At 66.9% G+C, this 223862-nt stretch carries 214 protein-coding genes and 3 pseudogenes (1 of these 217 only partly in view); 88 read left to right on the forward strand and 129 right to left on the reverse strand.

Going from position 1 to position 223862, the window contains the following annotated elements:
- Positions 1 to 905, reverse strand: the 5' portion of a protein-coding gene (locus tag Q9R14_RS08795) for a histidine kinase dimerization/phosphoacceptor domain -containing protein (protein WP_306004137.1). It extends 58 nt beyond the left edge of the window; only the first 905 of its 963 coding nucleotides appear in the window; its start codon is at positions 903 to 905; the stop codon falls past the left edge of the window.
- Here Q9R14_RS08795 and Q9R14_RS08800 point away from each other — a divergent pair.
- Positions 807 to 1028 carry a hypothetical protein gene (locus Q9R14_RS08800; protein ID WP_306002089.1) on the forward strand — a complete coding sequence of 74 codons (222 nt, stop codon included), beginning with the start codon at positions 807 to 809 and terminating at the stop codon, positions 1026 to 1028. The genes Q9R14_RS08795 and Q9R14_RS08800 overlap by 99 nt on opposite strands.
- Here Q9R14_RS08800 and Q9R14_RS08805 read toward each other — a convergent pair.
- From Q9R14_RS08805 to Q9R14_RS08860, 12 genes are all read right to left on the reverse strand, one after another.
- Entirely contained in the window at positions 983 to 1405 is a 423-nt protein-coding gene (locus Q9R14_RS08805; RefSeq protein ID WP_231868686.1) for a response regulator, read from the reverse strand. The genes Q9R14_RS08800 and Q9R14_RS08805 overlap by 46 nt on opposite strands.
- Positions 1402 to 2928, reverse strand: coding sequence for a CHASE3 domain-containing protein (locus Q9R14_RS08810; RefSeq protein WP_306002090.1), 1527 nt, complete (start codon positions 2926 to 2928; stop codon positions 1402 to 1404). The genes Q9R14_RS08805 and Q9R14_RS08810 overlap by 4 nt, the downstream gene beginning before the upstream one ends.
- A gap of 62 nt (positions 2929 to 2990) precedes the next feature.
- Positions 2991 to 5090, reverse strand: a complete 2100-nt coding sequence (flhA, locus tag Q9R14_RS08815; RefSeq protein WP_066626363.1) for a flagellar biosynthesis protein FlhA — start codon at positions 5088 to 5090, stop codon at positions 2991 to 2993.
- Positions 5091 to 5100: 10 nt separating this feature from the next.
- Positions 5101 to 6006: a class A beta-lactamase gene (gene bla, locus Q9R14_RS08820; RefSeq protein ID WP_306002091.1), complete on the reverse strand. Its 906-nt coding sequence runs from the start codon at positions 6004 to 6006 to the stop codon at positions 5101 to 5103.
- Between the two features lie 4 nt (positions 6007 to 6010).
- Positions 6011 to 7411: a sigma-54-dependent Fis family transcriptional regulator gene (locus Q9R14_RS08825; protein WP_055754110.1), complete on the reverse strand. Its 1401-nt coding sequence runs from the start codon at positions 7409 to 7411 to the stop codon at positions 6011 to 6013.
- Between the two features lie 36 nt (positions 7412 to 7447).
- Entirely contained in the window at positions 7448 to 7780 is a 333-nt protein-coding gene (gene fliN / locus Q9R14_RS08830; protein ID WP_039246916.1) for a flagellar motor switch protein FliN, read from the reverse strand.
- Positions 7780 to 8442 carry a flagellar assembly protein FlbE gene (locus tag Q9R14_RS08835; protein WP_306002092.1) on the reverse strand — a complete coding sequence of 221 codons (663 nt, stop codon included), beginning with the start codon at positions 8440 to 8442 and terminating at the stop codon, positions 7780 to 7782. The genes fliN and Q9R14_RS08835 overlap by 1 nt, the downstream gene beginning before the upstream one ends.
- A gap of 1 nt (position 8443) precedes the next feature.
- The gene (gene fliG, locus Q9R14_RS08840) at positions 8444 to 9478 is read right to left on the reverse strand and encodes a flagellar motor switch protein FliG (RefSeq protein ID WP_039246914.1); all 1035 of its coding nucleotides are present in this window, start codon (positions 9476 to 9478) and stop codon (positions 8444 to 8446) included.
- On the reverse strand, positions 9478 to 11118 hold the full coding sequence (fliF, locus tag Q9R14_RS08845) for a flagellar basal-body MS-ring/collar protein FliF (protein ID WP_199060198.1): 1641 nt from the start codon (positions 11116 to 11118) through the stop codon (positions 9478 to 9480). The genes fliG and fliF overlap by 1 nt, the downstream gene beginning before the upstream one ends.
- Before the next feature lie 88 nt (positions 11119 to 11206).
- Positions 11207 to 12232 carry an alpha/beta fold hydrolase gene (locus Q9R14_RS08850; protein ID WP_091748320.1) on the reverse strand — a complete coding sequence of 342 codons (1026 nt, stop codon included), beginning with the start codon at positions 12230 to 12232 and terminating at the stop codon, positions 11207 to 11209.
- A 16-nt stretch (positions 12233 to 12248) separates the two neighbouring features.
- Positions 12249 to 12890, reverse strand: a complete 642-nt coding sequence (locus Q9R14_RS08855) for a uracil-DNA glycosylase family protein (protein WP_306002093.1) — start codon at positions 12888 to 12890, stop codon at positions 12249 to 12251.
- Positions 12880 to 13182, reverse strand: a complete 303-nt coding sequence (locus Q9R14_RS08860) for a DUF3253 domain-containing protein (RefSeq protein WP_017504494.1) — start codon at positions 13180 to 13182, stop codon at positions 12880 to 12882. The genes Q9R14_RS08855 and Q9R14_RS08860 overlap by 11 nt, the downstream gene beginning before the upstream one ends.
- 47 nt (positions 13183 to 13229) lie before the next feature.
- On the opposite strand from Q9R14_RS08860, the gene Q9R14_RS08865 reads away from it, so the two are divergent.
- The gene (locus tag Q9R14_RS08865; protein WP_306002094.1) at positions 13230 to 13664 is read left to right on the forward strand and encodes a PaaI family thioesterase; all 435 of its coding nucleotides are present in this window, start codon (positions 13230 to 13232) and stop codon (positions 13662 to 13664) included.
- Here Q9R14_RS08865 and Q9R14_RS08870 read toward each other — a convergent pair.
- The 3 genes from Q9R14_RS08870 to Q9R14_RS08880 all read right to left on the reverse strand — a co-directional run bounded on the left by Q9R14_RS08870 (position 13648) and on the right by Q9R14_RS08880 (position 16589).
- On the reverse strand, positions 13648 to 14286 hold the full coding sequence (locus tag Q9R14_RS08870; RefSeq protein WP_306002095.1) for a YoaK family protein: 639 nt from the start codon (positions 14284 to 14286) through the stop codon (positions 13648 to 13650). The two genes, Q9R14_RS08865 and Q9R14_RS08870, sit on opposite strands and share 17 nt — an antisense overlap.
- Positions 14287 to 14302: 16 nt before the next feature.
- A complete protein-coding gene (locus tag Q9R14_RS08875) occupies positions 14303 to 15577 on the reverse strand; it encodes a NupC/NupG family nucleoside CNT transporter (protein WP_306002096.1) in 1275 nt (424 codons plus the stop codon).
- Positions 15578 to 15710: 133 nt separating this feature from the next.
- Positions 15711 to 16589, reverse strand: coding sequence for a branched-chain amino acid aminotransferase (locus Q9R14_RS08880; RefSeq protein ID WP_045810405.1), 879 nt, complete (start codon positions 16587 to 16589; stop codon positions 15711 to 15713).
- A gap of 88 nt (positions 16590 to 16677) precedes the next feature.
- On the opposite strand from Q9R14_RS08880, the gene Q9R14_RS08885 reads away from it, so the two are divergent.
- From Q9R14_RS08885 to Q9R14_RS08895, 3 genes are all read left to right on the forward strand, one after another.
- Entirely contained in the window at positions 16678 to 17409 is a 732-nt protein-coding gene (locus Q9R14_RS08885) for a response regulator (RefSeq protein ID WP_369814635.1), read from the forward strand.
- Between the two features lie 4 nt (positions 17410 to 17413).
- Positions 17414 to 18781 (forward strand): ATP-binding protein, encoded by a 1368-nt coding sequence (locus tag Q9R14_RS08890; RefSeq protein ID WP_306002097.1) that lies wholly within the window; start codon positions 17414 to 17416, stop codon positions 18779 to 18781.
- Positions 18782 to 18866: 85 nt separating this feature from the next.
- Entirely contained in the window at positions 18867 to 19343 is a 477-nt protein-coding gene (locus Q9R14_RS08895; protein ID WP_306002098.1) for a hypothetical protein, read from the forward strand.
- Here the strand turns inward: Q9R14_RS08895 and Q9R14_RS08900 are convergent.
- The 3 genes from Q9R14_RS08900 to Q9R14_RS08910 form a co-directional block, all read right to left on the reverse strand.
- Positions 19340 to 20128: a pyrroline-5-carboxylate reductase gene (locus Q9R14_RS08900; protein WP_306002099.1), complete on the reverse strand. Its 789-nt coding sequence runs from the start codon at positions 20126 to 20128 to the stop codon at positions 19340 to 19342. The genes Q9R14_RS08895 and Q9R14_RS08900 overlap by 4 nt on opposite strands.
- Before the next feature lie 17 nt (positions 20129 to 20145).
- The gene (locus Q9R14_RS08905; protein ID WP_017504503.1) at positions 20146 to 20649 is read right to left on the reverse strand and encodes a YbjN domain-containing protein; all 504 of its coding nucleotides are present in this window, start codon (positions 20647 to 20649) and stop codon (positions 20146 to 20148) included.
- Between the two features lie 73 nt (positions 20650 to 20722).
- On the reverse strand, positions 20723 to 21010 hold the full coding sequence (locus Q9R14_RS08910) for an accessory factor UbiK family protein (protein ID WP_306002100.1): 288 nt from the start codon (positions 21008 to 21010) through the stop codon (positions 20723 to 20725).
- A gap of 173 nt (positions 21011 to 21183) precedes the next feature.
- On the opposite strand from Q9R14_RS08910, the gene lgt reads away from it, so the two are divergent.
- Genes lgt through pgeF form a run of 3 tightly spaced genes read left to right on the forward strand, consistent with a single transcriptional unit; the run spans position 21184 to position 23925 of the window.
- Positions 21184 to 22059, forward strand: a complete 876-nt coding sequence (gene lgt / locus Q9R14_RS08915) for a prolipoprotein diacylglyceryl transferase (RefSeq protein ID WP_306002101.1) — start codon at positions 21184 to 21186, stop codon at positions 22057 to 22059.
- On the forward strand, positions 22056 to 23141 hold the full coding sequence (locus Q9R14_RS08920) for a class I SAM-dependent methyltransferase (RefSeq protein WP_306002102.1): 1086 nt from the start codon (positions 22056 to 22058) through the stop codon (positions 23139 to 23141). The genes lgt and Q9R14_RS08920 overlap by 4 nt, the downstream gene beginning before the upstream one ends.
- A 13-nt stretch (positions 23142 to 23154) precedes the next feature.
- Complete coding sequence (gene pgeF / locus Q9R14_RS08925; protein ID WP_306002103.1) at positions 23155 to 23925, forward strand: peptidoglycan editing factor PgeF; 771 nt, start codon at positions 23155 to 23157, stop codon at positions 23923 to 23925.
- Here the strand turns inward: pgeF and lpxC are convergent.
- The 9 genes from lpxC to murC (Q9R14_RS08970) all read right to left on the reverse strand — a co-directional run bounded on the left by lpxC (position 23922) and on the right by murC (Q9R14_RS08970) (position 37687).
- Complete coding sequence (gene lpxC / locus Q9R14_RS08930) at positions 23922 to 24821, reverse strand: UDP-3-O-acyl-N-acetylglucosamine deacetylase (protein WP_306002104.1); 900 nt, start codon at positions 24819 to 24821, stop codon at positions 23922 to 23924. The genes pgeF and lpxC overlap by 4 nt on opposite strands.
- A gap of 186 nt (positions 24822 to 25007) precedes the next feature.
- Positions 25008 to 26597 carry a cell division protein FtsZ gene (gene ftsZ / locus Q9R14_RS08935; RefSeq protein ID WP_306002105.1) on the reverse strand — a complete coding sequence of 530 codons (1590 nt, stop codon included), beginning with the start codon at positions 26595 to 26597 and terminating at the stop codon, positions 25008 to 25010.
- A gap of 220 nt (positions 26598 to 26817) precedes the next feature.
- Positions 26818 to 30660, reverse strand: coding sequence for a TonB-dependent receptor domain-containing protein (locus Q9R14_RS08940; RefSeq protein WP_306002106.1), 3843 nt, complete (start codon positions 30658 to 30660; stop codon positions 26818 to 26820).
- A gap of 144 nt (positions 30661 to 30804) precedes the next feature.
- Positions 30805 to 32139, reverse strand: a complete 1335-nt coding sequence (ftsA, locus tag Q9R14_RS08945; protein ID WP_306002107.1) for a cell division protein FtsA — start codon at positions 32137 to 32139, stop codon at positions 30805 to 30807.
- A 13-nt stretch (positions 32140 to 32152) separates the two neighbouring features.
- Positions 32153 to 33040 (reverse strand): cell division protein FtsQ/DivIB, encoded by an 888-nt coding sequence (locus Q9R14_RS08950; protein ID WP_306002108.1) that lies wholly within the window; start codon positions 33038 to 33040, stop codon positions 32153 to 32155.
- Positions 33028 to 33969: a D-alanine--D-alanine ligase gene (locus Q9R14_RS08955; RefSeq protein ID WP_306002109.1), complete on the reverse strand. Its 942-nt coding sequence runs from the start codon at positions 33967 to 33969 to the stop codon at positions 33028 to 33030. Before Q9R14_RS08955 ends, Q9R14_RS08950 begins: the two co-directional genes overlap by 13 nt.
- 68 nt (positions 33970 to 34037) lie before the next feature.
- Complete coding sequence (locus tag Q9R14_RS08960) at positions 34038 to 35318, reverse strand: hypothetical protein (RefSeq protein WP_306002110.1); 1281 nt, start codon at positions 35316 to 35318, stop codon at positions 34038 to 34040.
- 60 nt (positions 35319 to 35378) lie between these two features.
- Complete coding sequence (murB, locus tag Q9R14_RS08965) at positions 35379 to 36278, reverse strand: UDP-N-acetylmuramate dehydrogenase (protein ID WP_306002111.1); 900 nt, start codon at positions 36276 to 36278, stop codon at positions 35379 to 35381.
- Complete coding sequence (murC, locus tag Q9R14_RS08970) at positions 36275 to 37687, reverse strand: UDP-N-acetylmuramate--L-alanine ligase (protein ID WP_306002112.1); 1413 nt, start codon at positions 37685 to 37687, stop codon at positions 36275 to 36277. The genes murB and murC (Q9R14_RS08970) overlap by 4 nt, the downstream gene beginning before the upstream one ends.
- A 181-nt stretch (positions 37688 to 37868) precedes the next feature.
- On the opposite strand from murC (Q9R14_RS08970), the gene Q9R14_RS08975 reads away from it, so the two are divergent.
- A complete protein-coding gene (locus Q9R14_RS08975) occupies positions 37869 to 39956 on the forward strand; it encodes a catalase (protein ID WP_306002113.1) in 2088 nt (695 codons plus the stop codon).
- Between the two features lie 78 nt (positions 39957 to 40034).
- Here the strand turns inward: Q9R14_RS08975 and Q9R14_RS08980 are convergent, their stop codons facing one another.
- The 3 genes from Q9R14_RS08980 to Q9R14_RS08990 are packed head-to-tail and all read right to left on the reverse strand — an operon-like array spanning position 40035 to position 45952.
- Positions 40035 to 41468 (reverse strand): TolC family protein, encoded by a 1434-nt coding sequence (locus Q9R14_RS08980; protein WP_306002114.1) that lies wholly within the window; start codon positions 41466 to 41468, stop codon positions 40035 to 40037.
- Positions 41468 to 44746: an efflux RND transporter permease subunit gene (locus Q9R14_RS08985; protein WP_185223732.1), complete on the reverse strand. Its 3279-nt coding sequence runs from the start codon at positions 44744 to 44746 to the stop codon at positions 41468 to 41470. The genes Q9R14_RS08980 and Q9R14_RS08985 overlap by 1 nt, the downstream gene beginning before the upstream one ends.
- A gap of 3 nt (positions 44747 to 44749) precedes the next feature.
- The gene (locus Q9R14_RS08990) at positions 44750 to 45952 is read right to left on the reverse strand and encodes an efflux RND transporter periplasmic adaptor subunit (protein WP_045810422.1); all 1203 of its coding nucleotides are present in this window, start codon (positions 45950 to 45952) and stop codon (positions 44750 to 44752) included.
- Positions 45953 to 46084: 132 nt separating this feature from the next.
- Here Q9R14_RS08990 and Q9R14_RS08995 point away from each other — a divergent pair, with 132 nt between their 5' ends.
- Positions 46085 to 46690, forward strand: a complete 606-nt coding sequence (locus tag Q9R14_RS08995) for a TetR/AcrR family transcriptional regulator (RefSeq protein ID WP_240893620.1) — start codon at positions 46085 to 46087, stop codon at positions 46688 to 46690.
- A gap of 69 nt (positions 46691 to 46759) precedes the next feature.
- On the opposite strand, the gene Q9R14_RS09000 is transcribed toward Q9R14_RS08995, so the two are convergent.
- A complete protein-coding gene (locus Q9R14_RS09000; RefSeq protein ID WP_055753076.1) occupies positions 46760 to 48034 on the reverse strand; it encodes a sugar MFS transporter in 1275 nt (424 codons plus the stop codon).
- 199 nt (positions 48035 to 48233) lie between these two features.
- Positions 48234 to 51029 (reverse strand): TonB-dependent receptor, encoded by a 2796-nt coding sequence (locus Q9R14_RS09005; RefSeq protein ID WP_306002115.1) that lies wholly within the window; start codon positions 51027 to 51029, stop codon positions 48234 to 48236.
- 288 nt (positions 51030 to 51317) lie between these two features.
- On the opposite strand from Q9R14_RS09005, the gene Q9R14_RS09010 reads away from it, so the two are divergent.
- Together Q9R14_RS09010 and Q9R14_RS09015 are read left to right on the forward strand one after the other, a co-directional pair.
- Positions 51318 to 53135 (forward strand): alpha-amylase family glycosyl hydrolase, encoded by a 1818-nt coding sequence (locus Q9R14_RS09010; protein WP_306002116.1) that lies wholly within the window; start codon positions 51318 to 51320, stop codon positions 53133 to 53135.
- Positions 53132 to 54775: an alpha glucosidase gene (locus Q9R14_RS09015; protein WP_306002117.1), complete on the forward strand. Its 1644-nt coding sequence runs from the start codon at positions 53132 to 53134 to the stop codon at positions 54773 to 54775. The genes Q9R14_RS09010 and Q9R14_RS09015 overlap by 4 nt, the downstream gene beginning before the upstream one ends.
- Positions 54776 to 54780: 5 nt before the next feature.
- Here Q9R14_RS09015 and Q9R14_RS09020 read toward each other — a convergent pair whose 3' ends face one another.
- Positions 54781 to 55794 carry a LacI family DNA-binding transcriptional regulator gene (locus tag Q9R14_RS09020; protein WP_306002118.1) on the reverse strand — a complete coding sequence of 338 codons (1014 nt, stop codon included), beginning with the start codon at positions 55792 to 55794 and terminating at the stop codon, positions 54781 to 54783.
- Between the two features lie 106 nt (positions 55795 to 55900).
- Between Q9R14_RS09020 and Q9R14_RS09025 the strand changes: the two genes are divergently transcribed.
- The 4 genes from Q9R14_RS09025 to Q9R14_RS09040 are packed head-to-tail and all read left to right on the forward strand — an operon-like array spanning position 55901 to position 62791.
- Positions 55901 to 57964: a glycoside hydrolase family 97 protein gene (locus Q9R14_RS09025; protein ID WP_306002119.1), complete on the forward strand. Its 2064-nt coding sequence runs from the start codon at positions 55901 to 55903 to the stop codon at positions 57962 to 57964.
- Positions 57961 to 59472 carry an MFS transporter gene (locus tag Q9R14_RS09030; protein WP_306002120.1) on the forward strand — a complete coding sequence of 504 codons (1512 nt, stop codon included), beginning with the start codon at positions 57961 to 57963 and terminating at the stop codon, positions 59470 to 59472. The genes Q9R14_RS09025 and Q9R14_RS09030 overlap by 4 nt, the downstream gene beginning before the upstream one ends.
- Positions 59469 to 60410, forward strand: a complete 942-nt coding sequence (locus tag Q9R14_RS09035; protein ID WP_306002121.1) for an alpha/beta hydrolase — start codon at positions 59469 to 59471, stop codon at positions 60408 to 60410. The genes Q9R14_RS09030 and Q9R14_RS09035 overlap by 4 nt, the downstream gene beginning before the upstream one ends.
- An 8-nt stretch (positions 60411 to 60418) precedes the next feature.
- Positions 60419 to 62791 (forward strand): glucan 1,4-alpha-glucosidase, encoded by a 2373-nt coding sequence (locus tag Q9R14_RS09040; RefSeq protein ID WP_306002122.1) that lies wholly within the window; start codon positions 60419 to 60421, stop codon positions 62789 to 62791.
- A 59-nt stretch (positions 62792 to 62850) separates the two neighbouring features.
- On the opposite strand, the gene Q9R14_RS09045 is transcribed toward Q9R14_RS09040, so the two are convergent.
- The 11 genes from Q9R14_RS09045 to Q9R14_RS09095 all read right to left on the reverse strand — a co-directional run bounded on the left by Q9R14_RS09045 (position 62851) and on the right by Q9R14_RS09095 (position 74506).
- Complete coding sequence (locus tag Q9R14_RS09045) at positions 62851 to 63546, reverse strand: TorF family putative porin (protein ID WP_306002123.1); 696 nt, start codon at positions 63544 to 63546, stop codon at positions 62851 to 62853.
- A 72-nt stretch (positions 63547 to 63618) separates the two neighbouring features.
- Complete coding sequence (locus Q9R14_RS09050) at positions 63619 to 64899, reverse strand: ammonium transporter (RefSeq protein ID WP_306002124.1); 1281 nt, start codon at positions 64897 to 64899, stop codon at positions 63619 to 63621.
- 280 nt (positions 64900 to 65179) lie between these two features.
- Complete coding sequence (gene leuB, locus Q9R14_RS09055; protein WP_306002125.1) at positions 65180 to 66286, reverse strand: 3-isopropylmalate dehydrogenase; 1107 nt, start codon at positions 66284 to 66286, stop codon at positions 65180 to 65182.
- On the reverse strand, positions 66283 to 66870 hold the full coding sequence (leuD, locus tag Q9R14_RS09060) for a 3-isopropylmalate dehydratase small subunit (protein ID WP_306002126.1): 588 nt from the start codon (positions 66868 to 66870) through the stop codon (positions 66283 to 66285). The genes leuB and leuD overlap by 4 nt, the downstream gene beginning before the upstream one ends.
- On the reverse strand, positions 66863 to 68275 hold the full coding sequence (gene leuC, locus Q9R14_RS09065; RefSeq protein WP_306002127.1) for a 3-isopropylmalate dehydratase large subunit: 1413 nt from the start codon (positions 68273 to 68275) through the stop codon (positions 66863 to 66865). Before leuC ends, leuD begins: the two co-directional genes overlap by 8 nt.
- Positions 68268 to 69518 (reverse strand): 2-isopropylmalate synthase, encoded by a 1251-nt coding sequence (locus Q9R14_RS09070; RefSeq protein ID WP_306004138.1) that lies wholly within the window; start codon positions 69516 to 69518, stop codon positions 68268 to 68270. The genes leuC and Q9R14_RS09070 overlap by 8 nt, the downstream gene beginning before the upstream one ends.
- Positions 69518 to 69769, reverse strand: coding sequence for an ACT domain-containing protein (locus tag Q9R14_RS09075; protein ID WP_039244600.1), 252 nt, complete (start codon positions 69767 to 69769; stop codon positions 69518 to 69520). Before Q9R14_RS09075 ends, Q9R14_RS09070 begins: the two co-directional genes overlap by 1 nt.
- A gap of 1 nt (position 69770) precedes the next feature.
- The gene (gene ilvG, locus Q9R14_RS09080) at positions 69771 to 71483 is read right to left on the reverse strand and encodes an acetolactate synthase 2 catalytic subunit (protein ID WP_306002128.1); all 1713 of its coding nucleotides are present in this window, start codon (positions 71481 to 71483) and stop codon (positions 69771 to 69773) included.
- Positions 71484 to 71502: 19 nt separating this feature from the next.
- Positions 71503 to 72516, reverse strand: a complete 1014-nt coding sequence (ilvC, locus tag Q9R14_RS09085; protein WP_185223720.1) for a ketol-acid reductoisomerase — start codon at positions 72514 to 72516, stop codon at positions 71503 to 71505.
- Positions 72517 to 72522: 6 nt separating this feature from the next.
- Entirely contained in the window at positions 72523 to 74262 is a 1740-nt protein-coding gene (locus Q9R14_RS09090; RefSeq protein ID WP_306002129.1) for a dihydroxy-acid dehydratase, read from the reverse strand.
- Positions 74263 to 74353: 91 nt separating this feature from the next.
- Positions 74354 to 74506 (reverse strand): hypothetical protein, encoded by a 153-nt coding sequence (locus tag Q9R14_RS09095; RefSeq protein WP_156494693.1) that lies wholly within the window; start codon positions 74504 to 74506, stop codon positions 74354 to 74356.
- Between the two features lie 258 nt (positions 74507 to 74764).
- Here Q9R14_RS09095 and gap point away from each other — a divergent pair, with 258 nt between their 5' ends.
- The 4 genes from gap to fba all read left to right on the forward strand — a co-directional run bounded on the left by gap (position 74765) and on the right by fba (position 78561).
- Positions 74765 to 75772, forward strand: a complete 1008-nt coding sequence (gap, locus tag Q9R14_RS09100) for a type I glyceraldehyde-3-phosphate dehydrogenase (protein ID WP_306002130.1) — start codon at positions 74765 to 74767, stop codon at positions 75770 to 75772.
- 97 nt (positions 75773 to 75869) lie between these two features.
- Positions 75870 to 76130 (forward strand): hypothetical protein, encoded by a 261-nt coding sequence (locus tag Q9R14_RS09105; RefSeq protein WP_306002131.1) that lies wholly within the window; start codon positions 75870 to 75872, stop codon positions 76128 to 76130.
- A 4-nt stretch (positions 76131 to 76134) separates the two neighbouring features.
- A complete protein-coding gene (gene pgk, locus Q9R14_RS09110; protein ID WP_306002132.1) occupies positions 76135 to 77331 on the forward strand; it encodes a phosphoglycerate kinase in 1197 nt (398 codons plus the stop codon).
- Between the two features lie 144 nt (positions 77332 to 77475).
- A complete protein-coding gene (gene fba / locus Q9R14_RS09115; protein ID WP_055803694.1) occupies positions 77476 to 78561 on the forward strand; it encodes a class II fructose-bisphosphate aldolase in 1086 nt (361 codons plus the stop codon).
- A 9-nt stretch (positions 78562 to 78570) separates the two neighbouring features.
- Here the strand turns inward: fba and Q9R14_RS09120 are convergent, their stop codons facing one another.
- The gene (locus Q9R14_RS09120; protein ID WP_306002133.1) at positions 78571 to 79206 is read right to left on the reverse strand and encodes a DUF2799 domain-containing protein; all 636 of its coding nucleotides are present in this window, start codon (positions 79204 to 79206) and stop codon (positions 78571 to 78573) included.
- A gap of 83 nt (positions 79207 to 79289) precedes the next feature.
- Here Q9R14_RS09120 and Q9R14_RS09125 point away from each other — a divergent pair, with 83 nt between their 5' ends.
- The gene (locus tag Q9R14_RS09125) at positions 79290 to 80309 is read left to right on the forward strand and encodes an RluA family pseudouridine synthase (protein WP_306002134.1); all 1020 of its coding nucleotides are present in this window, start codon (positions 79290 to 79292) and stop codon (positions 80307 to 80309) included.
- A 230-nt stretch (positions 80310 to 80539) separates the two neighbouring features.
- The gene (gene rpoH / locus Q9R14_RS09130; RefSeq protein ID WP_026108409.1) at positions 80540 to 81427 is read left to right on the forward strand and encodes an RNA polymerase sigma factor RpoH; all 888 of its coding nucleotides are present in this window, start codon (positions 80540 to 80542) and stop codon (positions 81425 to 81427) included.
- A 47-nt stretch (positions 81428 to 81474) separates the two neighbouring features.
- On the opposite strand, the gene Q9R14_RS09135 is transcribed toward rpoH, so the two are convergent.
- The 7 genes from Q9R14_RS09135 to Q9R14_RS09165 form a co-directional block, all read right to left on the reverse strand.
- Complete coding sequence (locus Q9R14_RS09135; RefSeq protein ID WP_295192911.1) at positions 81475 to 82287, reverse strand: response regulator; 813 nt, start codon at positions 82285 to 82287, stop codon at positions 81475 to 81477.
- Positions 82288 to 82393: 106 nt separating this feature from the next.
- On the reverse strand, positions 82394 to 83689 hold the full coding sequence (locus tag Q9R14_RS09140) for an adenylosuccinate synthase (protein WP_153924946.1): 1296 nt from the start codon (positions 83687 to 83689) through the stop codon (positions 82394 to 82396).
- 75 nt (positions 83690 to 83764) lie between these two features.
- A complete protein-coding gene (locus Q9R14_RS09145) occupies positions 83765 to 84925 on the reverse strand; it encodes a phosphoserine transaminase (protein ID WP_306002135.1) in 1161 nt (386 codons plus the stop codon).
- Positions 84926 to 84971: 46 nt separating this feature from the next.
- On the reverse strand, positions 84972 to 85898 hold the full coding sequence (locus tag Q9R14_RS09150; protein WP_306002136.1) for a DnaJ C-terminal domain-containing protein: 927 nt from the start codon (positions 85896 to 85898) through the stop codon (positions 84972 to 84974).
- Between the two features lie 90 nt (positions 85899 to 85988).
- Positions 85989 to 86981, reverse strand: coding sequence for an NlpC/P60 family protein (locus Q9R14_RS09155; protein ID WP_306002137.1), 993 nt, complete (start codon positions 86979 to 86981; stop codon positions 85989 to 85991).
- Positions 86982 to 86998: 17 nt separating this feature from the next.
- Entirely contained in the window at positions 86999 to 87646 is a 648-nt protein-coding gene (locus Q9R14_RS09160) for a DUF2163 domain-containing protein (protein WP_306002138.1), read from the reverse strand.
- 3 nt (positions 87647 to 87649) lie between these two features.
- Positions 87650 to 88264 (reverse strand): DUF2460 domain-containing protein, encoded by a 615-nt coding sequence (locus Q9R14_RS09165; RefSeq protein ID WP_306002139.1) that lies wholly within the window; start codon positions 88262 to 88264, stop codon positions 87650 to 87652.
- Positions 88265 to 88348: 84 nt separating this feature from the next.
- Here Q9R14_RS09165 and Q9R14_RS09170 point away from each other — a divergent pair, with 84 nt between their 5' ends.
- Complete coding sequence (locus tag Q9R14_RS09170) at positions 88349 to 88996, forward strand: DUF805 domain-containing protein (protein WP_306002140.1); 648 nt, start codon at positions 88349 to 88351, stop codon at positions 88994 to 88996.
- 78 nt (positions 88997 to 89074) lie between these two features.
- On the forward strand, positions 89075 to 89776 hold the full coding sequence (locus Q9R14_RS09175; protein WP_306002141.1) for a DUF805 domain-containing protein: 702 nt from the start codon (positions 89075 to 89077) through the stop codon (positions 89774 to 89776).
- Between the two features lie 94 nt (positions 89777 to 89870).
- Here Q9R14_RS09175 and Q9R14_RS09180 read toward each other — a convergent pair whose 3' ends face one another.
- The 8 genes and pseudogenes from Q9R14_RS09180 to Q9R14_RS09215 form a co-directional block, all read right to left on the reverse strand.
- Positions 89871 to 90395, reverse strand: a complete 525-nt coding sequence (locus tag Q9R14_RS09180; RefSeq protein ID WP_306002142.1) for a phage tail tape measure protein — start codon at positions 90393 to 90395, stop codon at positions 89871 to 89873.
- Positions 90385 to 90561, reverse strand: coding sequence for a phage tail assembly chaperone (locus tag Q9R14_RS09185; protein WP_306002143.1), 177 nt, complete (start codon positions 90559 to 90561; stop codon positions 90385 to 90387). Before Q9R14_RS09185 ends, Q9R14_RS09180 begins: the two co-directional genes overlap by 11 nt.
- Positions 90558 to 90836 carry a GTA-gp10 family protein gene (locus Q9R14_RS09190; protein WP_306002144.1) on the reverse strand — a complete coding sequence of 93 codons (279 nt, stop codon included), beginning with the start codon at positions 90834 to 90836 and terminating at the stop codon, positions 90558 to 90560. Before Q9R14_RS09190 ends, Q9R14_RS09185 begins: the two co-directional genes overlap by 4 nt.
- The gene (locus Q9R14_RS09195; protein WP_137721056.1) at positions 90833 to 91255 is read right to left on the reverse strand and encodes a phage major tail protein, TP901-1 family; all 423 of its coding nucleotides are present in this window, start codon (positions 91253 to 91255) and stop codon (positions 90833 to 90835) included. Before Q9R14_RS09195 ends, Q9R14_RS09190 begins: the two co-directional genes overlap by 4 nt.
- Before the next feature lie 116 nt (positions 91256 to 91371).
- Positions 91372 to 91794, reverse strand: a complete 423-nt coding sequence (locus Q9R14_RS09200) for a DUF3168 domain-containing protein (protein WP_306002145.1) — start codon at positions 91792 to 91794, stop codon at positions 91372 to 91374.
- A complete protein-coding gene (locus Q9R14_RS09205; RefSeq protein WP_306002146.1) occupies positions 91791 to 92087 on the reverse strand; it encodes a head-tail adaptor protein in 297 nt (98 codons plus the stop codon). Before Q9R14_RS09205 ends, Q9R14_RS09200 begins: the two co-directional genes overlap by 4 nt.
- Positions 92084 to 92347 carry a head-tail connector protein gene (locus Q9R14_RS09210; RefSeq protein ID WP_306002147.1) on the reverse strand — a complete coding sequence of 88 codons (264 nt, stop codon included), beginning with the start codon at positions 92345 to 92347 and terminating at the stop codon, positions 92084 to 92086. Before Q9R14_RS09210 ends, Q9R14_RS09205 begins: the two co-directional genes overlap by 4 nt.
- A gap of 116 nt (positions 92348 to 92463) precedes the next feature.
- Positions 92464 to 92889: pseudogene (locus Q9R14_RS09215) on the reverse strand (phage major capsid protein); the annotation flags it as partial.
- A gap of 166 nt (positions 92890 to 93055) precedes the next feature.
- Between Q9R14_RS09215 and Q9R14_RS09220 the strand changes: the two are divergent.
- On the forward strand, positions 93056 to 93382 hold the full coding sequence (locus Q9R14_RS09220) for a hypothetical protein (protein WP_306002148.1): 327 nt from the start codon (positions 93056 to 93058) through the stop codon (positions 93380 to 93382).
- A gap of 6 nt (positions 93383 to 93388) precedes the next feature.
- A complete protein-coding gene (locus Q9R14_RS09225) occupies positions 93389 to 94207 on the forward strand; it encodes a hypothetical protein (protein ID WP_306002149.1) in 819 nt (272 codons plus the stop codon).
- A gap of 199 nt (positions 94208 to 94406) precedes the next feature.
- On the opposite strand, the pseudogene Q9R14_RS09230 reads toward Q9R14_RS09225, so the two are convergent.
- The 10 genes and pseudogenes from Q9R14_RS09230 to Q9R14_RS09275 all read right to left on the reverse strand — a co-directional run bounded on the left by Q9R14_RS09230 (position 94407) and on the right by Q9R14_RS09275 (position 101141).
- A pseudogene (locus tag Q9R14_RS09230) lies at positions 94407 to 94845 on the reverse strand (HK97 family phage prohead protease).
- A 41-nt stretch (positions 94846 to 94886) separates the two neighbouring features.
- Positions 94887 to 95117 (reverse strand): hypothetical protein, encoded by a 231-nt coding sequence (locus tag Q9R14_RS09235; protein WP_153926101.1) that lies wholly within the window; start codon positions 95115 to 95117, stop codon positions 94887 to 94889.
- Positions 95114 to 96286, reverse strand: coding sequence for a phage portal protein (locus Q9R14_RS09240; RefSeq protein ID WP_306002150.1), 1173 nt, complete (start codon positions 96284 to 96286; stop codon positions 95114 to 95116). Before Q9R14_RS09240 ends, Q9R14_RS09235 begins: the two co-directional genes overlap by 4 nt.
- 125 nt (positions 96287 to 96411) lie before the next feature.
- Positions 96412 to 97482: an acyltransferase gene (locus Q9R14_RS09245; protein WP_306002151.1), complete on the reverse strand. Its 1071-nt coding sequence runs from the start codon at positions 97480 to 97482 to the stop codon at positions 96412 to 96414.
- A gap of 38 nt (positions 97483 to 97520) precedes the next feature.
- Positions 97521 to 98201 carry an SGNH/GDSL hydrolase family protein gene (locus Q9R14_RS09250; protein ID WP_306002152.1) on the reverse strand — a complete coding sequence of 227 codons (681 nt, stop codon included), beginning with the start codon at positions 98199 to 98201 and terminating at the stop codon, positions 97521 to 97523.
- Entirely contained in the window at positions 98174 to 98659 is a 486-nt protein-coding gene (locus tag Q9R14_RS09255) for a hypothetical protein (protein WP_306002153.1), read from the reverse strand. The genes Q9R14_RS09250 and Q9R14_RS09255 overlap by 28 nt, the downstream gene beginning before the upstream one ends.
- Entirely contained in the window at positions 98659 to 98946 is a 288-nt protein-coding gene (locus Q9R14_RS09260) for a hypothetical protein (RefSeq protein ID WP_306002154.1), read from the reverse strand. The genes Q9R14_RS09255 and Q9R14_RS09260 overlap by 1 nt, the downstream gene beginning before the upstream one ends.
- Before the next feature lie 32 nt (positions 98947 to 98978).
- Positions 98979 to 100151 carry a DNA-packaging protein gene (locus Q9R14_RS09265; RefSeq protein ID WP_306002155.1) on the reverse strand — a complete coding sequence of 391 codons (1173 nt, stop codon included), beginning with the start codon at positions 100149 to 100151 and terminating at the stop codon, positions 98979 to 98981.
- A complete protein-coding gene (locus Q9R14_RS09270; protein ID WP_306002156.1) occupies positions 100120 to 100563 on the reverse strand; it encodes a hypothetical protein in 444 nt (147 codons plus the stop codon). Before Q9R14_RS09270 ends, Q9R14_RS09265 begins: the two co-directional genes overlap by 32 nt.
- Before the next feature lie 116 nt (positions 100564 to 100679).
- Positions 100680 to 101141 carry a YcgN family cysteine cluster protein gene (locus Q9R14_RS09275; protein ID WP_306002157.1) on the reverse strand — a complete coding sequence of 154 codons (462 nt, stop codon included), beginning with the start codon at positions 101139 to 101141 and terminating at the stop codon, positions 100680 to 100682.
- Positions 101142 to 101258: 117 nt separating this feature from the next.
- On the opposite strand from Q9R14_RS09275, the gene Q9R14_RS09280 reads away from it, so the two are divergent.
- Complete coding sequence (locus Q9R14_RS09280; RefSeq protein ID WP_371929712.1) at positions 101259 to 101573, forward strand: endonuclease domain-containing protein; 315 nt, start codon at positions 101259 to 101261, stop codon at positions 101571 to 101573.
- Positions 101574 to 101704: 131 nt separating this feature from the next.
- Here the strand turns inward: Q9R14_RS09280 and Q9R14_RS09285 are convergent, their stop codons facing one another.
- A complete protein-coding gene (locus Q9R14_RS09285; protein ID WP_306002158.1) occupies positions 101705 to 102043 on the reverse strand; it encodes a multidrug efflux SMR transporter in 339 nt (112 codons plus the stop codon).
- A gap of 173 nt (positions 102044 to 102216) precedes the next feature.
- Here Q9R14_RS09285 and Q9R14_RS09290 point away from each other — a divergent pair, with 173 nt between their 5' ends.
- A complete protein-coding gene (locus tag Q9R14_RS09290; protein WP_306002159.1) occupies positions 102217 to 104034 on the forward strand; it encodes an ABC-F family ATP-binding cassette domain-containing protein in 1818 nt (605 codons plus the stop codon).
- Here the strand turns inward: Q9R14_RS09290 and Q9R14_RS09295 are convergent, their stop codons facing one another.
- Entirely contained in the window at positions 104035 to 105084 is a 1050-nt protein-coding gene (locus tag Q9R14_RS09295; protein ID WP_306002160.1) for a hypothetical protein, read from the reverse strand. It abuts the gene before it with no gap.
- A gap of 124 nt (positions 105085 to 105208) precedes the next feature.
- On the opposite strand from Q9R14_RS09295, the gene Q9R14_RS09300 reads away from it, so the two are divergent.
- On the forward strand, positions 105209 to 106177 hold the full coding sequence (locus Q9R14_RS09300) for an alpha/beta hydrolase (protein ID WP_306002161.1): 969 nt from the start codon (positions 105209 to 105211) through the stop codon (positions 106175 to 106177).
- On the opposite strand, the gene Q9R14_RS09305 is transcribed toward Q9R14_RS09300, so the two are convergent.
- Positions 106174 to 109071: a PAS domain S-box protein gene (locus tag Q9R14_RS09305; protein ID WP_306002162.1), complete on the reverse strand. Its 2898-nt coding sequence runs from the start codon at positions 109069 to 109071 to the stop codon at positions 106174 to 106176. The genes Q9R14_RS09300 and Q9R14_RS09305 overlap by 4 nt on opposite strands.
- Positions 109072 to 109777: 706 nt before the next feature.
- Between Q9R14_RS09305 and Q9R14_RS09310 the strand changes: the two genes are divergently transcribed.
- From Q9R14_RS09310 to Q9R14_RS09325, 4 genes are all read left to right on the forward strand, one after another.
- Complete coding sequence (locus Q9R14_RS09310; protein WP_306002163.1) at positions 109778 to 111010, forward strand: TonB family protein; 1233 nt, start codon at positions 109778 to 109780, stop codon at positions 111008 to 111010.
- Positions 111011 to 111054: 44 nt separating this feature from the next.
- On the forward strand, positions 111055 to 112095 hold the full coding sequence (locus Q9R14_RS09315) for an ABC transporter substrate-binding protein (protein ID WP_306002164.1): 1041 nt from the start codon (positions 111055 to 111057) through the stop codon (positions 112093 to 112095).
- Between the two features lie 95 nt (positions 112096 to 112190).
- The gene (locus Q9R14_RS09320) at positions 112191 to 113105 is read left to right on the forward strand and encodes a hypothetical protein (protein WP_306002165.1); all 915 of its coding nucleotides are present in this window, start codon (positions 112191 to 112193) and stop codon (positions 113103 to 113105) included.
- Entirely contained in the window at positions 113102 to 114217 is a 1116-nt protein-coding gene (locus Q9R14_RS09325; protein ID WP_066629485.1) for a DUF2336 domain-containing protein, read from the forward strand. Before Q9R14_RS09320 ends, Q9R14_RS09325 begins: the two co-directional genes overlap by 4 nt.
- Before the next feature lie 118 nt (positions 114218 to 114335).
- Here the strand turns inward: Q9R14_RS09325 and Q9R14_RS09330 are convergent, their stop codons facing one another.
- The 7 genes from Q9R14_RS09330 to Q9R14_RS09360 all read right to left on the reverse strand — a co-directional run bounded on the left by Q9R14_RS09330 (position 114336) and on the right by Q9R14_RS09360 (position 119682).
- Positions 114336 to 114770, reverse strand: a complete 435-nt coding sequence (locus Q9R14_RS09330; RefSeq protein WP_306002166.1) for a MucR family transcriptional regulator — start codon at positions 114768 to 114770, stop codon at positions 114336 to 114338.
- 150 nt (positions 114771 to 114920) lie between these two features.
- A complete protein-coding gene (locus Q9R14_RS09335) occupies positions 114921 to 116138 on the reverse strand; it encodes a DUF2336 domain-containing protein (RefSeq protein ID WP_271042674.1) in 1218 nt (405 codons plus the stop codon).
- 43 nt (positions 116139 to 116181) lie between these two features.
- Positions 116182 to 116439 (reverse strand): zinc ribbon domain-containing protein, encoded by a 258-nt coding sequence (locus Q9R14_RS09340; RefSeq protein WP_306002167.1) that lies wholly within the window; start codon positions 116437 to 116439, stop codon positions 116182 to 116184.
- A 2-nt stretch (positions 116440 to 116441) separates the two neighbouring features.
- Positions 116442 to 117089: an OmpA family protein gene (locus Q9R14_RS09345; RefSeq protein ID WP_306002168.1), complete on the reverse strand. Its 648-nt coding sequence runs from the start codon at positions 117087 to 117089 to the stop codon at positions 116442 to 116444.
- The gene (locus tag Q9R14_RS09350; protein ID WP_306002169.1) at positions 117086 to 117664 is read right to left on the reverse strand and encodes a hypothetical protein; all 579 of its coding nucleotides are present in this window, start codon (positions 117662 to 117664) and stop codon (positions 117086 to 117088) included. Before Q9R14_RS09350 ends, Q9R14_RS09345 begins: the two co-directional genes overlap by 4 nt.
- A 170-nt stretch (positions 117665 to 117834) precedes the next feature.
- A complete protein-coding gene (gene cysK / locus Q9R14_RS09355; RefSeq protein ID WP_306002170.1) occupies positions 117835 to 118815 on the reverse strand; it encodes a cysteine synthase A in 981 nt (326 codons plus the stop codon).
- A gap of 105 nt (positions 118816 to 118920) precedes the next feature.
- Positions 118921 to 119682, reverse strand: coding sequence for a LytTR family DNA-binding domain-containing protein (locus tag Q9R14_RS09360; protein ID WP_306002171.1), 762 nt, complete (start codon positions 119680 to 119682; stop codon positions 118921 to 118923).
- A gap of 136 nt (positions 119683 to 119818) precedes the next feature.
- On the opposite strand from Q9R14_RS09360, the gene Q9R14_RS09365 reads away from it, so the two are divergent.
- Both Q9R14_RS09365 and Q9R14_RS09370 read left to right on the forward strand, forming a co-directional pair.
- Positions 119819 to 120808, forward strand: a complete 990-nt coding sequence (locus Q9R14_RS09365; protein WP_306002172.1) for a dienelactone hydrolase — start codon at positions 119819 to 119821, stop codon at positions 120806 to 120808.
- A gap of 155 nt (positions 120809 to 120963) precedes the next feature.
- Positions 120964 to 122253 carry a sensor histidine kinase gene (locus tag Q9R14_RS09370; protein WP_254607370.1) on the forward strand — a complete coding sequence of 430 codons (1290 nt, stop codon included), beginning with the start codon at positions 120964 to 120966 and terminating at the stop codon, positions 122251 to 122253.
- Here Q9R14_RS09370 and Q9R14_RS09375 read toward each other — a convergent pair.
- Positions 122250 to 122732: an Lrp/AsnC family transcriptional regulator gene (locus Q9R14_RS09375; protein WP_066629457.1), complete on the reverse strand. Its 483-nt coding sequence runs from the start codon at positions 122730 to 122732 to the stop codon at positions 122250 to 122252. The genes Q9R14_RS09370 and Q9R14_RS09375 overlap by 4 nt on opposite strands.
- An 84-nt stretch (positions 122733 to 122816) precedes the next feature.
- Between Q9R14_RS09375 and Q9R14_RS09380 the strand changes: the two genes are divergently transcribed.
- Entirely contained in the window at positions 122817 to 123719 is a 903-nt protein-coding gene (locus Q9R14_RS09380) for a DMT family transporter (RefSeq protein ID WP_306002173.1), read from the forward strand.
- Positions 123720 to 123863: 144 nt separating this feature from the next.
- Here Q9R14_RS09380 and Q9R14_RS09385 read toward each other — a convergent pair whose 3' ends face one another.
- On the reverse strand, positions 123864 to 125360 hold the full coding sequence (locus Q9R14_RS09385) for a methyl-accepting chemotaxis protein (RefSeq protein ID WP_306002174.1): 1497 nt from the start codon (positions 125358 to 125360) through the stop codon (positions 123864 to 123866).
- 202 nt (positions 125361 to 125562) lie between these two features.
- Between Q9R14_RS09385 and fliI the strand changes: the two genes are divergently transcribed.
- The 3 genes from fliI (at position 125563) to Q9R14_RS09400 (ending at position 128548) form a co-directional block, all read left to right on the forward strand.
- Complete coding sequence (gene fliI, locus Q9R14_RS09390) at positions 125563 to 126906, forward strand: flagellar protein export ATPase FliI (protein ID WP_066552424.1); 1344 nt, start codon at positions 125563 to 125565, stop codon at positions 126904 to 126906.
- A gap of 8 nt (positions 126907 to 126914) precedes the next feature.
- Entirely contained in the window at positions 126915 to 127325 is a 411-nt protein-coding gene (locus tag Q9R14_RS09395; RefSeq protein WP_185223691.1) for a flagellar export protein FliJ, read from the forward strand.
- A 188-nt stretch (positions 127326 to 127513) separates the two neighbouring features.
- Positions 127514 to 128548, forward strand: a complete 1035-nt coding sequence (locus Q9R14_RS09400; RefSeq protein ID WP_306002175.1) for an endo-1,4-beta-xylanase — start codon at positions 127514 to 127516, stop codon at positions 128546 to 128548.
- Positions 128549 to 128630: 82 nt separating this feature from the next.
- On the opposite strand, the gene Q9R14_RS09405 is transcribed toward Q9R14_RS09400, so the two are convergent.
- Complete coding sequence (locus tag Q9R14_RS09405; protein ID WP_055753007.1) at positions 128631 to 128876, reverse strand: hypothetical protein; 246 nt, start codon at positions 128874 to 128876, stop codon at positions 128631 to 128633.
- Positions 128877 to 128967: 91 nt separating this feature from the next.
- Positions 128968 to 129177 (reverse strand): hypothetical protein, encoded by a 210-nt coding sequence (locus tag Q9R14_RS09410; protein WP_184278913.1) that lies wholly within the window; start codon positions 129175 to 129177, stop codon positions 128968 to 128970.
- A 195-nt stretch (positions 129178 to 129372) separates the two neighbouring features.
- On the opposite strand from Q9R14_RS09410, the gene Q9R14_RS09415 reads away from it, so the two are divergent.
- The 3 genes from Q9R14_RS09415 to Q9R14_RS09425 all read left to right on the forward strand — a co-directional run bounded on the left by Q9R14_RS09415 (position 129373) and on the right by Q9R14_RS09425 (position 132849).
- Positions 129373 to 130089 (forward strand): response regulator, encoded by a 717-nt coding sequence (locus Q9R14_RS09415; protein WP_295208256.1) that lies wholly within the window; start codon positions 129373 to 129375, stop codon positions 130087 to 130089.
- On the forward strand, positions 130077 to 131387 hold the full coding sequence (locus tag Q9R14_RS09420; RefSeq protein ID WP_306002176.1) for a cell wall metabolism sensor histidine kinase WalK: 1311 nt from the start codon (positions 130077 to 130079) through the stop codon (positions 131385 to 131387). The genes Q9R14_RS09415 and Q9R14_RS09420 overlap by 13 nt, the downstream gene beginning before the upstream one ends.
- Positions 131388 to 131475: 88 nt before the next feature.
- On the forward strand, positions 131476 to 132849 hold the full coding sequence (locus Q9R14_RS09425) for a serine hydrolase (protein ID WP_306002177.1): 1374 nt from the start codon (positions 131476 to 131478) through the stop codon (positions 132847 to 132849).
- Positions 132850 to 132912: 63 nt separating this feature from the next.
- On the opposite strand, the gene ctrA is transcribed toward Q9R14_RS09425, so the two are convergent.
- Positions 132913 to 133614 carry a response regulator transcription factor CtrA gene (gene ctrA, locus Q9R14_RS09430; protein WP_017505852.1) on the reverse strand — a complete coding sequence of 234 codons (702 nt, stop codon included), beginning with the start codon at positions 133612 to 133614 and terminating at the stop codon, positions 132913 to 132915.
- A 438-nt stretch (positions 133615 to 134052) separates the two neighbouring features.
- Between ctrA and Q9R14_RS09435 the strand changes: the two genes are divergently transcribed.
- The 3 genes from Q9R14_RS09435 to Q9R14_RS09445 all read left to right on the forward strand — a co-directional run bounded on the left by Q9R14_RS09435 (position 134053) and on the right by Q9R14_RS09445 (position 135632).
- Positions 134053 to 134409: a hypothetical protein gene (locus tag Q9R14_RS09435; protein WP_017505853.1), complete on the forward strand. Its 357-nt coding sequence runs from the start codon at positions 134053 to 134055 to the stop codon at positions 134407 to 134409.
- Entirely contained in the window at positions 134406 to 135128 is a 723-nt protein-coding gene (locus Q9R14_RS09440) for a DUF6456 domain-containing protein (RefSeq protein WP_306002178.1), read from the forward strand. The genes Q9R14_RS09435 and Q9R14_RS09440 overlap by 4 nt, the downstream gene beginning before the upstream one ends.
- Before the next feature lie 96 nt (positions 135129 to 135224).
- The gene (locus Q9R14_RS09445) at positions 135225 to 135632 is read left to right on the forward strand and encodes a hypothetical protein (RefSeq protein ID WP_306002179.1); all 408 of its coding nucleotides are present in this window, start codon (positions 135225 to 135227) and stop codon (positions 135630 to 135632) included.
- 141 nt (positions 135633 to 135773) lie between these two features.
- Here Q9R14_RS09445 and Q9R14_RS09450 read toward each other — a convergent pair whose 3' ends face one another.
- Positions 135774 to 136442 carry a hypothetical protein gene (locus tag Q9R14_RS09450; RefSeq protein ID WP_306002180.1) on the reverse strand — a complete coding sequence of 223 codons (669 nt, stop codon included), beginning with the start codon at positions 136440 to 136442 and terminating at the stop codon, positions 135774 to 135776.
- Positions 136443 to 136503: 61 nt separating this feature from the next.
- On the reverse strand, positions 136504 to 136941 hold the full coding sequence (locus tag Q9R14_RS09455) for a SufE family protein (protein ID WP_306002181.1): 438 nt from the start codon (positions 136939 to 136941) through the stop codon (positions 136504 to 136506).
- A 164-nt stretch (positions 136942 to 137105) separates the two neighbouring features.
- Here Q9R14_RS09455 and Q9R14_RS09460 point away from each other — a divergent pair, with 164 nt between their 5' ends.
- Both Q9R14_RS09460 and Q9R14_RS09465 read left to right on the forward strand, forming a co-directional pair.
- On the forward strand, positions 137106 to 138803 hold the full coding sequence (locus tag Q9R14_RS09460) for a HAMP domain-containing sensor histidine kinase (protein ID WP_306002182.1): 1698 nt from the start codon (positions 137106 to 137108) through the stop codon (positions 138801 to 138803).
- A gap of 79 nt (positions 138804 to 138882) precedes the next feature.
- The gene (locus Q9R14_RS09465) at positions 138883 to 139146 is read left to right on the forward strand and encodes a hypothetical protein (RefSeq protein ID WP_306002183.1); all 264 of its coding nucleotides are present in this window, start codon (positions 138883 to 138885) and stop codon (positions 139144 to 139146) included.
- On the opposite strand, the gene Q9R14_RS09470 is transcribed toward Q9R14_RS09465, so the two are convergent.
- The gene (locus Q9R14_RS09470; protein WP_306002184.1) at positions 139143 to 139955 is read right to left on the reverse strand and encodes a hypothetical protein; all 813 of its coding nucleotides are present in this window, start codon (positions 139953 to 139955) and stop codon (positions 139143 to 139145) included. The genes Q9R14_RS09465 and Q9R14_RS09470 overlap by 4 nt on opposite strands.
- 103 nt (positions 139956 to 140058) lie before the next feature.
- Between Q9R14_RS09470 and Q9R14_RS09475 the strand changes: the two genes are divergently transcribed.
- On the forward strand, positions 140059 to 140388 hold the full coding sequence (locus tag Q9R14_RS09475; protein WP_306002185.1) for a DUF1491 family protein: 330 nt from the start codon (positions 140059 to 140061) through the stop codon (positions 140386 to 140388).
- Between the two features lie 80 nt (positions 140389 to 140468).
- The gene (locus Q9R14_RS09480; protein ID WP_306002186.1) at positions 140469 to 141413 is read left to right on the forward strand and encodes a DUF3883 domain-containing protein; all 945 of its coding nucleotides are present in this window, start codon (positions 140469 to 140471) and stop codon (positions 141411 to 141413) included.
- A gap of 6 nt (positions 141414 to 141419) precedes the next feature.
- Here Q9R14_RS09480 and Q9R14_RS09485 read toward each other — a convergent pair whose 3' ends face one another.
- From Q9R14_RS09485 to lepA, 3 genes are all read right to left on the reverse strand, one after another.
- The gene (locus tag Q9R14_RS09485) at positions 141420 to 141965 is read right to left on the reverse strand and encodes a fasciclin domain-containing protein (RefSeq protein ID WP_306002187.1); all 546 of its coding nucleotides are present in this window, start codon (positions 141963 to 141965) and stop codon (positions 141420 to 141422) included.
- Positions 141966 to 141973: 8 nt separating this feature from the next.
- Positions 141974 to 142933: a hypothetical protein gene (locus Q9R14_RS09490; RefSeq protein ID WP_306002188.1), complete on the reverse strand. Its 960-nt coding sequence runs from the start codon at positions 142931 to 142933 to the stop codon at positions 141974 to 141976.
- 64 nt (positions 142934 to 142997) lie between these two features.
- A complete protein-coding gene (lepA, locus tag Q9R14_RS09495; protein ID WP_306002189.1) occupies positions 142998 to 144806 on the reverse strand; it encodes a translation elongation factor 4 in 1809 nt (602 codons plus the stop codon).
- 192 nt (positions 144807 to 144998) lie between these two features.
- On the opposite strand from lepA, the gene Q9R14_RS09500 reads away from it, so the two are divergent.
- The gene (locus Q9R14_RS09500) at positions 144999 to 146150 is read left to right on the forward strand and encodes an efflux RND transporter periplasmic adaptor subunit (protein WP_306002190.1); all 1152 of its coding nucleotides are present in this window, start codon (positions 144999 to 145001) and stop codon (positions 146148 to 146150) included.
- A 10-nt stretch (positions 146151 to 146160) separates the two neighbouring features.
- Positions 146161 to 149367, forward strand: a complete 3207-nt coding sequence (locus tag Q9R14_RS09505) for an efflux RND transporter permease subunit (protein WP_306002191.1) — start codon at positions 146161 to 146163, stop codon at positions 149365 to 149367.
- Between the two features lie 79 nt (positions 149368 to 149446).
- On the opposite strand, the gene Q9R14_RS09510 is transcribed toward Q9R14_RS09505, so the two are convergent.
- From Q9R14_RS09510 to Q9R14_RS09535, 6 genes are all read right to left on the reverse strand, one after another.
- Entirely contained in the window at positions 149447 to 150430 is a 984-nt protein-coding gene (locus tag Q9R14_RS09510; RefSeq protein ID WP_306002192.1) for a sensor histidine kinase, read from the reverse strand.
- A gap of 222 nt (positions 150431 to 150652) precedes the next feature.
- Positions 150653 to 153307: a TonB-dependent receptor gene (locus tag Q9R14_RS09515; protein WP_306002193.1), complete on the reverse strand. Its 2655-nt coding sequence runs from the start codon at positions 153305 to 153307 to the stop codon at positions 150653 to 150655.
- Between the two features lie 202 nt (positions 153308 to 153509).
- Complete coding sequence (gene nhaA, locus Q9R14_RS09520; RefSeq protein WP_306002194.1) at positions 153510 to 154754, reverse strand: Na+/H+ antiporter NhaA; 1245 nt, start codon at positions 154752 to 154754, stop codon at positions 153510 to 153512.
- A 165-nt stretch (positions 154755 to 154919) separates the two neighbouring features.
- On the reverse strand, positions 154920 to 155243 hold the full coding sequence (locus tag Q9R14_RS09525; protein WP_306002195.1) for a YnfA family protein: 324 nt from the start codon (positions 155241 to 155243) through the stop codon (positions 154920 to 154922).
- Positions 155240 to 156031, reverse strand: a complete 792-nt coding sequence (locus Q9R14_RS09530; protein ID WP_306002196.1) for an RNA methyltransferase — start codon at positions 156029 to 156031, stop codon at positions 155240 to 155242. The genes Q9R14_RS09525 and Q9R14_RS09530 overlap by 4 nt, the downstream gene beginning before the upstream one ends.
- Positions 156032 to 156139: 108 nt before the next feature.
- Positions 156140 to 157159: a S1/P1 Nuclease gene (locus Q9R14_RS09535; RefSeq protein WP_306002197.1), complete on the reverse strand. Its 1020-nt coding sequence runs from the start codon at positions 157157 to 157159 to the stop codon at positions 156140 to 156142.
- Between the two features lie 214 nt (positions 157160 to 157373).
- Here Q9R14_RS09535 and Q9R14_RS09540 point away from each other — a divergent pair, with 214 nt between their 5' ends.
- On the forward strand, positions 157374 to 157994 hold the full coding sequence (locus tag Q9R14_RS09540; RefSeq protein ID WP_306002198.1) for a DUF4168 domain-containing protein: 621 nt from the start codon (positions 157374 to 157376) through the stop codon (positions 157992 to 157994).
- A gap of 3 nt (positions 157995 to 157997) precedes the next feature.
- On the opposite strand, the gene Q9R14_RS09545 is transcribed toward Q9R14_RS09540, so the two are convergent.
- Complete coding sequence (locus tag Q9R14_RS09545) at positions 157998 to 159860, reverse strand: monovalent cation:proton antiporter-2 (CPA2) family protein (protein ID WP_306002199.1); 1863 nt, start codon at positions 159858 to 159860, stop codon at positions 157998 to 158000.
- A 164-nt stretch (positions 159861 to 160024) separates the two neighbouring features.
- Between Q9R14_RS09545 and Q9R14_RS09550 the strand changes: the two genes are divergently transcribed.
- The 7 genes and pseudogenes from Q9R14_RS09550 to Q9R14_RS09575 all read left to right on the forward strand — a co-directional run bounded on the left by Q9R14_RS09550 (position 160025) and on the right by Q9R14_RS09575 (position 167278).
- A complete protein-coding gene (locus Q9R14_RS09550) occupies positions 160025 to 161827 on the forward strand; it encodes a von Willebrand factor type A domain-containing protein (RefSeq protein WP_306002200.1) in 1803 nt (600 codons plus the stop codon).
- Positions 161828 to 161888: 61 nt separating this feature from the next.
- A complete protein-coding gene (locus Q9R14_RS09555) occupies positions 161889 to 162296 on the forward strand; it encodes a CBS domain-containing protein (protein WP_205682687.1) in 408 nt (135 codons plus the stop codon).
- A 75-nt stretch (positions 162297 to 162371) separates the two neighbouring features.
- Positions 162372 to 162938, forward strand: coding sequence for a hypothetical protein (locus tag Q9R14_RS09560; protein WP_306002201.1), 567 nt, complete (start codon positions 162372 to 162374; stop codon positions 162936 to 162938).
- Between the two features lie 90 nt (positions 162939 to 163028).
- Positions 163029 to 165413 (forward strand): ATP-binding protein, encoded by a 2385-nt coding sequence (locus tag Q9R14_RS09565; protein ID WP_306002202.1) that lies wholly within the window; start codon positions 163029 to 163031, stop codon positions 165411 to 165413.
- A 142-nt stretch (positions 165414 to 165555) separates the two neighbouring features.
- Positions 165556 to 165618 (forward strand): annotated as a pseudogene (locus Q9R14_RS16395) (zinc-ribbon domain-containing protein); the annotation flags it as partial.
- Positions 165619 to 166296 carry an RDD family protein gene (locus tag Q9R14_RS09570; RefSeq protein ID WP_306002203.1) on the forward strand — a complete coding sequence of 226 codons (678 nt, stop codon included), beginning with the start codon at positions 165619 to 165621 and terminating at the stop codon, positions 166294 to 166296. It abuts the pseudogene before it with no gap.
- 121 nt (positions 166297 to 166417) lie between these two features.
- Positions 166418 to 167278 (forward strand): hypothetical protein, encoded by an 861-nt coding sequence (locus Q9R14_RS09575; RefSeq protein ID WP_306002204.1) that lies wholly within the window; start codon positions 166418 to 166420, stop codon positions 167276 to 167278.
- A 62-nt stretch (positions 167279 to 167340) separates the two neighbouring features.
- On the opposite strand, the gene Q9R14_RS09580 is transcribed toward Q9R14_RS09575, so the two are convergent.
- The 5 genes from Q9R14_RS09580 to Q9R14_RS09600 all read right to left on the reverse strand — a co-directional run bounded on the left by Q9R14_RS09580 (position 167341) and on the right by Q9R14_RS09600 (position 171355).
- On the reverse strand, positions 167341 to 168537 hold the full coding sequence (locus Q9R14_RS09580; RefSeq protein ID WP_306002205.1) for an acetyl-CoA C-acyltransferase: 1197 nt from the start codon (positions 168535 to 168537) through the stop codon (positions 167341 to 167343).
- A gap of 47 nt (positions 168538 to 168584) precedes the next feature.
- Complete coding sequence (locus Q9R14_RS09585; RefSeq protein ID WP_306002206.1) at positions 168585 to 169556, reverse strand: flavin reductase family protein; 972 nt, start codon at positions 169554 to 169556, stop codon at positions 168585 to 168587.
- An 80-nt stretch (positions 169557 to 169636) separates the two neighbouring features.
- Entirely contained in the window at positions 169637 to 170263 is a 627-nt protein-coding gene (locus tag Q9R14_RS09590; protein WP_295242101.1) for a DUF1190 domain-containing protein, read from the reverse strand.
- 4 nt (positions 170264 to 170267) lie between these two features.
- Positions 170268 to 170681 (reverse strand): DUF350 domain-containing protein, encoded by a 414-nt coding sequence (locus Q9R14_RS09595; RefSeq protein ID WP_017506364.1) that lies wholly within the window; start codon positions 170679 to 170681, stop codon positions 170268 to 170270.
- 26 nt (positions 170682 to 170707) lie between these two features.
- The gene (locus tag Q9R14_RS09600) at positions 170708 to 171355 is read right to left on the reverse strand and encodes a DUF2491 family protein (RefSeq protein ID WP_306002207.1); all 648 of its coding nucleotides are present in this window, start codon (positions 171353 to 171355) and stop codon (positions 170708 to 170710) included.
- Between the two features lie 138 nt (positions 171356 to 171493).
- Between Q9R14_RS09600 and Q9R14_RS09605 the strand changes: the two genes are divergently transcribed.
- The 7 genes from Q9R14_RS09605 to Q9R14_RS09635 all read left to right on the forward strand — a co-directional run bounded on the left by Q9R14_RS09605 (position 171494) and on the right by Q9R14_RS09635 (position 177701).
- Positions 171494 to 172174, forward strand: coding sequence for a DUF2170 family protein (locus Q9R14_RS09605; RefSeq protein ID WP_306002208.1), 681 nt, complete (start codon positions 171494 to 171496; stop codon positions 172172 to 172174).
- A 16-nt stretch (positions 172175 to 172190) separates the two neighbouring features.
- Positions 172191 to 172931: a PspA/IM30 family protein gene (locus Q9R14_RS09610; RefSeq protein ID WP_306002209.1), complete on the forward strand. Its 741-nt coding sequence runs from the start codon at positions 172191 to 172193 to the stop codon at positions 172929 to 172931.
- Between the two features lie 3 nt (positions 172932 to 172934).
- A complete protein-coding gene (locus Q9R14_RS09615; protein WP_306002210.1) occupies positions 172935 to 174101 on the forward strand; it encodes a glutathionylspermidine synthase family protein in 1167 nt (388 codons plus the stop codon).
- 71 nt (positions 174102 to 174172) lie between these two features.
- Positions 174173 to 175051, forward strand: coding sequence for a hypothetical protein (locus tag Q9R14_RS09620; protein WP_306002211.1), 879 nt, complete (start codon positions 174173 to 174175; stop codon positions 175049 to 175051).
- Between the two features lie 145 nt (positions 175052 to 175196).
- The gene (gene dusA / locus Q9R14_RS09625; protein ID WP_306002212.1) at positions 175197 to 176228 is read left to right on the forward strand and encodes a tRNA dihydrouridine(20/20a) synthase DusA; all 1032 of its coding nucleotides are present in this window, start codon (positions 175197 to 175199) and stop codon (positions 176226 to 176228) included.
- Between the two features lie 61 nt (positions 176229 to 176289).
- On the forward strand, positions 176290 to 176958 hold the full coding sequence (locus Q9R14_RS09630) for a hypothetical protein (RefSeq protein WP_306002213.1): 669 nt from the start codon (positions 176290 to 176292) through the stop codon (positions 176956 to 176958).
- Between the two features lie 185 nt (positions 176959 to 177143).
- Positions 177144 to 177701: a 3D domain-containing protein gene (locus Q9R14_RS09635; RefSeq protein WP_039244236.1), complete on the forward strand. Its 558-nt coding sequence runs from the start codon at positions 177144 to 177146 to the stop codon at positions 177699 to 177701.
- Positions 177702 to 177775: 74 nt separating this feature from the next.
- On the opposite strand, the gene Q9R14_RS09640 is transcribed toward Q9R14_RS09635, so the two are convergent.
- From Q9R14_RS09640 to Q9R14_RS09650, 3 genes are all read right to left on the reverse strand, one after another.
- Positions 177776 to 178666: a hypothetical protein gene (locus Q9R14_RS09640; protein WP_306002214.1), complete on the reverse strand. Its 891-nt coding sequence runs from the start codon at positions 178664 to 178666 to the stop codon at positions 177776 to 177778.
- An 83-nt stretch (positions 178667 to 178749) separates the two neighbouring features.
- Entirely contained in the window at positions 178750 to 179073 is a 324-nt protein-coding gene (locus tag Q9R14_RS09645) for an Mpo1-like protein (protein ID WP_026108600.1), read from the reverse strand.
- Between the two features lie 47 nt (positions 179074 to 179120).
- On the reverse strand, positions 179121 to 181019 hold the full coding sequence (locus Q9R14_RS09650) for a DEAD/DEAH box helicase (RefSeq protein ID WP_306002215.1): 1899 nt from the start codon (positions 181017 to 181019) through the stop codon (positions 179121 to 179123).
- Positions 181020 to 181225: 206 nt separating this feature from the next.
- Here Q9R14_RS09650 and Q9R14_RS09655 point away from each other — a divergent pair, with 206 nt between their 5' ends.
- Entirely contained in the window at positions 181226 to 181435 is a 210-nt protein-coding gene (locus Q9R14_RS09655; protein ID WP_306002216.1) for a flagellar basal body rod C-terminal domain-containing protein, read from the forward strand.
- A gap of 4 nt (positions 181436 to 181439) precedes the next feature.
- Here Q9R14_RS09655 and Q9R14_RS09660 read toward each other — a convergent pair whose 3' ends face one another.
- A complete protein-coding gene (locus tag Q9R14_RS09660) occupies positions 181440 to 182123 on the reverse strand; it encodes a helix-turn-helix domain-containing protein (protein WP_306002217.1) in 684 nt (227 codons plus the stop codon).
- A 58-nt stretch (positions 182124 to 182181) separates the two neighbouring features.
- On the opposite strand from Q9R14_RS09660, the gene Q9R14_RS09665 reads away from it, so the two are divergent.
- From Q9R14_RS09665 to Q9R14_RS09685, 5 genes are all read left to right on the forward strand, one after another.
- Complete coding sequence (locus Q9R14_RS09665; protein ID WP_306002218.1) at positions 182182 to 182625, forward strand: VOC family protein; 444 nt, start codon at positions 182182 to 182184, stop codon at positions 182623 to 182625.
- Positions 182625 to 183086 carry an SRPBCC family protein gene (locus Q9R14_RS09670; protein WP_306002219.1) on the forward strand — a complete coding sequence of 154 codons (462 nt, stop codon included), beginning with the start codon at positions 182625 to 182627 and terminating at the stop codon, positions 183084 to 183086. The genes Q9R14_RS09665 and Q9R14_RS09670 overlap by 1 nt, the downstream gene beginning before the upstream one ends.
- Positions 183083 to 183565 carry a VOC family protein gene (locus Q9R14_RS09675; RefSeq protein WP_306002220.1) on the forward strand — a complete coding sequence of 161 codons (483 nt, stop codon included), beginning with the start codon at positions 183083 to 183085 and terminating at the stop codon, positions 183563 to 183565. Before Q9R14_RS09670 ends, Q9R14_RS09675 begins: the two co-directional genes overlap by 4 nt.
- A 22-nt stretch (positions 183566 to 183587) precedes the next feature.
- Positions 183588 to 183941, forward strand: coding sequence for a DUF1428 domain-containing protein (locus tag Q9R14_RS09680; RefSeq protein ID WP_265149697.1), 354 nt, complete (start codon positions 183588 to 183590; stop codon positions 183939 to 183941).
- A 67-nt stretch (positions 183942 to 184008) separates the two neighbouring features.
- Complete coding sequence (locus Q9R14_RS09685) at positions 184009 to 184875, forward strand: Ku protein (protein ID WP_306002221.1); 867 nt, start codon at positions 184009 to 184011, stop codon at positions 184873 to 184875.
- Here Q9R14_RS09685 and ligD read toward each other — a convergent pair.
- The 6 genes from ligD to Q9R14_RS09715 form a co-directional block, all read right to left on the reverse strand.
- Positions 184872 to 187433 carry a DNA ligase D gene (ligD, locus tag Q9R14_RS09690; protein WP_306002222.1) on the reverse strand — a complete coding sequence of 854 codons (2562 nt, stop codon included), beginning with the start codon at positions 187431 to 187433 and terminating at the stop codon, positions 184872 to 184874. The two genes, Q9R14_RS09685 and ligD, sit on opposite strands and share 4 nt — an antisense overlap.
- A 34-nt stretch (positions 187434 to 187467) precedes the next feature.
- Positions 187468 to 188211 carry an extensin family protein gene (locus Q9R14_RS09695; protein WP_306002223.1) on the reverse strand — a complete coding sequence of 248 codons (744 nt, stop codon included), beginning with the start codon at positions 188209 to 188211 and terminating at the stop codon, positions 187468 to 187470.
- A 56-nt stretch (positions 188212 to 188267) separates the two neighbouring features.
- On the reverse strand, positions 188268 to 188447 hold the full coding sequence (locus Q9R14_RS09700; RefSeq protein ID WP_017504429.1) for a DUF2256 domain-containing protein: 180 nt from the start codon (positions 188445 to 188447) through the stop codon (positions 188268 to 188270).
- A 49-nt stretch (positions 188448 to 188496) separates the two neighbouring features.
- Positions 188497 to 190443 (reverse strand): RNA polymerase sigma factor RpoD, encoded by a 1947-nt coding sequence (rpoD, locus tag Q9R14_RS09705; RefSeq protein WP_066623858.1) that lies wholly within the window; start codon positions 190441 to 190443, stop codon positions 188497 to 188499.
- Between the two features lie 74 nt (positions 190444 to 190517).
- Positions 190518 to 192377, reverse strand: a complete 1860-nt coding sequence (gene dnaG, locus Q9R14_RS09710) for a DNA primase (protein WP_306002224.1) — start codon at positions 192375 to 192377, stop codon at positions 190518 to 190520.
- 265 nt (positions 192378 to 192642) lie between these two features.
- Entirely contained in the window at positions 192643 to 193479 is an 837-nt protein-coding gene (locus tag Q9R14_RS09715) for an LD-carboxypeptidase (protein WP_306002225.1), read from the reverse strand.
- A gap of 69 nt (positions 193480 to 193548) precedes the next feature.
- On the opposite strand from Q9R14_RS09715, the gene murC (Q9R14_RS09720) reads away from it, so the two are divergent.
- A complete protein-coding gene (gene murC / locus Q9R14_RS09720; RefSeq protein WP_306002226.1) occupies positions 193549 to 194958 on the forward strand; it encodes a UDP-N-acetylmuramate--L-alanine ligase in 1410 nt (469 codons plus the stop codon).
- A 26-nt stretch (positions 194959 to 194984) separates the two neighbouring features.
- On the opposite strand, the gene Q9R14_RS09725 is transcribed toward murC (Q9R14_RS09720), so the two are convergent.
- The 12 genes from Q9R14_RS09725 to Q9R14_RS09780 all read right to left on the reverse strand — a co-directional run bounded on the left by Q9R14_RS09725 (position 194985) and on the right by Q9R14_RS09780 (position 208102).
- The gene (locus Q9R14_RS09725) at positions 194985 to 196349 is read right to left on the reverse strand and encodes a sulfite reductase subunit alpha (protein ID WP_306002227.1); all 1365 of its coding nucleotides are present in this window, start codon (positions 196347 to 196349) and stop codon (positions 194985 to 194987) included.
- A complete protein-coding gene (locus Q9R14_RS09730) occupies positions 196346 to 197452 on the reverse strand; it encodes an FAD:protein FMN transferase (protein ID WP_306002228.1) in 1107 nt (368 codons plus the stop codon). The genes Q9R14_RS09725 and Q9R14_RS09730 overlap by 4 nt, the downstream gene beginning before the upstream one ends.
- Positions 197453 to 197462: 10 nt before the next feature.
- On the reverse strand, positions 197463 to 198263 hold the full coding sequence (locus Q9R14_RS09735; protein ID WP_306002229.1) for a DUF4198 domain-containing protein: 801 nt from the start codon (positions 198261 to 198263) through the stop codon (positions 197463 to 197465).
- Between the two features lie 11 nt (positions 198264 to 198274).
- A complete protein-coding gene (locus Q9R14_RS09740; RefSeq protein WP_306002230.1) occupies positions 198275 to 198787 on the reverse strand; it encodes a DUF2271 domain-containing protein in 513 nt (170 codons plus the stop codon).
- 11 nt (positions 198788 to 198798) lie between these two features.
- Positions 198799 to 199476 (reverse strand): PepSY-associated TM helix domain-containing protein, encoded by a 678-nt coding sequence (locus tag Q9R14_RS09745; RefSeq protein ID WP_371929713.1) that lies wholly within the window; start codon positions 199474 to 199476, stop codon positions 198799 to 198801.
- Between the two features lie 67 nt (positions 199477 to 199543).
- Complete coding sequence (locus tag Q9R14_RS09750; protein ID WP_306002231.1) at positions 199544 to 200230, reverse strand: Fe2+-dependent dioxygenase; 687 nt, start codon at positions 200228 to 200230, stop codon at positions 199544 to 199546.
- 75 nt (positions 200231 to 200305) lie between these two features.
- Positions 200306 to 202666, reverse strand: a complete 2361-nt coding sequence (locus Q9R14_RS09755; RefSeq protein WP_306002232.1) for a TonB-dependent siderophore receptor — start codon at positions 202664 to 202666, stop codon at positions 200306 to 200308.
- 95 nt (positions 202667 to 202761) lie between these two features.
- Positions 202762 to 203547, reverse strand: coding sequence for a peptidase (locus tag Q9R14_RS09760; RefSeq protein WP_306002233.1), 786 nt, complete (start codon positions 203545 to 203547; stop codon positions 202762 to 202764).
- Between the two features lie 61 nt (positions 203548 to 203608).
- Positions 203609 to 204451, reverse strand: a complete 843-nt coding sequence (locus Q9R14_RS09765; protein WP_306002234.1) for a transglutaminase family protein — start codon at positions 204449 to 204451, stop codon at positions 203609 to 203611.
- Positions 204452 to 204453: 2 nt separating this feature from the next.
- Positions 204454 to 205392 carry an alpha-E domain-containing protein gene (locus Q9R14_RS09770; RefSeq protein ID WP_306002235.1) on the reverse strand — a complete coding sequence of 313 codons (939 nt, stop codon included), beginning with the start codon at positions 205390 to 205392 and terminating at the stop codon, positions 204454 to 204456.
- The gene (locus Q9R14_RS09775; protein WP_306002236.1) at positions 205392 to 206813 is read right to left on the reverse strand and encodes a circularly permuted type 2 ATP-grasp protein; all 1422 of its coding nucleotides are present in this window, start codon (positions 206811 to 206813) and stop codon (positions 205392 to 205394) included. The genes Q9R14_RS09770 and Q9R14_RS09775 overlap by 1 nt, the downstream gene beginning before the upstream one ends.
- Before the next feature lie 80 nt (positions 206814 to 206893).
- On the reverse strand, positions 206894 to 208102 hold the full coding sequence (locus Q9R14_RS09780) for an NAD(P)/FAD-dependent oxidoreductase (RefSeq protein WP_306002237.1): 1209 nt from the start codon (positions 208100 to 208102) through the stop codon (positions 206894 to 206896).
- Positions 208103 to 208251: 149 nt separating this feature from the next.
- Between Q9R14_RS09780 and Q9R14_RS09785 the strand changes: the two genes are divergently transcribed.
- The 13 genes from Q9R14_RS09785 (at position 208252) to Q9R14_RS09845 (ending at position 220395) form a co-directional block, all read left to right on the forward strand.
- On the forward strand, positions 208252 to 208542 hold the full coding sequence (locus Q9R14_RS09785; RefSeq protein WP_306002238.1) for a YerC/YecD family TrpR-related protein: 291 nt from the start codon (positions 208252 to 208254) through the stop codon (positions 208540 to 208542).
- Between the two features lie 10 nt (positions 208543 to 208552).
- A complete protein-coding gene (gene hisG / locus Q9R14_RS09790; RefSeq protein ID WP_055752833.1) occupies positions 208553 to 209434 on the forward strand; it encodes an ATP phosphoribosyltransferase in 882 nt (293 codons plus the stop codon).
- Positions 209434 to 210741, forward strand: a complete 1308-nt coding sequence (gene hisD, locus Q9R14_RS09795) for a histidinol dehydrogenase (RefSeq protein WP_306002239.1) — start codon at positions 209434 to 209436, stop codon at positions 210739 to 210741. Before hisG ends, hisD begins: the two co-directional genes overlap by 1 nt.
- Entirely contained in the window at positions 210738 to 212174 is a 1437-nt protein-coding gene (hisB, locus tag Q9R14_RS09800; RefSeq protein ID WP_306002240.1) for an imidazoleglycerol-phosphate dehydratase HisB, read from the forward strand. Before hisD ends, hisB begins: the two co-directional genes overlap by 4 nt.
- Positions 212171 to 212773, forward strand: a complete 603-nt coding sequence (hisH, locus tag Q9R14_RS09805) for an imidazole glycerol phosphate synthase subunit HisH (protein WP_306002241.1) — start codon at positions 212171 to 212173, stop codon at positions 212771 to 212773. Before hisB ends, hisH begins: the two co-directional genes overlap by 4 nt.
- The gene (gene hisA / locus Q9R14_RS09810; RefSeq protein ID WP_306002242.1) at positions 212767 to 213504 is read left to right on the forward strand and encodes a 1-(5-phosphoribosyl)-5-[(5-phosphoribosylamino)methylideneamino]imidazole-4-carboxamide isomerase; all 738 of its coding nucleotides are present in this window, start codon (positions 212767 to 212769) and stop codon (positions 213502 to 213504) included. Before hisH ends, hisA begins: the two co-directional genes overlap by 7 nt.
- Positions 213501 to 214268, forward strand: a complete 768-nt coding sequence (gene hisF / locus Q9R14_RS09815) for an imidazole glycerol phosphate synthase subunit HisF (protein WP_306002243.1) — start codon at positions 213501 to 213503, stop codon at positions 214266 to 214268. Before hisA ends, hisF begins: the two co-directional genes overlap by 4 nt.
- Positions 214265 to 214888, forward strand: coding sequence for a bifunctional phosphoribosyl-AMP cyclohydrolase/phosphoribosyl-ATP diphosphatase HisIE (hisIE, locus tag Q9R14_RS09820; RefSeq protein WP_306002244.1), 624 nt, complete (start codon positions 214265 to 214267; stop codon positions 214886 to 214888). The genes hisF and hisIE overlap by 4 nt, the downstream gene beginning before the upstream one ends.
- Before the next feature lie 48 nt (positions 214889 to 214936).
- On the forward strand, positions 214937 to 216397 hold the full coding sequence (gene zwf / locus Q9R14_RS09825) for a glucose-6-phosphate dehydrogenase (protein ID WP_306002245.1): 1461 nt from the start codon (positions 214937 to 214939) through the stop codon (positions 216395 to 216397).
- Entirely contained in the window at positions 216390 to 217106 is a 717-nt protein-coding gene (gene pgl / locus Q9R14_RS09830) for a 6-phosphogluconolactonase (RefSeq protein WP_306002246.1), read from the forward strand. Before zwf ends, pgl begins: the two co-directional genes overlap by 8 nt.
- A 1-nt stretch (position 217107) precedes the next feature.
- Entirely contained in the window at positions 217108 to 218997 is a 1890-nt protein-coding gene (gene edd, locus Q9R14_RS09835; RefSeq protein WP_306002247.1) for a phosphogluconate dehydratase, read from the forward strand.
- 30 nt (positions 218998 to 219027) lie between these two features.
- Positions 219028 to 219999 (forward strand): glucokinase, encoded by a 972-nt coding sequence (gene glk / locus Q9R14_RS09840; protein WP_306002248.1) that lies wholly within the window; start codon positions 219028 to 219030, stop codon positions 219997 to 219999.
- 90 nt (positions 220000 to 220089) lie between these two features.
- Complete coding sequence (locus Q9R14_RS09845; protein ID WP_039244192.1) at positions 220090 to 220395, forward strand: hypothetical protein; 306 nt, start codon at positions 220090 to 220092, stop codon at positions 220393 to 220395.
- Between the two features lie 80 nt (positions 220396 to 220475).
- Here the strand turns inward: Q9R14_RS09845 and Q9R14_RS09850 are convergent, their stop codons facing one another.
- Positions 220476 to 220838 (reverse strand): hypothetical protein, encoded by a 363-nt coding sequence (locus tag Q9R14_RS09850; protein ID WP_306002249.1) that lies wholly within the window; start codon positions 220836 to 220838, stop codon positions 220476 to 220478.
- On the reverse strand, positions 220835 to 222130 hold the full coding sequence (hmgA, locus tag Q9R14_RS09855) for a homogentisate 1,2-dioxygenase (RefSeq protein WP_306002250.1): 1296 nt from the start codon (positions 222128 to 222130) through the stop codon (positions 220835 to 220837). Before hmgA ends, Q9R14_RS09850 begins: the two co-directional genes overlap by 4 nt.
- Before the next feature lie 116 nt (positions 222131 to 222246).
- On the opposite strand from hmgA, the gene Q9R14_RS09860 reads away from it, so the two are divergent.
- On the forward strand, positions 222247 to 222750 hold the full coding sequence (locus Q9R14_RS09860; RefSeq protein WP_306002251.1) for a GNAT family acetyltransferase: 504 nt from the start codon (positions 222247 to 222249) through the stop codon (positions 222748 to 222750).
- On the opposite strand, the gene Q9R14_RS09865 is transcribed toward Q9R14_RS09860, so the two are convergent.
- Positions 222747 to 223004, reverse strand: a complete 258-nt coding sequence (locus tag Q9R14_RS09865) for an Lrp/AsnC ligand binding domain-containing protein (protein WP_306002252.1) — start codon at positions 223002 to 223004, stop codon at positions 222747 to 222749. The genes Q9R14_RS09860 and Q9R14_RS09865 overlap by 4 nt on opposite strands.
- Between Q9R14_RS09865 and Q9R14_RS09870 the strand changes: the two genes are divergently transcribed.
- Positions 222991 to 223857: an alpha/beta hydrolase gene (locus Q9R14_RS09870; protein ID WP_306002253.1), complete on the forward strand. Its 867-nt coding sequence runs from the start codon at positions 222991 to 222993 to the stop codon at positions 223855 to 223857. The genes Q9R14_RS09865 and Q9R14_RS09870 overlap by 14 nt on opposite strands.
- Positions 223858 to 223862 lie beyond the last annotated feature (5 nt).

Raw genomic sequence — 223862 nt, forward strand, 5'->3', positions numbered from 1 at the left:
GCCGAGCGCAGGCCCGAGGCCATGGCCGAGATGATCTTGCCGCCCAGGCCCGTGCCCTTGGGCGCGCCGTCGCCCAGGCCGGGGCCGTCGTCCTCGACCGTCAGCATCACGCGATGGTCCGTCTCGCGGCGCAGATGGATGCGAATCTCGCCCCCCTGCCCCGGCGCATAGGCGTATTTGACCGCGTTGGTGACCAGTTCGGTGACGATGACGCCGATGGAGACGGCTTGGTCGGTCGTGACCGACAACGGCTCAGCGTCCAGCGTCAGTCTGGGCGATCCTTCGTCTGGCCCGATGGACTTGGACAGTTCGTCCATCAGCCCGACCAGATATTCGTCCATCGCCACGTGGCTCATGTCGCCGGACGTATAGAGGCGGCGGTGAACATGGGCGACGGCCTCAATGCGCGCCTGCGATTCGCGCAACGCGTCCTTGGCGCCCTGATCGGTGACATGGCGCATCTGCAACGACATGAAGCTGGACACCAGCTGCAGCGAGTTGCCGACGCGGTGGTTGACCTCACGCAACATCGCCTCGGCCCGATCGCGCGCCCGGCGGATTTCTTCCTGCGCCAGTTCGTTCTCGCGCTCCAGCCGACGGCGCGACAGGGCGTCCTCGAGCGCCGAGCGCAACAGGGAGGTGAAGTCCTCCGAGACGTCCTTGATCACATAATCCGCCGCGCCCGCTCGAAGGGCCGCGACGGCGATCCGCCCATCCTGCGCACCCGTCACATAGACGATGGGCGGCGGCGCCGTCAGGGCCAGAATGTCCGGCAGGACGTCCAGCCCGTCTCGCGTCGGCATATAGTGGTCCAGCGCGCAAACGTCGAACTCGTCCTGCTGCAACAGCTCCAGCCCCGCATCGCCATCCGGCGCGCAGGTGACGGCGTAGCCGTGACGCCCCAGTTCCTTCTCGACCAGCCGGGACAGACCCCGATCATCGTCGATGTAGAGCAGGCGGATGGGCTGGGACGCGTCGATCGTCAGATCTCCGGCGCCTGGATCACCGACAGGAACAGACCCAACTGACGGATGGCGCCGGCGAAGGATTCATAATCCACCGGCTTGGTGATGTAGACGTTGCAACCCAGGTCGTAACAACGCTGGATTTCGACCTTGTCGTCCGTGGTCGTCAGCACCACGACCGGAGCCCGCTTCAGACGGTCGTTGGCCTTCACCTTTTCCAGAATGTCCGTGCCCGACATATCGGGCAGGTTGAGGTCGAGCAGGATCAGCAGCGGGCCATTGGCGAGGATTTCGTCGCTGAACAGATAGTCGAGCGCCGCACCACCCTCATCGAAATGCTTGATCTCGTTGTTGATGTTGGCCCGGCGGATGTTCTTTTCGATCAGCTTGGCGTGGCCGTGGTCGTCTTCGACCATGATGATTTTGACGGGTTGCGTCACAGCGCGCCTCCGGGTTCAGACAGGATCAGTCGTTTGGGGAATTTCAGCAGGAAAGTCGAGCCTTTGCCCAGTTCGGACTCGACGTCGATGGTCCCGCCCAGGCGGCGCACGCTGTTTCTGACGAACGCCAGCCCCAGACCTTCGCCGGAACGGTCCTGTTTTCCGGAGCGGCGGAAGAGTTCGAAGATTCGCTCATGGTCTCGCGGGGCGATGCCCCGACCGTTGTCGGCGACCCGGTAGACGACCCAGCCGCCCGGCACGTCTTCGCCCGACACGACGATTTCGCCCGGCCGGTCGTGATCCAGATATTTGACGGCGTTGTCGATCAGATTGCCGACGATCTGCTCCATCGAAATGCGGTCGCTTTCGATCTCGGGTAGCGATTGCACATCGATGCGGGCGCCCGAGGCTTCGGTCTGGTGATGGACGCTATTAGCGATATTCTGGGCCATCGTCATCATGTCCAGCGGTTCTGGAAGCAGGTTGCGGCGACCTTCGCGCGACAGCTTCAGGATGGCGTTGATCAGCCGGTCCATCTTCTCGGTCGAGGCGCGGATGAAGCCGATCGCCTCAGGCATTTCCTCGCGGACGGCTGTGACGATCTCGGGATCGACCACGCGCGTCTTTTCCGCCTCGTAAATCGCCTTGTCGACGATCTTGCCCGCCTGCTCCAGTTCGGATGTGTAGCCCATCACGTTGACCAGCGGCGCGCGCAGGTCGTGGCTGACGATATAGGCGAAGCGTTGGATTTCCTCGTTCGCGCGCATTAGGTCGCCGGTGCGCTCGCGAACCTTGTCCTCCAGGCTGGCGTTGGCGGCGTCCAGGGTCGCGCGGGCGGACTGGATTTCGGCCACGTAACGCCGCACCAGCCAGGCCGAGAGCAGAGCCAGAACGAGAACCAGAAGCCCCGCGATGGCGTTCATCGTGACGGTCAGGAAGCCAAACCGCTCCGAGGCCCGACGTCGGCTGTCGATCCTGTCGGACTTCAGCTTGTCGAACTTCTCGATGGCGGCTCGGAGCTCGTCCATATACTGCTTGCCTTCGCCAGACCGCACGGCCTGGATCGACTGCCCGATCCGACCCTGCCGCGCCAAAGCGACGGTGCGCTCCATCTCGTCCCATTTCTTGTCACCCAGACGGTGAATGGGTTCGACGGTGTCTTTCAGCGTCGGATCGAGGGCTGCGCCCTCATCCAGAAACGCCAGCGCGGGCTCCATGTCGGCCCTGGAGTCACGATAGGGCTGTAGAAAATCGCTTCGTCCCGTCAGCAGAAAGCCGCGTTGCGACGTTTCGGCGTTCAGGCTCGCAATGAGAACCGTGCGCGCGGCGCGCCGCATCTGCTGAGCATGCTCGATGGTCTTGTTCAACGCGACGGTGCGCTGGATCATCACGAAGGTCGTCGCATTGACCACGATCAGCAATCCGAACGCCAGGATCAGCATGGCCGAGATCGACCGGGCCAACGACGGCGTACGCATGAAGTCGCGCAGGCGCGACCATTGGGATCGGGGGTTCGGACTCATGACGGCGGAGCTTTAGCGGGGTGCGTCGCCGCGTCAAACGTCAAACTGCCAAGTCGGCGGGATCAGACCTGGCCGAGGGTCCGCAACCGGGCCTTGGGGTGGATCTCGTTCTGGCTCATCACGACGGTCTGGCCGCGGAAGCGTTCGATGATCGAGCGCACATAGGGCCGCGTCATCGGCCCGGTCAGCAGCACCGGATTTTCGCCCGTCATGGCGATCCGCTCGAAGGTGTCGCGAACGGCGCGGATGAAGTCCTGAAGGCGCGACGGCGCCATCGCCAGCTGCTTGTCCTCGCCATTGCCGATCAGGCTTTCGGCGAAGGCGTTTTCCCATTCCGGCGACAGGGTGACGATGGGCAAGGCACCCTCGCCGTCCTTGTTCTGCCAGCACAGTTGGCGGCCCAGGCGCGCACGAACGTGTTCGACCAGGGTGGTGACGCTGGAACTGTGCGGCGCAGCCTCGGCAAGGCCTTCCAGAATGGCCGGCAGGTCGCGAATCGACACCTTCTCACGCAGAAGCGATTGCAACACCCGCTGCAGCGTCGTGACGGTGACCACGCTGGGCACCAGTTCTTCGACCAGCTTCTTTTCTTCGGCGCCCAGTTCCTTCAGCAGCTTCTGCACCTCCGCGTAGGACAGCAGATCGGCCATATTGTCTTTCAGGATCTCGGTCAGATGGGTCGTCAGGACCGTCGACGGATCGACCAGCGTATAGCCCCGGAACGTCGCCTCCTCGCGCAGACCTTCCTCGATCCAGGTCGCCGGCAGGCCGAAGGCCGGTTCGCGCATATGCTCGCCCGGAAGCTCGACCTGGCTCCCCGCCGGATCCATCGCCATCAGGTGGCCCAGCCGCACTTCGCCCGCGCCCGTCTCCATCTCCTTGATGCGGATGGCGTAACCCTGGGTCGGCAGGCGCATGTTGTCGAGGATGCGCACCTGGGGAATGACGAAACCGTATTCCTGGGCCAGCGACCGCCGCAGAGCGCGAATCTGATCGGTCAGGCGCCGCCCTTCAAGGTCGTTGATCAGGCTGAGAAGCGAATAGCCCAGTTCGATCTTCACCTCGTCGATGGTGAGCACATTGGCGATGGGCTCTTCGACGTCCTCCTTGGGCTTTGCGGCCGCTGCCGCCGCCGCGATCTCCGCCTCTGTTGGCTGAGGCTTCAAGCGATTGCGGCCCAGCCGCCAGGCCATGAAGCCCGAGCCGATGGCCAGGGCCGCGAACGGGATCAGCGGCATACCCGGGATCAGACCGATCAGACCGGCGGCGCCCGACACCACGCCCAGCGATACCGGATTGGTCGCCAGCTGGGTGACCATGGCCTTGTCCGCCGTGCCTTCGACGCCCGCCTTGGACACCAGGAAGCCGGCGGCGATCGAGATGATGATGGCCGGCACCTGCGTCACCAGACCATCGCCGATGGTCAGCTGGACATAGGTGTTGGCGGCCTCCATCGCGGGCATGCCGTGTTGCAGCGTGCCGATCAGTATGCCGCCGATGGCGTTGATGAAGGTGATGATCAGACCCGCGACGGCGTCGCCGCGCACGAACTTGGAGGCGCCGTCCATGGCGCCGAAGAAGGTTGATTCCTGCTCCAGCTCCTTGCGGCGCAGCTTGGCCTGGTCCTCGGTGATCAGGCCCGACGACAGATCGGCGTCGATGGCCATCTGCTTGCCCGGCATGGAGTCCAGGGTGAAGCGGGCGGACACTTCCGCGATCCGGGTCGAGCCCTTGGTGATGACGACGAAGTTCACCACCAGAATGATCGCAAAGATGATCACCCCGATGATGAAGTTGCCGCCCATCATCAGCTGACCGAAGGCGTTGATGACTTGACCCGCCGCATCGTGGCCTTCCTGGCCGTGGGTCAGGATCAGACGCGTGGAGGCCAGGTTCAGGCCCAGCCGGAACAGGGTCGAGACCAGCAACACGGTCGGGAAGATGGCGAAATCCAGCGGCCGTTTCATCATCACAGCGGTCATCAGGATCAGCACGCTGGACACCAGCGAGAAGGCCAGCAGCAGATCCAGCAGGAACTTGGGCACCGGCAGGATCAGCAGCATGATCACGCCGATCACGCCGACCGCCATCAGCACTTCGCCGCGGTTGACCCAGCCCAGGACGTCGCGACCCGTCGGGCGCGCCATGCCGTCCTTCATCATCACCGGCGTATCAGTCACGGCCCAACGCCTTCAGCGCGCGACGCGTCGCCTCGGCGATCACGACCGCATTGGCGTCGTCCGATGTCGCCCGGGTGGCGTGGTAATAGGCGGCGACGATCACAGGTTGGCCGTTCGGCGGATACAGCAGGCCGATGTCATTGGTCGGCCCATAGCCCCCCGTCCCCGTCTTGTGCGCCACCCGCCAATCCGCTGGCGTCCCAGCCCTAAGACGATTCTGACCCGTGGGCGTATCGGTCATCCACTGCAGCAACAGGGCGCGCGACGCCGCCGTCAGAGGCGAGGCCGGATCGAGGAAAAGACGGTTGAGATTGGCGACCGACTGGTTGGGAAGGATCGTATCCTTATCGCCGTCCAGACGATTCATCTCGGGTTCGAAACGGTCCGAGCGGGTGCTGCCGTCGCCGATGCCGCGATAGAAGGTCTGCATCGCCGACGGGCCGCCCATGGCCTTCAGCAGCAGATTGGCGGCGGGGTTGTCGCTGACCTCCACCGCGCCCTTCATCAACTGCTCGACCGTCAGGCTGGCGCCCACGGCAGGCTCGGTCACCGGAGCGTGGTTGATCATGTCCGCCGCCGTGATGGGGATGCGGCGATCCAGTCGCTCCTGCCCGGCCTGCACCCGCAACAGGGTCGCGGCGGCCAGATACATCTTGAAGGTCGAGCAATAGACGAAGCGTTCGTCGCCGCGCCAAACCAGCTTACGGCCCGTCGCCGCGTCCTGAACGACGAAGCCGAGACGGCCGCCATTGCGCGTTTCCAGGCCGGACAGGTCAATGACTTCCTCCGCCAAGGCGACGGGCGCGGCAGGACGTGATTCCGCGCGCGGCGAACAGCCGACCGCGCTCAAGGCGGCCAGCCCCGTCAGGACGCATCGGCGCTCCACGGGTGCGCGCATGGGTTCAGGCCGCGTAGCCCGAGGCGGAGACGCCGCTCATCGGCGCCGGAATGGCCGTGCCCTCATCGGCGTATTCGTTCAACTTGTTGCGCAGAGTGCGGATCGAGATGCCCAGGATGTTGGCCGCATGGGTGCGATTGCCGAGGCAGTGGGTCAGGGTGTCCAGGATCAGCGTCTTTTCCATCGCCGCCACCGTCTGGCCCACAAAGCTGCGGGTCACGGCGTCGGCCGCCTGAGCGGCGCGGGCGGCCACTCCGGCTTGCGGGGCCTCATAGGCCTGTCCGGCCATCATGCCGCCCAGCGGCTGGCCGTCCGGCAGGCGGATGGCGTCCACGTCGATCTCGGGTCCCGTCGCCAGCAGCACCGCGCGGTGCATGGCGTTTTCCAGTTCGCGGACGTTGCCCGGCCAGCGATGGGCCGAAATGGCCTGACGCGCGGCGGCCGAGATCGGACGCACCGGCACGCCGTTCGCGGCGGCGTATTTCTTGATGAAGTGGTCGGCCAGAACCACGATGTCGCCGGGCCGCTCGCGCAAGGACGGCAGGCGCAGGTTCACCACGTTCAGGCGATACAGCAGGTCCTCGCGGAAGGTGCCTTCCGCCACGGCCTTGGCCAGATCGCGGTTCGAGGTGGCGATGATGCGGATGTTCACAGAGACCGGCTTGGAGCCGCCGACGCGGTCGATGACGCGCTCCTGGATGGCGCGCAGCAGCTTGGCCTGAAGCCGGGCGTCCATCTCGGAGATTTCGTCCAGCAGAAGCGTGCCGCCGTCAGCCTCTTCGAACTTGCCGATCCGGCGCGCAACGGCGCCGGTGAAGGCGCCCTTCTCGTGACCGAACAGTTCGGATTCCAGCAGATTGTCGGGAATGGCGGCGCAGTTGACGCTGATGAAGGGGCGTTCGGAGCGGCGCGAATGCTCGTGCAGATACCGCGCCATCACCTCCTTGCCGACGCCGCTTTCGCCGGTGATCAGGATCGAGGCTTCCGAGCGCGCGACCTGGTCGGCCAGTTGCAGCACCGCCTTCATCGACGGGTCGGCCGAGATCATCGGCTTTTCGTCGTCGGCGACGGCCGACAGGACGGCGGCGATCAGTTCGGCATCGGGCGGAAGCGGAATGAATTCCTTGGCGCCGGCCTTGATGGCTGCGGCCGCCTCTCGCGCATCGGCATCGACGCCGAAGGCTACGACCGGAATGGTGATCCGCTCGGCCTCGTTGGCGGCGATCAGGGCGGCGATGTCCAGCTGATAGTCGACCATCAGCAGGTCCGCGCCCTGCCCCCGGCGCAGTTGCTCGGTCGCCTGGTCGGCGCGCTCGACGTGATTGACCTTGGCGCCGTGCGCCATGGCCATCTTCACCGCCGAAGCGAGCTGGCCGCTCAGTCTGCCTACCACCAGAAGACGCATCGTTCTTCTCCTCTAATCTCTAAAGCCGGTCGCCAATCAGGCGCCCGAATCCTCGGTCTTGATGATTTCCGTCATGGTCACGCCCAGCCGGTCGTCGACGACGACGACCTCGCCGCGCGCGATCAGGCGGTTGTTGACGAAGATGTCGATCGCCTCGCCGACCTTGCGGTCCAGCTCCAGCACCGAGCCCTTGTTCAGCTTCAGCAGCTGGGCCACCGACATGTGCGACTTGCCCAGAACCGCCGAGATGTTGACCGGCACGTCGAAGACCGTGGCCAGGTCGGCGGCGCTCTTTTCGCCGCTGTCGTCCAGGGGCGGCAGGCCCGAAAGGCCGGAGAATTCCTCCAGCGCCAGGTCGTCGGATGCCATCAGAACATGCTCCTGTCGACGGGAAGGGTTTCGGCGTGTCCGGCCTCGGCGGCCAAGGCGGCGGTCAGGGCCTCAGCGACGCGGTCGGCCGAGCCTTGCGGATCGTGATCAGCGCGGCCGTCGGCCCATTCCAGCTGGAAGGCGGCCTGGGCCATGCCTGGTTCATCGCGGAAGGCGACCGTACCGGTGAAGCCGCTGTCGGCGCACGCCCGCTCAATCAGGCCGCGCGCCTCGTCATCCAGGCCCGAGGAGCGAACGACCAGGCGCGGCGAGGCGTCGATCTCCTGCGCCAACAGTTCCAAAGCGGCTTTCAGCGGCGCATGCGGAAACCGGTCCAGAGCGGCCCCTGCGATGGTGCGCGCAGCAGCCAGGGCCAGGTCAGCGGCCTGTTCCCGGTGCGCCTGGGCCACAGCCTTCAGTATCGGCATGGCCGATGCGACGGCCTGGGCGATATTGCTCAGGGCCATGGCGCGGATGTTCTCGACCTCGCTAAGGGCCTGTTCGCGCGCTTCCAGACGCCCTTGGGCGACCAGGGCCTCGACCTCGGCCGGCAGATAGGAGCGCTTGGCCGGCGTCCAGGCGCCAGGGCGCACGACCGTGCCGTCCGCGTCAAACTCAGTGTCGAAGGCGAAGAGGCGCCGGATTTCAGGGGACTGGGTCATGTCAGTAGATCAACTCGTCGTCGGCGCCCTGACCGGCCAGCATGATGTCGCCCTTGGCGGCCAGATCCTTGGCGACCTGGACCATGGCCATCTGAGCGGCGTCCACGTCCTTCAGACGTACCGGCCCCATCGACTCCATGTCTTCGCGCATGATCTTGGACGCGCGTTCGGACATGTTGGAGAAGAACATCTCGCGCAGACCTTCGGACGCGCCCTTCATCGCAAGACCCAGTGAATCCTTGTCCACGGCGCGCAGCAGGGTCTGCACCCCGCCCGGGTCCAGCTTAGACAGATCCTCGAAGACGAACATCAGGGCGCGGATGCGTTCGGCCGATTCACGATTGCGCTCTTCCAGAGCCCCGATGAAGCGGGCCTCGGTCTGGCGATCGAAACTGTTGAAGATGTCGGCCATCATTTCGTGGCTGTCGCGCTTGGAGGTCCGCGCCAGGTTCGACATGAACTCGGTGCGCAGCGTCGCCTCGATCTTGTCCAGAATCTCGCGCTGAACGGGCTCCATGCGCAGCATCCGCTGGACGCACTCCAAGGCGAAGTCTTCCGGCAGGCTGGTCAGGACGCGGGCGGCGTGGTCCGAGCGCACCTTGGATAGGATCACGGCGACGGTCTGGGGGTATTCGTTCTTCAGATAGTTGGCGAGAACGGCCTCATTCACATTGCCCAGCTTGTCCCACATGGTGCGACCGGCCGGCCCCCGGATCTCCTCCATCAGGCCATCGACGCGATCCTTGGGCAGGAAGGCGGCCAGCAGCTTTTGCGTCTGCTCGTAGCTCCCCATAACCGAGCCCGAACCGGACAGGCCCGAGACGAACTCGATCATCAGGGCCTCGACGGCCTCGGCGCTGACGTTGCCCAGGGTCGCCATGGCCTGGGAGATTTCCTTGACCTCGTCGTCGTCCAGCCGCTCCCACAGGGCGGTATGCTCTTCGCCCAGCGCCAGCAGGATGACGGCGGCCTTCTCCGGTCCCGACAGCTTGTTGGGATCGTCGATCGAGGCTTTCTTGTTGACCAGCTTCGCCATCAGCCTTCGGCCACCCAGGTCCGCAGGATGCCGGCCGCGTCATCGGGATGCGACTGAACGAAGTCGGCGACCTTCTTGACCGACGACGCCTTCACCTGACCCTCGATGCGGGCGATGTCGATCTTCTGTTCCATCTCGCTGGGCGCCGGCAGCTGAACCAGCTGAGGTTGGCCGTCCGGGCCGATCACCGTGGTCGCCACGGTGGTGACCGGCACGCCGTTGGCGCCCGCCAGCGCCGGCAGATTGGCCCCGCCACCGGCGGCCGTCTTCAGCAGAGGACGCAGCACGAAGAAGATCAGCAGCAGGGCGACGACCGTCAGAATGCCCAGCTCGACGAAACGCATGATGTCGTTCTTGGAGAAGTCCAGCAGCGACGACTTGCCGTCCAGACCACCCTCGATGCCCGTGTCGTGATTGAAGCGGACGTTGATGACCTCGATCTTGTCGCCGCGCGTCTCGTCGATGCCAGCGGCGGCGGCGACCAGCGACTTGATCTGGGCGATCTCCTCGGCCGTGCGGGGCGCATAGGTCGGCTCGCCCTTGCCGTCCTTGGCCGGCGTCCACTTGCCGTCCACCGCGACGGCGACGGCCAGCTTCTTGACCTCGCCCGGCTCCTTGGTCGTGGTCGTGGTGGTCTTGGAGATTTCGTAGTTGGTCGTCTCGGCGTTTTCCGAGTTGGTCGAACCGGCCGGCGTCGCGCCGGGTGCAGCCCCGCCGGGGATGTTGTTCGTCGCGGTCACGCCGCCGTCGGGCTGGGCGCTGTTGTCTGCGGATTGCGAGCCGTTGGTCGTGGTCGAGCGGACGACCTGACCGTCGGGATCGAACTTTTCTTCCTGTGTCGTGGCGCGGCTCTGGTCGATGTCGGCCGTGACCTGGACGCGGGCGGCGCCGGCGCCGACGACGCCTTCGACGATGTCCTTAATGCGCGCTTGAAGCTGGCTCTCGGTATTGCCTTTGGCCTCGGCGGCGGACGCCGAGGTGAAGGTTCCGTCGTCGCTGCCGGCCGCCAGGGTTCGGTTCGTCTGGTCCGCCACGGTGACGCGGTCGGGCTTCAGGTTCGGCACGGACGAGGCCACCAGGTTGCGGATCGCCCGCACCTGATCGCTCGTCAGGTCACGCCCGCCCAGGCCCACCAGAACGGCGGCGGTCGGTTCGCCGGCGGCCGAGGTGAACATCTCGCGGCGCGGCATGGTGATGTGGACGCGGGCGGCCGTGATGCCGCGCATGGACATGATGGTGCGCGACAGTTCGCCCTGCAGGGCGCGCTGTTCGTTCAACTGTTGCTGGAACTCGGTCTGGCCCAGCACCGACTGGCTGTCGAACAGCTCGTAACCAACCGATCCGGACGTGACCAAACCCTTGCCCGCGACCAGCATCCGCGCCGTGCCGACTTCGTCGCGGTTGACCATGATGGTCGAACCGTCGCCCTTGGACGAATACTTGATGCCGGCTTGGTCCAGGGCGGCGCTGATCTCGCTGGCCTCGCGCAGATCCAGGTTGGAATAAAGCAGGGCGTCCGGCGCTTGGCCCATGCGCAGCATGACGGCGACCAGCACGGCGGCCACGCCTGCGGCGACGCCGAGGACCGCAGCCAGACGGCCGATCCCGAACTTCTGCAACGCCGCTGTGAAGCCGCCCACGCGTCCCCGCCCCCTACTCGCGGGAGACACGAACGCCCCGCTAGGCAGAAAATGCCGCCTGGATGGTAAACGTCGCGTTAAGACCCGCTTAAGGGCGCGCCCCGCCCGCCTGAAGCTGCGGCAAAACCGCCGGCGCACCGGACGGCAGGGGGGCTGTCGGATCTCTCAGCCACGAGACCACATCGCGATAGACGATCTCGGCGTCCAGATCGCGGTTCAGCAGATGCCAGCCGTTCGGATACCATGCGGTCCGCAGCGTCCCGCCCTCCCGCTCGGCCCGCTCCAGCGCCAACTTCATCGGCCCCTTCTTCACCACCTCGTCGTGGGCGCCGTACATCAGGATGGCGTCGCCCCGGATGCGGCCCAGGCTGCGCGACGAGGCCTCCATCAGATCGACCAGCCCATAGACCGTGTCGAACCGGGTCGCGAGGATGCTCATCGGATCGCGCCCGTTGCGGATCAACTCCAGCGTATTCGACGAGGCGTGGATGTCGCGGGTGATGAACTCTGGCGGTTCCAGCGCCACGTCGCCCAACGCCCGCGCTGCGATGTTCAGCGCCGTGCTGTTCAATGGTCCTTGCGTCGACCAGCCCCAGACGCCGGGCGCCAGCAGCACGATCCGGTCCGCATCCGGCGGATTGTCGGAGCCGAACGCCGCCGCCGTCACCGACCCTCCCATACTCTCGCCCACCACAGCGATGACGGCATTGGGATAGCGGGCCCGCGCCATCGCGGTGATCTCGCGCAGATCATCGGTCATCCGCTGCTGCCCTGCCCATTCGCCCCGCCCCGGCGCCCCGCCGAAGCCACGCTGGTCGTAGGACCAGGTCTCGATCCCCTGCTCGGCCCACCAGGGGCCGGCCAGACGGAAGCTGGCGTCGTGATCGTTCATCCCATGCAAGGCCACGATCACCGCCCAAGGCGCCCCATCCTTTGGCCCCCAGTGCAGATACGGCAGGCGCGCGCCGTCCGACATGACCAGCGCCCGATCCTCGACATGGGCGCCGACAAAGCCCGGCGGCGGCGTCAACGGCGGCTGAATGTGGGGTGCGGCGCAGGCCGACAGAATGAGCGCGGCGGTCAGCGGCATAAGTCTGGAGGCGATCAAGGCCATGTGTCCCAAGCAGCGCTCACGATACCACCGGCACGTCCTTCTCGCTGGAGCGAACGGCCGCCGGATTTGCAGAAGTCAGAATGCGCCGAACGCGTTCCCGCAGATAGGGAAGCACCTCCGCCTCAAACCACGGATTCTTCTTCAGCCAGGCCGTATTGCGCCAAGACGGATGCGGCAACACCAGCAGATCCGGCGCATACTCCCGCCACGCTCGGACCGTTTCGGTCATGGTCCGCTTGGCCTTATCGCCCAGCGCCCACGCCTGGGCATAGCCGCCGACCAGCAGGGTCAGTTCCATCTGCGGCAGGGCGTCCAGCAACTGCGGTCGCCACAGTTCCGCACAGCGTGTCGGCGGCGGATAGTCGCCGCCTTTCGGCGCGGTGCCCGGATAGCAGAAGGCCTGGGCCGCCACCCCGATGCGCGGGTCGGCGTAGAAGGTCTCATAGTCCACGCCCATCCAGTCACGAAGACGATCGCCTGAGGGATCCGTGAACGGCAGGCCGCTCTCGTGGACGCGTCGTCCCGGCGCCTGGCCGCAGATCAGCAGCCGCGTCTCGGGAAAGACCCGCACTACCGGGCGCGGCGTGTGCGGCAGGACGCCCGCGCAGGCGCGGCAGGCGCGGATGTCGCTCAGGATCTCGTCGAGATCAGTCGTCATCGCCCTCGACGACCGGCGGACGGCGGCTCAGCGCCAGGGCCGTTTCTTCCTCGGTCGCCTGGCGCAGGCGCGTGACGCCGCGGAAATTGTCCGGATCGACCGCCTTGCCCTTCTTGGTGATGGTCAGCTTGCCCTGGCGCATCAGGCCCAAAGCGGTCGCGCGGACCTTGGGCAGCATGCGCTGCCACTGCTCGGGCTGTAGCTCTTTGGCCACTTCCGCGGGCTCAATGCTCTTGCCGGGCTCAAGCGCGGCGATTTTGTTCAGGATTGCGGTTTCGATCGGGTCGCTCATTGCGCCTATATGCTGCAACGCACGCCCATAAGTAAGGCTGAGTCTGCATGCCCAAGAAAATCACCATCACCGAGGGCGAGTTCGCCGGCTGGCAGACCTACGATCTGCACGACACCTTCGACACGGTGGTCGGCCCCTTCTACGGCAAGCCAGATTCCGACGGGCACATGCGCTGCGCCTTCCGCGCCGAGCAGAAGCACATGAATGCAGGCGGGCGGATGCACGGCGGCTGCCTGATGACCTTCGCCGACATCGCCATGTTCCAGATCGCCTATCAGGAGATGGAGGGCGCCTCGGGCGTCACGGTCCAGCTGGACTCCACCTTCATCGACGGCGGCTATGTCGGCGAACTGATCGAAGCCACCGGCCAGGTCACCAAGGCTGGCAAGAGCCTGATCTTCGTGCGGGGTCAGATCAATACCGGCGAGCGTCTGCTGATGACCTTCTCCGGCGTCATCCGCAAGTTCACGCCGCGCGGCTGAAGCGCGCGATCACCGAGAGCGTCACGGCCAGTCCCGCAGCCGGCCATAACGCAGCCAACCCCAGCCGTTGATAGGTCAGAGCCCCTAGGACCGCCCCCACCGTCAATCCGGCCCACAGGGCCAGATAGGGACGATAGGCGGTCCGGTCGCGCCCGGTCGCAGCGGCGGCCAAGGCTTGCCCGAGCTTGACCAGAGTGCCGGTCATATAGGTCAAGCTGACGCCGACCTCTCCATTCCGCAGGAAGACCGAGTTCTCCGCCCCCATTGCCGCGACCATCAGCAGGATCGCCAGCGGCGTCAGACCGAACGCCGCGGCCAAGGCCGCACAGGCCAGCAACAGCCCTTCGAACAATAAAACGCGGCTGCGCGACCGCGCGCCCTCACCCCCGGCGATCAGCGCCCCGAGGAACGATCCAAGCACGAAGACTGCGAGAATGGCGGCCAGATGCGCGACGGCCAGCCAGTGTCCCGAAGCCAGGTTGGCGGCCAGCCGTGTGGAGTTGCCGCTCATGAACGAGACGAAGACGCCGCCAAGCTGCAGGAAGCCCAGACTGTCCACATAGCCCGCAAGACCCGCCAGCAGCAGCGCCAGTCCACGGTCCAGCGGGGCGAGCGCGCGCATCGGATCTATGCCCGCCTCAGAACCCGAACACCGCCGCCGGCATCGCGCCGACGATGGCCGCGGTCATCAGGGTGGCCAGGAAGCCGGCGAAGAGGCCCTTCCAGACCATGCCCAGCACCTCCTCGCGGCGTTCGGGCATCAGGACCGACAGGCCGGTCACGGTGATGCCGACCGAGCCGATATTGGCGAAGCCGCACAGGGCGTAGGTCATCAGCATCCGCGTGCGCTCGGTCATCTCGGCGGCCGGCACCTTGCCCAGGTCGATGAAGGCGACGAACTCGGTCAGTGTCAGTTTGACGCCTAGCAGCCAGCCGGCGACATCGGCGTCCTTCCACTTGACCCCGATCAGCCAAGCGACCGGCGCGAAGATCCAGCCCAGCATCCGCTCGACGGTCAGGGGCGCGTCGAACACCACGAACCCGCCCAGCATGACGTTGACCAGGGCGACCAAGGCCACGAACACGATCAGCACGGCCGAGATGTTCAGCACGACCATCAGGCCGTCCGACGTGCCTTTGACGATGGCGTCGATGGCGCTGTCGTATTTCAGGGCCGAGTCATAGTCGGCGACCGCGCCGCCCATCCCCTCTTTCTCGGGAATGATGATCCGCGCCAACAACACGCCGGCCGGCGCCGAAACGATCGACGCCACCAGCACGTGACCCGCCGCATTCGGCAGCACCGGCGACAGGATCGTCGCATAGGCCACCATGGTCGAACCGGCGACCGTCGCCAGGCCCACCACCATCATCAGGAAGATCTCGGACCGCGTCAGCTTATCCAGATAGGCGCGGATCACGATCGGGCTTTCGATCATGCCCAGGAAGATGTTGGCCGCGACCGCCAGGGCCGACGCGCCGCCCAAACCCATCGTTTTCTGGAACAGAAAGCCGAAGCCCAGCGTGATCCACTTCAGAATCTTCCAGTGCCACAGCAGGGCCGAAAGGGCGGAAATCACCAGGATCAACGGCAGAACCTGGAAGGCGAAGGTGAAAAGCGCGCCCTGGTTCGAGACCGTATAGGGTTGGTCCCCGCCCGCCAGATAGCCGAAGACGAACTTGGTCCCCTCGGTCGTCGCGACCGCCAGACCATCCACCGCGCCTGTCACCGCCGCCAGCACCGCCTGCGAGCCCGGAATGGCGAACAGGGCCAGCACCAGCCCCGCCTGCACCAGGATCGCGCCGATGGTCAGCCGCCAGGGGAAGGCCTTGCGGTTTTCCGAGATCGCCCAGCAGACCGCGACGATGACGACCAGACCCAGAAGGCTCTGGAGGTTCAGGAGGCTGAACATGGAAAACGATCCCCGCACCCGGCGCGCCTGCCGGTCTTTATTCGCTTCAAGGACAAAGTGACGCGGCTGGCAAGCGAAACGAAAAAGGGCGGCCCCTTAAGGGACCGCCCTCATCCTGTCATCGCGCCCCGACTTACAGCTGGCCGCGCACCAGCTTGCCGTAGTGATCCATCAGGTCCAGCGACAGGGCTCCGGGGGTGAAGCGGTATTCGCCCACCTCGGCGACCGGGGTCACCTCGACGGCCGTGCCGGTCAGGAAGCATTCGGTGAAGTCCGACAGCTCTTCCGGCTTGATCTCTCGCACCACGACCTCGATGCCCTTCTCCCGAGCGATTTCGATCACGGTCTGGCGGGTGATGCCGTCCAGAATGTGCTCGACGTTCGGCGTGTGGATGACGCCGTCCTTGACGAAGAAGACGTTGGCGCCGGTCGCCTCGGCGACATAGCCGCGCCAGTCCAGCATCAGGGCGTCGGCGAAACCGCGGCGCTCGGCGGCGTTCTTGGACATGGTGCAGATCATGTACAGACCCGCCGCCTTGGCCGTCGTCGGGGCCGTCGCCGGATCGGGACGACGCCACTTGGACCATTCCAGACGCAGGCCGCGCGCCTTGACCTCGGGGTCGAAATAGCTGGGCCAGTCCCACACGGCGATCGCCAGATGGACCTTGTTGTTCAGGGCCGAAACGCTGGTCTGTTCCGGGCCGAGGTAGGCGACGGGACGCACATAGCAGTCCGTCAGACCGTTCTTGGCGCAGGTTTCCTTACAGAAGGCGTCGATTTCAGCGACGCTGTAGGGTATCTCGAAATCGAGCAGGTTGGCGGACCGCTTCAGGCGCTCGGAATGTTGCGTCAGCTTGAAGATTTCGCCGCCGTACATACGCTCACCCTCAAAGACCGACGAGCCATAGTGAAGGGCATGGGTCAGAACGTGCGTTTTCGCTTCCCTCCAGGGGACGAAATCGCCATTCACCCAGATGAAGCCGTCACGATCGTCGAAAGGAACGAAGGCCATTGAAATACGTCTCCCGCGAAACTGACGGTCTTAGAGCCGCACGAATCGCTCAGGTCAACGCCGCAAGCGGGGGAAACGTCGCATGAGCATGACGGAATCGCGTTCGCATGGCCGCTCAGGCCCCATCGCCGGCCCCGGAGTCGGTCGCCATCTGCTGATTGTCGACGACGACGATCGGATCCGCGAACTGCTGAAGGAATTCCTGGCGCGCGAAGGCTACCGCGTGACGGGCGCCGCGCACGCGGCCGCCGCCAAGCGGATGATGGAGCTGATCGAGTTCGATCTGGTCGTGCTGGACGTCATGATGCCGGGCGAAAGCGGCCTGGACCTGACCAGCTGGGTCCGCAACAAGGCCGAATTGTCCAAGACGCCGGTCCTGCTGCTGACGGCGCGCGGCGATCCCGAGGACCGCATCGAGGGCCTGTCGCGCGGCGCCGACGACTACATGTCCAAGCCCTTCGAACCGCGCGAACTGGTGCTCCGCATCGACGCCATCCTGCGTCGCACCGGCGGCAAGCCCATCGGTCCCAAGGAGATCAAGCTGGGCACCGCCGTCTTCGACATGGAACGGCTGGAGCTGAGCCGTGACGGCGCGCCCCAGCGCCTGACCGAAGCCGAGGCCCAGTTGCTCAAGACCCTGGCGCTCCACGCCCATGCCCCGGTCGAGCGGATGAGCCTGTCGCCCGACACCGCCGACATCACCGGCCGCGCCGTGGACGTCCAGGTCACCCGCTTGCGCCGCAAGCTGGAGGTCGATCCCAAGAACCCGCGCTATCTCCAGACGGTGCGCGGTGTCGGCTATATGCTGGCTCCAGACTGAGCCGATGCGGCTTCTGCCCGCCTATCTGTGGCCGCGATTTCTGAAGCGGCGCCTGCCGACCTCGCTGTGGGGCCGATCGCTGCTGATCATCGTCCTACCGGTGCTGGTGATGCAGATGGCGGTGACCTGGGTGTTCTTCGACGCCCACTGGCAGACGGTGACCGCGCGCCTGTCCGAAGGCCTGGCCGGCGACATCGCCTGGGCCGTCGAAAGCTATGAGGACGACCCCAGCCCGGCGAACCTGGACAAGCTGGCCAATCGCGCCGAACGGTCCATGTCCCTGTCCATCGTGCTTCAGGACGGGCGCACCCTTCCGACGGAAGAACGCCGCGGTGCCATCGGCGTGGTGGACCGTGTGCTGGACAAGGCCCTGGATGCGCGTCTGGACCGCCCCTACTGGTTCGACACCACCCGCTATCCCGCCTACGTCGACATCCAGGTGCAGGAGCCGCAAGGGGTGCTGCGCATCATCGCTCCGCGCGAGCGCGCGGTGGCCACGCAGGCTCACATCTTCGTCCTGTGGCTGGCGGTGGCGACCGTCCTGCTGATGGGGGTCGCCATCCTGTTCATCCGCAATCAGGTCCGCGCCATCGAGCGTCTGGCCGACGCGGCCGAAGCCTTCGGGCGTGGCGAGACCGTGCCCCGGTTCAAGCCGCACGGCGCGCGTGAGGTCCGCGCCGCCGCCGTCGCCTTCATGGCCATGCGAGATCGGATTCAGCGCCACATCGATCAGCGCACCGCCCTGCTCGCCTCGGTCAGCCACGACCTGCGCACGCCCCTGACCCGTCTGCGCCTCGAACTCGCTCTGGCTCCACCGTTCAAGCGCCAGTCGGCCATGCGGGGCGACCTGGACGAGATGGAGCATATGATCGACGAATACCTCGACTTCGCCCGTGGCGAAGCGGGCGAACCGCCGAAGCCTGTCTCGATCTCCGACCTGCTGAAGGCGGCCGGAGAGGATGCGAAACGCGCCGGCGCCGAGGTCGAGGTGGTGGTCGCAGAGGGCCTGACCGCCTCGGTTCGCCCCCTCGCCTTCAAGCGCGCCCTGGTGAACCTTGCCGGCAACGCCGCCTCGCACGGCGAGCACGTGCGGCTGTCGGGCCGCGCCCTGGCGTCAGGCGGGCTAGAGATCATCGTCGAGGACGACGGACCAGGCATTCCCGAAGCCATGTATGACGAGGCCTTCCGGCCCTTCTCGCGCCTGGACGAGTCCCGCAACCAGAACCGTAAGGGCGTCGGTCTGGGCCTGGCCATCGCGCGCGATGTGGCGCGCGGCCATGGCGGCGACGTCACCCTGGATCGCAGCGAACTGGGCGGATTGAAAGCGACGATCCGCATCCCCGGCGCGGTCACCGTCGTCGAGCCCGCCTAAGGCTTTAAAGCTTTCGTCAGCAGGGTCTGGCGAAACGACGCTGCAAGGGTCATCTTGAGGGCGACAGGGCTTGGAGATGATTTCCATGCGTAAACTCGCATTCTTTGCACCGCTGGCCGCGACCCTCGCCGTCGCCGCCATGGCTCAGGCTCAAGCGCCGACGGTGAACGTCACGGTCGGGCCGCAACTTCAGCGCGAGGTCGAAAAGCTCGGCGACCGCGAGGTCAACGAACAGATCGCCGGCCTTCAGGCTGAGGTCGGCAAGGCCTTGGCCCAGCGTTATCCGGGCGCGACTGCCAATCTGGTGCTGGTCGATCTGAAGCCGAACCGGCCGACGTTCGAACAGGTCCGTCAGACGCCTGGCCTCGACCCGATCCGCAGCGTGTCCGTCGGCGGCGCGACGATCAAGGGCGAGATCGTCATGGCGGACGGCGTGACGCGGCCCGTGGACTTTTCTTATTTCACACCCAGCATCAACGACGTCTGGGGCTACAGCGTCTGGCGTGACGCCAACCGCGCGTTCGAGCGCTTCGGCGATCAGATCGAGCGCGGACGCTTCTAGCCCATCTCGCGGTTGCGTCTGACCGCCGCCGCGACCGTCTCGTCCAGCATGGCCGTCAGGCGGCCGTCCTTCGCCATGGCGTCAAGCCCGGCGCGGGTTGAGCCGCCGGGCGAGGCGATGCGCCCGATCAGGGCTTCCAGCGCGTCGTCACCCATGGAGTCGGCTGCGGACCTCAGGGTCGCGCGCGCCAGCACATCCGCCGTCGCCGCATCCAGACCCGCAGCCTCCCCGGCCCGGGCCAGCGCTTCGGTAAAGGCGTAGAAATAGGCCGCGCCCGACCCGGCCACCGCCGTCGCCGCATCCATCAGCGCCTCGTCGGCCAGCACGACCGTCTCGGCCATCGGCTCGAACAACACCCGCCCGACGTCCTCGGCTCGCGGGTCCGCCGACCAGACAGAGGCCACGCCGCGCCCGCGCGACACGCCGGTCGTCGGCATTACCCGTACGATGGGCCAGCCTCCTACGCCTTCCGCTAGGGTCGGCGCCGTCACGCCCGCCATGACCGACAGGATGACGGCTCGGTCATTCAGGAACGGCGCCAGCGGAGCCATCACTTCACGCCACATGGCCGGTTTCACCGTCAACACGATCACCGCCGCCTCGGTCAGGACCTCCAGCGGCGGATTGATCCGCGCACCCTTGGCCCGTGCCGTCTCGGCCGCCGGCTTTTCCGAGGGGGTGAGAATGATCAGGTCGGACGCCGCCACCGTCTCGGTCAGCAGCCAGCCTTCCAGAATGGCGGAGCCCAGCCGGCCGCAGCCGACCAGAACAACGGGACCCGGCACAGATGCCGCGCTTGGCATCAGGCGGTGCCGACGGTCTCGAACAGGCAGGCGTCGATCGCCTCCTGCGGCTTCTTGTTCCCGCGCACCATGAAGTCGAAGGCGGGATAGTAGCGATCCGAAGCCTCGATGGCCGCGTCGATCATCGAGGCTGCCTGGGCCAGGGTCGGGCGCTCGCCCATCGGCAGGGCCAGCGAATGGCGGAAGACGATCTCGCCGTCCTCGGCCCAGACTTCGAAATGACCCATCCAGGTGCGCTGGTTGATCAGGCCGACCAGTTCATAGGCCGCCGTCTTGCGGCTTTTGGCCACCTTCAAATCCAGCGCGCAGCACAGCTGAAGACAGTCGCCCTCGGGACGCCAGGCGAACCACAGCTCATAGTCCTTCCAGTCCCCGGCCAGAGCAAAGGCGAGGTCGCCGTCGTCGGTGCGGTCGAACGGAAGATTCTCGGCCGTGAGCACATGCTCGACGACCTCAAGCGGGTCGAAGGGCACGTCCACTTCCTCGGGCCGGGCGATGTCCATCAAGTGTCTTTCACGCTGCGTCCGCGAGAATCGCGGGCGTTAACAGAACGGTAAGCCTGTTCGCAGATTCGGCTCAACCGGCTGCGTCCCCGGGTTGAGTTCCATCTGTGGACGTTCCCTTCGCGGGCTTTGCAGCCGGCTTTTGGGCGGCCTTCAGCTCTGCGATCTCGGCCCGCAGAACGGCGATCTCGTCCTTCAGAACATCAAACTCGTCGCGACGGACCAGGTCCATTTCGGCGGCGATCCGGTCGGCCTGGGCGCGCCAGGCGGTCTTGGCCTCTTCGCCTGCGGCCTGGGCCAGGCCCATGGCGCCGGTCGTCAGCTTGGCGAACTCGTCCAGAATGGGATTGCGGGTCTGCATGGCGGCTCCGACCTCAACGTCGTTAACGAAGGTTCACCGACTATGGTGAACGAAACCTTTCTTTCTGCTGCTTCGCGGGCGCCATCAAGGCGTCGTGATGCGTCTTCGCAGGCGACGACGGCGGCGACGCTTGCTAAACCGCTGTCAAAGACAGTCCCGCACAGGAACGCCCCTTGCCCTTTCCCGAATTCGATCCGGTCCTGATCCACCTCGGACCGCTTCCGATCCGCTGGTACGCCCTGGCCTATGTCGCCGGCATCGTGCTGGGCTGGTGGTACGCCGCGCGCCTGGCCAAGACCCAGCGGCTGTGGGCGCCCGGCAAGCCGCCTGTCACCACGACGCAACTGGACGACTTGGTGCTGTGGATCGTGCTGGGCATCATCTTGGGCGGCCGCTTGGGCTACGCCCTCTTCTACAAGCCGGCCATGTACGGCCAGCTGTTCACCGGCCAGACGCTGGGCGAGCGGTTTGAACTGTTCCAGCTGTGGACCGGCGGCATGAGCTTCCACGGCGGCTTCCTGGGCGTCTGCCTGGCCATCGTCCTCTATGCCCGGTCGCAGAAGATCGACATGCTGCGCCTCGGCGATCTGGTCGCACCCGTCGTGCCGATCGGCCTGATGTTCGGTCGCCTGGCCAACTTCATCAACGGCGAGCTGTGGGGCCGGGAGACGACCGTCCCCTGGGCCGTGCGCTTCTGCAACGCCCGCATCGAACAGATGTACGGCTTCTGCCCCGCAGGCGATGCGCCGCGCCACCCCAGCCAGCTCTATGAAGCGGGTCTTGAGGGGATCGTCCTCTTCTCCGTCCTGTCCATCGCGATCTGGAAGTTCGGGCTGCTGAAGAAGCCCGGCTATATCACCGGCCTGTTCCTGGTCGGTTATGGCGTCTGCCGTGCGGCGCTGGAGAATGTGCGCGAGCCGGATATCGGCATGCCAGATTTCCCGTTCGGCCTGACCATGGGAATGATGCTGTCGATCCCGATGATCCTGGTCGGCGCCTGGCTGATCTGGCGCGCGTGGAAGCGTCCGCCGGCTGCCGCTAAGGCATGAGCGAGGCCGAAACCCTCAAGGCCCGTCTGGCGCGCGAAATCGCCCTGACCGGCCCGATGACGGTCGCCGACTACGTGACCCGCTGCCTGCACGATCCCAAGGGCGGCTACTATGCGTCGCGTCCGGATTTGGGCGCGCGCGGCGACTTCATCACCGCCCCCCTGGTCAGCCAGATGTTCGGCGAACTGATCGGCCTGTGGGCGGTCGAAACCTGGAACCGGCTGGGCGCGCCCGAGCGGTTCCGCCTGGTCGAGGTCGGGCCCGGCGACGGCACATTGATGAGCGACGCCTTGCGCGCCGCCCGCCTGGTCCCAGGTTTCCTCGAAGCTTGCGACCTGATCCTGATCGAGCCCAGCGCCCCCTTGCGCGATCTTCAGGCCAAGGCCTTGGCCGGCGCCGACCTGTCGCCGCGCTGGGTGCGCGACCTGACGCGGATCGAGACCGACGCCCCCGTCATCCTGATCGCCAACGAAGTGCTCGACTGCATGCCCGCGCGCCAGTTCGTCCGCACCGAAGGCGGCTGGGCCGAGCGGCGCATCGGGGTCACCCACGACAACGATCTGATCTTCGGCCTCACCGCCATCTCCGGCGGCTTCCAGAAGCCGGACTTCGACGTCGCGCCGGGCGGCATCTTGGAGATTTCGGAGCAGCAGGCGATCTTCGGCCGCGACCTGGGCCTGTTGATGAAGGCCGCCTCGGGCGCCGCCCTGCTGATCGACTACGGCCGTGCCCGCCCCGAGGCTGGCGACACGCTCCAGGCCTTGCGTCGTCACCAGAAGGTCAATCCCCTCGCCACGCCCGGCGAAGCCGACCTGACCCAATGGGCCGATTTCCCACTGGTGCTGGAAGCCGCAGTGCGAACCGGCGCCGACGTCACCGGCAGCCTGCCCCAAGGCGATTTCCTGCGCCGGCTGGGCATCGAGGCCCGCGCCGAGGCGCTGAAAGCCGGCCGGCCCGCCGCTTCCGGCGTCATTGCGCGCCAGCTGGATCGGCTGACCGGCGACGACCAGATGGGAACCCTGTTCAAGGCCGCCGCCATCTTCGCCCCCCGATCCCTGGTCGTGCCCGGCTGGGACGCCTGATATAGGTGGGGGCATGAGCGACCTGGCCCCCATCACCCACCCGCTTCTGACCGCCGCCGGCATCGCCCACGGCTTCTTCACCCGTGCGGGCGGCGTCTCGACCGGCATCTATGAAGGATTGAACGCTGGCGTCGGCTCCAAGGACGAACCGGCCGCCGTCGGCGAAAACCGCCGGCGCGTCGCGGCCCATTTCAATGCCGACGCCAATCATCTGAACGGCTGCTACCAGATCCATTCCGCCGTGGCGCGTGTGGCCGAAGGTCCCTGGCATGGCGACCGGCCGGAGGGCGACGCCGTCGTCTCGGCCGAGCCCGGTCTGCTGTGTTCAGTTTTGACCGCCGACTGTGCGCCGATCCTGATGGCCGATCCCGAGACCCGCATCGTCGCCGCCGTTCACGCCGGCTGGAAGGGCGCGCTGGGCGGGGTGGTCCATTCCGCCGTTTCCGCCATGCAGGCCCTGGGCGCCGAGCCTCGGCGGGTGGTCGCTGTCATCGGCCCCTGCATCGCGCCAGCCAGCTATGAGGTCGGCGTCGATTTCGAAGATCGCTTCACCCACCACGATCCTGGCAGCGACCGCTTCTTCCACCCCGGAGAGTCCGACGACAAACGCCAGTTCGACCTGCCCGGCTTTGTCCTGTGGCGGCTGCAGCAGGCGGGGGTCGGCCAGGCCGTCTGGACCGGCCACGACACCTGCGCGGACGCAGAGCGGTTCTATTCGAACCGCCGCGCCTTCCAGCACGGCGAGCCGGACTTCGGTCGATTGATTGCGGTGATCGGGGCTTAGCCCGCGCGCGCCAGCTCCGGCACGCGGGTCACTTCACGCCAGGCGTGCGGGGCGGCCAATAGGGCGCGGACCAGCTTGTTGTTCAGGGCGTGACCAGCCTTGTAGCCTTCGTAGCGACCCAGCAGCGGCGCGCCCAGCACATACAGGTCGCCGATGGCGTCCAGCGCCTTGTGACGGACGAACTCGCGTTCCATGCGCAGGTCGCCGGGATTCAAAATCTCGTCGCCGTCGATGACTACGGCGTTCTCCAGCGAGCCGCCCCGCGCCAGACCCGCCTTGCGCAACGCCTCGACCTCATGGGCGAAACCGAAGGTGCGGCAGGCCATGATCTCCTTGCGGAAGGTCGGTTCGTCCACGACGAAGTCGATCACTTGATTGCCGATCACGGCCGACGGGAAGTCGATCTCGAACCGCATCTCGTAGCGGTCGCACGGCATCAGGGCCGCATGCTTGTCGCCCTCGACGACATGAACCGTTTCCAGGATCTCGATGTAGCGCTGCGGCGTCGGCTGCGGTCGGAAACCGGCCCGGTCCAGCAGCTTCACGAACTCCAGCGCCGAACCGTCCAGGATCGGCAGCTCCGGTCCGTCGACCTCGACCACGGCGTTCGACACGCCCAGCGCGGCGAAGGCGGCCATCAGATGCTCGATCGTCGAAAGGCGAACGCACGCGCCGTTCTCGATCATGGTGTTCAGGCGCGCGTCAACGACCGCCTCGCCCGACACCGGAATGCGGTTGTCGCGGTCGGTGATGTCGGTGCGCACGAAGACGATGCCCGTGCCCGACGGCGCAGGCCGAACCGCCAGCCGCACCCGGCGGCCGGTGTGCACCCCGACCCCGGCGATGATGGCCGGGGCGACGATGGTGCGTTCGTGATGGTCGCTTCTGACCGACAAACCTGAACTCGCTCTTTCCTTTGCGCGCCGCACGCCGTGCGGATTGCGCCCTGGGTTTCATCTAGCGGTCATGCCGCAAGCGCGAAATCAAAGTCCGGTTTCGGATTGTTTCGGTCTGAGACACATCCGAGAACGAGAAACGCCCCGGAGGCGGGCTCCGGGGCGTTTCATCGTCATTTGGGACGTTTAGTTGGCCAGACGGCGGAGAAAGGATGGGATTTCCAGGTCGTCATCGGCCTGTCCCGCCTCCGGTTCTGGATGTTGGACCGGTTGAGCCGAAGAGCGCGCCTGATGCGACGATTGCGGCGCATAGGACATGTCGTGCTGAGGCTGGGTGCGCTTGCCGCGACCAAACAGGCTCCAGCCGCTGCGGCGGTGGTCACGGTCGTCGTAACCGTCGTCGGCTTGGGGTTGCTGGGCCGCAGGCGCGGCGCGCTCATAGAGATCGCCTTGCGGCGCGACGCGCGGAGCCGGGGCGCGGGTTTCATATTCCTCGACCCAGGGATCGACGATGGGGTCCAGAGTGCGCGGCTGCGGCTCGGCGACGCGGATCACCGGCTCGGGGCGCGGCGGTTCCGGTTCGCGAGCGGCAGGGGCCTGAAAGGTCGGCACGACCGGCGCCGGCTCGATACGGGGCTCGGGCGCGCGCGGGGCTTCTGCACGGACCGGCTCGCGATAGGTGTCGCGGGTCGGTTCCGGGGCGCGCGAGGCTTGCGTGCCATACAGACCGCCAGCCGAGCGGCGCGCATCATGGCTGGCCAGCGGCGCGCTGGCGGCCGGCGGGGCGATGGGTTCGATGCGACGCACCTCGCCCTCGTCCATTCCGGTCGCCACGACCGAGACGCGGATCTTGCCATCCAGGGCCGGGTCGAAGGCCGCGCCGAAGATGATGTTGGCGTCGCCGTCCACTTCCGCGCTGATGGCGTTGGCGGCTTCGTCGACTTCCAGCAGGGTCATGTCCAGACCGCCGGTGATGTTCACCAGCACGGCCTTGGCGCCCTTCAGGCTGGTCTCGTCCAGCAGCGGGTTGGCGATGGCGTTCTGGGCCGCCAGCAGCGCGCGATCGTCGCCCGTGGCCTCGCCCGTGCCCATCATCGCCTTGCCCATCTCGGACATGACGGCGCGCACGTCGGCGAAGTCCAGGTTGATCAGGCCGGGCAGGATCATCAGATCGGTGATCGAGCGCACGCCCGAGTGCAGGACCTGATCGGCCATGCCGAAGGCGTCGGCGAAGGTCGTGCGCTCATTGGCGACGCGGAACAGGTTCTGGTTCGGGATGACGATCAGGGTGTCGACATAGCGTTGCAGCTCAGCGACGCCGGCGTCGGCCAGACGCATGCGGTGACGCCCTTCGAAGGTGAAGGGCTTGGTCACGACGCCGACGGTCAGGATGCCGCGGTCACGCGCGCATTTGGCGATGACCGGCGCCGCGCCAGTGCCGGTGCCGCCGCCCATGCCGCAGGTGATGAAGACCATGTGCGCACCTTCCAGGTGCTGATGGATTTCGTCAGCGGACTCCTCGGCGGCGTTCATGCCGACTTCGGGGTGGGCGCCGGCGCCCAGACCCTGGGTGATGGTCTCGCCCAGTTGGATGCGGCGATCGGTCTTGGCGAAGCTGAGGTGCTGCGCGTCGGTGTTGGCCACGACGAACTCGACCCCTTCAAGGCCGGCGTCGATCATGTTGTTCACGGCGTTGCCGCCAGCGCCGCCGACGCCGAACACGACGATGCGGGGCTTCAGTTCAGTGTGTTGCGGCTTGACCAATGAGAGCGACATTTTCTGTTTCCGACCTGCTGACCCGCCCCTTCAAACCAACCGACCGCCCCGCCGAATCGCTTTGGTTATGAGCGCGTTAAGGATTGCGCCCATGAAGGTTAAGAGAAGGTTACGGCGATAATGTGAGTCGGACCGAAGAACACCCCAAACCTGCGACATCTCGCAAAACATAAGAGGCGCCCCAGGGGGCGCCTCCAGTTGGAATCAACTGCGGTTCTGATCAGAACTTGTAGATCAGCTGCCCCATGATCGTACGACCCAGGCTTTGCGGCGAGCCGGCAATCTCATACTGAACCGATGGGTAGATCGTGTCGAACACGTTATCAACTGTCAGCTGCACGCGTGCCGCTTCCGTAACGTCATAGGCAGCGGTCGCGGAGTGGATCCAATACGAGCGATAGAAGCGCACCGTTGCCTGATCCACCGTGGGGAACAGCGTACCGTTACCAGCATAAACCTTGGTGGTGTCCTGCCAATTTCCGGTCCAACTCAGTCTGACAGGTCCACGCGAGTAGTTGGCCCCCAACTGAACTTCCCAATCAGGGCGTGCTGTCGTGCCCTGAGTGTAGGTGGTGTTGTCGCCAAACGCACCGTCGGGCGAGCTCTGATACTTGATCAGGTGATAGGCCGACGCTCTCAACCCCATGCGACCAAAGTCAGAAGCGCCGTCGCCGAAGAGTTCGCTGACATTGAAGCCGTATGCTGCATTCAGGTTCAGAGCTTGAACGCGGATGCCGCCTTGGTTCCAGAAACCAGAGATCGAACCATTGGTGATCGCGAACTGGTTGTCACGTATGACGTAAGGGCAAAGATCAAGGCCGGTCTGGGGCTGAGTGTTGGGATAGGTAGAACTGTCGACGCAGAACTGATTGGCCGTCGTTGCAAACAGGTTTGAGATCAGACCCTTGACGGTGATTTTGATGTAATCAGCAGACAAGCTCAAGCCTGGGATGAAGCGTGGTTGCGCCACGATGCCCCAAGTGTAGCTATTGGCGACTTCGGGTTTCAGTCCAGGTTCGCCTGCGACGATGGTCTGGAACGTGGGCACGCTGGAAGAGAAGGTCGACAGGAAGTTACGGATGCGAGCCGTATTTTCCGCATCGGTCAGCGTCGGGTCGATCACGCCGCTCTGATAAGTGTTTGAGACGGGATTCAGCTGACGAACCAACGTTTCGCAGTTTGCACGACGCGTGGCCGGGCTTGGGCCCGAGTCAATATTTGTCGAGCCGCACGCATCGACACCGTTGCTCAGGAACGCCGGTTGGCTGCCCAAGAATAGATCGACGATACCCGGCTGTCGAACCGACCGAGAGATGTTGCCCCGGAAAGTCAGGTCGCGAACAGGTGAGTAGGTGGCGGCAATGGAATAGATGTCTTGATAGTCGCCGTCATACTTCGGCTCCACCAAGGTGCCATTGGCGTTCCGGAAGGCAGCAGCCGACCCCGTCTGCTTAACCCAGCGCCATGCCGGGTTGATCGTCAGATTGTAGAGGAACGGCAGGTTTTGGTCTGGAGAGAAGACGGGGATGTTCAACTCCACGCCGTACTCTTCCGTCTTGATCTCGGCGTCGGTCAAAGCGGTCGGAGCAGAACGCGACCGGCCCAGTTGTCCGAGTTGGTCGCCGCCATAGACCAAAGACTCTTTGCGATTTTCAGCGTTCACGGCGAAGCTCAGCCAGCCCGCCGGAAGCTTGAACAACTCGCCGCCGAACACTGCCGACCAATATTCTTGGCGCGCTTCATTGGTGATGAAGGTGTCTGCAAGAATATAGTCACGCGCAGCTTGCGAAGAACGCCCCACCCCAAACAGGTTCAACGGTTGGCAACCATCGATCTGAGCCTGCGTGACGACCGGCTGGTAGTTCTGATCTTGAGGCACGTCTCCAACGACGGGCACGGCAGGATTGGCGTTGACCGCATACGGTACACGGACCACGTTGTTGGTCAGACCGGGAGGGCTAGTACCGAGAACTCCCGCACCCAGAGCCGTCTGGCTACGGCAGCGGATTGTACCGCCATCATTGACGGCATCAATCGCGAGCAAGAACTCAACGTCCTTGATGAATTTAGTTTCGTAACGGAAGTCGGACCCACCATAGGAATAAGCCACTTCCCAGTTGAAGTTCCGGCCGTGGGTGAAGAAGTCGCCACGGACGCCGTTGACGGAGCGGAAGGTCTCAGACTTGCTTCGCGCCTCGTTGTTTCCGCCAAAGATATCATAGAAGTCGGTCGACAAGGCGAAGGTCGAGGTGATGCCGCGCGCCGCCAAATCCGCTCTGTTCTGTGTCGTCAGGAACGGGTTGTTGACGCTCGCGATAATGCCCCCGTTTTCAATCCCAGCGGATCCGACGCTGTTGAATGAGCTCTGTGGGTTGATCTCGTTCACGCTACGGATGTCCGAGTAGAGGTTCTCAGTGAAGAATGAGATGTTGTCCGTGATGTCGAAACGAGCATTCACATTGAAGATGGAACGCTCTTGCTCGAAACGCTGAATATTACGGTCAGCCGCGTTGAACAGATCGCTAGACGATCCTGGAGCGCTGCCGAAGCTGCCGGGCGAGTTCGAACTCAAATCGCCGACGGAGAACTGAACAACGTTGCCGTTCGAGTCGAAACGTAGCGGTTGCGCGACGATCGGCAGCAACGGGTTGCCACTCGCGATGCCCGGGTAGCCTTGAATGAAGGATCCAATGAACAGGTTGGGGTCGAGGTTCGGGTTGGCCTGGAAGTATTCGCGAGCGGTGGGCAGCCGGCTTTGCAGCGTGTCCAGAGCCAGACGATTGAGCTCTGCGGTAGTAGCCCCGGCGGGAGGCGTCACGCCGTATGTGGCGAACACGCGTGCAGCCGTTACACCTGTCGGCAAGGCCGAAGGCGCAAAGTTACAAATGCGCGGATTGGCGGCAGCAGCGGTGGCGGCCTGCGCAGCGGAGAATGCCCCGGCGTTGCAGAGGTTAGGTTGGCTAGGGAAGAACTGGCCCGAATAATAGGCCGCAGCGTCCAGAGACCCTAGAGATACGTTGCTGTTGAACGTTCCACCTGCGGTGGGACTTTCATACACCTGCATGGTCGCACCGGATTGTAGCGTACGCGCTGGGTTGGCGCGGAAGATAGTTCCACCCGGCAATGCGGTGTGCGAGCGGAAGCTATTAACGAACACACCGGGAGGCAACCCGTCAGCGTTGGCAGCCAAAATCGGACCAAGCACAGTGGTTGGCCTAACACCCAGTACGTAATCGGGATTACGTACTGCGAACGGGTTGGTGAAGGTCGTGGAATTGCGCGCTAGGAAATCGAAGTCCTTTGCGTAGAGCGCTTCCGATTTATTGAGGTCCGCAGCAAACGTAATGTTCAGTCGATTGTTGAGGAAGTTGCGCCCCGCCGTCAAACCGAACTGATAGGTTTCGCCCTGACCATCCTCATATCCACGAACCGAAGCACGCGTTTCGAGGCCATCAAAATCGTCACGCAGAATATAGTTCACAACACCAGCAACGGCATCAGAGCCGTAAGCCGCAGCGCCACCGACCGTCAACACATCCACCCGATCGATCAGCGATGCAGGGATCGTGCTGGCATCAACTTGGTTACCCGGCTCGTTCCCGGCCACGAAAATTGTGCCGCCGTTATTCGACACCATACGCCTGCCGTTGACTAAGGTCAGCGTACGCGCTGAGCCGATGTCTAGCAGATCAACATACTGAGCGCCGAAGTTCGCCGGCTGCACCGTGCCGGTGGAAATCGACGAGACTGGAGGTCCAACTAGCGGGATATCGTTCAGAATACTGATGGCATTAGTGAAGCCGCGCTCTTCGATTTGAGCGCGGTCGACCTGTGCGCCTGGCACGGTGCCTTCATACTGAGGGCGACGAATGCGCGACCCGGTAACAACGACCTCATCCAGCGTCTGCGCCTCAGCTTCGTCTTCCGCTTCGGCTTGGGTAGAACTGGAACGCTGCGCAGGCGTAGGCTGCTGAGCGGGCGACGTCTGAGCCCAAGCTGGCGCTGACGCGACGAGAAGGCCCGCTAAAACCGTCGTTCCAAATAGATAATGCCGCTTGATCATTTCTGCCCCTGCGTGTCGCGCAAATCGCGATAGTTTGATGAACTTTCTGTCACCTAACCACAAAGCTGAGGCAAGCGCTTTGTGTCTCAATCAGGGCGAAACAAGGCCGAAGTGGCACTCAAACAACACTGTTGCTTAAACTTGCTACAGATTGTCGCGGAGCCAGCCAGCTACCCGTCCCACCACGTTCCCGCGATGAATGCGAGGCGCATCCGCCGCTGTGATTTGCCGCGCCATTAGCTTGCGGGCTGACACCGCCTCGCGCGGGCCGTAGGCGGCGCGGAGGAGGACGCCGGCGGTAGCGCAGAAGGCGGGGCCGGAGGCGGCGTCGGCCAAATGTGGCGCCCGTTGGGGTTTTCCGAGGCGGACAGGACGGTCGAAGACTCGCACGGCCAGCTCGCGCACGCCGTTCAGTTGGCTGGCGCCGCCGGTCAGAACGAGGCCCGCGCCGGGCTCCAGGCCCACGCCCGCGTTTTTCAGCCGATCACGGAGCAGTTCGAGGGTTTCCTCGACGCGGGGGGCGATGACGGTCTTCAGCATGGCGCGCGGGACGATGACCGGGCCGGCCGAGGCGTCCTCGCCGCGCGGAGGGGCCTCCAGCATTTCGCGGTCCTCGTTGGCGCTGGCCATGGCCGAGCCGTGCAGGGTCTTGAGCCGTTCGGCGCCGGCCTTGGACGTCGACAGGCCGCGCGCGATATCGGAGGTGACGTGGTCGCCGCCGACGTTCAGGCTTTCGATATGCAGCAAGGATCGGCCGCCCCAGACCGCGGCGCTGGTCGAGCCGCCGCCCATATCGATGCAGACGGCGCCCAGGTCCATCTCGTCTTCTTCCAGCGCGGCCAGGGACGAGACGACGGGTGCGGCGGCGACGCCTTGCAGGTCGAGGTGCGCCAACTCCAGGCAGTGGCTCAGGGTCGTGAACACGTTCTCGGCCATCGAGACCACCAACAGATCAAGCCCCAGCGAGCCGCCCCGCATCGAACGCGGATCATGCACGCCCCGCGCGCCGTCGACCGACCAGGCGATGGGCAGGACGTGGATCGGGCGACGGTTGGGCAGGCGGATCTGGGCCAGAGCCATGCCGATGGCGCGCGCCAGATCGGCGTCGCCGACCGGATTGGCGCCAAGCGAGACGCGGGCCTGCACCCGGTGGCTGGCCATTTGGCCGATAGCCGTGGTGACGACGACGCCGGAAACCGGGCTCTGGGCGGCGCGCTCGGCGCGTTCGACGGCGTGACCGATGGCCTGGGCGGCCTCATCCATGTTGATGATCGCCCCGCCCTTGACGCCCTTGGACTGGACGTGGCTGGCGCCCGCGACGCGGATGGTGCGGTCTGCGTGACGCACGCCGTCCGGCTTCATGATGAAGCACGAGACCTTGGACTGGCCGATGTCCAGCGCAGCGACCACGGGCGCACGACCGGCGCGAGGATCAATGCCCCGACCGTGATCATTCGCCGCGCCGCGTTGCTTGGTCATGTCTCTATGGTCCTTAGGCGTCGCCGGCGGGTCGCACGGCGACCTCGTCGGGGGTTCTGAGATCGACGCGGGCGAAGCCCAGGTCGAGCAGGCGTTCGCGCTGGTCTAGCGCATCGAGGCGGATCAAAGCCGCCTCCTGTTCGGTGGCGGGAAGCTGGATCAGGCTGCCGTCTTTGAGACGCAGATCCCAGCGGCGCTCATCCACGCGCACCAAGGCGTCCACCATCCCCATCAGTCGAGGGCGCTGGGCCAGCAGAGGCAGGATTTCGCCCGCCGCCACGTCGGCGCCTCTGCCTACGACGAGCGGCAAGGTTGGATAACGACGCGCGTCGGCGCCGTCGATGACGTGGCCCCGGTTGTCGATGACCTTGATCTGACCAGCCTCCTGCCAGACGGCGAGGCGGTCGTGTTCCTTGACCTCGACGATCAGGGTGTCGGGCAACAGGCGCACCACGCGCGCCTCCTTGACCCAACCCACGCCCTGAACCCGTGTGCGGATGGCGTCCAGATTCAGGCTGGTGATCGGCTGACCGGAATACAGGCCCAGCACGCGCTGGATCGCCGGCTCAGCCTCCGGCGAGGCGCCGGTGATGTGCACCCGCTTCAGCGTCAGGCCCATACCGGCCGTCACACTGTCCAGGCCATGCGAAACCGAGGCGCCGATCCGCTCCGCGCGAGCGCCCGTGGCCAGAACCCCGACCAGCAGCAGCGCGCCGGCGCCCAGGGCGATCACGGCGGTGCGTGGCGAAATATCGACACGGCCGATGGCGGCCATCTTGCCGGGAACGGCGGACGCGTTCTGGGCCCCGCCGCGCGACCGTCCTCCGCCCTTGGAAGCCGAACCGCGCTGTGGAGCCTGATTAGAACCCTGTCGCCGGCCGCCGCGAACTACCGCGGGCATGAGGCGTCCTCCACCATCCACCGAACCAGATCGTCATAGCTCATCCCGGTATGGGCGGCCTGCTCGGGCGCGAGCGAAGTCGGGGTCATGCCGGGCTGGGTATTGACCTCCAACAGGACCAGATCGTCCTTAACATCATCATAACGGAAGTCGGATCGCGACACGCCGCGGCACCCCATGGCGACGTGCGCCGCCTCGGCCTGACGAAGCGCCTTGTCGAACACGTGCGGCGGCAAGACCGCGGGCAGGACGTGCACCGAACCGCCCGGCGCATATTTGGCCTCGTAGTCATAGAAGCCCTTGGTCGGGGTGATGTCGGTGACCGTCAGGGCGCGCGGTCCGGCCGGTTCGCCCAGCACGGTGACGCACAGCTCCTTGCCGGCGATATAGGGCTCGACGACGACCTGCTTGCCGTAAGCCCAGCCCGGCTCCCCCACTTCGGAAACCGGACGGTTGGCGCCTTCGCGCACCAGGAAGACGCCGACCGACGAGCCCTCGGCATTCGGCTTGACCACATAGGGCGGGTCGATGACGTGGCGGCTGGCGACTTCGTGACGATCGTAGAGACCACCGCCCGGCACCTTAATGCCGGCCGCCCGCAGCACGGCCTTGGACTTGTCCTTGTCCATCGCCAGGGCAGAGGCCAGCACGCCGGAATGCGTGTAGGGAATCCGCAGGGTCTCCAGCACGCCCTGAACACAGCCGTCCTCGCCCCAAGCTCCGTGCAAGCAATTCAGCACCACGTCCGGCTTGATCAGGCCGGACAGCATATTGGCCAGATCCCTCCCGGCATCCACGCGGCTGACGCGCACGCCCTGCCGCTCCAGCGCCTGCGCGCACTGCTCGCCCGACGAGAGGGACACCTCCCGCTCTGCGGAAAGGCCGCCCATCAGAACGGCGACATGAAGAGAAGAGAAGGGGCGGGTCATCGGCGGCTCCAGAACCGACTGGATGCCGCGCAGGTCGTTAACAGCCCGTCAACCAAACCGTAATGGCGTCACTGAAGTGTTGATGGCGCCGGCGTTTCGACCACGACGACCGGGTCATCCGCACCCGTGACCTGAGGCGCAGCCGCCTCTGCGACCGTCTCGGATGGCGGCGTCAGGTCCAGCGCGTACAGATATGCGCCCTGACATTGTTCCTTGTCGCCATACGACCATTCAGCCGCGCGGTGACGCAGGCCTGCCGTTGCGGCCGGCGACGTGGGCGCCAACAGATCGTCGCGCAACGTCATGTCCGGTCGCAACTGCTCGCCCGACAGATCAAACGCTCCCGCATAGACGGCCTCGCCGTCGCGAACCTCGAACCCGGAGGTCCCCAGGCAGAAATGGGTGATGTACTGGCCGACATTGACCGCGCTCAGACGCCAGCGACCAGGCGGCACCGAGAAGGTCTGGGTCACGGCCCGCGTGCGATCGCCGCGAACAGCGCCGCGCGTTGGCAGGGCGACGGCGAACAGCGCCGGACGACCGTCCTGCTCCCAGGGCTGAATATCGGGCGCAGGCCCCTGGCGGGAAAAGAACAGAGTGCGGCCGCCCTGCTCCGCCATGCCGGTCAGACGCACGGTGACGAGAGCGTCCCCGGACGCCACGGCGACGTCCTCCGGCTTTAGCGCGCGCGGCGGACGCGCGGTGCGCGGGGCCTGCGGGCCTTTGCGGGCGGCCGGCGGCGTGGTGCTTTGCGGCGGCAAGGCCTGAAGGCTCAACGAGGCCTTATCCAGATCGCCCGATTTTCCGATCAGCACCGTGTCGCCGCGCACAGCGTCGTTGTCATAGATGCGAACGATCTCCCCCTTCGGCTGGTCGGCGCCGACGTGGTCCGCCAGGGCGGCGTGGAGTTCCGCCTGCTCCAGCGCATCCAGCGCCTTGCCATCGGTCTCGTCCAGCCGAACGACACGCCAACCGTTCACCACCATGCAGTTTTCGACATTGGCGGCGACGCCTCTACGCTCGTGCATCCCGTTCATCGCGCCTTGGATGACGCCGACCACCAACATGCCCAGCAGACCACCGGCCGCGCCAGCCGCGGCGGCGCTGTTGTCATCAGGCTGCGTCATCCGCGAGGCCTCGACCAGACATTCGTTCAACGCGTCGTCGTGCTGCGCCAGATCGGCGCCCGCCCGGTTGAAATAGGTATATCCCGCGCTGGACCGCGTCAGATCGATCCGGTTCTGGCCGCCCGCAACCGCAGGGCCGACCGCCGTGCGGGTGACGAGTTGGGCGTGGGCCGGTTCTGCGACCATGGCGACAAGGCCGACAACGGCTGCGATACGCTTCATTTGATTTCTCCCCCGAGAAATCTTCACCTAACGTGCGGCGTGTCCCCGCGCAACCGTAGATCAGCGTCGGCCGATCCGCTTGATTTCCCACTCCAGCTGAACGCCGGTCTTGGACAGGACATCGGCGCGCACCGCCTCGCCCAAGCCTTCAATATCGGCGGCTGTCGCCTCGCCGGGATTGATCATGAAGTTGGAGTGCAGTTCGCTGAACATGGCCCCTCCCCCGTTTTCGGCGTGCAGCTTGCCGCGCCAGCCGGCATCATCCACCAGCTTCCACGACGAATGGCCTTCGGGGTTCTTGAACGTCGAGCCGCCCGTTTTCTCGCGGATCGGCTGGGTGGTCTCGCGACGGCCGGTGATCTCGGAGATCCGGGCCGCCACCGCCTCGGGTTCGTCGGTCGTGCCGCGATAGGTCGCCTCGATCCAGATGAAGTCGGCCGGCGCCCGGGAATGGCGATAGGTGTAGCCGAAGTCGGCCAGATCGTAATCGACCCGCTCGCCCGCCCGCGTCAGGCCCCAGGCCGAAACCAGAACGTCCTTGGTCTCGGAGCCGTAGCAGCCGGCGTTCATGGTCAGGGCGCCGCCGATCGTGCCCGGAATGCCGGCGTAGAATTCCAGCCCGGCGATTCCCGCCTTGGCGCTGGCCTTGGCGACCATAGAGTCCAGCGCGCCCGCGCCGGCCGTGACCGTGTCGCCGTCCGTCGTGATCTGCGCCCACGGGCGACCCGCCAGGCGGATCACCACCCCCTCGACCCCGCCATCACGGACGATGACGTTTGATCCGACGCCCAGAACCGTCACCGGCACGGCCGGGTCCAGCGCCTTCAGGAAGTCCGCCAGATCCGCGGCGTCCGCCGGTATGAACAGGGCCTCGGCCGCCCCGCCCACGCGGAACCAAGTATAGGGCGCGAGCGGCTCGTTCCGCAGCAGCTTGCCGCGCACTTCGGGCAGAGCGATCACGCCAGAGCCTCCAACTGCGCCGGCAGGCCATAGGCCCAGCTGGTGATGTCGCCGGCGCCCAACAGCACGACGACGTCGCCGGATTTGGCCTCGTCCTTGATCAGGCGCGGCAGGACAGCAGCGTTCTCCAGGGCCTGGACGTGACGGTGGCCGTAGCGGCGCACCCCGTCGGCGAGGGCATGTTTGTCCACCCCTTCGATCGGCTGTTCGCCGGCGGGATAGACATCGGCGACGATCACGCTGTCCGCGTCCGAGAAGCAGGTTGAGAACTCGTCCATCAGGTCGCGCAGGCGCGTGTAGCGGTGCGGCTGGACCACGGCGATGACCCGACCCTCCGTCACCTGACGCGCGGCCTTCAGCACGGCGGCGATCTCGACCGGGTGGTGGCCATAGTCGTCCACGATGCGAACGCCGCCCACGACGCCGGTGGTGGTGAAGCGGCGCTTGACCCCGCCGAAGCCGGCAAGGCCGGTGCGGATCGCGTCGTCCGACACATCCAGCTCGCGCGCCACGGCGATCGCGGCCAGGGCGTTCGACACATTGTGCCAGCCGGCCATCGGCAGATGGACGCCCGAGATCGTATGAGTTTCGCCATTCTGGATGACCACGTCGAAGCGACAGCCGTCCGGCCCCATCTCGACATTGTCCGCCCGCACCATCGCCTGCGGATTGACCCCGTAAGTCACCAGCCGCCGGTTATCGATGGCCGCGACCAGCTTTTGAACCTCCGGATGATCCAGGCAGACAGCGGCGAACCCGTAGAAGGGGATGTTCTCGACGAAGTCCACGAACGCCTTCCGCACCCCGTCGAAGTCGCCGTAGTGGTCCAGATGTTCGGGGTCGATATTGGTGACGATGGCCACCGTCGATTTCAGGCGCAAGAAGCTGCCGTCCGACTCGTCCGCCTCCACCACGATCCAGTCGCCGTCGCCGACCTTGGCGTTGGTGCCGTAGGCGTTGATGATGCCGCCGTTGACCACCGTGGGATCCAAGCCCGCCGCATCCAGCAGGGCCGCCACCATCGAGGTCGTCGTCGTCTTGCCGTGCGTGCCGCCCACAGCGATCGAGAACTGTAGCCGCATCAGCTCGGCCAGCATCTCGGCCCGGCGCACCAGCGGGATGCGGCGCTCGCGGGCCGCCTTCATCTCGGGATTGTCGGCCTTGACCGCCGTCGAATAGACCACCGCTGAAACGCCCTCGCCCACATGGGCGGCGTCGTGGCCGATGAAGATCTTGGCGCCCAGCTGTTCCAGCCGTTCGGTATTGGCGCTCGCCTTGGCGTCAGAGCCCTGCACCGAATAGCCGATCTTCAGCATGATCTCGGCGATGCCGCTCATGCCGATACCGCCGATGCCGACGAAATGAACGGGACCGAGGTCGAACGGGACGGGGCGAAGGCGTGCGATCATTTTCGCCTCATAAACGCCGCCTCGCCTCCTGCGAAGGGCGCGCCGCATACGGAGCGAACTTTTCTAGGGACGATCGGGCGCGGCTGTGCGCGAACTCGCACAGAACTATTGCACCTCTACCGAGTTGTTTCGGGAACGCGCGCGGCTCCCGCTTGCGCCGCTGCTCCAAAGGACTCCCAAGATGGCCAAAAACGCAAAGCCGGCCGGCGCGCCGACAATCGGCAACGCCGGAGAGGTGCACCAGACCGCCTCGACGCCTGACACCCGCCTGACCACCAATCACGGCACGCCGATCAGCGACAATCAGAACTCGCTGAAGGCCGGCCCGCGCGGCTCGACCCTGCTGGAAGACTTCATCCTTCGCGAGAAGATTCAGCATTTCGACCACGAGCGTATCCCTGAGCGGATCGTCCATGCCCGCGGCTCGGCCGCCCACGGCTTCTTTGAACTGACCGACAGTTTGTCGGAGTTCACCACGGCCAAGATCCTGACCGAGGTCGGTGAGAAGACCGAGCTGTTCACCCGCTTCTCGACCGTCGCCGGCGGAGCGGGTTCGGTCGATACGCCGCGCGACGTGCGCGGCTTTGCGGTCAAATTCTATACGACCGAGGGCAACTGGGATCTGGTTGGCAACAACATCCCCGTCTTCTTCATCCAGGACGCGATCAAGTTCCCGGACCTGATCCATTCGGTGAAGATGGAGGCTGATAAGGGCTATCCCCAGGCGGCCAGCGCTCACGACACCTTCTGGGACTTCATCGGCCTGATGCCCGAGAGCATGCACATGGTCATGTGGGCCATGTCGGATCGCGGGATCCCACGCAGCCTGCGGATGATGGAAGGCTTCGGCGTCAACACCTTCCGGCTGCTGAACGCCGAAGGCGAGGCGACCCTGGTCAAGTTCCACTGGCGGCCAAAGCTGGGTACGCAATCCACCTGCTGGGACGAGGCGGTCAAGATCGCCGGCGCCGACCCCGACTATCACCGCCGCGACCTGTATGAAGCCATCGATCAGGGCGACTTCCCCGAATGGGAGTTCGGCGTGCAACTGTTCACCCAGGAACAGGCCGACGCCCTGCCCTTCGATATTCTGGACGCCACCAAGTTGGTGCCGGAAGAGGATTATCCGATCCGCGTGATCGGTCGAATGGTGCTGGACCGCAACCCGGACAACTTCTTTGCCGAGACCGAACAGGTCGCCTTCCTGCCGACCAACATCGTGCCGGGCATCGATTTTTCGGAAGACCCGCTGCTGCAGGGCCGGCTGTTCTCCTATCAGGACACCCAGCTGTCGCGCCTGGGCACGGTCAACTTCCACCAGATCCCGATCAACCAGGCCAAGGGCTGCCCCTTCCAGAACTTCCAGCGCGACGGCCATATGCAGATGGCAGTGCCCAAGGGCCGCGCCAACTACGAGCCCAACAGCCTGGCCGAAGCGGGCGAGGACGGCGGCCCGAGTGAAGATCCCAAGGGCGGTTTCCGCACCGCGCCCATCCCGGTCGAGGGCGAAAAGGTCCGGCTGCGCGCCGAAAGCTTCGCCGATCACTACAGCCAGGCGCGGCTGTTCTTCCGCTCCCAGACCGAGATCGAACAGGCCCACCTGGCCAGCGCCATCGTCTTCGAACTGTCCAAGGTGTTGCTCGCTCACGTTCGCGAGCGCGTTCTGGCCAATCTGCAGAACGTCGATGAGACCCTGGCCCAGAGGGTCGCAGACGGCCTGAACCTGCCCCTGCCCAAGGCGTCGGACCCCGGTGTGGCGCCCATCGATCTGGAAGCCTCGCCTGCCTTGCGCATCGTCGGCAAATATCCGGACACCCTGAAGGGCCGAAAGGTCGCCATCCTGGTCGCCGACGGTTCGGACGGCGCGGTCGTCGACGCCGTGAAAGCGGTGGTTGAAGGCGACGGCGGCTCGGTCTTCATCGTCGCGCCCAAGATCGGCGGCGCCAAGCTGAAGGACGGCAAGACGCTGGCGGCCGACGGTCAACTGGCCGGCAGCCCGTCGGTCCTGTTCGACGCCGTGGCGATCGTTCTGTCCGAGGACGGCTGCGCCCAGATGCTGAAAGAAGGCGCCGCAGTCGATTTCGCCAAGGACGCCTTCGGCCACCTCAAGGCCATCGGCCACACCCCCGAGGCCCAGCCCCTGCTCGACAAGGCAGGCGTCGAGCCGGACGCCAGCGTAATCGATCTGTCTAAGAACGCCAAAAGCTTCCTCGCCCCCGCCCGCACCCGCCAATGGGACCGCGAACCCAAGGTGCGAATGTTGGCCTGACCGCGGTAAACTTGATCAGAATGAAAAAAGGCCGGGCGATGCATCGCCCGGCCCTCTTCTTTCAGCATCGCGACGCGATCAACTGTCGGCCTGCCAGCCCCCGGCCAGAGCGCGGAACAGGGCGATTTGGTAGGTGGTGACCAGGGCGTCGGACTGGGCGAGAGCCGCGTCGGCCGCCGCCTGGGTGCGTTCGGCGTCCAGCACCAGAAGGAAGCTGTCGGCGCCGGCGTTGAAGCGCAGTCGCGACAGGTCGGCGGCGCGGGCGGCCTGATCCCTGGCTTCGGTCAGGGCTGCACGGCGGTCCAGTTCGTTGGCGTAGTTGCTGAGCGCCGTCTCGGTTTCCTGAAGCGCCGTCAGCACAGTCTGGTCGAAGTTCGCCAGGGCGGCGTCCGAACGGGCGCCGGCGGCCTTGATCTGAGCGCGGGCGGCGAAGACGTTGGGGAAGGACCAGCTGATCAGCGGACCAAAGCTGAAGCGGAAGTTCTGGTCGTCGCCCAGTTCACCCGAGTCCAGCGCGGTGGAGCCGAACGATCCGCCCAGGCTGATCTGCGGAAACAGGTTGGCGGTCGCCACGTTCACGCGCGCGGCGGCGGCGGCCAGTTCGGCCTCGGCCTGGCGCACATCGGGACGGCGGGCCAGAAGCGCCGCACCATCGCCGACCGGGATGGGCTGGCTGAGCTGGGGCGGACGCACGCAGGCGGCGGCGGCCTGGCTGGCCTCGGCCGGGGTGCGGCCGGTCAGGGTCGCCAGGCGGAACAGCGCCTCGTTACGGGCTGCGCGCAGGGTCGGCAGGGTCGCCGCCGTCTGGGCCAGGGCCGCGCGGGCGCTGGCCACATCCAGCCCCGTGCCCGCCCCGCCGTCGAGCAGGGTCTGGGTCAGGTTGGCGGTGTTGCGCTGCAGCTCCAGCGTCCGTTCGGCCACCGCGATCTGCGCATTGGCCGAGCAGGTGTCGGCATAGGCGCGGGTCGTCTCGGCCGCGACCGTCACCTGGACCGTGGCCAGGGCGGCCTCGGCGGCGCGGGCGTCGGCGCGGGCGGCGCGGATGGTGGACTCCACTCGTCCGAACAGGTCGACCTCATAGGCCGCCTGAATGCCGACGTCATAGGTGTCGATCTCGGGCGCATCCTGCCCTGCGGGCAGGCCCTGGACCGTGGCGGCCGAGGCGCGGCTGCGCTGGGCCTGGGCGCTGGTCGTGGTGGTTGGGAAACGGCCGACGCGGGCCTCCGACAGCGACGCCCGGACCGCGCGCAGATTGGCGAAGGCGGCTTCGAGCTCATTGTTCTCGGCGAAGGCCTGCTGGATCAGGGCGTCCAGCGTGGGGTCCTCGTACAGCCGCCACCAGTCGTCGCGCGCGGCGGCGGTCGAGACAGTGGGGCTGGCCGAGCCGACGAAGGCGCCCGTGCCGGCGACTGGCAGGTCCGCGACCGGCGCCTTGGGCCCGACCGCGCAGGCGGCCAGCAGGGCGCTGCACGCCGCAGCGGTCAGGAAGCTGAGGGTCTTGTTGCGGGTCATCAGATGTCCCCTCCCCGGCCGGTCGCGGGCGCAGGCGCGTTCGGATCGGTCAGGTCGCTGGTTTCGTCATAACGCACGGGCCGGTCCGAAGGACGGTCAGGCGTCGGGGTCGGTTTCTTGCCTTGCGGCAGTTTCGAGGACAGCCAGCGGCAGACCACATAGAAGACCGGCGTGAAGATCAGGCCGAAGAAGGTCACGCCCAGCATGCCCGAGAAGACGGACGTGCCCAGCGACTGACGCATCTCCGCGCCCGGCCCCGAGGCCAGCATCAGCGGCACGACGCCGAGGATGAAGGCGAACGAGGTCATCAGGATCGGACGCAGACGGGTCTTGGCGGCGGCGACCGCAGCCTCGAACCGGTTCATGCCCTGCTCTTCCTCGGCCTGTTTGGCGAACTCGACGATCAGGATGGCGTTCTTGGCCGCAAGCGCGATCAGAACGACAAGTCCGATCTGGACCAGGATGTTATTGTCCAGGCCGCGCAGGTTCACCCCGATGATGGCCGCCAGCAGACACATCGGCACGATCAGAATGACCGCCAGCGGAAGCGTGAACGCTTCGTACTGAGCCGCCAGCACCAGGAAGACGAACACCACCGCCATCAGGAAGATGACCGTCGCGCCGGAACCCGCCGCCTTCTGCTGATAGGCCAGACCCGTCCATTCGTAGGAGAAGCCCTGCGGCAGGGTCTGGGCGGCCATGGTTTCCATGACCTGCAGCGCCTCGCCGGAGGAGACCCCTGCTGCAGCGTTGCCCTGAAGCTCGGCCGCCGGGAACAGGTTGTAGCGGACGATCCGCGCCGGACCGGAGTCGTCGATCAGATTAGCCACCGATCCGATCGGCACCATGGCGCCGGAGGACGACTTGGTCTTCAGATTGGCGATGTCGGCGATGTCGTCGCGCGCCGTCGGCTCCGCCTGCGCCGTCACCCGGAAGGTTCGGCCCAGCATGTTGAAGTCGTTGACGTAGGACGAACCCAGATAGACGCCCAAGGTGTCAAACACCGAGCTGGGCTGGACGCCCAGCATCAGCGCCTTGTCGCGATCGACATCGGCGGTCACGCGCGGCGAGGCCGTGTTGTAGGTCGAGAAGACCTGGCTGACCTCGGTCGGCTTCTGGGCGGCGGCGCCCATCATGGCGAAGGTGGCGCCTTCCAGCGGACGATAGCCGGCGCCTTCGCGGTCCTGGATCATCATCGAGAAGCCGTTGCCGGTGCCCAGACCCTGGACCGCCGGGGGGGCGATGACGAAGATCTGCGCGTCCTCGATCTGTCCGGTCGCCTGGGTGATGGCGCCGGCCAGAGCCGTGGCGGCCTGCTCCTTGGTGCGATCCTCGAACGGGTTCAGACGCACGAAGATGGTCGCGGCGTTCGAGCCGAAGGAGAAGCTTGATCCGTCCAGACCCGCAAAGGCGATGGCGCCGTCGACACCGTCGGTCTTGCGGATGATGTCTGTAGCACGCGTCATCACCGCTTCCGTACGATCCAGCGACGCACCGGCGGGCAGTTGGATAACGCCGATCAGGAAGCCCTGATCCTGTTCAGGAATGAAGCCCGAAGGAGTATCGATCAACCGCCAGGCGGTGAGGCCCAGCAGACCGGCATAGATGATCAGCACCAGGCCGACCGTACGGATCAGACGTGCCGTCAAACGACCGTAGCGATCCGACAGCCAGTCGAAGCCGTCGTTGAACTTCCGCCCGGCCCAGCCGCCGTAGTAGACCACCGCACCCAGGACGCCCGGCTTGCGGGCATGTTCATGATCCTTCTTGTGCGGCTTCAGCAGCAGGGCGGCCATGGCCGGCGACAGCGTCAGCGACACGAACAGCGAGATGACCGAGGCCGATGCGATGACGACCGCGAACTGGCGATAGAAGATGCCGGGGATGCCGGGCACGAACATCGTCGGCACGAACACCGACACCAGCACCAGGCCGATGGCGATCAGGGCGCCGGAGACCTCCTGCATCGATCGATAAGCGGCCTCCTTGGGACTGAGGCCTTCGCTGATCGCGCGCTCCACGTTCTCGACCACGACGATGGCGTCATCGACCACGATGCCGACCGCAAGGACCAGGGCGAACAGGGACAGGGAGTTGATCGAATAGCCCAGCGCCAGCTGCACCGCGAAGGTGCCGACCAGAGCGACGGGGATGGCGACGATGGGAATGATGGCCGCGCGCCAGGTCTGAAGAAAGACCATGACCACGATGATGACCAGGATGACGGCCTCGACCAGGGTGTGCTGAACCGACTCCACCGAGGCGGCGACGAACTCGGTCGGATTGTAAGGCACCGAGATGGCCATGCCGGCCGGCAGTTCGCCCTTGACGGCCTCGACTTCCTTGAGGACCCGATCAGCCGTGCCCAAGGCGTTCGCCCCCGGCTGCTGAACGATCGCGACGCCGACGCCGCGTTGGCCGTCGAAGAAGCCGCGGATGCCGTAATCCTGGGCGCCCAGTTCGATCCGCGCGACGTCGCGCAGGTAGGTGACGCGACCCTCGGCGTCCGTCTTCAGCACGACGTTGGCGAACTCATTGGGATCGCTCAGACGCCCCTGAACCTGAACAGGCAATTGGAACGCAGCGGCGTTGTTCGGGAAGGGAGGTTGGCCGATGGAGCCGGCGGCGGCCTGCACGTTCTGGGCGCGGAGGGCCGAGACGATCTCAGGGCCCGTCAGACCGCGCTCGGCGGCCTTGGCCGGGTCGATCCATACGCGCATCGAATAGTTGCCGCCGCCGAAGACCTGAACTGCGCCGACGCCCTCGATCCGCAGCAGACGATCCCGAAGCGTGGAGTTGGCGTAGTTGCCGACATAGTCGTTGTCCAACGTGCCGTCAGGCGACGTCAAACCCAGGATCATCAGGAAGCCGCTCTCGGCCTTGTTGACCACGACGCCCGTCTGGCGAACCGCTTCCGGGAGTCGAGGCTCGGCCAAGGCGACCCGGTTCTGGACCAGCACCTGAGCAGCATCCAGATCCGTTCCCGGCTGGAAGGTCACAGTGATGGCCACCGTCCCGTCCGACGTGGACGAGGAGGAGATGTAGAGCATGTTCTCGACGCCGTTCACCTCCTGCTCGATGGGGGCGGCGACGGTTTCGGCCAGGGTCTCGGCCGAGGCGCCGGGGTAGGCGGCGTTAATCGTGATCGTCGGGGGCGCGATCTCGGGATACTGCGACAGGGGCAGCAAGGGATAGGCGGCGATCCCGATGATCGTGATCACCACCGAAATCACGGCCGCGAAGATCGGCCGGTCGATGAAGAAGCGGGAGATATTCATGACTTAGCCGGCCGGCAGGCTGTTGGCGAAGGAGGCGCTGGATGCCGGAGCCGCCTGCGTCACCGGCGCCTGGGAGGCGTTGCCTGCGACGGGTTCGATCTTGCCGTTCTTTGGCGTGACCTTGGAGCCCGGCTGGGCGGCGCGTTGCAGACCCGCGATGATGACGCGGTCAGTCGGAGCCAGGCCGGAACGAACGACGCGCAGGCCCTGGACGATCGGGCCGAGCTGGACGGCCTTGTTGGTCACGGTGCCGTCGGCGTTGACCACAGCGACGGTGCGGCGGGCCTGATCGGTGCCGATGGCCGAATCCGGCACCAGCAGGGCGTCATAGGCGCCGGCGCCCGCGACCTGGGCGCTGCCGAACATGCCGGGGCGCAGGAAGCCGTCGGCGTTGGGCAGGATGGCGCGCAGACGGATCACGCCCGAAGCGGTGTCCACGGCATTGTCAGCGAAGTCGAGACGGCCGGTATGCTTGTAGGTGCTTTCGTCCTGCAGGCGCACGTTGACGACCGCACCCTGATTGGCGCCGCCCTGACGTAGATACTTCAGCAGAACCGCTTCCGAACCGTCGAAGACGAAGTGGATCGGGCCGCCGGAAATGATGGTGGTCAGGATGTCTCCAGCCGACGAGCCGCCGGCGACGAGATTGCCCGGATCGACGCGACGGTCGGATACGCGACCCGAGGTCGGCGCGGTGACGCGGGTGTATTCCAGGTTCAGACGCGCATTGCGAACAGCGGCGTTGCCAGCCGCCAGATTGGCCTGGGCCGCATCGACGGCCGCCTTGTTGGAATCATATTCGGCCTTGGACACAGCTTGCGAGGCCAACAGAGCCTCGCTGCGGGCCAGGTTGGCGCGGGCCAGCGACAGCTGCGACTGGGCCTGAGCGACCTGGGCCTGAGCCTGGGCCAGCGCGGCCTGGGCCGGGCGCGGATCCAGGGTGAACAGCAGCTGGCCCTTCTGAACCATCTGTCCGTCGCGGAAGTGAACCGCCTGAATATAGCCGCCGACGCGGGCGCGCACATCCACGCTTTCGACCGCTTCGAAGCGCCCGGTGAACTCGTCCCAGTCCCGCACCTGCTGCTTCAGCGGCACGGCCACCGTCACGGGCGGCGCGCCTTGCGCCGGCGCCTCTGCCTTTGGGGAACAACCGTAAAGCGCACCCGTCACCATGACGGATACCGCCGCAATCTTCAGCCCGCGCATCTGCGCATCTCCCTGTCGGAGGTAAATCCCTGTCGTGCGGACATAGGCCGATGGGGAGTCGGCCTTGTCAACGCGTGGTGCCTTAATGGTCGGAGCCGTGGCGCTTGTCAACAGGCGTTGACAAAGCCATATGTGATCTACGGTTATTGTCTGTGGAGTGTCATCACCTTGTTATGTCCCGGCCCACGCCCGAGAAACGCCGCCGCCACGCGCACGGCCATTCTCGATGCTGCGCGCGAGAGATTCGCGGCCGAGAGCTATGACGACGTGGGCATGCGCGACATCGCCCGCGACGTCGGTGTCGATGCGGCCCTGATCAGCCGCTACTTCGGCTCCAAGGACGACCTGTTCCTGGCCGCGCTGGACAGTTGCGGCGACGGCAGCGCGCTGATGCAGGGCGAAAAGGCCGACTTCGGACGGCGCGTGGCGCATGAGATCGTCTTTGAACCCAAGAAGGCCGAAAAGCTGAAGGGCATGTCGATCATGCTGCGCTCCATCGGCTCGGCAAAGGCGTCGGAGATGGTTCAGAACACCTGCACTCAGCGCTTCTTCGGTCCGCTGGAGGAATGGCTGAGCGGGCCGGACGCCACCGTCCGCGCGCGGCTCTTGGCAGGCTTCATCATGGGCATGTCGGTCAGTCGTGAGCTGGGCGGCGGCAGCTTCAACATCGAACCCGCCCAATGTGAGGAAATGCGCGACCGACTGGCGCCCATTCTTCAGTCCCTGATCGACGGCTGATCCCATCGCCGAAATGAAAAAGGGCGCGGAGGCCAGCCTCCGCGCCCTTCGTCTTGTCTGGCGACCGGCTCAGTGCGAGGCGGTCGAGGTCACTTCGGTCCGAGCCTTGGTGCGGATGCAGCCGATGGCGAAGATGGTCAGGCCGACGTAGCCCAGCATCGGCACGATGAAGGCGGGCTGAAGCTTGCCGGCCGCATCGGCGATATGCGCCGCGACCTGGGGCAGCAGGGCGCCGCCGATGATGCCGAACACCAGCAGGCCCGACGTCGCCGACGTCGGAGCGGTCGAGCGCTCCAGCGTCAAGGTGAAGATGGTGGGGAACATGATCGAGTTGAACAGGCCGATCGACAGGACTGCGTAGGCCGCCGTCGGCCCGCCGATCTGGCTGACGGTCAGGCACAGCACCGCCGCCGCGACGGTGCAGCAGGCCAGGACGAGGCCGGGGCGCACCTTGGTCAGGACAGCCGAACCGATGAAGCGGCCGACCATGGCGCCGCCCCAGTACAGGGCCACCATCTTGCCCGCCGTCTCGATGGGAGCGTTCAGGATGTCGGGGCTTTCCAGGAAGTTGGTCAGCATGCCGCCGATGGCGACTTCGGAACCGACGTAGAGGAAGATGGCCAGGGCGCCGAACACAGCCCACGGCGACGACAGGGCCTTCAGCGGCGAAACCGCATTGTGCGATTCGGGCGCCGCCGCATTGATCTTCTTGCGCGCCGTGAAGATGAAGACGGCGATCAAGGCGAAGAAGGCCCCCATGCCCAGGAAGGCCATGTCGATGCTGCGCAGCGACTGGGTGCGGGTTGCAGCGGTGACCACAGCGCCAGCGGCGAAGACGCCCCCCGTCAGCAGGACGTGCGAGCCCAGCCAGGGGCCGACGGTCGTGCCCAGCGAGTTGAAGGCCTGCGACAGGTTCAGACGGCTGGAGGCGCCCTTGGGGCTGCCCAGCTCGGCGACCAGCGGGTTGGCCGCGACCTGCAGCAGGGTCACGCCCGAGGCGATGACGAACAGCGCGATCAGGACGCCGGGATACCAGTCGGCGGCGGTCGCGGCCGGCACGATCAGACAACCCGCGACCATGACGATCAGGGCGCCGATGATCGAGCGGCTGTAGCCCAGTTTGCTGAGCACCGAGGCCGCCGGCAGCGACATCAGCCCATAGGCGATGAACCAGGCGAAGGTGGTCAGGAAGGCCTCGGCGTTGTTCAGGTCGAACACCCGCTTAACCGCCGCGATCAGCGGGTCGATCAGCGAGGTCGCAAAGCCCCAGGCGAAGAACAGCGTGGTGACATAGGCGAAGGCCAGGCCTGCGCCCTGGCGTTTTCCGGCGTCCGGAACGGTCATGAATGATCCCCCAGTGAAATCGAACGGCCGCGCTGTGGTCGCGCGGTTCTCATCCTGCTTGGTTCGGACATCGCGAAAGGCGCGTCCAGCCGAAAAGCGCGCTCTGTAACGAAACTTTTCCGTCGGGCCGGGACGCAGGCAAAGAAAAGGGCCGCCTCGCGAACGCAGCGGCCCAAGTTTGCTCAGAAGAGAGGGGAAATCAGAACTTGTAGTTCAGCCCGACCGCGAAGGTGCGGCCGTAGTGCTGATAGTCGATGGTCCGGCGCTCATCGCCGTTTTCGAAGGTCTTGAACGGCTCGTCGGTCAGGTTGTTGACCTGAGCCAGAACCGACAGGCCTTCCAGCGGACCGGACTGGAACTCATAGCCCACCTGGGCGTCGACGACCGTTTCAGCCGCCACCGAACGCAAGGTGCGGCCGTTGCCGAAGCCGGCGACCTCGCCCAGGTAATCCGAGCGATAGCGGGCCGAAATCCGCGACTGGAAGCCGTAGCGCTCATAGTAGAGCGAGCCGTTGATCACGTTCTCCGACAGACCCGGCAGAGCGGTCGGGGCCTGGGTCGGATCCGGCTGGACCTCGCTGTCCGTGGTCGAGGCGCTGAACTGGGCGCCGAAACCTTCCAGGGCCGGATGGAAGATGTCGAACGGCGCCGAGATTGAGAACTCCAGCCCCTTGATCCAGCCGCCTTCGCCGTTGTCGGGGGCCGACGACTTGCCGAAGTTGATGACAGGCGTCACGCCGCCGGTCGGATAGCCAGTGAAATCGAAGATCTGGTCGTGATTATAAACGTAGCTTTCCAGATGCTTGTAGAAGGCCGCCAACGAGATGTAGCCCTTGCGGTTGGCGAAATACTTCTCGAACGAGATGTCGGCGACATCGGCGATATAAGGCGTCAGCGTCGGATTGCCGCCCGAGGCGCTCCAAGGCGAGTTCTGATCCGCAGAGGCGTTGCCGTTGTTCTTGCCGTTATCGAACAAATAGTTCCGCGAGGCGCGCATGTCGTCCATCCGGGCGCGCGCCAGGGTGCGGGCCGCCGCAAAACGTACGAAGCTGTCGTCCGCGACCTGCAGGATGAAGTTCGAGCTTGGCAGGATTTCGAGATAGTCCTTGCCGCCTGAAACGGCGACTGTCTCCGAAACGCCGAGCCCAGCCTGACGGGCCGAGAAGCCCGTGGAGCTCTGGTCGGTGTAGACAAACTGCATGCCGACATTGCCGGTCAGCGGCATACCGAACAGGTTGTGGTCGATGTTGGCGCGGATGTAGCTGGTTGAGACTTTCTCTGTCACTTCCCAGTTGCCCGAGATGACGTCGGCGTTCGGGTTGCGGATGCGGTTCAGCGCGCCGCTGTTGACCAGGCCCAGGGCGTCGTAGCTCAACACCTGCGAGATGCCGAGGTAGCCGAGGTCGGTCGGGTCCAGCAGGAAGGCCGTCGGCACGATCAGGTCGCCCCCGCCGGGGACGCCGAGATAGTATTGATCGTTGACGAAGCTCTTTTTGCGCTCGGTGTAGTTGAAGCCGAAGTCGATCGACTTGAATGGGCTCTGGTGCAGTTGGCGCGTTACGGAGAAGCGGGCCGCCTTCAGTTCGTCCTCAATGGACGGCGTGTTCAGATAGCCGGCCTGACCTTCAGGGATCACGTCGCCGCCCCAGCCCTGCGGGCTGGTGATGCGGATCAGGTTTGGATCGGCGTAGTTCAGACGGCTAGTGAAGCGAGTGACACCGTCGTCGGTCAGTTCGAAGCCCAGAGTGTCCAGCGCACCGTTGATGTTGCGGCCGGTGCCGGCGTTGGTTTCCAGGATGATGTCGTTACGCTCGACCTTCGAATAGCTGAGGTCCAGGTTCGCCGACCAGTCGTCGCTGAGCGTGAACTCGGTGTTCCAGCCCAAGGCGGTGATGTTGCTGTCGCGCTTGTTCAGGTCGTTGCGGACGACGCCTTTGATGTTGTCCCAGGTGCCGGCGACGATCAGGCCGTCCTGGACCGTGTAGCCAGGGCGCAGCGCGGGACCGGGACGGCAGACCGCCGACGGGACGTTCACGGTGCAGTCACCCGAGGAACCACCCCACGCCAGCGGGAATTCGATGCCGCGAAGGACCTGGGTGTTCTTGAACTCGGAATAGAAGGCGTCGATCGTGGAGTGGATGCGATCGTTCGGGCGCCATTCCAGCACGCCCATATAGCCGTCGCGCTCCAGCTCCGACGACATCACATAGGGCTTCACGCCGCCAGTCAGCAGATTGCCGTCCGTGTAGTTGGGATAGCCCCAAGCGTTGAAGCGCTCCGACTGATAGGGCGAGCTCATGTGGGCGTAGCCCAAGGCCACGCCTAGCGTACCGTCAAGGAACTGGTCGATGTAGGAGATGGTGTAGCGGTCGCCGTTGTCGGTCGTGCCCGAGTTCAGGGCGCCGATCTCGTTCCACTCGTGGCGGTAGTTCATGGCGATGGCTTGGCGGCCGTAGGCCAGCGGGCGAACGGTGCGCAGGTCGACAGTGCCGCCCAGCCCTTGGCCGATCAGGGCCGCGTCTGGGGTCTTATAGACGACGACGCTGTTCAGCAGTTCGGCGGGGAACTGGTCGAACTCGACGCCGCGGTTGTCGCCGGTGGTGACCAGTTCGCGCCCATTCAGCAGGGCGGTGGTGAAGTCGGGGCCCAAGCCACGGATGGAGATCGCCTGGCTGCGGCCGTCGAGGCGCTGCATCGTCACGCCCGGCAGGCGCGCAAGGGATTCGGCGATCGAGACGTCAGGCAGCTTGCCGATGTCTTCGGCCGAGATGACTTCGACGATCGAAGTGTTGTTAGCCTTGGCCGAGATCGCGGCTTCGATCGAACGGCGAATGCCGGTGACGACGATTTCGCCGACTTCGGTGGCTTGATCGTCGGCCTGCGCCGTCGTGGCGGCAGCAGTTTGTGCGTGGGCCGAGCCGACCGCCATCAGGGCGGCTGCGCCGAAGGCGACGCCGGATAGCAGGCGCGCGCGCCGGTTGAGACGTTGGAACATGGTCATCCTCCCTGGGGCTGACCGCGATTCTGAACGTCGCGATCTGAAGCCGTCGCAAAAATATGCAAATCTTTTGGAATGTTGCAAGCAGTTAATGCGGGCGTCTGATTTCCGTCGCACTTCGCGCCCGTTCATGGCCCGCCAAGGCGCGGGATGTGCGGTTTCGCGATATTTCCATGGCGCATCGCAGCATTTCAGCGACGCGTTGACAGCCCCGCCCATTGCTGCAAAATCTTGCAAATCGATCTGGAAGGCTTTGCACTTTCCAGACGCAAGGGAGTGAGCGTCATGGCAAGGGGAACCCCCAGAAGGGCCGGACTGCACGCCGCGATGGCGGCGGCGGCTCTGCTGAGCGGCTTTGCAACGCCGACGACGGCGCAAACCCGCCAGGCCGAAGACGCCCTGTCAGCCCTGCGTCAACGCCTGCCACAGGACGAGGTGATCTACTTCCTGCTGCCGGATCGCTTCGCCAATGGCGATGCATCGAACGACCACGGCGGTTACGCCGCCGACCGGCTGAAAAGCGGGTTCGATCCGGCCGATACCGATTTCTATCACGGCGGCGACTTGGCCGGCGTGACCCAACAGCTGGACTATATCCAGGGGCTGGGCGCGACGGCGGTCTGGTTGGCGCCGGTGTTCAAGAACAAGCCCGTGCAGAGCCATGGCGGCTATACCGGCGCGGCGCACCACGGCTACTGGATCACCGACTTCACCGCCGTGGATCCGCACTTCGGCGACGAGGCTGCGATGCGCGCCTTGGTCGAGGCGGCCCATGCGCGCGGTATGAAGGTCTATCTGGACATCGTCGCCAACCACACGGCCGACGTCATCAAATATCGGGAATGCCCGGAGGGGCGTTGCGCCTATCGCAGCCGGGCCGACTATCCCTATACCCGGCGCGGCGGAGTGGGCGGCGCGGCGATCAACGACGGTTTCGACGGCCGCGACTTCTCGCGCCTGACCCGGCCCGACTACGCCTACACGCCCTATGTCCCGGCGGGCGAAGAGAACGCCAAGGTTCCGGCCTGGCTGAACGACCCGATCCACTATCATAACCGGGGCGAGAGCACCTTCACCGGCGAAAGCAGCCTGGACGGCGACTTCGCCGGGCTGGACGACCTGCTGACCGAGGACCCGGTGGTCATCCAGGGCATGATCGACATCTTCGGCGGCTGGATCGACCAATACGGGATCGACGGCTTCCGCATCGACACCGCCCGTCATGTGAACCCAAGCTTCTGGCAGGCCTTCATCCCCGCCATGATCGCCCGCGCCGAGGCCAAGGGCATCCCGAACTTCCACATCTTCGGCGAGGTCTATGATCCCGATCCGGCGGTGACGGCGCGGTTCACGCGGGTCGACGGCTATCCGGCGGTGCTCGACTTCCCGTTCCAGAAACAGGCGACCGATGTGGCGGCCGGCAAGGTCGGGACCGACGCCCTGGCCAAGCTGTTCGACGCCGACACGATCTATGACAAAGGCGCTGAAACCGCCGCCATCCTGCCGACCTTCCTGGGCAACCATGACATGGGCCGGGTCGGCTTCTTCGTGAAACAGGCCAATCCGAACGCCGACGACGCCGAGGTGCTGGCGCGCATCAAACTGGCTCATGCCCTGATGATGTTCAGCCGGGGCGTGCCGACCCTCTATTACGGGGATGAACAGGGCTTCGCCGGCGCGGGCGGATATGGAAACTCGCGCCAGGACATGTGGCCCAGCCGTACGCCGGCCTATGCGAACGAGACACCCGTCGGCGGTCGCCAGTCGGCCTATTCCACGAACGCCCCACTGTATCAGGCGATCGCTGAGATGACCCGCATCCGCGCTGCGGAGCCGACGTTGCGACGCGGTCGTCAGCTCGTGCGCGCCTATGGCGACAAGCCTGGTCTGTTCGCAATGTCTCGCATCGGTGAGGATGGATCGGAGATCCTGGCCTTGTTCAACTCCTCCACCGCGCCCGTCGCCGCTCAAGTCGAAGTGGAGCCCGGCTCGCTGCGGTGGCAAGCTCTGCGCGGCGATTGCACACCCGAATCCTCCGCGCCCGCCAGCGTCGCCGTTCGCGTGCCTCCCCTCGATTACCTCGTCTGCAAGAGCGTGCCGTGACTGCCCTGCCCCTCGATCTTTCCACGGCTGACGCCGCCCCCGCATTGGCGCACGACTGGTGGCGCGGCGCGGTGCTGTATCAGATCTATCCGCGCAGCTTCGCCGACTCCAACGACGACGGCGTCGGCGATCTGAAGGGGATTACCCAGCACCTCGACCACGTCGCCAGCCTGGGCGTCGATGGCGTCTGGCTGTCGCCCTTCTTCACGTCGCCGATGAAGGACTTCGGCTATGATGTGTCGGACTATTGCGACGTCGATCCGATCTTCGGCACTTTGGCCGACTTCGACGCCCTGATCGCGCGCGCCCATGCCCTGGGGCTGAAGGTCGTCATCGATCAGGTGTTTTCGCACACCTCGGACGAACATCCCTGGTTCACCGACAGCCGCGCCAGCCGCAACGGCGAACACGCCGACTGGTACGTCTGGGCCGACGCCAAGCCGGACGGCTCGCCGCCGTCGAACTGGCAGTCGGTGTTCGGCGGCCCGGCCTGGACCTGGGACGCGCGGCGCGGCCAGTACTACATGCACAACTTCCTGGCCTCGCAGCCTCAGCTGAACGTCAGGAACCCGGCGGTTCAGGACGCCCTGATCGCAGCGGCGCGGTTCTGGCTGGACCGGGGGGTGGACGGCTTCCGCCTAGATGCGATCAACTTCGCCATCCACGATCCGTCCCTGCGCGACAATCCGCCGATCCAAGACGGCAAGAAGCGCACGCGGCCGTTCGATTTCCAGGACAAGATTTACAATCAGTCCCACCCGGACATCATCGGCTTCTTGAACCGCATCCGCGCCCTGACCGACAGCTATGAAGGCCGGTTCACGGTGGCGGAGGTCGGCGGCGATCACGCCGATCGCGAGATGAAGGAATTCACCGCCGGGAACGACCGTCTGCACTCGGCCTACGGCTTCCTCTATCTCTACGCCGATACGCTGAAGAGCGAACTGATCAGCGTGGGCGATGGGATGTGGCCGGATCAGCAGGGCGAGGGCTGGCCGTCCTGGACCTTCTCCAACCACGATGCGCCGCGCGCGGTGTCGCGTTGGGCCAAGGGCCGGGACGAGAAGGCCTTCTCGGAAATGGCCCTGCTGCTGCTGATGTGCCTGCGCGGCAATGTCTTCGTCTATCAGGGCGAGGAGCTGGGCCTGCCTCAGGCCGAGGTGCCGTTCGAGCGGCTGGTCGATCCCGAGGCCATCGCCAACTGGCCTGAGACTCTGGGCCGCGACGGCGCGCGCACGCCGATCCCCTGGGTGGCCTCGGCGCCCAACGCCGGCTTCTCGACGGTCGAGCCCTGGCTGCCGGTCGATCCGCGCCATCTGTCGCTGGCCGTGGATGCGCAGGAGGCGGACCCGACCTCGATCCTGCACGCCGCGCGCCGCATCATCGCCCTGCGTCAGGCCCATCCGGCGCTGCGGACCGGCGGGCTGGAGATCGAGAGCGCGGGCGACCTGTTGGCCTTCCGCCGGTTCGAACGGGCCGAGGGCGGCGAGCGTCTGCTGTGCGTGTTCAACCTGGGCTTCGAGGCCTTGGACTGGTCCGCGCCTACCGGCGCGCGCCGGATCGCGGCTGTCAACTGGGCCGAGGCGGACGGATCGACGCTGAGGCCGCTGGCTGGCCTGATCTTCGCCGACGCCGGATGACGGGTTCAGCCGCCGCAGGTCTCGCGAACGATCAGTTCGGTCGGAACGCGCTCGGAACGGCCTGCTGCGGCGCCGCCGTGATCCAGCAGTTTGGACACCATCAACCGGCCGGCCTTCATCGTGTCCTGTGCGATGGTGCTGAGCGCGGGGCGCGAGTAGCGGCTGAACGGCACATTGTCGAAACCGATGACCGAGACCTGTCCCGGCACCTCGACACCGGCGTGCAACAGGGCGCGCACGGCGCCCAGGGCGATTTGGTCGGACGCCGCCACGACGCCATCAAAATTCAGGCCGCGTCGGATCAGGGCGTCCACGGCCGCCTCTGCGGATTCGACCTCGAAATGCGCAGGCACGATCAGGTCGGCGTCCACGTCCAGCCCGCTCTGGCTCAAGGCGTCCAGATAGCCGCGATGCCGCTGCATGGCCTCGGGCGGATCCAGGTCGCCCAGGAAGACGATGCGCTTTCGCCCCAGCCGCGCCAGATGCAACGTCGCGCGGCGCCCGCCCGAGATGTTGTCCGAGCCGATGGAGCAATAGTCCTGATCGGGCAGTTCGGCGCCCCAGACGACGAAACGATGGTCGGCGTCGACCAGACGGTTGAAGGCCGAATGCAGGCTGGATTGGCCCAGGAAGATCACGCCGTCCGCCCGGCTGGTGTTCAGCGCGGCCGACAGCTCGTCATAGTTGGCGGGCGAGATATGGCTCATCAGCAGGTCGCAGCCGCGTTCGCGCGCCGCCTCGCCCACCCCGGCCAGAAGCTCCAGGAAGAAGGGGTCGCTGAGGCGCCCTTCGCGCCCCTGCGGGCGCGGCACCACCAGGGCGATGGTGCCCTGGGCGCCGATCGGGCCGGCGGGCATGTGGCGGCGGAACGGATAGTCGTGTTCCTTGGCCAGCTTCCAGATCGTCTGTTTGGTGCGATCGTTGACGGCGGGGCTGTCGTTCAGGGCGCGCGAGGCGGTGGCGATGGACACGCCGGCCAGGCGGGCGATGTCTTCCAGACGGGTGGTCTTGCGGCTCAAGGTCGCGGGTCCTCACAGCAGCATGGTGAAGCTGCAAAATTTTCTGCAAATATTTCAGCCACCGTTCGCGGCGGTTGGCAAGAGGCGGCGTAACGGAGTTCCCATGATGCAGCGCAGATCCTTCCTGGCCCTTGGCGGCGTGTCGATCCTGGCTCTGGGGGCGACGGGCGTGCGCGCCCAGACCGCGCCGAACCATGCCCGGGCGTCCTCGCCCGGCGGCGTGCTGACGGTCGAGGCCTTCACCGACAATGACGGGCGGCCGATGTATTCGGTGCTGCGTCAGGGCCGTGTCGTGGTGGCGCCGTCCAAGCTGGGTTTCCTGCTGACGGACGCGCCGGCCATCGAGCGCGGCCTGGCCTTGACCGCAGGCCAGCCGATCGCGGTTGACGACACCTGGGAGCAGCCGTGGGGTGAGCGGCAGTTTATCCGCAACCACTACAACGAATGGCGCGTCGCCTATGCCGAGACCGGCGGCCTGCGACGCCGCGTGGACGTGGTCTTCCGCCTGTACGACGACGGTCTGGGCTTCCGTTACGAGTTCCCGCAGCAGGCCGGCCTGAACACCGTCCGGATCGGTTCGGAAATCACCGAGTTCAATCTGGCCGAAAACGGCGAGGCCCTGTGGTGCCCGGCCTGGGAATGGAACCGCGAGGAATATCTCTACAGCCGCACGCCCATCGATGCGGTCGGCAGCGCCCAGACGCCGATGACGGTTCGAGGCCAATCGGGCCTGCACGTCTCGATCCACGAGGCCGCCTGCATCGACTATGCGGGGATGAACCTGCGCCGGTCGGAGGAAACGAAGTTCCGCGCTCAGCTGACGCCGGGCCTCACCAATGCGGCGGTGGTGCGCGAGGCGCCGTTCAACACGCCCTGGCGGACCCTGCAAATCTCCGACAGCGCCTCGGGCCTGCTGGATTCCAGCCTGATCCTGAACCTGAACGAGCCCAACAAGCTGGGCGACGTCAGCTGGTTCAAGCCGATGAAATACGTCGGCGTCTGGTGGGAGATGCACCTGGATCTGAAGACCTGGAACTCCGGGCCCAAGCACGGCGCGACCACCGAAAATGCGATCAAACATATCAACTTCGCCGCCAAGCACGGCCTGGGCGGGGTCTTGGTCGAAGGCTGGAACAAGGGCTGGGACGGCCAGTGGTTCGCCAACGGCGCGGACTTCAGCTTCACCGAGGCCTATCCCGACTTCGACATCGAAGCGGTCTGCGCCCACGCGCGGTCCAAGGGCGTGCAGCTCATCGGCCACCACGAGACCGGCGGCAACGCCTTCCACTATGAGCAGCAGCTCGAACCGGCCATGGCCCTGTATGAACGCCTCGGCGTCCATTCGGTGAAGACCGGCTACGTCGCCGACGCGCAAGGCGCCCGCGTCACCGGGCCGGACGGACAGATGGTCATGGCCTGGCACGAGAGCCAGGCGATGGCCCAGCACCACATGCGCGTGGTCGAGGCTGGCTATCGCCACAAGGTCGCCATCAACGCTCACGAGCCGTTCAAGGACACCGGCCTTCGCCGCACCTATCCGAACATCATCAGCCGCGAGGGCCAGCGCGGGATGGAATATTCGGCCTGGGGCAATCCCGGCAATACGCCCGAGCATGAGCCGAACCTGGTCTTCACCCGCCTGCTGGCCGGGCCGATGGACTATACGCCCGGCATCTTCGGCATGGAGACGCGCAGCCCCGGCGGCGTGCAGACAACCTGGGCCAAACAACTGGCGCTTTATGTCGTGATCTACAGCCCGATCCAGATGGCGGCGGACCTGCTGGTCAACTATGAGGCCAACCCCGGCCCGTTCCAGTTCATCAAGGATGTGCCGGTCGATTGGAGCAAGAGCCGCACGCTGGACGCCGCCATGGGCGACTATGTCGTCACGGTTCGCAAGCAGCGCGGCACGGATGTCTGGGCCCTGGGCGCCGTCACCGACGAGCATCCGCGCGTGCTGAAGGCCCCACTCGACTTCTTGGACGCCGGCCGTCGATATCGGGCCGAAATCTATCGCGATGGGCCGGACGCCGACTATCGCGGCAAGCGCGAGGACATCGTCATCGAGCAGCGCGAGGTGACGTCGTCTGACACCCTGACCCTGGCGCTGGCCCCTGGCGGCGGTCAGGCCATCCGGTTCGTGCCGATCGGCCGGGCGCGACGCGGATGACCCTGCTCTCGCACCGCCCGCGCCTGTCCGGCCTGGCGATCTGGAACATGTGCGTCGGCTTCTTCGGCATCCAGATCGGCTTCGGCCTGCAGAACGCCAACACCAGCCGGATCTTCCAGACGCTGGGCGCCGAGGTCGACAGCCTGGCGATCCTGTGGATCGCCGCGCCGCTGACCGGTCTGCTGGTCCAACCGATCATCGGCCATTTCAGCGACAAGACCTGGACCCGGTTCGGCCGGCGGCGCCCCTATTTCCTGGTTGGGGCCATCGCCACCACCCTGGCCCTGATCGCCATGCCCAACAGTCCCAGCCTGTGGTTCGCCGCGGCCATGCTGTGGATCATGGACGCCTCGATCAACATCACCATGGAGCCGTTCCGCGCCTTCGTCGGCGACAATCTGCCGGAGGAGCAGCGCACCGCCGGCTATGCGATGCAGAGCTTCTTCATCGGCGCCGGCGCGGTCTTCGCCTCGGTCCTGCCGTGGCTTTTGTCCAACGTCTTCGACATCGCTTCAACCGCCGAGGCGGGCGTGGTGCCCCTGTCGGTCAAGGTCGCCTTCTACGTCGGCGCCGCCGGCCTGTTCTCGGCCGTGCTGTGGACGGTGCTGTCGACCAAGGAATATAGCCCCGAACAGATCGCGGCCTTCGAACGCGCCCGAGACGACGCGCCGACCGCGTCGGTCGAGGCCGAAGCACCGGCCCGCAGCGTCCAGGGCTGGATGACTTCGGGCCTGGTCTGCGCCGTGCTCGGCGGACTGGGTTTCGTGCTAATCGGCGCGCTCGATCTGGAGAAGGAGCTGCTGATCCTGGCCGGTTTCTTCGCCGGGTTCGGCCTGCTCCAGATCGCGGTGGGCATGATGCAGCGTCGCCGCATCACCAACGCCGCGACCGAAATCCTGAACGACATTTTCCGCATGCCCGAGACGATGCGCGGCCTAGCTGTCGTTCAGTTCTTCAGCTGGTTCGCCCTGTTCGCCATGTGGATCTACACCACAGCGGCCGTGACCCGCGTCCATTACGGCGCGACCGACACCACCTCGGCCGCCTACGCCACGGGCGCGGACTGGGTGGGGGTTCTGTTCGGGGTCTACAACGGCGTGGCGGCCCTGGCGGCCTTCACCCTCCCGGTCATCGCCAGACGGATCGGACGCAAGGCGACCCACGCCCTGATGCTGATGCTTGGCGCCGCCGGTCTGTTCGGCGTCTTCGCCATCCGCGAACCCGGACTGCTGTGGCTGCCGATGATCGGCGTCGGTTTCGCCTGGGCGTCGATCGTTTCCATGCCTTACGCCATCCTGTCGGCGGCGGTGCCGGACCGAAAAATGGGCGTCTATATGGGCGTCTTCAACATCTTCATCGTCGTGCCCCAGCTGCTGGCCGCCACGGTTCTGGGCCTGATCCTGAAGACCCTGTTCGATGGTCAGGCGATCTGGGCCCTGGTGCTGGGCGCCGTCTCCTTCGTCCTGGCCGCCGCCAGCGCCCTGACGGTCAAGGAGCATCGCGGATGAACCGTCGGGGTCTTCTGGCCCTTATGGCCGCCCTGCCCTTCGCCGGCGCGGCGCGCGCCGAGGGCGACATTGCAGGCGGGCGGCTGGTGCTGCATGAGGCAGTCGCGTCGGCCCATGTGAAGGCGCGCAACGTCTCGGTCTGGCTGCCGCCCGGATATGAGGCGTCCGGCGCCGCCTCGCCTGTTCTCTACATGCACGACGGCCAGAACCTGTTCGATCCGGCCACGGCCAACTTCGGCGAGTGGGGCGTGGACGAGCATCTGACGCGGCTGATCGAAAGCGGTCAGGTGCGGACGCCGATCGTGGTGGGGATCTGGAACACCGACCTGCGGCTGAGGGAGTATGTCCCCGCCGACCTGATCGCCGCCCTACCCGCCGACATGCGCGACGAGGTCCAGGCCATTTACAGCGGCCCGTCCTTGTCCGACGGCTATCTGCGGTTCCTGGTCGAGGAGTTGAAGCCCTTCATCGACGGCGCCTACCGCACCCTGACTGGCCCGCAGGACACGATGATCGCCGGCTCCAGCATGGGCGGCCTGATCTCCATGTATGCGGTGATGAAACAGCCGCAGGTCTTTTCCGCCGCCGCCTGTCTGTCCACCCACTGGCCGCTGAAGGTCGAAGGGCTTGAGCCCGGCGCGACGCTGGACGCCTGGCGCGAACGTCTGGTCGCCGCCTGGACCGGCGTAATCGAGCGCGGCCTGCCCGAACCGGGCGCCCACCGCTTCTATTTCGACCGGGGCGACGAGACGCTGGATCAGTTCTACGCCGTCTTCCAGACCCAGGTGGACCAGACTTTCCGCCGTCGCGGCTACGGCCCCGGCGATTTCCGCAGCCTGGTCTTCCCCGGCGCCCAGCATAATGAAGCGTCCTGGAACCAGCGGCTGGACGTGCCTTTGACCTTCCTTCTTTCCCCCGCCCCCACGCGCAACCCGTGAGGACCACAATGCGTCACTTCCGTACCTTCTGCCTCGCCGGCGCCGCCGGCCTGGCCCTCGCTTCCGCCGCAAGCGCACAATCGGGTGTCGCCCCCGGCGCGCCCGGCGCCCCGCCCGTCTGGTCCAGCGCGGCCAAGACCGGCGCCGGCGCATCCTACGAAGCCTATGTCGATGGCCAGTATCGCGACGGCGGCCCGACCGGCGCGGTGTCCAAGGTCTGGTATTCCATCGCCGACGGCGTCCTGACCGAGACCATGTACGGCCTGATTCATGAGGCCCAGATCAAGGCCTTGCGCTTCGCCGGCGTGACCCAGGACGGTCTGGTCGTCGAAGGCGACGACACCACCAGCCGCACCGAATATCTGCACGTCGACGCCCAGGGGCGTCCGCTGTCGCCGGCCTATCGCGTGACGACCCAGGACAAGAACGGCCGCTTCCAGATCGAAAAGCAGATCTTCAGCGATCCCGACCGCAACGCCCTGGTGCTGCGCGTCACCATCACGGCGCTGAAGGGCGATGTGACGCCCTATCTGATGCTGGAGCCGCACATGGCCAACACGGGCGTCGACGATCGCGGTCAGGTCACGCGCGACGGCTTCCACGCTTGGGAAGGCGACACCCACCTGTTCCTGAAGCCCAGCGAAGCCTTCGAAAAGGCCAGCGTCGGCTTCGTCGGCGCCTCGGACGGTCTGACCGATCTGAAGGACGGCAAGCTGGACTGGACCTACGCCTCCACCGGCGATCAGGCCGGCAACACCATGATGACCGCCGCCTTGCCGCGCCTGCGCCAAAGCAGCCGGATCACGCGCGACTTCGTCATCGGCTTCGGCGCCAGCGAGGCCGAGGCCCGCGCGGCGGCGGACGGATCGTTCGCCACCGGCCTGGACGAGGTGCTGGCCCGCTTCAACGGCGTGGGCGAGCGCGTGGGCTGGGAGGACTATGTCGCCTCTCTCACCGAACTTCCGCGCATCGCCGAACAGGCGACCGACGGCGGCAAGCTGGCCTACGCCTCGGCTCTGATGCTCAAGGTGCAGGAGGATCGCACCCACGCCGGCGCCCTGATCGCGTCACTGTCGAACCCGTGGGGCAACACGGTGGACGCGTCGAAGTCCTCGACAGGCTACAAGGCCGTTTGGCCGCGTGACTTCTATCAGGTGGCGATGGCTCTGGCGGCGCTAGGCGACAAGGAGACGCCGCTAGCGGCCTTCAACTATCTGCCCCAAGTCCAGGTCGGCCCGAACACGCCGGGCAACACCGGCGTCGGCGGCTGGTTCCTGCAGAAGACGCACGTGGACGGCGAACTGGAGTGGGTCGCGGTCCAGTTGGACCAGACCGCCATGCCGATCATGCTGGGTTATCGTCTGTGGAAGATGGGCTGGCTGTCCGACGCCCAGATGACCGAACACTATCGGTCCATGCTGAAGCCGGCGGCCGACTTCCTGGTGGACGGCGGCAAGATCGGGCTGATGTGGAACGACGCGGAGATCAAGCCGCCCTTCACTCAGCAGGAACGCTGGGAGGAGCAGCAGGGCTATTCTCCGTCCTCCACCGCCGCCGTGGTCGCGGGCCTGACGGTGGCCGCCGAAATGGCGCGCGCCTCGGGCGACGCCGCCGACGCGACGCGCTACCAGATCGCGGCCGACAGCTATGCGTCCAAGATCGAAGACCGGATGTTCACCACCAACGGCGACTTCGGCGACGGTCGCTACTTCATCCGCATCACTCAGAACGAAAACCCGAACGACAAGGCCCCGATCGGCGCCGCCAACGGCCAGATCGCTCCGGCCGAAGACCGCGTCGTGGACGGCGGCTTCCTCGAGCTGGTGCGCTATGGCGTGCGCAAGGCCGACGATCCGCACATCCTGGCAACCCTGCCCGTCTATGACGATCAGTCCTTGGAACCGCTTTATCGGGTTCGCTACGACTTCGGTCCCAAGGGCGACAAGACCCCGGGCTGGCGCCGTTATGGCGTCGACGGCTATGGCGAGGACCATCGGACGGGCGCCAACTACGGCGTCGGCGGGGAAATGAGCCCTGGCCAGCGCGGTCGGGTCTGGCCCTTCTTCACGGGCGAGCGCGGTCACTATGAGCTGGCGCGCGTCAGCGTGAACGGCGCCCCCTCGGCCGCCGACATCGCCGCCATTCGTCAGACCTATGTGCGCGGCATGGAGCGGTTCGCCAACGGCGGGCTGATGCTGGCCGAACAGGTGTGGGACGGCGTCGGAAACCCGACGGCCAAGGATTACGCCGTGGGTCAGAATACGGATTCGGCCACCCCCCTTGCCTGGACCCACGCGGAATATCTGAAGCTGCTGCGGTCGCTCGCCGACGGCAAGGTCTGGGACAGCTACGACCCCGTCCACGACCGCTACGCTCGCTGATACGAAAACAGCCCCGGAGATTGCTCTCCGGGGCCGTTCTCATTTCACACTGACGTGGCTCAGAAGGTGAGCTTCACAGCCCCGACGATCCGATCTTCGGCGCCGGGCACGCCGTCCACATCGGTGTCGTGATAGCGGACATCGACGCCCACCTTGTCGGTCAGGGCATAGCCGACGCCGACGTTCCAGGTGGTGTAGTCGTCGCTGACGTCGAGCCATTGCTTGCCGAGCGCGCCCGATACCGTCCACTTGGGCGCAGGCGAGAAGGCGGCGTTGACCTCGGCATAGGTCGCCTCCTTGTCCGCACCGAAGAAGTCGGGCGAGTAATAGACGGCCGCGCCAAACGTGGCGGGACCGACCGCGCGCGAGGCCGCAGCCTTGAACTCGGCGTAGTTATAGTCCGCGCCGTCCGGTTCCCCGACATAAAGATAGCCGATCGCGCCGAAGTCGAGCGCGAAACCGACCGCCTCGGTGCGATAGCCGCCGTAAAGGTCGACTTCCGCATCGGTGTCATCGCCGAAGTCGACGTTGGAGGCCCAGGCCCCGGCGTAGAAACTGCCCGAGGTTAGATCGACGCCGCCCTGAATGGCGGGATCTTCACTGGTCTGGCTGAAGCCGCGGAAGACATAGTCGCTGACGGCGCCCACGTTCCAGGCGACATCGACGGTGCTCTGGGCCGAGGCAGGCGCGGCGAGGCCGATCAGTCCTGCGGCGAGCGTTGCGGCGGCGGCCGCGCGGATGATGGTCTTCTTCATAGTCTATCCCCTTGTTGTCGTTATTTGAGGTCGAGCCCGGGCGCGGGTTTGGGAGCCGCGCCCGGTCTCAGCTCAGTGTTCCAGCGCCTCGCCATGCAGCGAGGTGTCCAGACCGGCGGCCTCTTCCGCCTCGCTCACGCGCAGGCCCGTGGTGAACTTGCAGATGAACAGGATGATCAGGGTGCCGACGGCGCTGTAGACGATGGTCCACAGCAAGCCCAGGGCCTGGGCGCCGACGTTGGCGCCTTCCGACAGGCTGTTGATCGCGGTCGTGGCGAATACGCCGGTCAGCAGGGCGCCGATCAGGCCGCCCGCGCCGTGGATGCCGAAGGCGTCCAGGCTGTCGTCATAGCGCAGCAGTTTCTTGATCCACACCGATGAGGCGTAGCAGGCCGGGCCGGCGATCAGGCCGATGATGACCGCGCCCTTGGGATCGACGAAGCCGGCCGCCGGGGTGATGGCGACCAGACCGGCGACGACGCCCGACAGCATGCCGATCAGCGAGACCTTCTTCTTCTCGATATATTCGACGATTTTCCAGGTCAGGGCGGCGGCGGCGGCGGCCAGAATGGTGTTCAGCAGCGCCACGCCCATCAGGTCGTTGGCGGCGCCTGCCGAGCCGGCGTTGAAGCCGATCCAGCCGACCAGCAGCAGCGAGGCGCCGATCATGGTCAGGACAGGGTTGTGGGCGGTGATGACCTCGGTGCCATAACCCTTACGGCGACCCAGGAAGATGGCGCACACCAGGCCCGCGACGCCCGAGTTGACGTGAACGACGGCGCCGCCCGCGAAGTCCAGCACGCCCGCCGAACCGAGGAAACCGCCGCCCCAGACCCAGTGGCAGATCGGCGCATAGACCAGCAGCGACCACAGGGCGGTGAACAGCAACAGCGCCGAATATTTGAACCGCTCGGCGAAGGCGCCGGTGATCAGCGCCGGGGTGATGATGGCGAAGGTCATCTGGAAGGAGATGAACAGGAACTCGGGAATGCCCGGCAGCAGGGCGTTGGCTGTCTTCAGCGACACGCCGTTCAGGAACAGCATGTCCAGACTGCCGATGAAGGGCTGAAGGCCGGCGCTCTCGTTCTTGCCAAAGGCCAGGCTGTAGCCGGCGATGAACCACACCAGCGACACCACGGCGAAGACGCCGACGGACTGGGTGATGGTGGCGATGACGTTCTTCTTGCGCACCATGCCGCCATAGAACAGCGCGAGACCGGGGAGGGTCATCAGCAGAACCAGGGCGGTCGAGGTGCCGAGCCATGAGGCGCCGGCGCTGTCCAGCTCAAGCGCGGCCTGGTGGCCGAGCAAGGCGGGCGCGGCGTCCTGCGCATTCGCCGCGCTGGCAGCCATCAGACAGAGTGTGGGAAGCAGGAGCGCAGCCGCTCCCGTAAGTCGTTTCGTGGTCTGCGACATGAGCTAGTACCCCCTATGCAATCTCGCAGTTGCGAAGATTTTACCGCATTTGCGATAGGCGCAAGGGGCTAGACCGTGAACGGCGCAACTTTATTGCAACGGTCATGGAGAAAAAGAACAGGGCCGCACGATCTTGCGATCCTGCGGCCCGATATCAGATTCTTTATGCCGACAAAGCCAAGCTGAGCGGCAGGATTTTCAGCTTCAGTTTAAGCCGTCAGGCCCAGTGCATCTGCACCCGGTGCGCTGCCGCCCAATGGATGGCGCGGATGGCGTCGATGACGGCCTCGGTCGCCGCGCGCGTGCCCAGTGCGCCGCCCAGATCGGCCGTCACGGCGCCGGCCGCCAGAACCGCCGCGACGGCGGCCTCGATGGAATCAGCCTCGTCCTCCAGTTTCAGGCTGTGACGCAGCAGCAGGGCTGCCGACAGGATGGTCCCGACCGGATTGGCCAGATCCTGACCGGCGATGTCCGGCGCCGAGCCGTGAATCGGCTCGAACAGGCCCGGCCCGCCCGCGCCCAGCGACGCCGACGGCAACAGGCCGATGGAGCCACCCAACACTGAAATCTCATCCGACAGGATGTCGCCGAACATGTTTTCGGTCAGGATGACGTCGTATTCGCGTGGCTTACGGATCAGGTGCATGGCCATGGAGTCCACCAAGGCGTGCTCCAGGGTGATGTCGGGGAACTCCTCGGCATGGATGCGGGTCACGACCTCGCGCCACAGACGGCTGGTCTCCATGACATTGGCCTTGTCGACCGAGGTCACCTTCCCACGACGCTGTTGGGCGGTCTGGAAGGCGGCGCGGGTCACCCGCTCGATCTCCGGCACGGTGTATTCGCACAGGTCGGTGGCGCGGTCGGCGGTGCGGGTCTTCTCGCCGAAATAGACGCCGCCGGTCAGTTCGCGGAAGACGATCAGATCGACGCCCTCGACGATCTCCTTCTTCAGCGGGGAGCGGTGCGCCAGCACCGGCGACACCTGCAACGGCCGCAGATTGGCGAACAGGCCCATCGCCTTGCGGATAGCCAACAGCCCCTGTTCCGGACGCGCCTTGCCGCCATCCCATTTCGGTCCGCCGACGGCGCCCAGCAGCACGGCGTCGGAAGCGACGCAGGCGGCGCGCGTCGCCTCGGGCAGGGGTTCGCCCGTCGCATCTATGGCGGCGCCGCCGATCAGGTGTTCGGAGAACTCGAAATGATGACCATAGAAGTCGCCGATGACCCGCAGGACATCGCGCGCGGCCCGTGTGACCTCCGGTCCGACGCCGTCGCCGGGCAGCAGGACGATGTTGTAGGTCTTGGTGGCGGCGGTGCTCATCTTACGGTCTCTTTCGATCGCTCGTAGGCTTCGATTTCAGGCATGTTTGATTGCAGCCAGCCCAGGGTGTCCACCCCGTCCAGCAGGCATTGGCGGGCGAAGGATTCGACCCCGAACGGCACGGGTTCGGCATTACCGCGCTGGATCTGATTGGCCTGGAGGTCGATCGTGACCGGCTGGTCCGGCTGCGACGCCAGATCGTCCCAAACCGCCTGACTGACCACGATGGGCAGCAGGCCGTTTTTCAGCGCATTCGATGTAAAAATGTCAGCGATCTCGGTCGAGATCACGGCCTTGAACCCATAGTCCAGCAGCGCCCACGGCGCATGTTCGCGCGAGGAGCCGCAGGCGAAATTCTTGCCGGCCAGCAGGATGCGGTGCTGGGACGGGTCGATGCGGTTCAGGATCGCCTCGGGCTTTTCTGACCCGTCGTCCTCGTAACGCCAGTCGTAAAAGGCGGCCTTGCCCAGTCCTTCGCGCGTCGTCGTGGTCAGAAAACGCGCGGGGATGATCTGGTCGGTGTCGATATTGGCCTGGCTCAAGATCATCGTCTTGGAGGTCAGGGTGGTGAAAGCCTCAGACATGCTCCACCTCGTTCAGATAGACGCGCGGATCGGTCAGCACACCGGCCACGGCCGTCGCCGCCGCAGTGGCCGGGCTGGCCAGGATGGTGCGGGCGTCCTTGCCCTGACGGCCTTCGAAATTGCGGTTCGATGTGGAGACGGCCAGTTGGCCCGGCGCGACGAAATCACCGTTCATGGCGATGCACATCGAACATCCCGGAATGCGCCATTCGGCCCCGGCGGCGATGAAGACCCGATCCAGCCCCTCCGCCTCGGCGTCGCGGCGCACGGCCTCGGACCCCGGCACCACCAACATGCGCAGGCCCGGCTTGACCTTGCGGCCGCGCAGCACCTCGGCGGCGGCGCGCAGATCGGGCAGGCGCCCGTTGGTGCAGGAGCCGATGAAGACGACATCCACCGGCTGGCTGGTCGTCGCCTCCCCGGCCGTGAACCCCATATAGGCGATGGCCTTGCGGTCGCTGTCCGACTGAGACTGCGGCACGGGCGAGCCGATGGGCGCGCCCGCATCCGGCGTCGTCCCCCAGGTCGCCATCGGTCGGATGGCGGCGCCGTCGATGGTCACTTCCTTATCGAAGACCGCGCCTGCATCCGTCGCCAGCTTCAACCATTCGGCCGCTGCCGCCTCATAGTCGTCGGGCACGTGCTTGCGACCGCGCAGCCAATCGATGGTCGTCTGGTCCGGCGCGATCATGCCGGCTCGCGCGCCGGCTTCGATGGACATGTTGCACAGGGTCATCCGCCCTTCCATGTCCAGCGACCGCACCGCCTCGCCCGCGTATTCGATGACATAGCCGGTGCCGCCGCCGAAACCGATGGCGGCGACGACCGCAAGCGCGACATCCTTGCCCGAGACGCCGGGCTGCAACGCGCCGTCCACCGTCACTCGCATGGCCTTGGCCTTGCGCTGCAACAGGCATTGGGTCGCCAGCACATGGCCGACCTCGGACGTACCGATTCCGAAGGCCAGAGCCCCGAAGGCGCCGTGCGTCGCCGTATGGCTGTCGCCGCAGACCACCGTCATGCCCGGCTGGGTCAGACCCAGTTCCGGCCCCATGACATGGACCACGCCACGATCGTCCGATCCCCAGCCCGCCAGCGGCACGCCGTGGGCGGCGCAGTTCCGCTCCAGCGTATGGACCTGCGCCTCGGCCTGGGCGGTGACGTAGGGTTTCAGGCCGTTCAGCCCCGCCGGCAGGGTCGGGGTCGAATGGTCCAGGGTGGCATAGGTCCGGTCGGGACGGCGCACCTTCAGCCCGCGCGCCTCGATCTCGCTGAAGGCCTGGGGGCTGGTGACTTCGTGGACCAGATGCAGGTCGATATACAGCACGCCCGGCGTGTCGGCCGTTTCCGACCGCACCACGTGGGCGTTCCACACCTTGTCGAACAGGGTCTTGGGATCAGGCATATTGGGCCACGATCTCGGACACGCCGTCGACGCGGTCGATGATGGCGATCAGTTCGGTGTCGTTGATCTCGCCGATCTGGTCCGCGCGCGACTTGAAGCCCGCGACCACCGCCGCCAGACGTTCGCCCTCGATGGGACGGCCGATGGTCTCGGCGCGTTTGGCGATCGCGTGACGCCCCGAGTGCTTGCCCAGCACGAACCAGCTGCCCTCGAAGCCCACGTCCTGGGGCCGCATGATCTCATAGGTTCGACTGTCGGCCAGCATCCCGTGCTGGTGGATGCCCGCCTCGTGGGCGAAGGCGTTGATGCCGACCACCGACTTGTTGCGGGCGATGACCGTCTCGGTGATCTCGCACAGAATCTTGGAGGCGCGCACCAGATGACGGCTGTCGGCGCCGGTCGTGACGCCATAGCGATCCTCGCGGACCTTCAGCGCCATGATGACCTCTTCGATCGAGCAGTTGCCCGCCCGCTCGCCGATTCCGTTGATCGCGCCCTCGATCTGACGCGCGCCGCCCTCGACGGCGGCCAGGGAGTTGGCGACCGCCATGCCCAGGTCGTCGTGGCAGTGGGCCGAGAAGATCACATGCGGATGGCGCTTCTTGATCCGTGCGGCCAGGGCGGCGAACCGCTCGCGCACCTCTTGCGGCGTCGCATAGCCGACGGTGTCGGGCACGTTCAGGGTGCGGGCGCCCGCGTCGGCGGCGGCCTCCAGCACATCGGCCAGAAACTCCGGCTCGGTGCGGAAGGCGTCCTCGGCCGAGAACTCCACGTCGTCGAACAGGCTGCGGGCGTATTCCACCGACCGCACGGCGGTCGACAGCACCTCGTTGGTGGACATCTTCAGCTTGGCGGTGCGGTGGATCGGACTGGTGCCGATGAAGGTGTGGCAACGACGGTGCGATTTCGGCGCCGGCTCCAGCGCGCGGAAGGTGGCGTCGATGTCCTTCTCGTTAGCGCGCGACAGGGAGCAGAAAACCGGCCCCTCGACCTCGCCCGCCACGCGGCGGATGCAATCCTCGTCGCCGGGCGAGGCGGCGGCGAAGCCGGCCTCGATGACGTCGACGCCCAAATCCCGCAGGACATGGGCCATCTTCACCTTGGCCTGGGCCGACATGGAGAAGCCGGGGGCCTGTTCGCCGTCCCGCATCGTCGTGTCGAAGACGATGATGCGGTTGGGATCGGCTGCGATCTCCTCGGTGCGCGATACGCCCGATACGCGTACGCTTTCGGGGGTAATCATCACGCGGCCTCGGATTGAATAATGTCGTTGCTGATGCGGCGCACGCCGAACAGCCGGTCGATCTGGCGACCCAGATTGTCCATGCAGCGGCCGGCGTCGCGGCCGCGCACAGTCAGGGCGATGCGGCGGAAGGCGCCCTCGTCCGCCAGGGCCATGCCGTCGATGTGGAAGCCGCGGCGCTCCACCAGGCCGATGAGACGCTGAAGCGAACCGTCCGCACGGTCGATCTGGATGTGGATCGTGTTGCTCATCTCAGGAGCCCTCCATCATTTCAGCATTGCTCTTGCCCGGCGGAACCAGCGGCCAGACATTGTCTCGGGGGTCGATGACCACATGGGCCAGGCAGGGTCCGTCGGCGGCCAGCAGGCGCTGGATGCCGTCGGACACCTGATCGCGGCGATCGATGCGAAAGGCCTCGATGCCGAAGGCTTCGGCGACCTTTACGAAGTCCGGGTTGTCGGACAGATCGATCTCGGAATAGTTCTCGGCGAAGAACAGCTCCTGCCACTGGCGCACCAGGCCCAGGGACGAGTTGTCGATCAGCACGATCTTCAGCGGGATGCCGTAACGCTTCAGCGTCGCCAGCTCCTGGATGTTCATCATGAAGCCGCCGTCGCCGGCAATGGTGACGACCGTCGCGGACCGATCGGCCAGCTTGGCGCCGATGCCGGCGGGCAGGCCGAAACCCATCGCGCCCAGACCGCCGGAGGTGATGTGCGCCTCGGGCCTGGCAAAGCGGCAGTGCATGGCCGCCCACATCTGATGCTGGCCCACGTCGCAGGCGGCGACGAAATCATCGCCCGCCGCTTCCGAGATCTCCTTCAGCAGGGCGGGCGCATAGACCCCCTCGCCCGGTGCATCATAGCGGTGAGCGCCCGCTTTGGCCGCATCGGCGCAGTCGTCAGCCCAGGCCTGGATGTCCAGGGCCGCGCCCGACCGCATCCGCGCCGTCAGCGCCTCGACGCCTTCGCGCAGTTCGCCGACGACGGCGACGTTGGCGCTGCGCAGCTTGCCGACTTCCGACGCGTCGATGTCGAAATGGACGATGCGGGCGTTCGGCGCGAACTCGGCCAGCTTGCCCGTGGCGCGGTCATCGAACCGGGCGCCGACGACGATCAGCAGGTCGCTGTCCTGCACCGCATGGTTGGCGGCGCGCGTGCCGTGCATGCCCAGCATGCCCAGCATGCCCGGCGCGTCAGTCGGGATCGTGCCCAGGCCGTTCAGGGTCGAGACCTGGGGGATGTCGGTCGCGGCGACGAAGGCGCGCAGGGCCTCGGTCGCGCCGCCGATCTTCACCCCGCCGCCGATGTAGACCAACGGCTTCTTCGCCGACCGGATCGCGGCCTCGGCGGCGGCGATGGCGTCGTGATCGACGCGTGCCGTCTCGTTGGGGATTGAAAATCCGTAGTCATCGCCGGTCGTCTCGAACTGCACATCCTTGGGCAGGTCGACCAGAACCGGGCCGGGGCGACCGGACCGGGCGATATGGAAGGCTTCCTCGATCGCGGCAGGCACCTCTGCGGCCGAGCGGACCAGGATCGAATGTTTCACGATGGGCAGGGTGACGCCCAGGATATCGATCTCCTGAAAGGCGTCGGTGCCCATCAAGCCTTGGGCGACATTGCCGGTGATGCAGACGATCGGCACCGAATCCATCATCGCATTGGCGATGCCGGTGACCAGGTTGGTGGCGCCAGGGCCGGAGGTGGCCATGCACACGCCGACCTTGCCGCTCTTCCTGGCATAGGCGTCGGCCGAGAAGGCCGCCCCCTGCTCGTGGCGGACCAGGATGTGCTTCAGCTTGGAGCCAGCCAGGGCGTCATAGACCGGCATGATGGCGCCGCCCGGATAGCCGAACACCACCTCCACCCCCAGCCGCTCCAGGGTGGAGACCAGCAGACGCGCACCTGACTGGGGTGCGGTCTCGGCTGAGGGTTTGAAGGCGGCGGCGGTCATCAGGGTCATCCGGTCGTTCAGGCGGCGATCAGGCCGCTTCTGCCTTGGGCGTGTTCAGCCAGGCCATGCGTTCGCGCAGACGCGCGCCGACCTGTTCGATCTGGCTCTCGCGGTCCGCCTTCAGCCAGGCCTCGTATTGCGGCTTGCCGGCCTCGTTCTCGGCGATCCAGTTGCGCGCGAAGGTGCCGTCCTGGATCTCGTCCAGAATGGTCTTCATGCGGGCCTTGGTCTCTTCGGTCACGACGCGCGGGCCGCTGGCCACCGCGCCGTATTTGGCCGTCTCCGAAATGAAGTGGTGCATCTTGGAGATACCGCCTTCGTAGAACAGGTCCACGATCAGCTTCAGCTCGTGAAGGCATTCGAAGTAGGCGATTTCGGGCTGGTATCCGGCCTCGACCAGGGTGTTGAAGCCCTGGATGACCAGCTCCTTGGCGCCGCCGCACAGGACCGCCTGTTCGCCGAACAGATCAGTCTCGGTCTCTTCGCGGAAGGTGGTTTCCAGCAGGCCGCCGGTCGCACCGCCGTTGCCCTTGGCGTAACCCATGGCCCGGTCGCGCGCCTTGCCGGTAACGTCCTTCTCGACGGCGAACAGGCTGGGCACGCCGCGCCCGCGCTGGAACTCACGACGGACCAGGTCGCCCGGCCCCTTCGGCGCGACCAGGATCACGTCCATGTCGGCGCGCGGGGTGATGCGCTCGTAGATGATGGAGAAGCCGTGGGCGAACAGCAGGGCCGAGCCCTCCTTGGCGTTCGGCTCAATGATGTCGCGATAGACGTCGCCCTGAACCATGTCGGGGGTCAAGATGGCGATGATGTCGGCGCCCTTGACCGCCTCGGCCGGCTCTGCGGTCGGGACGCCGTCGGCGGTGGCGTGTTTCCAGCCCGTGCCGCCGTGACGGACGCCGGCGACCACGTCGTGGCCGCTGTCCTTCAGGTTCTGCGCATGGGCGCGGCCCTGCGAGCCATAGCCGATGATGGCGATGCGCTGGCCGGCGATGGCGCCCGGCTTGATGTCTTCGTTGGTGTAGATGGTGATGGCCATGGTGGGTCAGGCGTCCTGAGCAGCAGCGGTTTTGTGAGACGCCGGGACTTGGGCCGGCGGCGGGTTGGGGATGGTGACGGCGCCCTGGGCGGCCGAGGCGACCGAGGCGCGGTATTTGGCGAAGACACCTCGCGCCGGGCGGACTACGTGGGGCGTAAAGCCCGCCCGGCGCGTCGCCAGATCGACGTTGACGTCGATGCGGCGGTTGGTGACGTCGATGGTGATGCGGTCACCATCGCGAATGAGAGCGATCGGACCGCCGACGGCGGCTTCCGGCGAGACGTGTCCGGCGACGAAGCCGTAGCTGGCGCCCGAGAACCGGCCGTCGGTCAGCAGCGCGACATTGTCGATCCTGCGACCCTTCAGGGCGGCGGTGACCTGCAGCATCTCGCGCATGCCCGGACCGCCCTTGGGCCCTTCGTAGCGGATGATGATCACGTCGCCCTCGCCGACCGATCCGTCCTGAACGGCGTGGAAGGCGTCTTCCTCGCTGTCGAAGACGCAGGCCGGACCCTCGAACGTATCGACCTTGTGACCCGTCAGCTTGATGACCGCGCCTTCGGGGGCGACATCACCATAGATGACGGCGAAGCTGCCGCGATCCATCACAGGGGCGTCAAACGTCGTGACAACCACTTGGCCGGGGGTCTCCTCGGCCTCGGCGGCCTCGGCGAACAGGCTGCGGCCGGTGACGGTGGGGGTGTTCACGATCTTGCCCGCCTCGGCCATCCGCTGGGTCACCAGACGGGTGCCGCCGGCGGCGAACAGGTGCGAGGCCAGAAAGCGGCCGCCCGGCTTCAGGTCGCAGATGACCGGCGCCTCGACGCAAGCCTGGTGGCAGTCCTCAACGCCGAACTCGACCCCGGCCTCCGCCGCGATGGCCGTCAGGTGCATGACCGCATTGGTCGACCCGCCCGAGGCCGAGACGGCGACGGCGGCGTTCTTCAGGCTGGCGCGGGTGATGTATTTGCGGGCCGTGTCGCCCGAGAAGACGCGCTCGACGATCAGGCGACCGCAGCGCTCGCCCTCGGCGGCCTTGTTCGGATCGACGGCGGGCACGTCGTTGGCGCCCATCGGCGAGATGCCCATGACCGACAGGGCCATGGCCATGGTGTTGGCCGTGAACTGACCGCCGCAGGCCCCGGCACCGGGGCAGACCGCCGTCTCGACCGCCTTCAGACCGGCGTCGTCCAAGGCGCCGGCCGAATGGGCGCCGATGGCCTCGAACACTTCTTGGACCGAGACCTCCTTGGTCCCGATCACGCCGGGCATGATGGTGCCGCCGTAATAGACCAGGCCGGGGATATCCATACGCGCCAGGGCCATGGCCGCCGCCGGGATCGTCTTGTCGCAGCCGACGATGCAGACCACGCCGTCCAGCTGATGGCCTTCGATGGCCAGTTCGATCGAGTCGGCGACGACCTCGCGGCTGATCAGCGAGGCCTTCATGCCCGCCGTGCCCATCGAGATGCCGTCGGTGACGACGATGGTGTTGAAATCGACCGGATAGCCGCCCGCCGCGATGATGCCGGCGCGCACGTCCTTGGCCAGTCGGTCCAGATGCATGTTGCACGGCGTGACCGTCGACCAGGTGTTGACGATGCCGATCATCGGCTTGTCGAAGTCGGCGTCCTGCATGCCGGCGGCGCGCAGATAAGAGCGGGCGGCCGCCCGGTTCGGGCCAGCCGTCACCGCCGCGCTGCGCGCATTGGGCTTTCTGGGCTGGGAGGTAGAATTTTGCGTCATCGGTCCGGTTCGTTTCGAACCGCCGCGCACTAAAAACCCCGCTTCCTTTCGGAGGCGGGGTGGTGCGAGGCGATCCTGAGTGTGTCTAAGGTCAGGTCGCGTGCATCCACGCCGCTTGCGTAAGCAGGCCGAGAAGTACGAGGGTAATAAGGAATACGGGGCTTTCCAGGCCGACCGGCGCGCGAACGGCTGCGACCGCCTTGGCGGTGCGTCCCTTCGTCATGTCGCGCGTCATCGTGGCCACGGGTGGCTCCCTGTTCTGACGCCAAGAAACCATAGCCGCTGGAATCGCACAACCCCTATCGCAATAATTTTGCGCAGGAGATCGAAAAGAACCTCGCCGGGGGTGTTTCTTACCTCAAGCTGACGCAGGCGTTTTTAGAAGCGTTACCGTCCATCACATCATGTTACGTGCGCGGGGTTGAAACCCGTCCGCGACCGCTCCATTGAGACGCCAACCTATATGTAGCGCACAACACCCCACCGTTCAGAGGAGCTTCCCATGACCGTTCGCGTCGCCATCAATGGTTTCGGCCGCATTGGCCGTCTGGTCCTTCGCTCGATCATCGAGCACGGCCGCACGGACATCGAGGTGGTGGCGATCAACGATCTGGGTCCGGTCGAGACCAACGCCCACCTGTTCCGCTACGATTCGGTCCACGGACGCTTCCCCGGCACAGTGACCTCGGGCGAGGACTGGATCGACGTCGGCACCGGCAAGATCAAGGTCACGGCCGAACGCGATCCCGCCAACCTGCCGCACGCCGAGCTGAAGGTGGACATCGCCTTCGAATGCACCGGCATCTTCACCTCCAAGGACAAGGCCAGCGCCCACCTGAAGGCCGGCGCCAAGCGCGTCCTGGTCTCGGCGCCGGCCGACAACGCCGACAAGACCATCGTCTACAAGGTCAACCACGAGACCCTGACCGCCGACGACATCGTCGTGTCGAACGGCTCGTGCACCACCAACGCCCTGGCCCCGGTGGCCAAGGTGCTGAACGACCTGTTCGGCATCGAGCGCGGCTATATGACCACCATCCACTCCTACACCGGCGACCAGCCGACGCTGGATACGATGCACAAGGACCTGTACCGGGCCCGCGCCGCCGCCCTGTCGATGATCCCGACCTCGACCGGCGCCGCCAAGGCCCTGGGCCTGGTGCTGCCGGAACTGAAGGGCAAGCTGGACGGCTCGTCGATCCGCGTCCCGACCCCGAACGTCTCGGTCGTGGATCTGAAGGTCGTCGCCGGTCGCGAGGTCACTGTCGAAGAGATCAACGCCGCCCTTCAGGCCGCCGCCGACGGCCCGATGAACGGCGTCCTGTTCACGACGACCGACCCGCTGGTTTCGCACGACCTGAACCACATCGCCGCCTCCTCCACCGCCGCCCTGCCCCAGACCCAGGTCGTCGACGGCAAGCTGGCCCGCGTGCTGAGCTGGTACGACAACGAGTGGGGCTTCGCGACGCGCATGAGCGACACCGCGCTGCAGATGGCGAAGTTCCTATAACTTGAAAGCCGGGCGTCGCACGGCTGTCAGAAACGCAGGGTCAGGCTGCATCCTGATTCTGTTGACGGCTGTCGCGGCGCCGCTTTCAGGCGGCCTCATGCTTGAGGCCTCCAATCATCCTCTTCTGTTAAAGTTCGGCGGCAGTTGGATCAACGCGACGGCGTGGACGGCCGCCCTGCTGTGCTGGTGGCTTTTCCTTGCCCTGGCCTGGTTCAACAGAACCCGCTTTGAATCTTCCGAACTTCTGGACGGCGCGCCCGTCCGCAGACCAATAGCCAGTATTTCGATGATGGCATGCTTGATCGTGGCGGCATCCGGCCTAGGCCTCTTCAGCGCCATCAAAACTGTTTTGGGATAACGTCATGACCTTCCGCACCCTCGACGACGCCAAGGATCTCGCCGGCAAGACGGCTCTGGTCCGCGTGGACTTCAACGTCCCGATGGAGGGCGGCAAGGTCACGGACGACACCCGTCTGCGGGTCGCCCTGCCGACGATCCAACGCCTGCGCGATGCGGGTGCCAAGGTCGCCCTGCTGGCTCACTTCGACCGCCCTAAGGGCCAGCGCGTTGCGTCGATGAGCCTGAAGCCGGTCGTCCAGCCGCTGGAAGAGCTGCTCGGCGCCCCCGTCCGCTTCGCCGACGACTGCATCGGCCCTGACGCCGTGGAGGCCATTCGCGATCTGGACGCGGGCGGCGTGGTCCTGCTGGAAAACGTACGCTTCCACGCGGCGGAAGAGGCCAATGATCCGGTCTTCGCCCAGAAGCTGGCGGATCTCGGCGATCTCTACGTCAACGACGCCTTTTCGGCCGCCCACCGCGCCCACGCCTCGACCGAAGGCGTCGCGCATCACATCCCGGCCTATGCCGGTGAATCCATGCGCCGCGAACTGGACGCGCTCGACGCGGCGCTCGGCAATCCGCAGAAGCCGGTCGTCGGCATCGTCGGCGGCTCCAAGGTCTCGACCAAGCTCGACCTGCTGAAGAACCTGGTCGGCAAGCTGGACACGCTGGCCATCGGCGGCGGCATGGCCAACACCTTCCTTTATGCCCAAGGCGTCGATATCGGCGGCTCCCTGGCCGAAAAGGATATGGCGGACACGGCGCGCGAAATCCTGGCGGAAGCCGAAGCCAAGGGCTGCGACATCCTGCTGCCCGTCGATGTCGTGGTGGCGACCGAGGTCAAGCCGGACGCCGACGCCCGCACCGTCAAGACAGGCGAAGCCCTCTCGACTGATGACAAGATCCTGGACGCCGGTCCCGACACCGTCGCCCGTCTGAACGCCGCCATCGACGGCTCCAAGACCCTGATCTGGAACGGCCCGCTGGGCGTGTTCGAGGTCCCGCCCTTCGATGCCGCCACGGTCGCGGCCGCCAAGCACGTCGCCGAGCGCACCAAGGCCGGCGCCCTGATCGCGGTGGCGGGCGGCGGCGACACGGTCGCGGCCGTCGGCCATGCCGGCGTCAGCGCAGACCTGACCTTCGTCTCGACGGCCGGCGGCGCCTTCCTGGAATGGATGGAGGGCAAGCCCCTGCCCGGCGTCGAGGCCCTTCGCGCCTGAGAGCTCAGCGATGCAGGCGGATCACGCCTGCATCCTGTCTTTGAAATCGGTGTTGAAACGGCTGTAACACGGCGTGACTTCACGCTGTCCGACGTCTAATCTCTCGCCCAACCAAAAAGACTATTCGGCTCAGGAGACTACCCAATGGCGCGCATTACGCTGCGACAGCTGCTCGACCACGCGGCAGAGAACGACTACGGCCTGCCCGCCTACAACATCAACAATATGGAACAGGGTCTGGCGATCATGGAGGCGGCCCACGAGGTCAACGCCCCCGTCATCATTCAGGCATCGCGCGGCGCCCGGAACTACGCCAACGACATCGTTCTGGCCAAGCTGATCGACGCCCTGGCCGAGCTCTATCCGCACATCCCGGTCTGCATGCACCAGGACCACGGCAACGGCCCAGCCACCTGCGCCACCGCCATCCAGTACGGCTTCACCAGCGTGATGATGGACGGCTCGCTGGAAGAGGACGCCAAGACCCCCGCCTCTTACGAATACAACGTCGACGTCACCCGTCGCGTCACCGAAATGGCTCACGCCTGCGGTGTCTCGGTCGAGGGTGAACTGGGCGTGCTGGGCTCGCTGGAAACCGGCATGGGCGAGGCCGAGGATGGCCACGGCTTCGAAGGCAAGTTGGACCACTCGCAACTGCTGACCGACCCGGATCAGGCCGTCGACTTCGTCGCCGCCACCAAGGTCGACGCCCTCGCCATCGCCATGGGCACCAGCCACGGCGCCTACAAGTTCACGCGTCAGCCGGACGGCGAGGTCCTGGCCATGAACGTGATCGAGGAAATCCACCGCCGCCTGCCCAACACCCACCTGGTGATGCACGGTTCGTCGTCGGTGCCGCAGGATCTGCAGGACATTATCAACCAGTACGGCGGCGAAATGCCCCAGACTTGGGGCGTGCCTGTCGAGGAAATCCAGCGCGGCATCAAGCACGGCGTGCGCAAGGTCAACATCGACACAGACAACCGCATGGCCATCACCGGCGCTATCCGTAAGGCCCTGATGGAGAAGCCGGGCGAGTTCGACCCGCGCTACTATCTGAAGCCCGCCAAGGAGGCGATGAAGAAGCTCTGCATGGAGCGCTACCAGCAGTTCGGCTGCGAGGGTCAGGCGTCCAAGATCCGCCCGCTTTCCACCGCCCAGATGGCGAAGCGCTACGCCTCGGGCGACCTGGATCCGTCCTTCCGCGGCGCCTCCGTCAAGGCCGCCTAGGACAGACGCCTAGACCGGGTAGCGGTCGCTCAATTCGCGCCGCACCCGGCGAAGGTTCCATTCCGCGTGATCCAGCGCGTCGCGTGCCTCCCGAGCATTGCGACGCGCATCGCGGATTTCGCCCCTGACCTCCTGAATGCGGTCACGAATGCGTTCTCGCTCTTCGTCCGTCAGGCCCTCGCCGCGCAGTTCGCGTTCCTTGGCTTCCAGCTTGTCTTCGCGGTTCTCGATCCGGGCCTCTGCGCTGCTCAGCGCGCCTTGCGCCGTCTCGTAGGCGTCCTCGATGTCATGCAGCAGTCGGCCGTCACGATAGGCCGGTAGAAACGCCTGCTCCTCCTCCGGCCGACAGACGCCATAATAGGTATTGCCCGCCCGCCCCACCTCCCAGCCGCGCTGGAAGGTGCAATAGGTCCGCAAGCCATCCTCACGCGCCGAGCCATAGGCGGCCGGATTGGGTGCGATCTGAAACTTGGCGCAGGCTTTGGCGTGGTCGTCCAGCCGCGTCATCGGATAGCCCGACGCCCCGTCCGCATAGCCCTTCTCGCCCCAGGCCCCGGCCAGGCATTCGTCCTTGCTCATGGTCGTGCAGCTGCTCAGCAGCGCCGCCGCGGCGAACGCTCCCCCGGCGATCATCAACCGCTTCATCGGATGTCCCCTACGCCCCCAAGCTTGACTATCGCCTCACCCGCGCCCCTCGCGCAAGCGGCCGGTCGTGCTAGGGAGACGACGTGTCCGCCCAAGATCTGATCGACGAAGACGAAGACCCCGCGACCGGCGACCCCGCCGAGGTGCTGGAGGCCCGCATCGACGCGGCCGGCGTTCGCCTGGACAAGGCCCTGGCCGGCGCCTTCCCCACCCTGTCGCGCGCCCGGCTCCAGGCCCTGCTGGCCGAAGGCGCCGTCAGTCGCGATGGCGCGGTCCTGACCAGCGGTTCCGCCAAGGCCCAGCCCGGCCTCTATGCCGTCGCCCTGCCGCCCGTCGCGCCGGCCACGCCCCAGCCCCAGGCCATTCCCCTGACCGTTCTCTACGAGGACGCCGACCTGATCGTGATCGACAAGGCAGCGGGCATGGCCGCCCATCCCGCGCCTGGCACGCCCGACGGCACCCTGGTCAACGCCCTTCTGGCCCATTGCGGCGACAGCCTGTCGGGCATTGGCGGCGTCGCCCGCCCCGGAATCGTCCACCGACTGGACAAGGACACCTCAGGCGTCATGGTCGCCGCCAAGACCGATCGCGCCCACGCCGGCCTCTCCGCCCTGTTCGCTGCGCATGACATCGAGCGCACCTACATCGCCCTGACACGCGGCGCGCCGTCGCCCGCGATCGGCCGCATCCACACCCGCATCGGCCGCTCCACCGGCGACCGCAAGAAGATGGCGGTCCTCAAGGCCGGCGGTCGCGAGGCCATCACCGACTATGTCGTCCAAGCGACCTTCGGGCAGCCCGCGAAAGCTGGGGGTGCCCCCATGGCCGCGCGCGTCGCCTGCACGCTTCACACCGGCCGCACCCATCAGATCCGCGTCCACCTGTCGTCCAAGGGCGCGCCGATCCTCGGCGACGCGACCTACGGCTCAGGCAGCCCCGCCATACCCGTCCGCGCCGCCATCGCCGAAGCGGGCCTTGAGCGTCAGGCCCTCCACGCCGCCGTTCTGGGCTTCGTCCATCCCGTCACGGGCGCGGCGCTTCGCTTCGAGACCGCGCCGCCCTCCGATATGCAGCGTCTGGAAACGCGCCTCGCCGAACTCTGAACAACCGCCCGTTCGAGCAGGTCTTGAATAGCAACTGACAAAGTTCTATATAGGACGTCGATCGGCGCGAGTGGCGCCAGGGCCACGGTCACGCTTTCGTGTGACGATCCGCCTCTAAAAATGGCGGCAACCCATCGCTACTTTACCGGTTGAGGGGTGAGACGTCGGCGCACACACCGTGGCCGATGACGAAGAGCCCGCTCGTTCAAGACGGTCGGAGGGACCTATATATGGCTGCCAATAGTACGCTCGCGGTGATGTCGCCTGAACAAGGCCTGTCGCGTTATCTGACGGAAATCCGCAAGTTTCCGATGCTGACCAAGGACGAGGAGTTCATGCTCGCCAAGCGTTGGTCCGAGCACCAGGACCCCGAAGCCGCCCACCGTCTCGTCACCTCACACCTTCGTCTCGTGGCCAAGATCGCCATGGGGTATCGCGGCTACGGCCTGCCGATCGGCGAAGTCATTTCCGAGGGCAACGTCGGCCTCATGCAGGCCGTCAAGAAATTCGACGCCGACAAGGGCTTCCGTCTGGCGACCTATGCCATGTGGTGGATCCGCGCCTCGATCCAGGAGTATATCCTGCGCAGCTGGTCGCTTGTGAAGATGGGCACCACCGCGGCGCAGAAGAAGCTGTTCTTCAACCTGCGCAAGGCCAAGAGCCAGATCTCGGCATTCGAGGAAGGCGATCTGCATCCTGAACACCTCGCCGCCATCGCCACCAAACTGGGCGTGACGGAGGAAGAGGTCACCAACATGAACCGCCGTCTCGGCGGCGACGCTTCGCTTAACGCGCCTCTGCGCGCCGACGGCGAAAGCGAGTGGCAGGATTGGCTGGCCGATGACACGGCCGTGTCTCAGGAAACCCAGCTCGCCGACGACGAGGAAAAGGGCATCCGCATGAGCCTTCTTCAGGAGGCCATGGAAGAGCTGACCGATCGTGAGAAGCACATCCTCACGGAACGTCGCCTCAAGGACGATCCGGTCACGCTGGAAGAGCTCGCCGGCCAGTACGGCGTCTCGCGCGAGCGCGTGCGTCAGATCGAGGTCCGCGCCTTCGAGAAGCTGCAAAAGGCCATGCGCGCCGCAGCCGAAGAGCGGAACCTGGTCGACGCCTGAGCAACTCGGTCCGCTTCGCCTTCAACGGCGCGGCGGACCGTCTATCGTCACGACGCGCGCGCCACCGGCGCTGCATCGTTGGCTGCTCTCGCAGCCGCTACGACCGTGCCGATCGGCTGGGCCAGTCCCGCCTTCGTCACCTGACCGCTGGCCACATAGGCCTGCAAGGTCGCGACAGCCATCGCCAGTCGCGCGTCCGCCGTCTTGATGGCCAGACCGTTCAGCGTCTCGGCCTGCTGCCGTATGGCGCGCGTCGCCTGCGACGGGTCCTGCTCGAACTGCGACATGGCCGAAACCAGGATTCGCGATGCCTGATCTCGGATTTCGGCAGGGCCGCCTCCAGCCGCACCATCGCTGCGGCGCTTGCGAGCGCCCGAATATTCACCTGAGTTGAACCGACGACGATCCGGCCCGACATAGCCGACGGCCTCGATCCAGGGTCGCGGCTTCAACGTCACATTCTCGACCCGCTTGAACAGGTCGCCCGTCGTGAACGGCTTTCTCAGGAACTCGTGGATGCCGGCGTCGCGCGCGCCCTTGATCGCCGCCGCGGTCGCCTCGCCCGTCACCATGATGATCGGCGACATACGGCACGACATGCTGGAGCGCCGAATGCGCCGCGCCAGCGTCTCGCCGTTCAGCCTGTCTCCGGACCGTTCTGTAAAGATCACGCCCGGCTCGACGTCGCGCAGGAGCTCCAGCGCGCGTTCTTCGTCGCCCTCTGAATAGACCTCGCGCGCACCCATGCCCTTGACGATGTCCGTCAGCAGTCGCGCCGACGACAGATTGGCGTCCACGATGACCACCCGACGAAGCGCAGGCTCCATGCGGCTTATGGTTCTGGCGTTTGCGGCGAACACATCAGACTCCGAGTTTGGAGCCGTTATCCTTACCGGCGACGGGTTAAGACCTGTTGAATAGGTCTTTCTGCGTAGTCCGCCGCCTCACGCCGCCCCTTCCAAAGCCTCAGCCCTGGAATGGATCACGCATCAAAATGGTGTCGTCGCGCTCGGGGCTGGTGGACAGCAGGGCCACCGGCGCGCCGATCAACTCTTCGATCCGGCGCACATATTTGATGGCGTTGGCGTTGATGTCCTTGAAGCTGCGGACACCGGCGGTGCTTTCGCTCCAGCCTTCCAACTCCTCGAACACCGGCTCGGCCGCGCCCTGGGCCTTCAGGCTTGAGGGCAGATAGTCCAGCACCTCGCCATCGACCTTGTAGCCGACGCAGATCTTCAGCGTTTTCAACCCGTCCAGCACGTCCAGCTTGGTCAGTGCGATCCCATCGATGCCGTTGATCGCAACGGACTGGCGCACCAATACAGCGTCGAACCAACCGCAGCGGCGCGCGCGGCCGGTGTTCACCCCGACTTCGCGGCCCACGGTCGCCAGATGCGCGCCGACCTCATCATCCAGTTCGCAGGCGAAGGGGCCTTCTCCGACGCGCGTCGTATAGGCCTTCACAATGCCCAGCACATAACCGACGCCGCGCGGTCCGATGCCCGAACCCGCCGCCGCCTGGCCGGCCACCGTGTTGGAGCTGGTGACATAGGGATAGGTGCCGTGATCCACGTCCAGGAAGGCGCCCTGCGCCCCTTCGAACAGCACGCGCTTGCCGTCCTTCTGCGCCTGATCCAGCACGCGCCAGGCCGGTTTCACATAGGGCAGGATCTTCGGCGCGATCTCCAGCAACTGCGCCAGCAGCGCGTCGGGATCGATCGGCTCCAGCCCCAGACCGGCGCGCAGCGGATCGTGGTGCGAGCGCAAACGATCGATCTTGACCTTCAGGTCGTCTTCATTGGCCAGATCGCAGACCCGAATGGCGCGACGCCCCACCTTGTCTTCATAGGCCGGGCCGATGCCCCGCCCGGTCGTGCCGATCTTGGCGCCCGGCGCGCTGGCCGCCGCCTCGCGCGCCACGTCCAGCGCCGGGTGGATGGGAAGGATCAGGCAGGCGTTGTCCGCAATGGTCAGGATTTCAGGGCTGATCGCCACACCTTGAGCAGCGATCTTTTCGATCTCGCCAACCAGATGCCACGGATCGACGACCACGCCGTTGCCGATGATCGAAGGCTTGCCCTGCACGACGCCGCTGGGCAGCAGCGCCAGCTTGTAGACCTTGCCGTCCACCACCAGCGTATGACCGGCGTTATGTCCGCCCTGGAACCGCACGACCATGTCGGCGCGGTTGGACAGCCAGTCCACGATCTTGCCCTTGCCCTCGTCGCCCCACTGGGCGCCGACCACCGCTACGTTCGCCAAAACCGTCTCTCCGCACTGGAATGCGGGCGCAGCCTATAGCGAGGGAATCGTCCGATGTCGTCCCGTCAGGCGGATTTATCCGACTTCGCCGACCGCCGTCTCGAACGCCCATTCCAGCCAAGGCGTCGCGGCAATCACATCGGCTGTCTCGACGGTGCATCCGCACCATAGGCGCAGTCCGGGCGGCGCATTGCGATGCGGCTCCATGTCGAACACGGCCGCCTCGCCTTCCAGCAGGGCCTTGAACCGCATGACGAAGGCCTTCTGCGCCTTGTCGTCCAACGCCGCGATCCGCGCATCGGTGAATTTCAGACAGACCGAGGTCGTCGACCGGATCTCCGCTCGATCCGGCAGGAAGGCGATCCATTCGGTGCGCTCCACCCATTGCGCCAACGCGGCGTAGTTGGCGTCTGTCCGCCGGATCAGTTCGCTCAATCCGCCGATGTCCTTCGCCCAGCCCAGGGCGTCGATCCAGTCTTCGATGGTCAGGATCGAGAAGGTGTTGATCGCCACCCCGTCCGCCAGCGCCCGATCAAACCGTCCCTTGCCGTCGGTCAGCCGCAGCAGCTTGGGAATCGCTCGATCCGGCCGGTATGTATCCAGTCGCTCGACCGCGCGCGGCGACAGCACCATCACCCCGATGCCCGCCTCGCCGCCCAGCGCCTTCTGGAAGCTGAAGGTCACGACATCCAGCTTGTCCCACGGCAACGGCATGGCGAAGGCGGCGGACGTCGCGTCGCAGATCGCCAGCCCCTCGCGATCATCGGCGATCCAGTCGGCGTTAGGCACACGCACGCCCGAGGTCGTGCCGTTCCACGGGAACACCACGTCCTTAGACCAGTCCGCCCGGCTCAGATCCGGCAGTTCGCCCCAGGGCGCCGTCAGGGCCTCGGGCTCCAGCCCCAGATGATCCTTCACGTCCGCCAGCCAGGTCAGGCCGAAGTTCTCGAACGCCACGACATGCACCGGCCTAGCGCCCAGCATCCCCCACAGCGCCGCCTCGACCGCGCCTGTGTCAGACCCCGGCGTATACAGCATCACATGGCTGTCGGGCACTTCCAGCACCTCGCGCGTCAGCCGCAGGCCATGCGCGAACCGCTCGACCACCTCCGGCGCGCGAATGCCGCGTCCCAGCAGGTCGGACGGCAATCCACCCAGCGCATAGCCCGGCCGCTTCGCCGTCGGCCCCGCCGAAAACCACGGCCGCGCCGGCTTCACATCAGGCTTCGTGCTCATGCTCTTTCCCTTTGGCGCTGCCAGTCTTCGCGCGGCTTGAGCGCGCTCACCGCCCCGGCGTATAGGGCCGCTTGGCCCGCCAATCCTCGGCGAAGGCGGTCAGTTCGGCGTCCGGCGTATCTGGCAGCGTCACCATCACCCGCGCCAGCAGATCGCCGCGCCTACCTTGCGCAAACGCGCCGCGCCCCTTCAGCCTCAGCACCTTGCCCGAGTTCGATCCGGCCGGCAGCGTCATCTGCACCACGCCCTCGGGCGTCGGCACCCTCACCTTGGCGCCCAGCACCGCATCGGGGACCGACACCGGCAGGTCCATGGTCAGGTCCGCGCCGTCGCGCTTGTAGATGGGGTGCGGTTCGATCCTCAGTTCGATCAAGGCGTCGCCGTTCTCGGCCCCTCGTCCGGGCGATCCCTGGCCGCGCAGACGGATGGTCTGGCCTTCCGACGCCCCCTTGGGAATGGTCACGTCCAGGGTGCGTCCATCCGAGAACTGAATCCGCCGCGTCGCCCCGGCGATGGCGTCTTCCAGACTGATGTCCAGCGTCGCCTTCACGTCCTGACCGCGTGAGGTGAAGTCCCGCGCGCCGCGCTGACGCCCGGCCCCGCCGAACATGCCGAACAGGTCGTCCAGATCGACGCCTTCGAAGTTGGCCCGGCCGCCCGGCCCGCCGCCTTGTCCGAACGGATTGCCGCCCTGGCCGAATGGGCTGCCGCCGGCGCGACCGCCCCCGCCGAAGCCGCGATATTGTTCGTTGCCGTCGCCGTCGATCTGACCCGCGTCGTATTTGGCGCGCTTTTCCTTGTCGCCCAGGATGTCGAAGGCTGCCGTCACCCGTTTGAACTTGTCCTCGGTGATCTTGTCGCCGGGGTTCTTGTCGGGATGCAGCTCCTTGGCGAGCTTGCGATACGCCTTCTTGACCTCGTCCGCGCTCGCGCCCTTCGAAACGCCCAGTTCCTTGTAGGGGTCGCCTGCCACGTCCGTTGTCGCTCCAGCTGAAAAAGGTCGAGAGGCCGTCAGTTAAGCCATGCCCCGCCCCGCGCAAAGGGCTGGACCCGCCCTATTTCGTCAGACCCGCCGGATTTCCGCCTCCACCTCCGCTTCTGAGCCCCACCCGAACCCCTCGCCCCATTGCGCCACGGCGATCCGCGCCGTCGATGTCACGCCTTCTGTGAAGTCCGCCGCCAAGTCGGCCGCAAAATAGGATGCCGACAGCCCCTCGACCTCCATCGTCCGCGCCACGACGTCATGATCAAAGATGCGCAACCGGAACCGCATCGGATCGACCGCTGTCGGTTCCCCATCCCAACTGTCGCCGAACAGCCGCACACGCGGCGTCCAACGGATTGCCAGACCCTCGGCCGACGTCTCGACCGTCAGACCAGACGGCGACCAAGGCCGATCATGCACGCCCCTCGCCACGAACAGGGCTTCGCTGAACCCCGCTCCACCCGGCGCCGCGCCAGCCGGCCCCGCGCGACAGACCAGCGGCAGTCCTCGCTCGCTCCGCCCGATCTCCGCGCGCGCCAGCCGATCGTCCAGAAACACCACGACCGCCCCCGCCCCGGCGCCCGCCCGCATCTCGACCTCGGTTCCCTGCTGCCCGCGCAACAGACCCGTCAGCCGCCACGTCCCCGGCCCGACCAGCTCCGCCGACCGATACTGCACGATCTTCCAGCCCACAGCCGTCTCGACCGCCAGCGCATTGCCGCCGCCCAGCACCGCCGCCTCGACTGCGCTTTCCGGCGCCTCCGGCCCGCCGACGCCGCTCAGGATGGCGCAATGCTTCACCACCGCCCCCGGCGACATGCGAAACAGCAACACATCCCCCGCCCGCATCTGATCGACCGCAACCGGCCGCATCCACCGCGCCGCCGCCTCCAGCAGCGTCTCGCGCCCGCCGACCTCGGCCCAGTCCGCCGAATAGGCCGGCACGACCTCCGGCTCCTCGCCTGCCACCTCGCGCCACACCCCGCGCACCAGCCCCAGGCAGTCCGCTCCCACGCCCCTCACGCTGGCCTGATGCCGATACGGCGTGCCGAGCCAGGACCGGGCGGACATCACCACCGCGCTCCCGCTCACCGCCGGCTCCCGCCGTCGTTTTGCGCACTCCCGGCTGGATAGGCCGTCAGGAAGTCATCCCCCGGCACATCCGGGAATCCGCGAAAGTTCGACCCATTCCCGAACGTCCCGACGCAGGTCTCCCACCGCTTGTCGCAGACCCGCCCCGCCGGCTCCGCGACCCCGCACCTCTGGTCCCCCAGCCGCGCATCGCACATCCGCCCGTAGGCCCGCCCGACCACCCGCTCCAGCTTGGCTAGCGGCCCTTCAAGCTCTGCGACGAACCCGTCTCCCTCACGCTTGATCCGGGCCAGCGCCCCCGACCACAGCCGTACCTTCAGATCCGGCCGCGCCCAGTCCACGCGCCACAGTTCCACCCTCGCCGCAGCAAACAGACCCGCCGCCACATCCGCTTCCGTAATCGCCGCGTCGTCCAGCGCCCCCGCCGCCGAAACCGACCCGGCCGCCAGCCCGACCGCGCTCTCGCCCGCCCCTGCCGTCCAGCCGCTCGCCGCCCGACAGACGACCCCGTCCACCACCAGGTCCCGGTCGTGATCGGTGAACCCCAACACGACCCCGTCGGCCCGCTGCAGCCGCCAGACATGGCACAGCGTCGCCGCCCCGCTCTCGATGCGGGCGGCCATTTCATTCGGTATATTGCGCATGGCTCAGACCCGAACCTCGATCAGCGGAACCGCCGCCATCCGTCCGGCCTCGAAGCTTTCCAGCGTCGTCTCGATCCGGTCGGAATCGAACCGCACCGGCGTGTCGAACTGAAACCCCGCCGTCACCGTGACGCCCGCCTCGGGCGCGCGCTCCAGCGTCACCCGCCCGGTGGCGAAGTCGACCGCAAGGGCCGTCGTCTCGACACCGCCCACCGCGACCCGCACCGATCCCTCGATCGGCTTGGCGATCGGCCGCTCAACATCGCCGTAGCGCTTCACCAGATCGAACGCGGTCCGAACCCCGTCGCCGATGCCCAGGCCCTGATCCTCGGCCGAGACCACCCCGCCCGGCGCGCACGATTTGAAATCGGCGAAGTCCTTCAACCGGAACCCGTACAGGCGCCCCCGCCGCGCCTCGAAGAAGGCGACCAGCTCAGCCATGTCGTCCAGCGACCTGAGGTTCGCCCCGATCAGATACCGCCTGCGCCCCAGCGCCCAGGGCGTGGAGCGCCGCTCGAACCCCGACGCCAGCGTGGTGATCTCCGTCCGACGCTCCACCCCGCCGGTCGAGCCGAACGCCAGCCGCGCCGGCAGGCGCACCTCGTGAAAGGCGTCCATCAACACTCTCCTGTTGTGCAATGCGGCCCGCCCGGTCCACACCTTGGCGGCGGCGCCGACGCCGCGTCTTTGCGGGACACGGCCTTGCGCGGCGAAATTCTCAGCTACGATCCGACGACCGGCGAAGGTCTGATCAGCGGCGACGACTTGCAGCGCTACGCTTTCACCTCGGCCGCCGCCGGTCTCGAACCCGGCCGCCGCGTCGATTTCGTGGTTCAGGACGACCAGGCGCTCAGCCTGATGGTGCTGCGTGACGGCCCTCTGGGGCCGGCCGTATACGCCCCCGAACCGGACCTGGGCCTATGGGGCTATTTCGTCCGCTGCATCTCCGACCTCTATATCGAAGGCCACGGTCGGGCGCGGCGAAAGGAATACTGGTCCTTCGCCCTGTTCCACTTCCTGATCCTGATGCTCGCCTTCATGCCGATCATCGGTCTGGCCGTCCTCGACGCCGAGGCCGGCTACGATATGGAGGCCTGGGGCGTCGCCTGGATCTGCATCGTCGCCCTCGTCTATTTCGCGCTGATCGTTCCTTACGTCTGCGTCACGATCCGTCGCTTCCACGATGTCGGGCTCAGCGGCTGGCTGATCCTGATCGGCCTCGTCCCCTATGTCGGCGGCCTGTTCACCTTCATCGTCAGTCTCCTGCCCTCGCAACCCGACGCGAACGTCCACGGCGCGCCGCCCATGGGGTCGCGCGCATTACAAACGCGTCAGGATCGGCCAGCTTGACCTTTTCGGGTTGCTGGGATTGCACGGGTCGGCGATGTTGCCGCCGCGCCGGCTTGGGCGCCAGTCATGGAGATCTCAGTGCGCGGTGAAATTCTCAGCTACGACGCCACGACCGGCGTCGGTCTGATCAGCGGCGACGACGGCGCCCGTTACGACTTCACCTCGGCCGCGCTGCAATCGCCGGCCGTGCCCGCCGCCGGCGTCCGCGTCGACTTCGTGCCCGAGGGCTCAGCCGCCACCCAGATCCTGATCCTGGCGGGTTCGCCCACCACCACCGGCGTCGCCGGCGGTTACGCCAGCTCGACCTCGACCGCCGTGGCCGGTTTCGACTGGCAGAAGCTGTTCCTGTCCTTCGAGGGCCGCATCCGCCGCAGCCATTTCTGGATCGGCTGGCTGATCCTGCTGGGCGTCAACGTCGTCATCAGCTGGATCCCCTTCATCAATCTGCTGGGCATCGTGCTGATCTGGCCGAACCTGGCCATTTCGGTGAAGCGCCTGCACGACATGGGCAAGACCGGCTGGCTGATCGCCATTCCCTGGGTCGGCTCGGTCGTGGCCTTCTTCGCCGGCTTCGCCATGGTCATCGCCGCCGCCGTCGCCAACGGCTATTCGGAAGACTACTACGAGGGCAACCCGGCCGCCGTCTTCGCCCTGATGGGCCCCGCCTTCGGCCTGTTCGCCATCGCCGGTCTGCTGGGCCTGGCCTTCCTGCTGTGGATCGGCATCGCCGACAGCCAGAAGGGCGAAAACCGCTTCGGCCCGAACCCGAAGGGCGAATAAGCTGAAAGTGGCGAGTGACGAGTGGTTAGTGGCGAGACAAACCGCATCCGCGTCGTCCCTCGCCACTCGTCACTAACCACTCGCCACTCGTCGATCACATCCTCCGCGCGCCCAGGCTGACGGCCCGCGCCAGCATCTGGGCGATCTGCGCCTCTGAGCGCAGCAGGGCCGGCGCCCCGCCGTCCACCGCCACATTGACCGTCACGCCCCCGCCGCCGACCGGCCCGATCTCGCCGCCCGTCGTCGGCCGGAACACCTCCGGCCCGCGCTCGCCGACCAGATAGGCGGCGCCGCCCAGCACCGGCCCGCCGTCCGCCCGCGCGCCGCCGAAGCTCGACATCACCGACTGGATCGCCGCGCTCAAGCCGCCGCCGTTCGCGCCAGCCGCCGCATTGACGGCGTTCAGCACCGCCCGCGCCAGTTCGGCCAGCGACACCTCCCCGTCCGCCGCCGCCCGCGCCAGCGACCGCGTCAGGCTGTCGCCCGCCCGCCCGAACGCCGCCTCGATGGCGTCCGCCGCCTCCTGCGCCGGCGCCTTCAACGCCTCCAGCGCCGCCCCGGCTTCGGCCGCTCTCAGCGCGACCTGATCGATCCCGTCCCGCCCGAACTCATCCGCCATCCGGCCAACCCTCCATCAATCGCGCCAGCCCCTCGCGCCCGAGCGGCGCCGCGCCGCGCGGCGCCTGCGTCAACATCCGCCACTCCCTCAACGACAGACGCCAGAAGGCATCAGGCGCCACGCCGATCGCCGCCGCCAGCCGCAACATCTCGCCCCAAGGCGTCATCGTGCAGCGGCCGCAAACGCCTGCGCCACGGCGACCGCCGCCTCGCGCGGATCGACCGCCGCCACCTCCGGCTCGACCTCCCCGCCGCCGCGCAACACCGCCGCCAGCACGATCATCAGATCCCGCGCCGACAGCGTCTTCATCCGCTCCGCGACCGCCGCCATCCCATTGACGCCCAGCCCCGTCTCGATCTCCGCCAGCGCCCCCAGCGTCAGACACGCCCGACGCCGCGCGCCGCCCAGGATAACCACCACCTCGCCCCGCACGCCGTTCATATCGCGCTGAACCCAATCGCCCCGGCGCTGGCCAGGCTCAGCGCGAACGTCGCCTCCCCCTCGTGCTCGCCGGCGTATTCCAGCGCCGCCACCAGGAACGGCCCCTCCAGCACCCCAAAGTCCGGCACGATCAGCCGCCACCGCTTCGCCGCCTGATCAAAGAAGGCCTCGCGCACCAAGGCGTCCGACGCCGCATCGCGGAAAATGCCCTGCCCCGACACCGCCGCCGACTTCACACCCGCGCCCGCCAGCAGCTCGCGCCACCGCCCGGCGCTGTCGCCATCGGTCGCATCCACCGTCTTGGCGTTCAGCGAGATCGTCCGCGCCCTCAACCCCGCCACCGTCGTGAAGACGCCCGGAGACGCCACTGGGGCGCCCTCGATCTTCAGCAGCATGTCCTTGCCGGCCTGTGCCGTCATCTTGTCCTCGCTTTGCTCATGAGTGGTTAGTGGCGAGTGACGAGTGGCGAGAAAGATCGTCGTCGTAATGGGTCACCCCGATGCGTCCGCCTTCCAGACCAGCTCGCCACTCGCCACTAACCACTCGCCACTTCCTCAGTCACCGCCCTCAGCCGCACGACCGCATAGGTCCGCCGCCCGTCGCCCGCGCGGAACGTGTCCGCGAATGTCGCCCTGAGCGTCGCCGTCCGCACGCCGTCGGCCTCCAGCACGGCCTCGTGCAGACAGGCCCGAACCGCCGCCGCCACCGCCTTGGCCTCTTCCGAACCGGCGAACCGCGACACGCCCGTCAGGGTCAGCCTCTGCTCGACCCCGCCCCCATCGGCCGCCACGGGCCGGCTCTCGCACCGCCCGATCACCAGATGCGGAAACTCGGCACCCTCCGGCGCCCCGAGAGCGGCGAAGTCGAACACCCGCCCGCCCAGAAGTGCCTCGACCGCCGCATCCCCCTTCAGCGCCGCGACCACCGCCTTCTGCAGCGCGCTCTCATGATCCCTCATCGCACCCGCTCCAAATCCAGCTTCGCACGCCCCGGCCGCGCATCCTCGACAGAGACGATCCGCCAGTCCGCCCCGCCGAACCTCAGCACGCGGCCGACAGACAGCCGGGCGTCCGCCCGCGCCTCCGCGCCCATCGTCTCGACCGCCCGCCTTTGATCGCCCTCGCCGCGTTCGGTGCGCCGACGCGCCCCGCACTTCAGCCAGGCCGACCCCACGGCCTCGAACGACACGCTGCGCCCGCCGTAAGGCGTCTCGGCCTCCACCGGCTGAAACAGGCCCGCCAGGATTCTCACAACCGCACCACCCGGTAAGGCGCGATCCAGCCCTCCACCGGCTCGATCTCCACCGCCTCGCCCCGCTCATAGGCCCGCAGCACCAGCATCAGGATCGCCAGCCTCAGCGGCGCCGGCGAGGTGGACGTCAGGCCTAACCCCACATCCGTTTCGACCTTCGCCTGGGCCGCCGCGATCAGGGTCTGTATCAAGCCGTCCTCGACCTCATGCTCGACCCTCAGAAACAGCTTCGCCTCCGCCACCGTCACCGGCTGCGCCATGTATCACCTCCATGTCTAGGAAGGTGAAAAGTGCCAGTGAGCGCAGAAGTGAGCCTAGGCGCCGACTGCACCCGTCTTGCTCACCCCTTGCTAACTCGCACTCTTCACTACGCCGTCATCGGACTGGCCGCCATCAGACGTCGCTCGATGGCCCGCTCGGTCTCATACGGCACGACATAGCCGCCCGAAGTGGCGCCGCCCGACAGCCCCGCCTTGACCTCAAGCGCGCCAGACTGACCTGTCTTCAGATACCCGTCCCACGCCGCCTTCGCCTCGGGCGCAGACGCCGGCTCGGCCGGTTCGCCTCCAATCGCCGGTCGACGGCTCTGGCTCATCACCCGATCCAGTCGCGCCTGGGCCGAGGCGACCGCCTGGTCGATGCGCGCCACCTTCTCCTCCAGCAGCACATCGGCCGCCGCCTTCTTCTCGATCTCGCCCAGCCGGGCGTCGTTCGCCCCTTTGAACGCCTCGAACGCCGCCATCATCTCGCGCACGACATCGCGCGCCTCGGGCTGGCCCGAAGCCTGTTTGGTCTCTTTCATGGTGTCTCCTGCTGAAACGATCCTCCCCCGCGATGCGGGGGAGGGGGACCGCCGAAGGCGGTGGAGGGGGCGGCCGCGTCGCGACCTTCCCATTTCGCGAGCGGCCGTCATCGGCCGCCCGAAACCTGTGATTGCGGCAGCTTCAGGCGACCGCTAGGCTCGTTTCATGCCCGCGCCGATCTTCGTCGAAGCCGATCTCTACAGCCCGCTGCTTCATGCAGCCGCGCTGATCCTTTTCGCGATCCTCTTTCCGCCCGGCACGCTTTCAGCAGGGCCGCGACGCCTGGCCCGCTGGCCATGGGCGGCGGCCATCTGCGTTCCGGTCATCGTCTACACGATTGCCGATATCGTCCTGACCGCCCTGCATCGCGGCGCTGAGGCTGAGGGCGGAAGCGGCCTGCCCTACCGCGCGGCGCAGATCGCCATATTCGTCCTGATCCTCGGCATCATGGTTTTGGTGCTGCGTCGCAATGCTGCATCCAAGTCGTCCTAGCGCCCTATGTCCCACCTGCCGCCCCTCGAAAGCGCCGTGATGGACGCCATGATCTGGCAGATGGGCGACAGCGTGCCGGACCTTCGGGCCCAGGTCGCCGCCAGTTCGCCGGGCCTGCGTCGCAACACCGGCGCCGGCCTCTATTCCCAGATCGTCGTCGATGCAGACCGCGCGACCGCCAACCCGGACGCCACCGGCCTGTTCGGCACGGTCCATGCGATGGTCGCCGGCCTGCCCGACCCTGTCGGCTTCCAGATCGAGCTGCGCCAGGGCCGGCTGACGGCCCTGCACGGCCAGAGCTACGGCCAGGACACCCGCGCCATCGACTTCTCCACCACCGCCTTCGAAGAGATTTTCACCGTCGACGAAGCCGGCCGATCGATCCTGTTCCGCCCCGCCCGGCGCGCGCCCGATCCGATCTCGCCCAGGCCCAAACCCGCCGCCCGACCGGCCGCTGCGCCCGCCGCCCAGGCCGCGCCGAAAGCGCAATCCAAACCCGCGCCCCAACCGGCGTCAAAGCCCGCCGATCACGCCCTGCCGGCCGCCGCCGCAGCGCCGAGCGTGGCCGAGATCATCGCCGGCCTGTCCAACCCCATGGCCTCGCGCGGCGGTAAGCTGGCCCTGGTCTATCTCGGCGCCTATGCGCTGGCGGGCGTCTTCGTTCTGTTCGCCCACCTCGTGCTGCACGTCGGCTGGATCTTCGGCCTGGTGCTCGCCGGCTGGGCCTTGCGCTATCTCCACGGCAAGAAGGGCCGCGCCCAGATGGCCGCCCTCGCCGAAACCCTCGACCGCAACGGCGCTTTTCAGGCCCTCAAGCCGAACTGAAAACGGCAAGGCCTTGCGGCCCCGGCTTCGCTTCCCAACTCAAAGTCAGAAGGGGAGGCGCCGTGTTTGGATTGTTCTTTCATCCCAGACGATCCGACTCCGGGCGCGCAGTGGCTGTGCGTGTCATGCCGGGTCAACATTGCGGAGAGACCATGGATGCGCCACCGGCCGTCGTCGTCTCCAAGTCTCTGCCCGACCCTCAAACCGAACTGAACCGCGCCCCCGGCAGCATCGGAAACGTCACCAGCGACACCTTCCCACAGCTCGACCGCGCTCAGCACCCTCAGCCGTCCCTGACGCCGGGCCCGCGCCGTGCGGTAGCCGATCGACAGCCCATCCAGCGCCCCGGCCCGGCTCAAAGCCCCGGCGAACCGCGCCTCGGCCGACCAGTCCTCGATCCGGCCGCGCACGAACAGGCCGCGCGCATCCTCGACGATCTGCTCCCAAACCCCGACCGGCGCCTGCGCATCGTGCTGATTCAGCATCCGCACCCCTGCCGCGCCCGTCTTGGCCAGACTGTCCGCGAAGGCCCCCGCCTGCACCACGTCCCCGTTCAGATCCGCAACGCCCCACAGCGAGGCGTAGCCTTCTATAAGGAGTGGCGAGTGGCGAGTGGTTAGTGGCGAGCCGCGTCGCACTACCTCTTCTTTCTCGCCACTCGTCACTCGCCACTCGCCACTCATTTCCCCTCCAACCTACGCTCGATCCGCTCCACGGCCGCCGCCGTCGCCTCACCCTGGACCTCCAGCCGCGCCAGCCGTTCGGCGACCAGCCTCTGTTCCCCGACCCGCTGCTCCAGCGTCGCGATCCGCGCCGCGGCGCCACCGGCCCAGACCAGGCCGCCCACCGTCTGCACCACGACGGCGATCAGCAGCGCCGTCGGCACGCGCCGGATATGGTGTTCGGTCATGCCCCCAACCCCGCCATCCGCCTGCGCTCCTCGTCGGTCAGGAAGCTCGCCGCCTCCAACCGCGCCCACAGGGCGTCCCGCTCGGGCTGCAACGCCGAGACGGCATCCAGGTCCGCGCGGATTTCGCACCCCGTGAACCGCTCGCCCAGCCAGCCCGTCATCGCCCCCGCCGCCTTCTTCACCAGCGGGATCACCGTCTGTCGCCAGAAGGCCGCATTGGCCTCGCGATAGTTGGCGTAGGTCGCATCCCCCGGTATCCCCAGCAGCTGCGGCGGCACCCCGAAGGCCAGGGCGATCTCGCGCGCCGCCGCATGTTTGCCGGCCGTGAAATCCATCTCCGCCGGCGTCAGGCTCAGCGGCTTCCAGTCCATCCCGCCTTCCAGAAGGATCGGCCGCCCAGCGTTGGTCGCCCCGGCATAGATGTTAGACAGCTGATCCTTCAGCGCCTCGAACTGTCCGTCCGTCAGCCGCTCGCCGTTCCTCGCCCCATAGACCAGCGCCCCCGACGGCCGCGCCGCATTGTCCAGCAGCGCCTTGTTCCAGGCGCCGGCCGCATTGTGCGCATCCACCCCTTGCGCCGCCGCCTCCAGCGGCGACAGGCCGTACCAATCGTCCAGCGGGTGCCACAGCTTCAGGTGCATCACCGGCGCCCAGCCGTCCGCCGCGCGCCCGATCCGCACCGACCGTCCGTCCACAGAATAATCCCAGGCTTCAGGCCAGCCCGACCGGCCCGGGATCACCTTCACCCGATCCGAGCGCAGCGCCCACAGCTCGTCCGGCGCCCCGTCCCCGTCCGCATCCCCGGTCGCCTCGACATAGGCGTTGCCCGACACCTGCAGCGCGCCATAGACCGCCTCCATCAGCTCCGCCCCCGACTGTTCGGGATTGGGCCGACGGATCAGTTTGGCCAGCGGATGGGCGTCGTCGCGCACCCCGCCCACGAACACCGCGAACGGTGCAGCCGCCGCCGCCTCGGCGATCATGCGGATGCAGCGATAGGCCACCGCATTCTTCTGATACCCCTCGCGCGCCAGGCTGGCGTAGTCGTTGGGCGTCCACCGCGGCCGTCCCACCCCTGACAAGGCGATCACTCCGCCCGCCCGGCTCTCCTTGCCTTCAGGCGCGCGCACGCGCCCCGCCTGGCCAAACGGCCACCGGATCGAAACCATCGCAATCTCCTCAGATGTCTTGTTCCTTCTCCCAATGGGAGAAGGTGGCTCGAAGAGCCGGATAAGGGTCGTTTGGAGGGCCCATTCGCACCCCCCGCCCCTCACCCTTTCGCGTTGACCGATCGCTACGCTCTCGGACGCTCAAGCCCTCTCCCGCCGGGACAGGGGCGCATAAGTTTAAGCATCGGCCGCTCGATCCACACATGCACAACCGCCCCCGCCGCCAGACTGGCGATCACGGTCAGCCCCACCACCGCATCCCCCGGCAGGCCGACCATCCCGCTCTCGAACAGCCTTCCCAGGGCCCGGATCACCAGCACATGGACCAGATAGATCGAATAGGACGCATCCCCCATGAAGGCCGCCGCTCGCGACAGCCGTCCCGGAGCCCGATCCGTCCGCTCCATCCGCACCACGCCGAACACCAGCAGCGCACTGGGCAACCCCCAGATCACCATGCGCCTCAACCCGTTCCACGGATCGTTCAGCGCCCGCACATCGTCGACGCCGTCATAGCCGAAGACCAGACCAAGCCCGAACCCGGCCAGCGCCAGACCGACCGCCCACAGCCCCAACCGACGCGGCGCCGACCGCCACACCCAGGCGATCCCGACGCCCAACAAGAACTCCACAATGATCGGCGCGCCCCAGAACCTCAGCACCGGCGCCGCCACCACCAGCCCAGCCGCCAGCATCGCCGCATAGGCCCCGACCAGCCCCCAGCCGACCCGCCGGCCGCCCGCTATGGCCAATCCAAACCCGGCGTAGAACAGCATTTCGAAACACAGGGTCCACCCCGGCCCCAGCGCCGGAAACGTCATCTCCAGCCCGCTGAACGGCCAGAACAGGAACGTCGCCGCCGCCACCTCCGGGCTCAGCGTCCCGCCCCGCGCCATCCCGATCAGGATCGGCAGCGACAGCAGCCAATAGATCGGCGCCACCCGCCGAAACCGCCGCCACAGGAAAGCCCCGGCGGCGCCCACGCCCGTCTGCCCCTGCGTCGTCGTGGCGATGATGAAGCCGCTGATGACGAAGAACAAATCCACGCCCACGGTGCCGAAGTTCTCCAGCGTCCCGCCGACCAGCGCCGTCTCCAGCCCCAGCCGCGTCCCGGCCAGATCCACGGCGTGCGTGACGACCACCGCCGTCGCCGCCGCGAACCGCAGCGCCTGCACCCCGTAGAACCGCTCCCCCATCCGCCACGGTTACCACCGCGCGAGCGCGCACGACAACCTCAGATCATCATCCGCGCCCGCACCGCCTCGGCTATCCTCGCCTGGCCCGCCGCATTGGGATGGACGGAATCGAACATCAGCCCGCCGGCGAAACTGCCGCCGAACAGGGCCGTCCCGTCGATGGGCGCCGCCAATCCCCGCGTCGCCGCCACCTCGAAAACCGCATCCCTCAGAGCCGCTTGCGCCGCATAGCTCGCCTTGCCTTGGGCCGGGTCCGACGGACAACCCGTCATCAGCAGCACGTCCCCCGTCGTCAGGCACCGATCCACCAGCGTCCCCAGCCCGGCCTTGTAGGTCGCAACCGCCGTCCCCGCATTCCAGTCGTTGATCGTCAGGCACACAACTGACAGATCGGGCGCCGCCGCCGGGATCGACCCATAGGCCCGGTACGGCTGATCCGTTGTGATCCAGTCCGCGATCCGGGCCCCGCCCCACCCGGCGTTGATCACCCGCGCCCGCTTCACATCTGACCGCCACGCGACCCCGCCGGCGATGAACACCGCCCCGCCCGAGGCCCAGCGCACGCTCACCGGTCCGGTCGTCTCGGGAAACGCCACGGTCGTGACCTCCATCGACGCCGCCTTGGTGGTGCTTACCGTCGCCCGCACTGCGCCGTCCGTCTCGACCGTCAGCACCCCCAGCGCCGTATTGGTCACGGCCCACAGGTCGAACCGATCCACCGGCCGGTCCGGCTGAAAACTCCACACGCCCGTCGACGACGCCGCGCCCGAGAACAGCTTGCCCCCATCCCGGTCAGGGCATTTACGCCCCACCCGGCGCCAATCGTCACGCGCGGGTCATAGCTGGAATAGCCTCCGCTGGCCCCATCCGCCGCACCCGCCCCCGCGACCGACGCCGACGCCGCCGGCAGGCCCCGCCCGCTCATCATCGCCGCCAGCCGCTCGGGCCAGGCGCTCGCCCGTCCGTTCGGCGTCCAGCCGCCGGAGACCGCGCCGTAGCCTTGCGTCACGCTGTCGCCGATGCACAGCAGCCGCGCCTCGCGCCCGCCCGCCTGCATGGCCCTGACCGCCGCCGACCAGACGGGCAGGTCGGGCACGGCGAACCGCGCCCCACCCAAGACACCGGCCAGCACCCCGCCCGGCGCCGCCGTCGCCGCTCCGATCTCGACACCCGACATCAGTCGAAGTCCGCCACGATCTGCGTCGCCGTCGTCCCGGTCGCCAGCACTCGGCGCACCTGCACCGGCAACCACCCCACCGGATGGTTGGCGAAGGTCACGGCGTCCCCGTCCTCGGCCCCGACCGTCAGCACACGGACATTGCCCGCCCCACCGACATACAGCGCCTTGGCGTAGGTCGTCAGATCGGCCGTATCGCTGGGCGAGACCGCCGCCGCGCGCCGCGCCGGCCCGCCCGCGTCGCGCCCATGGTTCAGCAATCCGTCCCGCTCGGGAATGGCCGGCATATCGTCTCTCCTGTCGTTGAAATCTTGAGGCTCTAAAGCCCCCGCAACCGCGGTCCCGCCGACTGCGGCCCCAGCATCAGCCGCGTGATCGCCCACACCAGGGCGTCGGCCCGATCCGGGCTGGGTCCGCCCTCGCTGCCCAGCCCCAGCATCTCTTCCTCCAGCGCCGGGAAGGCGTCGCAGTGGACCACCCGCCCCTGTTCATAGAGCAGGGCCACCGGCTCGGCCCGCGCCGCCTTGGACCGCGAGGCGTGGACCATCTCGATCCGACAGGGACACGCGCTGATGGCCAGGACCGAGCGCACCATGTCGCCGCCCTGATTGCTCTCGGCGACCACCTCGTGCGCGCCGAACTCGTGCGCCGCCGCGCTGACCGCCCCGGCCCAGCTCTGGGGCGAGCGTCCCTGCACCGTCCGGTCGGCCAGCACGAAGGCCTGGCGACCTTTTCGCCCCACGACCACGATGCCGCAGGCGTCTCCCGTCGCGGTCGCCGGCGGATCGACCGCCACGACGATCCGGTCCAGTTCGGCCGGTCGCCCGCCCCTGGCCCGTTTCAGGTCCGCGATGCGGAACAGAGCGCCCTCCCCCTCGACCACCACGCCTTCCAGCTCCTGCGCCGCCAGCCGCGTCCCGCCATAGACGTCGTTCAGATGCGCCAGAAAGCCGGGCGACAGGTTCTGCGCGTTCAGCGCCGTCGCCGCCCGCTCCGTCACCGTCCCGGCCTCGGCCATCAGCCTTCTCAGCGCCGGGATCGGCCGGGGCGTCGTCGTCACCGCCAGCAACGGATCGGACCCCAGCCGCAGCCCGAACCTCAGGTTCGACAGCACCATCTCCGGCCGTCGCCAGGCGCAGAACTCGTCCGCCCAGGCCGCATGAAACTGCGGCCCCCTCAGACTATCGGGATCCTCGGCCGAAAACGCATAGGCCGCCGATTGATTTTTCCACACCAGCCGACGCCGCCCCGCTTCCCAACGCGGCCGGTCGCCCGGCTCAGCCAGCGTCTTGATCCCCGACGCCCCCTCCACCATCACCTCGCGCACATCGTGCAGAGCGGGGCCGACCAGGGCCAGGGTGATGCCGGGCAGTTCGCGCGCCATGATGTCGATCCAGACCGACCCGGCGAAGGTCTTGCCCGACCCCCGGCCGCCCAGCAGCAGCCAGGTCTTCAGGTCATCATCCGTCGGCGAACACTGGTGCTTCGCCACCCGACAATGGCTGCGATGCAGCCTTAGCTCGCGCCCTTTCAGCTGCCTCAGCGTTCTTCTCTTCCAGAATCCGATCAAGCCGCTCGTGCTCGACGACCAGTTCCTGTCGGATTCGCTCGTCGTCTGCGGGGTCGTAGGTTCGTCCACCCATCTCGTCCTCTTCGTTGTCGCTCAGGCACAGCAGTCGCATCGCCTCGACCGCCTTGGCCGACCGCGCGATCACCCCGATCTGGCGCGCGACCTTCTCGGCGACGGCGGCGTCCTTGACGTCGGTCTCGCAGACGCTCTTGGCCGTCTCCTCGATCTTGGCCTTCATCATCAGGAACAGGGGCTCGATCCACCCGGCGCAAGACGCAGCCGTCTCGCGCGCGCCGCCGCAGCCGCCCTCTCCGTCGTCCCGATTTCCCGTCATGCCCAAACCATAGCCGACCAGCGTCCTCAGGCCGGAAGAACGCCCACATAATTCGCCAACGGTCTGTTTTCGCAGCCTTTCAACCAGCGTCATTGCGCTGGCTAGGGGGTGCTACCCTATCGCTCCAGGCCCCGTTCGACCGTCCATTCCGGCGCCTCGAAATCCAGCGCATCCTCCGGCTCGGCCAGCGACAGCTCCGAAATCGTCTGGCCCCGCACCGACACGCCCGCCGTATGGACCGTCTCGCGACTGCCCGAGATCAGATGATGCCATTTCGCCAGCGGCCGCCCCTCGTGCAGCCGGCGATAGGCGCACGACTTGGGCATCCACTCCAACGCCTCGATATTGCCGAGCGTCAGCTTGATGCAGTCCGGCACCTGGGCCTTGCGGTTCGCATAGTCCGAGCACGAACAGACCTCCGGGTCGAACAGCTTGCAATGCACCCGCGTCGGAATGACCTCGCCCGTATCCTCGTCCTCGAACCGGATCACGCAGCACAGCCCGCACCCGTCGCACAGCCCCTCCCACTCGGAAGGCGACATCTCGGCCAGGGTCTTGGTTTCCCAGTAGGGCGTCATCAGATCCTCCCCCGCCTGCGGGGGAGGGGGACCGCGAAGCGGTGGAGGGGGCGGACGCCGCACCACGCGCGACGCATCCCCTTGCCAAAAGCACAGCTTGTGATGGTGATACGCTCCATGAGAGCGCCGGTCCTTACCCAAAAACGCGCCAGAAGTCTCCGCCGGTCGATGTCTTTGCCGGAAGTCCTGATCTGGCAACGTATTCGAGGCCACGGCTTTCGTCGCCAGCACACTTTAGGCGTGTTCATTCTCGACTTCTACCGCACCAAAGACCGCCTCTGCATCGAAATCGACGGCCAGCAACACGACCTCGCGCGTGACGCCAGACGCGACGCCTGGCTTGCCGACAAGGATGTCCGCACGATCCGCATCCCCGCCACCGCCGTCCTGAACGACCCGGACGCCGTCGCCGACCTTATTCTGTCCCTCTAGATCCTTCCCCGTTCACGGGGGAGGGGGACCGCGCTTAGCGTGGTGGAGGGGGCGGAAACGGACTGGGTGTGAAAAGGGTCGATGCGGCGCGCGCCTTCGCCCCCTCCACCGCTTCGCAGGGGAGGATTCAATCAATGCCCGATCGTCTTGGAGAACAGGTTGATCACCACCACTCCGCCGACGATCATCGCCAGCCCGACCATCGCCGGCAGGTCCAGCCGCTGTCGGAACACCACCGTCCCGATCACCGAGATCAGCACCACCCCCAGCCCGCTCCAGATCGCATAGGCGATCCCCACCGGCATCTGCCGCAAGGCGATCGACAGCAGATAGAAGGCCAGGCCGTAGCAGACCGCCATCCCCGCCGTGGGCCAGACCCGGGTGAACTGCTGCGAAGCCTGCAGCATCGTCGTGCCCGCCACCTCCAGCGCGATGGCGCCCAGCAGCGCGGCCCAGGTGATCATGCTCATGACAGGCCTATAGCCCGGCCCGACGCCTGGCCGCAAATCCACAGCCTGCGGCTCGTATCGCCTTTCCAGTGGCGAAATGGGCATGAACCCCTTAGATCACACCCGTTTCCGCCCCCTCCACCGCGCCGTGCGCGGTCCCCCTCCCCCGCCCGTGGGGGAGGATCGAAAGTCACATGGCAGCCAGACCCCCTCTTGTCGCACTCAAGGACGTCCGTCTTCAGGACGGCCAGCGCCCCCTCTTCGACGGCGTCGACCTTGCGGTCGAACCGCGCAGCCGCGCGGCCCTGGTGGGCCGCAACGGCGCCGGCAAGTCCACCCTGATGAAGGTCGTCATGGGCCTGATCGAGCCGGACAGCGGCGACCGCTCCATCCAGTCCGCCGTCCGCTTCGCCTATGTGCCGCAGGAGCCGGTCATCACCGGCGAAACCCTGCTGGACTATGCGTCATCGGGCGAGGCCGAGACCTGGACGGCCGAAAGCTGGCTGGAGACCTTCGGCCTGAACCCGGCGAAGTCCACCCAAGGGTTGTCTGGCGGCGAAACCCGCCGCGCGGCCCTGGCCAAGGCCTTCGCCGAAGAACCCGACCTGCTGCTGCTGGACGAGCCGACCAACCACCTCGACATCCTGGCCATCGAACTGCTGGAGAACGAGCTGATCCAGGCCCGGTTCGCCCTCTTGGTCGTCAGCCACGACCGCGCCTTCCTGAACCGCGTCACCAACACCGTCCACTGGCTGGAAGGCCGTCGGGTCCGCACCCTGAACAAGGGCTTCGTCGAGTTCGACGAATGGTCCTCCAAGGTGCTGGAGGAAGAGGCCGAATCCCTTCGGCGCCTGACCAAGACCATCGAGCGCGAGACCGCCACCTTCTACTCCTCAATCACCGCCCGCCGCAGCCGCAACGAGGGCCGGGCCCGCTCGCTTCAGGCGCTGCGCGCCGAACGCGCCGAGAAGATGAAGGACGTGCCGCGCGAGCTTTATCTCGGCGTTGATTCCGGCTCGACCTCGGGCAAGCTGGTCGCCGAGATCAAGCATGTCTCGAAGGGCTTCAACGGCCGCACCCTGTTCAAGGACCTGACCACCCGCATCATCCGCGGCGACCGTCTGGGCATCGTCGGTCCCAACGGCGCGGGCAAGACCACCCTGGTCAAGACCCTGCTGGGCGAACTGGCGCCCGACGAGGGCACGGTGCGCATGGGCGCGAACCTCGAGCCGGTCTATCTGGACCAGTCGCGCGAGGGGCTGAAGTCGGACATGACCCTGTGGGACGCCCTGACGCCGGGCGGCGGCGACAGCATTCTGGTGCGCGGCGTGTCCAAACACGTCGCCGCCTACGCCAAGGACTTCCTGTTCTCGGAGGCCCAGCTGCGCCAGCCGATCTCGACCCTGTCGGGCGGCGAGCGCAACCGCCTGCTGCTGGCCCGCGCCCTGGCGAAGCCCGCCAATATGCTGATCCTCGACGAACCGACCAACGACCTGGACATGGACACCCTGGACAAGCTGGAAGAGCTGCTGGAGGGCTACGACGGCACCCTGATCCTGGTCAGCCACGACCGCGACTTCATCGACCGGCTGTCCACCTCGACCCTGGCGCTGAACGGGCGGGGCGACATCGTCGAGACCCCCGGCGGCTGGACCGACTTCATCCGCCAGAACCCCGGTTTCCTCCAGCCCGGCTCGAACCCCCGTCCCCAGGACAAGGCCGCCGCCCAGCGCGCCGCTGAGGCGCCCCCGCCCGCCGTCGCCCCCAAGAAGACCGCCAAACTCTCCTTCAAGGACGCCCACCGCCTGAGGGAGCTAGAAGCCCTCATCGATGCGTTGCCCGCGACCATCGCCAAACACGACGCGACCCTGGCCGACCCCGGCCTCTACGCCCGCGACCCCAAGGCCTTCGACGCCGCCATGAAGGCTGCCGAAAAAGCCCGCGCCGAGCTGGAATCCGCCGAACTGGAATGGCTGGAGCTGGAAGAGAAGAAGGCGGCGCTGGCGGGGTGATCAGGTGGCGGCAGCGGTTTTTGCGTCGGCCCATACCTTGAACGCCTGATCGGCGGCGCTTGTCGATCCGCCCATCTGGCGACCGGCGGGATCTTGGGCGAACCATTGCTCCACGGTCCCCCCGTTTCGAAGGTGGACAGTCAACCTGACCAGGGCGGCGTGATCGCCAGTGGTCGTCTCAAGGAAGTCCAGGAAGGCCCTCACCCGCGTGTAAAAGGCGGCGGCCGCATTGATGTCGGTTCCCGTGCGACGCTGGAACTCCTCGCCGCTCATGCTGACGACGCGCGGGCCGGAACCCGTTGCCGGGCCGTCGGTCAGCGCCGTCGCAGACGCGCCGGAGGCGAAGGCGGGATGGACCTCGGCCATCAGGGCCGATACCGCCTCGGCGCGCGGATTTTCGGCCCAGACTTTATGGAAGGCCGCGCGCCGCGCCTCGGTCAGACCGTCGCGCTCCATCAGCACGGCCGCCGCTTCGTCCAGCCAGTCCGGCGCTGGGCTGCCGTAACCGTCTCCATCTTGGGCGTCTTTCCAGAAGGTCTCGATGTACCAGAGATGGCCCAACTCATGCGCCATGACGCCCGGTTGAGACGCCTTGGCCACGCTGGCCTCGATTTGCGGAGCAGCACGCTGGACTGCGGCGGCGCCCAAGGCTTCGACCTGACCGGCGGGCGCCTGACGCGTCACGGCTTCACGCACCGCCTGCTCCATCGTTCGGCGCCGCGCCGAGGTGCTTATCCAGGGCAGCACGCGCAAGGCCCCGATGGCCCGCACGTCATCGACAGGCTGCGCGACGTCCAGCACCACGGCATAGGCGGGCGGCTCGGCGCCGAACGCAGCCGCCCATGTCGTTTCCGCCATGGCTGCTTCTTCGGCGGCCTGAACCACCGCCTGTTCGTTCGGCCCGACCACGATCCCATTGGGGGTGTCGCGACAGACGGCGGCGGTCGTCAGCGCATCGCACCGAGGCTTGCGCGTCGTCCCCTCCTCGGCGCGCAGGCCGACGGGCGCCGCAGTTAGGGATAAAGTCAGGGCGAGCGCGATCATCGGCATTGTCGATCCTTGCGGTTTGACAAAGCAAAGCTTCACACAACGACCCACGCAACTTAACTTCTGGTCATGTCCGAGAGCGGGCCGACCTCTTGAAACCAAACCCGCCGCCGCACACTCAAGCTTCATGACCCTGCGCAGCCACCTCGTCGAATTCGCCCCGCCCCAGCAGGCGGCGGTGCGGCGGATCAACGCCGTCCTGGCCCGCGCGCCGCGTCTGCGCACCGACGGCTGGCGGATCGATGCGGGCCAGCGGCTGTCGCTGTGGCTGGACGCCGCCGCCGGGCGGGTCACCACGCCGCGTCTCAAAAAGCGCGGCGTCACGGTCGAGATCATCCAGACGGACGGCGATCACCCCGTTCCTCTACGCATCCTGCATCCGACGGGCACGCCCCGCGCCGTCATCCTGGACATCCACGGCGGCGGCTGGGTGCTGGGCAGCGCCGGGCTGAACGACCGGCTGAACGCCCATCTGGCGCATCACGGCTTCTGCGTCGTCTCGGTGGATTATCGCCTGCTGTCCGAGCGGCGCCAGATCTATATCGACGCCGCCATCGCCGACTGTCTGGCCGCCGCCTATTGGACGGTGACGAATGTCGATCGACTGGGCGCCTCGACCCTGTTTCTGGCGGGCGAATCCGCCGGCGGGCATTTGGCCGCCCTGACGGCCGTCGCCCTGCGCGACCAAGGGCTGATCGATTTGGTGAAGGGGTGCGTCTTCACCTACGGCGTCTTCGACCTGTCGGGCACCGAAAGCGTGCGCTCTGCGGGGCCAGAAACCCTGCTGTTCAACGGCCCGACGATGCAGGCCGATCTGGCGCGACTGGCGCCGGATCGCGACGAGGCGGCCTTGCGCCAGCCCGACGTCTCGCCCCTGTATGCCGACCTGACCGGCCTGCCGCCCGCCCTGTTCCTCGCCGGCGAACAGGATCCTCTTTTCGAGGACAGTCTGTTGATGGCCACGCGCTGGAGCGAGGCCTCTGACGCGGACCTGATCCGCGTGCCCGAGACCCCGCACGGCTTCCTGCATTTCGGCGGCCCGGCCGCGCGCGGCGCGCGCAAGGCGATCCGCACCTGGCTGAACGCCCGGCTTTAGCTCGCCTCGATCAGTTCGCGGATCCGACTGCCCAGCGCCTCCATGGCGAAGGGCTTGGTCATGACGTGCATGCCGGGGTCCAGGTGCCCGTTGCCGACCACCGCATTCTCGGCATAGCCGGTGATGAACAGCACCTTCAGATCGGGCCGATCGATCCGCGCCGCATCCGCCATCTGACGCCCGTTCATCCCGCCCGGCAGCCCCACATCGGTCACCAGCAGGTCGATCCGCGCCCCCGATTGCAGCAGCTTCAGCCCCGCCACGCCGTCGGACGCCTCGATGCACTGATAGCCCAGCTCATGCAGGATTTCGGCGACCAGCATCCGCACCGTCGGCTCGTCGTCCACGACCATGACCGTCTCGCCGGCCTGGGCGCGCGGGGCCTGTTCGACCTCGGGGATCAGATCGGCGTCGTCCACCTCGCCGAAGTGGCGCGGCAGATACAGGCACACCATCGCCCCCTCGCCCGCCTCGGAATAGATCCGCACCTGCCCGCCCGACTGGCGCACGAAGCCATAGATCATCGACAGGCCCAGGCCCGTCCCCTCGCCCAGCGGCTTGGTGGTGAAGAAGGGCTCGAACGCGCGCGTCGCCACCTCCGGCGCCATGCCCGTGCCGGTGTCGCTGACGCAGATGGAGACATATTGTCCCGGCTCCAGATCCTGGGCCTTGGCCGTGCGCGCATCGATCCAGCGATTGCCGGTCTCGATCGTCAGACGCCCCCCGCTCGGCATGGCGTCGCGCGCATTGATGCACAGGTTCAACACCGCGTTTTCCAGCTGGTGCGCATCGATCAGCACGGGCCACAGGCCGGCGCCGGCGACCACCTCGACCTCGATGCCCGGCCCTGTCGTGCGCCGCACCAGATCCTCCATCCCGCGGATCAGACGGTTGGGATCGGTCGGCTTGGGATCCAGGGTCTGGCGCCGCGAGAAGGCCAGCAGCCTGTGCGTCAGGGCCGCCGCCCGTTTCGCCGCCCCCTGCGCCGCCACCGTGAACCGCTCCACCTCGGCATGACGCCCCTGCGCGATCCGGTTGGTGATCAGTTCCAGGCTGCCGCTGATGCCGGCCAGCAGGTTGTTGAAGTCGTGGGCGATGCCGCCGGTCAACTGTCCGACCGCCTCCATCTTCTGGCTCTGACGCAGCGCCTCCTCGGCCTGCATCAGAGCGCTGGTGCGTTCGGCGACCTGTTCTTCCAGCGTCTCGTTGAACCGCGCCAGTTCGGCCGACTGGCGGCGCAGGTCCTCGATGTCGGTGTTGGACCCGACCCAGCGCAGGATCCGCCCCTCTTCGTCGTGCACGGGCTCGGCCCGCACCATGAAGGTGCGATAGACGCCGTCGTGACGGCGGATGCGGAACTCGTTCTCATAGACCTGGCCGCTGGCCAGGGCCTGGACCCATCGCTCGGACGCCCAGTCCAGGTCGTCCGGATGAACGACCTTGCCCCACCCGGTCGTGCCGTCCAACGCGCCCTCTGCAAGGCCGGAGTAGGCATAGACCTGGGGGTTGAACCAATACAGCGACCCGTCCGCCCAACTGGCCCAGATCTGGATCGGCGTGGCCTGGGCGAAGACCCGGAACTGGGCCTCGCTGTCGCGCAGGGCCGCCTCGCTTCGGGCGCGCTCGGTCGCCGTACGCACCCGCTCGGCCACGTCGCGCATCAGGCGCAGATCGCTGTCGGTGTAATGGCGCGGCGTCGCATGGTTGACGAACACCATCGCCACGACCCGCCCCTGTTCCATCAGCGGCATGTTGACGAACGACCCGGCGCTGATGGCCTTCAGGGCCTCGGCCGTATCCGCCGTGCGCGGATCGAGGGCGACGTCGTCGATCGCCACCGTCTCGCCGCGCTTGATGTCCTCGATATAGGACCCGTAGTCGCGGAACGACAGGACGCCGGCGATGCTGTTCACGCCCGGCTGGTTGAAGTCGCGCGCGATGGTGATGGTCTCGGCGCCGGTGTCCACGGTGCCGTATCCGGCCCGGCTGACCCCCATCGTGCGGGCCAGAACCTGGGCCGAGGCCTGGGCGATGTCGCCGGCGTCGGTCAGGTCGCGGATCGCGTCGTTCAGCTCCAGCAGCGCGTTCTGACGCGTCTCGCTCTGTTTACGCTCGGTGATGTTGTTGAACAGGATGGCGACCTGCCAGGCGCCCGGCTGGCCAATCCTCAGCGCCTGCACGTCATACCAGCGACCGAAGATGTCGGCCGGGTTCTCGAAACGGACCGGCTCGCCCGTGCGCGCCACCCCGCCGTAGAGATCGAACCAGTGCTGCTCCAGCCCCGGCGCGATCTCGCTGACCCATTTGCCGTAGGGGTCGACCAGGCCGGTCATCTCTTCGAAGGCCTTGTTGCCCTCGACGATCCTGTAATCGACCGGCCGATCGGCCGCGTCGAACTTCATCTCGATGACGCAGAACCCCGTCGCCATCGCCGCGAACAGGGCGCCGTATCGCGCTTCGCTCAGCGCCAACGCCTGGTCCGCCCGGTGGCGATCCGACACATCCATCCCCTGGATGAAAACGCCCCAGACCCGACCGTCCTCCTTCAGCGGCTGGAAGACGAAATCGACGTAGCGGTCCACCACCTCGCCGCCCGGCTCGGCCTGAACGGCGTACAGGGCGCTGTCGGCCCGGTGCGCCTCGCCGCTGCGGTAAACCTGGTCCAGAAGGTCCAGATAGCCTTGCGCCACCGCATCGGTCAGCACCTCGCCCACCGTGCGCCCGATCACCTCGCGGTGGCCGATCACCTTCTGGTAGTTGGGATTGGTCAGCTCGAACCGATGGTCCGGCCCCGTGACCAGCGCCATAAACCCCGGCGCATGGGCGAACATCTGGGCCAGCTGGCTGCGATTGATGCCGATCGACAAGGCGTGGTCAGAGCCGGTGTTGGACAACGAATTCCCCCAAGGACTTTTGTCCGTTGATCACAGAACCCAAAGCGCGCCGCACGGTTGCAGCGCAATGTGTCCGACGCCGGACATAGGGCTCTATCGCCGCGTTTCTGTGGACAAGACAAGACGCTGATCCGCAATCGCGAATTTGATCCGTCCACCGATGTTCACAGGCTTGTCCACCGCCGCCGGGCCAATCGTGCACACTGGGGCGAGTTCGGGCGCTTGCCTCATAGCCGGTTTCGTCCGAACGTCAACAGGCCAAGGGACACGGGGCAGCGGAAATCCAGGGAGACCTGGACGTCCAGCGAACCGGCCCGGCTCTCCGACCCGGCGCTTCGGGCGATCTTCGGATCGTAACGTGCGACAGGCGGGATCCAGGCTCCAGTCTTCGACGGTCTTCGGATCGACGGCAGACAGGAGAACCGGATCGGGATCGACGGACGACGCGGACGCAATGCCGTGGGACGCCGAAGACCAGGAGCGCGACAGGATACAGCCGACCGCCCTTTCGGGTTCGCCCGAAACGACGCTGACGCCAAGGTCCAGACCCAAACGGCCAAGTCCAACCCGGACTTGGCGAGGGGACGAAGCTAACGGGTCCGCCCGCACGCTTCGTCCCCTCGCTCAATTGGGGCGCCGACGACATGAAATCACGCTAGACAGCCGGCGCGCCAGATGCACCCATGGAGTGCAGACGGAGACACCCATGCGCGCGATCCTGTTCGGCCTCGGCCTGACCCTGACAACGACATCGGCCTTGACCAACACGACCGATCAGGCGACGCAGCCTCTTGGAACGTCTCCGGTCCGCATCGATAGCGTCAGGCGGGGTGAACGGACGATCGAGCCGACACTTCTTCAAATTCCCACAACCGAAGTCACGTGTGATGGTGCGACGATTGGTCCAGCGTATGCCGATGATCTGCGGATCGAATCCACACGCCACTATTCCAACGACGGGTCCGTCCTGCAGAAGCCCGAGGTGGTCCTGAACTTCGCCGTCGATGAGACGGGGCGCACTCGCGACATCCGTCCCGCCTCGATGGCCGATCCAATCGATGAAATCATCATTCCGGCGAGAATTCCCTCCGATCAGGAACAGGCCGCCCTTGCCGCCTGGCGCTTCGCAGGCGGGCCTCGCAGCAACTGCCGCCTGACAATCCGCTACATCGCCAAGCCCGTGGCCGAAGCGAGTAGGAACGACCTGCTGCGATACTTCGCCGTCACCCGTACGCGTGGTCCGCTCCGCGACGCCGTCGCCGCGCGCCTGGCTGGCCCAGACGCCAACTGCGGCGGGGATCGTCGCGGCGGCCGCTCGCCGCGCACCGTCAGCCACCCCGACGACAGGATCGGCCAACGGCCTCCGCCTGGTGGTCGGTCCTGGACCGTCCTGCGTTGGGACGTAGACGCTGAGGGCCGGGCTGTGGACGTGGAAACCCTGGGCTCGTCCGGCGACGCCGCCTTCGACGCAGAGACACGTCGCGCCGTCTCGAACACCATCGTCCAGGGCGGCGTGCCGCTGAAAGGTTGCGTCTTCAACTTCCACCGGGGCGGCGACCGCCTGCCTGCGCCGGAATTGCCCGAGCGTGAGGACGACCCGCTGCAAAACTGTCCGGCCGAAGTCCGCTCGCGGTTTCAGGCGCGCGGCGCCCCGGATTCCTTCCCTGTCGCCTTTCGCGAGCGCGGGATCGAGGGCTGGGCCCTGGTGCGGTTCGATCTCGCGACCTGGGGCCAGGTCGGCAATGTCCAGATCATCGACGCCCAACCCGCCGCCGCCTTTGGCGACAGCGGCCGTCGCACGGTCCAATCGGGCCGCGCCGAACCGTCCAACACTTTCGGCGTCCGCTGCGTCATGCCCGTCCGCTACGTCCTGCCCACCAATCCGGTCAGCGGAGAGCCGGTCCGAGGCGACAGGTCGGACGACAACGCGGCCGACTGACGCCCCGCCTTCCCAAGGCCCCTATCGCCCCGTAAGTCAGGGGCATGAGCTTGTTGGGGAATCGCCTGCTGACCCGTCGCCGTGCGCTGATCGCGGGCGGGGCGGCTGTGGCGGCGGGAGCGATCGGGCTTCGGGCCTGCGGGCGGGCCGAGGCGCCGGTCGACGAACAGGGCCGTGTGCGCCTGCGTTTCGCCACCGACTGGCGCGCCCAGGCCGAACAGGGCGGCTTCTATCAGGCGCTTGCCAGCGGAGCCTATGAGAAGCGCGGGCTGAATGTCCAGATCGTCCAGGGCGGGCCGGGCGTGAACGTGCCGCACCTGCTGGCCACCGGCGCGGTCGAACTGGGCATGGGATCCAACAGCTTCATCCCCCTGAACCTGGTCGCGTCCGGCGCGCCGGTGAAGGCCGTCGCCGCCTTCTTCCAGAAGGACCCGCAGGTCCTGATGGCCCATCCCGACGCGGCGCTGGAGACCATCGCCGATCTGGCCGGCCGGCCCTTCCTGCTGTCCGAGGCCGGGATCAGCACCTTCTGGATCTGGCTGAAAGCCAAATACGGCTTCACCGACGAGCAGCTGCGCCCCTTCGCCTACGACCCCGCCGCCTTCATCGCCAATGCGCGGGCGGTGCAGCAGGGCTATCTGACCAGCGATCCCTACGCCATCGAACAGGCGGCCGATTTCGACCCGCGCGTCTTCCTGCTGGCCGACGAGGGCTATCCCTCCTACGCCGCCATGGTCCTGGCGCCCAACGCTTTCGCCCGGGACAATGCGGCGGCGCTGCGCAGCTTCATCGCCGCTTCGGCGGAAGGGTGGCGCGACTATATCCGGGGCGACGCCTCGGCCGCCGACGCTCTGATCCGCAAGGACAACCCGGACATGACCCAGGCTGTGCTGGATCAGGCCCGCGAACGCCTGCGCGACTACGCCATCGTCGATGGCGGCGACGCGGCGCTTTACGGCCTGGGCGCCCTGACCGAGGAACGCTGGCAGGCCTTCTTCGACGTGACCTCGAAAGCGGGGGTTTACGAGGCCGGTTTGAACTGGCGCGACGCCTTCACCGACAACTATCTGCCCGGTCGCGGCTGACACGCGGTCGTTGTCGAATCCTGGCTTCACATTAGCGCGGGATTAAGGGTCCGAGCCCTAGTGTGTGCGCTGGAATTCCTCTCCGGAGAGCCGCCGTGCGCCGCGCCCTCGCAGTTTCGATCGTCCTGACCGCCGTCAATCTGGCGGCCGGCGCCGCTGTGGCGCAACAGGCGCCGACCAACGCCTCAGGTCTGCGCTACCTGTCCTGGCCCGGCAAGCCGCCGGTCTCCGCGCGTGCGACGCCAACGCCCGCCGTCATTCAGACCGAGGCGCCCGCCCCGACCGTGACCGCTGCCAGTCGCACCCTGCCCGGCGCCATTCCCCTGGCCCGCCTGTCGCCCGCCCCCTCGACCGCCACGCCGCGCAGCAACGGCCTGACGCCCGCCAGCGCCTGGATGCCCCAGCGCGCGCCGATGCAGGCCCAGCCCGCGCAGACCCCACCCGTAGAGGCCGCCCCCGTAGAGGCCGCACCGGCGCAGGCGACGCGCGTCGCGCCCTCGCCCTATGTTCCGGAGCCGCAGCCTTCCGCGCCTCAACCTCAGCCTGAACCCCAGATGCAGGCCGAGCCGGCGCCCATCCCGCAACAGGCCGCGCAGGCCGAGCCGCAACCCGCGCCCCAGACTGCAGTTCAGCCCGCGCGCCAACCGGCTCAGGCGGCCGTCGCCGATCCGATGGCCCCGCGCCGCGACGCCCCCATCTATCGCCTGCAACGGCCCCAGGCCGGCGCGCCGCTGGACGCCGCCGCCGTCGCCGCCAGCGGTCAGGCCGCCCCGACGCCCACAGCCGGCGACAACAGCGCCCGCTACTATTCGGTCCACCGCCAGGCCGGCCGTCACCCCGACGCCATCCCTGCGCCGCAGCAGACCTACCTCGACGCCCTGCCCGTCCAGATGGCCCAGACGCCGCAATCCAGCGACCTGGCCCAGCCGGACGGTCCGCCTGCCCTGATCCGCAACGCCAACGGCGCCCTGCGCGCCGTGCCCCAGACTGAAGCCGACAACCTGCCATGAGCGATCGCGCCGTGATCGAACCTGCCGAGATCAAGGGCTCGCGCCTGCCCGAACTCATCGCCCTGGCCAGCGAGGAGTCCAGCGAGAAGCGTCGTCTGCTGCTGCGTGAACTGACGGCCCACTTCTTCGGCGCGCCTTCGCCCAACGCAAACGAAACCGCGCTCTACGGCACGGTGTTAGCCAAGTTGTCGGCCGAGATGGAGGTCGCGGTCCGCGCCGAACTGGCCGCCCGTTTCGCCCAGGCCCCCAACGCCCCCCACAGCCTGATCCGCCGTTTCGCCGACGACGAGATTGAGGTCGCCGAACAGGTTCTGCGCGCCTCCACCGTCCTGACCGACGAGGATCTGATCCAGGTTGTCCGCAAGCGCAGCCAGGGCCACCTGCGCGCCGTCTCGGGCCGCGCGACGGTGTCCGAGGCGGTTTCCGACGTCATCGTCGAGCACGGCGACGACGACACCTTGAACACCCTGCTGCGCAACGACGGCGCCCAGCTGTCGCGCGCCGCCTCCGAAACCGCCATCGAGCGCGCCAAGGCCAATCCGGCCCTTCACGCCGCCACGGTCGAGCGCCAGAGCCTGCCCGCCGACCTGTTGAACGAGATGTATTTCGTCGTCGAGGCCCGGCTGCGTCACCAGATTCTGGAACAGAACGCGCGCATGGACCCGGCCTTGCTGGAGGCGGCGCTCGCGGCCGGCCGCACCCGCGTCGCCACCGACGACGGCGCCCTGCCGGCCGACTATGCCGAGAACCTGGCCTATATCGACGAGCTTCAGGCCGCCGGCCAGCTGACGCCCCAGACCTTGATCCGCTTCCTGCGCTCCAACGGCCGCACGCCCTTCCTGATCGCCCTGTCCAAGCTGGCCGACATCGACTTCCACACCGCGCGCGGCATCGTCGAGCGCAAGGACCTGGACGCCCTGTCGGTGGTCTGCAAGGCGGCCGACATGGACCGCGCCGTCTATCTGACCTACGCCGTCGCCGTCCTGGGCGCCGAGGACAATCCGATGGGCAAGGCCGCCGCCTACGGCCGCCTGTACGGCGAACTGACTCGCGACGCAGCGCTGCGCACCCTGCGCTTCTGGCGCATGCGCCGAACCGCCCAGGCGGCCTAACGCCTCACTGACCTCTCCCTCCCCCGCAAGAGGAGGGGGAAGTATCTTGAGACGTCGCCGCAACAAAAACGCCCGCCTCCTGATGGAAGCGGGCGTCTCCAGACCGAAAAACCTCGGCTTATTTCTTCGCGCGGGTTCCGGCGGCGCGGGCGGGCTTGCGGCCGCCTTGGCCCAGGCCCATCGACTTGGCCAGTTCCGAACGCGCCTTGGCGTAGTTCGGGGCGACCATGGGATAGTCTTTCGGCAGACCCCATTTGGTGCGGTATTCTTCGGGGCTCATGTCGTATTTGGTGCGCAGGTGACGCTTCAACGACTTGAACTTGCGGCCGTCTTCCAGGCAGATCAGGAAATCGGGCGCGATCGACTTGCGGATCGGCACCGCCGGTTCCTTGGGTTCAGGTTCGGCCTCGACCGGACCGTTCGACACACCCGACAGGGCGGCGTGAATATTGGCGATAAGCACAGGCAGGGCCTCTGCCGAGACCGAGTTATTGCCGACATAGGCCGACACGATGTCTGCGGTCATCTCCAGCAGTTCGGGCTTATCTTCCATTATCGGCTTCGCTTTCCTGATTTATTGAGTTCGGCTGATTCTCCAACCGAACGACCCCAATAGCGTCATAGGGTTGTTTCGCCGCGAAAGCAAACACGCGTATAAGCGGTGCGATATGCACGTCTATGCATTCGACTTTAGTGATCAGACCTATCGACCGAAGTCTTCGGCCAGCACCATCATCGCCGCCCGCTCCGGCGCCGAATATTCATCGACGGCGTCATCCTCCCCGTCACGAATGGCGCGCAACAGCGTGGGCGTCAGGGCCGAAGACAAAGACCAGTTCCAGTAACGCAGCACCGTCTGGGCGCGATCGACGGCCAGCATTTCATAGGTGATCTGCACACGCTCCCAGTCGGGATGGATCTTGCCGTCCGCCGTCGTCTCGGGCCGCCGCATCGAGCGCCACAGATTGGTCAGATCGACGCGTGACATCCCCGTCGCCTTGCACAGGATCGCCAGCGGCTCGCCGCCGGGATCGCCCAGAAGCTTGGCCCCCGTCAGCGGTTTGATCCCGGCCAGGAAGGCGATCTCGGACGCCGTCTCGCGCGTCAGGCCATCGCTGGCGGCGACCATGACGGCGTGTTCAAGATTGTCGAACGGGCTCTTTTCGATGGCCGCGCGATTGCGCTGACGGCGCTCGATGAACTGAAGCGCCTTGCGCGCGACAGGATCGGACCAGCTTTCGTCATTGGCGATGGCGAAGACGTCTTCGGACGCCTCCTGCATGACTTCGCGCGACACGGCGAACCGTTGCAGGATGGTGCGGCGATCCTCGGGCGCGCACCACCAGAACATGACATAGGCGCCTGACGGCCTCAGCTCGGGCCGCTTCAGCAAGGGGCTGCACAGGCTCGGCGACTGGCGGCTCAGGCCCACCACCGTCTCGATGCCCAGCTGAGACAGGCGCGCGGTCGTGTTGCGCAGCACCGCCTCGATCACCTCCATCTCGCCGAAGGAGAACAGGGTCTCGGTCACGATTTCCGACAGGCCCCGGCGCACGGCCAACAGCATCCGGTGTTCGAAACTGGCGTCGCGCGCACAGCCGACGATGTCCGCATCGCTCAGCGAAGCGCATTGTTCGATCAGCAGGCCGGCGATATCCGGATCGTCGCGCAACAGGATGCGCGCCACGCTGTTGGGCAGTTCGGCCAGCGGCGCCAGACGCGCGGCCACGCGCTTGCGCTCATCGTGCGAGGCCAGCCGCAGCATCTCGACCAGCAGGTCGCCCGTCACCGCCCGCTCGAAGGCGTTGATGCGGCTGGCGGGCAGCGACACGACGTCGGCCAGACGCTTCAGCAGCGCCCGGCGCGCACGCAGCGGCGGCGGCGTCGCCTCTTCCCCGATCATGGCTGCCAGATCGCCCATCCCCCCACCTTAGAAGCGAGCGGTTAACCGGGCGTGAGCCGGATCAGCTCTTGTTGACCACCACCACGATGGCCAGGATCACGAAGGCGATGACCGCCAGCACGCGCGCGATCCACGGCGCGGCGACGAAGACGCCCAGAACGGTGATCCCGCTCTTGACCGCATCGGGTCGTGTCAGCGCCTCCTTGAACGTGCCCGACGGCCGCGCCGCATCGCCCGCGATCGGATGGCCGCAGTTGGGACAGGCGACGGCCGCCTCAGACACCTGACGCCCGCAGGCGGGGCAAGAGATCAAGGCCATGCTCAGCCTCCCGCGCGTGGCGTGATGCGGATCTCGACGCGGCGGTTCTTCTGACGCCCGTCGGGATCGTCCGAGCCGTCCGGCTTGACGTTGGGAGCCACGGGTCTCCGCTCGCCAATGCCCTCGGCGCCCAGGGTGCGCCCGGCCTCGCGTTGCAGCCGCGCCGCCACCGCCCGCGCGCGTCGCAGAGACAGCCCTTCGTTATAGGCGTCGTCGCCCTTGGCGTCGGTATGGCCGCCGATGCTGACCTGGGCCTGCGGATAGCTTTTCAGCAGTTCCGCCGCCCGCGTCAGGGCCGGCTCGGCGTCCGCCCGGATCATCGCCTTGTCGAAGTCAAATAGAACATCCGCCGGCAGATCGATCACGATAACCCCGTCGGAGCGCCGCGCATTCAGTTCGCTCAGCAGGCTGCGGGTGGTCTCGATCCGTTCGGGCGCGACCTCGGACGAGACGAACACGCTTTCCAGCGCGCTGTCCGGCCCCGACTTGGCGAAGGTGGACCGGGGCGCGGCCATGTCCTTTTCGAAGGTGGAGCGCAGACCGATGGCGCTGCCGCTCATCAGCCGCACCGTCAGGGCCGAGGCGACGCAGGGCGTCAGGCCCGCGGCCAACAGCGCCGCCGCCATGGCGGGCGCGTGTCGTCCCGTCATCCGGCCGCTCCGCTCGTCGGGTTCTGAGCGGCCTGGGCGGTCAGCGGAATGGTCATGCGCAGGAACGGACCGATGATGCTGTCCGACGTCGAGCCTTCGTTAAATACGACCGAAATCTGGTTCACCCCGGCCGGCACCGCGCCCATGAAGACCAGGCGGCCGTTCATGGTGTCGCCCTTGACGATGTTCATGTTCGGATTGCCCTCGGGCGGCTTCAGACGCAGCTTCTGGCCGTTGGGCAGTTCGATATAAGTGGCGTTGGTCGCCATCTGCACATTGTTCGTCATGTCGCTGGCGAACGAGATGCTGACGTCTAGAATGGTCGCGTCCTCGGCCAGATCGACGTTCTTGACCCGAACCGTGGCGCCCACATCGGTCACGCCCTGAACATCCACCGGCACATTGCGGATCTGGCGCGGCTGGGCGGTGACGGGGGTGTTGGCGCCGGCTGCGGCCTGTTGCTCGGGCGACATCGACGGATCGACCGCCGCCTTGTCGTCATTGTTGGAACAGGCGGCGAGCGCCAGGGCCGAGACCCCGGCGACGGCGATCAGGCGAAGGGCGGCGACAGGCATGAAACGCTCCGGCGTTGTTAATCCGCCGCGCGTCGTCCCTCATCCCAAGCGGAGCCGCACGCGCGTCCGATATCGAACACGCGAACGACCTAAAGGCTCCGCTTGGAGCGTGATCGTTTTTTGACGAAGCCGCGCGGCGGCGGCGTCAAAAAGCGTGAATCACGCTCCCATCAAAGCCCTTCGAAAAGCGCGGTCGAAAGATAGCGTTCGGCGAAGGACGGGATGATCACCACGATGGTCTTGCCCGCATTCTCCTCGCGCGCGGCGATGCGGAAGGCGGCGGTCAGGGCCGCGCCCGAGCTGATGCCGACGGGGATGCCCTCGACCCGCGCGGCCTTTCTGGCCATGTCGAAACTGTCGTCGTTGGAGACCTGCTCGACCCCATCGACCACCGACGGATCATAGATGGCGGGCACGAAGCCGGCGCCGATGCCCTGGATCTTGTGCGGGCCGGGCGCGCCGCCGGACAGCACCGGAGAGGCGTCGGGCTCGACGGCGATGAACTGTACCGACGGCTTCTTGGCCTTCAGCGCCTGGCCGACGCCCGAGATGGTGCCGCCGGTGCCGACGCCGGCGACCACGATGTCCACTGCCCCGGCAGTGTCGTTCCAGATTTCCTCGGCCGTCGTGACGCGGTGAATGGCGGGGTTGGCCAGGTTCTCGAACTGCGACGGGCTGATGGAGTTCGGCGTGGTGTCCAGCAGTTCCTGCGCCCGCGCGATCGCGCCCTTCATCCCCTTTTCGGCCGGCGTCAGCTCCAGCCGCGCGCCCAGCAGGGCCAGCATCTTGCGCCGCTCAATCGACATGCTTTCGGGCATGCAAAGCGTCAGCTTTAGCCCCTTGGCCGCCGCCACGAAGGCCAGGGCGATGCCGGTGTTGCCGCTGGTCGGCTCGATCAGCACCGTGTCCTGATCGATCTTGCCCGCCTCTTGCAGCGCCTCGACCATGGCCACGCCGATCCGGTCCTTGACCGAGGCGATCGGGTTGAAGAACTCCAGCTTGGCCAGAACCGTCGCCTTCGTATCGTACTCCGCCGACAGACGCGGCAGACGCACGATGGGGGTGTCGCCGATGGTGTCGACGATCGAGTCATAGACCTTGCCCCGGCCCTTCTTCAGGTGGCGGGACGCGTCATAGCTGAAGGCGGTCATGGAAAAGGTCTCCTCAAATTCTGGCGCACAACAGATAAGGCCTTGCCGCCCCACGCAAGGGGTGACGCGCGATGATTTCTGCGAACGACCGTCAGAACCCTTGACCTAAAGCCAGCCGGCGGCCCGCAGGTTGCCCACCCGCGCGCGCGACACCGGCGCCGTCAGACCACCGGTCAGAGCCAGGCGCAGGTTACGGCCGTCCTCGACGACCCCGACGATGGCCGCGCGCGCCACCCACCACGAGCGATGGGTCTGAAGCCCCTCGACGCCCTTCAACGCCGAGACGGCCTGCGACAGCGACATCAGAACAAGCTGCGACCCCCGCGTCGTGTGCACGCGCACATAATGGTCCTCCATCTGCAGGCAGATCAGGTCGCGCCCCAACCCCGTGGGCAGGGTGCGCGCAAAGCCCGGATCGCCTTCACCTGCTCGCGTCGCCGCATCGGACGTCCGCATCCGCAACAGGGAGTAGAGCGCCACATAGACGGCCCCGATCAGCAGGGCCTGTCCATACCATTCGACCCAGCCGACACGCTGGCGAATGCCGGGCCACAGGACCACGGCGATGATCCGGCTGATCACGGCGGTCGGCCCGCTGGCGACGACGATCAGCATGGGCAGCCAGAACCGCAAGGGCACGCGTCTTCGGCGCATCCTGGGCCAGGCCCAGCGGATCGCAGCGCCGAACACCGCGCCGCTAATCATCAGAACCGCCGTCCAATAGCCGATCCGCACCGCCAGCCCGTCGTTGAAGAAGCTGCCGAAGGGACCGACCGCGCCCAGCACCACCCCCGTCACGGCGCAGGCCGCCAGATCGACGGCCCAGGCGCGCGGCGTATTCAGTCTGTCAGCGGCGTTCTGCGTCATCGTCCCTTCCCTCGTCAGCCCACTATCGTCGAACCCTTCGCCCGTCCACGCACCCGTTCGCCCATTGGCGAAATGCGGCTGGCGCTCGCTCCGTCTTGTCCCGAACAGCGGGTCATCTCGACCAACGGAAACCGACATGCCCCATCGCTCGCCGCCCCAAAACCTGACCGCCGGCCTCAGCCTGGCCCTGATCATTCTGGCAGGCGCCGCCTCGCCCGTGCAGGCGACCGCGCCACAAGCCCAAGGCCCGGCGCGCGCCCAGATCGATCCGCAGGCGCCCGATCAGGTCTTCACCTTTTCCGGCGGACCGGACGGCGCGGTCGAGGCCGGGGTCTGGCTGCCGAGCCGCCGCGCAGATGGCCGGCCCGCGCCCCTGATCGTCATCTCGCACGGCAACGGCGGCGTTTTGCGCAGCCATGCCGACACCGCCAGAGCCCTGGCCGACGCCGGCTTTGTGGTCGCCGCCCTGACCCATCCCGGCGACAACTATCGCGACATGAGCCGCTCCACCCAACTGACCAATCGCGCGCCTCAGCTCAGCCGCCTGATCGACTATATGACCGGCGACTGGTCCGCGCGGCCGGGCGGCGTCGCCATCGATGCGAACCGCATCGGCGCCTTTGGCTTCTCGGCGGGCGGCTTCACGGTCACCTCGGCCATTGGCGGGGTCTCGGACGCGGCGGCCATCGGAGACCATTGCCAGGCCCATCCCGGTTTCTTCGCCTGCCGCCTGCTGGACGCGATGGGGATCGACCTGTCGACCTGGCGTCCGCGTGCGAAGGACGACCGGATCAAGGCCACCGTCATCGCCGCCCCGGCCCTGGGTTTCTCCTTCACGTCCGACAGCCTCGCCGCCGTGCGCATTCCGGTTCAGCTGTGGCAGGCGGGCGCCGACGACATTCTGCCCGCGCCCTATAATGTCGAGCCGATCCGCGATCGGCTGGGCGCCGCGCCGGAATACCACCGCGTCGAAGGCGCAGGTCATTACGACTTCCTGCCGCCCTGCTCGCCGGCCCTGGCGACCGAGGCGCCGCAGATCTGCACCCCGACGCCACACTTCGACCGCGCCGATTTTCACAAGGATCTCAATCGCGAGATTGTCCTGTTTTTCCAGCGAACGCTGTAGCGCCGCGGGGACCGGACTGGAGGCGAAACCGATACGGATGACCATGGCTCTTGCGCCCCTACGCAAGGGGTGACGCGCGATGAATTCTGCGCAAACCTTTCAGAGCGGCTATGTCAGCCTATATGTCGCCGTCGCGCGAACCGAGATTTCCGTCCTTGCCCCACACCCGCCCGCCCTCCGACCCCGGCCTGACCCCGGAGATCGCCGAACTGGTCGCCGAGGTGTGGGCCGACACGGCCTCCCAGACCCAGATCCAGATGGACGATCCCGTCGCGCCCAAGGTCGAGGATGCGCCGACGCCCGAGACCCGTTCCATCGCCGACGAGCTACGCTATCGCCTGAAGCAGCAGTCGCTGCTGGCGCGTTTCGGCGAGGTGGCCCTGCGCGAACGCGATCGTCAGGCGCTGCTCGACGCCGCCTGCGTGGTCTGCGCCGACGGCCTGGAGACGCCCCTGTCCAAGGTGCTGATCCACAACGAAAGCCGTGACCGGCTGGTCCTGGTCGCCGGCGTGGGCTGGAGCGGCGAGGTCGAGGGTCACGCCTCGCTAGGCGTCGAGCTGGATTCGCCGGCCGGCTACGCCTTCCAGACCGGCAAGCCGCTGATCTCCAACCATCTGGAGAACGAACAGCGCTTCCATACGCCCAAGCTTCTGGCCGACCACGGCGTGCGGCGCGCCATCAACGTTCTGATCCGGCCTGAGCTGGACGGCGAACCCTGGGGCGTGCTGGAGGTCGATAGCCCCGACGAGGGTCAGTTCGACGCCCGCGACGCCCTGTTCCTGGACGCCTTCGCCGCCGTCGTCGGCGCCGCCATCGCCCGCCAGCAGACCGAGCAGCGGCTTCTGGCCGCCATCGAACATCAGGCCCTTCTGACGCGAGAGGTCAGCCACCGGGTCAAGAACAGCCTGTCCCTGGTCTCCAGCCTGCTGTCGATGCAGGCGCGCGGCGCAGCGTCCGACGAGGTGCGCGCCGCCCTGGCCACGGCCGGATCGCGCATCCAGGCCATCAGCGAAGTGCACGACCAGCTGTGGCGCGGCGCCGATGTCCAGACCGTGATCCTGTCCGACTTCCTGTGCCAGCTGTGCGAGGCCATCGACGCCGGCAGCGACCGCCATGTCGTCACCTGCGAGGCGTCCGATGCGCCGCTGGGCGCCGACATCGCCATCCCGCTCGGTCTGATCGTCAACGAACTGGTCACCAACGCCATCAAATACGCCTATGGCCCCGAGGGCGGCGGCGTCTCGGTCACCGGCCGCATCGCCGACGGACGCCTGACCGTCACCGTGGCGGACCAGGGCAAGGGCTTCGACCTGATCGCCGCCCGCAGCGATCGCAGCCTGGGCATGCGCGTCATCGACAGCCTGGTCCGCCAGATCGGCGGCACGATCGAGAACAAAACCCAGGGCGTCGGCGCGATCCTGGTGGTCGAGGCCCCGGCGACCTAGCGCTCCAGCACGGCGCGGCCGGGGTCGAAGCCGACGACCTCGCGGATGACGATCATGCTCTTGAAGCCGCGCACGCCCTTTTCGGGGACCAGTTCGCGGATGCCGAAGGCCTCGTAGTCCTGCATGGAGCGCACAGCGACGGTCAGCAGATAGTCGGTTTCACCCGTCACGTCCCAGCAGCCCTGGACCTCGGGACTGGCCTTCATGGCGCGCTGGAAGGCGTCCATGACTTTACGATCCTGGGTGTTCATCTCGACTTGGACATGCAGGACGATGCGCGGCTCGACCCGGGCGGGATCGATCACGGCGACGTCAGCGGCGATGACACCCTCGGCACGCAGACGACGCAGGCGGCGCAGGACGGCGGATTCCGACAGGCCTACCGCCTCGGCCGTCACCCGCGCCGGCTCCAGATTGTTGCGCCGGACCCGCATCAACAGCTTATGGTCGAAATCGTCGAGCGTGACGAAATTCGTCATTACAGGGTCTCCATTGACGATTTCCGTCGCATTCAAGCGGAAATTCGCCGGGAAGCGCAAGCGGCGTTACGCTAGCTTTACGCCATGACGTCGCTGGCCCTGAAAACCCACCTGAACTCGCCCCTGGCGGCGCGGCTGATCCCCTATCTGGCGCTGTTTGCGGGCATGGTGACGCTGGCGTGCGGCACCTCCTTCGCCAAGACCCTGTTTCCGGTGATCGGGGCGGAGGGAACCTCGGCCTATCGCGTCGGGATTTCGGCCGTTCTGCTGGTCGCCGTGTTCCGGCCCTGGCGGTTCCGCCTGACCCGCGCGGACCTGGGCGCCATCGCCTTGTATGGCGTCGTGCTGGGGGCGATGAACCTCAGCTTCTATATGGCCCTGCGCACCATTCCGCTGGGTCTGGCCATCGCCATCGAGTTCATGGGGCCGCTGACCCTGGCCCTGATCCATTCGCGCAAGCCCATTCATTTCGCCTGCATCGGTCTGGCGGTCTTGGGGTTGGGCCTGCTATTGCCGCTGAAGGCCGGGGCCGGCGCGCTCAATCCCGTCGGCATGGCGCTGGCGGCCTTCGCCGGCCTGTGCTGGGCGCTGTACATCGTCTTCGGCAAGCGGCTGTCGCACCTGCACGCCGGTCAGTCGGTGGCGCTGGGCATGAGCGTGGCGGCCCTGGTCGTCGTGCCGTTCGGCGTGGCCCATGCGGGCGCCGCCCTGCTGAACCCCGCCATCATCCTGGCGGGCGTGGCGGTGGCGATCTTCTCCAGCGCCCTGCCCTATTCGCTGGAAATGGTCGCCTTGCGCAGCATCCCCAAACGCACCTTCGGCGTGGTGCTCAGCGCCGAGCCGGCGGTCGGCGCCCTGGCCGGGCTTGTGATCCTGCACGAGCATCTCACCGGCCAGCAATGGCTCGCCATCGCCGCCATCGTCGCCGCCTCGGTCGGCGCCATCGCAACGACGCGGGTTGATCGCGTTGAGATCGAACCGGCTTAAAGATTCCGCTCATCCCCGCGAAAGCGGGGACCCAGCGTTTTGGGCGTTCCACCGGCTGAGTTCGGCAACATCGCCAATCCTATGTATCCCGCCCCGCGAAAGGACTGGGTCCCCGCTTTCGCGGGGATGAGCGGAGGCGGGTGGTCAGAACTCTTCCCAGCCCGCGCTCGACGCCGCCGCCGCAGCCGCGCCGCCGCTGGCGAAGGCCCGGATGCGGGCGCGTTCGCGGGCCAGGGGGACGGGGGCGGGGGCCTGCGACAGGTCGTGGACGCGGGTCTGAGCCGGCGCCTCGCCCGTCTCGAACCGTTCGACCAGCAGGGCCAGCTGTTCGGTCTCGGACTTCAGGCTCATGGCGGCGGCCGTCGTCTGTTCGACCATGGCCGCATTCTGCTGAGTGACCTGGTCCATCTGGTTGACGGCCGTATTGACCTGGCTCAGCCCCGTCGCCTGTTCCTGAGCCGAGGCGGCGATCTCGCTGACCAGGGCGTCCATCTCGGCCACCTTGACCGCGATCGCCGACAAGGCTGCGCCGATCTCGTCGACCAGTTTGACCCCTTGCGCCACCTCCTGGCCCGAGGTGGTGATCAGGGTCTTGATCTCCTTCGCGGCTTCCGCCGAACGCTGCGCCAGGGCCCGCACTTCGGAGGCGACGACGGCGAAGCCGCGCCCCGCCTCGCCCGCCCGCGCCGCCTCGACCCCGGCGTTCAGGGCCAGCAGATTGGTCTGGAAGGCGATCTCGTCGATCACCCCGATGATGTCGCTGATCTGGGTCGAGCTGCGCTTGATGCCGTCCATCGCCGCGATCGCCTGGCGCACGACCTCGCCCGACCGGTCCGCCTCGGCGCGCGCGCCCAGGGCGGCGGCCGAGGCCTGTTTGGCGCCGTCCGCGCTGCGTTTCACCGTGGCGGTGATCTGGTCCAGCGCCGCGGCCGTTTCTTCCAGACTGGCGGCCTGCTGTTCGGTGCGGCGCGACAGGTCGTCCGACGCGCTGGAGATTTCGCCCACCCCGCCCCGCAGACCCGACACGGCCCGCAGCGCCTGACCCATCGTCTGGCGCAGGCTTTCGACCGCCGCATTATAGTCGTCGCGCACCCGCACATGGTCGCCCTTCACCGGCGCATCAATCCGCGCGGTCAGGTCACCGGCCGACAGCTTGTTCAGCACCCCCGCCAGGGCGTCGACCAGCAGGGTTTGGGCGCTTTCCGCCTCGACCCGTTCGGCCTCGCGGCGCGCAGCCTCCTGCTCGTCGGCGGTGATGTCGATGGCCAGTTTGATGACCTTCACCGGCCGCCCGTCGGGGCCGAACACCGGATTGTAGGACGCCTGCAGCCAGACCTCGCGCCCGCCCTTGGCCAGGCGGCGGAACTTGCGCGCCAGGAACTGACCGGCGTTAAGCTCGCGCCAGAAGGCGGCGTAGTCGGGCGAAGCCGCCTCGGCCGGGTCCATGAAGGTTCTGTGGTGGGCGCCCCGGATCTCGTCCAGGCTATAACCCATCGTGGTCAGAAGGTTCTGGTTGGCGTCGATGATGGTGCCGTCCAGGTTGAACTCGATCACCGCCTGCGACCGACCGATGGCGGCCATCTTGCCGTCCAGATCGATCAGCCGGTCCTGCACGTCCGACTTCGGTTTACGCGCGAACATAGGTCACAACCTCTTCGCTATCGGCCGCCCCCGCCCGCCTCAGTTGCAAGATTAGCCGTCTAATTAGTTGAAAAATCGTTGCCCGCTTGAGTTGCAATCAAGACGCAATAATCGCGGTCTTATCCCCTGCGTTCCAGCCATGCTTCATCGGTCGTTAACCACGTTGTCGCATCTGTTGAGACCTGTTTCTGGGGTCTGATTTTTGCGCAATCTCGTCGCCGCCGTCGAAGCGATCGATCCGCTGGTCGTGACCGGCAAGGTCGCGGGCGTGTCGGGCCTGCTGATCGAGTCGCGCGGCGGCCTGTCGCGCCTCGCCGTCGGCGCCCGGGCCGAGATCGGTCGACGCGGCCACGATCCCCTGCCCGCCGAGGTCGTCGGCTTTCGAGATTCCAAGGCCCTGCTGATGCCCTTCGGACCGGTCGAGGGCGTGGCCCCCGGCGCCGACATCCGCATCATCGATCAGGCCGCCAGCGTGCGCCCGACGACCGCCTGGCTGGGCCGCATCATCGACGCCTTCGGCCAGCCGATCGACGGCAAGGGGCCGCTGCCCCAAGGCCCCGCCCCCTATCCCTTGCGCGCCCCGCCCCCGCCCGCCCATTCGCGCGGCCGGGTCGGCGAGCGGCTGGACCTGGGCGTGCGGGCCATGGACGTCTTCACCACCACCTGCCGGGGCCAGCGCCTGGGCATCTTCGCCGGATCGGGCGTGGGCAAGTCGGTGCTGCTGTCCATGCTGGCCAAGGAGGCGACGTGCGACGCCGTGGTCGTCGGCCTGATCGGCGAACGGGGCCGCGAGGTGCGCGAGTTCGTGGAAGAGACCCTGGGCGAAGAGGGGCTGAAACGCGCCGTTGTCGTGGTCGCCACCTCGGACGAACCGGCCCTGAAACGCCGTCAGTCGGCCTATATGACCATGGCCATCGCCGAATATCTGCGCGACCAGGATCTCGAAGTTCTGTGCCTGATGGACAGCGTCACCCGCTTTGCGATGGCCCAGCGCGAGATCGGGCTGGCGGCGGGCGAACCGCCGACGACCAAGGGCTACACTCCCACCGTCTTCACCGAACTGCCCAAGCTGCTGGAGCGCGCCGGTCCAGGCCCGATCCGGCCCGACGGCACGACGGCGGCGCCCATCACCGCCCTGTTCACCGTGCTGGTGGACGGCGGCGACCATGACGAGCCGATCGCCGACGCCGTGCGCGGTATTCTGGACGGTCACATCGTCATGGATCGCAAGATCGCCGAGCGCGGGCGCTTTCCCGCCATCGACGTGCTGAAATCGGTCAGCCGCACCCTGCCCGGCTGTCAGACCCCGCCCGAGCGCGAGCTGAACAAGCGCGCGCGCCAGTGTCTGAGCGCCTATGCCAATATGGAAGAGCTGATCAAGATCGGCGCCTACCGCACCGGCGCCGACCCCATCGTGGACCGGGCCATCGCGCTGAACCCGGCCCTCGAAGATTTTCTGGGTCAGGACAAGGACGATGCGACGCGTCTTTCCGATTCCTTTACCCGGCTGGAAGCAATCCTGAACCAAGGCATGATCAGGGAGTGATGATTTAGATGACCGCTTGGGCCCAATCCCTGATCCGCATCTCCAACTATGAAGTCGAGACGCTGCAGAAGCGTCTGGCCGAGATCGCCGAACGTCGCGCCGTCGCCGAGCTCCGCATCGCCGTGCTGGACGCCGAGGCCGAGGGCGAACGCAACCGCGCCCGCATGGACGCCGAGGCCGGCATGATGCTGGGCGCCTATCTGAACGGCTGGAAATCCAGGAAGGCCGCAGCCGAAGGCGACCTGTCGGTGCTGGACGCCGAGGAAGCCGGCGCCCGCGACGCCCTGACGGGCGCGTTCGAAGAGCTGAAGAAGTTCGAACACGTCGCCGAGACTACGCGCCTGAACCAGCTGATCGCCCTGGCCAAGCGTGAAACCGCCGCCTTCGACGAGCTGGGCCTGCGAAAGCGAGCCGTTTGATCTTCCCTGCTTCCCTCGGGGAGAAGGTGGGCCCGAAGGGCTCGGATGAGGGGCGCCAGCCTCGAGATGAGAGATCAGGGATGACCCTACAGCCCCCTCATCCGTCTCGCTCCGCGAGCCACCTTGTCCCCCGAGGGGAGAAGGGCTTTAGCCGCCGCACCGTCCTCGCCGCTCCGCTCGCGCTTTCCTTGAGCAATCTGGCCGCCTGCGACCGCTTCGCCTCGGCGGAGCCGTCGCCGCCCAACGTTCCTCCGCTGAAGTCCATCGCCCCGGCGCCCTTCGGCACGGCGATCAAGGCCAGCCAGATCGACGACCCGGACTGGGTCGCCCTGGCCCGCGCCAACGTCTCTCAACTCACGCCCGAGTGGGAGATGAAGATGGAATATATCCTGGCGAACGGCCTGGACCGGCCCAACTTCGACCGCTCGGACCGTATCGCCGCCTTCGCCCGGGCCGAGGGCATGGCGATGCATGGCCACACCCTGATCTGGTACGCGCAAGGCAAGGAGGCCTTTGGCGGCCTGTCGGGCGCCGCCTTCGATCGCGCCTTCGACGGCTATATCGCCACGGTCGCCAGTCGCTATCGCGGCAAGGTCCGCAGCTGGGACGTGGTCAATGAGCCGATCCTGGACGACGGCTCGGGCCTGCGCGACTGCCACTGGTCGGCGCGATACGGCCACGACGGCTATATCCTGCGCGCGTTCGAAAAGGCCCGGATCGCGGATCCTGACGCCATCCTGTTTCTCAACGAATACAATCAGGAAAGCGTGCCGGCCAAGGGCGCGCAGTTCCTGAAACTGGTCGAGCGGCTGCTGAAGGCCGGCTGTCCGCTGCAGGGGCTGGGCCTGCAATCCCACCTGTGGATCGACATCCCCGAGGGCGTCATCGCCGCCTATATGCGCGAGATCAGCCAGTTCGGCCTGCCGATCCATGTGTCGGAGCTGGACTGCACCCTGCGCACCGAAAACCGGCTGGACCTCCGCAGCCAGGCCGACCGGATCGCAGCGCAAGGCGCCCGCGTCACCGAACTGGCCTCGGCCTTCGCCGCCCTGCCCAAGGCCCAGCAGTTCGCCTTCACCGTCTGGGGCCTGCGCGACACCGACAGCTGGTATCGCCAAGGCGACAAGGACGACGGGCGGGACAAGCCCCTGCCCTTCGACAGCTTCGGCCGTCCCAATCCAATGGCGACCGCCATCGCGGCGGGCTTCAAGACCCCCGCCTGACGACACGCTTCTGAATACGGAAACGCCCGGCCGTCCTGCGACAGCCGGGCGTTCCTGTGCGAACCGGAGGGGGCGGCCGGTTTTACTTCTTCTTGGCGGTCACGGTCGCCGGCGCCTGGACCGAGGTCTGGGCCTGGGCTTGATGGCCGCGACGGTGCGCGCGCGGCGCACGGGCCGACGGCGCAGGGGTCGTCGCCGAAGCGGTCGCGGCCGGACGGGCGGTCATGGCGGTCGAGGGCGCCGGGGTCGTGCCGGCGAAGGCGGCGCCGCTGGTCAGGGCGACGAAGGCGACGGCGGAAACGGCGGCGGCGGTGCGGAAGGATTTCATGTCGATGTCTTTCTTTTGAAGGTCAAAGTCTCAGGCGTGTCGGGGGTCCTGCCGGCCGGGGACGCCGGCAGGAGCAGCAAGGCGTCGGGCCTTACTTCTTCTTGGCGGGCGTCACGGCGCGGTGGGTGCGGGCGTGGCTGACCCGATGATGCGCACGGGCGGAGGCGGCGGGGCGGGCGTGAGCGCCCGACGACGGGGCCGAAGGGGTGCCGGCGAAGGCTGCGCCGCTGGTCAGGATCACCAGTGCGGCGGCGCCCAGAATCGCTGAAGAGTGGGCGGCGGTGGAACGGAAGGACTTCATGGCGGGTCTTTCTGTGTGTTTGGCGTCCGGCCTCGTGTCGGACAGCTGCTGTTTCGGACCCGCGTCCGGCCGGTTCGGGGCCGGTCGGTGTCGCCGCGTATCGTCGGCGAAGAGAATTGTGTCCGACTGTATCCGCCGCGCTTTGGCCATGAGACAGGACGACAGATCGCGCTTCTTCCCGCTCGCCGAACGCCAATGTCCCAGACCTCCGCCGCCCCCGTTCTTCTGGTCGTCGACGACGACCGCGAGATCCGAAACCTTTTGTCCGACCATCTGGAGCAGCACGGATTTCGCACGGTGAAGGCCGCCGACGGCCGGGCCATGAAGGCGGCGCTGGAGGCCGGGCCGGTCGATCTGGTGGTGCTGGACCTGAACCTGCCGGACGAGGACGGCCTGTCGCTGTGTCGCGGCATCCGGGCGGCGTCGAAAACGCCGGTCATCATCCTGACGGCGCGCGGCGATCCCATCGACCGGATTGTGGGGCTGGAGATGGGCGCCGATGACTATATGGCCAAACCCTTCGAGCCGCGCGAACTGGTGGCCCGCATCCGCACCGTCCTGCGTCGCACCGGCGGCGAGGCGACGGCGGTCGAAGGGCGGCACGCCGACTTTTCCGGCTGGTCGCTGGACATCGCCGCGCGGGCGCTGACCGCGCCGGACGGGCGACTGGCCCCGCTGTCGGGCGCAGACTTCGACCTGCTGCACGCCCTGGTCAGGAACGGCGGTAAGCCCCTGTCGCGCGAGCGGATCCGCGCCCTGTCCACCGTCGCCGACGCCGACGACCGCGCCATCGACCTGAGGGTCAGCCGCCTGCGCCAGAAGCTGGGCGACGACGCCAAGGCCCCAGCCCTGATCCGGACGGTGCGCAGCCTGGGCTATATGCTGGCGGGGCCCGTCACATGGCGCGCCTGACCCCGCGCCATGGCCGGGCCGAGGCCGAGACCACGCGGCTGTTCCTGCTGCTGTTGGTCGGCGCCCTGCTGGCGGCGGGGGTCACCTTCGCCGCCCTGGGCCTGAACCATCGCCATCGCCTGTCCCAGGCCCATGACTTCACCACCGCCGAACGGATCGTGGACTTGGCCGGCTCCAGCGACGATCCCGCCGCCGGCCTGACCGACGGCCTGCCGGATGCAGCGGGCCAAAGGCTGGGCGCGCCCGATCCATCGCTGACCCATGCGGTCGCCGAGGCACTGAAACGGCGGGGCGTGGAAGGGGTCTCGGTCAAGGCGTTCGAGGCCTCGGCCGGGGCGTGCGGGGCGGCGACCGATCGTCTGAGGTGTCGCATCCTGATGCTGCGGCCGGTCAATGGCGCGCCGGTGCCGGTGGCGATCAGCCTGCCGCCCGCCCCGCGCCCGTGGACGCTTAGCCGCGAGGCCGCCGTTCTGCTGTTTGTGGGTCTGGCCGCCGTGCTGCTGACCGGCTGGATGGCGTCGCGGCTGGCGGCCGGGCCGCTGAACCGTCTGTCCCAGGGCGCCGTGGCGCTCAGCCACGATCTGGATCGCCCGCCCCTGGTCGAGGAGGGCGCGCGCGAGGTGCGCGAGGCCGCCGCCGCGCTGAACGCCATGCAGACCCGGCTGAAGGCCCTGATCGAGGACCGCACCCGCGTCCTGGCCGCCGTCGCCCACGACCTGCAGACGCCCCTGACCCGGATGCGGCTGCGCATCGAAAAGATCGAGGACGAGACCCTGCGCGCCCAGTTCGTCATCGATCTGGCCGGGATGCAGCATCTTGTCCGCGAAGGACTGGACCTGGCCCGGATCGAGACGACGGTCGAGGCCGTGACGCCCGTCGATCTGGACGCCCTGTTGTCCGCCATCTGCGAGGACGCGGCCGAGGCGGGACAGCCGGTCGTCTTCACCGAGGGCTGCAACGCCGTCGTCCCCACCCGACCCCAGGCCCTGCGCCGCTGCCTGACCAATCTGATCGACAACGCCGTGCGCCACGGCGGCGATGCGGCCGTCAGCGCCGTGCGCGACGACCATGCCGTGCGCTTGATCGTGCGCGACCAAGGCCCCGGCGTCGCCCAGGATCAGTTGGAGAAACTGTTCGAACCCTTCTACCGCCTGGACCCATCCCGTTCGCGCGACAGCGGCGGCTCCGGCCTTGGCCTGACCATCGCGCGCCGCATGGCCGAACGCGCCGGCGCCCATCTGACCCTCGCCAACGCCGACAGCGGCGGGCTGGAAGCGACGCTAACGTTCGAGGCCTGACGAAAAGCACGCGGCGCCTGCATCCGAACGCCGGGCTCGCCGCCTCTCTCTGAAAGCGTTAGCGTGACGCGTTCAGGAGACCGCCCCCTTGCCCTATTCGCTCACCGTCCGCCGTCGCCCAGCCATCCTGCTGCTGGCCGCCAGCGCCCTGGCTCTCACGCTCAGCCCGCTGGCCAGCCGCCCGGCGACCGCCCAGGACGTGGCGCGCATGGATCAGGTGATCCGCGCCTCCAGCGACGCCTTCTCCGGCGCCGTCCTGGTCGCCCGCGACGGCCGCATCCTTCTGGATCAGGGCTATGGCCTGGCCAATCGCGAGTGGAACATCCCCAACGATGGTGATGTGAAGTTCCGCCTGGGCTCCCTGTCGAAACAGTTCACCGCCGTCGCGGTCATGCTGCTGAACCAGCAGGGCAAGCTGGATCTGGATGCGCCGATCAAGACCTGGCTGCCCGACGCCCCGGCCGCCTGGGACGCGATCACCCCGCGCCATCTGCTCAGCCACACGGCGGGCGTGCCCAACTTCACCGCCTTTTCCGACTTTGAGGCGCAGAAGACCCGGCCCGCGACGCTGCCGCAGCTGATCGCCCGCTTCCGCGACCGTCCGCTGGACTTCGTGCCCGGCTCTCGGTTCGCCTATTCCAACTCGGGCTATGTGCTGCTCAGCGCCATCATCGAGGCGGCCAGCGGCCAGACCTACGCCGACTTCGTCGCCGCCAATCTGTTCCAGCCGCTGGGCATGAGCGACAGCGGCTATGACCGCCACGACGTGATCCTGCCCCGCCGCGCCTCGGGCTATGCGCCGGGCGCCGACGGCGTCGTCAACGCCGATTATGTGGACATGAGCATCCCGACCGGGGCCGGCGCCCTGTATTCGACCACCCACGACCTGCTGAAGTGGGAACAGGCCCTGTTCGGCGGCCGGCTGCTGAACGCCCAGTCGATGAGCGCCCTGACCACCCCGGTCCGCAACGGCTACGCCATGGGTTTGATGGTGTCCGAGGCCGACGGCAAGCGTCTGGTCTGGCACAACGGCGGCATCGAGGGCTTCAACACCTATATGGCCTATGATCCGGGCGACCGGACCACCGTCATCGTCCTGGGCAATCTGAACGGCGAAGCGCCCGACAAGCTGGGCGCGGCCCTGGTCACCCTGGCGCGCGGCGGAACCGTGACTCTGCCCAGCGAACGCCGCGCGGTCGCCCTCTCGCCCGAGGTGCTGAAGGCTTATGAGGGCGTCTATAATCTGGCCCCGACCTTCGCCCTGACGATCTCGGTCGTGGACGGCAAGCTGATGGCCCAGGCTACCGGCCAGCCGGCCTTCGAACTGACGGCGGAGGCTGAGGACGCCTTCTACCTGACCGCCGTTGACGCCCAGATCACCTTCACCCGCAACGCCGCCGGCGCCGTCGAGGGCCTAGTCCTGCACCAGGGCGGCCGCGACATGCCGGCGAAGCGTCAGTAAGCTCTCAACGCAAAACGCCCGCCGTCTCCGGCGGGCGTTTCGAAATCATGGATCGAAGGTCGATCAGGCGGCGACCGTGACGACGCCCTCGGCCGGGTCGCGCAGGACGTAGCCGCGGCCCCAGACGGTTTCGATATAGTGTTTGCCGTCGGCGGCGGTGGCCAGCTTCTTGCGCAGCTTGCAGATGAAGACGTCGATGATCTTCAGCTCGGGCTCGTCCATGCCGCCGTACAGGTGGTTCAGGAACATTTCCTTGGTCAGGGTCGTGCCCTTGCGGAGCGAGAGCAGCTCCAGCATCTGGTATTCCTTGCCCGTCAGGTGGACGCGGTGACCGTTCACCTCGACCGTCTTGGCGTCCAGGTTCACGGCGATCTCGCCGGTGTGGATGATCGCCTGGGCGTGACCCTTGGAGCGACGGACCACGGCGTGGGTGCGCGCGATCAGCTCGTCCTTGTGGAAGGGCTTGGTCATGTAATCGTCGGCGCCGCCGCCGAAGGTCTTGACCTTGGTTTCGATCTCGTGGCTGCCCGACAGGATCATGACCGGGGTGTTGACCTTGCCGACACGCAGCTGGCGCAGGACTTCCAGGCCGCTCATGTCCGGCAGGTTGAGGTCAAGAAGAATGAGGTCGTAGTCATAGATCTTGCCCAGATCGATGCCTTCCTCGCCCAGGTCCGTCGTATAGACGTTGAAGCCTTCCGACTTCAGCATCAGTTCGATGCTTTGGGCGGTTGCGTGATCGTCTTCAATCAACAGGACGCGCATACGTGCCCCTCCAGGCAAAAGCTTTGCGGTAACCACCCTGACACACGGCCGGGTAACCTTGTTCGCAAGTTAAGACGTGAAAACCTTAAGAAGGGTTAACGCCATCCAATTGAGGCGAATCTAGGCTGATTTGCGAATCGCCGTCGAGGGGCTGGAGTCAACGATTCGAAATTTATTAACCATGTTGGCCGGTCCCGACGGAGGGTGAGTGGTGATGCGTGACTCGTGAGTGGCGACGCCGAAAGAGCGCATGCGAACGCCCTCCTCACCACTGACCACTCACCACTCACCACTCACCAAGCACAACGTCCCGCCCGCAACCGCAAGGCGGTTAAGCCGCCACGACCGATTTTGGCGCATAGTAGGACGATATTCCTATCTCGACGTCGCGGCCGCCTACGATGCCGACGTCGAGAGTTCGTGAGAAGGAGACGTTTCGTGCTGGAGGACTACAGGGTGCCGGTCACCGAGGAGGATCAGGTCAAGGCCGGGCTGGCCATTCATCTGATTGCGGCGCGCACCGGCGCCCATCCGTCGCAGATGACCGGCCGGGGCCGGATGAACCCGCGCGCGGCGCGACCGCGCTGGCTGGCCATGTATCTGTCACACGTCGCCTATGGCTGGACGTTGGAGCGGGTCGGACACGTCTTCGGCGTCAATCGCGCCAGCGTCGGCGCCGCCTGCCGCTGGGTCGAGGACGAGCGCGAACGGCGCAGCATCGACGACCTGATGAACGACCTCGAAGGGTGCATCCAGGGCCTGTATCAGTCGCCCCGCCTGGAGCTGCCGCAATGAGCCGGCTTCTGGAACGCGCGCGCGATCTGATGGCCAAGCCCGGCGCTTGGCTGTCGGCCGAGGGCGGCGCCTATGCTTTGCGCCTGTCGCCCGATCGCCGCAGCCGCATCAGCCTGACCCTGACCGAGACCGAGTTTCGCGCCCTGATCGACCAGCCCGGCCTGCGTGTGCGGGCCGGCGGCGGCTGGTCGGGACGCGCCCAGCCGGACCCGACGCCGTCCCCCGCCCCTGCCCCCGCCCCTGGCCGTCCCGGCTTCGTGGCGGGCGAGCGCGACCTGATGCAGGCGGACGGCCGCATGGTCCGGGCGCGGGCCAATCTGGGCGAAAGCCCCATCGCCTGGCTGGCGCGGCGCAAGGACGCGTCCGGCCGCCCCTGGCTGACCCCGGCCGAGACCGCCGCCGGCGAACGTCTGCGGCGAGAGGCGGAACAAGCGACCAGGGGCGCCTCGGTCACCATGCGCTGGGACGCCCTGCCGACCTCCGGCTCGGGAACCGCCGCGCGGATGGAGCCGACCGACCGCGCCCTGTCCGCCGCCCGCCGCGTCGAACAGGCCCTGACCGCCGTCGGCCCGCGCCTCCGCCCCATCCTGACCCGCATCTGCATCCACGGCGACAGCCTGCAACTGGCGGAAACGGGCCTCGGCCTACGCCGTCGCCAGGGCAAGACCGTCCTGAAACAGGCGCTGCAGGCCCTGGCGGATCACTATGGGATCGGGTGAAGTTTTGATGCGCTATCGGATGTGACGAAAGCCTGCTGTGGGTGGGAAGCGGACATGCCCAAGTGACTTTGCTGCGCAGGCAGATATTCTGAGCGTATGATGGAGACCAACCTTCAAGAGCCACCTGCAATAATCGAGCTGCGCAGAGATGCAGAAGCGATTGCGCGACAGAGGCTCTACGGTGATGACTGTGCAATGATGGGCTGGACCGGCGACTACAGGAGCAATTCGCCCGTAGTCGCATTTTTGGCGAAGTCTGAGGCTTCGAATACCAGCACCATCAAAGCCGTGGAAATCTTACTGGAGCAAACAAGCGAAGCAATCTACCTTTGGAGTGTGGAATTTCTAAAACAGGACACGATGAAGCTTGCCGAGTTTCTCTCGACCACCTGTCCAGACCTGGCCCAGCGCTTTCCAAATATCCTCGTTGCGGATGGCGATGAGCCAGAAACGCCCCAACAGTTTCACGCGAAGTTGCTCAGCTTCGTAATCAGAGTGTCCTAGCGACAGGTCCGCATCACAGAAGTTGGGCACGCATGTTTGCAATGGGTCGAAAGCCGAAACAGCCATCGCGCCGGGCAACGGACCTTCGCTTACATTCCGCGCGCTGATAATCGCACCCCCACTAGACCCTGTCTTGTCCGCTCAGATCAGGGCGATGGGGATCAGGATGGCCAGGAGGTAGATCAGCGCCCGGATCAGGGCCAGCACGGCGATGACGGCGGCGCGCCCCTTTGACACGTTCAGCCGCCGGGCGAACCAGCGGGACTGCACGACGACGAACCAGGCCGTGCCGCCGATCATGATCGCGGCGCCGACCGCATTGGGCAGTTCGGGTCGCTGAAAGATGGTCCCGCCCGCCGAGACGAAGGCGGCGCAGACGGCGGCGAGATAGCATTGCGCATAGAAGGGCGCGCGCAGGGTCTCGCGGCTGATGCGTTTCTTCTCGTGACGCAACAGGGTGACGGCGGCGACCAGCGGGATCAGGCTGAAGGCCAGCGAGCGGAACAGGACCAGGTTCTGCTGGGACGCATAGACCACGCGGCTGAGGTCGGTCGCCTCGGGCGGCGGCGGCACATGCAGCGCCATCGACAGCAGATTGGTCAGGACGATGGTGGCCAGCAGGAACAGCGGCGGGCTAGGCGCGTCGTCGTAGCGACGCTCCTCACTGTCGCTCTGCTCGCGGTCCGAATAGTCCATCGCCGCCAGCGGCCCGCGCAGGATGCGCCACAGGGTCAGGGGATAGAAGACCAGCCAGCTGACCGCCTCGAAGAGAAACTCCTCGAAACTGCGCAGGATCTTCAGCAGGTCCATTCGCGCCCCCGGTTACGACCCCGAGATCGTGGGTCGCCGGGCCGGCGGTTGCAACCCCCGACTACTGAACCGCCAGCGCCGCCTCGCGGATGCGGCCGACCATGCTGTTCAGGCCGTTGGCGCGCTGGCGCGTCAAGGCCGAGGGCAGGCCCAGCCGATCCAGCGCCGCGCGGGCGTCGAAGGCGACGATCTCCCGCGCCGTGCGGCCTGAATAGAGTTTCAGCAGCAGGGCGATATTGCCCTTGGACAGGGCGCTGTCGCTGTCGGCGTCGAACCACAGCCGCCCCTCGTCCTGCGTCGTCGCCAGCCAGACCTGGGCGGCGCAGCCCGGCACCTTGTTGGCCTCGATCCGGTCGGCCTCGTCCAGCGGAGCCAGCCCCTTACCCAGTTCGATGACATATTCGATCCGCTGCTCCCAATCGCCCAGCAGGTCGAAATCCTCGGCCAGTTCGGCCAGGGTCTGGTCCAGGGTGTCGGTCGGCGGCGCGCGGTCGGTCATGCGCCGCCAGATAGGCCGCGCGGCCGTTAACGACAACCGGCCGTTTTGTCCCCTGATATTCATGGTGAACGCCGCAATGGGGTTCGCCTCAGGGGGGAGCGGCCTCGCACCGACTCAGCCGCAGCCCTAGTCTGGGCGCAGACGAAACCCATGGCCCGCCCTTCTTGAAACCCGACGCCCACGCCAGATACGAGGACGACCCGACGCACGACGCCGCGCTGGGCGCCCCGCTGGTCGCCTTATGGCATGCCATCTGGGCGGTGGCGGTGGCCCTGACGGCGCTGGCGGCCCAGATGATGGACGGGCTGAAGGACGCGCCGCTGGCCGCCCTGCTGCTGATGGCCTTCCCCGGCGTGTTCGGCGTCGTGCTGATGGTGCGCGACAGCGTGGGGCTGAGGCTGGCGGTCATGGGCGGCTGGATCCTGGCCGCCACCGCCTCGGCCGGCCTGACCGGCGGCGTGACCGGCGCCCTGCCCGGTCTGATCCTGACGCCGCTGGCGGCGGGGATCGCCCTCGATCATGCCCGCGTCGGCGCCGACCGTCTGACCCGGATAGGCGCCTTTGCGGTGGCCCTGCCGCTGCTGGCAGGGCTGATCTCGACCTGGCTGAACGGGGCGGAGGCGCAAGGCCCCTTGCTGGCCGCCGTCTCGGGCCTGCTGGCCATGGGCGCGATCATCGCCGCCATGCGCCTGACCTGGAGCGCGCGCCAGCGTCGTCTGGCCGAAGCGGAAGAACAGGCGGCCCGCATCGCCACCCTGCTGGAGGATCAGCCGGCCCTGACCCTGCTGCTTGATCCGTCGGGCCGCGCGGTCGCGACCTGGGGCACGCCGCCGCCCGCCCTGTCGGTGCTGGCCCTGACCGAACAGGGCCTGATCTCGGCCGTGCATGCGCCAGACCGCCCGGCCGTGTCCACGGCTTTGGCTCGCGCCCTGTCGGGCCAGTCGGTCGAGGTCCAGTTCACGCCGCGCATCGCCCTGGACCGCCGTGTCGTCATGATCCTGGGCCCGTTCCAGCACGAGACGGATCGCCCGCGCCTGATCGCCCAGGCGTTCGACGGCACCGCCCAGTTCGCCCGCGAGCTGGGACTGGAGACCGCCCGCGTGGAGGCCGAGGCCCAGTCCGCCGGCAAGACCCGCTTCCTGGCGAACATGAGCCACGAGCTGCGCACCCCCCTGAACGCCGTGCTCGGTTTCGCCGACATCATGCGCCAGAAGCTGTTCGGCCCCCTGCCCGAACGCTACGCCGGCTACGCCGACGCCATCCACCAGGCGGGCGGCCATCTGCTGGACCTGATCAACGACATCCTGGACCTGTCCAAGATCGAGGCCGAGCGCTACCAGCTGGCGATGGAGACGTTCGACGCCCGCGACGCCGTGTCCGCCGCCGTCGCCCTGGTCCGGCTTCAGGCCGACGACAAGGGGGTCGAGCTGGCCGCCGTCCTGCCGTCCGAGCCGATCAAGGTCCGCGCCGACGCCCGCGCCCTGAAGCAGATGGCGCTGAACCTGCTGTCCAACGCGGTCAAGTTCACCCCGGCGGGCGGCTCGGTCACCATCACCCTGGACGCCGACGGGCCGGACCTGGATCTGGCCGTGTCCGACACCGGCGTCGGCATCGCGCCGCAGGACCTGCAACGCCTGGGCCGCCCCTTCGAACAGGCCGGCGGCGCCGACCAGAAGGCGCAAGGCACCGGCCTGGGCCTGTCCCTGGTCCGCAGCCTGACCGAACTGCACGGCGGCCGCATGACCATCGACAGCACCCTGGGCGAAGGCGCGGCGGTGATGATCCGACTGCCGGTGATGGTGGCGGCAGGGTCGCTGGATCCGCAGCCGAGCGAAGCGCCGCCTGCGACGGTTGAGGCTTGAGCATCAGCTTTGGGTTGTGAGAACGCGAGCGTCTCTTTAGCAGTCTAGGCAGAACGCCATCCCGTCTTGAGGCCTTGATATGCGCACCAAGCTGAAGTTTGCCATGCCGCTCGGCCTGACCGTGGGGCTGGTTGGCCTGCTGCTAACGACGGCGCCGAGCCTGAACGGATCGGCCGCGACGCTGTTCGGTTGGACGCGATGGCCACAAGAAGTCAGCCTCGTCCTCGTCACGCTCGGGCTGCTGCTGGCGCTGTTCGGCCTAGCCCTCACCCTGCGTGGCCGGCTAAAAACTGCGAAGCCGAACGCGTCCCGTAAAGCCGATCCGACGCGTCGCGCCCTCTAAACCTGCCCCATCGCCAGGAAGGCCCGACCCGCCGCGAAATCCCCGGCTTCGAAGGTGGAGCGGGCGATGCTGCCGTCGCGGAATAGGAATTCGACGGTGAAGACCTCGCGCGGGTCCAGCGCCGACAGGGCGTCGGCGGCGGCGGCGGGGAACAGCCAGGCCTGACCTGCCGGGCGGCCTTCGGGCAGCAGCATCGTATCGGCGCTGGTGACTCCAGCAGCCCAGAAGGCGCGACGTTGCGCGGCGGGCGGCAGGTCGTGCGACAGCCACGGACGCGGCGCCACCGTGTGGTCGCGCATCACCACCCGCACCCCGGTCGGCCGCGAGCGCCCCTGCCAGGACACCACGGCTGCCAGTTGATCGGGCCGGTCCATGCCGCCCACCACGCCGAACCGCACGGGCGAGGCGCCGGTCACGGTCGCCTGCATCAACCGCCAGGTCGGGCGCGCATAGGCCGCGCGATCCGCGCTCCACTTTCGGCGATCGCCGGGAAACTCCATCCGCGTCGTGCGCGACCAGCCGGAAAAGGCGGTCTGGACCCGGCCCTGAACCGTCTTCAGATCGGTCGAGCCGCACGGCGTCGTGTTCGCCCGCGCCCGCGCCCGCTGGGCCGTTTCGGCCAACTGCCGATCGCTGGATCCCGCGCGCAGGGCCGCGCCCCGCGCCTGCCAGGCGGCAGCCGTCAGGGCGGCGGTCAGTTGCGGCTCGAACAGGCCGCAGCGGTCGTTGGCGGCCAGCACGAAGCTGCGCTCATAGAAGCGGTCCTGCGGCGCGGCGAAGGCGGCGACAGGCGTCGCGACGATCAGCACGGCCGACGCGAAACCTCTGGCTTGCCGGGGGGAAAGGCCTATCCTCATGCCCCGACCCTAGCGCGCCAGGGTTGGGGTTCCGTGTTCGAGCAGGGTTAGCGAATTGCTTCTTTCCAGCGACCTGTGGGTCAGCGCCCTGATCCGCCGCGCCCAGATCGAGGGCGCCTATGCGACCGTGGTCAAAAAGGGCGACGCCCGCGCCGGCTCGGTCATCGTCAAGGCCTACGACACCACCACCCGCACCGCCCGCCTGTTCACCGAAGCCTTCGGAACCGACGGCGACCGCCTGTGGATCCAGCCGGTGACGAGTGAAAGCGAGAGCGAGCTGGACGCCTATATCGCGAGGCAGCGCGGGTACGACCCGGACCTGTGGGTGGTCGAGATCGAGGACCGGCAGGGGCGGCACTTCATTACGGAGACGGTGCAGGAGTAACGCCCCTCGCTGTTTCAACAAGCGAACTTGAGCTCTATCATTCTCGATGAACCCGTCTAGCTTGGGCTCGGGGAGAGCCTGTGGCCGACGCAAGCAACGCCGGAACAGATTGGAAGGACGACGAGCTCGACGCCATCGTCGCTGACTATTTCGCCATGCTTGCCCTCGACGCGGCGGGCGAGCCGTTCGTCAAGGCGCACCGCGCTCGTGCGCTGATGGAGCGAACCGGCCGCAGTCACCGCTCGGTCGAGTTCAAACACATGAACATCTCGGCCGTCGCCGCCGAACTGGGCCTGCCCCATGTGCGCGGCTACCGCCCGCTGGCCAACTACCAATCCGCCATTTTCGACGCCATCGACCGCCATCTAGACGCCCACCCCGCAATCCTAAGCGACGACGCCTTCACTCTCCTCCCCGTTGCGCGGCGATGGGGAGGCGGATCGGCGCTCGATCGCGCCAAGACGGAGATGGCGACCGGGCCTAACCAAGGAGTCGCCGAACCTGTCTCAAGGTTCGACACCGCAAGTAGGAGCCATCCGCCCCTCACCCTCACCGAAACCCCTCCCCCCGGCCCGGCCCGCACCCCGCGCCCGGAAGGGCTCGCCCGCCTCGTCCGCAAGTACGACCCAGCAGCCCGCGATCACCGGAACCGGTCCCTCGGCTTGCTGGGCGAAGAGCGCGTCTTCCATCACGAGCGCGCGCGTCTAATCGCGCACGACCGCCCCGACCTCGCGCGTCGCATCGAATGGACCAGCCAAGAACGCGGCGACGGCGCCGGCTATGACATCCGTAGTTTCGACCCTACCGGCGCCGAGCGCCTGATCGAGGTGAAGGCCACACGGGGCGGCCCCACCACCCCCTTCTATCTCACCCGCAACGAGCGCGAGGTTTCACACGCACACCCCGCCGCCTGGCGCCTGTACCGCCTCCACGACCTCTCGGCTGCTCCGGGGCTGTTCGTCCTGCCGCCGCCGCTGGAGGCGTCGGTTATGCTACAAGCGGAAATCGGGCGGGCAGGGTTCTAGGAGAACCTACTCCGCCCTGATCAACACCCCATCCACCGGCTGAACTACGCCATTCGATACCACCTCTTCTGACCCCGTCAGCCGACCGGTCGCGCCGTCGGCGGCGGTGACAACGATGGCGTCGCCGTTCTTGGTGAAGGTGATCAGGCTATCAGCCATGGTGCGCATCTTCACCCCCTCGCTTCCGCCTCGGCTTAAAGCGGCCTCGATATCGGCGCGGGTCAGCGCGCCCGGCACGATGTGGGCGCGGAGCAGGGCGGCGCTCTGGGCTCTTAGGGTGCCGCCCGCCAGCTCGGACCCCGCCGCGCCCAGGGCCGCGTTGACCGGTGCGAGCACGGTGTAGGACCCCTTGCCTTCCAGCACTTCGGCCAGCCCGCTGCTGCGCGTGGCGTTTTCCAGGTTGTCGAGATCGCCTTGGCCGGCGATGGCGGCGGCCAAGGTCTCGTTGGACGGCGCGGCGGCTTCGCCGGGCGCTGCGTCGTTTGTCCTGTTGCAGCCGACCAGGCACAGGGCCATCAGCGGCGCAAGCGCCCATAGGCGTTGATTTCGCATCGTTCCCCTCACGTCAGAAGCTGGATGACCGCCTGAACCAACTGCGTGGTGGGGTCGACCTGATAAACATAGCCATCGTTGTAGCGATACAGGCTCTGAGCGCTGTCCGCGTATTGACTGCGATAGGCGTAGGGCACGTTGTAGATATCGTACCCGGCCGGCAGGCGCTGGCCCACCGAGAACTGCTGCCCCGTCAGCAGGGCGGCGATCTGGCCGATGCTCTGGTTCTGCGGATCGACGCCATACAGGACACCGTCGGCATAGCGGTACTGATAGCGGTCGTTCAGCCCATAGTAGCTGGTGTAGTACTGGGGCGGCTGCTGGTAGCTGTACTGGGCTGGCCAGACATTGCCCGGCGACAGGATGCCTCCAAGGACGGGAAGATAGCCGAGCAGGCCGCCCTGCGGGCTCATCCGATAGACGTAGCCGTCCTGATACCGATAGTCGCTGGTCCCGCCGAGGGTGCGCCAGACGTAGTTGTAGCGGTCGTAGTCGGCACGGGCGCGGTCGATTTGGCGTGCCTGTCCAGGCGGCAGGCAGCCGTTGTCACGCTTGGCCAGACCCGGCGGACAACCGGTCAGCAGGCCCCGATCAACGGGGCGGGTCAGGACCAGGACATCATTGCCGGCCCGGACTTGATGCTCGACCTCACGGCGGACGTCGCGCTCCATGTCGCGGCGCTGTTCGCTCTGCACATCCCGGACGACCTCCTGCACGCGCACCTCGGCGCGACGCTGGGGTCCGCCGCGGTCCGGACCGTTGCCGCGATCGGCGCGGGGGCCGCTGCGGTCCTCGTGACCGCGTCCGGGACCGGGACCGGGATCCTGACGGCCGTGCGGACCGCCGTCGTTCCCACGGCCGGGGCCGCCCGGCCCTTGTCCATTTCCATGCCCGTTCTGGGCGTAAGCGGCACCCGCCGCCGCCATCGTCAGGGCCAGGGCGCTCACCAAGGGGATCAATCGCTTCATCGTCAGACTCCTCGTTCAGCCGATGTCAACGTGATCGAATGCCGCTGTGTTCCGAAACGGACTCTCAATCCTCGTCCATCTTGAGCGCCGCGATGAAGGCTTCCTGCGGGATTTCGACCTTGCCGAACTGGCGCATGCGCTTCTTGCCGGCCTTTTGCTTTTCCAGCAGCTTCTTCTTGCGGGTGGCGTCGCCGCCGTAGCATTTGGAGGTCACGTCCTTGCGCAGGGCGCGGACGGTTTCGCGGGCGATGATCTTGCCGCCGATGGCCGCCTGGATCGGGATCTGGAACAGGTGGGGCGGGATCAGTTCCTTCATCTTTTCGACCATGCCCCGGCCGCGCGTCTCGGCGCGGGCGCGGTGGACCAGCATGGACAGGGCGTCCACCGGCTCGGCGTTGACCAGGATGGACATCTTCACCAGGTCGCCGACCTTGTATTCGGTGATCTCGTAGTCGAACGAGGCATAGCCCTTCGAGATCGACTTCAGCCGGTCGTAGAAGTCGAACACCACCTCGTTCAGCGGCAGCTCATAGACCACCATGGCGCGGTTGCCGACGTAGGACAGTTCGATCTGCTGGCCGCGACGGTCCTGGCACAGCTTGATGACGCCGCCCAGGTATTCGTCCGGCGTCAGGATGGTGGCCTTGATCCAGGGTTCGGCGATGGTCTCGATCTGCATCACGTCGGGCAGGTCGGCCGGGTTGTGCAGGTCCATTTCGGAACCATCGCGCAGGCCGATCTTGTAGACGACGGACGGCGCCGTGGCGATCAGGTCGAGGTTGAACTCTCGGCTCAGACGCTCCTGGATGATCTCCAGGTGCAGCAGACCCAGGAAGCCGCAGCGGAAGCCGAAGCCCAGGGCCGCCGAGCTTTCCATCTCATAGGTGAAAGAGGCGTCGTTCAGGCGCAGTTTGCCTATGGCGGCGCGCAGGTCCTCGAAGTCGGCGGCGTCCACCGGGAACAGGCCGCAGAAGACCACCGACTGGACTTCCTTGAACCCCTTCAGCGGCTCGGCGGTCGGCTTCTTCTCGTCGGTGATGGTGTCGCCGACGGCGGCGTGGGCCACTTCCTTGATCTGGGCGGTGATGAAGCCGACCTCGCCGGGGCCGAGCTGATCCACGGGCGTGTTCTTGGGCAGGAAGACGCCGACCCGGTCGATCAGGTGGGTCGAGCCGTTGCGCATCATCTTGACCCGCATTCCGGTCTTCAGCACGCCGTCGAACACGCGCACCAGCACGACGACGCCGAGATAAGGGTCGTACCAGGCGTCGACCAGCATGGCCTTCAGCGGGGCGTTCACATCCCCCTTGGGCGCCGGAAGCTTGGTGACGATGGCCTCCAGCACCTCCTCGATGCCGATGCCGGACTTGGCGCTGGCCAGGACGGCTTCGGAGGCGTCGATGCCGATCACGTCCTCGATCTGGGCGCGCACGCGGTCCGGCTCGGCGGCCGGTAGATCGACCTTGTTCAGGACCGGCACGATCTCGTGGTTGTTGTCGATGGCCTGATAGACATTGGCCAAGGTCTGGGCCTCGACCCCTTGCGAGGCGTCCACGACCAGCAGCGAGCCTTCGCACGCAGCCAAGGACCGGCTGACCTCATAGGCGAAGTCCACGTGGCCCGGCGTGTCCATCAGGTTCAGGACATACTCCTCGCCGTCCCTGGCCTTGTAGGTCAGGCGCACGGTCTGGGCCTTGATGGTGATGCCCCGTTCCTTCTCGATCTCCATATTGTCGAGCACCTGCTCGGACATCTCGCGCGCGGTCAGGCCGCCGGTGTGCTGGATCAGGCGGTCGGACAGGGTCGACTTGCCGTGGTCGATGTGGGCGACCACGCTGAAGTTGCGAATGTTCGAGATCGGGGGAGTCGTCATCCGCGCGCCCCTATCACGCGTAAGGGTTCGGGACCAGACGCACGGCCGAACTGGTCCCGAACTGCGTCACATTAAGCCTTGGCAATAAAGCCCTTCGCCGTTTGAGAAGGCTTGGCGGACGCGGTATGGAACAAACCTCCCGATAACCGGCGCGAGCCGGCGACCCGCTTCGCCTGCAACCGAGGAAATCCCGTGTCCAAGACGACCCGAACCGTTTTCAACTTCGGCGCCGTCGCCCTGTCGGCCTTGCTGCTGGCCAGCTGCGGCGGACATGGCGAGGAAAAGAAGGACGAAAAGGCCGCAGGCGGCTCGCGCCAGACCGTCAGCGCCGCGACCGTGACCCAGACCAGTCTGGACCGCACCGTCACCGCCTCGGGCACCGTCTCCGCCTGGGAAGAGGTGCCGGTGGCGGCCGAGACCGGCGGCCTGACCGCCGTCGCCGTCTATGTGGACGAAGGCTCCTACGTGCGTCAGGGCCAGCCGCTGGTGCAGATGAACGACGTCCTGCTGCGCGCCCAGCTGCGGCAGCAGCAGGCCCAGGTGCAGCTGGCCGAGGCCAATGTGGCGCGCGACAACGCCGCGCTCGATCGCGCGCAGCAGCTGAAGGAGCGCGGCTTCCTCAGCCAGGCGTCGCTGGACACGGCCCTGGCGAACCAACGCAGCTCGAACGCCAATCTGGCCGCCGCCCGCGCGGCCCTCAGCCAGACCCAGACCCAGTTGTCGCAGGCGACCATCCGCGCGCCCGTCGGCGGCCTGATCGTCAGCCGCAGCGTCACCAAGGGCCAGATCATCGCCGCCGGAACCGAACTGTTCCGCATGGTGCGCGACGGCCGCCTCGAACTGGACGCCCAGGTGCCCGAGACCGAACTGGCCCTGGTCCGCGCCGGTCAGTCGGCGACCATCACCTCCAGCGAGGCGGGCCAGACCACCGGCTCGGTCCGCATCGTCACGCCCGAGGTCAACGCCACCACCCGCCTGGGCCTGGCCCGCATCTCCCTGGCGCCCGGCGCCCAGCTGCGGCCCGGCATGTTCGCCCGCGCCGAAATCGCCGTCGGCGATCAGCCCGCCCTGGTCGTGCCGGCCTCGGCGGTCGTCTATCGCGAGGCCAAGGCCGGGGTCTATGTCGTGGGTCAGGGCGATGTCGTCCGCTTCGTCCCGGTCACGACCGGCGTTCGCAGCGGCGACCGCGTCGCGGTCACGGGAGTCCAGGCCGGTCAGCGCGTCGTGGTCCAGGGCGCAGGCTTCCTGGGCGAAGGCGACCATGTGACGGTGGCCCCGGCGACCGCGGCGCCCCAGCCGGCGACGCCCGCCGCCCCTGCCCCCGCCGCTGCAGCCGCGCGCTAGGATCGGACCGATGGGCTTTCAGAACATCTCGTCCTGGTCGATCAGGAACCCGATCCCCATCGTCCTGCTGTTCGTCGTCCTGACGATCGCGGGGACGATGAGCTATTTCAAGCTCAGGACAAACAACTTCCCCGACGTGGATCTGCCGGTCGTCGCCGTCACGGTGGTCCAGGCCGGCGCCGCCCCGACCGAGATGGAGACGCAGGTCACCCGCCTGGTCGAGGATGCGGTGGCGGGCCTGGGCTCGGTCAAGCACATCACCTCGGTCGTCAACGAGGGGGTGTCGACCACCTCCATCGAATTCCAGCTGGGCGTGAACCTGGAGAAGGTCACCAACGACGTCCGCAACGCCGTCAGCGGCATCCGCCAGAACCTGCCCGCCGACGTGCAGGAACCGATCGTCCAGCGCATCGAATTCACCGCCATCCCCTTCGCCAACTATGTGGTGCGGGCCCCGGGCATGAGCCCCGAGGAGCTGAGCTGGTTCGTCGACAACACCGTGGCCAAACGCCTGCTGTCGGTGCGCGGCGTCAGCCAGATCAGCCGTGACGGCGGCGTCAGCCGTGAAATCCGCATCAAGCTGGACCCCGCGCGGCTCGCCGCCTCGGGCGTGACGGCCGCCCAGGTGTCGAACCAGCTGCGCGCCTCCAACATCAACCTGCCGGGCGGCCGCGGCGAGATCGCGGGCGAGGAGCAGGCCATCCGCACCGTCGGTTCGGCCAAGTCGGTCGAACAGCTCCGCGAGACCCTGATCCCCATCGGCAGCCGCAGCGTGCGCCTGGGCGACCTGGGCCAGATCACCGACGAATGGTCCGAGCCGCGCGGCCGCGCCCGCTTCAACGGCCAGGAAGTCGTCGGCTTCGGCGTCTCGCGCGCCATCGGCTCGTCCGAGGTGGACGTCTATGACCGCGTCAAGGCCGAGATCGAGAAGCTGGACCAGGAACGCGGCGACGTCGCTATCGAGGAGGTGGCCAACACCACCGAGGACGTCGTTAACAACTTCCACGCCTCTGTCGAGACCCTGGTGCTGGGCGCCCTCCTGGCGATCGCGGTCGTCTTTATCTTCCTGCGGGACTGGCGCGCGACCCTGATCGCGGCGGTGGCCATGCCGCTGTCGCTGATCCCGACCTTCTGGGTGATGGACCTGACGAACCAGTCGCTGAACGTCGTGACGCTGCTGGCCCTGTCGCTGACCATCGGCATCCTCGTGGACGACGCCATCGTGGAGATCGAGAACATCGTCCGCCACATCCGAGACGGCAAGGCCCCCTACCCCGCCGCCATCGAGGCGGCCGACGAAATCGGCCTGGCGGTCATGGCGACGACGGCGACCCTGATTGCCGTGTTCGCCCCCACCGGCTTCATGCCCGGCGTCGTGGGTCAGTTCTTCAAGAGCTTCGCCATCGCCACCTGCGTCAGCGTTCTGTTCTCGCTGCTCGTGGCGCGAACCCTGACGCCCCTGATGGGCGCCTATTTGCTGAAGCGCGACCAGGGCAAGGAGCACAAGGAGCCGTTTTGGATGGGGCCCTATCTGAAGGCCCTGAACTGGGCGCTGGGCGACGACTGGCGCAAGCGCCGGGCCGACCACCATCCGCGCGCCAGCTGGTTCCGCCGCAAGGTCGCAGACCGGATGTTCGATCACCGGCTTTGGGTGCTGGGGATGGGGATCCTGTTCTTCTTCCTGTCGATCTTCATGGCGACGAAGCTGCCGGGCGAGTTCATTCCGGTCGAAGACATCTCGCGCTCCACCGTGACGGTGCAGTTGCCGCCGGGCGCGACCCTGGCGGAGACGGATTCCGCCGTGCAGCGCATCAACCGCGAACTGATGAAACGGCCCGAGGTCGCGTCGGTCTATTCGTCCGTCGGTTCGGCGACGACCAGCTTCGGCCCCGGCGGCGGTGGATCGGCCGGCGAGGTGCGCAGCGCCAACCTGACCGTCAATCTGGTCGGGCGCTGGGATCGCAAGCTGAACCAGCAGGAGTTCGAGCGCGACATGGGACCGGTGCTGCGCCAGATCCCCGGCGCGCGGATTCAGTTCGGCGCCTCGGGCGGCGGCGGCGGGTCCAGCCTTCTGACCATCGCCCTGGTCGGGGACGAAGCGAACGTGCTTGAACCCGCGGCCGCTAAGGTCGAGCGCGAGATGCGCAGCATTCCCGGCCTGTCCAATGTGGTGTCCTCGGCCTCGCTCGTGCGGCCGGAAATCCTGGTCACGCCGCGCGCCGATGTCGCCGCCCTGCAAGGGGTGTCGACCCAGGACATCAGCCAGGTGGCGCGCGTCGCCACCCTGGGCGACGCCGATCAGCTTTTGCCCAAATTCAACCTGGGCGACCGTCAGGTGCCGATCCGGGTCATGCTGACGGAACAGGCGCGCTCGGATCTGGGCGTGCTGGAGAACCTTCAGGTGCCCACGGCATCGGGCGCGACGGTGCCCCTGTCGGCGGTGGCGGACATCACCTTCGGCGCAGGCCCCAACCAGATCAATCGTCTAGACCGACTGCGCGTGGCCAACATCACCGCCGAACTGACCGGCCTGACCTTGAGCCAGGGGACGCAGGCGGTAAACGCCCTGCCCGCCATCAAGTCCCTGCCGCAGGGCGTCAGCCAGAAGCCGTCGGGCGACGCCGAAAGCTTCCAGGAACTGGGCATGGGCTTCGCCTTCGCCATCATCACCGGCATTCTGTTGATGTATGTCGTGCTGGTCCTGCTGTTCAAAAGCTTCTTCCATCCGATCACCATCCTGGCGGCGCTTCCGGTGTCGTTCGGCGGCGCCTTCTTCCTGCTGCTGGTGACGGGCAAGTCGCTGTCCATGCCGGCCCTGATCGGCATCATCATGCTGACCGGGATCGCTGCGAAGAACTCCATCCTGCTGGTCGACTACGCCATCATGGCGATCGACAGGGGGATGAACCGCCACGACGCCCTGATGGACGCCGCCCACAAGCGGGCGCGGCCGATCATCATGACGACCATGGCCATGGGGCTGGGGATGCTGCCGATAGCCGCGGCGTTCGGCGAAGGCACCGCTTTCCGTTCGCCGATGGCCATCGCGGTCATCGGGGGGCTGATCACCTCGACCGCGCTGTCGCTGCTGTTCGTGCCGGTGGTGTTCAGCCTGATCGACGGGGTGAAGCGCCGCCTGGAAGGCCGAATGGACAAGATGTTCCACGGCCAGCACGGGCATGAGGAGCCGGCGGCGACGGAGGATCGCCCGGCCTGATCCGCCCACGACTGAAACGACCAAGGCCCGGCGGAGCGATCCGGCCGGGCCTTTCTTTGGACGCTGTGGCGTCTGCGATCTAGGGCGTGACCGGCGCGCTGGGCCAGGACAGGCGAGCGATCGCGCCGGGCGAGGCGGGGCGCAGCGACCATTCTCCGCCGAGCTGTCGCGCCAGGGCCGTGGTAATCCGAAGACCCAGGCTCCTCGGTTCGCCGCTCACCTCTTCGGAAAGGCCTACGCCGTCGTCGGCGACGGTCAGGGTGCGGACGGCGCCGTCGTCGCACAGAGCGATCGTGATCCGGCCCGGCCGGTTGGGGAAGGCGTGCTCCAGCGCGTTGTTGACGCATTCCAGCATGATCAGAACCACAGGCGTGGCTTCCTCGGCCGACAGCACCACTTCCCCAGCCGAGATGGAGACCGCCACGTCGTCACGCGCGGCCGCCGTCAGCGCATCGTCGACGATTGATCGCGCCAAATCCTGAAAGGCGGTGGTCTGCTGCTCGGCGTCAGCCAGACTGCGCTGGATGCGAGCGACCAGACCCGTGCGGGCCGAGGCATCGGCCAGGGCTTTTTTCGCGCCAGGATCGACGGCGGCGCGCGCTTCCAGCTTCAGCAAGGCGCTGACTACCTGGATGTTGTTGGAGACGCGGTGCTGCACTTCCCTGAGCAGGATGTCGCGACTTTCGGCCAGGGCGGCGTTGCGCTCGACCTCTTTCGCGAGTTCGCGCGACGCCTTGTCCATGCCGACGATGAAGAAGATGTCGACGGCGACGACGAAGGCGTAAAAGCCGATGGCGACGAGGGTCGCGACGCCGAGATCGAAGCCCGGCGCGCCGATCCAGAACCACCAGGCCGACAGCCCTGACAAGGTCGCGGTCAGGACCGCCGGGCGCAGGCCCGCATAGAAGGCGACCAGCACGACGGCCGGAAAGAAGGTCAGATAGGGAAAGCCTGGCGGAAACCAGGGCGCCAACCCGTAGCGCAGCCCAAAGGCGACGGCCCAAGCGGCGATCGCAAGGGCGTAACCACGCCAGACTGGATGACGAAGCGCCTGATGACGCATAGGATTCCTCAATGGACGCCAAGCGTCGGTGAACCCGTGTATCGAGCAGCGAAAGCGCCGCGTCCAGCCCAGCTTGGTGACCAAAGCGGGTTAAAATAACGGTAGCGGCGGCCTGGCCGGCGTCTCACGACCATCCGTTGCTCTGTCAGCCATTCCATCCAAGAAAAAGGGCCGGCCGGTTTCCCGGTCGGCCCTTGGTCGGTCAGCCTTGAGGGCTGGCGATCAGTATTTGACCTTCAGCGTCACGCCATAAGTGCGCGGGGCGCCGAGGTAGGCGTTGTAGGTCGCCGTGTCGGTGGCGGGATTGTAGTAGGTGCCAGCATAAGGGCCCGAAGGCGTGATTACGGCCGGGTTCGTTGCGATGGCAGTTCCCTGCAGCGGAGCCGAGAAGCCGACCTGGGTGTATTCTTCTTCCAGCAGGTTCTGGCCCCAGACCTCCAGCGTCCAGCGCTCGTCGGCCGAACCGATCGAGACCCGGCCGTTGACGACGGTGAAGGCGTCCTGGTTCTTGTATGGCAGCAGGTCCGAGCCGGTGTTGTATTCGGTCGAATACTTGGCCGACAGGTTGAAGCCGCCGCGCAGGCCGCCGCCCAGTTCGCGATCGAAGGCCAGGGCGCCGGTCAGCGACCATTCCGGAGCGAACGAAGCCCGCGCGCCCGGCAGCAGCGACAGCTGCGGGAAGCGGCCGGGGCTGGACAGGTCGCCGGCGCCGAACTGGCCATACTTGGCGTCGGTGTAGGTCACGCCGCCCTGGAAGCTTAGGCCCTCGATCGGGGTGAACCAGACCATGTCGGCGTCGACGCCGCGCGAGGTCAGTTCCGGGATCGATTCCACCACGAAGGCGGTGCCCAGGAAGGTATTCAGCTGGAAGTTCTCGAACTTCTGATCGAAGTAGGTGACGTTCAGCAGCATGGTGCGGTCGAACAGGGTCGTCTTGACGCCCGCTTCATAGCTGTCGACCGTCTCCGCGGCGAAGAACAGCGAGGCGTCCGGCGTCACGCCCGTCTGGACCCGGTCCATGTTGTAGCCCGCGCCCTTATAGCCGCGCGCATACGAGCCATAGACCATGATCGACGGGTTGAAGCGGTAGGACGCCTTGATCGTGCCCGACAGGTCGGTGTCGCTGAACTTCTCCTGGATCCGACGACCGTCATACAGCGGGTTGGACCAGGGCAGGCACAGCAGACCGAGCGCGGCGGCCGGGGTGCGGGTGTTGATGGTCCCGGGAATGCCGGACGCGGGCAGCGTGGGGGCCAGGTTGTTGGCCAGGGCGCCGCCGCACGCCGCGCCGTTGGTGCCCAGGTTATCCTGAAGGCCCAGCAGACGCTTGCTGTCGTAGGTGTAGCGCAGACCCAGGTTGATATCGAAGGCCTCGGTCACCCGGTAGGTGTTGTTGGTGAAGACGGCGACCGATTCCGAACGCTGCGAATAGTGGTCTTCATAGGCCTTGCCCGCCGCGAAGGTCGGGGCGGCGGCGCTGGGCGGCACCGCGCCGATGACGCACAGCGGCTGACCCGCAGCGGCGCCGGCGGTGCCGACCAGGAAGCCGTTCGGATTGGTGAAGCAGCCCAGGCGCGAGGGGCTGGGGCCGCCCACGGCCGCCGGCAGCGAGGCCGTTAGCAGCAGGGAGGCGAAGGCGTTGTAGTCCGAGCCATAGACATAGCTGTCGTCGCGATAGACGCCTTCCTTGGTGGCGAACAGACCGACCAGCCAGTCCAGCTTGTCCGACGTGCCCGCCAGGCGGAACTCTTGCGTCAGGTTATCGACGCCGTAGCCGTTGGAGCCGTCGTTGGCGCGGGAAAGGATGTCCGCGCCGGTGTAGTCTGGGTCCATCCCCTGCTGGAACGACCAGTCGCGCCACGAGGTCTGGGACGTCAGAGTGGCGTTTATGCTGGGGAAGTCGATGGTCGCTTCCGCCGACAGACCCATGTCCTCGATCTCTTGCGGCGTCTCGCGGTTGGAATAGGCCAGGCGCGAGAAGGGCACCGTGCCGAAGCCGGCGACCGGCGGACGCTGGCCTGGACCGTTCGGCGCGGTCAGGGCGGCGATGAAGGCCTGGGTCGGGCCGACGCGCGTCTGCACGGCGACGCAGCAATATTCCTCACGCTTGGTGTAGTCGGCGATCAGGCGCACCGATACGTCGTCGCTGGGCAGGATCAGCAGTTGGCCGCGCGTGGTCCAGTAGTCCTGCGTCTGGTCATCCTTGCGGGTGTTGGGACCGTCGCCGTTGTTGACGTCGTAGAAGCCGTCACGCTCGCGGTGCGCGACGAACAGGCGACCGGCCACCTGGTCGGTCAGGCCGCCCGTGACGGAGACCGAGCCGCCGATGGCGCCGAAGTTGCCGCCGGTCAGTTCGCCCGAGATCGACGGGTCGAACGAGGGGCGTTCGGTGATGATGTTGATGACGCCGGCCGAGGTGTTCTTGCCGAACAGGGTGCCTTGCGGGCCCTTCAGCACCTCGATGCGGCTCAGTTCACCCAGGTCGCCGAAGCCGACCGAGTTGCGCGAGCGATAGACGCCGTCGATCACGACGCCGACCGAGCTTTCCAGGCCGGGGTTGTCGCCGACGGTGCCCGCGCCGCGGATGCGCACGGTGGTGGAGGCTTCCGACTGGGTCGAGGTGACGGTCATGCCCGGCGTCAGGATCTGCAGATCCTTGATATCCTGCACGCCCGCGCCGTCCAGGATTTCCTGCGACAGGGTCGTGACCACGATCGGCACGTCCTGCAGGCTCTGCTCACGCTTCTGGGCGGTGACGATGATGTCATCGACGGTCGCCGGGGCTTCCTGCGCGGCGGCGACGCCTGCAAAGCCGAACACGACAGCGCCAACGACGGCGGCGGACACAGTGGTCCTGAGTTGAAGATTGCGGCGCATAGCGTCCTCCCGGCTGAAGCCGCGACGCTTTGAGCGATCGCAGCGTTTCCTGTTCCCTCGACGTCCCCTACGTGGGGGATCATTCGTTATGGACAGGCTAAGCGCGCTTCGGGCCGACCGACAAGCGAGCGTTGTTACCTGCGACGATTTTTCGCCGCGGATTCGCCTTTGTGTGTCGAGGAAGCGACAGAAAACCCTGACGCTAGGTCAGTTTTTGCCCGTCTTTCGGCCCCAGAGGCTCCACTTCAGGGTGCAGGGCGGCGGGGTCAACCTCACGACCGCGACCGGCGAAACCCAGCACCAGGGCCGCCGCGATCGCCGACAGGATCGAGCCGCCGATGACGCCCAGCTTGACCTCGACCTGCTCGGGCGAATCGACCGCGCCGGGGAAGGCCAGGACGCCGATGAACAGGCTCATGGTGAAGCCGACCCCGCATAGCAGCGAGACGCCGTAGACCTGAAGCCAGCTGGCGCCCGTCGGCCGCGCCCCGATCCTCAGCGCCGAGGCCAGCCAGGCGGCGCCCAAGACGCCGATCTGCTTGCCGAAGAACAGGCCCAGCGCGATGGCGATGACCAGGGGGGCGAACGCCTGCTCCATCGACAGGCCGGCGAAGGAGACGCCCGCCTTGGCGAAGGCGAACAGCGGCAGGACCAAAAAGGCGTTCCACGGATGCAGATCGTGCATCGCCTCCTTCAGCGGGCTCTGACCGTCTTCGGCCCGGCTCTTGATCGGCACGATCATGGCGAAGGCCACGGCGGTCAGGGAGGTGCTTAGGCCCGACAGCACCGTCAGATACCAGACCAGGGCGAACCCCAGCACCCAGAAGGGCGCAGGAATGCGGATGCGGTGCGCCGCGACCGCGCCGATCGCCAGCGCCCCCAGCGCCCAGAACAGCGGCGTCCAGTTCGCGCCTTCACTGAACAGCACGGCGATCAGGGCGATGGCCCCCAGGTCATCGACGATGGCGAGGGTCAGCAGGAAGACACGCAACGACGACGGCAAGCCCTTGCCGACAAAGCCGAAGATGGCCAGGGCAAAGGCGATGTCGGTCGCCAGCGGGATGGGCCAGCCGGCGTGCGGCGCCCCGATGGCGCCGGACAGCAGCAGATAGACCGCCGCCGGTCCCGCCATGCCGCCCAACGCCGCCAGCACCGGCGTCGCCAGCTTCTTCGGATCGCTGAGTTCGCCGCGCACGATCTCGTATTTGATCTCCAGCCCCACGACGAGGAAGAAGATCGCCATCAGACCTTCCTTGATCCAGTCGGAGATCGTCTCCTCCAGCCGGATCGGGCCGATCTGCAAGACGTGGTAGCTCTTCAGCCAGGCGAAATAGTCGGCCGACCAGGGCGAGTTGGCGATCGCCACGGCGGCGATGGCGGCCAGAGCCAGGGCCGAACCGGATGCGGCCTCAGTCTTGAGGAAATCGAGTGTCAGTTTGCGCGCCACGGCGGCCTCCTAGCGAACGGAAGTTTCGTCGTGACGCCAGGTTATCGACGGGCGTCGGACCGGATTCGCAAACCTGTAATCGGCGCGCCGGCCTGGCCGCATGAAGCGACCTGATGGCTGGGGCCAGAATAGAGGATCAAGCCGGCCAAGCCAAGCCGAAGCCGGCTAGCCGCGTGGGCCGAACAGGATGAGCCCGGCGCCGATCAAGCAGACCAGGCCGCCCAGGATGTCCGAGCGATCTGGCGGGGTCTTCTCGACCAGCGCCATCCAGATGAGGGAGGCGCAGATATAGACGCCGCCATAGGCCGCGAAGGCGCTGCCCGCCGCATCGCTGGGGACCAGGGTCAGGAGCCAGGCGAAGGCGATCAGGCAGACGACGCCGGGCGCCAGCCACAGGGGCGAACGATCCAGCTTCAGCCAGGCCCAGAAGGCGAAACAGCCGCCGATCTCCGCCAGTGCCGCCAGCGGATAGATCAGCCAGGGCTTCACTCAGGCTCGTCCGTCTTGGCCTTGGCCGCCCGCTCGGCCGCCAGCTTGGCCAGGACCCGGCCGCGGCCGCGCGACAGGGCGTGGATGGCGCCGCGCATGGTGGCGACCTCTTGCTCGGAGAAGGCGGCGCGGCCCAGCATGACGCGCAGGTTCTGGCTCATCGAACGCTTCTTCTCGGGCGGGTAGAAGAAGCCGCCGTTTTCCAGCTCTTCCTCCAGATGCTCGTACATGCCGATCAGAAGGTCGTTCGACGCCGGCGGTTCGCTGTCGCGGAACCGCGGCGGCGGGGCGTCCAGGATCAGGGTGCGCCATTCATAGGCGTTGATCGCCACGGCCTGGGCCAGGTTCAGCGAGTGGTGCTTCGGGTCGATTGGAATGGTGACGATGCCGGCGCACAGGGCGATGTCGGTCGTCTCCAGCCCGGCGCGCTCGCCGCCGAACAAGAGGCCCGTCTTCAGGCCCGAGGCCGTGTCATCGTAGAGGACGCGGCTCGCCTCGCGCGGCGTGCGCACGGGCTGGCGCGTCTCGCGCGGTCGGGCCGTGGTGGCGAAGACCGTGTTCAGGTCGGCGATGGCCTCGGCGACGCTGTCGAACACCCGCACGCCGTCCAAGACCCAGTCGGCGCCCGAGGCCGTGGCCCAGGCCCGCTCCTGGGGCCAGCCGTCACGGGGGCTGACCAGGCGCAGGTCCGACAGGCCGAAGTTGGCCATCACCCGCGCCACGGCGCCGATGTTCTCGGCCATCTGCGACTTGTCGAGGATGACGGCGGGGGAAGGAAGGTCAAACATTGGCGCTGCTATTAAGTGAGGCGTGCTAGTGAGCAAGAGGTGAGCCGAGGCGTCGATACGCGCACGACCCGCTCACCCCTCGCTCACTAGCACCGTTCACCAAGAGGTTCAGTCCTCGCCCACCATGGCGATCCAGGGGTCGGCGGTTCCGGCCTCGACCTCGGCGACCTTGACGGCGGGCCAGCCGATGGAGGCGCTGCCGGAGGCGGTCCAGGCGGAGACGATGAAGTCGCGCAGTTCGCCGGCGCCCGCCGCCAGACGTTCGTTGACGAAGGCCGCGCCGCGCGGGTCGCTGTCGCGGAAGCCGCCGGCCTTTTCCAGGCGATAGAAGGGGATCACGGTGCCCAGGGTCGTGGTCAGATAGGAGACGGTGCGCGCCTTGACGTCGAACCCGTCCAGTTTGGCGGCAGGCATGGCGGCCTCGACGGCGTCCAGGCGGGCGACGCGATTGGTGAACTCGCCCTCGAACAGGGCGTGGGTCTGGCGCGAGTTGGTGAAGCCTTCCGGGTTCGGGAAGTCGCCCCAGCCGTTGTAGTGAATGCTGGTGTGATGCGGTTGCGAACCGTCGCCGACATAGTGGCCCATCACGCCGATGTCGCGCAGGATCAGGGCCTCGCGGCGGATGCGGTCGGCGCGATACCAGGCTTGGCGCTCCATGTTCGTCTCGCGCTTTTCGGCGGCGTTCAGCACGCGCCAATAGGCGAAGTCGCGGCCTAGCTGCTGCCAGCCGTCCATCATGGCGTAGGGCAGATAGCCGGCGTCGTTCACGTCCAGACCGGCCTTGGTCAGGGCGGCGTCATATTCGGATTTCAGACGCGGCAGGTCATTGAGGCTCATGCCGCGCTGGTCGAAGACGCGACCCTGGTCGTCCATGTCGATGAAGTGGGCGGTGTCGCGCTCGCGGTCGTGCGGCTGGCCCCCGCCCTTCCAGCGGTCGGGCTCGCGCGCCAGTTCCCCCACGTCGGCGATGGCGGCCGGGGTGCGCAGGAAGGCCGGCAGTTCGTCCGGCAGGGCCCGCATCGCCGCCACGCCGATCAGGCGGTGGCCGGTGTTGCCCCAGGCGGTGACGGTGACAGCCGGCGCGGCGACCGCGACGAGGGCCAGGGCGGCGATGGCGAGACGTTTCATGGACAAACCTCAACAAGGATCACGCCCGTCTAACGCATCCTTGATCGCGCCTCCAGCGTCCAAGGGGTGGTGCGAGGCGCATCGGCGCCTAGGTTATGAACGCTTCCCCTTCGTCTGTTTCAGGCTCCACGCCCTTGGGGAGCGATGACGTGATTGCGTCGTCGCCGTCGTCGGACGGCCCTTCAAGTGGACGCCAGACCGAAAGGACATTCCCATGCGCACGCCCCGCATCGCCCTTCTTGCTTCCGTCGCCCTTCTTGCGACCGCCGCGAACGCTCACGCCAAAGAGGCATCGACGACGGCGCAGACGCCGACGGCCGCGCCGATTGCCGGCTCGACCACCTTCACCGATGACGAGCTGAAGAAGTTTGACGACGCCATGGCCAAGGTGAGAGCGGTCAGCGACACGCTGAACGGCGCCCAGCCGACGCCGGAACAGCAGGCGCAGATGGCCGCCGCAGTGCAGGATTCGGGGCTGGAAGTGACGCGCTTCAACACCCTGTCCAAGGCCGTCGCCGCCGATCCGGCCCTGGCGGCGCGCATTCGGGTGGTCAACGCCACGCCGCCCGCGCCCGGCACCCCGGCCGCCGCCGTGACGGATGACGAACTGAACCGCTTCGTCACCGCCATGACGCAGATCCGCGCCGTCACAGTCGAGGTGCAGAACAATCAGGCGACGCCCGAGCAGAGCGCCAGATTGACGGCGGCGGTCGAGGCGTCCGGCCTGACGACCGAGCGTTTCAACGCCATCTCGCAACTGGTGTCCGCGACGCCCTATCTTCAGGCCAAGGCGCAACTGGCCGGCGCGCGTCTGGAGAAGGGTGTGAGCCAGTAGGGATCAGGTGTCGGCGGGCTCGCGCCGGGTGTCCGGCGCGGCCGGGCCCGCCTCGTCCTCGTTCAGCAGACGGCCTTCGCGGCGGGGCTTGATATAGGGGGCGGGCTGGGGCGTCGGCATATTGCCGCGCATCAGCTGGCGGCCGGCCTTGAGCCCGCCGGTCAGCTGTAGGTCAAGGCGGGCCTCGTCGCGACGGCGCACGTCGCCGATGGTCTCGGCCGCCTCATGCTCGTCCAGCCCCAGTTCGACCAGGGCGCGCTCGCCGAACTTGAGCGCCGACTCGAAGGTCTCGCGGATCTGGTAGTCCACCCCGGCCTGGATCAGGCGCATCGAATGCCCTCGGTCGAAGGCGCGGGCCATGATCCGGGTGGTCGGGAACTCCGACTTGACCAGTTCGACGATGCGGTCGGCGGCCTCGGGCTTGTCGACGCAGACCAGGACCATCTCGGCCTCCTCCGCGCCTGACGCGCGCAGGGTGTGCAGCTGGGTGCCGTCGCCGTAGTAGACCTTGAACCCGAACTGGGAGGCGGCCTGGATCATCTCCACGTCGTTCTCGATGATCGACACGTCGACGTCGCGGGCCAGCAGGGGTTGGGACACGACCTGGGCGAAACGGCCGAAGCCGATGATCAGCACCTGGCCGCGCAGGTCCTTGGCGAAATCCACGCCCTCGGCGCTTTCGGCGTCCTGGACCGGCTTGGGCGACAGCCGCGCGATCAGCAGCGAGGTCAGGGGCGTCAGGGCCATCGACAGGATCACCACCGCCGACATCATCGCCCCGATGCGCGCGTCGAACAGGCCGGCGGCGACGGCGGCGCCGTACAGGACGAAGGCGAACTCGCCGCCTTGCGCGAACAGGCCCGCACGCTCGACCGCCTCATGGTGCGAGGCCTTGAACAGGCGCGCGACGACATAGATGCCGACGCCCTTGACCAGCATGAAGGCCACGACCCCGCCCAGCACCGTACGCCAGTCGGCGACGACCACCGAGACGTCCAGCGACATGCCGACGCTGAGGAAGAACAGGCCCAGCAGGATGGCGCGGAACGGCTCGACATCGGCCTCCAGCTGGTGACGGAAGGTCGATTCCGACAGCAGGACCCCGGCCAGGAAAGCGCCCATGGCCATGGACAGGCCGCCCAGGGACATGGCCCAGGCGGCGCCGACCACGACCAGCAGGGCCGCCGCCGTCATCACCTCGCGCCCACCGTATTGGGCCAGCAGGCGAAAGACCGGATTGACCAGATATTTGCCGGCCAGCAGCACCCCGCCGACCGCCGCGACCGCGAAGCCGATGGTCTGCCATAGGGGTGGGACGTGCTCGGCCGCGCGGCCGGTCAGCGAGGCCAGGACGGCGACGATGGCCAGGAGCGGCACGATCGCCAGGTCCTCGAGCAGCAGGATGGAGACCGCGCGCTGGCCCGGCCCGCCCGCGATTTCGCCGCGCTCTTCCAGCATCTGCATGATGACGGCGGTGGACGACAGGACAAAGCCCATGGCGCCGACGAAGGCGACGGGTGCGGAGAAGCCGGCCAGCATGGCGGTCAGGGTCAGGATCAGCCCGCAGAACAGCACCTGGGCCGCGCCGAGGCCGAAGATTTCCTTGCGCAGTCCCCAGAGCCGCTTGGGCCGCATCTCCAGCCCGATGATGAACAGAAAGATGACCACGCCGAACTCGGCGACGTGCAGGATGGTCTCGGGCTCGCGGAACAGCTTCAGACCGAAGGGACCGATGGCGAGGCCCGCCGCCAGATAGCCCAGCACCGATCCCAGGCCGATGCGCTTGAACACCGGCACGGCGAGCACGCCTGCGGCCAGCAGAGCGGCCGCTGCGCCCAGATCCAGTCCCGTCGTCGCGTCAGCCATCGCATTCCCCCCAAGCTTGGCCCGTATTGTGGGGCTCGTCGTGCGTGATTGCGAGATGGCGCCGAAGACACGGTCGAAGATCGCTGTGTGGCGAGCGACCTGTTTGCCACAGTTTCGCCCCAGGACGACCCGCGACTGGCGTCGAGAAACAACCGGAGGAAGCCATGTCACGCATCATCAGGATGGCGGCGCTGTCCGTTCTGAGCCTGTCGTTCGCCGCGCCGCCGGTGGCCGTGCCGACCGTCGCGCTGGCCAAGCCGCTGGATGGCGAGCCGACGCCGGCGGCGTGCCGCCCGCTGGGGTTCGAGCTGGAAACGCACTCCGAGATGCAGGATCTCGTCGTGACGGGATCCCGCGTCCAAGGTCGCACCGCGACGACGCACGCGCCGATCGCGCCTCCTCCTCCTCCTCCGGCTCCTCCCCCGCCACCACCGCCTGCTTCATACGTCCCTCCGCCGCCCGCTGCGATGACAGGCAGCGTGGGCGTAACCGGGGTTCGGGTTTCGCCGATCACCCCGGCGCCCGCGCCCGCCGACACCGAACGCTACCCTGATGCGACGCCCAATCCGGTGAAGCGGACCAGCGATCAGCCGGTCTCGACCTTCTCCATCGACGTGGACACGGCGTCCTATTCGAACGTGCGGCGCTTTATCGACGATGGTCGTGCGCCGCCCAAGGATGCGGTGCGGGTCGAGGAGCTGATCAACGCGTTCGACTATGACTATGCCCGGCCGACCAGCCAGACCCGGCCCTTCGCCATCACGACGGCGGTCGCGGCCTCGCCTTGGGCTGACGGGCGTCAGATCGTGCACATCGGCCTGCAAGGTTATGAACTGCCGGCGGGCGAGCAGCGGCCGTTGAACCTGACCTTTTTGGTCGATGTCTCCGGCTCGATGCGGAGCCCCGACAAGCTGGACCTGGCCAAGAAGGCAATGAACCTGGCCATCGATCGGCTGAGGCCGCAGGACACTCTGGCCGTCACCTATTACGCGGAAGGCGCCGGCACGACCTTGCAGCCCACGAAGGGCGACGAAAAGCTGAAGATGCGCTGTGCGGTCGCCAGCCTGCGGGCGTCCGGCGGCACGGCCGGGGCGACCGGCATGACCAACGCCTATGACCAGGCCCAGGCGAACTTCGCCCGCGATAAGGTCAACCGGATCCTGATGTTCACCGACGGGGACTTCAACGTCGGAGTGACCGAGGACAAGCGGCTGGAGGACTATGTCGCCGACAAGCGCGGGACCGGCATCTACCTGTCAGTCTATGGCTTCGGGCGCGGCAACTATCAGGACGCGCGGATGCAGACCATCGCCCAGGCGGGCAATGGGGTCGCGGCCTATGTCGGGGACCTGAGGGATGCGCGCCGGCTGTTCGGTCCGGCGTTCGACAAGGGGGCTTTCCCCATCGCCGACGACGTCAAGATCCAGGTCGAGTTCAATCCCGCCCGCGTCGCCGAATGGCGGCTGATCGGCTATGAGACCCGGCTGTTGAACGAGGAAGACTTCAACAACGACCAGGTCGATGCGGGCGAGGTCGGATCCGGCGCCAGCGTCACCGCCCTGTATGAGATCACCCCCGTCGGCGGCCCGACGCAGATCCCCGATCGGCGCTATCCCGATAACCGTATCGGGGTCGGCGGCGGCGATCCGAACGGCGAGATCGGCTTCATCCAGCTGCGCTACAAACAGCCGGGCCAGAGCCGGTCGGAGCTGATCCAGCAGCCGCTGACCAACCGCGCGGGCGGGTCGGTCAGCGCTCAGCCGCCCGAGGCCACGCGCTGGGCCATCGCGGTCGCCGGCTTCGGCCAGAAGCTGCGGGGCGATCCGTGGATGACGGCCGACTATGGCTGGGACCGGATCATCGATCAGGCGCAAGGGGCCAGGGGCGAAGATCCCTATGGCGACCGGGCCGAGTTCGTTCAGCTGGTGCGAGCGGCACAAGGCCTCCCCCCGATACGGACGCCCTGACCGGAACCGCCACGCTCGCGGCGGGTTTTCAGGGCAACGCTTCAAACAAAGGAAACCCGCCATGAAGATCCGCGACGTGATGACCAAGGACGTGCATCTGGCCCGCCCCGCCGACACCATTCAGGACGTGGCCAGCCGCATGGCCAAGGGCGACTTCGGCTTCGTGCCTGTCGCGGACGGCGATCAGCTGATCGGCACGATCACCGACCGCGACATCGTCGTGCGCGCCCTGGCGACCGGCGCGGCCCCGTCGGCGGCGGTGGTCGAGTTCATCACGCGTGATCCGCAAACCGTGCTGGACACCGACGACCTGAAGATCGTGCTGGACCTGATGGGCTCCAAGCAGATCCGTCGGGCCCCGGTCGTAGACAAGCACGGCCGCGTGGTCGGCGTCGTGTCGCTGGGCGACCTGTCGACGCGCGTGAAGGAGAAATACGCCGGCGAGACGCTGGAAAGCATCTCACGTTAAGACCTGCGTAACCGCGCCCCGACACCCGCCGTCAATGATCTTGATTCATTCTGGCTGCGGGTTTCGGAGAGTGGCATGGCGCGCGCGCAGTTCCAGAAGGGTCAGAAGGTCTGGGTCGAGTGCGTCGGCGCATGGGCCTTCATCGAACAGGTCCAGCCCGTCTGGGCGAAGGGCTTCGAGGAGCCCGTGCGCGTCACCTATGACGTCGGTCTGGGGCGCGAGTTCACCGCCAACGAACTGATGCTGGCGGCTGACGATCCCGCCTCGGATCAGGGGCCTGGCGAGTGGAGGCTGCTGCGCGCGCGCAACAAATGGCAGCTGCCCGAGGATTGCCTGCATCATCCCCACCCCGGCACCTATCCGGTCGTCGTCACCGATAAGGCGGACTGGGGCGGTTGGCGCGTGCCGGGCGCCGAATATGATCGCGACCCGCAGCATATCGAGTTTCAGGCACGGCTGATCGCCGCCGCGCCCCAGCTGATGCGCCTGGCCCAGGAGCTGGTCGATCTGGTCGCGGAGACGCCGGACGATGCGCCGCCCGCCGTCCTGACCCTGGCCCGACAGGCGCGCGATGCGCTGCAGGATGTGATGCGTGTGCTGGAGCCCGCACCGGACCGCCTGACGGCGCCCGCCGCCGCTTAAAAACCCGTTAAAAGCGCGCGCCGAGCCTCGACACAAATCCGCGACGCAGCCTAGATTCCCGCCACGAAGTGTTTGTCGGAGGGTCGGGGCTTGCGGGACGAGGAGCGGCGCGAAAATCGGTCGGGGCGGCGCGCCTCCGACCGCGCCGCTGGCGCGCCCGCCTGGTTGCGGATCGCCGTTCTGGTCCTGGCGCTGATCGCCGCCGGCTATGCCCTGATGGCGTCGCGCGAAGTCAGCCGACCGACCCGCGAAATCAGCCGCCTGGAAGCCGAAAACCTTAAACTCAACGCCGAGCTGGCCGCCAGCCAGACCGCCGTCCTGATCAAGTCGGCCGAGGCGGGCTTGGCCGCCGGCCGCACCGCCATCGCCGCCAAACGCCCGCCCATCGAAGTTGTGGAGGCCGCACAAGCCGCTGCGCCCAAGGTCGCCTTCACCCTGGTCGGTCCCGGCGAGACGGTGCAGGCCGCCAAGGGCGAAGGTTCGGTCGTCGCCGGCCAGGCCAATGCCGACGGCCTGAGGCTGGAGGCGCGGATCGCGCCCGTCCTGCCGAAAGGCGGCGAGACGCGGATCGTGTCGGCGGGCGGCGTGGTGCTGGCCTCCGCGCGCGCCGCCGAGATCGGCCAACCCATCCGCACCCTGATCGGCGTCGATCCCTCAGCCCTGGTCGACCAGGCCGAACCGCGCGCCGTGAAACTGGGCGGCCAGGCCGGCCTTGCTGCCGCCGCTCAGGCCCGGGCGGGCGGCCCGTATGTGGTCGCGATCTCGGAAGGGACGACCGCCTCGGTCTTCGACGACGCCTGGGTGGTGCTCGCGCCGCTGCTGCTGGGGGTCGGGGTCGTGGTCCTGTTCGTCCTCTATGGCCTGCGCCAGACGCGCCAGCACCGCGAACGGGTGGCCACCGAAAAGCGGTTCCGCATAGCTGTCGAAGCCGCGAGGTGCGGGGTGTGGGAGTGGGATCTGGCCAAGGGCGAGGTATCGCTGTCGGACTATATGGCCGCGCTGCTGGGCTTTTCGCGCGGCGGTGTGACCGACGCCGAAGATGTGATCGGCCGCGTCCATCCGCGCTTTCAGGAAGATTTCCGCCACGCCTTGCGCCAGGCGGCGGCCTATGGCGCCTTTGAGATCACCTTCCCGGTGGCGGGACCGGACGGGCGGGCGCGGTGGATCGACGCGCGGGGCCAGGCGCGCGGCGAGCGCGGCGACATGGGCTTTTCCGCCATCCTGGGCGTGGCGCTGGACATCACCGAGGCCCGCCGCGCCAAGGCCGCCGCCCAGGCCGCCGAAAGCCGGCTGCGCGACGGGGTGGAGAGCATCTCCGAGGCCTTCGTCCTGTTCGATCGTCAGGGGCGGCTGATCCTGTGGAACCAGGCGTTCGAGGACGCCTTCGGCTTCGATCACGGCGTGGTGCGGCGCGGCGCCATGAAGGACGAGCTGAACCGGATCGCCGGCTTGGCCATCAAGGCCGAGCATCGTCCGGCCAGCGGTCGTGCGGGCCTGCGCGAGGTCGAGCTGAACGACGGGCGCTGGCTGCAACTGTCCGAGCGGTTCACCTCCGAAGGCGGCTCGGTCGTCACCGCCGCCGACATCACCGCGATCAAACGCCAGGAGGCCGAGCGCCGCCGCGCCGCCGACGATCTGCGGGCCACTGTCGACCAGCTGGAATCCAGCCAGGAAAAGCTGTCGCTGCTGGCGCGCAAATACGAGGTCGCCATGACCCGGGCCGAGGCCGCCAACCAGGCCAAGTCCGAGTTCCTGGCCAATATGAGCCACGAGCTGCGCACGCCGTTGAACGCCATCAACGGCTTCTCGGAGATCATGGCCAGCGAGCTGTTCGGGCCGTTGAACGAGAAATACAAGGGATACGCCGGCGACATCCTGAAGTCGGGCCAGCATCTGCTCAGCCTGATCAACGACGTCTTGGACATGGCCAAGATCGAGGCCGGCAAGATGACCCTGCACTATGAGCCGGTGTCCTTGCGCGAGGTGTGCGAGGACGCGGTGCGGCTGATGCGCGGCAAGGTGCAGGAGGCAGGCCTGAAGATCGCGGTCGAGGCCGGCGACCTGCCCGACATCGAGGCCGATCAACGCGGCGTCAAACAGGTGATGCTGAATCTGATCTCCAACGCCGTGAAGTTCACGCCTGAGGGCGGCTCCATCGTCGTGTCGCTGAAACCCTTCGTCGGCGCCGAGGGCGAGGACCGCGTTCGCGTCGCCTGCGCCGACACCGGCATCGGCATCGCGCCCGAGGACCTGGTCCGCCTGGCCCGCCCGTTCGAACAGGTCGAGGGCCAGCATTCCAAGACCACGCAAGGCACCGGCCTGGGCCTGGCCCTGACCAAGTCCCTGATCGAAATGCACGGCGGCCAGCTGAGCATGGAAAGCCAGCCGGGCGTCGGCACGGTCGTCAGCTTCGACCTGCCGGTGAAACGCCCGGACCAGACGGTTCAGCCGATCCGGGCGGCGTTCGCGGCTTAGGGCGGTTGCCTGACGCTATACTGGTCCTGAAAGCGATGTCGCTTTTCGATCCAATGCGGACCTTCGAGCGAGTGTCGCAATGCGGAGCTTTCCGCCTCGCCACAAACGAGTGTAGCGTCGCAACTCACGCTTGGGGGCGACGATGTATTGCACTAATTGCGGGTCAACCTTGCCCACCGGGGCGAGGTTTTGCGGAGCGTGTGGAATGGCGGTTGGCTCGCCGCAGGGAGCTAATTCGGTGCAACCACACAAGTCGCCGGACGATAGGCCGACGCTCGCCCAAGGTTCACCCCTCTCATCCTGCGAGCCTGATGTCCCCGACGACTTGATTTGGGAGAGTTCGCGCGAGCGAGAGGAAAAATCCGTCATCGCTTCCTCTCCACCGAGACCTTGGATTCGCTATTGGGCTAAACTCGTTGACGTCTGGATCATTGTTATCGTCTTGGCCGTGTTAGCCGAAATGCTGTTCCCGCGTTGGACAAGCGAAACAAACGACACGATTGTAGGACTAGTCCTGCTGGCCCTTGCCGTTCCTGTTCAGGCTTTGCTGCTCTCCACCTGGGGTACGACGTTCGGAAAATCATTGCTCGGCATCAAGGTAACTAAAGACGGCCGAAAGCTGGATTTTGGCGGAGCCTTCAAGCGCGAGCTTGGGGTCTATTTGGTTGGGTTCGGTCTCGGCATCCCGATCGTAGCGTTCTTCACGCAAATCGCGGCTTACAATCACCTCAAAAAGCAGGGTGCGTCGAGTTGGGACCAAGACCCCGGCAACGTGGTGACACACAGCGATCCAAGCACGACAGGCATTGTCGCTGTGGTCGCCATATTGTTGCTCGGCGCCGTTCTGATCGGATACGGCAACAGCGTCAGCCAAGGATATTAGATTTCTTACGCGGGCGGATATCTGTCCGTTGTTTTGGCAACGTCTATGAACAGAATTCGCGCTCTGTTAAGGCGTTGCTCAGTTCTAGGCCTGCACGATATGGTGGGGTGAGGAAGTCTCTATGAACATTCTACTTTCAGCATTGATCTGTGGCGTCATCGCCGGCGTCGGAGCAGGCCTCGCATGGGTTGCACACAAACATCTCGGCCTTAGCGCGAAGGGACAAAGGATTGCTCAGTTCGTAGCGCTCATGGTGGGGATCGCCGTGGTCCGTATAGCGCCCATCGACCAGTTGTCTCTTTATGTTCAGCCCAATAGTTCGATCCAAGCTAAAGCGGACGCAGAGTTGGCGGTGATTCCTGCGTTCAAGGTTCTGCACGACTACTACCCCGCCGATTATGCGGTAATGCGCGACACTGCTGTTGAAAGTATCAAAGCAGGCGAGACAAACCTGCAGACGATCAATCGCATCCGCCCTCGCCTTTTAGGGATTTTTAGCTTGCAAATGGTGAAGGCGAGCGATGAGACGATCAGCCGTCAACTTGCGTTCATTGTAAAGCAGGCGACATTCTTGCAAGGCCAGAACCCGCAGTACTGCCACGAACTGCTCAACACGCCGGGGCACGTTTCGTTTGATCCAACAAAGGTGTTCCCTCGCGAGATGGCTGACGAGGAAATGGCCCTGATGGCTGACATCCTGAAAGAGACCGCGAGCCTGCCGACCGTAACGCCGGAGCCAATTGATGAGGCAAAATTCCAGCCTCTCGCCGAACGAACCTTCGGTCGGTTGTCATCCGCTGACGTGACGGCTCTGACGTCTATCGATTTCCAACCAGCACGAGCCACGACCGTGGATCAGAAGGCAGCCAGTTGCCATTTTGCTTTGGGCATCATGGAAGAGATCAACGCACTGCCGCCCGCCGAAAGGGCTCGAACGTTCCGCAGCGTGATAGCTGAGGGGCAGAAAGCATCAGGAATCTAAGCGTCCGCTTCCCACCCTTAGCTGATGCTCGCTACGTCCGCTAAAGCAACCCGCAGGACGCCCTAAACCAACTCCACGCCCATCGCGGTCGCTTCGCCGCCGCCGATGCACAGGGCGGCCATGCCCTTGGTCTTGCCGTGGGCTTTCAGGGCGGACAGCAGGGTGGTCAGGACGCGGGCGCCGGATGCGCCGAGCGGGTGGCCCAGGGCGCAGGCGCCGCCGTTGACGTTGATCTTGTCGTGGGGGATGCCGAGTTCGCGCATGGCGATCATCGGCACGATGGCGAAGGCCTCGTTGACCTCCCACAGATCGACGTCGTCCGCGCTCCAGCCGGCCTTCTTCAGCGCCTTCTGCAGGGCGAAGACCGGGGCGGTGGTGAACAGGCTGGGCTCCTGGGCGTGGGCGGCCTGGCTGACGACGCGGGCGATGGGCGTCAGGCCCAGGGCCTGGGCCGTCGATTGGCGCATCATGACCAGGGCGGCGGCGCCGTCCGAGATCGAGGCGGCCGAGGCGGCGGTGATGGTGCCGTCCTTGCCGAAGGCGGGCTTCAGGTTGGGGATCTTGGAGGGGTCGGACTTGGTCGGCTGTTCGTCGCGATCGACGGTGACGGGGCCCTTGCGCGTCTTGACCTCGACCGAGGCGATCTCGGCGTCGAAGGCGCCTGAGTCCTGGGCGCGCTTGGCCCGGCCGGCGCTTTCGATGGCGTAGGCGTCCTGCTGCTCGCGCGTGAACTGATAGTCCTTGGCCGTGTCCTCAGCGAACTGGCCCATCAGCTTGCCTGGGGTGTAGGCGTCCTCCAGCCCGTCCAGATACATGCTGTCGGAAATGACGTCATGACCGATGCGGGCACCGCCCCGGTGCTTTTGCATCAGATACGGGGCGTTGGTCATGGACTCCATGCCGCCCGCCACGATCACATCGGCCGAGCCGGCGGCGAGGGCATCATGCGCCATCATGGCCGCCTGCATGCCCGAACCGCACATCTTGTTGATAGTGGTCGCCTCGGTCGAGACAGGCAGGCCTGCGCCCATGCCCGCCTGACGCGCCGGCGCCTGGCCCAGGCCAGCAGGCAGGACGCAGCCCATGATGATCTGCTCGACCTTCTGCGGATCCAGGCCCGCGCGGTCCAGCGCCGCCTTGACCGCGATGGCGCCCAGGTCAGTGGACTTGGCGTCAGACAGCGCGCCCTGGAAACCGCCCATCGGGGTGCGGGCGTAGGAGACGATGACGACGGGATCGGCGGACGTGGTCGCGGACATGGGGACGGCTTCCTCTATTTCGGGCGAGAGATAGCGATCCCGGCCGGTCAGGAAAAGTGCAGCCGCCGATACTTGCCGCGGAAATAGAGCAGCGGATCGCGACGCGGCTCGAACCGGGCGCGCCTGACCCGGCCGATGATGACCAGATGATCGCCGGCCTCGACGATCTGTTCGGTTCCGCATTCGAAACTGGCCAGGGCGCCCGACAGGATGGGCGCGCCGGTGTCCCACGTCTCCCACGCCACGTCCTGGAACCGGTCGGCCTGAGACCGGGCGAAGACGCCGGAGGTCGGCTGCTGGCCGATATGCAGGACGTTGATGGCGAAATGTTCGGCCTGGCGGAAACGGTCGACATTGGTGGACGAGCGGGCCAGGCAGAACAGGATCAGCGGCGGATCCAGCGACACCGAGGAGAAGGAGTTGGCGGTCAGGCCGACGGGCTGTCCGGCCTCGTCCAGGGTCGTGACCACCGTGACCCCGGTGGCGAAACAGCCCAGGGCGTCGCGCAGGGTGCGGGGGTCCGAGCCGGCCTGATAATACAGGGCGTCGCGCGGGGCGTGGCGTTCAAGGAAGCCCAGGAGGGCGGCGTTCCCGGCCTCGACCGCGTCGGGCGCCTCGGCGTGCGCGATCGTCTGGATCGGGACGCCAATCAACGGCGTCTCAAGCTCGGGGGAGACAGCCCCCTGCCCTTCGGCGACGACCACCAGACAGCTGGCCAGGGCCGGGCCGGTGACGGAAAGCGCAGGCGCGACAGCGGCCAGCGTCGTGTCGGAACAGACGATGGCTGGGCGAGAGGCAAGCTCGGTCAGCAGTCGGCGCAAGGCGGCGGAGCTGTCGTCCGCCGCGTCGAAGTCGGCAGTCAGCATGACATGGCGGCCGGCCTCGACCAGCGCGCGCACCGACCGGCGCCAGTCGCCGGACAGACGCTCGGGCGCGCCGATCAGCAGGACGATGGGATCCTCGGGGTCGCCCCAGTTTTCGACGTCCAGGCCTCCGTTCGGGGGCGGCGATGCGGTCATGAGGCGGGGCGGTCCGGTCTGTCGTGAAGCGTGAGGCGATCCCTATTAGGGGAAGACCGGCGCCGGGCGCCAGAACTGTATCAGCCGCCGTAGCCCCGGCCGCCGCCGCCGAAGCCGCCGCGCGAGACGACGGTGGTGCGGCTCTGGACGCGGGTCGGGGCCTGACGGGCGACGTCGCCATGCTCGCGGGCATTGGTCAGGGTCTTGCCGGTGCGATAGTCGCGGTAGGCGTAGCCGCCGCCGTAGCCGTTCGACAGCCGTCCCTCGCGGTCGCGATACAGCGGTCCGCCGCCGCGATATCCGCCGCCGTTCAGTAGCTGGCCGACGATGAAGCCGGTCAGCAGCGGGCTGAAGAAGGAGCCGCCGTTGTTGTTCGGCTGGCACTGCGACGGTCCCCACTGGCCCTCGCACTCCTCGCGCGTGGCGTAGCGCGGCGCGGTCTTAGCGGCCTCTTGCTGAGCCTTGGTCAGGGCAGCGTCGCATTCGTTGTCGGGAATGTCGTTGGCGGCCTTGCACTCGTCCAACGACTGATAGGCCAAGGTCGGTTCGGGCTCGGGCGCCGGGACGCGCTGGGGCGAGCCGCAGGCGGCCAGCGAGAAGCTGGCCGTCGCCATCAGGCTGCTGACGTGCAGGACGCGCGAGCGCTTGAGCCTGCGCATGGTGTCGGTCTTGGCCAGGTTTTGGGGCAGGTCTTTGGGGTCGGTCATGGGTTCACGACGTCATGCAGGCGGCGTTGAGCAGGCCGACGCAGATGGAGATGGAGGCCAGATAGACGGCCGCGGCGATCTCGCCCGCCTCGATGCGGACCACCAGGTTGCGGAAGGCCATGCGGCTGATGGCGACGAAGACGACGATCTGGATCACGCCGGCCAGCAGGGCCCAGGCTGCGAACTCCATCAGGCTGACGGTGTGCGACAGGGCCGAGGCCAGAGGCAGGACATAGCCGATCAGGGCGCCGCCGAGCGCAATGGCGGCGGCCGTGTTCCCCTCACGGATCAGCGTGTGTTCGTGATAGGGCGTGACCCACTGGTAGATCAGTTTGAAGGCCAGGGTGAAGGCGCCCGCCATGGCGAAGGCGATCAGGAAGGCGATCGCCCCCTGCTGAAAAATGAACCAGTCGAACATCGGTCTTGCCCCCTCGGATTGCGCGATCAGGCGCGGAACTCGGCCATTTCCAGCGGAATGCCGATCATGATTTCGTGCGTGGTGTCGCCGCCCTCGGGCTGCTGCTCAAGCGCCAGCATCAGTTCGCGCCCGCCGCCCAGCTCGCGCGCATACAACATGCAGGTCTGGAAGATTTTCGCATAGGGGGTGGTCGCGGCGCGGTCGTCCCAGACGCTTTCCCACAGGGTGACGGGCGGCTGGATGGCGTCGCTCTCGGCGAACCAGAAGCGGGGATAGTCGGGCAGTTCTTCGGCCGCGCCGTTAAAGACCGGCGCCGACAGGCGGTCGCGCCAGATGCGGCGTTCGCGCTCGCCCGGCGGATAGGCCGAGGTCCAGGGCACGAACAGGCTGAAGTCGTAGGATTCCAGCCCCGCCTCGTCGTCGCTCATGGCCTGAAGCATGACGTGGTCGTCGGTGTAGAAGCGATGCACGAACTGACCGCTGTCCAGGCTGACCAGCCCCTGCGCCGATATGTCCAGCACGTCGCGATCCAGGCTGAAATGGGTCTCGTCGCCCAGCCGGCGCCAAGCCAGCGGATCCAACGACACGGTGCGGCCCACGGTGATGTTGCGCACCGTCGCCAGCCGATCAGCGGGCGCGGCCTTCTCCGACGATCCGAAAAGCTTCTTGAACATGGGCGACTATCTAGGCCCGATGCGCGCCGACGGCGAGCGAACAGAAGCGATGCGACCGAATGAGGCGGTTCATGGCGCGACATTCCGTCCGATCTTGCGTCAAGTCAAGCGTTCATGTTACGCGTTTCATGTAACGATATGCCGAATGACACATCGCCCTCTTCCGCCGCCAACGACCGCATCCGTGCGTGGCGACAAGCGCGTCGTGAGGCGGGCCTGGTCAAGCTGGAGCTTTGGGTGCCGGCCGCCACCCGCGACGACGTCAAGGCGGCCGTTCGCGCCATCGTCACCGATTCAACACGTGGGCCGCAGCTTGCGGGGCGCCCGCGCCGCCCCACTTCCGATTCCATCACCTCTGGAGACGACCATCAAATGGACGCCGTGATCGAGACCCCCTGGACCGTGCCCGCCATCAAGGCGGCACTGGACGGCTCAACCCTGCTGCGTGACGGCGAAATGACCCTTCGAGTGGTCGAGGGCGCCGAGCCGGTGCTGCTGGCGACCATGCACGAATACGGCGACCTGCCGGTCTATCTGAGCGTCGGCGGCGCCCAGATCGTCTGCTCGGTCCTGTTGTGGCCCGTCGCCGAGCAAAAGGATCGCCACGCCTTCAACGAGTTCCTGCTTAAGGCCCAGCGCGTGGTGCCCCTGTCCAACTTCGCCATCACCAATGTCGGTGGCGAAGACGTGTATGAGCTGATGGGCGAACTCTCTTGCAAGACGACGCTTCAGACCATCCTGATCGAACTGCGCACCCTGGCCGAGAATGCGATCGACGCCACCGAACTGCGTGAAACCTTCGGCGCCGACGCCGCCTGATCCCGGAAGACCGACCATGCCCATGCTCAGAAAACTGTCCGCCCTGTTCCGCGGCTCGGCCCACGATGCGGCCCAAGGCGTCGTCGACGCCAATGCGCTGAAGATCCTCGACCAGGAAATCCGCGACGCCGACAACGCCCAGGGCAAGGCCCGCGATGACCTGGCCGGCCTGGTGGCGCGCCGCCGCATGGCCGAAAACGAACTTGCATCTTTCAGGGACCAGATCGCCAAATACGAAAGCTCGGCCCGCACCGCCCTGGGTCAGGGCAAGACCGATCTGGCGCGCGAAGTCGCCGGCCGCATCGCCGAGCTGGAGGTCGAGATCACCAGCCGCGCCCCGCTGATCGAGGACATGAAGACGGCCGAGACGCGCCTGCGCACGGCCATCGCCTCGACCGACCAGAAGATCGAGACGCTTCGTCGCGAGATCGACATCGTCAAGGTCAACGATTCCGTCCAGAAGGCCCAGACCTCGGTCGCCCTGAACTCGGCCGGCGCCCAGTCGCGCATCGGCTCGGCGGCGGACAGCCTGCAACGCATCAAACAGCGCCAGGCGATCCAGGAAGAGAAGCTGAACGCCAGCCAGGCGCTGGAAGATCGCCGCACCGGCGCGGACCTGGACGCCAAGCTGCGCGAGGCCGGCATCCTGCCCGGCCATTCCTCGGCCGACGACGTCCTGGCCCGCCTGAGCCAGCCGGAGGTGACCGTGGTCACGCCGCGCATCGGCCAGTCTACGCCCGACAAAGACCCGGCCTGATTCATGGAGCGTCTGCGCTTCGATCCCCGCACCGACTGGGACGCCAAGGCTGAGGAACTCGGCTTCACCTGGCGTCATACCGACGGCAAACCCTATTGGGACGAGACGGCGGCATACGCCTTCTCCCTGGCCGAGATCGAGGAGGGGATCGAGGCGCCGACCGAGGAACTGCACGGCCTGTGCCTGGAGCTGGTCGATGAGGCCGTCCAGTCCGAGCGGCTGATGGAACAGCTCGATATTCCCGAGACCATGCGGGACTATGTGGCCGATAGCTGGAAGCGGGGCGATCCGTCCCTGTACGGCCGGTTCGACTTCGCCTATGACGGAAATGGTCCGGCGAAGCTCTACGAGTACAACGCCGACACCCCGACCAGCATCTATGAGACGGCGGTGTTCCAGTGGCTGTGGCTGGAGGACCAGATCAAGGCCGGCGCCCTGCCCGCCGATGCGGATCAGTTCAACAGCCTGCATGAGAAGCTGGTCGATCGCTTCCGCGCCATCTTCCCGAACGGCGGCTTCGTGCATTTCGCCTCGGACGCCGATTTCGTCGAGGATCGCCAGACGGTGCGCTTCCTGGAAGACCTGGCCCAGCAGGCAGGACTGGAGCCCCAGTTCGTCGCCATCGACCAGATCGGGCTGAACGCCGACGGCCGGTTCGTGGACCACGAGAACTGGATCATCCAGGCGATGTTCAAGCTCTATCCGTGGGAGCAGATGCTGCGCGACGACTACGCCGCGCCCCTGCCCACGGCGGACGTGACCGTGCTGGAGCCGGCCTGGAAGAGCATCCTGTCCAACAAGGCCATCCTGCCGCTGTTGTGGGAGCGGCATGCGGGCCACCCCAATCTGCTGGAGAGCTATTTCGAGGGCGATCCGGCAGAAAGCGCCCTGGGCTCTTCCTATGTCAGGAAGCCCCTGTTCTCGCGTGAGGGCGACAATGTCGAACTGATCGACCAGGGCCTGAGCGCGGCCGAGGTCGTGGACGGCGGCTATGGCGAGGGGCGCCACATCCGCCAGGCGCTGTGCGATCCGCCGCTGTTCGACGGCAACCATGTGATCGTCGGGTCTTGGGTGGTCGGGACGGAGCCGGCGGGGATCAGCCTGCGTGAGGACACGGGGCGCATCACCAGGAACACCTCGCGGTTCGTGCCCCACTTCATCCGGGGCTGAGGCGCCGGCAGGCAACCAAGCCGGACGACCGTCGTTTTGTCGGCTGACATCAACCGACAAGAAGCCTCTCCATGCGCAACGTCCGCCTCGCCCTGATCGCCACCACCGCCCTGACCCTCGCGGGCGGCGCTGCAGTCGCCCAGACGCAATACCCTTCGACGACGCAAGATCGGCTGGGCGCCGTCGTGGGCGCACTGTTCGGCGACCGTCTGGGCCTGTCAGCCATGGACCAGGCCTGGCTGCGCGGCGGCCGTCCGCTGCGTGACGGCCAGAGCCAGTTCTCGACCCGCGTGGACGCCAGCGTGCGCGCCGGGAGCGTGTCCGCCTCGGCCGCGACGCGCCTGCGCGCCGACTATTCGGCCCTGGTCGATCTGGAGAATCAATATGCCGTTGGCGGCATCTCGGCCCAGGAACGCGCCGATCTGAACGCCCGCTACACCGCCCTGACCCAGACGCTGGAAGCCGGCGCCTCGGGCTATGCCGACATGGACACCGTCGCCCAGGGCCGTGCGGAATTCGACACCCGCGTCAACGCCGCCGTGACGGCGCGCCGCATCACCCGCACCGAGGCGACGCGCCTGAAGTCCGACTATCAGGCCCTGATCCAGCTGGAGAGCCGCTACAGCGCCGACGGGTCGATCAGCGCCAGCGAGCGTGCTGATCTGGACGCCCGTTTGGACGCGCTGGACCTGCGGGTCGGCGACGGCCCGGCCGGACAAACGCCGTCCGCCAACCTGCCCGCCCGCACGCGTCTGGCGAACCTTGAAGCCGCCGTTACCGTCGCCGAACGCTCGGGCGCCGTCAGCCGCACCGAGGCCGCCGACATCCGTGTCGAGGCCAGCGACCTCGCGCGCCTGGACGCCGCCTACAGCCGCACCAGCCCCTCGTCCGACGACACGGCCTACCTGAGCCGCCGCATCGGCGAACTGGAACTGCGCGCCCGCCGCTAAGCGTGACCAAAGCGTCCCGTGTGATCCGGCACGGGACGCCTCTCCGGCTACACCTGTGCATTGGGAGCTTTGATTTCACGGCAGCGCGGAAATGGCGTATGGGCACCCGCAGTCGCCCCTGCATCGCCGGTCAAGCCGCAACCCTATGTCCCTGAACGCCTCCCGCACGCTGTCCATCGCCCCGATGATGGACTGGACCGATCGGCATTGCCGGGCGTTCCACAGGGCGTTGACGAGCAAGGCGCTGCTTTACACCGAGATGGTGACGGCGCCGGCGGTGTTGTATGGGGATCGCGAGCGGCTGCTGGGGTTCGATGCTCTGGAGCATCCGGTGGCCTTGCAGCTGGGCGGGTCGGATCCGGCGCAGTTGGCCGAGGCCGCCAAGGTCGGCGAGGCGTTCGGCTATGACGAGATCAATCTGAACGTCGGCTGCCCGTCGGACCGGGTGCAGTCGGGCAAGTTCGGCGCCTGCCTGATGCGAGAGCCGGAGTTGGTGGCCGACTGCATGGCGGCGATCAAGGGGGCCGTCAGCGTGCCCGCCACCGTCAAATGCCGCATCGGCGTGGACGATCAGGACCCGGCCGTCAGCCTGTTCGCCACGGTGGACGCCTGCGCCGCCGTCGGGATCGAGGTCTTCGTCGTCCATGCGCGCAAGGCCTGGCTGAAGGGGTTGTCGCCCAAGGAGAACCGCGACGTGCCGCCGCTGGACTATGATCTGGTGCGCCGGCTGAAGCGCGAGCGGCCGCATCTTAACATCTCGATCAATGGCGGCATCGCCTCGATGGATGCGGCCGAGGCGCATCTGGCCGAGGTCGACGGCGTCAAGCTGGACGGGGTCATGCTGGGTCGCGCCGCCTATCACGAGCCGGCCATTCTGGGGCAGGCGGATCGTCGCCTGTATGGCGAGCCGGTCGAGGACACCGACGCCTTCGCCGCGCTGGCGCGCTATCGGCCCTATATGGCCGCGCGTCTGGATGAGGGCGTCGCCCTGCCTGCCATGGCGCGGCATATGCTGGGCCTGATGCACGGCCGGCCGGGCGCGCGGGCGTTCCGTCGCATTCTGACGGTCGAGGCGATCAAGCCCGGCGCCGGACTGGAGGTGCTGGACCGCGCTGTGGAGGCCGTGCGTGAGGCCGAGGCGAAGCGCGATGCGGCGCCCGGCGACTGGGCGGCGTAACCCAATCTTCAGAGCCGGCCGGCAAGGTTAAGAGAACCCTGCCGTTTCGGACCTGCACGCCATGAAGACCCTGCTGATCGCCGCCGTCATCGCGACCGCCCTGCCCGCTACATCGGCCCTGGCGCAGGCTGACGGCCGGTTCGCCGTCGGCGCCCAGGTCGGCACGCCGGGCGCGGGCCTTCAGGCGCAGTTCGCACTCAGCCCGGTCGTGGTGCTGCGCGGCGGCTATGACGTGCTGAAATGGGATCGGGACCAGACCTACAAGGGCATCGATTACGACGCCAAGATCGACTTCAAGTCGCCGGGCGCCTTTGTGGACCTGCATCCGTTCCGCAACGGCTTTCTGATCTCGGGCGGGGCCTATTTCGGCGATCGCAAGGTCGATCTGGACGCCACGCCCGCGGAGAACGTCAATGTCGGCGGCGCGACCTTCACCCCGGCCCAAGTCGGGACGCTGACCGGCCGCATCGACCTGGAGAGCACTGCGCCCTTCGTCGGTCTGGGCTATGACAACACCTTCACGCGCGGCGGAAGACTGGGCTTCCGCCTTCTGGCCGGCGCGGCCTTCGGCGATGCGCCGCAGATCGATCTGGATTCGCGCGGCGGGACGCTGTCGAACGATCCGACCTTCCGTGCGCGTCTGGATCAGGAAGAGCGTGAAATCCAGGCCGAGGCCGATGATTATAAGGTCCTGCCGGTGCTTCAGGCAGGTTTGAACTTCAAGTTCTGACGCCCGGGGCGTCATCACTAGGCGCAAAGGCTGGGGATAAATAGATTATGAAAAACAAGGAGTTAACCTAGAAACAAATCGTAACAGACGGGCCTAAGGCGGGTTTCGCCACTTTTCCGCCACAGGTTAACGCGACAAGACCAGCGCCGGCGGCGTTGGGAGCCGGTGTCTCCTGAGCGAAACTCATGATCGGCGCCTCCGCTGCTATCGCCATGCTTTGGGCTGCCGTATCGTCTGTGACGAGCGGGCCTGTCCCCTACAATGACGTCGTAGCGGCGGATCAAGTCAGGACTGAAACCCCTGCCGCCATCGTCGGTTCCGATGAAGTCGAGACCGCCCTGAACGCCGAACAGGCCGAGCTGATGGCCTCCGATCCCGACTGGCGCGCGTCGGCGCGCCTCTATCACGCAGGCGGCGGCGGCGCGACGGGCAACGATTCGCTGGGTTGCCGTCCGATCGCCATGCGCACCGTCGCGGTCGATCCCCGCGTGATCCCGCGCCGCACCAAGCTGTTCATCCGCGAGACGGTCGGCATGCGTCTGGCCGACGGTTCGATCCACGACGGCTACTGGTACGCCTCCGACACCGGCGGCGCGATCAAGGGCCAGAAGATCGACCTCTATACCGGCACCGGTCGCGGCTCGATGAACCAGGCGCAGCGCCTGAACATGCGCACCCTGACCATCGTGGACGCCGGCGATTTCGACGGTTGCCCGCCGGCCTGGACCACCGCTTCCAACTGATCCGGCCGATCATGAAAAACGCCGGCTGACCGCGAAGGTCAGCCGGCGTTTTCGTGTCTGAAGCCTTGCGCCGATCAGTCCAGTTCGGACACTTCCAGCGTCGACTGCACCATCGAGCCGTTATAGGTGCCAACCCAGATGTCGTAGCGGCCGCTCTGCGGATTGGTGATCGTCACCTTGGGATCCACGCCGCCCGCGCCGTCGTCGTCGCAGTAGAAGCGGCCGTTTGGCGTATTGATCAGCAGGGTCGTGTCTTCCGATGCGCGAACGCGGAAGGTCAGATCGGCGTCGCCCGGCTCGAAGAAGATCTGGATGTCGGGGGCCGAGCTGACCGAGCCTTCGCAGCCCGCCTTGGCGGCCGAGGCGGGCGAGGAGCCGCCGGCCAGGATCGACTTGGTCCAGGGGTCGGGCGTGAAGCCGCCGCGCAGATTGGCCGTGCCGTAGTTGGGCTCAAGGTCGATGTTGGGCGCCGCGCCAGCCGTCGTGTCGGTGCCGCCCAGTTCGCTGATCTGCAGCGTCGATTGGACCATGTTGTCGTTATAGGTGCCCAGCCAGATGTCGTAGCGACCGCTCTCGGGATTGGAGATGGTCACCATCGGGTCCAGGTCGCCGCCGCTGTCGTCGTCGCAATACCAGCGGCCGCCGGGGCTGTTGACCAGCAGCGTCGTGTCCTCGCTGGCGACCGCCTTGATGGTCAGGTCCAGATCCCCGGCTTCGAAGTTCAGTTGCAGGTCGGGCGCGGCGCTGACCTTGCCCTCGCAGCCCGACTGCGCGGCCGAGGCGGCGATCGAACCGCCCGCCAGAATGGACTTTGTCCAAGGATCGGGCGTGAAGCCGGTCTCCAGCCGCACCGAGCCGTAATTGGGGTCCAGGGTGAAGTCGGGCTTGGCCCCGCTCTTCTGGGCCAGGCTGACGCCAGGGGCGAGCAGCACGGACGCAGCGGCGAGGACGGCGATGGATTTCATGTTGCTCCCTCCAGCAGCAGCGGCGCCATGCCGCAGGCAGAGGTTAATCCGTTTCGCTGAACCGTGCAGCTTGAAATACGGTCTCAGAAGCGGCGCTTGCCCGTCACCGTCTCGAAGAACAGGCGAAAGTCGCCCATCAGGCTCCACAGCGGATATTTGAAGGTCGCGGGCCGGTTCTTTTCGAAGAAGAAATGCCCCACCCAGGCGAAGCCGTAGCCCAGCAGCGGCATGGCCAGCAGCCACCAGGCGTTCCGCGTCGCCACGAAGGCGACGAAGGCCGAGATCACCAGAAAGGTGCCGACGACGTGGATGCGCCGGCACGTCCGGTTGGAATGCTCGTGGATGTAATAGGGATAGAAGGCCTCGAACGAGGCGTAACGGCCCTCAGGTGCGGACGGCGTGCTCATGGGCGGAGGTTGCGCCTCCGCCCACGATCAGGCAAGTGCCCGCAAGATCAGCCCTTGGGCTTGCCCTTGAAGCCGTCCTTCTTGAAGCCCGGCTTGGCCTTGAAGGGCTTCTTGGCATAGGGCTTGTCGCCCGAAGCGTTCGAGCGCGGGTTGGCGCCGCCGTCGTTCTTCGGCGCCCAGGGCTTCTTCTTGAACGGCGGGCGGGCGTCGCCCTCGCCGCCGTCGGCGCGCTTGTAGGGCGTCTTCTTGAAGGGACGGTCGCCGTCCTCGCGCGGCTTGCCGGCAAAGCGGCTGGCCTTCATCGAGCCGGGCGTCGGGGCTTCCGACGGGGTGATCTTCACCTCGTCCTTGGAGGCGGCCACGGCTTCGCGGAAAGCCTTCTCGTGGGTCTTGGCGACCTCGAAACGCGTCTCCTCGGGGAAGGTGCGGATGGCGCCGATCTGAGGCTTGGAAATGCCGCCGATGCGGCAGATCAGCGGGATCAGCCATTTGGGGTCGGCGTTCTTGTTGCGGCCCACGTCCAGACGGAACCAGACCACGTCGTCCGCGCCCAGGCGCTCGCCTGGCCAGGGTTGGGCCGCCGTGCCGTCATCGTTGCGGACCATGCGGTCGCGCTTGGCCGGACCGCGATCCGAACCCGGATCGGACAGTTCTTCCGGCGCCGGCTGTTCCTTGCGCAGCAGACGCACCAGTGCGGCGGCGATCTCGTCGGGGGTGCGTTCGGCGATCATCCGCTTGGCGACGACCATGTCCTCGTCGGAGACCTCGGCCTCGAAGTGCGACGGAGACAGCAGACGGTCCTCGTCGGCCTTGCGGATCTCGTCGAAGGTCGGGGCGCCGGTCCAGACGGCGTCGACGCCGGCCTCGTCCATCAGGCGCTCGGCCTTGCGACGGCGCGAGTGCGGGACCAGCATGACCGAGATGCCCTTCTTGCCCGCCCGGCCCGTCCGGCCCGAGCGGTGCAGCAGGCCGGCGCGGTTCATCGGCAGTTCGGCGTGGATGACCAGACCCAGGTCCGGCAGGTCCAGACCGCGCGCGGCGACGTCGGTGGCGACGCAGACGCGGGCGCGGCCGTCCCGCAGCGACTGAAGCGCGTCGGTGCGCTCGCGCTGACCCATCTCGCCCGACAGGCTGACGGAAGAGAAGCCGCGCTCCAGCAGCGACGACTGCAGGTGACGCACGCTGTCGCGGGTCGAGCAGAAGACCATGGCGCGCGGCGCCTCGAACCAGCGCAGGGTGTTGACCACCGCGTGCTCGATCTCGTTGGGCGCAATGCGGTAGGCGCGGTATTCGATATCGGCGTGCTGACGCGTCTTGTCGGTCGCGTCGATGCGGACCGCGTCCTTCTGATAGCGTTTGGCCAGGGTGGCGATGTCGCGCGCGATGGTCGCCGAGAACAGCAGGGTGCGGCGTTCGGCCGGCGCCTGGTCCAGGATGTGCTCCAGGTCCTCGCGGAAGCCCATGTCCAACATCTCGTCGGCCTCATCGAGGACGGCGACCTTCAGCTCGGAGAGATCCAGATTGCCCCGGTCGATGTGGTCCTTCAGACGACCGGGCGTGCCGACGACGATATGGACGCCGAAGCCCAGCGCGCGCGCTTCACGGCGCGCATCCATGCCGCCGACGCAAGTGGCGATCTTGGCGCCGGCGTCGGCGTACAGCCATTGCAGTTCGGCCGCGACCTGCATGGCCAGTTCCCGCGTGGGCGCGATGGCCAGACACAGGGGCGCGCCGCCGGGGCCGAAGATCGGCTTGTCGCCGAGCAGGGTCGGCGCAGCGGCCAGACCAAAGGCGACGGTTTTGCCCGAACCCGTCTGGGCCGAGACCAGCAGGTCGCGATCCGCATGCTCCGCCTCCAGCACGGCGGCCTGAACCGGAGTGGGTTCGGCATAGCCCTTGTTGATCAGGGCGCGGTCGAGCGCGGGATGGACGGCGGGAAAGGGCATAGGAAACCTGGGACAACGGACAAGGGCGGTCGCCGAAACGACCGCGCCCGGCCGAGGTCAGACCTCAGGCCGGGCGAATGATGGCACTCTATACATCAATAAGGGCGCAAGCGGGGCGGAAAACGCCGTTCACCCTGTTCCTTCAGGCGACGTTGACCTGAAAGACGCAGTCTGGCGATCGAACCCACCGCGTCCGGAGCTTCGCCATGCAAGCGCTTTCTATCGCCGCCGCCGGACTGACGACCGCGCAGAACCGGTTCGACAGCAGCGCGCACCGCACCGCGACCGCGCCGTTGGACAATCTCGCCGAGGAAACCGTGGAGCGGATCCAGGCCAAGACCGCCTTCAGCGCCAACGCCGCCGTTCTGCGCACCGCCGACGACATGACCGGAACCCTGCTGGACATGCTGGCCTGAAACGTCAGACCGGCGCCTTCTCAGGCAGGTTGAAGAAGCCGACGAAGCGGTCGAACACGGCCCGGTCGCCGGTCAGGGTCATCAGGCCGTCGGCCTCGAAGGCGGCGGGCGGAACCTTGCCGTAGACACAGGCCGCGACCAGCGGCGGTTGGGTCGTCAGGACGACGTCGGCGGCGTCCGTGGGGCCGCGGCGGGTCGTGATCGTCCCGTTTTCGATCTGAACGACGAAGGGCTCGTCGCCGAAGACGAAGCCGACGGTCATCGCCGCGTCCCCGGCCAGGGCCGGGTCGAACATCGTCTCGAAGGACTGCATGATCGACACCGCGCTGATCGGCAGGGTCGGGTCGTGGCGAGGCGAGCGCGCGGCCCAGCCGCCCAGCACCATGAAGACCGGCTTGATCTCGTATCCCCAGGGCGTCAACTCATAGACCTGCACCGAGGCGGGCGGCGGCAGCTTGCGGCGGGTCACGATGCCCGAAGCCTCCAGCCCCTCCAGCCGCTGGGTCAGCACGTTTGCGGAAATGCCGTGCAGATCCTTTCGCAGATCACCGAACCGACGCGGCCCCATCATCAGTTCGCGGATCACCAGCAGTGCCCAGCGCTCGCCGATCAGGTCCAGCCCGTGCGCGGCGCCGCAGGCGTCGTGATATCGGCGACCAGTCCTATCAGTTATCTTTTCTAACTTCATAGTTGACTATCGTAATCATCGGAGTCAGGTTTCGCAAATAACAAGGAAAGGAAACGCCGTGGCCCAGCTGATTTTCATCAACCTGCCGGTCGCCGACCTGCCCCGATCGATCGCCTTCTATGAGGCTGTCGGCGCGACCAGGAACCCGATGTTCAGCGACGACACGGCCGCCTGTATGGTGGTGTCGGACGTGATCCACGTCATGCTGCTGACCCATGACAAGTGGCGCACCTTCACCGACCGGGCGATCCCCGACGCCCATGCCTCGGCCCAGGTTCTGCTGTGCCTGTCCCGGGACAGCCGCGAGGCGGTCGACGCCGTCGTGGCCCAGGCAGGCGCCGCCGGCGGCGAGATCGATCCCAATGCGACCCAGGACTACGGCTTCATGTACGGGCGCAGCTATGCCGATCCGGACGGCCATATCTGGGAAGTCATGTGGATGGACCCGGCCGCCGTCGCCGCCGGTCCCGAAGCCTTCGCCGCCGACGCCATGGTGTCGTGATGGCTGACATTCGCGAACTGAGCATCAGCCGTCTGATCAAGGCCTCGCCGGAGACGGTGTGGAAGATCTACACCGAGCGCACCGGCGAGTGGTTCTGCCCTCGCCCCTGGACCACGCCGGTCGTGGACTGGGACTTGCGCGTCGGCGGGCGGGCCAATGTAGAAATGGCTTCGCCGGAGGGCGAGCGGCATCCCTATTCCGGCGTATTTCTGGAGGTGGTTCCGGGCCGCAAACTGGTCTCGACCGGGGCCTTCACCGAGGGCTGGGTTCCGCAGGCCGGCGACATGAACTTCGTGCGCATCGACACCTTCGAACCCGAGGCCGGCGGAACCCGCTACACCGCCACGGCCCGGCACTGGGACGAAAAGGCCGCCGAAACCCACAAGACCATGGGCTTCGAACAGGGCTGGGGCGCCGTCGCCGATCAATTGGCGGCGTTGGCGGAAGGCGATGCGACATGACCGACCAGATCATTCCCTGCCTGTGGTTTGACGGCGACGCCGAGGCCGCGACCGCCTTCTATGTCAGCCTGCGGCCCGACAGCCGCATCACCGCCGTCAACCGTTCGCCGGTCGATACGCCGTCCGGCCCTGAAGGATCGGTGCTGACGGTGCAGTTCGTGCTGGCGGGTCGTGAGTATCTGGCGCTGAACGGCGGACCGAACTTCCGCTTCACCGAGGCCGTCTCCTTCATGGTGATGACCGAGGATCAGGCCGAGACGGATCGGCTGTGGGACGCCCTGCTCGCCGATGGCGGCAGCGAGAACGCCTGCGGCTGGTTGAAGGACCGCTGGGGCCTGTCGTGGCAGATCACGCCGCGGCGCCTGATGGAACTGACCACCGATCCCAACCCCGCGCGCGCCAAGGCCGCCATGCAGGCCATGATGGGTATGATCAAGATCGACATCGCGGCGTTGGACCGCGCCGTCGCCGACCTTTGAAACCAGAAACAGGAGACGACCGATGACCTATGTGACCGGCTTTTTGACCCCCGTGAAAACCGAGGACAAGGCGCGCTACGTCAAGTCCGCCGAGGCGTCCTGGCCCCTGTTTCAGAAATACGGCGCCCTGTCGCAGGTCGAGACCTGGGGCGAGGACGTACCGGACGGCACCCTGACCAGCTTTCCCATGGCGGTGAAGCTGCAGGAGGGCGAGGTCGTGGTCTTCTCTTGGGTCACCTGGCCCGACCGCGCCACAGCCGACGCCTGTTTCGGCAAGATGCAGGACGACCCCGACTTTGCGAACATGGACATGCCCTTCGACGGCAAGCGCATGATGTGGGGCGGTTTCAGCGTGGCCTTTGAAGGCAAGGCCTGAGTTCGGCGGCGGTCCGGTTCGAACGCAAATCGCCCTCACGCATTGTCAGGGATCGAGGAGAACCGACATGGCCGCCCGCCCCACCTGGCAAGGACATCTGAAGCTGTCGCTGGTCACCTGTCCGGTGGCCCTCTACACGGCGACGACCAGCACAAACGACGTGCGGTTTCACCTGATCAATCCCGACACCAACAATCGCATTCGCATGGTGCCGACCGATCCGGATGCCGGGCCTGTCGAGCGCAGCGATCTGGTGCGCGGCTATGAGGTGTCCAAGGACGAATACGTCCTGTTCGACGACGCCGACTTCGACAAGGTGAAGCTGGAAAGCACCAAGACCATCTCGATCGACAAGTTCGTCGACGAGGACGAGATCGACCGGCTGTATTGGGACGATCCCTTCTTCGTGGTCCCGGAAAAAGGCGCGGGCGTCGAAGCCTTCGCCGTCATTCGCGACGCCATGAAGAAACAGGGCAAGGTGGCGCTGGGCCAGCTGGTCCTGCGCGGCAAGGAGCGTCAGCTGGCGCTGGAGGTTCGGGGCAAGGGGCTGATCGCCTACACCCTGCGCGCCCATGACGAGGTGCGCGATTCCGACGACTACTTCGACGACATTCCGACGGTGAAGGCCGATCCCGACATGGTCGAAATCGCCGCGCGCATCATCGGGCAGAAGGAGGCGGACTTCGACCCGACCGATTTCAAGGACGGCTACGACGACGCCCTGCGCGCGATGATCAAGGCCAAGTCCAAGGGCGGCAAGGGCGTAGTCGACGTCGCCGAACCCGACGACACCAATGTCATCGACCTGATGGCCGCATTGCGGAACAGCCTAAAAGGATCGGCGACGGGGACGAAGAAGCCTGCCGCCAAGAAGACCCCGGCAAAGAAGGCGGCGCCCAAGAAGACCGCAGCAAAGAAGAAGACTGCGGCCTAGACGCCCATCTTTTTCAGCGCCGATTTCAAACTGACCGCCGAGGCGCGGAAATCGGCCCAGGGGTCGGGCTTCTTCAGCAAGGCCGCATAGGTCCAAAGATTGAATGCGGCGGGATCCAGCCCGGCCTTCACCTGACGCCACGACAGCGGGAAGGCGATCCCCGCCCCCGGCCGTGCGCGCGGCGACCAGGGCGCGACCGCCGTCGCCATTCGTCCATTGCGCAGATAGTCGATGAAGATCTTTCCGCCCCTCGCCTTCTTGGCCAGGGTCGTGGTGAACCGGTCCGGCGCCTCGGCGCGGATGGCCTCGGCCACCGCCTTGGCGAAGGCCTTGTTCTGATCCCAGGTGACGCGCGAGCGGGCGTCGGCCTTGATCGGCGCCACGACGTGCAGCCCCTTGCCCCCGGTCGTCTTGACGAAGGCGGCCAGACCCAGCGCCTCGATCTTCGCCTTCACGAACTTGGACGCCGCGATGACGTCGGCGAAGTTCAACCCCTCGTCCGGATCCAGGTCGAAAGTGATCTGCTCAGGGATTTCCGGCTGGCCGGGCGCACAGCCCCAGGGGTGCAGTTCCAGCCCGCCTGACTGGGCGATGGCGACCAGGCCGCCCGCATCGACGGCGGCCACATAGGGCGTGCGCGCCTTGACGTCGATCAGCTTCAGCCGCGGGTTCGACCCCGCCATGGCGTGGCGTTGGAAGAAGGTCTCGCCGCCGATTCCCTCGGGCGCCCGGATGATCGAGGTCGGCCGGTCCGCCACATGGGGCAGGATCCGCTCAGCCGCCGCCTCGTAGTAGCGCGCCAGATCGGCCTTGGTGATCGCCGGCCGGTCGCCCACGGCGGGCCACAACACCTTGTCAGGGCTAGAGAGGGTCACGCCCGCCACGACCACCTTGCCGGGCTTTCCGGCTGGTCGCACCGTCGTCGTGGTCTTCTTCGCGTCGCCCATGTCCGTGGGCGGCTGCGGCGGCTCGGTGACCTCGGCGGCAGTCTTGTCTTCGCGCAAACCCTTGAACGCCGCCTGCCGCAGCGATCCGGATTCGGTATAACCGCCATGCTCGACCTCGACGACCAGCACCGGCTTGACCCAATGGATGTCCTTGGCCGCCTTGGGCGCGCCCGCCCCGGCGAAGGGCGATTTCTCCGCCGCCACGCCCTTCAGCGCCGGAACGAGCGTCTTCGTCACCGCCTCGCCATAGCCGGTCCCGACCCGGCCCAGATAGCGAAGGCCGCCCTTTTCCCTGACCCCGACCAGCAGAGAGCGGAACCGCGTGCCGCCCTCGGACGACCAGCCGCCGATCACCACTTCATCGCGACCCCGGCATTTGGACTTCAGCCAGGTCGATGACCGCCCGGCATGATAGGGCGCATCGAGCTTTTTGGAGATCACGCCTTCCAGATCCATCCGGCAGGCGCTCTCCAGGACCGCCTGCCCGGTCGAGGCGAAATGCTCGACGTAGCGCAGCCGCCCGGCGGCCGCCTTTCCGATCCTGTCCACATAGGCCTGCAGCCGCGCCTTGCGATGCGACAGCGGCAGTTTGCGCAGATCCTCCGCCCCCTCGAACAACAGGTCGAAGGCGAAATAGACCAACCTTTCCGTCTTCTCGTCCGAAATGGCGGCCTGCAACGCCCCGAAGTCCGGCATGTGATCGTCGTCCAGCGCGCACAGCTCGCCGTCGATCACGGCGTCTGGCCAGGTCGCCGCATCCGCCGTCAGGTCCGGGAACTTGTCGCTCCAGTCCAGACCCTTGCGCGTCCGCAAGACCGCCCGACCGCCGCCGACCCCGACCTGGATGCGATAGCCGTCGAACTTGATCTCGTGCGCCCAGCCCGTTCCGCCCGGCGGATGGTCGGCCACCTTGCACAGCTGGATCGGCACGAAGGCCGGGGGTTTTTTTGCCTTCGCCGCCGCTTTCGAGGGTTTGGGCTTGGCCGGACCTTTACGCCCCGTCGGCTTGGACGCCGTCCACTCCTTCATCCCATCCGCGATCTCGGCCAGCGACCGCCCGGTCGTCACAGAGGCGTCGATTTCGGCGAGCGCATCGCCCTCGCCCGCCACGGCGAAGTCGTCCTTCTCCTTCAGCAGCAGCCAGTTGTTGCGTTTGGACGGTTTGCCCCGATCGCTCTTCAACCGGATCAGCGCCCATTTGCCCTTCAGCCGCTCGCCGTGAAGGACCATCTTGATCTGACCCTTGGCCCAGGCCGCCTCCAGGTCCGGCTCCTGCGGCTCCCATGTCCCGACGTCCCACATCTGCACCGTGCCGGCGCCGTAGTTGCCGTCGGGAATCGTCCCCTCGAACGACCCGTAATCCAGCGGGTGATCCTCGACCTCGACCGCCAGCCGCTTGACCGCCGTGTCGCGCGACGGCGCCTTGGTCACGGCCCAGGATTTCAGCACCCCGTCCGCCTCGATGCGGAAATCATAGTGCAGCCGCGTCGCCGCATGGCGCTGGATCAGATAGCGGAAGCCGCCCTTGGCGCTCCTGGCCTTGGCGCCCTTCGGCTCGGGCGTTTCGCCGAACCGGCGCTTGGCCTGATAGGTCTTCAGTTCACCGCGCATAGGGGCGTAATCCGCCCCGCGCCAAAGCGTTGCCTCAGCGGCAGAAGCGCGTGCCGGTCGCCTCGAGGTGCAGGTGGTCGTAGTGGACGGCGTTGTAGTCGGGGCTGAGCGTCGTGCCGAAGATGCGGCAGGCGTCGTCGCGGATACGCTTCAGGAAGCGGGCCTCGGGCGTGTCGCCGTTCCAGTCCTTGGTCACGGTGATGCGCCGCCCGTCCCTCAGCCGCACCCCGGCGAAGTCCAGCGCCGCCGCCTGGGAATGGGCGCTGACGCGGTTGGAGCCCACGCCGTTGTTCACATTGCGACAGGCGTAGGCCCCCATGTGGTCGATCTGCACGACGTCCGATCCCAGGATCTCGCGCGCCGCCGGCTCCAGCGACTGACGACGCCAGATGCTCAGCGCCAGCGCGGTCTGGCAGGTCATCTCCACATCACCCGGCGCCATGCGCGCCACCGTCCCCAGGTCGGCGCCCAGCACCCCGCCTTGATGTAGGCCACAGGTCGCTGTGTTCTGGCGGTCCGGCACGGGGCTGAAGCGCACGCGCGCGGCGTTCAACTCGGCCAGGCAACGGCCCAGATCGCCGCCTTCGCGCACGACCAGGGCCTGGGTCCCGCCGTCGATCATCCGATCCACCAGCCCCCCAACCAGCGGCGCCTCGGTGCGCGACGGATAGGGCGATGGGGGGCGCAACGGCTCGGGCGGCCGCCGCACGCAGCCGCTGAGGATCAGCAGAACGCCGAGACCGATGAGAAAGGGGGAGACGCGCGATACGGAGAGCATGGTCGCGACGCTTAGCTGATTCCCGCCGCCGCCGTGGTCACGAGGCGGAGAGCCGCCTACCGGCGCTCTTCGGACGCCCCCTTGGCCCGGCACCGATCCGAACAGAACCGCACCTGATCCCAGTCCCGCGCCCACTTCTTGCGCCAGGCGAACGGCAGGCCGCAGGCGGCGCAGAGCTTTTGCGGCAGGTCGGACTTGGCCGGCGCCGTGCCGAGATTGACGTGCTTTCGGGCCATGTCGCCTGCCAAGAAAAAGGGCGGCCCGTCGGGGCCGCCCTTGGTCGTATCAGCTGTCCAGGAAGGACCGCAGTTTGCGCGACCGCGACGGGTGCTTCAGCTTGCGCAGCGCCTTGGCCTCGATCTGACGGATGCGTTCCCGGGTCACCGAGAATTGCTGGCCGACTTCTTCCAGCGTGTGGTCGGTGTTCATGCCGATGCCGAAACGCATCCGCAGCACCCGCTCCTCGCGCGGCGTCAGCGACGCCAGAACGCGGGTGGTGGTCTCGCGCAGGTTCGACTGGATGGCGGCGTCGATCGGCAGGACGGCGTTCTTGTCCTCGATGAAGTCGCCCAGGTGGCTGTCTTCCTCGTCCCCGATCGGGGTTTCCAGCGAGATCGGCTCCTTGGCGATCTTCAGGACCTTGCGCACCTTCTCCAGCGGCATGGCCAGCTTTTCGGCCAGTTCTTCCGGGGTCGGCTCGCGGCCGATCTCGTGCAGCATCTGGCGGCTGGTGCGGACGATCTTGTTGATCGTCTCGATCATGTGCACCGGGATGCGGATGGTGCGCGCCTGGTCGGCGATCGAGCGGGTGATCGCCTGACGGATCCACCAGGTCGCGTAGGTCGAGAACTTGTAGCCGCGGCGGTACTCGAACTTGTCGACCGCCTTCATCAGGCCGATGTTGCCCTCCTGGATCAGGTCCAGGAACTGCAGGCCGCGGTTGGTGTATTTCTTGGCGATGGAGATCACGAGGCGCAGGTTAGCCTCCACCATTTCCTTCTTGGCTTGCCGCGCTTCGCGTTCGCCCTTCTGCACCGTCTGGACGATGCGGCGATAGTCGTCGATCGGCAGGCCGGCTTCCAGCGCCACGGCGGCTACGTCGGAACGGATGGTCGCGATCTGGCTGGCTTCGTTCTCGCTGAACTTGGTCCAGCGCACGCCCTGATCCTTGATCCGGTCGGTCCAGGTGGGGTCGAGCTCCGAGCCGAAATAGGCCTTGAGGAACTCAGGCCGCGAAATGCCGTAACTGTCGGCCAGGCGCAGCAGGCGACCTTCCAGACCGATCAGGCGCTTGTTGATCGCATAGAGCTGCTCGACCAGCGCCTCGATGCGGTTGTTGTTCAGCTTCATGGTCTTCAGACGATCCGAGATGGACGTCGTCAGCGCCTGATAGGCCTTTTCATCCTTGGCGCTCAGCACCTCGCCCTTCAGGCGGGTCTGAACCAGCTTGTCCTGCAGGGCGCGGAAGGCGCCGAAGTCGGCGGCGATAGCGTTCAGGACGTCCATCACCCCGTCGCGCAGTTCGGCTTCCAGCGCCGAGATCGACATGCCGCCGCCATCATCGAAGTCGTCATCGTCGTCGTCGTCGGACTCAGGCTTGTCCTCGGCGGCCGGCTTGTCTTCGGCCTCGTCTTCCTCTTCACCTTCAGGCTGGGCGGCGCCCGGCAGCGACGAAGGGTTCAGAACGCCATAGGTGGCGTCCAGGTCGATGACCTCGCGCAGCAGGATGCGGTTGTTTTCCAGCTCGTCGCGCCACACCATGATGGCCTCGAAGGTCAGGGCGCTTTCGCACAGACCCGAGATCATGGCGTCGCGGCCGGCCTCGATCCGCTTGGCAATGGCGATTTCGCCTTCGCGGCTCAAGAGTTCGACCGAACCCATCTCGCGCAGATACATGCGCACGGGGTCGTCGGTGCGGTCGTAGGCCGACTTGGCGGGCGTTTCGGCGACGGCGGTGCCGGCGGCGGCGGCGACGTCGGTGGACTGCTGCTCCTGCGCGTCCTCTTCGGCCTCCACCACGTTGACGCCCATTTCGGACAGCATCGCCAGGGTGTCTTCAATGGCGTCGGGCGTGACTTCTTCGGACGGGAGGACCTTGTTCAGCTCCTCCATCGTCACATAGCCGCGCGCCTTGGCTTGCTTGATGAACTTCTTGACGCCGGCGTCCGTCAGATCGAGCAGGGGCCCATCGGTCGAAACCTCGGTGTCCTGCGTCTCGGTCTGTGCGTTCATAGTCAGTCTGTCTCCAGCCGAGAGGGTGATCAGTCCGCCCCGGCGAAAAATACAATGCTTGGCGTGCCGTAAGGTTACGTGCCCGCGCTGTCTTCCCAAATCGTCCCGGCTTTGATCGCACGGCGAAGCGCATCCCGCTCAGCCTTCAGCCGGCGGAACGCCTCATCCTGCCCAGGCACATCACGTGCATGGGCCAAGGCGTCCTCCAACGCGGCGACCCGCGTCGAAGCGTCGAACGCCTGCGACCATCGGACCCTTGCCTCGGCGAGGGGCGCATTTGCGGCCAGGAATGGCGCGCCGGACTTTGCCGCCGCCTTCTCGACCTCGCGCACTAAGGCATCATGACCCGATTGCGCCAGATGGCGTCGCAGGGCGGCGGAGTCAAGGCTATGTCCCGACAGACGCAGGCGAACCAGCTCCTGCGCCAGTCCATCCAGCCCCTTGTCGCCAAATCCGTGGGCGGCGATTTCCTCCAGATGGTCGTCCATACGTTCGGGGTCGTCGATGGCGCCGTGGGCCAGTGCGGCCGGCACGGGCTCGATGGCGCGAAACAGTGACTGCATCGCCTGGGCGCCCTCCGCCGTCTGACCCAGTTTGGGCGGCGGGCCGAAACCGCGCCTGCCCTGCCCCGGCGTCCAGGGCGCGCGTTGGGGGCTGCGCGGGAACAGGGCGTCGAAACGGTCGAACAGGTCGCGGCGGTATTGTTCGGCCAGATCCTTGTCCTGGATGGCCGAGGCGGTGTTCCTCAGCCGCGCCTTGAAGCCGGCTTTGCGCTCCGGCGTATCCAGCGGCTCCAGATCCTGTTCGCGGCGGAACAGCACTTCGGCGAACCCATGGGTCTCGGCCAGGGCCTGACGCAGCGCGGGCGCGCCCTTGTCGCGCAGAATGTCGTCGGGGTCCTGACCGGCCCCAAGCAGCGCAAATCGAAACGAGCGCCCTGGCTTGAGCAGCGGCAGCGAGCGTTCGATGGCGCGATAGGCGGCGCGCAGTCCGGCCGCATCGCCGTCGAAGCACAGGATCGGCTCGTGCGACACACGCCACAGCCGTTCCATCTGCTCCTCGGTCAGGGCCGTGCCCATCGGCGCCACGGCCGGCAGGCCTGCCCGCTGGCAGGCGATGACGTCCATATACCCTTCGACCACGATGATGGCCTGGTCGTTCTTGGATTCCGCGCCCAGGATCCGCCGCGCCTCGGGCAGGCCGTAGAGGGTCGCGCCCTTGTGGAAGAGCGGGCTTTCCGGGCCGTTCAGATATTTCGCCCGGTCGTCGGGGTTCATGGCCCGGCCGCCGAAGCTGACGATCCGGCCGCGCGCATCCAGGATCGGGAACATCAGCCGGTCGCGGAAGCGATCATAGGGCTGGCCGCCGCTTTCGGGCGAGATCAGCAGCCCGGCCTCGACCAATTCGGCGGGCTTGGCGCCGCGCTGGACCAAGGCCTGCTTCAGCCCCTCGCGGTCGTTGGGCGCATAGCCCAGCCCGAACCGCTCCCACTGATCCTCGGGCAGACCGCGCTTGTCCAGATATTCGCGCGCCGCCTTGCCCGGCGTGCGGCGCAGGTTTGCGGCGAACCATTTCTGGGCCAGTTCCATCCAGTCCGACAGGCCCGCCCGCTTCTGCTCGCGCTCAGCCTCCCTGGGGTCTTCGGCCGGAAGCTGCATCCCCGCCTCGCCCGCCAGGCGCTGCACCGCCTCGACGAAGCTGAGCCGCTCAGTCTCCTGCAGGAAGGAGATGATGTCGCCATGCTTGCCGGACGAGAAGTCGTGGAAGAAGCCCTTGTCGTCGTTGACGAAGAAGGACGGCGACTTCTCCTTGGAGAAGGGCGACAGCCCGACATATTCGCGGCCCTGACGTTTCAGCTTCACCGTCCGCCCGATCACGTCGGACGGCCGAAGGCGGGCCTTCAGTTCATCAATGAATCTCTCGTCGAAACGCACCCGCGATCCTTAAGCCCAGCGGCTCTTCACGTCGATGATCAGGAAGACGATCAGGCGGCTCGTCCGGGCATCCCCCGATATCCGAACGAACCGCCGCATCGCAGAAGGCGCAAACCGCAGCGTCCCCCAACGCCTTGGCTAACGAAGTCCTAACGCCTCGCGGACCGGCATCTGAAGTCAGGACCGGCGTTCTGTCGAGAGGCGGGCAACTCCGCCATAGCGAATAGAGGCGAGACTGTGTCCTTTTCGTCGCGCGTCGTTCGCCTTACGGGCGACCGAAGGGGACGACCTTGTTGGCGGCGTCATGCCCGATATCGGCGCTTCCCAGAAAGGGTATGCCCGATCGCAAGCACCAGTATCGAACGATTTCCTCCGGAGTCTGACCGAAATCGGGATCATTTGGCGTGACGTCCGAGACCCGTCCCAGGCGAATCCCAGCCACACGACGGATGCTGGCTTGGCTGGTCAAGTGAAACATCATCCTGTCGATCCGGTAGGCGGCCTCGGACACCTCCTCCAACATCAGGACGTGGTCGGACAGATCGGGCTCCAGCGGCGTGCCGGTCAGTTCGTTCAGGATGGTCAGGTTGAAGGCAACGGCCGCGCGCGGATCGGTCGCCAGCGACGGCTCGATCCAGTCGGTGCATCCCGTGGTCAGCCAGGACAGGGCGCCCCGCGCGGTCGCGTCGTCGCGCACCGAATCCGAGGCCATCGGTCCGTGCGCCAGATGCTTGAACCCGGCCTTGTACATTCCGGCCAACAGGCTGCCGGCGTCGGAATAGCCCATGTAGCGCTTCTTGCGGGCGACCGCGTCAAGGCGCGGGATCACCGCATCGGCGATGCGACAGGAGCCGTATCCGCCACGTGCGAACCAGATGGCGTCGATGCGGGGATCGTTGGCGAACTCCACGAAGGCGTCGGCGCGCGCCCGGTCATCGCCGGCGAAATGGCCGTGTTTCAAAAAACAGGCGGGGTGGAAGACGACGGCGACATCGCGGTCGGGATGGTTGTGCGCCATCCAGGCCTCGACCGCCTCGGCACGTTCTTTCGAGAAGCGCGAACTGGCGCAGACGACGCCGATCTTGAAGCTATTGGTGTCCACGTCGGTCTTCTTCGTCGTTTTTGCGATCCCCTACTGGCGGACCGGCCCGATCCCCTGTTCTAAGGGGGCATGAACCAAGACGCCTCCTATTTCTTCTGCGGCATCGGCGGGTCGGGCATGCTGCCCCTGGCCATGATCGTCCAGGCGCGCGGCGCCGTGATCGAAGGGTCGGACCGGGCGCTGGATCAGGGCCGCACGCCCGAGAAGTTCGACTGGCTGCGCGCCCACGGCGTGACCCTGCACCCCCAGGATGGATCGGGTGTGACCCGCGCGGATCAGACCGTCATCGCCACCGGCGCCATCGAGGAGACGGTGCCCGACATCGGCGCGGCTAGGCGCGCGGGCGCAACCATCAAGACCCGGCCCGAACTGCTCAGCGAACTTTTCAACGCCGCCTCGACCTCGGTCGGGGTTGCGGGCACCAGCGGCAAGTCCACCATCACCGGCATGATCGCCTGGATCCTGCATCAGACAGGCCGCGAGCCGACCGTGATGAACGGCGCGGTGATGAAGAACTTCGCCGACGCCGACCATCCGTTCGCCAGCGCCCTGATCGGCGGGCCGGACCTGTTCGTGTCCGAGGTGGATGAAAGCGACGGCTCCATCGCCCACTACGATCCGACGGTGGCGGTGGTGTCCAACATCTCGCTGGACCACAAGTCGATGGAGGAGTTGCGCGACCTGTTCGGGGGCTTCACCGCGCGGGCGACGACGGCCGTGCTGAACCTGGACAATCCCGAGACGGCGGCCCTGGCCCAGGAATTGGCCCAGACCCTGCCTGAAGGCAAGGCGATCACCTTCGGCCTGGGCGAAGAGAAGGCCGACCTATCCGCCCATGATCTTCAGCCCTTGCCGACGGGCATGCGGTTCCGGCTGATCGAGGGCTGGAGCGAACACGACGTGGTGCTGAACGTGCCCGGCGCGCACAATGTCGCCAACGCCCTGGCCGCGCTGGGTGCGACCCGGGCGCTGGGCGTGCCGACCAGCGAGGCGGTCAAGGCGCTGGAAACCTTCGCCGGCATCCGTCGCCGGATGGAGGTGGTCGGAGCGGCCGACGACATCACCGTCATCGACGACTTCGCGCATAACCCGGACAAGATCGCCGCCACGCTGAAGACCCTGCACGCCTTCGACGGGCGGCTGCTGATCCTGTTTCAGCCGCATGGGTTCGGCCCGCTGAAGCTGATGAAATCGGAGTTCATCGACGGTTTCGCCGGCCTGATGCGCCAGGACGACGTGCTGCTGATGCCCGAGCCGGTCTATTACGGCGGCACCACCGACCGCAGCGTGGGATCGGAAGACATCGCGTCCGGCGTCCGCGCCGCCGGCCGTCGGGCTGAGGCGCTGGCGACGCGCGCCGACTGCGGCGACCGGATCGTGGCGATCGCCAAGCCGGGCGACCGGATCATCGTCATGGGCGCGCGCGACGACACCCTGTCGACCTTCGCGGCGGAACTGTTGGGCCGGTTGGGTCAATAATCCTCCCCCAACGGAGGAGTATTGGTTCAGTACACGTCACGGCGATAGCGCCCGTCTTCCAGCAGGGTCAGCACCACGTCCGCGCCCAACGCGCTTTCCAGCGCGGCATGGACGCCTTGCGACATGCCTTCCAGACTGCCGCAGACATAGACCGCCGCGCCGCGCGCGACCCAGGTACGCAGTTCGTCGGCTGCAGCCGCGACCAGATCCTGAACATACCGACCGTCACCCGTATCGCGCGAGAAGGAGCGATCCAGCCGCCTCAGCACGCCCGACGCCAGCCAGGCCTGCAACTCCGCATCGAAGAAGGCGTCGTGCGCCTGGGTGCGTTCTCCGAACATCAGCCAGGCCCCGCGCGCCGCCGTCCGCGCTTTCAGATGCGCCCGTAAGCCGGCGATGCCCGTGCCGTTGCCGATCAGGACCATCGGCGTCTCGTCCGCCGGGCCGTGGAAGCTGCGGTTGGTGCGCAGGCGCATTCCAACCTGATCGCCCAGCGACAGATCCTGCGTCAGCCAGCCCGACGCCAGACCCGGCGCGCCGTCGGGATGGCGCATCAGGCGGATCAGAAACTCGACCCGGCCGTCCGACGGCAGGGAGGCGATGGAATATTCGCGCGAGCCGGGCGTGACGCCGTCGCGTTCCGGCAGGCCGACCTCGGCGATGTCGCCGGCCGACCAGTCGGGCGTCGCGCCCACGGCCTCGAACGTCAGATGCCAGGCCTCTCCGCCCGGACTGCCGGGGTTGACCAGTGTCCGTTCGACCAGCCACCAGGGGTCGTAGGCAGGCGGTGTCCAGTCTGGAGCCGTCACGCTGCCGGTGATCTGGTTCAACTGGTGCTGCCAGTGGCGGATGGCGCCGGCCTCGCCGTTGTCGACCTCGACCATGTCGAACAGGGGCTCGGCGCCCGCGCGTCGCAGCCAGCCGTCCACCGCATGGCCGAAGCCGCAGAACTGATCATAGCTGCGGTCGCCCAGCGCCAGCAGACCGAAACGCAGTTCCGACAGGTCCGTCGGCTCGCCCATGACCTTACGCACGAACCGAGCGGCGCTGTCGGGCGGATCGCCCTCGCCCGTCGTGGAGACGATCAGCAGCACCCGGTCCGTCGCCTTCAGCGCCTGCACGCCCAGATCGGCGAAGGACAGCACCCGCGCACCCACGCCGCCATCGCCCAGAGACCGCGCCGTCATACACGCCAGTTCCTCAGCGAAGCCCGTCTGGCTGGCGAAGGCGATCAGCAGCGGCCGTCCCTCGCCTGCTCCGGCGAGGGCGTCAGATCGCGCACGCGCCGCCGCCCTGGCCCTGCGTTCACGCCAGACGATGACGGCGATCAGGGCCAGCCAAAGCGCCAAGGCCCCGACCGCCCACAGCCAGCGCTGCGGATCGGCTGTCACCCCGGACGATTTCCGTCGTCGTCAAGCAGGGCGGCGAAGGCCGGCGACATCCGCTCGACCGGACCGCGCTCGGTACGCTCGACGAAATGGGCCATCAGACCCACGGCCTCGGCGTAGTCCGGTCCGTCAAACGGCCCCATGACGGTCAGGGCCGTGGCGTAGGCGTCGGCCATCATGGCCGAGGCGTGCAGGACGGTGACCGAACTCAGATTATTGCTGACCGGCCGACCGGTCGATCCGTCGATGGTGTGAGGATAAAGGCGCCCGTCATGGCGGAATGCGCGACGATAATCGCCGCTGGTCGCCACGGCGAGATCGAACAGGGCCGCCACGGTGTGGGGCGCAGGCGAACCCTCGACCCGCTCGATCTCGACCCACCAGGGCTGGGCGTCCGGCTTGACGCCGCGTCCTTTCAACTCGCCGCCGATCTCGATCAGGTGCGAGGTCGCGCCCATGGCCATCAGGCGGTCGGACACGCGGTCCACCGCATGACCCTTGGCGATGCCGGAGAAGTCCAGCTTCATCCCGCCCATCTGCATGACCGCGCGCGCCTCGCCGTTCAGCCGCAGCTTTTGCCAGCCCGAAACGGCCGCAGCCGCCGCAATCTCGTCTTCGGACGGGACGGGCAGCAGAGCCGAGCGCGGTCCGGGCGGGCCGAACCCCCACAGATCGACCAAGGCGCCAAGGGTCGGATCGACGGCGCCGTTGGTCTCGTCGCCCAGTGTCATCGCCGCATTCAGCAGATCCCAGAACGGCTGGGACACCGCCCAGACGCCGGCCGGCGCGGTGTTGAAGCGGCTGATTTCGCTGGACGGCTCCCACGGGCTGAACAGACCGACGACGGTCGCCAGTTCCTCTTCGATCGCCGCTTGGATCTCGGCCTCGCCCACGACTGGCGGAGCGATGACGCGCGCGGTCCAGGTCGTGCCCATGGTCTGGCCGCCCAGCGGGCGGATCAGGTCGCTGGGCGGACGGGGCGGCGCGCCTTCGATTGCGGGCACGAGGACGCGATTGTCGGCGCGGTCGCCCAGAGGGGCGGGATCGCCGATATTGACCGTGGGCGGGGCGGCGCGTGAACCGCGCGAGGGGGGGATGTCGGACATGGCCCTTCGCTTAGGGCAGGACTTCCATCGCCGCCACATAGCTGGCGTTGGAACCCAGCGTTTCGCCCTGACCTTCGGTGCGGACCGAGGCGTTCAGCCAATACATGCCGGCTTCCGGCCAGGTGATGGTGAAGGCGCCCTCGGCGTTGGTCTTGACCGTCGATTCTTCGGGGTTGTCGCGGTAGCGCAAACCGCCGCGCGCCACGGTGACGTCGATGTCAGCCGCCGGCTGGCCGTTGTTCAGCAGTTTGAAGGTGGCGGGTTCGCCCACGACCAGGTCGTTCGGGTGGGTGACAGGAACCAACTCAAGCCCCTCGCCGGTCGTCTTGAAGACGGTGTCGGTGGGGTTGTTCAGGGTGACGAAGGTCTCGACACGGCTGGCGGTGCGGGTCGCCTGAACATTGGTCGCGCCCTCCGGCAGGCCCGCCGGGTAGTCCGAGGCCGCGCCGCGCCAGCGCTTCTGTTCGCCGTTCAGGGTGTAGCTGGCCATGACGCCGTTCATGACGTTGGCGATCTTGTAGGTGCCGTTCTGCGTCAGATGGGCGTCGAAGGTCGAGCGATAACGGCCCTGCATGGCGTTCTCGGGCTGGACCGCCGAGTCGTCCGGCGCGGTGATGCTCAGGCCGGTCAGGCGCATGGCGGCGTGGTCGGGGTTGAACACCTGGTTCGACATGCCGGCGTCGAATCCGACCCAGGCGTCCGTGCCCGACAGGGTCGTGGCGGTGGGCGCCAACCACGCGCGGTGGGCCTGAGCGGCCATTGGGGCGGCCAGTGCTGCAGCCAGCGTGAGCAGGGCGATCGTCTTCTTCATGGTCATGATCCTTAGCGAGAGACGGCGACGCGCACGGCGCCCAGTTCGGTGGAGCCGGTTCCGGCGCCGGTGTTGGCCGCGCCCCAGCGGAAGGGCACGCGAACGACTTCGCGTCCGCCCAGTTCGCGGGCCGCCTCGACGACGATGTTGTACTGGCCGGGCTGAAGGTTGCGCAGACGGGCGGCAGGCACGGTGACGGTCTGGCGGCCCGGCGCGCGCGTGGCGCCGGACACGCCGTCGGCCGGCAGGCTCATGGCCCGGCCGCCCTTGCGCCACCAGGTGCGCAGATCCTTCAGCCAGTCCTTGCCGTCGCCCTCGTTGTTGCGGGTCTGCTGATACCATACGGCCAGGGTGCGTTCGGCGGACTGATCCGGCTTTTCGATCCACACCGCGACATAGGGGCGGTGATAGGAGGCGGTGTTCAGGCGCGGAATCTCGACCGACACCGTCAGGTCGGCGGCCATGGCGGGCACAGCGGCGGCGGCCAGGCCGACGGTGGTGATGACGACGGGAAGAAGGCGCATCAAAAAACTCGTCAATGAATGAAGATCAGGGCGATGACGACGGGGATCAGCAGGCCCAACGCCGCCAGCGGCCAGGTCGAGGGCCGACCCTTGGCGTGCAGGAACATCAGGCCCAGCCCCGTGACGGCGAAGATGACGCAGGCCGCCGCGAAGACGTCGATGAACCAGAACCAGACCACGCCGGCGTTGCGACCCTTGTGCAGGTCGTTGAGGTAGGCGATCCACCCGCGCGTCGTCTTCTCGTGCAGCGTCTCGCCGGTCGAACGGTCGATGGTGACCCAGCCGTCGCCGCCGGGCATGGCCAGGGCGACATAGACCTCTTCCGCCGTCGTCTCGGTCGGCTTGCCGGCGATCTCGACCTTCAGGGCCTCGGACGCCCAGCGTGCGACCGCGTCGGGGACAGGATCAGTCGTCTCCTGCGGGAAGCTCGCCAGCCGCTGCAACAGGGGCGCCGGCAAGGTCGCGGTCTGTTCGACCGTGACCGGATCGCCGGGGATCGAGGCCGCATGGTTCAGGGTGATGCCGGTGACCGCGAACAGGATCATGCCGACGAGGCTGACCGCCGCCGAAATCCAGTGCCAGCTATGCAGCTGTTTCAGCCAGAACGACCGTGCGCCGTTCAGCGCCGCCTTGGGTTTGGGGCCCTTGGCTGCGGTTTCGGCCTGACGCTGTGTGGCGAGTTCGGTCACGGGCTCGCTGTGCCATTGTTGCGAACGGGTTGCAATAGCATTTAGCGGCGTCGTGGCGCCTTGGGCGTCAGACCTCGGTCCAGCGCCGCAGCAGATTGTGATAGACGCCGGTCAGTTCGATCACCGCCTGATCCTTCGGCCCCTTCTCGGACGCCACGCGCTGGGTGGCGATGTCCAGGCGGAACAGGGTCTCGCGATCCGCGTCGTCGCGAACCAGGCTCTGCATCCACATGAAGGACGAGACCCGCGCGCCGCGCGTCACCGGCGTGACCCGATGCAGGCTCTTGGACGGATAGAGGACCAGATCGCCAGCCAGCAGCTTGATCGCCTGCGACCCATACATCTCCTCGATGATCAGTTCGCCGCCGTCGTAGTCCTCGGGTTCGGACAGGAACAGGGTCGCCGACAGATCGCTGCGAATGCGGATCGCCCCGCCGCCCCGCGCCTGACGGATGGCGTTGTCGACGTGCAGGCCGAACTCGCCCCCACCCTCGTAGCGGTTGAACAGGGGCGGAAAGATCGTGTGCGGCAGGGCCGCCGCCACGAACATCGGATTGGCGTTCAGCGCCTGGACGACCAGGGCCGAGACCTCTTTGGCCACGTCCGAATCCTCGGGCAGTTGCAGGTTCTTCTTCGCCGTCGCCGATTGATGGCCCGAGGTGGCGTTGCCGTCCGCCCACGGCCCGGCGTCCAGCCGCGCACGCAGAGCCGCGACCTCGGCCTTGGAGAAGACTTCCGGAATCTGCAGCAGCACAGGCGTTCTCGCTGAAAGAATAAACGGCCCCGCGGGGGATCGCGGGGCCGTCAGACTAGGCCGGGGAAACGGCCTTTAGAAGCGCAGGTTCAGGGCCAGGATGGCCTGGCGACCTGCGGCCACATCGGCGTGGTGAATACCGTTGGTGCGCATGATGTATTCCTCGTCCGTCGCATTCTTGACGTTCAACTGAAGCGTAGCGCGGTCCGTCAGATCATAGGCGGCGAAGGCGTCCACGCGGGTCCATTCGGGCGCATAGATGCGGTTATTCCCGCCGCCCGCGCCGCCCTGGTTCCCGCCCAGAGATTTGGACGTGTAGTAGACGCCGCCGCCGACCGTCAGCCGGGGCAGGACGCGATAGGTGGTGAACAGGCTGGCGCTATGCTTGGGCGTGTTGGCGAGCGGCAGGCCCTGCAGCGGATTGACGCTTGAGACGGGGGGCGTGCCCGACACGACCACGGCCGCCTTGGTCAGTTCGGAGTCCATGTAGGTGTAGCCGCCGAACACGGTCCACTTCGGCGTGATGCTGCCTGACACGCCCAGCTCGAAGCCGTTGACCTCGACCTCGCCTTCCTGACGGAAGATATTGGGCTGAACCAGGATGAGGGCGTTCTTGCGCGTCAGATGGAAGGCGGCCGCCGACAGGGCGAGGCGGTCGTTCAAGACGTGGGCCTTGGCGCCGATCTCGAAGCTTTCGGTGTCTTCCGGATCCAGAACCGTGTTGGCGACGCCATCGACCGTGCCCGTACCGCCCGAGGCGTTCTGGTCGCCGGCTGAAATGGTTGGCGGCGTCGAGGAGGTGGACCAGGACGCATAGACGCTGCTGTTCTGCGTCGGCTTGAACACCAGGCCGACCTGATAGTTGGTGAACTCCCAGGTCTGTTCCGGCACAGCCGTATAGCCCGTCGTCGTCCAGACGCCGGCCGACTGGGTCGCGGTCGCATTTACGCCCTTGACCGAATACTGGTCCCAGCGAACGCCCAGGTTCAGAATCAGTCGCTCGGTCAGGGTGATGCTGTCGTTGGCATAGACGCCGATGGCCTCGGTCGTGTTCGAACTGGTCGGGCCGCGATTGATCACGCCGGTCCAGGCGTCGTCGGGATTGGGGTTGTAGACCGGGGTGCAGTCGCCGGCGCCCAGCGACCCGGCGGCGGTCGGATACGACCCGCTGACGGTCGTCAGACCGGTCGGACAGGCCGAGCCCGAGGTGGTGTAGGTAGAATAGGAGGCGTTCCTGTTGTGCTCGCGCGACAGCTCCACGCCGACGTCATAGCTGTGCCTGATCGAACCGGTGGCGAATTGGCCGAAGACATCCGTCACATTGGCCAGGGTGGTGACCGGGTTCCAGCGGGTCTTGGTGCCCCGCTTCATCCAGTAGGTCCCGTCCGCCGCGCGTCCGACATAGCCGCCATCGCCGGGGTTGGTGACGATGTAGTCGTTCAGCGTCTGCGAGTAGCGGCTGACGTTGCGGATCGTGGCGAAATCGTTGAGGCGATGCTCGGCCTTGAAGGTGAACGCATCCACCTCATTGGTCAGGTAGTCGCGCGCCTTCAGCCCATAGAAGCTGTCATAGGGCACATCCAGAACGCCGCTGTCGGTCGTGCGCGACTGGATCTTGGTGAACAGCGGAATGCCGTAGTCGGGCATCTGGTCGCTGGTCAGGTGATAGTAGCTGAAGACCATCGACGACGGCGTGCCCAGGCCGGCGCCCAGGCTGATGGCCGCACCCCATTTGTCGTAGTCGACGGCGTCGCGGCCGGGCACGTCGCCCTGGGCGCCCATCAGATTGATGCGCAAGGCGGCGGTCTCGCCCAGCGGCAGGTTCGCATCGACCGTGCCGCGCAGATAGCCGTCCGTGCCCGCGCCCGCGCTGACATTGGTGAAGGCGTTCAGCTTGGGCGACTTGGAGGCCAGGTTGATGCTGCCGCCGCCCGAACCGCGTCCCGAATAGACAGCGTCCGGCCCCTTGATGACCTCGACCTGCTCCAGATTGAAGACCTCGCGCTGCTGGCCGCCCGTGTCGCGAATGCCGTCCACGAAGATGTTGTTGCCCGACGACTGGCCCCGGATGAAGGGACGATCGGCCAGGGGCTGACCCCCCTCGCCCGCCCCGAACGTGATGCCCGGCGAGTTGGACAGCAGGTCCTGCAAGGACGAGGCCGAGGTCTGTTCGATGATAGCCTGGGGGATGACCGTCACGGCGCGCGGCGTGTCTACCAGGGGCGCGACGAATTCGGGGCTGACGGGAGCCGGCTTCTTGAACTGACCATTGACGTCGATCGTGCCCAGATTGGCGGGCTGGGACTGGTCGGCCGTGACGACCACGCCGTCTTCGGCGGTCACGTCAGCAGCGATGGCAGGGGCGGCGACCAGCATGCCTGCGGCGCTGGAGGCGAACAGAAGCGAGCGGAGCGCGGCGGCGCGGGATTCGGACATACTCTTGCGACCTTTTGGTCTGATTTTGCGATGCGCTCGCAATAACCAGCTTCACAGGAAGGCACAAGACAATTGCGAACAAATCGCAATCTTAATTAGCCGACGGCGCTGATGCTCCTCTGGGGCGCCGACGTGTCGATATCCAGCCAGGTCGGATCGGGCATGGCGCGGTGGGCGGCGGCCAGGGCTTCGGACCAGCGCCGACCCAAGTCGCGGAAGTAGGGATCATCCGCCTCGATACGCCGCGCCGTGCCGGTCAGCTGGTCGCGCGGCATGACGATCAGGTCCAGCGGCGGGCCGACAGCGATGTTCGAGCGGATGGTCGAATCGAACGAGATCAGCCCCAGCTTCACCGCCTCGGACAGGGAGGTGGAGCTGTGCAGGGCGCGATCCAGAATGGGTTTGCCGTATTTCAGCTCGCCGATCTGCAGATAGGGCGTATCGGGCCCGCACTCGATGAAGTTGCCCTGCCCGTAGATCAGATACAGCCCCATTTTGCCGCCGGCGATCTGACCGCCCAGCAGCATGGAGGCGGTGACGTTCAGCCCATCGGCGGTCGGCGTCGGCGGGGTATTGATGCTGGCGCGCACGCTGGCCATCGCATGACCCAGAAGCTGGGCGGCGCGGAACAGGGTCGGGGCGGTCTGGAGCGTCTCCAGCTCGGTGGAGTCCGGCAGTTTGATCCCGGCTGCGACCATGGCCAGCGCCGTCTGGGTGACCGACAGATTTCCCGCCGTCGCGACCGCCAGGATGCGCTCGCCCGGCGATTTGTAGATGTGCAGTTTGCGATAGGACGAGATGTTGTCCACGCCCGCATTGGTGCGCGTGTCGGCGATCATCGCCAACCCGTCGTCCACCAGCATGCCTACGCAATAGGTCACTTCGCTCTATTCGCTCCCCGCGTTGCGTATCCCCAGACGCTAACAGATTCGCGCGTCATGCCTATCGGGGCCATCCACTGGATTGCAGTTGTTGCTGGCTCTGTTGCACCGGCCGCACATTCAGGGCGACGGTCAGTTGCTCCTGGCCGCCGCCATAGCTCGTGCCCCGGATCGGGGTCGCGCCGCGCGCGTCCAGGCCGACCGCGACCCGGACATAGTGTTCGGTCGGACAGATGCCGTTGGCCGGATCGAACCCGACCCAGCCCAGATCCTCGACCCAGGCCTCGGCCCAGGCGTGGGCGGCGTCCTGATCGTGGCGTCCATCCTGACGGCTGAGATGGCCCGAGACATAGCGGGCCGGCACGCCCAGCAGGCGCGCGGCCGAGATGAAGATCTGCGAATGGTCCTGACAGACGCCGCGTTTCTGAGCGAAGGCGTCGGCGGCGGTGTGGGAGGCGGAGGTCGAGCCGACCTCGAACGCCACCGTATCCTTCAACGCGCTCATCAACCGGTGCATCCGATTAAGCGTCGGCCCGTCGGGGATTGAGCGGGCGAAGTCGACGATGCCGGCGTCGGCCTTGGTCATCGGGGTTTCGCGCAGATAGACCAAGGGGGACAGCCGCTCGGCCTGGCCCTTCACGACGCCGCCCGTCTCGACGGTCGAGACCTCGCCGGTGACGCGGATGGTCAGGGCGTCGGTCGGCCGCTCGGTGTAGAGGCTGTGGACGATATTGCCGAAGGCGTCCTCGCTGCGCCGCAGCCGGGCGTCCACATCGGTCTCGATGCGCCAGTCGCGGACCTGCTGGCTTTCACACGACTTGGGCGTCAGGCGCAGCATCTGGACGATGAATCGCGCGGGCCGGGCGTAGGCGTAGCGGGTGGAGTGATCGATCCGGATCCGCATGGTCAGACCAAATACTGTTCGTGGACGGCCGCGGCCAGGGCGTTGTTCTCGTTCAGGAAGCTCTGGATGTATTCGTGCAGGCCGGACTGGAAGATGTCCTCGATCTTGGCCTCGTTGAACTTGCTGAGGCGATTGGAGGCCAGCCGTTGCGCAGGGCCGCGCCGGCCGTAATCGGTCGCTAGCTTCTCCAGATAGCTGACGATCATGCCCTGGCACGAGGCCAGCGAACGCGGCATCTGACGGTTCAGCACCAACAGGTCCGCCACCAACCACGGGCGCACGCTTTCGCGGTAGACCCAGCGATAGGCGGTCAGGGCTGAAACCTCGCGCAGCAGGGTCGTCCACTGGAAATAGTCCAGTTGCCCGCCTACCCGTTCGCCGGGCGGCAGCAGCAGATGATATTTCACGTCCAGCAGACGCGCGGTGTTGTCGGCCCGCTCGATCGCCATGCCCAGTCGCAGGAACCAGTAGGCGTCATTCCTCAGCATGGTCCGCGACGACGCGCCCTCCACCGCCAGGGATGTCGATTTTACGAAGTCGAGGAAGTTGGTGAAGTCGTCGCGCTTGGTCGGTTCGCCCAGCTCGTTCAGACCGTTCCAGGCGCCGTTGATCGCCTCCCACAGTTCGATGGTCAGAGCGGTACGCACCGAGCGCGCATTAGTCCGCGCCTTGGTGATGCAGGCCTTGATCGAGGTCGGATTGTCGAAGCCGAAGGCCAGATATTCCCGCACGGACTTTTCCGACACGGTCCGGCCGGTCGCGTCGAAGCCGGCCTTGACCCCCGACGAGGCGATGGCCCCCGCCCAGGCGGTGACGGCGGCCTGATCTTTCGCCGGCAGGGCGGCGAGGCGGATCGCCGCCTCCAGAATGCGGGCGAGAAAGTCCGCCCGCTCCATATAGCGGCCGGTCCAGTAGAGGCTGTCTGCGGTGCGTGAGAGCATCAGTTGTCCAGCACCCAGGTGTCCTTGGTTCCGCCGCCCTGGCTGGAGTTCACCACCAGCGACCCTTCCTTCAACGCCACTCGCGTCAGGCCGCCGGGCGCGACGCGCACGCCGGCCGGACTGGACAGGACGAACGGCCTGAGATCGACGTGGCGGGGCGACAGGGCGCCGCCGTTCAGCGTCGGGGCCGTCGACAGGCTCAGCGTCGGCTGGGCGATGAAGTCGTCGGGATCGGCGATCAGCTTGGCGCGGAAATCCTCGATCTCGGCCTTGGTCGAGGTTGGCCCGACCAGCATCCCATAGCCGCCCGATCCGCCGACCTCCTTGACCACCAGTTCCGGCAGCTTATCCAGCACTTCCTTCAGGGCGTCCGGCTCGCGACAGCGCCAGGTCGGCACGTTCTGCAGGATTGCATCCTCACCCGTGAAGAAGCGGATGATCTCGGGCATGTAGGTATAGACGGCCTTGTCGTCGGCCACGCCCGTCCCGACCGCATTGGCCAGCGTCACCCGCCCGGCGAAATAGGCCGACATCAGCCCCGGCACCCCGATGGTGGAGTTTGGCATGAACGTCAGGGGATCGAGGAAGTCGTCATCGATGCGGCGATAGATGACATCGACGCGCTTTGGCCCCTCGGTCGTGCGCATGAAGACCGTGTCGTCATTGACGAACAGGTCCGTGCCCTGAACCAGCTCGACACCCAGCTTGTCGGCCAGGAAGCTGTGCTCATAGTAGGCCGAGTTGAAGGGGCCGGGCGTCAACACGACAATCGTCGGGTCCGCCCCCGCCCCTGCCGGCGCCGAAGCCTGCAATGAGCGCAACAGCATGTCGGTGTAGATCTCGACGGGCCGCACGGCGTGTTCCGCGAACAGGTCGGGGAAGAGCCGCATCATCATCTCGCGGTTCTCCAGCATATAGGAGACGCCCGACGGCGTGCGGCAGTTGTCTTCGAGAACGTAGAAGCCGTGCTCGCCCGTGCGCACCAGATCGACGCCCGAGATGTGGCACCAGACGTCGCCCGGTGGACGACGCCCCTGCATCTCCGGCCGATAGTGCGGATTTGTCAGGATCAGATCAGCCGGGACGATGCCCGCCTTGATGCAGTCCTGCGGGCCATAGATGTCTTTCAGAAAGGCGTTGATGGCGGTGACCCGCTGCTTCAGCCCCTTGTCCAGACCGCCCCACTCGTCCGCACCGATGATGCGCGGCACGACATCGAAGGGGATCAGCCGCTCGTTGGATTCCTCGTCGCCATAGACGGCGAAGGTCACACCCATGCGGCGGAAAAACAGCTCCGCCTGGCGCGAGCGCGCTTGCAGCAGATCGGCCGGCGCGTTTTCCAGCCACGCCGCCAGCGTCTTGTAGCTGTCGCGGATCGCACCCGATCCGCCGCCGTTCATTTCGTCGAAAGCTCTCGTCATCCGCCCCCGCCGCGTTGAAGTCGCAGCTTGAACGGTCACGAACGTAAAGCGCAACAGTTTTGTTGCACTGCGGCGACGCCTTATCCGACGGCCACCGCCTTCATCGACACCGCCGGATCGGCCAGCTTGTCCACGTCCACAGGCGTCGCCTTGGCGATCAACGACTTGCTGGCCATGAACTCGGGCGGAGCGTTGACGGCCTCGACGCAGACGATGCGGTCGCCGTTCAGATGGAAGACCGCAAACCCCGACGCCGTCGGGTCGCCGCGCACCACCTGGCGGTCGGCGTCGAACGGCAGGCCGGCGATCTGAAGCTTGACGTCATATTGATCCGACCAGAACCACGGCACTTCCGGCGTGGGTCCGACCCGTCCGACGATGGCGGCGGCCGCCTGTTTGGCCTGCTCCAAGGCGTTGGGCACGCTTTCCAGCCGATGATGCACGCCGCCGTGGACCGGAATGGGTCGCCGCGTCATGTCGCCGACGGCGAAGACCGCCGGGTCGCTGGTCCGCGCCTCGCCGTCCACCGCCACGCCGTCGTCGCAGGCCAGGCCGGCCGATCGCGCCAGGGCGTCGCACGCCAGGGCGCCGACCCCCACCAACACTGCATCCGCCCGCACCACCGATCCGTCGGCCAGGGTCACGCCGTCGCGGGCCACGGCGACCACCTCCGCGTCGGTCAGGACTTCGACGCCGTGCACCCGGTGCTGCGCCGTGAAGAAAGCCGACAGGGTCTCGGACGCCACCCGCGCCAGCACGCGCGGCGCGCGCTCGATCACCACCGCCTCGGCGCCCAGGGCCCGCGCCGACGCCGCCGCTTCCAGCCCCACATAGCCGCCGCCGACGACCGCCAGACGCTTGCCGGGCCCGAGAACCGCCCTCAGCCTCTCGGCGTCCTTCATCGTGCGCAGTTCCAGCAGGTCGGGATGGTCCCCGCCCGGAACCGGCAGCTTCCGGGCCGTCGATCCGGTCGCCAGCACAAGAATGTCATAGGTCTCGCTCGTCCCGTCGTGGAAGGCGACCGTCTTCGCGGCAGGGTCCACCGCCACGGCGACCCTCGAGGGTCGGAAATCGATGTTCTGCTCGGCGTAGAAACTCAGAGGCCGCAGCAGCAGCGCCTCAAGATCCGCCTCCCCCTTCAGCCAGGCCTTGGACAGCGGCGGCCGCTGATACGGCGGCGCATCCTCCTCGCCCGCCAGCACGATGGGGCCTTCGTGCCCATACTGCCGCAGGAAGGCCGCGACGGAGCCGCCAGCGTGTCCGGCGCCGATGATGAGAACCTTGGTCATGGGACGCATTTAGAGTGGCGAGTGACGAGTGGCGAGTGGCGAGCAAGCGACGGATGCCCAGATTTTATCGCCTCTCATCACGCGCCACCCGCCACTCGCCACTAGTCATCCCCTTGACCGTTCCATTGTTACAGCATAGTGTAACGCGCATGACGACCTCTCCCGCCTGTGACGACCTGCATGACGCCCTGCTGTCGATGCAGACGCGCGCCGAGATCGACGCCTTTCTGGCCGATCTTTGCACGCCTGCGGAACTGCGCGCCTTCTCCGAGCGCTGGCAGGTCGCGCGCCTGCTCGACGCCGGCGGCAAATCCTATCGCGAGATCGCCGCAGAGGCCCATGCCAGCCCCACCACCGTCGTCCGCGTCGCCCGCTATCTGAAAGACATGCCGCATCAGGGCTATCGCCTCGCCCTGGACCGCCTGAAGAACAAAAACTGAGTATCCGAACATGAGCACCGTGCAGGGCCGGCTTCGCATCGCCGTCCAGAAATCCGGCCGTCTGGCCGACCGCAGCCTCGACCTGATCCGCGACGCGGGCCTGAAATGGGTCAAGGGTCACAATGACCTGCTTTACCGGGTCGAGAACTATCCGATCGACCTGCTGCGCGTCCGCGACGACGACATCCCAACCTTCGTGGCGGACGGCGTCTGCGACCTGGGCATCGTCGGCGAGAATGTGCTGGAGGAAGGCCGCAACGGCGGGCCGAACGCCTCGATCGTCATGCCGCTGGGCTTTGGTCGCTGCACGCTCAAGATCGCCACGCCCCCGACCCTGGCCTATGACGGTCCGGCCTCGCTGGACGGTCTGCGCATCGCCACCTCCTATCCCAAGATCCTGCGCCGCTTTCTCGACGAACGCGGGGTCAAGGCCGACATCGTGGTCATGCGCGGGGCCGTCGAGGTCGCGCCCCGGCTGAAACTGGCCGCCGCCATCTGCGACCTGGTTTCGACCGGCGCGACGCTGGAGGCCAACGGGCTGGGCGCCAAGGATACGGTTCTGGAAAGCCAGGCCGTGCTGATCCAGTCGCCCGTCGCGCCCGAGCCGGCGTTGCAGCAGCTGTTGGACAGCGTCATCGAGCGGATGGCGGGCGTGGTGTCCTCGCAAGGCGCCAAATACGTCATGTTGAACGCCCCGCGCTCGGCGCTGGACGAGATCACCGCCATACTGCCCGGCGCCGGCTCGCCCACAGTCATGCCCCTGATGGGTCGCGACGATGCGGTCGCCGTCCACGCCGTCTGCCAGGAGGCCGTCTTCTGGGAGACGCTCGAAAAGCTGAAGGCCGCCGGCGCCTCGGCCATTCTAGTTCTCCCGATCGAGAAGATGATGTGATGAAGCGCATCGACTGGTCTTCCCTCGACGCGGCCGGCAAGACGGCCGCCCTGGCCCGCCCCGCCCAACGCACCGCCGGCGACGTGACCGAGGTCGTGCGCACCATCCTGGAAGACGTGCGCCAGCGCGACGGCGCGGCCGTGACCGACTGGTGCCTGAAGCTGGACAAGGCGCCGCCCCGTCGCATCGCCATCACGCCCGAGGCCGTCGCCGAGGCGCGCAACGCCCTGCCGCCCGGCGACGTGCGCGCCCTGCGCATGGCGGCCGACAATGTGCGCGTGTTCCACCAGGCGACCCGGCCCGAGGACACCCCCTTTATCGAGACGACGCCGGGCGTGCGGTCCAAACTGGCCTGGCGCCCCATCGCCTCGGCCGGCCTCTATATTCCCGGCGGCACCGCGCCGCTGTTTTCGTCGCTGCTGATGCTGGCCATTCCGGCCGGCGTCGCGGGCGTAGGCCAGCGCGTCGCCGTGACTCCGCCGAACAAGGACGGCGGCATCCACCCCGCCATGATCCTAGCCGCCGCAGAGGCGGAACTGGACGCCATCTGGCTGATGGGCGGGGCCCAGGCCATCGCCGCCCTGACCTTCGGCGTCGAACTGGAGGATGGGATCATCCCGGCCTGCGACAAGCTGTTCGGACCCGGCAACGCCTATGTGGCCGAGGCCAAGAAGCAGGCGAGCGCGCTGCCCGGCGGTCCCGCCGTCGACATGCCGGCCGGCCCGTCGGAGTTGATGGTCATCGTTGATCGCGACGCCGCGCCCGAGATCGCCGCCGCCGACCTGCTCAGCCAGGCCGAACACGATGCGGATGCGCAGGTTCTGCTGGTCTCGACCAGCCGCGCCACCATCGACTACATCCTGAGCGAGGTCGAGGTTCAGGTCGCAACCCTGCCCCGCGAAGCCATCGCCCGCGCCTCTCTGAATGAGGCGCGCGCCATCCTGGTTCGCGACCTCGAGGCCGCGGCAGAAGTCGCCAACCTCTATGGCCCCGAACACCTGGCGATCCAGATCGACGATCCCGAGCCGCTGGTCGATTCGATCAAGGCCGCCGGGGCCGTCTTCGTCGGCCGGTTCGCCGCCGAGACGCTGGGGGATTACGCCGCCGGTCCCAGCCACGTCCTGCCGACCGACGGGGGCGCCCGCACCCTGGGCGGCGTCACCACCGCCAGCTTCATGACCACCATGTCGGTCCAGCTGGTGACCGAGGCCGGCGCCCGCGCCCTGGCCCCCATCGCCGCCCGTCTGGCCCGGATGGAGGGCCTGGAAGCCCACGCCCGCGCCGCCGATCTGAGGGCCGAAGGATGACCCTGCCCGCTCCCTATCCGCCGCTGGTTTCCGGCGGCGAAGGTCTGGATCGCTATCCCGGCGACGCCTCCGCCCTCGCCGCTCGCATGGCCGCCGTCTATGGCGTGCCTGCCGAACAGGTTCTGCCGGTGCGCGGCCTGACCCACGGGCTGGAACTGGCCTGGCGCCTCGCCGCGCGCGACGGGGGATCGGTCGAGGCCCCGAAGGCCGAGCCCTATGACAGCCTGGCCGCCATCTATCCGGCCAAGGGCGACCCCGCCCGAGAAGCAAGTACCGTCATCATCCGCGCCCTGGGCTCGCCTGAGGCCGTCGCCGAAATGGCCGCCCGCGTCGCCCCCGCCCTGCTGGTGGTGGACGAAGGACTGATCGAGTTCTCCGACAGCGTCTCGGCCGTGACCGTCGTCGCCAATCAGCCGAACCTGGTCGTGCTGCGCAGCCTGTCCCTGGCCTATGGCCTGGCCGGCGCCCGCGTCGGCGCGGCGATCGCGCAGGCCCCGACCCTGGCGCGTCTGGCGTCGGTGCTGGAACCCTATGCCCTGCCCGAACCGCTGGTGCGACTGGCGATGCAGGCGCTCGATCCGTCGCGGATGATCGAGACCGCCGAGCGGATCGCCTCGGTCCGACACGAGCGCGAACGGGTCGTGCGCGAACTGGGCCGCCAGATGCCGGTCGAACCGGGCGTCGGTCCCATCATCATGGCCCGTCCAGAGGAGCCTGCCGCCGCCCTGGCCGGTCTGAAGGCCTATGGCGTCGAGGCCGATCTGTCCGGCGAGCGTCTGCGCCTGCCGATCTCGATCAAGTCCGAGGTCAACGACCGGCTGCTCGCCGCCTTCGGCCTGACGCCCGCCAAGCGCCGCCCCGCCCGCATCGGTCAGGCCGTGCGCGACACCAAGGAAACCCGCATCGTCTGCGCGGTCGATCTGGATGCGACCGGTCCGGTGAAGATCGAAACCGGCGTCGGCTTCTTCGATCACATGCTGGAGCAGATCGCGGCCCACGGCGGCTTCTCCCTGCGTTTGCAATGCGAAGGCGACCTGCACACCGATCCGCACCACACGATCGAGGACAGCGCCATCGCCTTGGGCCAGGCGTTGAAACAGGCGTTGGGCGAGCGCAAGGGCATCGCCCGCTATGGCTTCGTCCTGCCGATGGACGAGGCCAATGCGACGGTCTCAATCGATCTTTCCGGCCGCCCGTATCCGCTGTTCGAGGGCGCGTTCGAGACCCCCTTCATCGGCGACTACCGCACCGACCTTACCGCCCACGTCTTCCGGTCACTGGCCGAGGCCATGGGCGCGGCCGTGCACATCAAGGTCACGGGCCAGGACGACCACCACAAGACCGAAGCCGTCTACAAGGCCTTCGGCCGCGCCCTGCGCCAGGCCATCCGTGTCGAGGGCGACGCCGTGCCATCCACCAAGGGTGTTCTGTGACCGAGGTCGCCGTCATCGCCTACGGCGCCGGCAATGTCGCCTCGGTCCAGTTCGCGCTGGAGCGGCTCGGCGCGACCGTGCGCCTGACCGACGATCCGACCGTGATCGCCGAGGCTGAACGGGTCATCCTGCCTGGCGTTGGCGCCGCCGGCTACGCCATGAAGCGCCTGTCGGACCTGGGTCTGATCGCGCCGATCCGCGCCTTCACGCGCCCGCTGCTGGGTGTCTGCCTGGGTCAGCAACTGCTGTTCGGATCGAGCGACGAGGGCGACGGCGTCGATCTGTTGGGCCTCATTCCCGGCGCGGTGACCCGGCTGAAGCCTGAGGGCGATCTGCCGGTGCCGCACATGGGCTGGAGCCGGTTGACGCGCGAGCGCGACGACCCCTTGCTGGAGGGCGTCGTCGACGGCGCCTATGCCTATTTCGTCCATGGCTTCGTCTGTCCCGACGGACCGGCGACCCTGGCGCGCGCCGACTATGGCGGCGTCGTTCCGGCTGTGGTTCGATCTGCCAACCGCTGGGGCTGCCAGTTCCACCCCGAACGCTCGGCCGAGGCCGGGGCGACCATCCTCAAGAACTTCCTGGGCCTGCCATGCTGATCTACCCCGCCATCGACCTGAAGGACGGCGTCTGCGTGCGCCTGATGCACGGCGACTTCGCCCAGGTGACGCATTACGACCAGCAGCCGGCCGCCCGTCTGACGACCTTTGCGGCCGAGGGCGCGGAGTGGATTCACATCGTCGATCTGGACGGGGCCGAGGCGGGCGAGGCGCGCCAGCACGCCCTGATCGGCGAACTGACCCAGGCCATCGACGTCAAGGTTCAGTCGGGCGGCGGCGTGCGCAGCGCCAACGATGTGAAAAAGCTGCTGGACGCCGGCGTGTCGCGCGTCGTGGTCGGATCGCTGGCGGTGACCCAGCCCGAGGCGGTGGCGACCTGGTTGGAGACCTTCGGCGTCGAGCGCATCACCCTAGCCCTGGACGTCAAGATCGAGGACGGCGTGCCGGTCCCCGCTTTGAAGGGCTGGACCCAGTCCTCGGGCATGACGCTTTGGGAGGCGTTGGATCGGTATCCCAAGGGGACGGCCAAACACCTGCTGGTGACCGATGTCGGTCGCGACGGCGCCCTGACCGGGCCGAACCTGGATCTGCTGGCCGAGATCCGCAGCCGTCGGCCGGATCTGGTGTTGCAGGCCTCGGGCGGCGTTTCCTCGCTGAACGACATCGCGGCGGTCAAGGCGCTGGGCTGTCACGGGGCTATCGTCGGGCGCGCGCTGTACGAGAACTGCTTCACCCTGCCCGAGGCGATCGCGGCGGCCCGTCCGATATGACCGCCCGGCGGATCATTCCCTGCCTGGACGTGAAGGACGGCCGGGTGGTCAAGGGCGTGAAGTTCGTCGGTCATACCGACATGGGCGACGCGGCCGAGCTGGCCGCCCGCTATCGCGATGCGGGCGCCGACGAACTGGTCTTCTACGACATCACCGCCAGTCCCGAGGGGCGGACGCTGGACTACGGCTGGATCAAGGACATCGCCCGACTGCTGGACATTCCTTTCTGCGTCGCCGGCGGCATTCGCAGCGTGGAGCAGGCGGCGCGGTGTCTGGACCACGGGGCGGACAAGGTCTCGATCAACTCCCCGGCTCTGGAACGGCCCGAACTGATCGCCGACATGGCGGCGCGGCTGGGCAGCCAATGCGTCGTCGTCGGCGTCGACAGCCGGATCGAAGACGGCGACTGGGTAGTGCACAAATATACCGGCGACCCCGATGCACGCCGTCATGCCGGCAAACGCACACTGGACTGGCTGGATGAGGCGCAGAGCCTGGGTGCCGGAGAGATCGTGCTGAACTGCATCGATCAGGACGGGGTTCGGCGCGGCTATGACATCACGCAACTGTCCGCCGCGCGAGCACGGCTGACCATTCCCTTGATCGCCTCGGGCGGCGCTGGCGCACCCGAGCATTTCAAGGCTGTGTTCGAGCAGGCCGACGTCTCCGGCGCCCTGGCCGCCAGCGTGTTCCACACCGGTGCCATCGCCATTCCCGACCTGAAACGCTACCTGGCCGACCAAGGCCTGGAGATGAGACTGTGATCGACCCGAACACCATCGACTTCGCCAAGGGCGACGGCCTGGTCCCCGTCGTGGTTCAGGACGCCGCCACGCTGCAGGTCCTGACCCTGGCCTATATGGATCGCGCTGCGCTGGACGAGACGATCGCCTCCGGCGAGGCCACCTTCTTTTCGCGCTCGCGCGGGGGGCGTTGGAGAAAAGGCGAGACCTCGGGCGACCGGCTTTACGTCGTCTCCATCACGGCCGACTGCGACGCCGACGCCATCGTGCTGGGCGTCAAGCCGGTCGGAAACGCCTGCCACCTGAACCGGACGAGCTGTTTTGGAGAGGCCGACGCGCCGGGCCTGGGTCGGATCGCCCGGCTGGAGCGAACCATCGCCGAACGGGCCGCCGCCGATCCGTCCGAAAGCTGGACCGCCCGACTGATCGCACAGGGGCCCAAACGCATCGCCCAGAAGGTCGGCGAGGAGGGCGTGGAGACCGCGCTGGCCGGCGTCGCCGGTCCGGACGAGGAACTCGCCAGCGAGGCTGCGGATTTGATCTATCACCTGCTCGTTCTTCTCCATGCCCGTAACATGGTGTTTCAGGACGTGCTGGACGTGTTGGCCTCGCGGGCGGAAGCGGCCAAAGACAGCGGCTAGACCGTAAAGGCGTGCGTCCCGACAAATGGGATCATCGAGGGACAAGACATGGCGGCTCTCATTCTATTTGGCGGCGGCGGCGATCTGGCGATGCGCATGCTTCTGCCGTCTCTCTATTTCCTCGAACACGACGGCCTTCTGCCTGAAGGGCTGAAGATCATCGGCGCCGCGCGTTCGGAAGAGAGCGCCGACGACTATATCGCCAAGGTGCACGAGGCGGTGAAGGCGCGCGCTGAAGCCGACAAGGTCTGGGACGAAGCCAGCTGGTCGCGGATGAAGGCCCGCCTGGACTATCTGGCGGTCGACGCGACCTCGCCCGAAAGTCTCAAACCGCTGAAGGATAGGGTCGGCGACGGCGAGGTCACCTCCTTCCTGGCCGTGTCCCCCTCGCTTTACGCCCGCATCGTCACAGCGATGAAGGCGGCGGGCCTTGCCGAAAAGAACTGCCGCATCGTGCTGGAAAAGCCGGTTGGGCGCGACCTGAAGTCCTTCCTCGAGATCGACGACGCCGTGGCCCACGCCTTCAGCGAGAACCAAGTGTTCCGCATCGACCACTATCTGGGCAAGGAGACCGTCCAGAACCTGATCGCCCTGCGGTTCGGCAACACGATCTTCGAGCCGCTGTGGAACAACCTGTCCATCGACCACGTGCAGATCACGATCGGCGAGACGGTGGGGGTCGGCGATCGCTGGCCCTACTATGACGAATACGGCGCCCTGCGCGACATGCTGCAGAACCACATGCTGCAGCTGCTGTGCCTAGTGGCGATGGAGCCGCCGAGCGACCTGGACCCGGATTCGGTACGCAACGAGAAGGTCAAGGTGCTGCGCTCCCTGCGCCCGATCACGCCTGACGAAGCCGAGCGCGTGACCGTGCGGGGTCAGTATGTGGCGGGCGTCTCGGAGGGCAAGCCGGCCAAGGGCTATGACGAGGAGCGCGGCCAGCCGTCGGACACCGAGACCTTCGTCGCCGTTCGCGCCGACATCGACAACTGGCGCTGGGCCGGCGTGCCCTTCTTCATGCGGACCGGCAAGCGCCTGCCCGAAAAGCGCACCGAGATCGTCATCCAGTTCAAGCCGGTGCCCCACTCGATCTTCGACCGCGACGATCGCGGCGAGGTTCAGGCCAACCGGATGATCATCGAGTTGCAGCCCGAGGAAGACATCTCTCTGACGGTGATGAACAAGCGTCCGGGCCTGGATCAGCGCATGCAGTTGCAGCCGATCAAGATGAGCCTGTCTTGGGGGGTCGATGGCAAGTCCGCCGCCCCGCCGCGCCGCCGCATCGCCTATGAGCGTCTGCTGCTGGACGCGATGGCCGGCGATTCCACCCTGTTCGTGCGCCGCGACGAGGCCGAGCAGGCGTGGAAATGGGTGGACGAGGTGTCCGAGGCCTGGGCCGAATCCGGCCTGAAGCCCGACGACTATATCGCCGGCACCTGGGGCCCCGACAGCGCCGACATGCTGATGGCCCGCACCGGCCGCGACTGGAATACGACCGATGTCTGAGACCCCCGCCATCGAAGCCTTCGCCTCCGTCGAGACCTGGGCCGAAGCCATCGCCGCGCGTCTGGCCGAGACCCTGGGCGCTGCCGTCCGTGATTACGGCCAGGCCCTGTTCGCCGGTCCGGGCGGTTCGACGCCCGCGCCCGTCTATCGCCGCCTGGCGGCGACCGATCTGGACTGGTCCAAAATCGCCGTGACCCTGGTGGACGAGCGGTATGTGCCCGAGACCTCGCCGGAATCGAACGCCCGGCTGATCCGCGACGTGCTTCTTCAGGACAAGGCGGCGACGGCCCGCTTCATCCCGCTCTATACGCCCGAAGTCACCGTGGACCGTGCGGCCATCGTGGCGGCAAAGGCCCTGGGCGATGCCGGCGGGCGGTTCGATGCGGTGCTGCTGGGCATGGGCGAGGACGGCCATATCTGCTCCATGTTCCCCGAAAGCCCGACGCTGAAGACCCTGCTGACGCCGATGCTGAAGCCCACGGTGCTGGGCGTGCCGCATGGGCGCGACGGCATGGCGCCGACGCTTGAACGGCTGTCGATCAATCTGCCCTATCTGATGTCGGCGGGCCGGGTGATCTTGGGTCTGAAAGGCGCCGCCAAGCGTCGTGTCTTCGAAGAACAGGCCCAGGGCGATCCCAAGATCCAGCCCATCGCCGCCCTGATCGCCGCCGGCGTTCCCCTTGAAGTTCTGTGGACGGAGGAAGGCTGAAATGGCGCTTCATCCCACCGTGGCGGCCGTCACCGCCCGCATCGTCGAAAAAAGCCGCGAGACCCGCGCCGACTACATCCGTCGCATGGACGCCGCGCGCGACAGCGGCGCCGGACGCGCCAAGCTGAGCTGCGCCAACTGGGCCCACGCCTTCGCGGGCCAGACGATCGCCGACAAGCTGACGGCGATGGACGGGTCCAAGCCCAATTTGGGCATCGTCACCGCCTACAACGACATGCTGTCGGCCCACCAGCCGTTCGAACGCTTCCCCGACGTGGTGCGCAAGGCCGTGCGCGAGGTCGGCGCCACCGCCCAGGTCGCCGGCGGCACCCCCGCCATGTGCGATGGCGTCACCCAGGGTCGTCCCGGCATGGAGTTGTCGCTGTTCAGCCGCGACCTGATCGCCATGTCGGCAGGCATCGCCCTGACGCACGACGCCTTCGACGCCGGATTGATGCTGGGCGTGTGCGACAAGATCGTACCGGGCCTGTTCATGGGCGCCCTGGCCTTCGGCCATCTGCCGGTCGTCTTCGCCCCCGCAGGACCGATGCCGTCCGGCATTCCGAATGCGGAAAAGGCGCGCGTCCGCGCCGAGTATGCGCAGAACAGGGTCGATCGTCAGACCCTGCTGGAAAGCGAGATCGGCTCCTATCACTCGCCCGGCACCTGCACCTTCTACGGCACGGCCAACTCCAATCAGATGATGATGGAGCTGGGCGGGCTGCACATGCCCTCCACCGCCTTCGTCCATCCCGACACCGGCCTGCGCGACGCCCTGACGGCGGCGGCGGCGAAACGGGCGGTCGAACTGGCCCGCAGCGGCGAGTGCCGCATGGCCGACGTCATCGACGAGAAGTCCATCGTCAACATGATCGTGGCCCTGCTGGCCACCGGCGGCTCGACCAATCACGCCATCCACCTGGTCGCCATGGCGCGGGCGGCTGGGGTGCTGATCGACTGGACCGACATGGACGAGCTGTCATCGGTCACGCCGCTGTTGGCGCGGGTCTATCCTAACGGTTCGGCCGACGTGAACGCCTTCCAGGCGGCCGGCGGCGTCGCCTTCATTGCGCGTGAACTGGCCCGGGCAGGCAACATCCACGCCGATGTCACGACCATCATGGGTCAGGGCATCGAGGCCTATTTCCAGGAACCGTCGATGGTGGACGGCGAACTGGTCTGGCGCGATGGGGTCCAGGAAAGTCTCGATCTCGACATCCTGCGCCCGGCCTCCAATCCCTTCGACAAGGAGGGGGGCTTGCGTCTAGTTCAGGGCGACCTGGGTCGTGCGGTCATCAAGATCTCCGCCGTCAAACCCGAGAACCGCATCGTCGAGGCGCCTGCCGCCGTGTTCGAAACTCAGGAAGACGCGCTGCAAGCCTTCCGGGACGGCAAGCTGTTCCGCGACGTGGTCGTTGTCCTGCGCTTCCAGGGACCCAAGGCGAACGGCATGCCGGAACTGCACAGCTTGTCGCCGGCCCTGTCCGTCATTCAGGACAAGGGGTTCAAGGTCGCCTTCGTCACCGACGGCCGCATGTCGGGCGCCAGCGGCAAGACGCCGGCCGCCATCCACGTCAGCCCAGAGGCCCTGGCCGGCGGTCCGCTGGCCCATGTTCAGGACGGCGACATCATCCGCCTGGACGCCGAAGCTGGCGTTCTGACCACCGTCGGCGTTCCCGACCTGACCGCCCGTCCGCTGGCCGCCCGGTCCGCCGCCAACGCCGAGGGTTCGTCCTGGGGCTATGGCCGTGAATTGTTCGGCGCCTTCCGCCATGTGGTCACGACGGCCGAACAGGGGGCGACGGTCTGTTTCGCCCTGCCGACCGGTTCGCGCGGCAACGACGACACCCCGCCCAATCCCAACTTCGTCGATCGGACTGTGGACGCCTGATCCACCGAACCGAGCGCAGGAAACGCCCCAATGAATGACAAGACCCTTCTCGTCGGCGATGTCGGCGGCACGAACGCCCGCTTCGCCGTGGCCCGAATGGTGGACGGCAAGCCCGTGCTGGACCATCACGAGAGCTTCCCGGCCGAGACCTATCCGACCTTCCTCGAAGGCGTCGCCGCCTTCATCGACGGCTGCGAGGTCAAGCCGACGGGCGGCGTTATCGCCGTCGCCGGCCCGGTCACGGACGGCGGCATCGACCTGACCAACTCGCCCTGGCAGGTGTCGGAGAGCGAGCTTCAAACGCTGGGCTTGAAGCCCGTCAAGCTGATCAACGATTTCGAGGCCCTGGCCTGGGGCGCGCCCATCGTGCCGGAAGACCAGCTGGAAAGTCTGGGCGGCCCGGTCGACGGCGATCCGCACTGCACCGTCGCGGTGCTCGGCCCTGGCACAGGCTTCGGGGTCTCGGCCCTGGTGCGGGATGCGGCCGGCAAGGAAATGGCCATGCCGTCCGAGGGCGGGCACGCCTGCTTCCCCCCCGGCGATCCGGTCGAGGACGAAATCCTGCGCATCCTGCGTCGCCGCTATGACCGGGTGTCGATCGAGCGGCTGATCTGCGGGCCGGGCCTGCTGAACATGCACCGGGCCCTGGCCGAGATCGACGGGCGCGAGACCCACATCGATGATCCCGCTCAGATCACTGCAACGGCTCTGGCCGATCCGAACAGCCCGTGCGGCGCGACCCTGGCCCGCTTCTGCGCCATCCTGGGCGCGGTCGCCGGCGACATCGCCCTGACCACCGGCGCGCGCGGCGGCGTCTATATCGCCGGCGGCATCGTTCCGCGCATCCTGCCCTTCATCAAGACCAGCCCCTTCCGCCAGCGCTTCGAGCGCAAGGGCCGGTTCAAGGACTATATGCAGGACATTCCGACCAAGGTGATCATGCACAAACACGCCGCGCTGCTGGGCGCTGCGCGGGTCGCCTTCGCCCAGTCGGAGGGCTGACGCGTCGGGCGATCACGAAAATCTCACGGCGGCGTGAACCGAACCGTCACCGTAGCGTTTGTGTGTTTCCATCTAGGAGAGGAAACTCAAATGAAGAAGTTCGCCATCGCCGCCGCTTCGGTCTTCATGCTGGCCGGCGTCGCCGCCTGCGGTGAAAGCGCCGCCGACAAGGCCGCTGAAAAGCAAGCCGACGCCATCGAAGCGACGGGTGAAGCCCGCGCCGACCAACTGGAATCGCAAGCCGCGACCGCTCCGACCGCCGCTCAGGCCGACGCCCTGAACGCCCAGGCCGACCAGGTCGAGAAGAACGCCGACCGCAAGGCCGACATGGTCGAGCAACAAGCCGGCAACGCTGACGGCGGCATGACCACCGCCAACACGCCTTCGACCCACTAAGGTCTGGCCACCGGCTAAATCCGTTTAAGTATGGATCAGCCCCCGTCGTTCGCGACGGGGGCTTTTTCGTGCCTGCGACCTCAGTCGATGCACAGGGTCGGGCCGGCCTTGCCGTCCTCGACCGTCGTATTGCAGCCGAAACGGTCGCTGTTCGCCTGGCAGACGCCGGTCGCCGCCGTCCCCGGCGCCACGCCGCTGTTGCCCTCGATGCGGCAGTCGCCCTGACACTGATCGCCGTCGGTGCAGCGCTTCCCGGCGTCGGCGTAAGAGATGACGCACTGCCAGGACTGCATCCGCCCGACCTGTTTCATCGTGCCGCCGCGCGTGGCGCAGGACGCGGCGTCGGCGCTCTGCATCGGCGCATCCGACGCCGTTCCCGTGGTCTGGGGCGAGCAGGCGGCGGCAAAAAGCGCGACGGCGGCGATGAGGGAAATGCGGATCATGAGATCTGTCCTTTGGTGAAGCCTGACCAGACGTCGTCGTAGTCGAGCTGCATCTGCGGTGATTCCGACGCCCATTTCGTGACGCGGATCGGCATGCGCGTCTCGAACATGAAGGCCAGGGTGTTTTCGATCTTGTGCGGCTTCAGCTCGGCCTTGATCGCGCCGTCATAGCTGGCCTGATCGGGGCCATGGCCGCTCATGCGGTTGTGCAGAGATGCGCCGCCCGGCGCGAATCCGCCGGCTTTGGCGTCGTAGGCGCCGGTCACCAGACCCATGAACTCGCTCATTACGTTGCGGTGGAACCACGGCGGGCGGAAGGTGTCCTCGGCCACCATCCAGCGCGGCGGGAAGATGACGAAGTCGATATTGGCGGTCCCCGGCGTCTCGGACGGACTGGTCAGGACGGTGAAGATCGACGGATCGGGGTGGTCGTAGCTGACGGTGTTGATCGTGTTGAACCGCGCCGTGTCATAGCGGCAGGGCGCCAGATTGCCGTGCCAGGCGACGACGTCCAACGGGCTGTGATCGAAGATCGTGGCCCACAGACGCCCGCCGTATTTCTGGACGCACTCGGTCGGGCGATCCACGTCCTCATAGGCCGCGATCGGGGTCTCGAAGTCGCGCGGATTGGCCAGGCCGTTCGAGCCGATAGGTCCGAGATCCGGCAGGCGGAACGGACTGCCGTAGTTCTCGCAGACATAGCCGCGCACGTCCCCCTCGACCTCGACGCGGAACCGCACGCCGCGCGGGATCAGGACGATGTGGCCCGGCTGGGCCTCGATCACGCCGAACTCGGTGACGAAGCGATGGTCGCCTTCTTGAGGCACGATCAGCAGTTCGCCGTCGGCGTCATAGAAGACCCGGTCGGTCATCGATCGGTTGGCGACATACAGGTGAATACCCGCCCCGGCCCCGCCGTCCGGTTCGCCGTTGCCGCCATAGGTCGTCAGCCCCTCGACCCAGTCGGTCGCGGCCTGCGGCATCGGCAGCGGATCCCAGCGCATCCGGTTGGGATTGGGCGGCGTCTCGTCGAACGGACCGGAGCGGACCCGCCCCTGATCGAAGGGGGTGTAGGGCCCATGCTGGGCCGACGGACGCAGGCGATAGAGCCAGCTGCGCCGGTTCTCGGCGCGCGGGGCGGTGAAGGCGGTGCCGGACAGCTGTTCGGCATACAGGCCCATCGGCGTCTTCTGCGGCGAGTTTCGGCCCACCGGCAGGGCGCCGGGCGCGGCCTCGGTCGCGAAATGATTGCCGAAACCGGTCATGTAGGCGGGCGCGTTGGATCGCGTCATGTCGTGTCTCCCTATGCCCCTCGTTTAGCCGTCCCTTGGGTCAGCGTCACCCTTTTGCGGCGAGGCAACAGCTTGGCGGTTGGCGCGTTCAGCACACCTCGCGGAGGGATTTTCGAATGACCTATCTGACCCGGGCGGTGTTCGCCTTCGCCAGCCTGCTGCTGTTGCTGGCGGCCATGGCCCTGATCGGCTTCGGCGTGAAGGACGCGTTGGAGGGGATCGGGTCGCCGGACAAGTCGGGCGCCGACGCCGTGCTGGACGTGCTGGGCTATGTCATCGTGGCCATCGCCGTGTTCGACGTGGCCAAATACATCTTCGAGGACGAGGTGCGGCGCGGCAACGAAAAGCGCAGCGCCGCCGAGGCCCGGCGCAGCCTGACCAAATTCCTGTCCACCATCGTCATCGCCCTGTTCCTGGAGGCGTTGGTGGTCGTGTTCAAGACGGCGCGCGAGGACGTGGCGCAGCTGCTCTATCCCACCGCCCTGCTGGTCGCCTCGGTGATGGTGCTGGTCGGTCTGGGCGTCTTCCAGCGCCTGTCGGCCACGGTCGAGGAAAAGGTCGGCGACGACGACGAGGCCGAGGATCGCAAGGACAAGGTCAAGCGAAAGGCCGCGACCTAACCCTTCGAAGGCAGGAAGGGCGAGAAGGTGATGACGGTGAAGGTGTCGCGCACGTGCGGCCGCGTCTGGACCTGTTTCGTCACGAAGGTGCCGATGTCGGCGTCGCGCGGCAGGTTGAACTTGGCCAGCAGGTCGTGCTGACCCGAGGTCGAATAGACCTCCGAGACGTTCTCGACATTGTCCACGATGTCGGCCGCCACCTCGTTGGCGTAGCCCAGCTCGCATTTGATGAAGACGAAGATGGCGGTCATCATGGCGGATCAGTCCTCTGGTTCGAGGGCGCTTCTAGCGGACGAAGACGTGACGGGTAAGCCGCAAGACACAGACGCCGTGCTGGAGGCGCAATACAACAACCGCGCCCTGGTGCCCGACCATCCCGCCGTGATGGCGCGCTGGAAGACGGGATCGGAGACCGCCCGCGCCGCCCATCCGCCCCAATTCCTGAAATACGGCCCAGGCGAGCGCGAGCGGATCGACTGGTTCGACGCCGGGGGCGGCGCGCCGGTCGTTGTCTTCCTGCACGGCGGATACTGGCAGGCGCTGGATGCGAGTTGGTTCAGCTTCTTGGCTCCATCCCTGCTGGCCCACGGCGTCAGCGTCGCCATCCCGACCTATGACCTGGCGCCGAGCGTGCGGCTGGGCCGGATCGTCGATCAGGCGCGGGCGGCGGTCGACCTGATCCATACCCGCACCGGCGCTCGCCCCGTCGTCAGCGGCCATTCGGCAGGCGGGCATATGGCGGCCTGCCTGCTGGCGGACGGGCGAGCCTCGGCGGCGGTCGCCCTCTCAGGCGTGTTCGATCTGGAGCCGCTGATCCCCACCTCACTCAACATCGCCCTGGATCTGAATAGGGCCGAGGCCCAGGCCCTGTCGCCGATGCGATGGCCGGCGCCCGCCGGCGCGGTTCTGGACTGCATCGTCGGCGGTGCGGAAAGCGAGGCCTTCGTGGATCAAAGCCGCGCCATGGCCACGCGCTGGGGCGACGCCGGGGCGAAGACACGGTTCGAGCCCCTGCCCAACCTGAACCATTTCACGGTTCTGGATCCGCTGTTCGATGCGCAGAGCACCCTGGTCCGGCGGCTGGCCGACCTGGCCCATCGACGCTGAGCGAC

The organism is Brevundimonas sp. C43, assembly GCF_030732185.1.
Lineage (GTDB): Bacteria > Pseudomonadota > Alphaproteobacteria > Caulobacterales > Caulobacteraceae > Brevundimonas > Brevundimonas diminuta_C.

What these genes read in the sequence shown, in the direction of transcription:
- Q9R14_RS08810 (WP_306002090.1), bottom strand. Translation starts at nt 2,928, where the DNA reads ATGAGTCCGAACCCCCGATCCCAATGGTCGCGCCTGCGCGACTTCATG.
- flhA (WP_066626363.1), bottom strand. Translation starts at nt 5,090, where the DNA reads ATGATGAAGGACGGCATGGCGCGCCCGACGGGTCGCGACGTCCTGGGC.
- bla (WP_306002091.1), bottom strand. Translation starts at nt 6,006, where the DNA reads ATGCGCGCACCCGTGGAGCGCCGATGCGTCCTGACGGGGCTGGCCGCC.
- Q9R14_RS08825 (WP_055754110.1), bottom strand. Translation starts at nt 7,411, where the DNA reads ATGCGTCTTCTGGTGGTAGGCAGACTGAGCGGCCAGCTCGCTTCGGCG.
- fliN (WP_039246916.1), bottom strand. Translation starts at nt 7,780, where the DNA reads ATGGCATCCGACGACCTGGCGCTGGAGGAATTCTCCGGCCTTTCGGGC.
- Q9R14_RS08835 (WP_306002092.1), bottom strand. Translation starts at nt 8,442, where the DNA reads ATGACCCAGTCCCCTGAAATCCGGCGCCTCTTCGCCTTCGACACTGAG.
- fliG (WP_039246914.1), bottom strand. Translation starts at nt 9,478, where the DNA reads ATGGCGAAGCTGGTCAACAAGAAAGCCTCGATCGACGATCCCAACAAG.
- Q9R14_RS08850 (WP_091748320.1), bottom strand. Translation starts at nt 12,232, where the DNA reads ATGGCCTTGATCGCCTCCAGACTTATGCCGCTGACCGCCGCGCTCATT.
- Q9R14_RS08855 (WP_306002093.1), bottom strand. Translation starts at nt 12,890, where the DNA reads ATGACGACTGATCTCGACGAGATCCTGAGCGACATCCGCGCCTGCCGC.
- Q9R14_RS08860 (WP_017504494.1), bottom strand. Translation starts at nt 13,182, where the DNA reads ATGAGCGACCCGATCGAAACCGCAATCCTGAACAAAATCGCCGCGCTT.
- Q9R14_RS08865 (WP_306002094.1), top strand. Translation starts at nt 13,230, where the DNA reads ATGCCCAAGAAAATCACCATCACCGAGGGCGAGTTCGCCGGCTGGCAG.
- Q9R14_RS08870 (WP_306002095.1), bottom strand. Translation starts at nt 14,286, where the DNA reads ATGCGCGCGCTCGCCCCGCTGGACCGTGGACTGGCGCTGCTGCTGGCG.
- Q9R14_RS08875 (WP_306002096.1), bottom strand. Translation starts at nt 15,577, where the DNA reads ATGTTCAGCCTCCTGAACCTCCAGAGCCTTCTGGGTCTGGTCGTCATC.
- Q9R14_RS08880 (WP_045810405.1), bottom strand. Translation starts at nt 16,589, where the DNA reads ATGGCCTTCGTTCCTTTCGACGATCGTGACGGCTTCATCTGGGTGAAT.
- Q9R14_RS08885 (WP_369814635.1), top strand. Translation starts at nt 16,678, where the DNA reads ATGACGGAATCGCGTTCGCATGGCCGCTCAGGCCCCATCGCCGGCCCC.
- Q9R14_RS08890 (WP_306002097.1), top strand. Translation starts at nt 17,414, where the DNA reads ATGCGGCTTCTGCCCGCCTATCTGTGGCCGCGATTTCTGAAGCGGCGC.
- Q9R14_RS08895 (WP_306002098.1), top strand. Translation starts at nt 18,867, where the DNA reads ATGCGTAAACTCGCATTCTTTGCACCGCTGGCCGCGACCCTCGCCGTC.
- Q9R14_RS08905 (WP_017504503.1), bottom strand. Translation starts at nt 20,649, where the DNA reads ATGGACATCGCCCGGCCCGAGGAAGTGGACGTGCCCTTCGACCCGCTT.
- Q9R14_RS08910 (WP_306002100.1), bottom strand. Translation starts at nt 21,010, where the DNA reads ATGCAGACCCGCAATCCCATTCTGGACGAGTTCGCCAAGCTGACGACC.
- Q9R14_RS08920 (WP_306002102.1), top strand. Translation starts at nt 22,056, where the DNA reads ATGAGCGAGGCCGAAACCCTCAAGGCCCGTCTGGCGCGCGAAATCGCC.
- pgeF (WP_306002103.1), top strand. Translation starts at nt 23,155, where the DNA reads ATGAGCGACCTGGCCCCCATCACCCACCCGCTTCTGACCGCCGCCGGC.
- ftsZ (WP_306002105.1), bottom strand. Translation starts at nt 26,597, where the DNA reads ATGTCGCTCTCATTGGTCAAGCCGCAACACACTGAACTGAAGCCCCGC.
- Q9R14_RS08940 (WP_306002106.1), bottom strand. Translation starts at nt 30,660, where the DNA reads ATGATCAAGCGGCATTATCTATTTGGAACGACGGTTTTAGCGGGCCTT.
- ftsA (WP_306002107.1), bottom strand. Translation starts at nt 32,139, where the DNA reads ATGACCAAGCAACGCGGCGCGGCGAATGATCACGGTCGGGGCATTGAT.
- Q9R14_RS08950 (WP_306002108.1), bottom strand. Translation starts at nt 33,040, where the DNA reads ATGCCCGCGGTAGTTCGCGGCGGCCGGCGACAGGGTTCTAATCAGGCT.
- Q9R14_RS08955 (WP_306002109.1), bottom strand. Translation starts at nt 33,969, where the DNA reads ATGACCCGCCCCTTCTCTTCTCTTCATGTCGCCGTTCTGATGGGCGGC.
- Q9R14_RS08960 (WP_306002110.1), bottom strand. Translation starts at nt 35,318, where the DNA reads ATGAAGCGTATCGCAGCCGTTGTCGGCCTTGTCGCCATGGTCGCAGAA.
- murC (WP_306002112.1), bottom strand. Translation starts at nt 37,687, where the DNA reads ATGATCGCACGCCTTCGCCCCGTCCCGTTCGACCTCGGTCCCGTTCAT.
- Q9R14_RS08975 (WP_306002113.1), top strand. Translation starts at nt 37,869, where the DNA reads ATGGCCAAAAACGCAAAGCCGGCCGGCGCGCCGACAATCGGCAACGCC.
- Q9R14_RS08980 (WP_306002114.1), bottom strand. Translation starts at nt 41,468, where the DNA reads ATGACCCGCAACAAGACCCTCAGCTTCCTGACCGCTGCGGCGTGCAGC.
- Q9R14_RS08985 (WP_185223732.1), bottom strand. Translation starts at nt 44,746, where the DNA reads ATGAATATCTCCCGCTTCTTCATCGACCGGCCGATCTTCGCGGCCGTG.
- Q9R14_RS08990 (WP_045810422.1), bottom strand. Translation starts at nt 45,952, where the DNA reads ATGCGCGGGCTGAAGATTGCGGCGGTATCCGTCATGGTGACGGGTGCG.
- Q9R14_RS09000 (WP_055753076.1), bottom strand. Translation starts at nt 48,034, where the DNA reads ATGACCGTTCCGGACGCCGGAAAACGCCAGGGCGCAGGCCTGGCCTTC.
- Q9R14_RS09005 (WP_306002115.1), bottom strand. Translation starts at nt 51,029, where the DNA reads ATGTTCCAACGTCTCAACCGGCGCGCGCGCCTGCTATCCGGCGTCGCC.
- Q9R14_RS09010 (WP_306002116.1), top strand. Translation starts at nt 51,318, where the DNA reads ATGGCAAGGGGAACCCCCAGAAGGGCCGGACTGCACGCCGCGATGGCG.
- Q9R14_RS09025 (WP_306002119.1), top strand. Translation starts at nt 55,901, where the DNA reads ATGCAGCGCAGATCCTTCCTGGCCCTTGGCGGCGTGTCGATCCTGGCT.
- Q9R14_RS09030 (WP_306002120.1), top strand. Translation starts at nt 57,961, where the DNA reads ATGACCCTGCTCTCGCACCGCCCGCGCCTGTCCGGCCTGGCGATCTGG.
- Q9R14_RS09035 (WP_306002121.1), top strand. Translation starts at nt 59,469, where the DNA reads ATGAACCGTCGGGGTCTTCTGGCCCTTATGGCCGCCCTGCCCTTCGCC.
- Q9R14_RS09040 (WP_306002122.1), top strand. Translation starts at nt 60,419, where the DNA reads ATGCGTCACTTCCGTACCTTCTGCCTCGCCGGCGCCGCCGGCCTGGCC.
- Q9R14_RS09045 (WP_306002123.1), bottom strand. Translation starts at nt 63,546, where the DNA reads ATGAAGAAGACCATCATCCGCGCGGCCGCCGCCGCAACGCTCGCCGCA.
- Q9R14_RS09050 (WP_306002124.1), bottom strand. Translation starts at nt 64,899, where the DNA reads ATGGCTGCCAGCGCGGCGAATGCGCAGGACGCCGCGCCCGCCTTGCTC.
- leuB (WP_306002125.1), bottom strand. Translation starts at nt 66,286, where the DNA reads ATGAGCACCGCCGCCACCAAGACCTACAACATCGTCCTGCTGCCCGGC.
- leuD (WP_306002126.1), bottom strand. Translation starts at nt 66,870, where the DNA reads ATGTCTGAGGCTTTCACCACCCTGACCTCCAAGACGATGATCTTGAGC.
- leuC (WP_306002127.1), bottom strand. Translation starts at nt 68,275, where the DNA reads ATGCCTGATCCCAAGACCCTGTTCGACAAGGTGTGGAACGCCCACGTG.
- Q9R14_RS09070 (WP_306004138.1), bottom strand. Translation starts at nt 69,518, where the DNA reads ATGATTACCCCCGAAAGCGTACGCGTATCGGGCGTATCGCGCACCGAG.
- Q9R14_RS09075 (WP_039244600.1), bottom strand. Translation starts at nt 69,769, where the DNA reads ATGAGCAACACGATCCACATCCAGATCGACCGTGCGGACGGTTCGCTT.
- ilvG (WP_306002128.1), bottom strand. Translation starts at nt 71,483, where the DNA reads ATGACCCTGATGACCGCCGCCGCCTTCAAACCCTCAGCCGAGACCGCA.
- ilvC (WP_185223720.1), bottom strand. Translation starts at nt 72,516, where the DNA reads ATGGCCATCACCATCTACACCAACGAAGACATCAAGCCGGGCGCCATC.
- Q9R14_RS09090 (WP_306002129.1), bottom strand. Translation starts at nt 74,262, where the DNA reads ATGACGCAAAATTCTACCTCCCAGCCCAGAAAGCCCAATGCGCGCAGC.
- gap (WP_306002130.1), top strand. Translation starts at nt 74,765, where the DNA reads ATGACCGTTCGCGTCGCCATCAATGGTTTCGGCCGCATTGGCCGTCTG.
- Q9R14_RS09105 (WP_306002131.1), top strand. Translation starts at nt 75,870, where the DNA reads ATGCTTGAGGCCTCCAATCATCCTCTTCTGTTAAAGTTCGGCGGCAGT.
- pgk (WP_306002132.1), top strand. Translation starts at nt 76,135, where the DNA reads ATGACCTTCCGCACCCTCGACGACGCCAAGGATCTCGCCGGCAAGACG.
- fba (WP_055803694.1), top strand. Translation starts at nt 77,476, where the DNA reads ATGGCGCGCATTACGCTGCGACAGCTGCTCGACCACGCGGCAGAGAAC.
- Q9R14_RS09120 (WP_306002133.1), bottom strand. Translation starts at nt 79,206, where the DNA reads ATGAAGCGGTTGATGATCGCCGGGGGAGCGTTCGCCGCGGCGGCGCTG.
- rpoH (WP_026108409.1), top strand. Translation starts at nt 80,540, where the DNA reads ATGGCTGCCAATAGTACGCTCGCGGTGATGTCGCCTGAACAAGGCCTG.
- Q9R14_RS09145 (WP_306002135.1), bottom strand. Translation starts at nt 84,925, where the DNA reads ATGAGCACGAAGCCTGATGTGAAGCCGGCGCGGCCGTGGTTTTCGGCG.
- Q9R14_RS09155 (WP_306002137.1), bottom strand. Translation starts at nt 86,981, where the DNA reads ATGTCCGCCCGGTCCTGGCTCGGCACGCCGTATCGGCATCAGGCCAGC.
- Q9R14_RS09160 (WP_306002138.1), bottom strand. Translation starts at nt 87,646, where the DNA reads ATGCGCAATATACCGAATGAAATGGCCGCCCGCATCGAGAGCGGGGCG.
- Q9R14_RS09165 (WP_306002139.1), bottom strand. Translation starts at nt 88,264, where the DNA reads ATGGACGCCTTTCACGAGGTGCGCCTGCCGGCGCGGCTGGCGTTCGGC.
- Q9R14_RS09180 (WP_306002142.1), bottom strand. Translation starts at nt 90,395, where the DNA reads ATGGCGGATGAGTTCGGGCGGGACGGGATCGATCAGGTCGCGCTGAGA.
- Q9R14_RS09185 (WP_306002143.1), bottom strand. Translation starts at nt 90,561, where the DNA reads ATGACGCCTTGGGGCGAGATGTTGCGGCTGGCGGCGGCGATCGGCGTG.
- Q9R14_RS09190 (WP_306002144.1), bottom strand. Translation starts at nt 90,836, where the DNA reads ATGAACGGCGTGCGGGGCGAGGTGGTGGTTATCCTGGGCGGCGCGCGG.
- Q9R14_RS09195 (WP_137721056.1), bottom strand. Translation starts at nt 91,255, where the DNA reads ATGACGGCACAGGCCGGCAAGGACATGCTGCTGAAGATCGAGGGCGCC.
- Q9R14_RS09200 (WP_306002145.1), bottom strand. Translation starts at nt 91,794, where the DNA reads ATGAGGGATCATGAGAGCGCGCTGCAGAAGGCGGTGGTCGCGGCGCTG.
- Q9R14_RS09210 (WP_306002147.1), bottom strand. Translation starts at nt 92,347, where the DNA reads ATGGCGCAGCCGGTGACGGTGGCGGAGGCGAAGCTGTTTCTGAGGGTC.
- Q9R14_RS09220 (WP_306002148.1), top strand. Translation starts at nt 93,056, where the DNA reads ATGCCCGCGCCGATCTTCGTCGAAGCCGATCTCTACAGCCCGCTGCTT.
- Q9R14_RS09225 (WP_306002149.1), top strand. Translation starts at nt 93,389, where the DNA reads ATGTCCCACCTGCCGCCCCTCGAAAGCGCCGTGATGGACGCCATGATC.
- Q9R14_RS09235 (WP_153926101.1), bottom strand. Translation starts at nt 95,117, where the DNA reads ATGACCGAACACCATATCCGGCGCGTGCCGACGGCGCTGCTGATCGCC.
- Q9R14_RS09240 (WP_306002150.1), bottom strand. Translation starts at nt 96,286, where the DNA reads ATGGTTTCGATCCGGTGGCCGTTTGGCCAGGCGGGGCGCGTGCGCGCG.
- Q9R14_RS09245 (WP_306002151.1), bottom strand. Translation starts at nt 97,482, where the DNA reads ATGGGGGAGCGGTTCTACGGGGTGCAGGCGCTGCGGTTCGCGGCGGCG.
- Q9R14_RS09255 (WP_306002153.1), bottom strand. Translation starts at nt 98,659, where the DNA reads ATGTCGGGTGTCGAGATCGGAGCGGCGACGGCGGCGCCGGGCGGGGTG.
- Q9R14_RS09260 (WP_306002154.1), bottom strand. Translation starts at nt 98,946, where the DNA reads ATGCCGGCCATTCCCGAGCGGGACGGATTGCTGAACCATGGGCGCGAC.
- Q9R14_RS09270 (WP_306002156.1), bottom strand. Translation starts at nt 100,563, where the DNA reads ATGACGGGAAATCGGGACGACGGAGAGGGCGGCTGCGGCGGCGCGCGC.
- Q9R14_RS09275 (WP_306002157.1), bottom strand. Translation starts at nt 101,141, where the DNA reads ATGACGCCCTACTGGGAAACCAAGACCCTGGCCGAGATGTCGCCTTCC.
- Q9R14_RS09280 (WP_371929712.1), top strand. Translation starts at nt 101,259, where the DNA reads ATGAGAGCGCCGGTCCTTACCCAAAAACGCGCCAGAAGTCTCCGCCGG.
- Q9R14_RS09285 (WP_306002158.1), bottom strand. Translation starts at nt 102,043, where the DNA reads ATGAGCATGATCACCTGGGCCGCGCTGCTGGGCGCCATCGCGCTGGAG.
- Q9R14_RS09290 (WP_306002159.1), top strand. Translation starts at nt 102,217, where the DNA reads ATGGCAGCCAGACCCCCTCTTGTCGCACTCAAGGACGTCCGTCTTCAG.
- Q9R14_RS09295 (WP_306002160.1), bottom strand. Translation starts at nt 105,084, where the DNA reads ATGCCGATGATCGCGCTCGCCCTGACTTTATCCCTAACTGCGGCGCCC.
- Q9R14_RS09300 (WP_306002161.1), top strand. Translation starts at nt 105,209, where the DNA reads ATGACCCTGCGCAGCCACCTCGTCGAATTCGCCCCGCCCCAGCAGGCG.
- Q9R14_RS09310 (WP_306002163.1), top strand. Translation starts at nt 109,778, where the DNA reads ATGCGCGCGATCCTGTTCGGCCTCGGCCTGACCCTGACAACGACATCG.
- Q9R14_RS09315 (WP_306002164.1), top strand. Translation starts at nt 111,055, where the DNA reads ATGAGCTTGTTGGGGAATCGCCTGCTGACCCGTCGCCGTGCGCTGATC.
- Q9R14_RS09325 (WP_066629485.1), top strand. Translation starts at nt 113,102, where the DNA reads ATGAGCGATCGCGCCGTGATCGAACCTGCCGAGATCAAGGGCTCGCGC.
- Q9R14_RS09330 (WP_306002166.1), bottom strand. Translation starts at nt 114,770, where the DNA reads ATGGAAGATAAGCCCGAACTGCTGGAGATGACCGCAGACATCGTGTCG.
- Q9R14_RS09335 (WP_271042674.1), bottom strand. Translation starts at nt 116,138, where the DNA reads ATGGGCGATCTGGCAGCCATGATCGGGGAAGAGGCGACGCCGCCGCCG.
- Q9R14_RS09340 (WP_306002167.1), bottom strand. Translation starts at nt 116,439, where the DNA reads ATGGCCTTGATCTCTTGCCCCGCCTGCGGGCGTCAGGTGTCTGAGGCG.
- Q9R14_RS09345 (WP_306002168.1), bottom strand. Translation starts at nt 117,089, where the DNA reads ATGACGGGACGACACGCGCCCGCCATGGCGGCGGCGCTGTTGGCCGCG.
- Q9R14_RS09350 (WP_306002169.1), bottom strand. Translation starts at nt 117,664, where the DNA reads ATGCCTGTCGCCGCCCTTCGCCTGATCGCCGTCGCCGGGGTCTCGGCC.
- cysK (WP_306002170.1), bottom strand. Translation starts at nt 118,815, where the DNA reads ATGACCGCCTTCAGCTATGACGCGTCCCGCCACCTGAAGAAGGGCCGG.
- Q9R14_RS09360 (WP_306002171.1), bottom strand. Translation starts at nt 119,682, where the DNA reads ATGACGCAGAACGCCGCTGACAGACTGAATACGCCGCGCGCCTGGGCC.
- Q9R14_RS09365 (WP_306002172.1), top strand. Translation starts at nt 119,819, where the DNA reads ATGCCCCATCGCTCGCCGCCCCAAAACCTGACCGCCGGCCTCAGCCTG.
- Q9R14_RS09375 (WP_066629457.1), bottom strand. Translation starts at nt 122,732, where the DNA reads ATGACGAATTTCGTCACGCTCGACGATTTCGACCATAAGCTGTTGATG.
- Q9R14_RS09380 (WP_306002173.1), top strand. Translation starts at nt 122,817, where the DNA reads ATGACGTCGCTGGCCCTGAAAACCCACCTGAACTCGCCCCTGGCGGCG.
- Q9R14_RS09385 (WP_306002174.1), bottom strand. Translation starts at nt 125,360, where the DNA reads ATGTTCGCGCGTAAACCGAAGTCGGACGTGCAGGACCGGCTGATCGAT.
- Q9R14_RS09395 (WP_185223691.1), top strand. Translation starts at nt 126,915, where the DNA reads ATGACCGCTTGGGCCCAATCCCTGATCCGCATCTCCAACTATGAAGTC.
- Q9R14_RS09405 (WP_055753007.1), bottom strand. Translation starts at nt 128,876, where the DNA reads ATGAAATCCTTCCGCACCGCCGCCGCCGTTTCCGCCGTCGCCTTCGTC.
- Q9R14_RS09410 (WP_184278913.1), bottom strand. Translation starts at nt 129,177, where the DNA reads ATGAAGTCCTTCCGTTCCACCGCCGCCCACTCTTCAGCGATTCTGGGC.
- Q9R14_RS09415 (WP_295208256.1), top strand. Translation starts at nt 129,373, where the DNA reads ATGTCCCAGACCTCCGCCGCCCCCGTTCTTCTGGTCGTCGACGACGAC.
- Q9R14_RS09420 (WP_306002176.1), top strand. Translation starts at nt 130,077, where the DNA reads ATGGCGCGCCTGACCCCGCGCCATGGCCGGGCCGAGGCCGAGACCACG.
- ctrA (WP_017505852.1), bottom strand. Translation starts at nt 133,614, where the DNA reads ATGCGCGTCCTGTTGATTGAAGACGATCACGCAACCGCCCAAAGCATC.
- Q9R14_RS09440 (WP_306002178.1), top strand. Translation starts at nt 134,406, where the DNA reads ATGAGCCGGCTTCTGGAACGCGCGCGCGATCTGATGGCCAAGCCCGGC.
- Q9R14_RS09445 (WP_306002179.1), top strand. Translation starts at nt 135,225, where the DNA reads ATGATGGAGACCAACCTTCAAGAGCCACCTGCAATAATCGAGCTGCGC.
- Q9R14_RS09450 (WP_306002180.1), bottom strand. Translation starts at nt 136,442, where the DNA reads ATGGACCTGCTGAAGATCCTGCGCAGTTTCGAGGAGTTTCTCTTCGAG.
- Q9R14_RS09455 (WP_306002181.1), bottom strand. Translation starts at nt 136,941, where the DNA reads ATGACCGACCGCGCGCCGCCGACCGACACCCTGGACCAGACCCTGGCC.
- Q9R14_RS09465 (WP_306002183.1), top strand. Translation starts at nt 138,883, where the DNA reads ATGCGCACCAAGCTGAAGTTTGCCATGCCGCTCGGCCTGACCGTGGGG.
- Q9R14_RS09485 (WP_306002187.1), bottom strand. Translation starts at nt 141,965, where the DNA reads ATGCGAAATCAACGCCTATGGGCGCTTGCGCCGCTGATGGCCCTGTGC.
- Q9R14_RS09490 (WP_306002188.1), bottom strand. Translation starts at nt 142,933, where the DNA reads ATGAAGCGATTGATCCCCTTGGTGAGCGCCCTGGCCCTGACGATGGCG.
- lepA (WP_306002189.1), bottom strand. Translation starts at nt 144,806, where the DNA reads ATGACGACTCCCCCGATCTCGAACATTCGCAACTTCAGCGTGGTCGCC.
- Q9R14_RS09505 (WP_306002191.1), top strand. Translation starts at nt 146,161, where the DNA reads ATGGGCTTTCAGAACATCTCGTCCTGGTCGATCAGGAACCCGATCCCC.
- Q9R14_RS09510 (WP_306002192.1), bottom strand. Translation starts at nt 150,430, where the DNA reads ATGCGTCATCAGGCGCTTCGTCATCCAGTCTGGCGTGGTTACGCCCTT.
- Q9R14_RS09515 (WP_306002193.1), bottom strand. Translation starts at nt 153,307, where the DNA reads ATGCGCCGCAATCTTCAACTCAGGACCACTGTGTCCGCCGCCGTCGTT.
- Q9R14_RS09530 (WP_306002196.1), bottom strand. Translation starts at nt 156,031, where the DNA reads ATGTTTGACCTTCCTTCCCCCGCCGTCATCCTCGACAAGTCGCAGATG.
- Q9R14_RS09535 (WP_306002197.1), bottom strand. Translation starts at nt 157,159, where the DNA reads ATGAAACGTCTCGCCATCGCCGCCCTGGCCCTCGTCGCGGTCGCCGCG.
- Q9R14_RS09540 (WP_306002198.1), top strand. Translation starts at nt 157,374, where the DNA reads ATGCGCACGCCCCGCATCGCCCTTCTTGCTTCCGTCGCCCTTCTTGCG.
- Q9R14_RS09545 (WP_306002199.1), bottom strand. Translation starts at nt 159,860, where the DNA reads ATGGCTGACGCGACGACGGGACTGGATCTGGGCGCAGCGGCCGCTCTG.
- Q9R14_RS09550 (WP_306002200.1), top strand. Translation starts at nt 160,025, where the DNA reads ATGTCACGCATCATCAGGATGGCGGCGCTGTCCGTTCTGAGCCTGTCG.
- Q9R14_RS09555 (WP_205682687.1), top strand. Translation starts at nt 161,889, where the DNA reads ATGAAGATCCGCGACGTGATGACCAAGGACGTGCATCTGGCCCGCCCC.
- Q9R14_RS09560 (WP_306002201.1), top strand. Translation starts at nt 162,372, where the DNA reads ATGGCGCGCGCGCAGTTCCAGAAGGGTCAGAAGGTCTGGGTCGAGTGC.
- Q9R14_RS09570 (WP_306002203.1), top strand. Translation starts at nt 165,619, where the DNA reads ATGGCGGTTGGCTCGCCGCAGGGAGCTAATTCGGTGCAACCACACAAG.
- Q9R14_RS09575 (WP_306002204.1), top strand. Translation starts at nt 166,418, where the DNA reads ATGAACATTCTACTTTCAGCATTGATCTGTGGCGTCATCGCCGGCGTC.
- Q9R14_RS09580 (WP_306002205.1), bottom strand. Translation starts at nt 168,537, where the DNA reads ATGTCCGCGACCACGTCCGCCGATCCCGTCGTCATCGTCTCCTACGCC.
- Q9R14_RS09585 (WP_306002206.1), bottom strand. Translation starts at nt 169,556, where the DNA reads ATGACCGCATCGCCGCCCCCGAACGGAGGCCTGGACGTCGAAAACTGG.
- Q9R14_RS09590 (WP_295242101.1), bottom strand. Translation starts at nt 170,263, where the DNA reads ATGACCGACCCCAAAGACCTGCCCCAAAACCTGGCCAAGACCGACACC.
- Q9R14_RS09595 (WP_017506364.1), bottom strand. Translation starts at nt 170,681, where the DNA reads ATGTTCGACTGGTTCATTTTTCAGCAGGGGGCGATCGCCTTCCTGATC.
- Q9R14_RS09600 (WP_306002207.1), bottom strand. Translation starts at nt 171,355, where the DNA reads ATGTTCAAGAAGCTTTTCGGATCGTCGGAGAAGGCCGCGCCCGCTGAT.
- Q9R14_RS09605 (WP_306002208.1), top strand. Translation starts at nt 171,494, where the DNA reads ATGCCGAATGACACATCGCCCTCTTCCGCCGCCAACGACCGCATCCGT.
- Q9R14_RS09610 (WP_306002209.1), top strand. Translation starts at nt 172,191, where the DNA reads ATGCCCATGCTCAGAAAACTGTCCGCCCTGTTCCGCGGCTCGGCCCAC.
- Q9R14_RS09615 (WP_306002210.1), top strand. Translation starts at nt 172,935, where the DNA reads ATGGAGCGTCTGCGCTTCGATCCCCGCACCGACTGGGACGCCAAGGCT.
- Q9R14_RS09620 (WP_306002211.1), top strand. Translation starts at nt 174,173, where the DNA reads ATGCGCAACGTCCGCCTCGCCCTGATCGCCACCACCGCCCTGACCCTC.
- dusA (WP_306002212.1), top strand. Translation starts at nt 175,197, where the DNA reads ATGTCCCTGAACGCCTCCCGCACGCTGTCCATCGCCCCGATGATGGAC.
- Q9R14_RS09630 (WP_306002213.1), top strand. Translation starts at nt 176,290, where the DNA reads ATGAAGACCCTGCTGATCGCCGCCGTCATCGCGACCGCCCTGCCCGCT.
- Q9R14_RS09635 (WP_039244236.1), top strand. Translation starts at nt 177,144, where the DNA reads ATGATCGGCGCCTCCGCTGCTATCGCCATGCTTTGGGCTGCCGTATCG.
- Q9R14_RS09640 (WP_306002214.1), bottom strand. Translation starts at nt 178,666, where the DNA reads ATGAAATCCATCGCCGTCCTCGCCGCTGCGTCCGTGCTGCTCGCCCCT.
- Q9R14_RS09645 (WP_026108600.1), bottom strand. Translation starts at nt 179,073, where the DNA reads ATGAGCACGCCGTCCGCACCTGAGGGCCGTTACGCCTCGTTCGAGGCC.
- Q9R14_RS09650 (WP_306002215.1), bottom strand. Translation starts at nt 181,019, where the DNA reads ATGCCCTTTCCCGCCGTCCATCCCGCGCTCGACCGCGCCCTGATCAAC.
- Q9R14_RS09655 (WP_306002216.1), top strand. Translation starts at nt 181,226, where the DNA reads ATGCAAGCGCTTTCTATCGCCGCCGCCGGACTGACGACCGCGCAGAAC.
- Q9R14_RS09660 (WP_306002217.1), bottom strand. Translation starts at nt 182,123, where the DNA reads ATGAAGTTAGAAAAGATAACTGATAGGACTGGTCGCCGATATCACGAC.
- Q9R14_RS09670 (WP_306002219.1), top strand. Translation starts at nt 182,625, where the DNA reads ATGGCTGACATTCGCGAACTGAGCATCAGCCGTCTGATCAAGGCCTCG.
- Q9R14_RS09675 (WP_306002220.1), top strand. Translation starts at nt 183,083, where the DNA reads ATGACCGACCAGATCATTCCCTGCCTGTGGTTTGACGGCGACGCCGAG.
- Q9R14_RS09680 (WP_265149697.1), top strand. Translation starts at nt 183,588, where the DNA reads ATGACCTATGTGACCGGCTTTTTGACCCCCGTGAAAACCGAGGACAAG.
- Q9R14_RS09685 (WP_306002221.1), top strand. Translation starts at nt 184,009, where the DNA reads ATGGCCGCCCGCCCCACCTGGCAAGGACATCTGAAGCTGTCGCTGGTC.
- ligD (WP_306002222.1), bottom strand. Translation starts at nt 187,433, where the DNA reads ATGCGCGGTGAACTGAAGACCTATCAGGCCAAGCGCCGGTTCGGCGAA.
- Q9R14_RS09695 (WP_306002223.1), bottom strand. Translation starts at nt 188,211, where the DNA reads ATGCTCTCCGTATCGCGCGTCTCCCCCTTTCTCATCGGTCTCGGCGTT.
- Q9R14_RS09700 (WP_017504429.1), bottom strand. Translation starts at nt 188,447, where the DNA reads ATGGCCCGAAAGCACGTCAATCTCGGCACGGCGCCGGCCAAGTCCGAC.
- rpoD (WP_066623858.1), bottom strand. Translation starts at nt 190,443, where the DNA reads ATGAACGCACAGACCGAGACGCAGGACACCGAGGTTTCGACCGATGGG.
- murC (WP_306002226.1), top strand. Translation starts at nt 193,549, where the DNA reads ATGAACCAAGACGCCTCCTATTTCTTCTGCGGCATCGGCGGGTCGGGC.
- Q9R14_RS09730 (WP_306002228.1), bottom strand. Translation starts at nt 197,452, where the DNA reads ATGTCCGACATCCCCCCCTCGCGCGGTTCACGCGCCGCCCCGCCCACG.
- Q9R14_RS09735 (WP_306002229.1), bottom strand. Translation starts at nt 198,263, where the DNA reads ATGAAGAAGACGATCGCCCTGCTCACGCTGGCTGCAGCACTGGCCGCC.
- Q9R14_RS09740 (WP_306002230.1), bottom strand. Translation starts at nt 198,787, where the DNA reads ATGCGCCTTCTTCCCGTCGTCATCACCACCGTCGGCCTGGCCGCCGCC.
- Q9R14_RS09755 (WP_306002232.1), bottom strand. Translation starts at nt 202,666, where the DNA reads ATGTCCGAATCCCGCGCCGCCGCGCTCCGCTCGCTTCTGTTCGCCTCC.
- Q9R14_RS09765 (WP_306002234.1), bottom strand. Translation starts at nt 204,451, where the DNA reads ATGCGGATCCGGATCGATCACTCCACCCGCTACGCCTACGCCCGGCCC.
- Q9R14_RS09770 (WP_306002235.1), bottom strand. Translation starts at nt 205,392, where the DNA reads ATGCTCTCACGCACCGCAGACAGCCTCTACTGGACCGGCCGCTATATG.
- Q9R14_RS09775 (WP_306002236.1), bottom strand. Translation starts at nt 206,813, where the DNA reads ATGACGAGAGCTTTCGACGAAATGAACGGCGGCGGATCGGGTGCGATC.
- Q9R14_RS09780 (WP_306002237.1), bottom strand. Translation starts at nt 208,102, where the DNA reads ATGACCAAGGTTCTCATCATCGGCGCCGGACACGCTGGCGGCTCCGTC.
- Q9R14_RS09785 (WP_306002238.1), top strand. Translation starts at nt 208,252, where the DNA reads ATGACGACCTCTCCCGCCTGTGACGACCTGCATGACGCCCTGCTGTCG.
- hisG (WP_055752833.1), top strand. Translation starts at nt 208,553, where the DNA reads ATGAGCACCGTGCAGGGCCGGCTTCGCATCGCCGTCCAGAAATCCGGC.
- hisD (WP_306002239.1), top strand. Translation starts at nt 209,434, where the DNA reads ATGAAGCGCATCGACTGGTCTTCCCTCGACGCGGCCGGCAAGACGGCC.
- hisB (WP_306002240.1), top strand. Translation starts at nt 210,738, where the DNA reads ATGACCCTGCCCGCTCCCTATCCGCCGCTGGTTTCCGGCGGCGAAGGT.
- hisA (WP_306002242.1), top strand. Translation starts at nt 212,767, where the DNA reads ATGCTGATCTACCCCGCCATCGACCTGAAGGACGGCGTCTGCGTGCGC.
- hisF (WP_306002243.1), top strand. Translation starts at nt 213,501, where the DNA reads ATGACCGCCCGGCGGATCATTCCCTGCCTGGACGTGAAGGACGGCCGG.
- zwf (WP_306002245.1), top strand. Translation starts at nt 214,937, where the DNA reads ATGGCGGCTCTCATTCTATTTGGCGGCGGCGGCGATCTGGCGATGCGC.
- pgl (WP_306002246.1), top strand. Translation starts at nt 216,390, where the DNA reads ATGTCTGAGACCCCCGCCATCGAAGCCTTCGCCTCCGTCGAGACCTGG.
- edd (WP_306002247.1), top strand. Translation starts at nt 217,108, where the DNA reads ATGGCGCTTCATCCCACCGTGGCGGCCGTCACCGCCCGCATCGTCGAA.
- glk (WP_306002248.1), top strand. Translation starts at nt 219,028, where the DNA reads ATGAATGACAAGACCCTTCTCGTCGGCGATGTCGGCGGCACGAACGCC.
- Q9R14_RS09845 (WP_039244192.1), top strand. Translation starts at nt 220,090, where the DNA reads ATGAAGAAGTTCGCCATCGCCGCCGCTTCGGTCTTCATGCTGGCCGGC.
- Q9R14_RS09850 (WP_306002249.1), bottom strand. Translation starts at nt 220,838, where the DNA reads ATGATCCGCATTTCCCTCATCGCCGCCGTCGCGCTTTTTGCCGCCGCC.
- hmgA (WP_306002250.1), bottom strand. Translation starts at nt 222,130, where the DNA reads ATGACGCGATCCAACGCGCCCGCCTACATGACCGGTTTCGGCAATCAT.
- Q9R14_RS09860 (WP_306002251.1), top strand. Translation starts at nt 222,247, where the DNA reads ATGACCTATCTGACCCGGGCGGTGTTCGCCTTCGCCAGCCTGCTGCTG.
- Q9R14_RS09870 (WP_306002253.1), top strand. Translation starts at nt 222,991, where the DNA reads ATGGCGGTCATCATGGCGGATCAGTCCTCTGGTTCGAGGGCGCTTCTA.
- Q9R14_RS09865 (WP_306002252.1), bottom strand. Translation starts at nt 223,004, where the DNA reads ATGATGACCGCCATCTTCGTCTTCATCAAATGCGAGCTGGGCTACGCC.